Source organism: Acinetobacter sp. 826659, assembly GCF_000588515.1.
Taxonomy (GTDB): Bacteria; Pseudomonadota; Gammaproteobacteria; order Pseudomonadales; family Moraxellaceae; genus Acinetobacter; species Acinetobacter pittii.
In genome coordinates this window covers 57,672-279,636 of record NZ_JFYD01000007.1, presented here as the reverse complement: position 1 = coordinate 279,636, position 221,965 = coordinate 57,672, and the positions used below count along the sequence as shown (strand labels likewise).

Genomic DNA, 221,965 nt, shown 5'->3' with positions numbered 1-221,965 from the left:
GGTGTGTGGACCATCAGTTAACGCAGGAAGTGTATTGTCTGCAAGCGTCCAGGTGCCGTCACCATTGTTTACTGCCGGATAGTCAGTACCATCTACATTCACCACCACGGTTGCAGTCGGATCGTTCACTGTACCGGTTAACTCAGGTGTACTGTCATTGGTCAATACATCGTTAAGCGCTACTGTCGGCGCAACCGCATCAACCACAGCTGTTGCTGGACCTGATGTATTGCCAGCAGGATCTTCTGTTACTGCTGTTACCGTATCACCATCATTTAAGCCTGGGTTTGGCACAGTCCAAGTACCATCCGTTCCTGCTACAACACTTGCTGTACTACCGTCCGGATAAGTTACTGTTACTGTTGAACCAGGTTCTGCTGTACCTGTAATTGGGTCTGTCCCGTTAACCGGGTCAATCACTGGTGCTGTAGGAGCTGCTGTATCAACTGTCACAACACCTGTATCTGTACCTACGTTACCTGCTGCATCTGTTGCAGTCACGGTAATGGTGTGTGGACCATCAGTTAACGCAGGAAGTGTATTGTCTGCAAGCGTCCAGGTGCCGTCACCATTGTTTACTGCCGGATAGTCAGTACCATCTACATTCACCACCACGGTTGCAGTCGGATCGTTCACTGTACCGGTTAACTCAGGTGTACTGTCATTGGTCAATACATCGTTAAGCGCTACTGTCGGCGCAACCGCATCAACCACAGCTGTTGCTGGACCTGATGTATTGCCAGCAGGATCTTCTGTTACTGCTGTTACCGTATCACCATCATTTAAGCCTGGGTTTGGCACAGTCCAAGTACCATCCGTTCCTGCTACAACACTTGCTGTACTACCGTCCGGATAAGTTACTGTTACTGTTGAACCAGGTTCTGCTGTACCTGTAATTGGGTCTGTCCCGTTAACCGGGTCAATCACTGGCGCTGAAGGAGCTGCTGTATCAACTGTCACAACACCTGTATCTGTACCTACGTTACCTGCTGCATCTGTTGCAGTCACGGTAATGGTGTGTGGACCATCAGTTAACGCAGGAAGTGTATTGTCTGCAAGCGTCCAGGTGCCGTCACCATTGTTCACTGCTGGATAGTCAACACCATCCACATTGACAACCACTGTGGCTGTCGGATCGTTCACTGTACCGGTTAACGCAGGTGTACTGTCATTCGTTAATAAATCAGTTATAACAACTGCTGGTGCAACTGCATCAACAGTAGCTGTACCTGGCAAAGATGGGTTACCTGCTGGATCTGTAGCAATTGCCTCAACTTCATCACCATCATTAAGACCAGGGTTTGGTACTGACCAGCTGCCATCAGGTCCTGCCACGACTGTTGCTGTGTCACCATTAGGATAGGTTACTGTTACGGTTGAACCAGGTTCTGCAGTACCTGTAATCGGGTCTGTCCCGTTAACCGGGTCAATCACTGGCGCTGAAGGAGCAGCTGTATCCAGTGTATAAGTTTGTGTATCGTTAACTGTGCTGCTATTACCTGCTGCATCAGTGAAGGTTACTTTAGCATCAATCGTTTTATCAGCATCAGCAACCAAACCGCTACCTGGTACACTTACTGTCCATGTACCTGCTGCACTGTCTACAGTTGCAGTATAAGTTACCCCATTAATAACAACTGTAACGGCTGTAGTAGCCGCATCTGAAGGAACGTTTTTCAGAACACCAGTAATCGTGACATTGCCAGCCGCTTCTGATGCATTAACCACATTATCAGCTGTTACCGAATCAACAGCAAAGTTAACACCATCCGTATTTGGACCAACTGCATCAACAATAGCTGTTCCTGGTCCTGATGTATTGCCAGCAGGGTCTGTTGCTACAGCTGTAACTTCATCACCATTATTCAAACCTGGGTTTGGTACTGACCAGCTGCCATCTGTGCCTGCCACTACTGTTGCAGTGGTGCCATCAGGATAAGTCACAGTCACTGTAGAACCAGCTTCTGCTGTACCTGTGATCGGGTCTGTCCCGTTAACTGGGTCAATCACTGGTGCATTCGGTGCAGTCGTATCAACTGTATAAGTTTGTGTATCTTTAACAGTACTGCTATTACCTGCCGCATCTGTAAACGTTACAGTAGCATCAATGGTTTTATCTGCATCAGCTGTTAAACCACTACCCGGTACACTTACTGTCCATGTACCCGCTGTTTTGTCTACAGTTGCAGTATAAGTTACACCATTAATAACAACTGTAACGGCCGTATTGGCCGCATCTGCCGGAATGTTTTTCAGAACACCAGTAATCGTGACATTACCTGCTGCTTCTGATGCATTAATTACGTTATCTGAAGTAACAGGATCAACAGAGAAAGTGACTCCATCTGTATTTGGTGGAGTGGTGTCAGCAGGTGTTGAGTCATCATCATTATCACTATTCGATGCTGCAGCGATAATACCGCCAGCAACTAAAGGAATAGCTGCCCACAACCATGGGTTTACACCTGCATCGTGATAAAGTAATGGTTCAATTGAAGAAATAGGCTGGTAAATAACGTCAGATACCAACTCTTGTGGTGCTTCTGCCGGTAAAGCAGCAGGTAAATCCTCAGCTACCAGAGCTTGTGGTTCAACATCACTGTCTGCGTCAGCGTCCGCATCGGCATCGGCGTCCGCATCATTTTCAGCATCTTTGAATTTTGCCCAAATCAACTGTCCATTTTCATCTTGAAAAACAAGACTGTTATCTTTAGGCTCAGCTGTTCCACTAAAGAAGCCTTCAATAACAATAGTCTCGCCATTTTTCAGGCGAATGACTGCATTGGTCCCCTCCCTATTCACTACCAATACATCACTGGCAGCCACTTTTACCAATACGACCGACGCTTCTGAAAGCTTTGCAGAAGTTCCCTTGATTGTTGACAAGGTATCGTGACTATCCTTGGCAATAATTTGTATTTCAGGCATATCTGTATTCCTTTTATATTATTGATTTAAATGATTTTATGTATAATTCTTTTTACTTAATCTTTCTAAGTTTTTGACCTACAACTTAAAAACATTAAGTAATGTGATCATTTTTACATTAAACACTTTAAAATAAAAAAAACAAATACTAAAGTACCTAAAGAAAAAATTTTAATTAATAGAAATTATATATAAGTCTTAGTTAAGTTTTTCTTATGTTAATTTAATGAAAAATCATGTTAAACGTTTTATATATAAAACAAATTTATTATTTTACTATTTACCATTTGTTGAAAAATCATTTAATTAAAATATTCATATAACAATTATTAATATCTTAATAAAATAAAATATATTATTAATGATATATATAGAAAAAAAAGGCTTTAGGTAATATTTTACTATTACACTAAAACCTCATTTTTAAATATCTTATAAATTTTAAAACTATTTATATTTAGAAATTATCTGGACTCTCAAATCTTTTTACTTCTTGTAACTTATTCGGGTCATGCATTGTCGCAATTCCATCCTCAGTTTTTTGGTCTACAAGAATATCTGGATTATAAACGGTGATTGTTTCTCTACCCAGCGCATCCTCCCCCACAATATACTGAAAACCTCTTCGGTTCATCTTATGGCACAACCTTTGATAGAAGCCTTTTAAGCCTTCAGTTTCTTCGTTGGGGTTGTAATAAAAAGCATTCATCACAGCTGGTAAGCCTAGGCCGCACACAATACCTGATAACAATACACTAATAAATGTATATCCAATCAGGATACTACTATAGGGACTTAAGGCAGGGATATTGGCTACTGCCAAAATCAATGCAAGTGAAATTCCTCCTCGTACCCCACCCCAAGATAAAATAGTCAAACTACCGTTGTAGCTTTTAGTTCTACGCATTGTGGGGAAAAAAGCGAAAGCCATAAAGTTGGCAGCAAAACGAGAAATATGAAGAATAAAGAACGCAACAATACCGCCTAAAATCAGGCTAAAGTTTAGATCAAGAATAAATAACTCTAAGCCAATTAAAGTAAATAAGAATGAGTTAATAATTCCTTCTACAGTGTGCCAGAAATGGTTAACTTCTTGAATCTCTCGCTCTTCTCGTATTTCCTTCCATTTGTTTCCAACAATTAAACCGCCAATTACACAAGCAATCGGTGCTGATGCATGCGCAAACAAAGCAACCAAATATGCTCCACTTGCAAGTAAAGCTGTTGTTAAAATCAGGGACTCCATTTCGTGTTTACCACGTAATAGACGCAACACCCCTACCCCAAATGCCCAACCAATCCCGACGGCGACAACAATTTCATAAAGTAGAGCTTCTAATGTCGCTACCAATGAAAAATGTTCACCCTGTAAAACATTAAGTAAAGTCATAAACAATGCAATACACATTGCATCATTAAATAATGATTCACCTTCTAGCTTAACAATTAAATGATGTGGTGCTCGAATCGAACTAAGTACACCTTTAATACCAATTGGGTCTGTTGCCCCTAAAGCTGCACCTAAAAGTAATAGCACCAGAATTGGCACATGATATCCAACCAGTAATTGGAATCCGTAAAGTAAACTGCCAAATAATACGGCACAAAGTACTAAGGCAATTGTTGCCAAAATACTAATTTGCTTCCAATAACTTTTTAGATCTGAAATTTTAAATTTGAGTGCAGAAGAAGTTAGAATAAAACAAATAACACCATTAATTAAAAAATCATAAAAATCGATATGGCGTACTGCTTCTTCAATATTATGAATGTTAATGGTAATAAACTGGTTACCATTTAGTAGGCTGGCACCCCACTGTAGAATAAAGACAAAAATTGCTGAGACTAGAGGAACACCAATCGCCTGTGGAAAGCCTAAAATACGCTTATTAAAGATCGTGGTTGCAATTGATAGTGCAAAAACCACTGTAAACGCTTGTAATAGAAAAAAATTACCCATGAATACCCTTCTTCTGGGTCAACGACCAAATAAGAAAATTTTGCTAGGTCGACCAAACTAAACAAAATGCAGGCATTAATAATGCCATGATCATAAAAAATGAAAATTCGGACACAAGTTTACCGAATTGATTGAACAATCTATCAATCTGTTAAATTTCTTAACATTATTTATAGTTATGATCTAAAAAAAAAGATGAGCTTATTAAATTATGTTTAACAAGACTCATCCTATAGAATTTTAAACTGGATTATTAAAAGTATCACATTGGTTAATATCACCAGTTTTTAAACCAACCTGAAACCAATGCATTCGCTGTTCACTACTACCATGAGTAAAGCTGTCTGGAACGACCTGCCCCGTAGAGCGCTTCTGTAAATAATCATCTCCAATTTTTTGAGCAGCATCCATCGCTTCTTCAATATCACCTTGCTCTAAAAATTGAGTTCGCTGTTGATTATGACTCGCCCAAATACCCGCTAAACAGTCAGCTTGCAATTCTTGACGAACAGATAATTGATTACCTTCTCTTTGACTGATTTGTGCACGAGCTTGCTGGACTTGTGACGAAATACCCAGCAAGGTTTGAACATGGTGCCCTACTTCATGTGCAACCACATAAGCTTGTGCGAAATCGCCTGCCTGATCTTCCCTAGAAAGCTCAGTTTGGTTCTGCTCACCAGAAATTCCCATTTGCTGACGCATATCTTTAAAGAATTCTGTATCGATATAAACTTTCTGGTCTGCCGGACAATAAAATGGCCCCATCGCAGATTGAGCTGTGCCACATCCTGACTGAGCTATTCCACTAAACAAAACTAATTTAGGTGGCGTATAGCTTTTACCTAACTGTTTAAATATGGGGGTCCAAGTATCTTCTGTATCAGCCAAAACCGTTCCAACAAAATCCGAGGCTTCTTTTTGCTCGGCCGTTAAACTTTCTGGCGCAGTTGCATTTGATTGTTGTGAAGCAGTAACTTGCTGCGTTGCTTGATAAGCCTGCTGTGGGTCAACACCAAAGAACTTCCACGCAACAAATGCAACAACCAAACCAATAATACTGATACCGCCTGCTCTAACACCGCCACCACCTCGACGGTCCTCAACATTGCTACTAATTCGTCGACCTTTCCAGCGCATAATTTCCCTCTTCTTTTTAGAATGGCATCATGAACCCGATGCTTTTTTAGGCCACATTTTTTGTATTAAGCTCACAATTAATAGAACAATTGCACCTGCAACAAGTCCTATTCCAAAGTTAATCAATGTTGGTGTTAAAGCACCAATGATGTTACCCACTGCTGGTATTGTTTCCACATGATCCACTGTGTCTTCAGTTAAGTGATGAAGCAATGGAATCGTATGATTAATAATCCCGCCACCCACTAAAAACATTGCAATAGTGCCCACGATTGAAAGTAATTTCATCAAAATAGGAGCAAAAGCTAATAGGCCTCGACCTATAGTTTGTTTAAACGAGGTCGACTGTTCTGTTAAATATAATCCCAAATCATCAATCTTAACAATCATACCAACTAGGCCATAAACGCCAATCGTCATCACAACCGCAATAACACTTAAAACGCTTACCTTGGTCATTAAAGTAGCCGTAGCAACTGTACCGAGCGTAATCACCACGATCTCAGCCGATAAAATAAAGTCAGTTCTTACTGCTCCTTTTATTTTTTCTTTTTCAAAAGTTGCTAAGTCTAATTCTTCATTTTCAAGCTCTGCTTTTGCTTCCTCTGATGTAGAAGCTTTTTTATGCATAATGGTATGAAGAACTTTCTCTACTCCCTCATAACATAAAAATAAGCCTCCGAGCATTAATAACGGATTAATAAGCCAAGGTGCAATCACACTAATTAACAATGCTAAAGGAACTAAAATAAGCTTATTAACAAATGAACCTTTGGCCACCTTCCAAACAATAGGTAGTTCACGATCTGCACGCACACCTGTTACTTGCTGAGCATTCAAGGCCAAATCGTCACCTAAAACTCCGGCAGTTTTCTTGGCTGCCATTTTGCTCATTAAAGCAACATCATCTAAAATTGTTGCTATATCATCTAGTAATAAAAGTAAGCCACTCGCCATTTCTTATCCAAGTTTGTATTTATTAAGGCTATTGTAAGATGATTTTTTTGAATTTCTGTAATTTTACTGAATAAATTCACAATATTATTTTAAGAAAAGTTTCCCCAATCGCTGACGAAAAAAATTTATTTCCCGTACAATAATGCCAATCTTTTATATTACAGGGCTTACTACCCCTGATTAAGCCAATACGATAGTGGAATAAATAATGAGTAATGTTGATCAGCGTCCAATTATTTTGACAGGCGACCGCCCAACCGGACAACTTCATCTTGGGCATTTTGTCGGTTCTTTGCGTTCTCGTGTAGGTTTACAGGATAGCCATCATCAACATCTCTTATTAGCAGATGCACAAGCACTAACAGATAATGCAGATAATCCAGATAAAGTTCGTCGTAATATTTTAGAAGTTGCTCTAGATTATTTAGCTGTAGGCATTGATCCAACAAAAACCACCATTTGTGTTCAATCTTGCTTACCAGCACTCAATGAACTCACAATGCTCTATCTTAACTTTGTGACAGTTGCGCGTTTAGAACGTAACCCGACCATTAAATCTGAAATTCAAATGCGTGGTTTCGAGCGTGACATTCCAGCTGGTTTCCTCTGCTACCCTGTTGCACAAGCGGCTGATATTACTGCTTTCAAAGCAACTGTGGTTCCAGTGGGTGAAGATCAAATTCCAATGATTGAACAAACGAATGAAATCGTACGTCGAGTAAATCGCCAAATCGGTCAAGATCTTTTGCCTGAATGTAAAGCTTTGCTTTCTAATATGGCACGTCTACCTGGTTTTGATGGTAAAGCGAAAATGTCTAAATCATTAGGCAATACCATCGTTTTAAATGCTTCTGATAAAGACATTAAAAAAGCTGTTAATGCGATGTACACCGATCCAAATCACCTTCGTATTGAAGATCCAGGTCAAGTTGAAGGTAATATTGTATTTACTTATTTAGATGCATTTGATCCAAATAAAGAAGAAGTTGAAGAATTAAAAGCTCACTATCGTCGCGGTGGTCTTGGTGATGGTACGGTTAAAAAACGTCTTGAAGGTGTCTTAAAAGAGTTAATTACACCTATTCGTGAACGTCGCGAAGAACTTGCTAAAGATCCTGACTATATTATGGATGTTTTACGACAAGGTACAGATAAGTGTCGTCTTATTACTCAACAGACTTTAGATGAAGTTAAAGATGGTTTAGGTTTATTTAAATTTTAATCCTCTTTAAAAACTAAAAGCCCTTCGGGGCTTTTTTTATTTATTAGATTAATAATATTCATTTTTTAGAATTACTAATGTATTGATAGCCATTCACAGGCTTTTACCCTATTAACGTGAAGTAACACTTATTAACGCTAATAGCGATGAAGAATATCTTAACTTTATCTATTATCCTCTATGTAGGTTACATCATATGAGCCTCACGACATTTCTCCTTAAACCGAAACTGTTTTTACAGATTCGTTGTTCTACGCAATGATCACCCCAATCATTGCGTATTTTTTTGCCTAAAAATTTTATTTATGAATTAGCTATACTTATAAAAATTCTGATTTTTCTTTAATAAATAAAAAAACACCGCATCATTTTTCAGATACGGTGCTTTTTAAGATTCAGGGTAAAGCGATTAAGCTAAACCTTTCTCTTTTAAAACTTGCAACATAGTTGAACCAAGCTCAGCTGGGCTACGAGTGTAAGCCATACCTGCTTTTTCAAATGCAGCGAATTTCTCTTCAGCAGTACCTTGACCACCAGAAATGATCGCACCAGCGTGACCCATACGCTTACCTTTAGGAGCAGTTACACCAGCAATGTAACCTACTACAGGCTTAGTCACGTTAGATTTGATGAATTCAGCAGCTTCTTCTTCCGCTGTACCACCGATCTCACCGATCATGATGATTGCATCAGTATCTGGGTCGTCTTGGAACAATTGAAGCGCTTCGATTTGGTTCATACCTGGGATTGGGTCACCACCGATACCGATACAAGTAGACTGACCTAAACCAAGCTTAGTTGTTTGAGCAACAGCTTCATAAGTCAATGTACCTGAACGCGAGATGATACCAATACGACCTGGTTGGTGAATATGACCAGGCATAATACCAATCTTACATTCACCCGGAGTGATCACGCCTGGACAGTTAGGACCAACTAAACGAGTACCGTTACCGTTAGTTTCTAAGTAGCGTTTTGCTTTAAGCATGTCGATTGTTGGAACACCTTCAGTGATCACAACGATTAGGCCAACACCTGAATCAACCGCTTCAACGATTGAGTCTAAAACGAATGGAGCTGGTACATAGATTACAGATGCATCTGCATTTGTTTCACGTACAGCTTCTTTCATTGTGTTGAATACTGGTAGGTCAAGGTGAGTAGTACCGCCTTTACCTGGAGTAACACCACCAACAACTTTTGTACCGTAGTCTAAAGCTTGTGCAGAGTGGAAAGTACCGTTTTTACCAGTAAAACCTTGTACCAATACTTTAGTGTCTTTATTAATTAATACGCTCATGATTGATACTCCCCTTACGCTTTAACTGCAGCTACAACTTTTTCTGCGGCATCAGACAAGCCGTTTGCAGAAATTAATTTCAAACCAGATTCATCAAGTAATTTAGCACCTAACTCAGCGTTGTTACCTTCTAAACGAACAACAACTGGAACAGTTACGTTTACTTCTTGAACCGCTGCAATAATTGCTTCAGCAATCATGTCACAACGTACGATACCACCGAAGATGTTGATTAAAACACCTTGTACAGATGTATCAGCAAGGATGATTTTGAACGCTTCGATTACGCGCTCTTTAGTTGCACCGCCACCAACGTCAAGGAAGTTTGCAGGCTGACCACCATAAAGTTTAATGATGTCCATAGTTGCCATTGCAAGACCAGCACCGTTAACCATACAACCGATGTTACCTTCTAAAGCAACATAGTTAAGATCAAATTCAGATGCTTTTAATTCACGCTCATTCTCTTGAGATTTGTCACGTAAAGCAGCAACTTTAGGTAAACGGTAAAGCGCGTTAGAGTCGATACCTACTTTCGCGTCTACACATAAAATTTCGCCATTTTCACGAACTGAAAGTGGGTTAATTTCAAATAAAGCAAAATCATTTTCAACAAATGCTTGGTAAGCAGCTGTCATGATTTTTACGAATTGACCGATTTGCTTGTCTTTCAAACCTAAAGCAAACGCAACTTCACGTGCTTGGAATGGTTGTAAGCCAACTAATGGATCAACTTCAACTTTGATAATTTTTTCTGGAGTTTCTTCAGCAACTTTCTCGATTTCTACACCACCTTCTGTAGAAGCCATGAAAGTAATACGACGGCTAGAACGGTCTACAACCGCACCTAAGTAAAGCTCACGCTCAACTGGGTATACGTCTTCAGCAACAATGATGCTGTTTACTGGTTGACCATTTGCATCAGTTTGATACGTTACAAGACGAGTACCAATGATATTGTTTGCAAATTCGATAACGTCTTCTTTAGATTTTGCAACTTTAACGCCACCAGCCTTACCACGACCACCAGCATGAACTTGCGCTTTCATTACCGCGAATTTACCACCAAGCTGTTCAAATGCAGCAACTGCTTCGTCTGCATTGGTAGCCAAGATACCTTCTTGTACTGGCATACCATATTCTTTCAATAACGCTTTAGCTTGATACTCATGTAAGTTCATTTAGTTACCTACTTAACTTTGTTTGTTGTCTTCAATTTGCGCAACATTCTCATGTTACATATGCAAATTGCTGTCTACGTCTTTCACCTTGATGCTTTTTTAATCACACCATCGAATGTGAAAAAGAGCGGAGAACCGCTCTTTATTTTATTTACGCTTACGTTGAATCGCGTGAATTGCACGACCATCTACAGCAAGTGCAGCTTCATGAACAACTTCAGAGAATGTTGGATGACCAAATGTCATTAACTGAAGATCTTCAACAGAAGATACAAATTCAAGAGCGATCATACCTTGGTGTACGATATCAGATGCAGCAGGTCCAATAACATGCATACCTAATAAACGGTCAGTTTTTGCATCAGCAACAAACTTAACAAAACCAGCACCTTCACCCGCCGCTAAAGCACGACCATTTACAGCAAAACCGAATTGACCAGTTTTAACTTCATGACCTTTTTCTTTAGCTTGTTCTTCAGTTAAACCAACCCATGCCGCTTCCGGATGTGTATAGATAACAGAAATGATTGTGTCATAGTTCACTTGAGCTGCATGACCGTGAATACGCTCAACAGCCATTACACCTTCTTCCATTGCTTTATGAGCAAGCATTGGGCCACGAACCAAGTCACCAATCGCGTATACACCTTCTACAGAAGTTGCACAGTGATCATTTACTTCAACTAGACCGCGTTCAGTCAATTTAATGCCTGAATCATCTGCCAATAAACCTTCTGCATAAGCTTTACGGCCAACACAAACGATTAACTTGTCAAAAGTCTGAGTTTTTTCTTCGCCGCCTTGAGTGTATTTAACAGTCACTTCACGACCATTAATTTCAGTACCAGAAACTTTAGCACCGATACGAATATCAAGACCTTGCTTAGTTAAAAGTTTTTGGTAGTCTTTTGCCAAAGCTTTATCAGCCATTGGTAAGAATGCATCCATTGCTTCAAAAACAACAACTTCAGCACCAAGACGACGCCAAACAGAACCAAGCTCTAAACCGATTACGCCTGCACCAATTACACCTAAACGCTTAGGTACTTCTGGGAAGTTTAATGCACCAGTTGAATCAACAATAATATCTTGATCTACAGGAGCTACTGGAATATTTACAGGCACAGAACCAGACGCAAGAATAACGTATTTAGGTTCTAAAACTTGAGTTTCACCTTCATGAGAAACGAACTCAACTTTTTTACCAGCAAGTAATTTACCAGTACCTTTTAACCATTCAATGCCATTGCCTTTAAGCAATTGATCGATACCACCAGTTAATTGGTCAACAATTTTGTCTTTACGAGCAAGAAGCTTAGCAAGATCAAAATTCACTTCACCTGTAGTGATACCGTGATCAGCTAAGTGATGTACTGTATCTTCGTAACGGTGAGAAGAATCAAGTAATGCTTTAGAAGGAATACAACCTACGTTTAAGCATGTACCACCCAAAGATGGCTTACCGTTGTGAATACGTTTTTCGATACAAGCGACTTTAAAACCCAGTTGAGCAGCGCGAATCGCAGCTTCATAACCACCAGGACCACCGCCAATAACAACAAGATCAAATTGTTGAGACATTGTTTATCTCCATGGTCCGAGATAGAGGATCACTCTACCTCGGTAATATTATTCGAAGAAATTAAAGATCAAGGATGAGTTTAGCTGGCTCTTCTAACAATTCTTTGATTGCTACCAAGAAACCTACAGCTTCTTTACCATCGATCATACGGTGGTCATAAGAAAGTGCTAAATACATCATTGGCAAGATTTCAACTTGACCATTTACAGCCATAGGACGCTCTTGGATTTTGTGCATACCCAAGATACCAGTTTGTGGCTGATTCAAAATTGGAGTTGAAAGTAATGAACCGAAAGTACCACCGTTAGTGATTGTGAAAGTACCACCAGTCATTTCTTCGATAGATAATTTACCATCACGTGCTTTAGCAGCATATGCACCAATACCAGATTCAACTTCTGCATAGCTCATACGATCAGTATCACGTAATACTGGTACAACAAGACCACGATCAGAAGATACTGCAACACCGATGTCGTAGTAACCGTGATAAACGATATCGTCGCCATCAATTGAAGCGTTTACAGCTGGGTAGCGTTTAAGCGCTTCAGTTGCTGCTTTAACGAAGAATGACATGAAGCCTAAACGAGCGCCATGACGTTTTTCAAAAGCATCTTTATATTGCTTACGCAATTCCATGATTGGCTTCATGTTAACTTCGTTGAATGTAGTTAACATTGCAGTTTCTTGAGTTGCAGCAAGAAGACGCTCAGCTACACGCTTACGTAAACGAGTCATTGGAACGCGTTTTTCGATACGCTCACCAACAGCTACACTTAAAGGAGTAACGTTAGCAGCTGGTTTAGCTTGATGGTTTGCAACATCTTCTTTAGTGATACGACCACCACGACCAGTACCTTGTACGTCAGCAGCAGCAATACCAGATTCAGTTAATGCTTTACGAACTGCAGGAGCTTGATCAGATACAGTTTCTGTACGCTCAACAACAGGCGCTGCACCAGCTTGAGTTTGAGCAACTGCTTGCTCTACTGCTGCAGGAGCAGCCGCTGCTGCACCAGCACCAGCTTCAAATTGAGCAATAACTTCGTCAGAAAGAACTGTATCGCCTTCATCTTTAATGATTGCAACTAAGCTACCATCAGCAGGAGCAACAACTTCTAAAACAACTTTGTCGGTTTCAATATCACAGATTACTTCATCACGTGATACAGGTTCACCCACCTTTTTATGCCAAGTTGCGATGGTGCCATCTGCAACAGACTCTGGGAATACCGGTGCTTTAATTTCGGTTGCCATTATTGAGAATCTCCTGATTGTTCAGCTTCGATTGCCAATGCATCATTAATTAGCTGAGCTTGTTGTTTTGCATGCAAGTACGGTGAGCCACAAGCTGGTGCAGCAGAAGCTTCACGACCTGCAAAACTGATACGGATTTGTTTGCCAGATTTTAAGATATCGTCATATAAACGCGGTGCAATAAATAACCATGCGCCTTGGTTCTTCGGCTCTTCTTGTGCCCAAACGAGTTCTTTCACATTTGGATAAGCAGCCAAGATTTCCGCAAGACGTTGCTCTGGGTATGGATACAACTGTTCAATACGTACAATTGCGACATTAGTTAAGTTTTGTTCACGACGTTTTTCAAGTAAGTCGTAATAAACTTTACCGCCACAAAGTACAAGACGAGTTACATCTGACTTGTTAATTTGATCGATTTCGTCAATTACAGTTTGGAATGAACCATTTGCAAGCTCTTCTAAAGTAGAAGTAGCAAGTTTATGACGAAGTAAAGATTTCGGTGACATTACAATCAATGGCTTACGAATTGGGCGTACAGCTTGACGACGTAATGCATGGAAAATCTGTGCAGGTGTCGTTGGAGTGATCACTTGCATGTTGTCTTCAGCACATAACTGTAAGAAACGTTCTAAACGAGCTGATGAGTGTTCTGGGCCTTGACCTTCGAAACCGTGTGGTAACAACATTGTTAAGCCACAAACACGTTCCCACTTAGTCTCACCAGAAGCAATAAACTGGTCAATCACAACTTGAGCACAGTTTACGAAGTCACCAAATTGTGCTTCCCAAATAATCAAGCTCTTAGGAATTGTAGTTGCGTAACCATATTCGAATGCAAGAACTGCTTCTTCAGATAAAAGAGAGTCGTAAATCGCAAAACGTGGTTGGTTCTCTTTCACATGACAAAGTGGAATGTAAGTTGAACCATCAGCTTGGTTATGCAATTTCGCATGACGGTGTGAGAAGGTACCACGACCCACGTCTTCACCAGTAATACGAACTAGATAATCTTCATCTAATAAAGTTGCATAAGCTAAAGTTTCTGCTGCACCCCAGTTTAATGGAGTTTCACCAGTTTGCATTTTTACGCGGTCTTCAATTACTTTTTGAACCTGACGCTGCATTACAAACCCTTCAGGAAGTTTGCTCATGCCCTCGCCTAATTCTTTTAAGCGATTTAAGTCAAATGAAGTATCCCAATCGTCTGTGTAGTCATGGCCCAAATATGGCGTCCAATCAACAAACATTTTGGTATTTGGTTCAAGAATCAATGCATTTGCTACATGATTACCCGCTTCTAGATCAGAACGGTAATCTTCAACCATTTGGTCTGCTTCAGCACGATCAAGTACTTTCTGTTGAACAAGTTGATCAGCATAAAGTGTACGAGTAGTCGCTTTCTTCGCAATTACTTGATACATCAATGGCTGTGTACCAGATGGCTCATCTGCTTCGTTATGGCCACGACGACGATAACAGAACAAATCGATAACAACATCTTTACGGAATTCGTGACGGAAATCATGTGCTAATTGAGTAGCAAAGATAACAGCTTCAGGATCATCGCCATTTACATGGAAAATTGGCGCCTGAATCATTTTAGCAACGTCTGTACAGTATTCTGTAGAACGTGCATCACGAGGATCAGAAGTTGTGAAACCTACTTGGTTGTTCACAATAATATGAACTGTACCACCAACCGTATAGCCACGAGTTTGTGACATCTGGAAGGTTTCCATGTTCACGCCTTGACCTGCAAATGCCGCATCACCATGAACAATAACTGGTAAAACGTCATCACCGCCAATGTCTCTACGACGTACTTGACGTGCACGTACAGAACCTTCAACTACAGGACCAACAATTTCCAAGTGAGATGGGTTAAATGCTAATGCCAAGTGAACTTCGCCACCTGGAGTCATTACATTACTTGAGAAACCTTGGTGGTATTTAACGTCGCCAGAACCTTTTTTATGAATTGATTTACCTTCGAACTCACCAAATAAGTCCGCAGGGTTTTTACCCATAATATTCACAAGAAGGTTTAAACGGCCACGGTGTGGCATACCAATAACAACTTCTTTACAACCTACAGCACCAGCACGCTGAATAATCTCGTTTACCATAGGAATAAAAGATTCGCCGCCCTCAACACCAAAGCGTTTAGCACCGACGTATTTATTACCAAGATATTTTTCAAGACCTTCTGCAGCAGTTAAACGCTCTAAGAAGCCTTTCTTTTGATCATTTGTGTAATTGAATTTACCACGGGCACCTTCAAGACGTTGTTGAATCCAACGTTTTTCTTTTGTGTCCACGATATGCATGTATTCAACACCGATCGAACCACAATAGATTGCTTCCATTGCTTCAATCATTTCAGCAAGCGTTGCTTCGCTTTTGCCGATTTCAAGATTGCCGGTATTGAATACAGTGTCTAAATCTGATTTGGTTAAACCGTGAGCTGAAAGATCTAAATCTGGAATCTCTTCACGCTTAGCAAGACCTAATGGATCTAATTTAGCTTTTTGATGTCCGCGATTACGATAAGCAGCAATAAGTTGTAAAACGCCAATTTGACGACGCTCATGCTCAGTACTTACAGTACTTTGTACAACAGGTTGAACACGATTAGCATTACGTCCTAGTAATAGGAATTGCTCACGCACAGCGCTGTGTGGTTGGTCACCCTTTGGATATTTATCGAAATATTGGCGCCAGTCCTCAGCTACAGAGGTTGGGGAAGTCAGGTACTGCTCGTAAAGTTCTTCAATATACGCTGCACTATCAGCGGAAAGTTCAGTGTCAAGACGCAATGCGTCAGCAACTTCTTGCATTTGTGGACCCATTTCCTATTGCAAAAAATATTACAGGCTGCCTTTTAAGCACACCCATGATGCATAATGCCAAATTGGTAAAAAAGGCATTACTTACCCAACAGGTCTCTAAGACCATGGGGCGTCATACTACCTAGAGAGAAAACTCCATAGGTAATTAATGAATCACAACGCCCTCAATGGCATCATCACTCACCTTATACTCGATTAAAACCGAGCAATTTTTTGCAAATCTTTTTAGAAAAATTAACTTTAAAATTAACTTTTCTAAAATGACTTTAACCATAAAAATTAAGCACAGATCTAAGATCGTGCTACTTAAATTAATTTCACTAGTATACGCTTTTTTCACCTATAACTTTGTGGCAAATCGTATCATGTTCTTAAACAACGATTGATTTTTTTGACACATACCACCTATAAATTGGCGAAATACATAAGCGATTTTATCTTTTAATATATGGTGCAATATATAAAATCCTCGCTCATTTCGACCAAAGTCTAAAGTTTACATTATAAAATTAAAAAAAAACGCACATCAAGGATGCGCGTTTTCTATTTGTGCAGAATTAACCCGCTTGATCTAATAGCATGTTACGGATGTGACCGATTGCTTTAGTAGGGTTTAGACCTTTAGGGCATACTGACACACAGTTCATAATACCTTTACAACGGAACAAACTGAATGGATCGTCAAGACGAGCCAAACGATCTGCAGTAGCAGTATCACGAGAGTCGATAATAAAACGGTATGCATTCAACAATGCTGAAGGACCCAAGAATTTATCAGGGTTCCACCAGAATGATGGGCATGAAGTTGAACAACATGCACAAAGAATACATTCATACAAACCATTTAAGTGTTCACGCTCTTCAGGAGACTGTAAACGCTCTTTAGGTGGAGCTGGTTGGTTATTGATCAAGAATGGCTGAATTTTGTCATATTGATCATAGAATTGGTTCATATCAACAACCAAATCTTTAACAACCGGCAAACCTGGTAATGGACGAATTACAATTTTCTCAGGCAGGTCGTTTAAATTCCATAAACAAGCCAAACCATTTTTACCATTAATGTTTACACCATCCGAACCACAAATACCTTCACGGCATGAACGACGGAACGTTAATGATTCATCTTGAACCTTCAAAGCAAGTAATGCATCAAGCAACATACGGTGCTTATCAGTCAATTCAAGCTTGAAAGTTTGCATGTACGGCGCTTTATCCTTATCAGGATCATAGCGGTAGATTTCGAATGTACGAGTACCTCTACTCATCTTTATACTCCCGATTAGAATGTACGTGGTGCTGGTGGAATTGCATCAACAGTCAACGGTTTGAAGCGCACAGGCTTATATTCCAAACGATTGTCTGATGAATACCATAAAGTATGCTTCATCCACTCATCATCACGGCGACCGTATGAATAAGTTGGGTGATCAGCTGGCAATTCATAGTCAACTACAGTATGCGCACCACGACACTCTTTACGCGCAGCAGCTGAAATTAATGTAGCTTTTGCAACTTCATATAAGTTTTCAACTTCAAGCGCTTCAACACGTGCAGTGTTAAATACTTTAGATTTATCTTTCAAGTGAATGTTGCGCACACGTGGTTCAAGAGCAAGAATCTCTTTAACACCTTTATCAAGCAAAGCTTGAGTACGGAATACACCAGCGTGATCTTGAACGATATCACGAATCGCATCAGCAACTTCTTGTGCATTTTCACCAGAAGTTGATTCATCCAACTTACGTACGCGATCTAAAGTTTGCTCTAATACGTTTGTTGGAAGTGGCGCATATTCATCACCATGATGCTTAGTTACGTAGTCGATAATGTGCTCACCAGCAGCCTTACCAAATACAACCAAGTCAAGAAGTGAGTTAGTACCTAAACGGTTTGCACCATGTACTGATACACAAGAACATTCACCAATTGCATAGAAACCTTTTACAGGTTTAGTGTAGTTGTCTGTACCTGCTTCAGGTAAGCACACTTGACCATGCATATTTGTAGGAATACCACCCATTTGATAATGGATTGTTGGTACTACAGGAATTGGTTCTTTAGTAATGTCAACGTTCGCGAATTTTTTACCAATCTCAAATACAGATGGTAAACGCTTCATGATTGTGTCAGCACCCAAGTGAGTCATATCTAGTAAGATATAATCACCTTTTGGACCACAACCACGACCTTCTTTAATTTCTTGGTCCATAGAACGTGATACGAAGTCACGTGGAGCCAAGTCTTTTAAAGTTGGTGCATAACGTTCCATGAACGGTTCGCCGTCTTTGTTACGAAGGATTGCACCTTCACCACGACAACCTTCAGTTAACAATACGCCTGCGCCCGCAACACCCGTAGGGTGGAATTGCCAGAATTCCATATCTTGTAATGGAATACCAGCACGAGCAGCCATACCAAGACCGTCACCAGTGTTGATATAAGCATTTGTTGATGCACGGTAAACACGACCAGCACCACCGGTCGCAAACAATGTCGCTTTTGCTTGGAATACTGCGATATTACCAGTTTCTTGGTCAATCGCTGTTACACCAAGAACATCACCTGCTTCGTTACGGATCAAATCAAGCGCGATCCATTCAACGAAGAACTGAGTACCCATTTTCACGTTGCTTTGATAAAGCGTGTGTAATAATGCGTGGCCAGTACGGTCAGCAGCAGCACAAGCACGTGGAACTGGTTTATCACCATAGTTCGCAGAGTGACCACCGAACGGACGTTGGTAAATTGTACCATCAGCGTTACGGTCAAACGGCATACCCATGTGTTCAAGTTCATACACAACTTTTGGTGCTTCACGACACATAAATTCAATTGCGTCTTGGTCACCTAACCAGTCAGAACCTTTTACCGTATCGTAAAAGTGGAAGTGCCAGTTATCTTCTTGCATGTTACCTAACGACGCACCAATACCGCCCTGAGCAGCAACTGTATGTGAACGTGTTGGGAAAACTTTAGTAAGTACTGCAACTTTCAAACCTGCTTGAGCAAGTTGGTAAGAAGCACGCATACCAGAACCACCACCACCAACGATAACTGCATCGAAAGTGAGGTTTTGAATATTTGAATAATCTTCTTTAGGGGTTATCGCGCCCATGATATCTTCCTATCAATTCGCCCAGAAAATCTGGATACCCCAGATTGCGTACACAAACACTGCAATAATGACAGCCGTCGTCAGTACAAGGCGTAAACCTTTCGCTGAAGGACCCATTTGACGAGTAGTGACATAGTCAGTGAAAACTTGCCACATACCAATCCATGCGTGTGCGATAAGCGATAAAATTGCCAATAAAGAAAAAATCTTCATTGGTAATGTCATCATGAAGCCAGCCCACTGTTGATAGTCAAATCCACCTTTGCAGAGAATCCAACCAAAAAGAACAACAGTATAAGCTGCTAATACAACCGCACTTACACGCTGGATAAACCAATCACGAGAACCTGAACCAGTTAAACCTGTAGCACTTTTCATTAGAACATAATCCATACAAAGGCTGCGATAATGGCTACCACAGATAAGATCAATGAAATTGTCGCTGCAATACGACCACTTTGCAGTTCTTCAGCAAAACCTAAATCTGCAAGTAAGTGCTTAACTCCAGCAATAAAGTGGAATATCAAGCCGGCTGCAAATACCCAAACAACAAAACGTACAAGGATATTTCCAAAAACGACATTTTTAACGTAGTCAAATCCTTCTGGTGAAGATAATGATTTATCTAGAATCCATAAGAGAACTGGTACTAATAAGAAAACGATGACACCTGATAAACGGTGTAAAATTGATGCAATAGCCACGGGTGAGCGTAAATTTACCGCTAACACCTGACCCATGGACAAATTGACAGGTCTGTTGCTTTTCACAGCGGGCATCCTGTAGGTAGAAACTCCGACCGGAGTTTGTTGAATTAATTCCAAGGAAAGCTGGCATTGTTAGGCAAGCACAGCTCATGCCTAACCTATAAACGACACTGAATTATAAAACGCGAAGTATCAAAATACAAACAATCCACTTTGCCATTTCAGCAAAAAACCATTAAATAAGAATCATTCAAAACAATATTACATTATTAGGTCAATAAAAAAACTATACCTATATACATCATGTCCTTGTTTAAAATAACTTTTTATTTAATTTCATTTTTTCTGAAATTTCTTTTAAATAAGCCGATTTTAGACTAAAGATAAAGTTATAAATTCCTCATATCAATAGAAAAATGATCGCAATACCCTCCTATTTTCAATGTGAGCCACATTTCAAATAAGTGAACAGACTTATATTTCAGATAGATATTAAGCGATCTACACTAATTTTTCGAAAATGAATTTCATTAAAAAACAGTTCTTATGATTTTAAAGTCATCTGATGAGCTATTTTTTATACAATTAAACTTAAAAAAAGAACAATATTCTTTGTTACAACTAAATAAAAATATAATTTTTTTTGAGTATAAATTTGAAATTACACCATGAGTTTTATGATTTTTTTAAGCAGATTGGCATTTTCTACCGCCTTATTATTCTAAATTGCAATTTATAAATTTGCTTACAATTGTACTCATCCTTCATTTTTTTTCTGCACGTTCTTGTTGAATTGACTTATTATACCATCCCGATGCAGTGATTTTACTGACTTTTTTGCTCGGGTCTTGATGACTAACTCTCTGTGGGAACGTCATTTTTTATCCATAAGTATAATTGACAAAATTTCAGTACTCACTAATCTTATAGCAAATTTTGACACCGTCTGATTCGCACATGAGAACATTAGGATTTCGAGTCAGATCAACATTCACCAGGACAGGAGATCTATTGAATGTCTGAAGCAAATGGCAAAAAAGCCGTATTACATCTTGATGGCAAAGAAATTGGATTACCAATCTACAGTGGCACTTTAGGTCCAGATGTAATTGATGTCAGCAGCATACTGAAAGAAGGTCATTTTACTTTCGATCCTGGTTTTATGGCGACAGCCGCATGCGAATCTAAAATTACTTTCATTGATGGTGACAAAGGTATTTTATTACACCGCGGCTACCCAATTGATCAGTTAGCAACTCAAGCAGACTACCTTGAAACTTGTTATTTATTATTAAATGGCGAGCTCCCAACTGCTGAACAAAAAGTTGAGTTTGATACGAAAGTACGTGCTCACACTATGGTTCACGATCAAGTTAGCCGTTTCTTCAATGGTTTCCGTCGTGATGCTCACCCAATGGCAATCATGGTTGGTGTTGTAGGTGCATTATCTGCGTTCTATCATAACAACCTAGATATTGAAGACATCAATCACCGTGAAATCACTGCAATTCGCTTAATTGCAAAAATTCCAACGCTTGCTGCTTGGAGTTACAAATACACAGTAGGTCAACCATTCATCTATCCACGTAACGATTTAAGTTATGCGGAAAACTTCTTGCACATGATGTTTGCTACTCCTGCTGACCGTGATTACAAAGTTAATCCTGTTCTTGCTCGCGCAATGGATCGTATTTTCACGCTTCATGCTGACCATGAGCAAAATGCTTCTACATCTACAGTACGTCTTGCTGGTTCTACTGGTGCAAACCCGTATGCATGTATCTCTGCTGGTATCTCTGCACTTTGGGGACCTGCTCACGGTGGTGCAAACGAAGCAGTTCTTAAGATGCTTGATGAAATCGGTAGCGTTGAAAACGTTGCAGAGTTCATGGAAAAAGTTAAACGCAAAGAAGTTAAGCTTATGGGCTTCGGTCACCGCGTTTACAAAAACTTCGACCCACGCGCTAAAGTAATGAAGCAAACTTGTGACGAAGTTCTTGAAGCTTTAGGCATCAACGATCCTCAATTAGCACTTGCTATGGAACTTGAGCGTATCGCATTGAACGACCCGTACTTCGTTGAGCGTAAACTTTACCCTAACGTAGACTTCTACTCAGGTATCATCCTTAAAGCGATTGGTATCCCAACAGAAATGTTTACTGTAATCTTCGCTCTTGCTCGTACAGTTGGTTGGATCAGTCACTGGTTAGAAATGCACAGCGGCCCTTATAAAATCGGTCGTCCTCGTCAGCTTTATACTGGTGAAACCCAACGCGACATCAAACGTTAATATTCGAAAGAAAATTAATGAAAAAAAAGCTGCCTTCTGGCAGCTTTTTTATTTACGTCTTTTTCTACTTTAGGCCTATTCTTCTTCATACATAGTTAACAAGTGATGGCTAATTCCATCTGCTCGCAACCAAGCCAACTCATAGCTCGCTTTAGCCAACGCTAAAACACGTCTTTCAAACTCAACCCATATTGTTTTGACTTGAGACTCCGAAATACCCAAACCACTCTCGTGTGCTAGATGTTTATTCTTTTCACATATTTTTAAGGCATGGTAAAGCTTACGCCCCCGGCTCGCCCCTTCCATTAACCGAACACGCTTACTTAAAATAAAGCCTTCAACATGCTGTAAGTCTGCATGAGGCAGCATTGGCACTAAGATTTGATTCAATTGATCATCTAAACGCTTCCATACAGCCAAACGCTGCTCTGCCGTATAAGTGTTCCATTGAATCACCTCGTGGTTAAAACGGCGACAACCACGACAAACCTGATCACCAAAAACTGTTGAACAACGCCCTGCACATGGGGTGAGAGAGAGCGTTCGATGATCATTACTCAAAACAAACTCCTTAAATAAACCATATACTTTTTATGGTTTTCTCGCTTATTACTAATTTTCGCGCTAAAATATGCGCCTTAAATTTCTATCTTAATACATTTGGAGTTTTCCATGAACGCTACTGTAGAACAGCTTGCACCTGTAGAACAGCAAGCGACCGCAGGTTGGGTTGTTGCAGCACTATATCAATTTAAAGAAGTTCAAGATCCTGCCGATCTTCAACAACGTTTATTAGACTTAGTGAAAACAATTAACCTTTGTGGAACTCTGATTGTAGCAGGTGAAGGAATTAATGGTACTGTTGCTGGTGATCGCGTAGCAATTGATACACTACATCAGTTTTTGCTCAATGAAGGCTTTGGCGCTATGGAATACAAAGAATCCCATAGTTCTGATAAACCTTTCCGCAAAATGAAAATTAAACTTAAAGAAGAAATTGTGACTTTAGGTGTTGAGGTTAAACCTCGTGACTTAGTCGGTCACTACCTTGATCCTAAAGAATGGAATGATTTAATCGCACGTGATGATGTAATTTTAATCGACACACGTAATGATTACGAATATAAAGCGGGTACATTTAAGGGCGCAATTGACCCTAAAACTGAAACATTCCGTGAGTTTCCAGAATACGTCAAGAAAGAATTAGAGCAACATAAAGACAAAAAAATTGCGATGTTCTGTACTGGTGGTATTCGCTGTGAAAAATCAACTTCTTTACTTCTTCAAGAAGGATTTAAAGAGGTTTACCATCTTAAAGGCGGTATCCTTAAATACCTAGAAGAAACCCCTGCTGATGAAAGCTTATGGGAAGGTGAATGTTTCGTATTTGACGGACGTACTGCTGTAACTCATGGTGTAGAGGAAGGCGTGAATATTAAATGTCATGCTTGCGGCTGGCCTTTAACTCCTGAAGAGTCTGCTCTACCAAGTTACGAACACGGTGTTTCTTGCGTTTATTGCATCGACAAAACCACTGAAAAGCAAAAAGCTGGTTTCCGTATGCGCCAGTCACAAATTGCTGCTGCAAAGCGTAAACGCCTATAATAAAAACAGGAGGATCCAATGATCCTCCTCTTCCATCTAGTGAATCTATTAAAAATCAATATTATTTATACTGCTCCATAATTTTCTTAAACTCAATACTTACACAATTCATTGGCGCAACAGTTGGAGATTTCCCAACAACTCCTCTTAACTTCCCATCATTAGAAAAGTCTAATCCAATCTGACTATAGGTATTAATATCTGTATAAGGTCCGGTATTAATCATAATATCTACAATCTCTAACTCACCCTCATCAAAAGTAAAGCTCATGCCATCTTCTAATTCTTGATCCAATAATGCTGATACTGTTTGATCCCCTTTGGTTAAACTCACTTTATTACCTTGTTTTACCAAAACACACTTTTCATCTGAGTCGGCAGCCACCAAATTACTTTCAATAAAATTATTAATAATCTTATCTGAACATTTATTGTATTGCTGCATATTTTCTAATGCAGGCAGTATTTGACAGGCATTCGTATTAAAATTAAAAATCATTGGTATTGAGTTATTCAAAATATCAACTTTCTTAGGTAATTGAGATAAATTTCCATCTTTAATTAACATTAACAGTGCATCATAGTCTTTGATGTTTTCATTATTCTTAATAGCTTCCAACAACTCTTGAATAGCTTGATGAATAGGGCTATTTACTTTCATCTCAGTATTAAATAGATCCGCATCATTATTAATACCATACCCCTTTTTAATAAGTTCAGCTACCAAAGCAGAATTTGCAGAATTTAACTTTTCTGTAGTCATGGTTCCAGATTGATACCATGTTGCAGGAACTTGGTTACTGGCATAAGCAACGACCATATCCGTAAGCGGATTAATATTTACATTACCCTCACGCTCAACATAACTATAGTAGCTTTGTCCATTAGCTTTTACCTGTAAACGACAAGGAAACTTACTATTATCTACTTCACCTTGCCATTTACCTTGGGCATTAACATTTACAGTATTTTTAAAACCGATTCCATCTTTACAAATTGCTGTTACATTTGCACCATTCAAAGCAGAAGTTGAAAATGCTGTACCAGAGATTAATTTATAAGTCACTTCATTTTGATTAGATTGTGAAATTTTCGCTTCACTAACACTGTTACTATTTTCACCACCACAAGCTATAAGTAATATTACTAAGAGCAAGCCACTAATTTTACAAATTATATTCATATTAAATCGCATTGTTATAGCACTAAAGATTTTTATATCGATCATGGACTAACACATGATGATAGGTAAATTAAACTCTATTAAAAGTATAATTTTAAAATAACAATAAATATTATATATAAATAAAATTAATGCAAAAATATTATTACACTCAATTACCTATTAAAAAATTCAGGCAATAAAAAACGCCCTAGAAAGGACGTTATTTATTATTTCTTCTAATAAATTAATTTGGCGTATGATACATCAAGTATAATTCATTCAAATTATCTGGGATTTCTTCTGCCAGCTCATCCATTAACTGTCCATTACGACGGAAAGATTCCATCTGTGGATCTTCTTCATCAATTCCACTAAATACCATCATTGGTAAAGTTAAATCAATTAATTGTTCTTCATATTCAGGTGCAAACCATGCATCTTCATTTAAGAACATCGCATCAACAAATCCAACACTCCAGTCGCCTAAGCTAGACTCAACATCAGCTTCTTCAATTTCAAACGGAAATTCAATTCCATTTTCATTTGCTAAGTCTTGTCGAATTGACTCTAACCACGCTTTGATCTGCTGAATAATTTCGGCAGGAACTTTTTTATGGTTATTATCAAACAATTCATCTAACCAACGATCGAACTGAGGGCCTACTGCAATTGCACACAGAAAACCATGAGTTGCAGCGAAATCCAGACCATACTCATTGTGGTCTCCATCTAGATATTCACTTAATTGGTCTAAATCTAACGCACTCATTGTGTTACCTGACTATAAAAAAGAAATCTACGATAGCATAGCATCTAAGCTGACGATGCCCTATTCAGATTTGATTAGTCTTCATCATCAAGATCATCATCGTCTAAATCGTAATCAAAATCTTTTAACTCACGCTCTAAACGGCGTTGAGCCAATAGATCATCAATTAATCTACGTTTTTCTAATGATTCTTTCGCAGTGATTTTGCCTGATGACTCATCAAAACCGACATCATCATCATCACCGTAGTTATCATCTAATTCAAAATCTGTAGAAGACACTAAAACTACCTCTAATGAAAAAATGTGAATGGGTCTAGCCGCTATTTATCTTGGTTATTAAATCGTGTCAAGTTTTATTTATATTTTTTTCATTAAACTGCATATTTGTACTTTTTTTCGCCAAAAAAATTGTGTATTTATAAAGCTGAACTATTTTTTTGATCAAAAAAAAATTCTATGATTTTTTCGATGATTTAAGCTTGAAAAAAATGATTTTATCCCAATATTCAAAAAACAGACGTGAATTCAAAGATATTTTTTATTTAACGGTTACTGATCAAAGCCAAAACATTTCAAGCAAATTGTGCTATCATGCACGGTTTTTCACTGCCACAGATTCAACAAAGAGTAAGCAAAGATGAGCGATATGCATTCCCCTACTTCTCAAGTAGCGGCTCTGATTAGCCGAGGCAAAGAACAAGGTTACTTAACTTACGCTGAGGTTAACGATCATCTGCCGGACTCGATTACTGAAAGCGAACAGATTGAAGACATTATTCAAATGCTTCAAGACGTTGGTATTCCTGTACACGAGCGTGCACCTGAATCTGACGATACCATGTTCGGTGAGTCGGCTGACGCAACTGATGAGGTTGCTGAAGAAGAAGCTGCTGCCGTACTTGCATCGGTTGAAAATGAGCCTGGGCGTACGACAGATCCTGTACGTATGTACATGCGTGAAATGGGTACAGTTGAACTGTTAACCCGTGAAGGTGAAATCAGCATTGCCAAACGTATTGAAGAAGGTATCCGTGATGTCCTTAATTCAATTGCTTACTGGCCAAATGCTGTTGAAGTTGTATTAAAAGAATATAATGATTTTTTAACTGGCGAACGCCGTCTTGCAGATATTTTATCAGGCTACCTCGATCCTGAAACTGATGAAGATATTCCAGAAGTTTTAGAAGAAGTTGAAGAACTTGAAGAAGACGAATCATCTTCAAAATCAACGAAAGAAGTTAAGCTTGATGATGACGATGAAGAAGAAGAGTCTGAAGGTGATGATGACTCTGAAGGCGATTCAGGTCCAGACCCTGAGGTTGCAAAAGTTCGTTTTACTGAACTAGAAGCTGCTTGGGCTAAAACAAAAGCTGTTGTTGAAAAACATGGTCGTAACAGTCCAGAGGCTGAAGAAGCTTTAGAAGCTTTAGCTACTGTGTTCATGATGTTTAAATTTACACCACGTTTATTTGACATCATCTCTGAAATGATTCGTGGTACACATGAGCAAATTCGTGCCAATGAACGTGAAATCATGCGTTATGCAGTACGTCGTGGCCGTATGGACCGTACTCAATTCCGTACATCTTTCCCTAAACAAGAATCTAATCCAGCTTGGTTAGATGAACAAATTGCTAAAGCACCTGCTGAAATCAAGGCGCATTTAGAAAAAGTTCGTCCAGATGTTTTAGCATTCCAACAAAAGATTGCAGATATTGAGAAAGAGCTTAGTTTAAGCGTTGCTGAAATTAAAGATATCTCGAAACGTATGGCGATTGGCGAAGCGAAAGCACGTCGCGCTAAGAAAGAAATGGTGGAAGCCAACCTCCGTTTGGTAATTTCAATTGCGAAAAAATATACCAACCGTGGTTTACAGTTCCTTGACTTGATTCAAGAAGGGAACATTGGTTTGATGAAAGCCGTAGACAAGTTTGAATACCGTCGTGGTTATAAATTCTCGACTTATGCAACTTGGTGGATTCGTCAGGCGATTACTCGTTCAATTGCCGATCAGGCTCGTACGATTCGTATTCCAGTACACATGATTGAAACGATTAACAAGATCAACCGTGTATCTCGTCAATTGTTACAAGAAATGGGCCGTGAACCAACACCTGAAGAATTAGGTGAACGTTTAGAAATGGATGAGGTTAAGGTTCGTAAAGTACTTAAAATTGCTAAAGAACCGATTTCGATGGAAACACCTATTGGTGATGATGAAGATTCACATCTTGGGGATTTCATTGAAGATCAAAACATCACTTCTCCAATTGATGCTGCGACTTCAGAAGGCTTAAAAGAAGCAACTCGTGAAGTATTGGAAAACTTAACTGAACGTGAAGCAAAAGTATTGAAGATGCGTTTTGGTATTGATATGCCAACCGATCACACACTTGAAGAAGTAGGTAAACAATTTGACGTAACACGTGAACGTATCCGTCAGATTGAAGCGAAAGCATTACGTAAATTACGTCACCCTTCTCGTTCTGAACATTTACGTTCTTTCTTGGAAAATGACTAAGTTTTGAAAGCTTGAAATTTCAAAACCAAGCCCCATTTAATAGAAAGAGCTATAAACGCCTGCGATAATGCAGGCGTTTCAAATCATGAGGTAACTTATGTTAGACCGCACTCCATCTCGCGAACTACAAGAACATCTTTGGGTATTTCCGATGGATTATCCAATTAAACTTATTGGCGATGCGGGTGAAGAATTACGTGTTGCTGTAGTCGATATTTTGGTAAAACATTTTCCAGACTTCGACCACTCAACATTAAAAGTTCAAGAATCTCGCACCGGCAAGTATCATTCTTTAACAGCACAATTGCGCTTTGAAGAATTGGAACAAGTTCATGCACTTTATGCTGACTTGGCTGCTTGTCCGCAGATTAGAACTGCGCTTTAATTTTAAGTTCTTCAATAAATACCACAGTCAGGCATTCTTACTGTGGTATTTTTTTGGAAATTTTAAAAACTTCCTACCACGAAAAACCTTACAAATATTTAGAATTCCTTTTATAAAATCCTTTAAAATTACAAGGTTTTCGGCTTTTATCTAGTAGATATTAACTGGGCGCCGCATAAACTAATTATAGGAAGAGATTGTGATGAGCCTTGATAAACCTAACTTAATCATTCGGCAATGGAACGATTTACAAGATTATCAAAGCAAGTTTGAAACCATGAAACTCTTAACAAATGAGCGAGATCAAGATACGCCTGATGAGTTATGGTTACTTCAACATCATAATGTTTTAACTCAAGGTCAAGCTGGTAAACCTGAACACATCCTAATTTCATCAGATATTCCTGTAGTGCAAACTGACCGTGGTGGACAAGTGACTTGGCATGGACCTGGTCAACTTGTTGCTTACTTCATGTTTGATCTTAATCGTCTAAAATGGAACGTACGAACATTGGTCAGTTTTGCTGAACAATTCATGATAGATGTTTTAAAAAAATACGGAATTGAAGCGTATGCTAAGCCTGATGCTCCAGGAGTATATGTCGATGGCCGTAAGATTGGTTCCTTAGGCTTTAAAATTCGTCGTGGCCGTAGCTATCATGGATTAGCATTAAACTTGGACTGTGCTTTAGATGGGTTCCAAACTATTAATCCTTGCGGTTACGCAGGCTTAGAAATGGTGCGTATACAAGATTTGGTGACTCCTTATCCATCATTCACTCAACTTTGCCAAGACTTTATTGAGTATATTAAGAACACGGGGTACTTTAATGACCCAGAAGTCAAAACCGAATAAATCGCTTTGCGATGAAATAAAAATGGATTAGAGTAATTACTCTAAATTTGCTTTTGCATAATTTTAACAAGGGATACGCGAGTGATTTCGACAAAAGCTGTAAAGCCTACTCTGCAACTTGCCTACGTTAAGCTCATGATGGATGTTGTTGGTCGTGGCTTAGTCATGGCAAGTCAAGTGGACACTGAAATACAAGAGGAAGTATCTAAATTTCCTGTTCACTTTGTACTTTCAATGAATGTTTTCCCAAATGGACCAGCATTTTTTGCTCGAGTCACAGAAGACAAACAGTTAGAGCTACTCAAAAGAGCTGAAAGAAAGCCAGACTTAACTATTACATTCAAACATGTAACTCATGCCTTTTTAGTATTTTCTTTTCAAGAAAGTACTGCCCAAGCATTTGCTAATGACCGAATGATTGCTGATGGTGATGTATCTGCTGCCATTCGCTTAGTACGCTGTCTAAATAAAATGGAATCTCTCATTTTACCTAAATTGGTTGCGTCTCTTGCAGTCAAAGAATACCCAACCGAACTCACCTTAAAAGAAAAATTCAACGAAGCTGCAAATATTTACTTAAAAGTAGCTAAGTCCTATTTCAAGCGGAGCGCATAACATGGCTAAACCATATTACGAATTCTTTTGTCCTGTAAAAGTCATTGCCGGTAATGCTGCGTTAGAACATATTCCGTTTGAACTTGCGACTTTAGGTGCAAAACGTCCGCTCATTATTACAGATAAAGGTGTGCGCGCAAATGGCCTACTCAACCCGATTGAAGCTGCGTTCAGTACAACTGATGCTGTCATTGGTCATGTGTTTGATGATGTTCCACCAGACTCAAGTTTAGAAGTCGTTCGTCTTGCAGCAGAAGCTTATCGCAAGAATAAATGCGATGCGATTATTGCTGTAGGTGGTGGTTCAGTTATCGATACTTCTAAAGCAACTAACATTTTAGTATCTGAAGGTGGAGATGACTTACTTCAATATTCTGGTGCACACAACCTACCAAAACCATTAAAACCATTTTTCGTAATCCCAACTACATCAGGTACGGGATCTGAAGTGACTATGGTTGCCGTGGTTTCAGATACGCAAAAGAATGTTAAATTGGCATTTGCTTCTTATTACTTAATGCCACATGCAGCGATTTTAGATCCACGCATGACACTTACATTGCCACCTCATTTAACTGCAATGACAGGTATGGATGCCTTAACACATTGTGTTGAAGCATATACATGTATGGCTGCCAATCCACTCAGCGATGCTTATGCAAGTGCTGGAATTAAAAAGATTAGTGAAAACCTATTTAATGTCCTAGAAAACCCAAATGACTCACAAGGTCGTTTAGAACTAGCACAAGCCTCTACAATGGCAGGTATTGCATTCTCAAACTCAATGGTAGGCCTTGTACATTCCTTAGGTCATGCTTTAGGTGCTGTTGCTCACCTGCCCCACGGTTTATGCATGAATTTATTCTTACCGTATGTGCTTGAATATAATAAGCAGGTAAATGGCCAGAAAATTGGTGAATTACTATTGCCGTTAGCTGGTGCTGATATCTATGCACAAACTCCAGCAACTCAACGTGCAGACAGAGCGATTGCAACAATTTTAGCAATGCGTGATCGTTTATTTACTTTAACCAAGTTACCACGTACTTTACGTGAAACTGGCAAAGTAACGGAAGCACAGCTCGATGAAGTTGCAGAAAAAGCACTAAATGACGGCTCAATTATTTACAACCCTAAAGAAGCAAGCCTAAAAGATATCCGAGAGATCTTAGAAAAGGCATGGTAATTCGATAGGTTAAACTCGAGACTTAAATCTAAAGACCTGATTTTTATATAAAATCAGGTCTTTTTTATCACTGTGAATTTTTATTCATCTTTTTATTTGGAAATATGGCAAAAAATTTGCTAAAAAATCGATGAAAGTACTGACAATTTGCATCAATTTAGGATAGATTGGCGCACTTTATCTTTTTCTGTAGGGGGGATCGTTCGTCTCAAACGATCCTTAACACCAAGCTGATCCTTGATCAACGATTATGAGGATAACGCCGTTGACAAATTTATCTGGGACTAAACCAACAGCTAAACTTCAAAAGAATCTTGTGCTTTGGCACATTATTATTATTGGTTTAGCTTATATTCAGCCATTAACGTTATTCGATACTTTTGGTTTAGTATCAGAGCGAAGTGGCGGTCATGTACCAACTTCCTACATCTTTGCATTAGTCGCAATTTTATTAACATCGATCAGTTATGGACATATGATTAAGCGCTACCCTTCTTCTGGGTCAGCTTATACGTATGCTCAAAAATCAATTCACCCTAATGTTGGTTTTATGGTGGGTTGGTCTTCTTGGTTAGACTATTTACTGTCACCGCTTGTTAATATTATTTTGGCAGATATTTATCTAAGAGCTCTTTTTCCAGAGGTAAATAACTGGTTATGGGTGATTGGTTTAACCACCCTAATGACTGTTATTAACTTATTTGGTGCACGTTTTGTCGCACGCTTTAACAGTACAATCGTTATTATTCAGCTTGGCGTAATTTTTTATTTCGTTTATCAGGTATACATTTTACTCACTCAAGGTGTATATGCAGATGGAACTTTAAATCCAGATAAAGCTGCCTTGTGGTCATTAACTCCTTTTTGGAACGACATGACATCCGTAAGTGCTTTAATTGCTGGTGCAACTGTACTCTGCTTCTCTTTCACAGGGTTTGATGCTTTATCTTCTCTTGCTGAAGAAACAAAAGATGCGGAGAAAACGCTGCCAAAAGCTATTTTTACGACAGCATTACTTGCAGGTATTATTTTCATTGTAAGTACTTACTTCATCCAATTATATTTCCCTAGTAACCCAAATACTTACTTTAACCCTCTGGATGAATCACAGCCTGTGATGGTTGCTGCGATTGGTAGTATTGCGTTTAAAACTTTGGTTTTATATTTTGCTGTAGTTGCTGTTATGGCATCAGGTATCTCTGCTCATGCTGGTGTATCTCGTTTAATGTATGTAATGGGACGTGACGGTGTAATCAATAAGAAATTATTTGGTCATATTAGTCCAAAATTACATACTCCAACTTACAACATTCTTATTGTAGGTGTAGTTGCCTTATCTGCTGGTTTCTTAGATCTTGAGCATATTGTCAACTTAATTAGTTTTGGTGCTTTAACCGCCTTTAGTTTTGTTAACTTCTCTGTTATTTCTCGCTATGCATTAAGAGATGGCAAGAACAAAACGTTTAAAGACATCATCAACTATATTGTTATACCAACACTTGGTTTTGCCAGTGTGTTTATGATGTGGCTAGAAATTGATAAGCTTGCCTTACAAATTGGCTTAGCTTGGGCCGTTATTGGTGTAGGTTATTTGGCCTACAAAACCAAAGGTTTCAAATATAATGCTCCACAGCATAATGAACACGAATAATAAAAAAAGGCGCTTAAAGCGCCTTTTTTTATGGTCAAATTAACCAAAAATTTTGTTCACAATATTTTGTACACGTTGAGCATAGAGTTTCGCTGTTTCAAGGTCTCCAGCAGGGACTTCCTCTACACTTGCATCAGAAGGTGATTGAACTAAAAGTCCAACTGAACCACCTAAGTTATTTACATCTTCACGTGTTGCATCTTTTGTATTCGCTGGTAATAAACCAAGGCTCACCCAAATTCCACCATGTTGCGATGCTAAAGTCTGTAATTGAATAAGCGTAACCTGCTTATCCCCATTTAAGCTCGCGCTGTTTGTGAAGCCTGCAAATACTTTATCTTGCCAACCACGTGTAAACCAAACTTTTGATGTTGCATCAGCAAACTTTTTAAACTGCCATGGTGCTGTACCCATATAAGTCGGAGCACCAAAAACAATCCCCTTCGCATCATTTAATGTATGCCAATCTTGTTCAGTAATATTACCTTCTTGATCAATTTGGATGAGCTGAGCATTAATTTCGTTTGCAAACGTTTCAGCCACTACTTTAGTGTGGCCATAACCAGAGAAATATACAACCGCGATATTAGAGTTAGACATGGGAGCAAACCTTTGTTTTATTAAATTCCACTTTATGATATATTTTAGAAACTAGGTGTCAATTAGTTACTAACTGGTAACTATGGTAATTTTTTAAGAAATTAGCAGGTAAATAGTATGAATGAATGTCTAAAATATAATGTTTTTCAACAACATTGCCCTGCTCGTTTATTTTTTGAAAAAATTGCAGATAAGTGGGTTTTATTAATTTTAAATGTGCTTGAAGAGGAAACTCAGCACTTCAACTTGCTCAAAAAGAATATTCAAGGTATTTCACCTAAAGTCTTATCACAGAAGTTAAAAATGCTGGAAAGAGACGGTTTTATTGAGCGTAAAATTCAAAATACTTCTCCTATTCGTGTTGATTACTCACTAACTTCTCTGGGGCAAAATGTCGCTTCAATGGCGTTCCAATTAAAGGAATGGGCCGAAACCAATATTGAACAGGTTTTAGCAGCCCAAATGACTTATGATGAAAAAGTGCTAGAACAGGCTTAATTGGATTTATATAAAAAAATAAGGCCACAACTGTGGCCTTATTTTTATTTAAAAACTATTAACTTATCCTAAGTCTTTAAAACCCTGCTGACGCCATGCTTCATAAACAATCACAGCTGTTGCATTAGATAAATTTAAACTTCTTGAGTTTTCCGCCATTGGCAAACGAATCCACTGTTCTTGTGGAAACATCAAGCGAACATGCTCAGGCAAACCGCGTGTTTCCGGCCCCATCAGTAAAGCCACAGGTCGATTCAAATCAACTGTATGCGGAGTTGCAGAACCTTTAGTGGTGAGTGGAAAAACATGCTCAACCCCTTTAGCTTTCAAGTCGGCAAGGCAAAGTTCTATGTTGTCCCAAATTTGCATACGTGCCCATTCATGATAATCAAGACCTGCTCGTTTGAGCTTTTTATCATCCAATTCAAAACCTAAAGGCTTGACCAAATGTAACTGTGCACCAGTATTAGCACATAAACGAATGATATTGCCTGTATTGGCAGGAATTTCAGGCTCGTATAGGACAACATGAATCACAAATTTTCTCGACTTTAATAACCAGCAATAAACTCAAATGAACTTATTGCCATTTTAACTGTTCACGTAAATTCACCACTTCACCAATAATGGTTAAAGTTGGTGCTACAATATGATGTTCAGACACTTTTGTTGCGATATCAGCTAATGTTCCAACTACAACTTTCTGGTCTGGTGTGGTTCCTTTAGAGATTAAAGCTACTGGCATATCAGCACGTTGACCATGAGCAATAAGTTGCTCACAAATGCGTTCTAAACCAACTAGCCCCATATATAAAACCAAAGTTTGATTTTCATAAACCAGCTCATTCCAAGGAAGTTCAGGTGAACCTTCCTTTAAATGCCCAGTTAAGAAACGAACACTTTGTGCATAATCACGATGTGTTAATGGAATGCCCGCATAAGCTGAACAGCCTGATGCTGCTGTTATACCTGGTACAACTTGGAAAGTGACATTCGCCTCAACGAGCTCTTGAATCTCTTCACCACCACGTCCAAAGATAAATGGATCACCACCCTTTAAACGACAAACACGCTTTCCTTTTTGAGCATATTCAACCAGTAAAGCATTAATACCATCTTGGGGAACGGAGTGATTTGAACGGGCTTTACCGACATAAATTTTAGTCGCATCACGACGGCAAAGCTCTAAAATGGGCGCAGAAACAAGACGATCATAAATCACAACATCAGCTTGCTGCATAAGACGTAATGCTTTTAGTGTCAGTAACTCTGGATCACCCGGTCCAGCGCCTACCAAATAAACTTCACCTTTAGGTGCAGTCCATTCTGTTAAGGCTTGCTGAATCAAACCATTTGCAACTTCTAAATTGTCATTGAAAACTTGTTCTTTCAATGGGCTAGCATAGAGGTTTTCCCAAAAAATCCGACGCTCATCTGGATTGGGAATTTTTTCTTTTACCTGCTTACGCCACTGACCAGAAAACTCAGCCAACTTACCCATGCCATGCGGAACAATTGTTTCTATTTGAGTACGAAGTTGTCTTGATAAAACTGGTGATGCACCATTTGAAGCGACAGAAATAATTAACGGAGAACGATCAATAATAGCTGGAACCATAAAGCGACAATGTGGAATATCATCAACACTATTGACCAATAAATTACGCGCTTCACATTGTTCAAAAACAGCTTTATTCACTTGCGCATCATTAGTTGCAGCAATCACTAATCGATATGGTGTATTTAATATTTTTTCAGCAAAGGACTCGGCAAAATACTCTCCGCCTGTCGTTTTGACTAACTGTAAAAGCTGCTCTTCAATTGCAGGAGCAATAATATCGATTACTGCTCCCGCTTTGGCTAAAAGGTTTGCTTTGCGCAAAGCAATATGCCCACCACCTACAATCAGACAATGTTGCTGTTGCAACTTTAAAGAGATTGGAAAAATATCCACCTTAAACCTCTACATTAATCATCTGATTTGGGTTAAGCAAAAACCGTGCACAATTTAGATGCAAAGCTTAGTCAATAAACGTTGCACCACCCATATATGGGCGTAATACTTCTGGAATCTCGATAGAACCGTCTTCACGTTGGTAATTTTCCATTACAGCAAGCAAAGTACGTCCAACTGCCAGACCTGAACCATTTAGTGTGTGCACCAATTCGGTCTTCTTTTGATCCATTCTGTAGCGTGCTTTCATGCGGCGTGCCTGAAAATCACCCATATTAGAGCAGCTAGAGATTTCACGATAAGTATTTTGGCTTGGAACCCAAACTTCTAAGTCGTAAGTCTTAGTTGCACCAAAGCCCATGTCACCACCACAAAGCAAAATCTTGCGGTATGGCAAACCTAGTGCCTGCAAAATGCCCTCAGCATGTGCAGTAAGCTCTTCAAGTGCTTGCATAGATGTTTCAGGTTTAACGATTTGCACCATCTCAACTTTATCAAATTGATGCTGACGAATTAAACCACGGGTATCACGACCATAAGAACCAGCTTCACTACGGAAACATGGCGTATGCGCTGCATATTTTAAAGGCAAACGTTCGGTATCAATAATCTCATCGCGAACGAAGTTAGTAACTGGAACTTCTGCTGTAGGGATGAGGTAATATTCTTTTTCACCTTGAAGTTTGAATAAATCTTCTTCAAATTTTGGCAACTGACCAGTACCACGAAGTGAATCAGCATTGACCAAATAAGGCACGTAAGCTTCTGTATAGCCATTCTTTAAAGTATGGGTATCAAGCATGAACTGTGTTAATGCACGTTGTAGGCGTGCTAAAGAACCTTTCAATACGCTAAAACGTGAACCAGTCAATTTAGTAGCGGTTTCAAACTCTAAACCACCCATCCACTCACCTAAATCAGTATGATCTTTGATTTCAAAATCAAACTGACGAGGCGTACCCCATTTTGAGATTTCAACGTTGTCATCTTCATCTTTACCAGCAGGAACAGACTCATCTGGTAAGTTAGGAATACTCAGCGCTTTTTGTTCAATCTCGTTTTGTAACTCTGACAAAGCAACTTCAGCAGCTTTAATTTCATCACCAATGGCTTGCATACGCGCCATGATCTCAGAAGCATCACCACCGGATTTTTTAATCTGACCCACTTGTTTTGCACCGGCATTACGTTCTGCCTGCAATTTTTCAGTTTTTGATTGCAAATCTTTACGACGAGTTTCTAAAGAAGCCCATTCTTGAACATCTAATTGAACACCGCGTTTTGCCAAAGCCGCATTAACGGCTTCAATATTATTTCTGAGTAACTTAGGGTCGATCATAATCAATCATAATATGGGTAAAAAACTGGCTATAGTGTAAGGCCTTAACACTAAAAAATATAGTGATCATCTTCATAACGAATAGCTTTCACACAATTCTTAGAATAGATCACTTATTTTAAAAGTTATAGTTTGGCACACTTGGCAAATACTCAGGTTTAATGAACTTACCCGCTTCAAAATATGGCAGTGTTAATTCAGACATTCCCTCTGCATATGAAGCTAGCTCATAAATTGGATAGACAAATACAATGCCATTAGCGCCATAGTAGAAATTATCGCTTAATTGCAGTTTTTCACGGCTAATATTGTGTGTTTGAAGCCAATTCGTATTTGCTTCAAAAAGAGCATCAACCAACTGTTTTTCAACATCTGGCTGAATAAGTTCAGCAACAGTAATGTGCTTTTTATTTAATAAATCAAAATTTACAAATTCTTGATGAGACATGCCGTGTGCAGCACCAGCTGAGTACGAATAAGTCTGTAATGCAAAGGTGGCAAGGTTATAGTTTTGCCCTAAATAGCGAACATAAATTGCACTCTGACTTGAACTTGGTTCACCTTCAGGTACTTCAACTGGTTGATCGGCTAAATTTGCAAAAGCATTCGGATCTGCTTTCTTTATACGATTGGTGAAGTAATCATTAATCCATTTTTGATTGGTCTGTACTGTTTGAAAATCATACTCAGTACAACCATCTTCTAAGCAAACTTTTGATTTTGGCAATTTTACTGGAATTACTTTTGCTTGAATTACAGGAACACCAGCCTCTTTCGTTTCTTTAACTTTTGCAGTCGAAGCAGCCTGCTCTTCTTTGGCTGCCGACTTTGGTTGGCAACCAGTCACAATTGCCATTGCAGCCATTAATGGAAGAATACAAATAATTTTCTTATCGTAAAGTCGCATAATAATCCCCATGAATTTATCTCTAACACTATACAAAGCGTAAGAATAAGACGGGGTTAAAAAATGTATCTGTTTCTCTGATATAAAAAAAGCTACCTTTTACGGTAGCTTTTTTGAAGAGGCTTTAATTATTGGTCAATAACATCCGTACCCTTTGGCGGTGTAAAGTTAAAGACTGATGCCGGAATTGAAGCATTTACTTTAACGTTCTTAAAGCGTACATAGGTGGTTTGACCTAATGAGTCTTGTAATACCATAAGTGTAGGCGCTTTATTTGCTCCAAAGCTAATCGTTAAGCTTTGGAATGCCCCATCTTCTTTCTTAGGGAATAATGTGAAATAAAGTTTAGATTTATCAGGTTGTGTTACACGATAAGACTTCATGATTTGGTTGGTATTACCAGAGAGTAATAATGCTGGTGTATCTGCAACCTGATCATCTAAGCTTTGGCGGACCGCTTGTTGTAAATCTGGATCATAGATCCAAACTGTTTTTCCGCTCGTTACAATAGTTTGTTTAGCAGGACTTACTGTTTCCCAATAAAATTTCCCCGGACGCTCAACTTTCATTGAGCCTTTAAATGTCTGGTTCATATGCTGTGCACTTAAACTCTTTTTCTGTGCCACAGTTTTTGTATTGGCTTTAGTTGTTTGTTCAAAGTCGGCAGTCAAACGCTGTAAACCTGATAACTGATTAACCAGGTTCCCAATTGCCTGTTGCTCCGGTGCTGCTACAGGCGCAGCAAACACTGTAGTACTCATTACAGGAGCAAGCACTGACGCGCTAAGTGTAATAGCACACATAGTTTTACGAAGCATATTCATGTCATCACCTTTTTAGTTGCTGTAAGACAACTTACTCTCTTTCAAAGTTATGAAACTGAGTAAGCTCTTAATTCAAGACTCATATTAACCGACAAACTCTGTGCTAATCATTGAGAAAATAAGATATTTTGTTATGTTATTCATGTTGTTTGTAGAATTTCATTCATCATGATGAAGATGAATAAAAATAAATGCCATAAAAAAAGCCCACAAAATGTGGGCTTTTTTCGAGCTAAAACTTATACAGTTTCAACTTTTACGTAGCGACGGCCAAATTGACCCTTCACTTCGAATTTTACTACGCCGTCAGCAGTAGCAAATAAAGTATGGTCACGGCCCATACCAACATTTGCACCAGCGTGGAACTCTGTACCACGTTGACGAACGATGATGTTACCAGCAGTTACAGCTTGACCGCCGTAAACTTTAACACCTAACATTTTTGGGTTTGAATCACGACCGTTCTTCGTCGATCCACCGGCTTTTTTAGTTGCCATGTCTCTTACTCCTCGTGATTAGCCTGAAATACCAGTAATTTTCAACTCAGTGAACCATTGACGGTGACCTTGTTGTTTACGGTAGTGTTTACGACGACGCATTTTGATGATGCGGATTTTGTCGTGACGACCATGACCAATCACTTCTGCAGTTACTTTAGCGCCAGCTACAACTGGAGCACCGATTTGAATGTTGTCACCGTTTACAACCATTAATACATCATCAAATGTAATAGTCGCGCCAGATTCAGCTTTCAATAATTCAACTTTAAGGGTTTCACCCTCAACTACACGGTGCTGTTTACCACCGCTTTGGATTACTGCGTACATAATGTACTCCAATTAGCCCGTGTCGACGTGCCGATAAGGGATATATCGATCTTAAAACGCTCGCCACTGGGGTTATATAAGGCGACAGATTTTAAGTGAAATTTGATCAAACGACAAGTATTTTCTATTTATCAGTAAAGTCTATTGCCCTATTTTTACAAAATCAACAAACAGCTTAGATTGGAATTTAGCAGTTTTCATTGATTCTGAATGAAAATTAAAATACAGTTCCAGACACAAATTGCGACAAGAACAAGTTGTATTAATGCTGATGTCATTAAATTTATTGTTTTGCCGGAAATATCATGTTTTGCTTAAATAAAGAACAAAGAACGCATAAAGACAATAGAAATGATTAATATCAGCCACTTGTTAACCTGTGCAACACACCTTTACTTGATACACTAACGCCACTTATCTACCAATACGGGGTTTTTCTTCATATGGTCATCGATTTCAAGCAAGACATTCTTGCGCCTGTTGCCTCAGACTTTGCTGCGATGGATCACTTGATTAATGAAGGAATTAGCTCAAAAGTCGGTTTAGTCATGTCTGTCAGCAAACATGTTGTTGAAGCTGGCGGAAAACGTATGCGCCCAATCATGTGCTTACTCGCTGCTCGCGCATGTGGCCTAGATAACATGGCAAACGCACAGCGTCTGGCTGCAATCATTGAAATGTTGCATACCGCGACATTAGTCCATGATGATGTGGTAGATGAATCTGGGCTTCGTCGTGGTCGACCTACAGCAAATGCGACATGGAACAATCAGACAGCCGTATTAGTCGGTGACTTCCTCATTGCACGTGCTTTCGATTTACTGGTCGATTTAAACAACATGACTTTATTGAAAGACTTTTCAACAGGTACATGTGAAATTGCGGAAGGTGAAGTATTACAACTTCAATCGCAACATCAACCAGATACAACAGAAGAAACTTATTTAAAAATTATTCACGGTAAAACTTCTCGTCTGTTTGAACTGGCTACAGAAGGCGCTGCTATTTTGGCAGGACAAGAAGCGTATCGTGAACCTTTGAGATTATTTGCTGGCCATTTTGGTAATGCATTCCAAATTATTGATGATATTTTAGACTACACTTCAGATGCTGAAACATTAGGTAAAAATATTGGTGATGATTTAATGGAAGGTAAGCCAACTTTACCGTTAATTTCTGCATTAGCACACTCAACAGGTGATGAGCATGCGATTATTCGTCGCAGTATCGCAACTGGTGGAGTGGATCAATTATCTCAAGTTATAGAAATTGTACAGAAGTCTGGTGCTTTAGATTATTGTCACCAACGTGCCCAAGAAGAAACAGAAGCAGCACTGCAAGCTTTATCAAACCTACCCGATACACCATATCGTCAGGCTTTGATTAACTTAACTCAGCTTGCGTTACATCGAATACAATAGATATTATTTTGCCTATGCATATAAATTTTTCAGATCATTTTTTAAAAATACAAAAACAGCTTGAGGATACTCAAGCTGTCATTGACGAAAATCCAATCATTGAATTAGTCAATGCCATTCGTCCATCCGATCCTCATGATACGGATGAGATAAAGCAAAAAATACAGGCTTTAATTGAAAGCCTATTACGCACACCTACAGCCCCCTTTCTACTACAAACTTTTTTATTACGTCTAATTAATCGCTATAAACAAGTCAGCTTATATGCCGATAGCGGAATTTTGTCTTTAGATGGTTTCTGGAACCAACTGGGGCAAAGACTCGGAGCACATTTTTTACCGTTAATCGAAGATGCAAGCCAACTCAAAATATTAATTGGTCGAATTTTTTATTTAGAAAGTGACAAAATCTGGCTCAATAATATTGATGATGAAGATTGGGCAAATTTATTCAGTCTTATTGGACAAAGCCAAAGTAATGTAGACGAAAAGCTTGTCATTCAAAGTGAAATGATTAAAGCAATTACCGTCTTAACCTATCGAATTAGTGGAATTGGCCTTTACCCTGAATTTATTAATGCTCAACCGGAATTAACTGAATATGAATCACCATTTTTAGTTCAGAACCGTGAAATTATTGAGTTTATCGAAAAGTACAAAAAACAAGAACTTTCTGAACATGAAATTGCAGTTATTTCTCCTCCGGATGCATCACAAGCATTTGTCATGCTGGAACAATGTCGGGATGTGGTTTTAAAGATTCGCCGTGCCACCAAAAGAATTGGTGTTAGCTTAAGTTTGACTTATTTACTGTCGTTACTTGAGCAGTGCCTCGACCGAATTGAATTACTGCTTTATTTGGTTGTAGATAACAGTAAAGGAAAATATGTCTCTTTAGGACATCTTATTTCCGATTTAACCAAGGCGCACTACAGTGAAAAAAGTGTTCGCTCTTTATTAAGTACGACAAGTGAACTCATTGCCTTTCAAGTGACTGAAAATGCCAGCCGAACAGGCGAACATTATGTAAGTACCGATACAAAAGGTTTCTGGGGCATGTATAAAGCTGCCGCTGGAGCGGGTGTCATTATTGCCTGTATGGCATCTTTAAAAATTCTTGCAGCAAGAATGACCATGGCTCCGCTTATGCAAGCCTTTACTTTCAGTATGAATTATTCTCTAGGGTTCATTCTGATTCATGTTCTGCATTTCACAGTTGCAACCAAACAACCCGCAATGACGGCTGCTGCCCTTGCTGCAACGGTACAACAGCGTAAAGGCTCTAAAACAGCTCAAATTGCAGAGTTAGCAGCGCTTATTATTAATATTATTCGAACACAATTCATTGCTATTTTAGGTAATATTTCAATTGCGATTCCTACTGCCGCGCTCATTACTTTTGCTTGGCAGTTCTATCTTGATGAGCCTTTATTAACTCATACTAAAGCAACTTATTTGTTACACAGCCTAAATCCCTTCACCTCTTTGGCAGTTCCACATGCAGCCATAGCTGGAGTTTGCTTATTTTTGTCAGGCCTTATTGCAGGATACTTCGACAATATGGCTGTTTACCGAAAAGTCGGTCCACGCCTTAGAGCACATCGCCGTTTAGCAAACTGGTTAGGACAAGATCGCCTCAACCGTTTTGCTGAATATATTGAACGTAATTTAGGTGCGTTAGCCGGTAACTTCTTATTCGGTATTATGTTAGGAAGTATGGGGACCATAGGCTTTATCCTAGGCCTACCTTTAGATATCCGCCATATTGCCTTTGCATCCGCTAACTTTATTCAAGGTTTAATGACTATTAATGGCAGCCCAGATATCGGACTGATTATCGTGTCCTTTCTTGGTGTGTTATGTATTGGTCTCACCAACTTATTTGTGAGTTTCACCTTAACGATTATTGTGGCATTACGAGCGCGTCGAGTCCGCTTTGAACAATGGAAACCTTTAGCCAAATTGGTCATGACCCATTTTTTAACTCGTCCAAGCGATTTTTTCTGGCCACCAAAACAACCATTAGAACTTGAAGAAAACACTTCAACAAATAACGGAAAAAAAGCAGACCACTAAAAATTTTGCTTTGTACACAAAATGTGATTTTCGTCAATTTTGTTGTGATTGTTTTTCCAAATGTTAAAAAATTTTCAAAATGAATTTACGATGATCTATCAGGCTTGAAAAAAAGTGTACTGGCAAGTACACTTTTAACGGCTTTCAGTAGTAGACACTGCTTGAACAAGCAAAGGTATATACATGCCCTATTTATTGCTTTTTATTGGTTGTATTTTTTTAGGATTAGGTGTTCTTGGTCTTTTTGTACCAAGACTTCAATCTTTGGATCTTCTCACCGTTCAAATATTGAGTGAAAATCGATCAGATTATCTTAACTCTATTACGACCTTTCTAGCACGTGTAGGTGGTATGCCTTTTGTATGTTTTTTATCCTTATTGGTGTGTATATATCAAGCATGGTATAAAAAATATATTACTGTTATTTTCATTAGCGTGGGTGTTCTTGGCAGTATCATCACGGGTTGGCTGCTCAAGTGGTGTGTTGACCGTCCAAGACCTCCACAGGTATATCATATTGTCGAAAGTTATGGTGCATCGTTCCCAAGTGCACATAGTGTTTATGCATCAACACTGGCTTGTATGGCAATGATAATGTTATGCCATAAGCCCAACACTAACTCTCCTTATATCATTTTGATTTCCTGTCTTTGGTTTATCTGCATGGGGCTTTCAAGAATATATGCTGGAGTTCATTTTCCAACAGATGTACTCGCCGGTTGGGGCATAGGTTTTATTTGGATTGCACTGCTTTGGCTCTGGTTATTACAAACACAAAGTAGGTTAAGTAGAAAACAAATATATTTTTAGATTTTATCTAAACGAGGTGGAACAATGATGTCGGCTAAGCTTTGGGCTCCTGCCCTTACTGCTTGCGCATTAGCAACAAGTATCGCACTTGTTGGTTGTAGCAAAGGCTCCGATGAGAAACAGCAAGCTGCTGCTGCTCAGAAAATGCCGCCTGCAGAAGTAGGTGTTATTGTTGCTCAACCACAAAGTGTTGAACAAAGCGTTGAACTCTCCGGCCGTACTTCAGCATATCAAATTTCTGAAGTTCGCCCTCAAACAAGTGGTGTTATTTTAAAACGCTTGTTTGCTGAAGGAAGTTACGTTCGTGAAGGACAGGCTCTATATGAACTGGATTCTCGCACGAACCGTGCAACGCTTGAAAATGCAAAGGCTACCCTTTTACAACAACAGGCAAATCTAGCTTCACTACGTACTAAGTTAAACCGTTATAAGCAACTTGTTTCAAGTAACGCTGTATCTAAACAAGAATATGACGACTTACTTGGTCAGGTTAATGTTGCCGAAGCACAAGTTTCTGCTGCAAAAGCTCAAGTAACGAATGCAAATGTTGATCTTGGCTACTCTACAATTCGCTCACCAATTTCTGGTCAGTCTGGACGTTCTTCTGTAACAGCAGGTGCTTTAGTCACTGCTAACCAAACTGAACCGTTAGTGACGATTCAACAGTTAGATCCGATCTATGTTGACATTAACCAGTCTAGTGCCGAGTTATTACGTTTACGTCAACAACTTAGCAAAGGTAGTTTGAACAATAGTAACAACACGAAAGTGAAATTGAAGCTCGAAGATGGTTCAACTTACCCAATCGAAGGACAACTTGCTTTCTCTGATGCTTCTGTAAATCAGGATACAGGAACGATTACTTTACGTGCCGTATTCTCGAACCCGAATCATCTGTTACTTCCAGGCATGTATACCACTGCACAGATTGTTCAAGGTGTAGTTCCTAATGCTTACCTGATTCCTCAAGCTGCAATTACACGTTTACCTACAGGTCAAGCTGTAGCAATGCTTGTTAATGCCAAAGGTGCTGTTGAGAGTCGTCCTGTTGAAACCTCTGGTGTTCAAGGACAAAACTGGATTGTGACTAACGGTCTTAAAGCTGGTGATAAAGTGATTGTTGACGGTGTTGCCAAAGTTAAAGAAGGGCAAGAAGTTTCAGCAAAACCTTACCAAGCTCAACCAGCGAATCCACAAGGTGCAGCTCCAAATGCGACAAAACCGGCTCAATCAGGTAAACCTCAAGCAGAACAGAAAGCATCTAATGCATAAGGGGTAGATTGAATGGCACAATTTTTTATTCATCGCCCCATTTTTGCGTGGGTGATTGCATTAGTCATTATGTTGGCGGGTATTCTCACGCTAACAAAAATGCCTATTGCACAGTATCCGACGATTGCACCACCGACAGTTACAATTGCTGCAACTTATCCTGGTGCATCTGCTGAGACTGTTGAAAACACTGTAACCCAGATCATTGAACAACAAATGAATGGTCTAGATGGTTTACGCTACATTTCATCTAACAGTGCTGGTAACGGTCAGGCCTCTATTCAATTAAACTTTGAACAAGGTATTGATCCAGATATTGCACAGGTTCAGGTTCAAAACAAATTGCAATCTGCAACTGCGCTTTTACCTGAAGATGTACAGCGTCAAGGTGTAACAGTAACTAAATCTGGTGCAAGCTTCTTGCAAGTTATTGCATTCTACTCACCAGATAACAGCCTTTCTGATTCAGACATTAAAGACTACGTAAACTCGTCTATTAAAGAACCGCTTAGCCGTGTTGCTGGTGTGGGTGAGGTACAAGTCTTTGGTGGTTCATACGCAATGCGTATTTGGCTTGATCCAGCTAAGTTAACCAGTTACCAGCTTACACCTAGTGATATTGCGACAGCTTTACAAGCGCAAAACTCACAAGTAGCAGTAGGTCAATTAGGTGGTGCACCAGCTGTACAAGGTCAAGTGCTTAACGCAACAGTGAATGCACAAAGTTTGCTGCAAACACCTGAACAGTTTAAAAATATCTTCTTAAAGAACACAGCATCTGGTGCTGAGGTTCGTTTAAAAGATGTTGCACGTGTAGAGTTAGGCTCTGATAACTATCAGTTTGACTCGAAGTTTAACGGTAAACCTGCTGGTGGTCTTGCAATTAAAATTGCAACTGGTGCTAACGCACTTGATACCGCAGAAGCTGTTGAACATCGTTTATCTGAATTACGTAAGAACTATCCAACAGGTCTTGCAGATAAACTGGCTTATGACACGACTCCATTTATTCGTCTTTCAATTGAAAGTGTTGTACACACATTAATTGAAGCGGTAGTTTTAGTATTCATTGTGATGTTCTTGTTCTTACAGAACTGGCGCGCAACGATTATTCCAACACTTGCTGTACCTGTTGTTGTGTTAGGTACATTCGCTGTTATTAATATCTTTGGCTTCTCAATTAACACCTTAACCATGTTCGCCATGGTATTGGCAATTGGTCTTCTGGTCGATGACGCCATCGTTGTGGTCGAAAACGTCGAACGTGTTATGAGTGAAGAGCATACCGATCCAGTCACGGCGACGTCACGATCAATGCAACAGATTTCTGGCGCATTAATTGGTATCACAAGCGTATTAACAGCCGTATTCGTACCAATGGCATTCTTTGGTGGTACAACTGGTGTAATTTACCGTCAGTTCTCGATTACCCTTGTAACAGCAATGGTTCTATCGTTAATTGTAGCGTTAACATTTACACCGGCACTTTGTGCAACCATTTTAAAACAGCATGATCCTAACAAAGCACCAAGCAATAATATTTTTGCTCGTTTCTTTAGAGGCTTTAACAATGGTTTTGACCGCATGTCGCATAGCTACCAAAATGGTGTTAACCGCATGCTTAAGGGCAAAATCTTCTCTGGCGTGCTTTACGCTGTAGTTATTGCTTTATTAGTGTTCTTGTTCCAAAAACTCCCATCTTCATTCTTACCAGAAGAAGATCAGGGTGTGGTAATGACACTTGTTCAATTACCGCCAAATGCAACGCTTGACCGTACAGGTAAAGTGATTGACACCATGACAAACTTCTTCATGAATGAAAAAGATACTGTGGAATCTATTTTCACCGTTTCGGGCTTCTCATTCACAGGTGTGGGTCAAAATGCTGGTATCGGCTTCGTTAAATTGAAAGACTGGAGTGAACGTACTTCACCAGAAACTCAAATTGGCGCATTGATTCAGCGTGGTATGGCATTGAACATGATCGTTAAAGACGCATCTTACATCATGCCTTTACAGCTTCCAGCAATGCCTGAACTCGGTGTAACAGCCGGATTCAACTTGCAACTTAAAGATTCAAGTGGTCAAGGCCATGAGAAACTTATTGCTGCACGTAATACGATCTTAGGTTTGGCTGCACAAGATAAACGTCTTGTGGGTGTTCGCCCTAATGGTCAAGAAGATACACCTCAGTATCAAATTAATGTAGACCAAGCTCAAGCTGGTGCCATGGGTGTGAGTATTGCCGAAATTAACAATACGATGCGTATTGCATGGGGTGGCTCATACATTAACGACTTCGTTGACCGTGGCCGTGTGAAAAAAGTTTATGTTCAAGGTGATGCGGGTAGCCGTATGATGCCTGAAGACTTAAACAAGTGGTATGTACGTAATAACAAAGGCGAAATGGTACCGTTCTCTGCATTTGCTACTGGCGAATGGACATATGGTTCTCCACGTCTTGAACGTTATAACGGCGTGTCATCGGTTAACATTCAAGGTACACCTGCACCTGGCGTGAGCTCTGGTGACTCGATGAAAGCAATGGAAGAAATTATTGATAAGTTACCATCTATGGGCTTACAAGGTTTCGACTATGAATGGACAGGTTTATCACTTGAAGAACGTGAGTCTGGTGCTCAAGCTCCATTCTTATATGCGCTTTCATTGTTAATCGTTTTCCTTTGCTTGGCTGCATTGTATGAAAGCTGGTCTATTCCGTTCTCGGTTTTACTTGTGGTACCACTCGGTATTATTGGTGCAATCGTATTAACTTACTTGGGTATGATTATTAAAGGAGATCCAAATCTCTCAAATAACATTTACTTCCAGGTAGCGATGATCGCGGTAATCGGTCTTTCTGCAAAAAATGCGATCTTGATTGTTGAGTTCGCAAAAGAGCTGCAGGAAAAAGGTGAAGACCTGATTGAAGCAACTTTACATGCTGCAAAAATGCGTTTACGTCCAATCATCATGACTACCCTTGCCTTCGGTTTCGGTGTACTTCCGCTTGCCCTTTCAACAGGTGCAGGTGCTGGAAGTCAGCACTCTGTTGGTTACGGTGTACTCGGTGGCGTACTCAGTGCAACGTTCTTAGGTATCTTCTTTATCCCTGTATTCTATGTGTGGATTCGTAGTATCTTTAAGTACAAACCAAAAACCATAAACACTCAGGAGCATAAATCGTGATGCAAAACGTATGGTCTATTTCAGGTCGTAGCATTGCGGTATCTGCACTTGCGCTTGCTTTGGCAGCTTGTCAAAGCATGCGCGGCCCAGAACCAGTCGTGAAAACCGATATTCCACAAAGCTATGCATATAGCGCTTCTGGTACGTCTATTGCTGAACAGGGTTACAAACAGTTCTTTGCTGACCCTCGTTTGCTCGGAGTGATTGATTTGGCACTTGCCAACAACCGCGACTTACGTACAGCAACGCTCAATATCGAACGTGCTCAACAGCAATATCGAATTACACAGAACAACCAGCTTCCAACAATCGGAGCAAGTGGTAGTGCAATTCGTCAGGTTTCTCAAAGCCGTGATCCGAATAACCCCTACTCTACTTATCAAGTAGGTCTGGGTGTAACTGCCTATGAGCTTGATTTTTGGGGCCGCGTACGTAGCTTAAAAGATGCTGCGTTAGATAGTTATCTTTCAACGCAAAGCGCACGTGATTCGACTCAAATCAGTCTAATCAGTCAAGTGGCTCAAGCATGGTTGAACTATTCTTTCGCAACTGCCAACTTAAGACTTGCAGAGCAAACACTTAAAGCACAGCAAGATTCTTACAATCTCAACAAAAAACGTTTTGATGTGGGCATCGACAGTGAAGTTCCACTACGTCAGGCACAGATTTCTGTAGAAACTGCGCGTAATGATGTAGCAAACTACAAAACACAGATTGCTCAAGCACAAAACTTGTTGAACTTGTTAGTTGGTCAATCAGTTCCACAAAACTTGTTGCCAACCCAACCTGTAAAACGCATTACGCAACAAAATGTATTTACAGCGGGTTTACCAAGCGACTTACTTAACAACCGTCCAGATGTAAAAGCTGCTGAATATAACTTAAGCGCTGCCGGTGCGAATATCGGTGCTGCAAAAGCACGTTTATTCCCAACCATTAGCTTAACGGGTTCTGCAGGTTATGCATCAACTGACTTAAGTGATCTATTTAAGTCAGGTGGTTTTGTATGGTCAATTGGACCAAGCTTAGACTTACCAATCTTTGACTGGGGCACTCGTCGTGCCAATGTAAAAATTTCTGAAACTGATCAGAAAATTGCATTGTCTGATTATGAAAAATCAGTTCAGTCTGCGTTCCGCGAAGTTAATGACGCGCTTGCAACTCGTGCCAACATTGGTGAGCGTTTAACAGCTCAACAACGTCTAGTAGAAGCAACTAACCGTAACTACACACTTTCAAATGCCCGCTTCCGTGCTGGTATTGATAGTTACTTGACGGTTCTTGATGCACAGCGTTCATCTTATTCAGCAGAACAAGGTTTGTTATTGCTTCAACAAGCAAACTTAAACAACCAAATCGAGTTATACAAAACTCTAGGTGGTGGTTTAAAAGCAAATACTTCAGATACAGTGGTTAATCAACCATCTAGTGCTGAACTTAAAAAGCAATAAGTTTTAAATAACTTATTCACAAAAGCTCACTTCGGTGGGCTTTTTTATTGCAACTCATCTGAATATTTTTTATCTTGAAACCTTAAGAATTTAGATTGATAAAAAACAATGTTATTGAGTAATTTAGAAAGTGTTCCAGGCCACCAAATTTTAAAGCAACTGGATGTTGTTTACGGAAGTACCGTTCGTAGTAAACATGTTGGCCGTGACTTGATGGCAAGCTTAAAAAATATCGTGGGTGGTGAACTTACGGGTTATACCGAATTATTAGAAGAATCTCGCCAAGAAGCCATGCAGCGTATGATTGTAAAAGCTCAGCAACTTGGTGCGAATGCAATTGTGGGTATTCGTTTTTCAACTTCAAATATTGCGCAAGGTGCTTCTGAGTTATTTGTATATGGCACAGCTGTGGTTGTGCAGCCTCAAGCGCCTCATCTACCCGATCCATTTAATGCATAGGTAGAAAATGGATAATCTTATTTTTCAGCTTGTTATTTTTCTCATTCTTTTCAGCATTGGTTGGGCTTTTGGCCGCCATATTGAACGAAAACATTTGAATGAACTTCTAGAAAAAGAGCAAAAATTTGCCCATATCAGAATTGATACCAATCGTTTTGCAACGAGTGATCAGCTAGGCCACTTTATTAGCAGTAATGTTGTGATTTCTCATGATTACTTTAAATATGTATTGGCATCTATAAAAAACGTTTTGGGCGGAAGACTGACCAGTTATGAAAGTATTGTTGAGCGTGCTCGCCGTGAAGCCATTGTTCGCTTAAAACAACAAGCCCATACCGCAGGAGCTAACCATATTATGGGAGTTCGGCTGAGTACAACCGAACTCGGAATGCAAGGCGGAATGGTCGAAGTTTTTGCTTATGGAACAGCAGTTAAAGATTAATACTGCCCAACATCAGAAAAATGAATACGTGGATTGCCAATATTTTTAGTTAAATGTTGGCAAATTCGGGTAATTTTCCAACGGTCTTGTTGTTTCGCCAAAGTAAAATAATAACGACCAAAAGAATGAAAATAATCATTTTCTGAAAAACGATAAATTTGATAATTACATTCTAGCCATGCTTGACCTTGTTCAATCCGAATAAGAGGATTACTCAAATTGTGCTGTAGTCGCAAATGGGACAAGGCTTGCTGCCGAGAACCTTTATATTCATGACAAGACACGACACATAAAGGCTCTCCTCTAAATTGGAAATAGTCCACCTCAAGTTGATCTGCCAACAACTCATCAAAAGCGTCCCAATTTTTCTGGTCAAAGACCAATTGAAAACGCGTGACGACTTCTAAAATACGGTGATAATCCTGATCCATGGTGAACCTTCTATGCGGGTTTTTCACCAATTTAGCACGGCAAAATCACTTTTTTATTTTACTTTTGTTTTCCGAATCATTTTATAAAGAAGTTTTGGTGACATCCGAGAAACCATTACACCTAGTTTTTCTTTAGCCCCACCCACAACAATATATTCTTGGCCCTGTACTAAAGCTTTTACAGCCTGCTCTGCAAAAACATCTGCCTCTAAACCATTTTCAATTGCTTCGTCTTGGTGGCCTTGAGGTTCCCCTGCACCATTAAGTGCATTAAAAGAAACATTAGTTTTTACAAAACCAGGGAAAATAACTGAAACTTCAACACCTTGATCTGAGACCTCAGCACGTAAACTATTTGCCCACATGTGAATTGCCGCTTTAGCAGCCGAGTAGCTTGCACGGTACTGTGTGCCTAATAAACCCGCTACACTCGACACAAATACAACTCGGCCAGACTTTTGTTTTAGCATGGTCGGTAATACGGTTTTAGTTAACGCGACTTGTGAAAAATAATCGACTTCCATAATGGCCCGTTCAGTTGCCATTGTCGTGTCTTTAATTAAAGCACGTTGACTTAAACCTGCATTATTGATGAGCCAGTCAATACGGCCTTTCGCTTTTAAAATCTGCTTGTAAGCCTCTTGAACCTGCTTTTCATCAGTAATATCAGCAACGACAGACAAATGATGATCGGGATTTAATAAACCAACCCGAACCTCTTCTAATTCTTCAAAACGACGTGAGGTTAAAATCAACTTTGCGCCTTGTAAAGCCAACTCTCCTGCTAAAGCCTTACCTAAACCAGAAGATGCGCCCGTAATCCATACCACTTTATTTTGCAAAGTATCAAGTTTGGCCATGTGATGTTCCTATTATCTTTTTAAATTATGCTGCTTGATGCATGAAGGCCAAAAAATGATTGATATAATGAGTTGCTGTGGTCTGATCGACCTGTGTCCCTAACTTTTCCAAACGTTTATAGCCCAAATGCGTCGTCATGTTGATGACTCCGTTAAGAGTTTTATCGACAAACAAATTAAATTTTAAACGCTTTTTAGGCTCACGTACTAGGCTTGTTACGCCTAAATCCACAATTTGTATGAGCGTCTCAAATGCAGCCGTAATACTTTGCATATTACCATCACGAATTTGCTGTGTAAGGGTTTCGGCTTGTTGCACCAGTTGAAGTGTAACTGGATAGGTAATATAAACTTGCTGCCCTTGCTCTTTCATGAGTGATGTCATGTAGTCAACTAAGGGTAAAAGACGTTCATTTCCAAAGAATGAAACCGACCAAGGCATGTATTTTCGAAAAGTCTCTAAAACTTGCTGAATAACTTTTTCAGACTCAGCTTGTTGTTTTGGAGACATACTTGCATTTCCTGACTGTAAAAGCACAGAAAAAACCTGCTCAATAATTTCACAGGAAAGGTCAGACAAGACATCCCCCAAAACTTTTGCCTGACTTTGACTTACCCCATCATGCAGTTTTTGCCGAATAGCCTCGAATTGTGTATAAGTCGAATCGGAAATTTTCAAAAAAACTTCATAACTCATCAGCAGCATCCTTTTTCAATTCTTTTGTAATTTTTGTGCCGTGTCGCCACACGATTAAATTGTGATCCATCTTTCATAAATCTACCGTTTTTTGAAAAAAATACAAAACCGTTTATCTGTTTTCAGCACATTAATTTCGAGGCATTTTTTTGCTACAATAGATGCAATTTTTTATGCATATTCGATCTAAGCTACTATGACTGACGCTCAAACCGCTCAAAATATTGCAACCACATACGATCCAACCGAGATCGAAAAGAAGTGGTACAAAACGTGGGAAGAACAAGGTTACTTCAAACCTTCTGGTCACGGTGAATCATTCTGTATCATGATTCCGCCACCAAACGTCACTGGTAGTTTGCACATGGGCCATGGTTTTAACAATGCCATTATGGATGCCCTCACCCGTTACAACCGTATGATGGGTAAAAACACGTTGTGGCAACCAGGCACAGACCATGCTGGTATTGCAACTCAAATGGTTGTTGAGCGTCAACTTGGCTTACAAGGTGTAACTCGTCATGACTTAGGCCGTGATAAGTTCATTGAAAAAGTTTGGGAATGGAAAGAACAATCTGGCGGCACAATTACGAAACAAATTCGTCGCTTAGGTTCTTCGGTAGACTGGTCACGTGAACGCTTCACGATGGACGAAGGTTTATCAAACGCAGTTAAAGAAGTATTCGTTCGTTTGCACGAAGACGGTTTAATTTACCGCGGTAAGCGCCTAGTAAACTGGGACCCTAAACTTCAAACAGCACTTTCTGACCTTGAAGTAGAAAGCAAAGAAGAAAAAGGTTCGCTTTGGCACTTTAAATATTTCTTTGAAGACAAATCAGTTAAAACTCAAGATGGCAAAGACTATTTAGTTGTTGCAACAACTCGTCCTGAAACTTTACTTGGTGATACTGCGGTTGCTGTTCATCCTGAAGATGAGCGTTATGCACACCTTGTTGGTAAAAATATTGTATTACCAATTACGGGTCGTTTAATTCCAATCGTTGCTGACGACTACGTTGAAAAAGACTTCGGTACTGGCTGTGTAAAAATCACGCCTGCTCATGACTTCAATGACTATGACTTAGGTAAACGCAATAGCTTACCAATCATTAATATCTTCAACAAAAACGCCGAAGTTTTAGGTGAATTTGAATATATTGCAAAAGCTGGCGAACAAATTTCTAAAACCATTACTGCACCTGCGGAATATGCTGGTTTAGAGCGTTTTGAAGCACGTAAAAAATTAGTTGCTCAAGCTGAAGCTGAAGGCTGGTTAGATCAAATCCAACCGTATGACTTAAAAGCGCCACGTGGCGACCGTTCAGGCGTAATCATTGAGCCGTTACTGACTGATCAATGGTATGTAAAAATTGCGCCTCTTGCTGAGCCTGCAATTGAAGCAGTTCAAGATGGCCGCATTAAGTTTGTTCCAGAGCAGTACAGCAACATGTACATGGCGTGGATGCGTGACATTCAAGACTGGTGTATTTCACGTCAGCTTTGGTGGGGTCACCGTATTCCAGCTTGGTACGATGCAAATGGCAACATCTATGTTGGCCGTAACGAAGAAGAAGTCCGCGCGAAAAATAACATCGCTGCTGACGTTGAACTTAAACAAGACGAAGACGTTCTTGATACATGGTTCTCATCTGCACTTTGGACATTCTCAACTTTAGGTTGGACTGGCGATGCACAGAAAGATGCAGCAAATGATTTCTTAAAAACTTTCCACCCAACAGATGTGTTGGTGACTGGTTTTGACATCATTTTCTTCTGGGTTGCCCGTATGATCATGATGACCCTACACTTCATGAAAAATGAAGATGGTTCATCTCAAGTTCCATTTAAGACTGTTTACGTTCACGGCTTGGTGCGTGATGGTGAAGGTCAAAAAATGTCGAAGTCTAAAGGTAACGTACTTGATCCATTAGACTTAATTGACGGTATTGATTTAGAAAGCTTAGTTGCAAAACGTACAACTGGCCTAATGAACCCAAAAGATGCAGCGAAGATTGAAAAATCAACACGCAAAGAGTTCCCAGAAGGCATCAATGCTTATGGTACTGACGCAGTTCGTTTCACATTCTGTGCGCTTGCAAACACGGGTCGAGACATCAAGTTCGATTTAAAACGTGTTGAAGGCTACCGTAACTTCTGTAACAAAATCTGGAACGCAACTCGTTTCGTTCTGATGAATGTTGAAGGTCAAACTGTTGGTCAAGAGGCCCGCCCTGATCTTTGGGAACTTCCAGAACAATGGATCATCAGCCGTCTACAAAAAGCGGAAGCTGCTGTACATCAAGCGTTCGCAACGTACCGTTTAGACCTTGCTGCACAAGCGATTTACGACTTTATTTGGAATGAATACTGTGACTGGTACGTTGAGTTAACTAAACCAGTTCTGAATGATGCAGAAGTGTCTGAAGAGCGTAAAGCTGAAGTACGCCGTGTATTGCTTGCAGTCATGGAAGCTTCATTGCGTTTGGCTCATCCGCTTATGCCATATTTGACAGAAGAAATCTGGCAGACTCTTGCACCAATGCTTGGTCAAGGCGGCCCAACGATTATGACTGCTCAATACCCTATTCCTGAGCAAGCAAAAATCAATGAACAAGCTGAAGCAGATATGCAATGGCTTCAAGGTTTGATTGGTGCCGTACGTAACATCCGTGGTGAGTTGGGCTTAGGTAATGCGCGCTTATTGCCAGTATTACTTCAAAACACTTCTGACGCTGAACGTGAACAAATCATTCGTATTGAAGCATTGTTCAAAGCATTGGCTAAAGTTGAAAGCATTGAGTTCTTGAATAAAGACCAAGAGCCACCTTTGTCTTGCTCTAGTGTTGTAAGTCATGCATCGGTATTTGTACCAATGAAAGGCTTAATTGACCCTAAAGCTGAGCTTGCTCGTTTGCAAAAAGACTTGGATAAAATCCAAAAGCAACACGATCAAATTGCGGGCAAACTTGCAAATGAAGGCTTTGTTTCTAAAGCACCAGCAGCGGTTGTTGAAGGTGAAAAAGCGAAGCTTGCTGAGTTTGCTGCTCAGTTAGAGAAAGTGAAAGCGAATATGGAGCAAATTGCTGCGCTTTAATGCTTTCAAATGATTAATATTTAAACTAAAATCCCTTCTAATTAGAGGGGATTTTTTATGCGTTTTTATACATTTGATGAAATCAATAATTTTGCATTAAAGGCTAGATCAAAATCGACTTATTACAGCTTTGATAATATTTTGAATGAATCACTTCAAGAACAAAAAAAGCGCAACACTTTTGATATTTTTCTTTCACATTCTTCAAAAGATAAACAATTAATTCTAGGTGTAAAACAGCTCATAGAAGACAGTGGGTATAGCGTATATATCGATTGGGTAGATGATCCTCAACTAGACCGAGCCAATGTAAACGCACAAACAGCAGATATACTTCGAACTAGAATGAAACAATCTAAGTTTTTAGTTTATGTTGATTCAAATAATGCCACTACTTCAAAATGGATGCCTTGGGAATTAGGCTATTTTGATGGTTATAAACCTAATAAAATAGGTATTTTACCGATTAGGCAAAAGTCTGAAGGTTCATATATAGGGCAAGAATATTTAGACCTTTACCCAAAAATTGAAAAAAACAACCTAAATGTATTGCATGAATTAAAATATGCTGAAATCAATGGAAGTTTATTCAATACATATTTTACAAAAGGTTCAGGTGTGTCACTCATATGAACACCCCTGAATACAGGTTAAAAATTAACTCTCAAGTTATATTTTTCAACATAATTTCGATTTCTGAGTGCTCTTTCAATCCAACTATCAAATTGGCTTAGAAACTGAGTCCATGTGCATGTAACAATATAGTCTTTATCATATACTCCATACGCATAAGCAGGTTTGAGATTATTTTTATTTAATTTTAGAATTTCAAAACCAAAACCATAATTATTAGCATAATTATAATTCCCAAAATAATCAGGTAAAATTACTGCTAATATTGCGTTTGGATTACTATAATATCCGCTTCTATTTTTAGTCCTTAATGAATATGAAATTTCCCATGGAATCCATTGATCCTTTTCAAAAGGATATGCAACTTTCATATTTGGGGAAATCAAAACAATCGTAATAGAGCTATCAAAAATTTTGCCTGCTAATTTAGAATAAATTGTAGATTCTTTAAAATTAGCTAAAGACTCCCCATCATTTTCACCCTTATTGATATGGCCATATTTAGGTAGTAACTTTTGTTGGATAATATCAACATAATGCCTAGGACTTGTCTGTTCCCAATATGAAGTAGAACTAAGCTTTTGTACGCTTGAATCAGCGTATTTATAAGAAATAAAAATCTTATTCCCCATTTAAAATCTCCTCAAATAATTCATCAAATAATGGTAAATAGCAAAAATCAGTTAATAATCTTTCATTTGTAAATTTTTCTTGAAAATATAAAATTCTTGAAGCAGCACCTGTTGATGCAATTGGAAATACTGGGACGTCAGGATGAGCTTCTTTGAATAACTTATATTCATTTTCAACTCCGTCCATCCCACCAATAAAAATGGCTGCACAGAAATTATTTTCTACTATCATTTTTTTACGCATCAGACCTAAACTTTCTTCTTGATCTTTTAATTCGTCTGTAATAATTAACTTTTCAAAAAACTTATTATCTGATGGAAATTTTTTAAGAAAAAAATTAGATTGGTAAAGTGTGACATGCTCTGATATTTGTAATTTTTGTTTTTCTAAAACAGCTCTGATTAAAGGCGTTATAGATGGGTGCCCACCCCATACTAATTCCGCCTTTGGTAAAACAATACGAGACAAAGCAATAACTGCATCACGTATAGCAGTATTATCCGCAGTATCGAAATATTTTGGATCTCTATCTGCTAATGGAATACTTGCCGATAAAAATATTTTTTTTAACTTACTAGCCATTCTGATACCTTACCAATTTCTTTAGTTTTTACTGGCAAATACTTATTTAACCAATTCAAATGTCTTAGCCAAATATCTCGAATATGGATTTCATCATATAAGATAAAAATCTTATCTAGAGTTCCTTTTTCTTCATAAATTTTTTGAATTAATGATTCTGACTCTTCACAATTGAGTGCTTTTGGCATACCAATCGCAGGAACGACTATCGATTTTTTACCATCTTTTTCAAGTTCAATAAACTTATGACTTGAAAGCGTTGCTGTTACATTCGATTTTTCAGCATAATGCATAAATGTGGAAATAAGCTTATCTTGACGAGAAGCTAAAGTACGGGCTCTCAATGCTTCAGTAAATTGGACAATTTTTAAAAGACAGTCTTCATTTAACTTAGCATTAACATTACGAAAATTATCATTTATAAAATTTGATGCTTCCAATTGGAATACTTCAGATAGTTGTGCCCCTTTTATAACAATAAATTCAGGCCATACAATTTGAACTAAGCCTATTGAAGCAAGATTTGCATTACTTAATTCTTGCTGAGTCCACTCACTTTCTAAATAATTTTCTGTACTCAATAATACCACTACATCACTATCAATCATTCTTTGCCAGAGTTCATCTTGAAATGGCTCAGATTTTCGAATTGAATGCGTATCAAGGAATACGTCAAAATTGTGTTGTTCAAGATATTCATATAATTGGATTGCAACACCTGAAGAATCATCACGCTTATAACTAATAAAAACTCTGCGTTTAGATTTTAATAAATTAAAAGCTTCAAGTGTATTACTAACAACTTTTTCGATTAATGCTTCTTGTGTAAGACCGATATAACTTAGTCCATTATATTTTTGAATAGCTTTTGGTACTAAATTATTAAACTCTCGATAGTCTTCATCTATTATTGGCAACAATAAAGTTGCATCCTTTACCAATTTATTAACAATGTCTTCATCTAAAAAGCTTGTGTTAGGTCTTTGTCCCATATAAATGCAAAATGCAGGATTTGCATCTGTATACGATTCAAAATTATATCTATCAATAATTTTAAAGAATGCCCTATCAATTCCTAAGTCATCAATTCGTTTAAAAAATACATCTTTAATTTTTGGCAGTAATCTATGATCAATTGCACCCATAAATATTAGTTGGTAATAGTGCTTCAAAGTAGCCTCTTAAAATAATAATTTCTAAATATAATATCATTAAATACTTATTTTCAAAGCACCCCATGCCCCAACAACATCTCCACCCCACTTACCTTTTTCATATGCTTTAAACGCTCCTTTTCCCATTTCACCTGCTGCTTTAACTCAGCACAATCAGCATCTACAGCTTTATAAACATCACTAATATGTACATGCTCTGCTTTCACATTCTTGGCTAATTGAAAAGAATCTAAAATCTCAGCAATTTGGCTTTCAAGCTGCTGACTTTGTGCATCCAAAGCGAGTTTATAAAACCGCAACTGCTCAGCAGATAATTCTTTAGCGCCTAGCCCTTTATTCTGTTCAAGCTGTAACTGGAGTTTGAGTAAATAAAACAAATCCTGCTTTTCGTAGGCCTGACTTGCCTGTTGAAACAGCTCGGTTTTTTCTAATTTTTTAGTTTCATCTTGCTCACGGTCTGGGTGAATCATCGCGGCAATTTTTAAATAAACTGTTTTGAGTGACTGCGATGCCATTTGCTCAGCTTGTTCACGTTTTTGTTGCTGTCTTTGCTGTTTGGCTTGTTCCCGCGCTTGTTGTTGCTCGGCAGCGTACTTTTCAAAGTCTTCTTCTAACTCTACACCTTGCTCAGCACTTTCTTCATATTCAGATTTTATTGACTGAGCTTTCTTATTCTTTTTTACCGATTCCCCTGCATGTTGCTCATAAAAGGTATCAATCTGTTTCACTAAATCGAATTGTTCAGCAGACAGCATTTTGGAGCGCTTCAACATTTGTGCAAGCTGGGCAATTTTTTCATCAAGTTGCTGCATGTCTGCTTTAGAAAAATCATGGCTATGCAACATATTCCAAAGTTGATCCAACTGCTGAAAGAGCACAACATGCAAATCGCTGTACACAGGCATCAGTTTTTGCCGAATGTGCTGTTGAATCTCGGCTTTCGCATTTTGCCAAGTGCTCAGGCTAACTTTTTGCTGCTCTATTTTATCAATCAGGCGATTCAGTTTTTTCTGCTGTGCAGACGGTTCAGACCTTTGCTGCAAGCTCACTTTGAGATCAAAGGACATACTCATCCACCTGAAAAAGAAAAAAGTGTAGCAATAATTATATAAGGAAGGTAGCTAGCATTCTTTAAGTGTTAAGAGACCTAAAATTTATATCTTAAGAAATCCACCAAATCACCAGTGGTAAAGTCACGGCAGCACATAGAGTTTGAAAGCTAATCACGGCTGCCATAAGCTGACTATCGCCACCCAAAACTTTGGTCAAAATGTATGAAGCTGAAGCAGTCGGTAGCGCAAAGAAAATAACTAGAATTTGAGTTTGTAAGCTTGGCAAACCAAACCACATGCAGACCGCGTAAGCCAAAGCAGGCACTGCTAAAAGTCGTGCAAAAGTGTCTGCCGCCAACACGACAATATCTTTTTTAATTTGCATAAACTGTAAAGCTGCACCAACACATAACAAACCTAATGGCAAACTCGACACTGAAAAAAGCTTAATAAACTGACTAAAGCCTTCCCAAATCGGGATGTGAAGTGCATTGACTGCTGCCCCAACCACACACGATGCAATTAAAGGATTTTTAAGAAGTGCAATTAAAATAGGTTTAATTGCCATGTGTTCTTTAGAAGTTAATGCAAGTACCGAAATAATGTTCACAAGTGGAATGCAAAGCGCCAATAAAATTGCCAGTATTGCCATTCCTTCACTTTTAAAAAGCGAAGTGACTAAAGCCAAACCAATATAGGTATTAAAGCGAACCATACTTTGTACATGCACACCAAAACGTGCAGGCGGTATGTGCCAAAACATTCGGAGTATGTATAAAAAGATAGTCACAGCTAAAACCACAATCACCATCGCAATAATGGCTGTACTTAAGCTTTGTAAGTCAATTTTTGTGGTCGATAGCGTACTAAAAAGCAAAGCTGGAAATAAAATATAGTAATTTAGCTTCTCTGCCCCAGCCCAAAACTCATCGCTAAAAAAACGATATTTTTTAAATAAGTATCCCGATGCAATTAATGCAACTAAAGGAAAAAGAGATAAAACAATACTATTCATTTCTTTACTCGAGTTTTGTTGGAACTTGCTGGTTTGGCAACTAGCATGGCTTACTCATATATTAAAGATAATGAAAACTCATGATAAAATGAGTTTTTACTCATAACAAATACAACATGACATTTACCCAACTTGAAATTTTCGCACTCGTTGCAGAACTAAAAAGCTTTACTGCTACAGCAGAAAAGTTGGGAATTTCTCAGTCAGCAGTTTCCCATGCCCTTAAATCATTAGAACAACAATGGGGTATTAACCTGATTTCAAGATCCCAAAGTGATATTGAGCTCACCACGACAGGACAGCAGCTTCTTACACATGTAAAAGAGTTATTGAGTATTTCCGATACCTTAGAAAAAGAAGTGGCTGCCATCCATGGTTTAAACGAAGGAACATTACGTATTGGATCTTTTGGTGCTTCATCATCTATTTATCTATTGCCTGAAATTTTAGAAACCTTTCGGCAACGCTACCCTAAAATCGAAATTTATATTGATGAAGGTGAAGATAAAGAAGTTGCTCAGTGGTTATTGGAACGGCGCATAGAGGTTGGTTTTTTGATTATGCCAGATGAGCGTTTTGATACATTCCGATTAATTGAAGATCGTTTTGTTGCCTTAATTCCCAATCAATTTCCACTCGCACAACAACTCTATATTGATCCAGCCCAGCTAGAAAATTGCCCTTTTATTATGACAATGGCGGGTAGTCGACATCAGGTCGAATTAATTTTAAAAAACTTTAATGTGAAACCAGACATCAAATTTTATGTTTCACAAATTCTAAGTATCGTTAGCATGGTTCACAATCAATTAGGGATTTCAATTGTCTCTGATATGGTGCTCACCAAAGAGTTACTCTCACTCTATCCAAATGTAGTTAAACGTCCTTTTAAACCGAACCTTAAACGTTCTATTGGCCTCGCAGTCAAAAATAAAAAGCACATGAGCCCCGCTGCGAAAGCTTTTATTGAAGTCGCGCAATCGGTTTGGTCTGATCATTAATTGAATATAGATAATTTTTAAAAAATTTAATAACGATCTCTTTCAGGACAATTTATAAGCGTATTAGATGACTTGTAACGTAAAAAGCGCCAAAACTGCTCCTCTTTAACTATATCGACGCACCATTTATCGCCAAAAACCCCTTACTTAATCCAAATTGGTGCGCTTATTGCATATTCACTTTTATGCAATTGAGTTTGTTTCGACAAACTTAGGTTTTTAGATTCCTTAAATCTATTTTGGTGCAATTTACAGACCCAGATTTGTTCCAAAATGGAATTTAGCACTTTTTTCGAGCATGCTATGCAAAATGTAGATCTATTTTTCTTATTACTTGGTGCAGTTTTGGTTCTTGCCATGCACGCAGGTTTTGCATTCTTGGAACTTGGTACGGTTCGCCACAAAAATCAGGTGAACGCACTTAGTAAAATTCTGACTGACTTTGCCCTTTCTGCAATCGCATATTTCTTTGTTGGCTACTACATCTCTTATGGCCAGCACTTCTTCCATGATGGTACGGTTTTATCAAGTGATCATGGCTATAACCTCATGCGTTGCTTCTTCTTACTCACTTTTGCTGCGGCAATTCCTGCCATTATTTCGGGTGGTATTGCTGAACGTGCAAAAATGCGTTCACAAGCAATTGCCACACTTGCTTTAGTTGCGCTTGTTTATCCATTTTTTGAAGGTATAGTCTGGAATGGCAACTACGGTCTGCAAAAGTGGTTAGAAACAACCTTTGGCGCAGCTTTTCATGACTTTGCTGGTTCAGTCGTGGTGCATGCCATGGGCGGTTGGATTGCACTTGCAGCGGTCATTTTATTGGGTGCACGTTCTGGTCGTTATAAGAAAGATGGTCGTGTAAGTGCTCATCCACCTTCTTCTATTCCATTTTTGGCACTTGGCTCATGGATTTTAATTGTCGGCTGGTTTGGCTTTAACGTCATGAGTGCTCAGCGTGTTGACGCCATTTCTGGCTTAGTTGCCATTAACTCACTCATGGCTATGGTCGGCGGAACCATTACAGCAAATGCGATTGGAAAAAATGATCCAGGCTTCTTACACAACGGTCCACTTGCAGGTTTAGTCGCAATCTGTGCAGGCTCTGACATTGTTCATCCAATCAGTGCACTTGTGATTGGTGGTGCAGCTGGGGCTATGTTTGTGTATCTATTCACTTATACTCAAAACAAACTTAAAGTTGACGATGTATTGGGTGTGTGGCCTTTACACGGCGTATGCGGCGCATTTGGTGGTATTGCAGTAGGCTTATTTGGTCAACAATGGCTTGGGGGTTTAGGCGGCGTATCATTCATCTCTCAACTCATCGGAACAGCGCTCGCGATTGCTATTGCGCTTGCTGGCGGCTTTATTGTTTACGGCTTGCTTAAAGCAACTATCGGCATTCGCTTATCTCAAGAAGACGAGTTCCGTGGTGCAGATTTGTCTATTCATAAAATTTCAGCAAATTCTGAAGAAGGTATGTTTTAATTCTGTGTAGGCACGACAGAGTCTTTTCTTCTGTAATAGCAAATAACATCAGTCAATTACGTTACTTTTGTTTCGGCAAAAGTAACCAAAACCATTTCCATTCACAAAACCTGTTCCTTGTTTATTACTATTCAAATAGTTTGCAAAAACTTTAAACTTCTTATGCTCAACAGGTTGTGAATGGATACACTCACTCATCATTTTGGTCACGAAATTAAATTTAGTTTAAGAGCAATTTAAGCTTAATTTTATGTAATGCCTTTACTCACGATCTAATTGATGTTGCATGGCATGAATCAACAAAAACAATTTTTCCAGATTAATATCATTCTTCTGTTTTTCAGTTTTTTCCTGCTTTTAATCGTTTTTCCAGTGGGTGGGAAAATTGATATGTACCTCATCCAGCCTTGGATCGATTCAACGGGTCATTTTTTTAATCGAGACAATTGGTATCTAGAAAGGCTTAATCATGAAATTGTAAAACAGATCATTACTGGCATTTATGTCATTTTTTTCGGTCTATGGCTTGCGTCATTTAAAGTCGAGAAATTAAAGCTTTATCGCTGGCAATATGGTTATATGTTTTTTGTGAGCATGATTGGTAGCGCACTGGTTGGTCTCTTAAAATCACAATCTGCTCATGCCTGCCCTTGGAATATGATTCATCCTAACAGCTTAGGTGGCTATATTTGGGACTTTACTGCGAAACATGGGCATTGCTTTCCGGGTGGACATGCAAGCGCTGGCTTTATTTTAATGACAGGTTATTTTGTTTATCGTCTTGAACAACCCAAACGTGCCTATTTTTATCTCATTTCAGGCATTTTATTAGGCTTTATGATGGGATGGGCACAAATGATGCGTGGAGCACATTTCCTAAGTCATAATTTATGGACAGGTTGGGTCATTTGGGCGGTAAATATCTTATTTTATGCCGTTTGTATTCACCGCTTTGAGTTTGAAAAACGAGTCAAACAAGAACTTGTCTAACTCAAGTCCTTGTTTCGTGAACATGTAAAATCTTTGGAAGTTTAACCAAGACCGAAAGTCCACCAAGCTCTAAACTTCTGTCTAGTGTCAAAGTCCCACCTAAACGTTGAGTTGCTCGGTCAACAATGGATAGACCTAAACCACTCCCCACTTCAAGATGATGATGTACACGATAAAAACGCTTTAGAACTTTATCATAATGTTCTGGGTCGATCCCCGCGCCGCTATCTTCAATTTGTATACACGCATCGCCATCTGTAGCAGTGAAAACAGAAATATTAATCATCCCCTCATGAGGGGTATATTTGATGGCATTATCAATTAAGTTAAAAATAATTGAATGAACAGTTGGCTCAACACTATGCATTTCAATTGGCTCGTTACGAACAAAGCCCAAGTCGATTTCTTTTTGCATAGCCAGATTAACAAGCTGTTCAACACAATTTAAAGCGACATCATTAAGCTGAAAAGCTCTCGTCGGTTCAATCACACTTAAAGATACATCCTGCTTAGCCAGCGCTAAAAGCTGTGTCACCAAGTGCTGAATACGCGCTAATCCTTTACTCAAATTTTGCAGCGATTCCTGCTCAGGAAATTGACTAATTAAAATTTTAGTTTGTAAATTTAAAGCAGTCACAGGGGTTCTGAGTTCATGGGCTGCATCTGCAATGAACTGTTTCTGCTCGTTTTGTGCCTTAGAAATGCGCTCGAAGAGTCGATTCATTTCATCAATTGTGGGTAACAATTCTTGAGGATAATCTACAACTTCAATAGGCGTCAGCTCTTCTGAGTCACGATGGGTCAGTTCATTTTTAAAGTCATCAATCGGCTTTAGCCCACGACGAATAATTGCAGCTAAAGCAAAAATCGCAAAAGGTAAAATAATCAAATATGGAATGAACATGCTACCTGCAAGTTCCCAAGCAAAAGCCTCACGAACCTTTTCTTGCTGGCTAATCTGAATCTGGTAATCCTTTAACGGTAAAACATAGGTACGGATTAAGCCGTTACTGGTTTTATGTGAGTAAAAGCCAGCTTGTGCAACAGGTGGAACCAATAAATGGAGATGGTGTGATAAATGGGCTTGATCTTTATAAGCCCAAATATCTACAAATAGATCTTCTTCATGATAAGTTTTATGAAAATCAAATTCACTGCTTACCGTTTTCAATGGATATTCAGCTGTTCGCTCAGCTAAATAACGCATTTGGGTATCTAAAATTTCATCAACTTCTTGCAGTGCAACTTTATACGCACTAAAAATTAATATACAACCTAAGATGACACTGAAAATTGAGGTGCCCCAAATCAGTCGTTTTTTTAATGAATAATGCACTGTTATGAAGTTCCAAAATTAAGTTACGATTGCCCTAAACGGTAACCCAATCCTCGAATAGTTCGGATAAAGTCTTTCCCGAGTTTAGCTCTCAGGTGATGCACATATACTTCAATCGTATTACTGGTCACATCACTATCGAAATCATATAACTTATCTTCAAGATTTGCTTTAGAAAAGATTTTATTTGGGTGGCTCATTAAAGGAATCAGAATTGCCCACTCACGATTAGACAAATCAATACGCTGTCCTTTAAAAGTTGCAATGTGTTGTTCAACATTTAAAACCAGATCACCACTTTGTAATAGTTGCTCATGGTTCGCAAGCTGAGCCTCTACGCCACTACGGCGTAATAGCGCATGAATACGAGCAAGTAACTCATCAAACTCGTATGGTTTGATCAAGTAATCATCTGCACCATGGTTTAAGCCATCAACACGGTTTTGTAACTGATCTCGCGCTGAAATAATTAAAACGGGAGTTGCTGCTCTTTGGCGAATTTGCTTTAAGACCTGCATGCCATCCATCATCGGTAGCCCTAAATCCAAAAGAATTAAATCGAATTTATTTTTAGCCAACTGAGCCAGACCGTCTAAGCCATTATTGACCCACTCCACTTCAAATTGATGATATTGCAGCAACGTTATTGTTGACTCTGCAATCATAAAATCATCTTCAATCATCAAGATTTTTGTCATGTTCTAGGCTCGCTTTAATTCACATGGGCACAAGAGTGCAGCATATCCAGTTGAGGGTTGATGACCTGAGTTTTTACACCTAACAAACTCAGTAAGCTTGGGAATAAATTATCCTGACTTAACTTTTCTTTCGTTTGTTGGCCTAAACAACTCACTTGTGCAAGGTTGTGTTGTTTCCAGCTATCAGAAAACCACATCATCATTGGTACATGCGTTTGTTGGGTCGGTGCAATTGCATACGGTGAACCATGTAAATATAAACCATGTTCACCCGTCGATTCACCATGATCAGATAAATACCATAAACCTGTTTGATATTCCGATAATTCTTTTAGGTTATTAATGATCTGACTTAACACATGGTCTGTATATACAATCGTGTCATCATAACTATTTAATAACTCTGTTTGAGAACAACCCTGTATCGCATTAGTATCACAAGTCGGTTTAAACGGTTGATATTGAGCAGGTGCACGCTTGTAATAGGCTGGACCATGACTTCCGACTTGGTGTAAAACAATGAGTCGCGGACGAGTGTCTTCTTTAGGAATAGTCGCTAAATACTCATTTAAGCTATCAATTAAAATATCGTCATAGCATTCGCCATCTTTACACCATTTTTGCTTTAACTTTTCTGGTATTTTGTACTGTTCAACACGATCACAAGTGCCCTTGCAGCCAGAGTTATTATCAATCCAAGTTACTTGGTAACCCGCACGTTTAGCAATGTCCAATAGACCTTCACGGTGACTTGCTAGTTGTTCATCGTAGTCAACGCGAGGCATTCCAGAGAACATACATGGAACCGACACAGCAGTTGCTGTACCACATGAGCTAACTTGGGAAAAATTTAAAATATCTTGTTTAGAAAGTTCCGGATTCGTATTTTTCGAATAACCATTTAATGCAAAACTTTCCGCACGAGCTGTCTCACCAACAACGAGAACCATTAATTTAGGCAAGTTGCTTTGTACTTGCTGAACTTGATGAGCATCTTCTCCATAATGTATAAGTGGCAAGTTCTTCTTAGGCGCCATTTTATGGTAATAAGACATTAAGGAAGAAATGCTATTTTGTGGTGAGATCATACCTTTCAAATCACGATGCTCACGAAAAATAGATGCAAAATCAACATAATAAACAAATAGCAAAATACCCACGATTGCACATGAGGCTACAATCGAACCAAGCTTTTTCATCAATAAATAAGATACTTTTTCTCGTTTAAGTTTTACCTGAGTAATTAAAATAATAGGCAAAACAACAAAGAAAACTGTCCAAAGCCCGAAACGCAATGAAATTAAATCAGAAACTTCAGAGACATCGGTTTGTATCATATTTTGAATCTGATCAGGTGAGATAATTACACCTAATGTATTGACGAAATAAGAACTAAAACCACCAATCACGATCAGTAAAATTGCAAAAATTTTAGCAGTCCATTTCCAGTTTAAAATCTGTAAAATCGTATAATAAGCAGCAACCACAATAACTACTGTAGCAGCTAGAAATAGAATAGCCTTTATTCCAAAATATGGAGTTAAAAGGTGGACTTGGTGATAAAAACCAATATTTAGAATTGCCCCTAACCAAATGGCTATAATTAAATTAAACATAAACAGCGAAATCTGTTTATTTTTTAAAGTAGAAAAAAAATTCAGCATCTTGGGTGACTACAATCTTTTTATGATGCTCTAATGTAGAAATTGAAACTTAAAAATGACTTAAATAAAAAATGATCTAATTCAGAAGCTTTAAAGTGTACCGATTCTTTTAATTTATATAAAAAAAGACGAGATTAGATTTAACCTCGTCTTTTGAGCTTTTAACTAAATATTGTTTTTAGAAACTATATTTAGCCATTAAACCAACACGGTTATCTTTGAAAGATTTACCATCAAATGTATCACGCTTACCGTTAATATATTCAACACCTAAATCAATTGGTTTAACTGGTGTATAGATGAAGTTAATCCATGCTTGTTGAACTTTTTCATTTGCAGATGCATTCAATCTTGCAAAATCAGTACCGTCATCAGAGAACTGCGCGCCATATGCTAAAGTAGAACGTAAGTTAGGTAAAATCTTATAAGTTCCACCCACCTGTACTGCTACAAATTCATTTTGCTCAATAGAATTACCTTCTACTGCGTAAGCAGAGTTACTACCATATAAATACGTATTATCACCTACGACATATGATGCATCAGCAAAGAGTTTTAAAGGATCAGATACTTTAAAGTCAGTACCAACAGCTACACCCCAACCAGTTTTCTCATCATCCGCAAGCTGTGATTTATAATTTTCCACTAAAACACGAGCTGATGCAGAACCTTTACCCTCTGCATAGCCTTGAGTGATTTTAGCAGTTAATGCAGGTAGACGATATTTAAGATCACCTGTAGTAGATGTTGAACTATCCGCTTTTTCAGCAGAAACAAATAATTGTGTAGTTGGACCTAACTTGTAGTTATAACGTACTTGAGGTACACGTTTAGTGCCGCCACCAATATTTGTCGAGAAGTCGATCATTTCTGGTGCATGGTTAGATAAGAAATTAGACGTTGTTTGACCAAACAACCAGCTGTTATAAGTCAAGTAGGCATGACGAATACGTAACCCATCATTTGTCCCCCCAAAGTCGACTTCGATTTTACCACCAACTTTAGCGTCATTTACTGGAGCCGTAAAATCTAAACCAAGACGTGTCGTTTTAGCGGTTGCACGTAATTTATCTTGTGTTTTACCATCTGACTTACTTACGTCGTTAAAGTCGTTATCCGCACCTTCAATAATATAGTTAGCATCGCCACGAACAAAACCATATAGATTCACATCAGCACCAGCTTTAGATTTTAATGATGCTAGAGGTGAAACTGGCGCAGCAGCTTGAGGTTGTGCTTTAACTTCTGCTAACTGTACTTGCTGTTGTTGCTGTACTTGCTGTTGTTGTTGCTGAACTTGACGTTGTTCTTGAATTAAAGCTTTTAACGCTTCAACTTCTTTACGAAGCTGTTGAATTTCCGCTTTGTCGGAAGTCGCAGCATGTGCCCCACTCATCATTAAAGCTGTAACTGTAAGAGCTAAACTTTTAATAACGAAAGATTTACGATTAAGGAATAGATCCATCAAAAACTCCTAAAAATATATTTTATGTTGCCTATCCATGCCAAGTTGATTTACGCCATTAAATTAGGGGCTAAAAAATCAACTCTCCTCCACATTGGTTACATTAATTTTATTACCGCAACCAAAACCAATTTCAACGTTGTGCAAGACTAAAACCGATAAACAAAGACATAAAAAACATACTTTGATTTACAGATTTTTACCTTAACTTCATGTTGTAACGAATCCTACACAACTCTCTTATCTTATAGAATGATTAAATCGTTATTTCATTATTCTTTTTTAGACTTTAGGCTAATAACCAATCTAATTGAACATTTTTCTGCCCATTTTGATTGATTCACATGATTTTTCTTGTTATCCAAATCCATTTTTTCTCCATTTAGCTTCCATTTGCTACCCACACAAGATGGCACAATTAATTGAGCATTTAAATAGCTAAAAATATACATTTTTAAAAACATAGACAAAGGTATTAGATAAAGCTTAGATCACTGGTTGAGCAATATTAAAGTTCTTTATTTCATTTAGTTAACATTATTTTTCCTGTAGTTTCTCATGTTTCCATAGGAAAATAGGCGGTAAACTGATCACTGCAATAATGACAATAGCTATCAAATAATGGAAATAACCGAGTAAATCTCCAATTACACCGCTAAAACTATAAAGAAGACCGCTAACAGTCGCCATGACTGAAACCTGAAAGGTAAAATCTGTCCCTGCATATTCTTTTCGACTGTAATGCATGACTAGAGTCAACATAGCTACCAATAGCATTGCCGAGAATGCATCTTCTAAAGCATTGACTGTATATATAACCCAGACATTCAACTGAATTTTTTGTTCATAGGCATAGGCTAAATAAGCATAGGCTCCTAGACTCATAATTTTAAAAATTGAAAAGCCAATTAATGCTTCTGGTCTTGAAAAGTATTTAAGCACGCCTCCTGCTATTGCCGCCCCAGCGAGTGCTGCTACTGCACCGAGCATCGTGATGTAAACACCAATTTGAGTAAAACTTAATCCTATATCCACCATTAAAGGTTTAAGTAATGGTCCAGCTAAGCCGTCTGCTACTTTAAAAGTGATCAGTACCATTAACCAAGAGCGGAGTTCTTTATTTTGAGAGAAATATCTTAGGTAAGCTTTAATTTTTAGGACTAAATTTTGCTGATTAAGTTTGAGTTCGCGACTCGTATGAGAAGTATGTTGAGGCTCTTTTAATAACCAAACTGGTAAAGTATTTAAAAATACTATGGTTGCTAATAGCAAAAAAGTGGGTTGCCATGTTAACCAGTCTAAGCACCAAAGTACGGCACCTCCCCCAACAATAAAACCTAACCGCGAACCAATGACCTGAAATGTATTGCCCCAATGCTGCTGATCATGCTTCAACAAGTTGACTGCTAAAGCATCGGTAGCAATGTCTTGTGTTGCTCCAGTTAAGTTCATAAAAAGAAGGGAAATAAAAAATGCGAATAAATAAATAGGTTGATCTAAAGCTTGAACGGGGAAAAAAGACAAAATACACAGTACACCCACAGTCAAAAACTGAGTAGGTAGAATCCAACTACGATAATGTCCTAAATGGGAAAGTGCGTGTCGGTCGACCCACGGCGCCCAAAAAATCTTGATTGACCACGGTAACATTAATAAGCCAAAGCCACCAATATGAGCGAGTGAAACTCCTTCTGCTCTTAAGATCACAGGTAAGGCGTGGGTCATAAACCCAACAGGCAGTCCTTGTGCCCAATATAAAGAAAATAGCAGAAGATAAAGATTTTGCTGCCGCAACATAGAAACCTACTTTTTATTTGTTTAATGAGGAATAACATCAAATGTCATGTTGTTCTTACATTTTGCCAATGAAGCATATATTTCAAAAGATTAAGATAAAACTAGGACAAGTTAAAATTTAAAAAAATATGGATCAACATTTCCCTAATTTACCTGATTTAGTGCCTCAACGCGGTACTGCTTTAAGCCGAGCGCTATTTAAAAAACTTTTTTTAGCGCAAGGTTGGACAATTGAAGGTGAAGTTCCTAATTTGCCAAAAGCAGTGGCGATTATTTCCCCCCATACTTCCAATATTGATGGATGGTATGGATTTCTTGCGATTTTCGGATTAGGTATCCAAATTACGGTGTTAGGTAAAGACGCTCTTTTTAAACCACCATTTAAACGAGCTTTAGATTGGGCTGGGGTCATTCCAGTTAAACGTGACACAGCCAATGGACTTACTGAGCAAGTCGTTGCAACCATTCAAAAATATGACAAGATCTGGATTGGAATGGCGCCCGAAGGCACACGTAAAAAAGCAAAAAAAATGAAAAGTGGCTTTTATCATATCGCTGCAAAAGCCAATATTCCCATTGTGATGTTTTCTTTTGATTATGATCACAAGACGATTCACTGCTTAGGTCACCTAAATCCAAGCGGCAACTACGACGAAGATCTCAACAAGATTTTTGAGCGTTATGAAGGAAAAATATCACCTAAAAATCGTAATTGGCTTGCTGAACCTTTACAAAATCTAGTGAAAAAAACCTAGCAAAAATTGAGCAAATCTGGTCTCATGAGCCCTCTTAATTTATCTCGACGTAGATTATTTTTAAAGATGAAAATTGCTCAATTTGCCAGTATTGGATTTATCTCTCTAGCACTATTTGGCTGTGATAAATTTAGCAAAACACCAACACCGACAACCTCAATGAAAGCCCGTGAACCTGTGATTGCACTTGCTTTAGGTGGCGGTGGAGCAAAAGGATTTTCACATATTGGTGTAATTAAGGTTTTAGAGTCTCACGGAATTAAACCTAAAATTGTCACGGGTACCAGTGCCGGTAGCTTTGTTGGAAGTATCTACGCAAGTGGACAAACGCCTTATCAATTGCAAAGTCTGGCTCTAAAGTTACAAGAGTCAGATATCCGCGATTTAACACTTAATCGTCAGGGTATTATTCTTGGACAAAAGTTACAGGACTACGTTAACCGTAATGTAGGCAATAAACCGATTGAGAAGTTCCCAATCCGTTTTGCTGCCGTGGCAACACGCCTTGATAATGGTCAAAAAGCTGACTTCATTAAAGGTAATGCAGGCCAAGCCGTACGTGCCTCTTGTAGTATTCCAAATGTGTTTGTACCAGCGACAATTGGCAAGCAGAAATATGTAGATGGTGGATTGGTTAGCCCAATTCCTGTTAAAACTGCTCGTGATATGGGTGCCGATATTGTCATTGCAGTCGATATTTCCGCGCGTCCAGCAGGAAACCGCCCAGCAAACATGTGGGGATTACTGGATCAAACCATTAATATCATGGGTCAACAAAGTATTAATGAAGAGCTCAAGCAAGCCAATGTTGTCATTCAACCTAAAGTTGGTCATCTAGGTACTCTTGATCTCAAATCAAGTAACCAAGCAATTTTGGAAGGCGAAAAAGCAGCTCAAGCGCAAATACGCCAAGTTGAAACTGCAATTGCAAACTTCAAAAAATCTCCAGCTGCGTTTAAGCCTGCACCACGCCCTAAATTCTAATTGAGGTGGTTTTTTTCTATCCACACTCCCCTTCATCTGCTACAGTGGTAAAAGTGATATTGAGTCACTTTTACCCATCATAAAGATATATAAAAGAGCAGATCTATGGAGTTTGTTATACAACCTTGGCACTGGTTTGTATTGGGTATCTTACTTATTCTTTCTGAACTGATTCTACCCGCCTTTGCCGCGCTTTGGTTTGGTATTGCCGCCATTATGGTGTGCTTTCTCTACTGGTTATTTCCAGATATTAGCCTCACAACGCAAATTATATTGTGGATAGTTTTGTCAGTGCTATGCACCATTCTTTGGTTCAAATTTATTAAACCATTGTCAATTGATAAGACTAAAGCGGGATTACCCCGTGAAGCGACTATTGGTCAAATTGGTATGGTGATCCAAACCGGTCTCGACCATGATCAAATTATCGTTCGCTTTCCAATGCCCATTTTAGGGGCCGATGAATGGAACTGTCGAAGCACTACACCAGTCAAAGTCGGTGATCGTGTTAGAGTTATTGATATTTCGGGTAACGACTTAATTGTCCAGTCCCATGGTACTTCATAAACATTAAAGATAAAGAGAGGGTATTTTCATGCCAGTCGGTACTATTATTGTTTTAGCCTTTTTGGCTTTTGTGGCTGTCACCATTTTTAAAGGGGTTCGTATTGTTCCTCAGGGTTATAAGTGGATTGTTCAACGTTTAGGGAAATATCACTCTACCCTTAATCCCGGGCTTAATTTTGTGATTCCCTATGTTGATGAAGTGGCTTATAAAGTTACCACTAAAGATATTGTGTTAGATATCCCATCTCAAGAAGTGATTACGCGCGACAATGCTGTATTACTTATGAATGCTGTGGCATATATTAATTTAACCACACCAGAAAAAGCGGTCTATGGTATTGAAAACTATACATGGGCAATTCAAAACCTTGTACAAACTTCATTACGTTCTATTGTCGGTGAAATGGATCTAGATGATGCTTTGTCTTCACGAGATCATATTAAAGCGAAGCTCAAAGCTGCGATTTCTGATGATATTTCAGATTGGGGCATCACTTTAAAAACTGTTGAAATTCAAGATATTCAACCCTCTTCTACCATGCAAGCTGCCATGGAAGCTCAAGCTGCCGCAGAACGTCAACGCCGTGCTACAGTAACGAGAGCTGATGGTGAAAAACAAGCTGCAATTTTAGAAGCTGATGGTCGCTTAGAAGCATCTCGCCGTGATGCAGAAGCACAAGTTGTTTTGGCTGAAGCTTCACAAAAAGCCATTGAGATGGTGACAAGTGCAGTGGGTGATAAAGAAACGCCAGTTGCTTATCTGTTAGGTGAACAGTATGTAAAAGCGATGCAAGATATGGCGAAATCAAGCAATGCTAAAACTGTGGTTTTACCAGCCGATGTTTTAAATACAATTCGCGGAATTATGGGAAAACATAATTAATTTAGTTACTTTGAATACGTAATTGAAGTCAAAACGGCGACCTCTATGTCGCCGTTTTTTTATCTTTTATATTATTGGTTTTTTAATCTTTTCTGATCTTTCAAAGGGAGTTTTTTTACAACCAAATCATAAGAATCGTGAATTAAATCTTGAAGTAAATCGGTTGTTAAGTCCTTATGCGGTGTAATCGAAATCCAGTGTTTTTTATTCATGTGATATCCTGGAACAATAAATGAATAGAGTTCTTGATATTCCTGACTTTTATAAGGATCACATTTGATATTAATCATTTTGATGCCAGCTACTTCTGCGGTCAGCATGAATATTTTTTCTAAAATTTTAAAAACTTCATAGTCTGGACCAAAAGGATGGGACTGTTGACTAAAGGGAAGATTGCGAGCGATTTCAATTGCTTTTTGATGGAGTTGTTCACCATTCATTCTTTTCTCCTTTATTCATTTCGCATGAATAGAAGCTATGAATATTGATTTAATATTATTAATTGGTACGCGCTAAAAGGAATTGTGAGATATCTACTAATTCTTTTGCATCATCACCAAAATGAGCTAAAGCTTCAAAAGCTTGATCATGCAACTCTTTAGCATATGACTTTGCTTGTTCGAGCCCCATTAAGGCTGGGTACGTCGATTTTTGTACTTGTTCATCCTTACCTGCAGTTTTACCCAAGGTTTCAGTACTCGAAGTAATATCGAGAATATCGTCTAATACCTGAAAAGCCAAACCAATGGTCTGCCCATATTGACGCAACTTTGGAATTGCTTGATCTGTTCCAGAGAAAATGGTCACGGCACCCATCATAATGGCAGCCTGAATGAGCGCACCAGTTTTATTGCGATGGATATTTTCAAGTTCGTCTTGAGTAATTTGCTTACCTTCAGCTTGCAAATCTAATACCTGTCCAGAGACCATTTTGGAGCTGGCAGTTGCTAAAATCTGCATTTGTTTTAATACAATCGCGGCATCGGTACCCTGCCCTTGTTCATCGAACAAACGGCTCCCTAAAACCTCAAAAGCCATTGATTGTAAAATGTCGCCTGCAAGCAAAGCCGTATCTTCACCAAACGCAACATGACAAGTCGGCTGACCACGACGCAGTAAATCATTGTCCATACAAGGCAAGTCATCATGCGCTAGTGAGTAACAATGAATAAGTTCAACTGCAACCGCAGCACGGCGAGCCGCAGCAAAATTCGGATTTGGCTGTAAAGAAGCCGTGGCATAACATAAAGCTGGACGCACACGTTTTCCACCAAGCATGACTGCATGGTGTACTGCACTTTTTAAAGGCTCTGGAATTGAAAATGCGGCCAGTGTCGTCAATAAATCTTGTTGAATACGTTGTTGAGCTTGTTTTAAAACATCCGCATTAACTTGAGAGAGTGATGACACAGTCGCCTCGATAAAATCAGTAGAGAAATTTTATTGAATGTCATGAAGCATTCATGCGCTACATCATACACGATTCACTGTGAAAAGTGCGTGATGAGTTTTCGAAGGCCTAGGTAAAAAAGCCTCTACAAAATGGAGAGGCTTTTTCATTCTTAAGTAACTTTTAGAAACTGTCACCCGGAACGCGTACCCAACCTTCCATTAACACACGCGCACTACGACTCATAATGGCTTTTTTAACAACCCACTGGCCATTTGTAAGTTCAGCTTGAGCCCCCACACGTAGTGTCCCAGATGGATGCCCGAAACGTACTGCTTCACGCTCACCGCCACCAGCTGCTAAATTTACTAAAGTGCCTGGAATAGCAGCCGCTGTTCCAATTGCAACGGCTGCTGTTCCCATCATCGCATGGTGAAGTTTACCCATCGACAAAGCACGAACGAGTAAGTCGACATCACTCTCTGAAACGTTTTTACCGCTTGATGCCGTGTAGTTTTTCGGTTTAGAAACAAAAGCAATTTTTGGGGTGTGCTGACGCGCAGCTGCTTCTGAAATATCTTTAATTAAGCCCATCTGTAACGCGCCATAGGCACGAATTTTTTCAAAACGTGCTAGTGCTGCTGTATCACTATTAATATGATCTTGTAACTCAGTACCTTCGTATCCTAAATCTTCTGCATTTAAGAAAATGGTTGGAATACCAGCATTAATAAATGTGGCTTGAAAACTACCAATCTCTGGAACATCTAATTGGTCAACAACATTCCCTGTCGGGAACATATCACCGCCCTCTTCACCATCATCGGCAGGATCTAAAAACTCAATTTGGACCTCAGCGGCAGGGAAAGTCACCCCATCCAGTTCAAAATCTCCAGTTTCTTGAACCTGTCCTTTGGTAATAGGCACATGCGCAATAATGGTTTTTTGAATATTTTTTTGCCAAATTCGAACCGTGCATAGGCCATTTTCTGGAATACGGTCTGCATCAACTAAGCCATTTGAAATAGCAAAAGAGCCAACCGCAGCGGTTAAATTACCGCAGTTACCACTCCAATCTACAAAAGCCTGATCAATTGAAACCTGACCAAACAAATAATCAACATCATGATCTGGCTGAGTGCTTTTAGCGAGAATAACAGTTTTGCTGGTACTCGAAGTGGCACCACCCATCCCATCAATTTGTTTTCCATAAGGATCTGGACTACCAATTACACGTAGTAAGAGCTGATCTCTTGCTTGACCTGCAACTTGGGCTTTTTCGGGCAAATCATCAAGCTTAAAAAAGACACCTTTACTCGTTCCACCACGCATATAAGTTGCTGGAATTTTAATTTGCGGTACTGAGCTCATATCAACTGTTATCCTTACTATTATGTTCTTCTATATCAAAACAAGCATTCTTGTTTACCCTTCTCTTCATCTTAAATTGTTTTAAGGTCAAGAGATAGCGATCTGCTTTATACATCAATCGTATTGACGCGAGCATATTTTGTGAATTTAACAATACTCTTGCAATGACTTAATCTAAGCAAAATCTAAGAAAAAAAGTCTATCTGAAATTATATTTTTTAGAGTACTTTTCACTCGAAATAGAAATATTAAAAGCAAGATTATGATTTTAAATAGTTTTTAGAATTACTTTTCAGTCACTGCTTATTAATTTGTAGTCTAGGCTAAAATAACTCCATCTATTAGAATAATTTACTTATTCATAGTGAGTGAAGACCTTTGACCAACGAATCTTCTACACTTCAACGAGGACTAAAAAATCGACATATCCAATTAATTGCTATGGGTGGAGCAATTGGTACCGGATTATTTTTAGGCTCGGCGCAAGTGATTCAATCTGCGGGACCATCCATTATTTTAGGATATGCCATTGGTGGCTTAATTGCTTTTTTAATTATGCGCCACCTGGGAGAAATGATTGTTGAAGAACCTGTTGCAGGATCGTTCAGCCATTTTGCGTATAAATACTGGGGGAAATTTCCCGGATTTTTAACCGGATGGAATTATTGGATACTCTACGTTCTGGTTGCGATGAGCGAACTCACCGCAGTGGCCAAATATATTAATTATTGGTGGCCTCATATTCCAGCGTGGACGTCTGTCTTATTTTTCTTTGTCGTGATTACGGCAATTAACCTAACAAACGTCAAATTTTATGGTGAGTCCGAATTCTGGCTCGCTATTATTAAAGTTGCTGCGGTCATCTCTATGATTGTTTTTGGACTCTATTTGCTATTTACAGCAGATGTAGGCTCAAATATTTCATTTAGTAACCTTTGGTCTCATGGTGGATTTTTTCCAAATGGCTTTAGCGGCCTCTTCTATATGTTGGCTTTCTTGATGTTCGCCTTTGGTGGTATTGAACTGATTGGTATGGCCGCAGCAGAAGCAAAAGATCCGAAAAAAACGATTCCAAAAGCAATTAACCAAGTCGTTTTCCGTATTTTGATTTTCTATATCGGTTCACTAGCGATCTTACTTTCATTAGTGCCATGGAACCAATTAGATCTTGGCGGTCTCGACAAAAGTCCATTTGTTATGATTTTTAGCCAAATGGGAATTGGTTGGGCTGCACACTTACTTAACTTTATTATTTTAACTGCTGCTCTATCTGTTTATAACAGTGGGATGTTTGCAAATAGTCGTATGCTATACAGCCTCGCTCAACAAGGGAATGCACCAAAAGTTTTTGCAAAAACCAATAAACAAGGGGTTCCTATTCCCGCTGTTTTACTTTCTGCTTTATTAATCTTTGGTTGTGTTCTTTTAAATTACTTTGTACCTGAAGATGCTCTTGGACATCTTATGTACGTTGTAGTTGGTGCACTTGTTCTAAACTGGGCAATGATATCAATTACACATTTGAAGTATAGACGCTTTGTTAAGCACGCGAATATTAAGACATCTTTTCCAGCGTTATGGTCGCCTTTTAGTAATTACTTAGTTTTAGCGTTTATTGCTGTGGTTCTCTATATTATGTGGACTCAAGGCTTCAAAGAGTCAGTAATGATGATCCCTATTTGGATTACTGCAATGCTCGTACTTTTTGACTATTTAAATCCTAAAAAACTAGATTCCATTGAGAATCCTGAAGAATAAATAAATCTAAAAAGCCATTGTCTAGACAATGGCTTTTTTTATTCATCATTAGAAAATTAAGCGCTATAAAAATTAAAATTTCATCGACAATAAAATTAGACGTTATGCATATTTATACTGACGCGAACAGTAAGCTCGTTCAATTTCTGGCGAACGTAATTGTTGATGCTTAGTTTTACGCCCTGCCATACGTTTACGCCAAAGTTTAAAACTATTGGTTTTTAGGTTGTATCTCATTAAACGAATAACTTCGCTTTCACTTAAGCCATACTCTCGCTCAATTGCTTCAAATGGAGTGCGATCTTCCCATGCCATTTCAATAATTCTAGATAAGTCCTGTTCATCAATTTTTTTCATGTTATGCCCTTTTGAATTATACGATAGTCAAATCTGATTTTTAACAAACAACCTTCTAGGAATAACTTCACCTACCCGATTGCTTGCCTCAAACCTTTTCGTGTTTTGCTTCAGATCATAGAAAGATCAACATGAATTTTTTGTGATTTTTTAGCTTTATAAACTCTATTTTTCTATAAAGCATAAGCGAATATGCAACTGTTGAGTGATACAGCTTTATTTTTATTGGCCACTATGGAAAAAGTTTTAATACCTAAAACATGAAAAAGCCATTGCCTTCGCAATAGCTTTTTTGTTTATAATCATAAAATTATGCGCCCTTAGCTTAACTGGATAGAGCAGTTGCCTCCTAAGCGACCGACGTGGGTTCGAGTCCCGCAGGGCGCACATATAATCTACCAAATAGATATGCTAGTAATGATTATAGAAAGGAATCAATTAAAGTATAAACATAGAACAAAGAGCTAAAAAGAATTACACACCATCTTCTATAAACCTCTCCTGTACTACTATTACCATCTATAGCGAACACGAAAGTAAAAGTTCCATTAAACCAAGCATATAAACAAAAAAGTATTGATATACATATCCCCAAAAAAGAAGATATAGTCAAAACGTCTTTGATATATTGCAAAAATAATCCAAGAGCAGAAATTAATGTATATACCAAAAATATTAGAAATTTATATCTTGTATATATTAGAAGATAAGTCTCTTTCACTTCCTACCTCTTGTTCTTTTATTAAATTCTTTTTGTAGAAAAAGATAATAGATAAGGAGTATCAATTATACCTTCTATAAATTTTTCAATATTCCTTAAATTTATTTTTGGCAATACAACCATATTTTCAAAAAAATATTGATTTGATCTCAAATCATCTTCAATAGTTTGTTTCAATCTAATAGGATCATAAAAATTAAATGTATATAGTTTATCAAATATCTGTATATCCACCTCAAAACATCCTTTCAAATCAATTTCCCAAGCATATTCACAAAAGTCATCAGATAAATTTAGAATATAATTTCCAATAGAATATCATCAAACATAAACATTTAATATTAGAACATAATTTACTTTTTTAATTTTAAAAATTCTAAATTAAAATAACATCTATCCAATATCAGATAAATCACATGATTAAAAAATTAATACATAAAACTTATTCAATTTTATTTATACTATTTGATTTTAAAAATAAATATTATTTTAACACAAAATAAAAAATGGATACTGATTATTAAATTAAAAATCAGCATCCATTAGAGACACCTAGTACAATTATTGACCTAATAATGGGTTGAGCAATATATAAATATGGAAGAAAGTACTTGAAAAAATCATCATCCACCTCGCAATAACTTCTCCATTACTACTTGACTCAGTAATTGGTAAAGTTTCAGCAAATACTCCATTGCACCACATATATATACAAGCATAACAACTTAAAAAGGTAACAAAAAAGTAACCATAGTCAATTAATCCCATCTTAACTTGCATAAAAACACTTAATAAAGTTAAAAATAAAATTAAAAAAACTATCTTTTTTTTATGCCTTTTAAGCATATAAAAGTAGATTCTTTTTAGCTCCATTAGAGAACCTCTTAACCTTAACATTTATATGGTGGTTTAATGTTTTTACAGGTTTCATTATAAGAGGCAGGTAGCCCTCCTACTAAATAACCTACAGCTGCACCACTAACCTGACTAGATACATTTCCTCCTCCTAACTGTAATACTTTTTTAGTAGTTAGAGACCCCGCTACACTTCCTCCAATAATACTCAATCCTTTTTGAGTATTGTTAAGTTCTGTATCAGCAAGTATCCCTGCCCCACCAATATATTCGCCTGCAGTAAATAAAAAAGGTGCTGCGGGAGTACACGCAAATAAACAAAAAGCTCCCGCACCAGTAGCGAAATCTCCCCAAAATTGTAAAGAATCTGCAGCATTTTGCCTAGAATACTGCCCTTTAACATTTCCTATCCATTTAGCATCATCTTTTGCAACCATTGCAGACAATGAGTCATTATAAGTAAAGAAATCATTACGACCTGTTCCTGTATAAACAGACCTAGTATTTTGAGCGGAAAAATTCATGATAGATTCTTGCTGTCTTAACATCCATTCCAAGTTACTACTATTATTTACATATGCCATTGACATTCCTGCATCTGACAACCTATCTAAACGTAATCCACTCGGATCTACATTCATCACAGGATTACTACCCGCATATGCATATGGATTTAAGCCACCTTCTAACCCAATCGGGTCCGGTTCCATATAACGACCAAGCTCAGGGTTATAGAAACGGTTGTGGTTATAGAACTGATTAGTGCCCACATCATAATATTGGCCAGGGAAACGTAAGTTAAACGTGATTGATCCTGTCGGGTTGCCCACACCAAATGCTGTTGAATCCCAACTCCATACCACCGCATGAGTTACGCCATCAACTAAACGTCTTGGAGTATTTTGAGCATCTGTAATGATGTAATAGATCTTGGTTGCCGCACCACTGCCATAAATCGCTGCTACTGGTTTATCACCCATCCATACATATTCTACCAATGCTCCAGTTTTGTCATATTCTCCAATTAAATGACTTTGTTCATCGTAGATGTATTGAGTCATTGTAGCCACAGCCCCATTAACGACTTTATCTCTAAAACTACGTTCATTTTTATGGTTGTAGTTCATGAAATAGTAATCTGTGCTTGCACGGTCTACTTTACGACGACCTGCATAATCATAAGTCGGTAAATAAGTACCATAGCTTAGCTCACTGTTAGCAGTATGACTGAAAGTCTGTGCAACGCCTCCTTTTGTAAAACTCGCCAACTTATTTGTGTTAGTTGTATAGGTATAGGCAGCACTAGCAGCAGGCTGCATGTGTTGTCCCGTAGCATTTAAAGTTAAACGATTGCCATTTTTGTCATAGGTATAGCTAATACTGTAAGTCGCTGCTGTACCTGTGGTACGGCTTTCGCTAAGTAAACGGTCTACAGCATCATAGGTGTAAGCATCTTTAGTTCCATTATTACGGGTAACTAGAGTAATACGCCCATCTTTATCATAAACATAAGTTAATGAATAGTTGACTGCTGACGCATTATCTTTATTTGTTAAACTCGCTATAGAACCATCATTATTATAACTTTGAGTGTAACCCGCATTACCTGATGCTCCCCATTGCCAGCCCGTAACCCGGTTAGCTCCGTCATAGTTAATACTACGAACAAGCGCACTACCGTTTAAGTTAATACCCGTCAGCATTCCCGTTGTGCTATAGCTATAGGTAACACTACGACCAGATGGTAAGGTCATTGAAGTCAGTTTACCGCCCGTGCTATAGCCATAATTAACATTGAGGGTATTACCTGTCGTACCTGCATAACGGTTAAATAACTGGTTTGTGGTACCTTTTTGGATAACTCGGTCATATGCATCGTATGTATATAACGTATCTACATCATAGCCTGTAACACCCGTTGTAACTTTATCAAGACGACCATAACGGCTTTGGTCATAGGTGTAATTATTGTTTACTTGATATTCACTGGCTGTAGTTCCACTATTTGCAGCACATACAAATGCTTTATAACGACCTAATTCATCTAGAGTGTTATAGTTACACTTACGTGGACCATGTAAACGTTGAATTAACTGATCTGCTTCGTTATAACTATAAGTCTTCGTTCCATAATCAGTGTTCACTTCTTGAGTTAATACATTACCATTGCGATAACTAAACGGGTTACTTCCTGCATTTAAAGCATCTTTTGAAAGCACGATATTATCATTAACATCATAACCTTTTGTATCGATGTTACCCGAACCATCCGTATGACTTGTTACACGGTTAAGTACATCATAGCTCCATTTTTCAATCACACCTGCTGCAGTCGTAGTTTGAATAACATTACCATTATTATCATAAATAAAAGTAGTGTATCGACGTGTAGCATCACTGCCTTGTTGAGTTTTACTAATTCGCCCTTTGGTATCTAAATATTGATAACTTTCTGTAGCGACTAAGCCTGCACTGGTCACGCTTTTTTCACTCGCCACCGCTCCAATTGAATAATAAGTTTTTTGAATACGGTTACCATTTGGTAATGTAATTTGAATTAATTGACCAGCTAGATCATATGCAAATTGTGTTACCTCGGCGTCTGGGTTTGTTTCACTGATTTTTTGCTTAAGAGTATTATAAGTATAAGAAGTTGTTTGACCTGTAATCGTACCTGTCGCTCCACCAACACCAGTAGTTTGGCTTTTTAATGTTCCATCAGCATTATAAATAAATTGGTTTACAAGGCCATTTGGATTTAAGTTCCGTTCAGGCTCACCAAATGTATTGTATCCCAAATACTGAGTTACACGTGCAATACCATTAACTGTTTGAGTTTGACTCGCTAAATTACCGTAAACATCATAACTATAAGTAATTTTATCTGCTGTACCAGAGCGTGGCCCATCAACACTTAATAGGCGACCAAAATGTTTACTTGTGGTCGTCTCATCATAAGCGTAAGTAGTTACCTTACTTGTACTTCCAGTCTGACTTGAAGCCTGAGTTTGGGTAACAATCTGACCTCTTGGGTTAACTACATTAGTAATAGTAAGATTAGGTGTAACAACGCTCGTTGGAGTCAAAAATAAATTAACACCATTATTATTTAATAGACCATAAGTGTATGTCGTTTTACGGCTTAACGTGGTGCCATCAGCATCAGTTATTCCCGTAATACGCGCTTGTGTATCATATTCATAACTCGTAGCGACATTATTGGCATCGGTAACTTTCACTAATCGACTACGATCTGTTTTAAACTCAGCGCTACTCACAGGTGTACCATTAGATGTTAAACATGGATAGCCTGATGCTGTAATAGTCAAACTATTATCTGCATTTACTGTACTTTGAATAGAACTAGTTGCTGTGCTATTAGCAAGCTGTAACGTTAAATTAATTGTTTTAGCGTTATCATCATATACCGTAGTAAAGTCTTGAGCTGTTCCAGACGAAAGTGGTGTATAAGACCGTAGTGTAGTTTGTGCAGTTGAATAGCTTGTTCCATTCAACACATAATTTTGAGTTACATCCCATTGCCGTACGATTTGCCCAGAAGTATTTTTCACCTGTCTTAATACTGGATAATAATAACTTGAGTCTGCTGTCCTACCACGGCTTGCGACATATGCTTTAACCGGCCCCAATTCAGTCATCTCATTCACATAGCTGTAAGCTCCTGCAGCTGTGGAGTTTGAACTAATTAAAGCAAATACAGTTGTCGTCACCCCTGTACTTGGGACCTTTGATGTATAAGCTTTATAGTTAAAATTCGCAACTTGTGTGCCACCTTGAGCAGCCGTATAAGTAACTTTAGTTATTAACCGAGATTCATCAATAGTTTGGGTTGTACCTAAAGTTGCGTCATGGAATGTACGCTCAAATACTAATTTATTATTATATTGATCATTGACTTGAGTCAGGTTCATTTTACTATCATATTGTAAATTTAGAACACGACCTTGATCTTCAATTTTTGCTACTCGATACAATTCCATTGAAACTGTTGTAGTATTTTTTATATAAGGTGCAGTATTTGAAATAGCTATTGGATATAATCCATTAGTGTTCCATTGACTCGTAGTTGTTCTAAAATTACCATAATTATCAATATAGAGGTTTATACTACTAACAGAATCTTGAGCAGGTACTAAAGTATAAGAAGTATCAGTTATCGTATATTTCACACCATTTTTGACAATAATTAAATTATTTCCAACTCGACTCAGCTGATATTCTCCCAGATCTGAACTCCAAGGCAGCTGCGTAAGTGCTGTATTATTCATCTCTCTAATAGCATCAGCTGAATATAAACGAGTAAAACTGCCATTTTCTTCTTTAAACAACGTAGCAACACTTTCTCCAGGTAACCTAACTATAATTTCCTTAGCGGAGAAACTAGATGTAGTAATTGGATTATACGTAGTTAAATTATAAGAAATAGGATTAGATGACACCTGAGTTGCTGTAAATTGCTGAAACTCTTGAGTAACAGATTGAATATTTTGAACGAAAACATGAGCCTGATAGTTATCAGTCCACCCCAGAGAGCTTTCTTCAGGTTGAACAAATACCTGTGCAGCTGAAAGATTCTGGCGCAAAGGTGCCTTATAATTAAGACTAAAAGGTAAAGCTCCTGTAATTAAATTTTGTCCATAACTTATATCACCTGCCATTAAATCATAACCTACAGTACATGATTGAACTCCAGGTGAACGAGCAGCAGAATAGTTTTGTGCTACAATATCGGGCGCGGCGTAGGTCAGTTGACTTAACAAGCTCAACATCCCCCCTATACATAGCCATAGACTATGTATAAATATACTGGCTATTTTTTTCATACTTTAAATTTCCATTATTTTTTATAAATTTGTTATTCTCTAACAAAAGAAACTACTTTCTTTTCAGAGTTTTTTTAGGTTGATTATCCTTACTAGTTGATTATCCTTACTAATAGTCGAAAATTAATTTTGTTTATTAATTTGTTGAACTGACCCATCAGTTATCACTTTTCCTTCAGGTAAAGGTGATTTTTTTAACTGTTGTTGGCTTGCGAATTCAGCTTGTACCTTTGCATGTTCCTGTGCATATCCCACCATTGCATTATTTTGCGAAGTTTGCTCAGTTTCACAACCCGATATTATTAGTCCTCCTCCTGTAACAAATATTAAAAAAAATATTTTCAATACACTGTTTTTCATAGACATTTTTATAAAATCCTCTTTTTGCCTTTTTAAACAAAGATATTCCTACATAGAAAGAACAGTCTTTCCACAAAAGATAACATTCTTGATCAATAAAGCAACATATGCCTCATATTTATTTTAATTATCAATTCCATAAAAGAGATTTAATTTAATAGAAATTAAATATATAATATTAATTTAAGTCACTTATTTTAATTAAATTATTTTTTTAATAATAAAGATATTTTTAATATTTTCTTATTAATTATCGAAGCATTTAGTAAAAAATATTTTTAATTTACATAAACTACAATAGGACTTAATAAAAAGCCCTATTTCGATAAAATAATATACTTAATCCTTCACTTCAGCCAACAATGTTTCAGCTGCAAGTTTTCCTAAATTATTAGAAGCAAGCGGACTATCGCCAGTTAGCAATTTACGATCTCTATGACATTGGCCTGTAATGCCCTTATTTAAAATTTCTACACCGAGTTTTTCAAGATTTTCACCCACCAACCAAGGTAAAGCCCCCGGCATATAACCAATATCAATATTTGCTCCCTTATCTAATGAATCAGGGAATACACAAATTTGATAGCCTTTAAAAATATAGTTTTCTGGCTGTTCATCAACTGCCGCAGCCAGTAACGAAGCTGGACCATGGCATAACGTAATAATAAATTTATCTTGTTCAACCGCCCATTTAAGAACTTTTTTCACCTCAAGGCTATGTGGAATTTTAGCTAATACGCCATGCCCACCCGGAATAAATACAGCCGCATATGGTGAGTTTTCACCGACTGCATTTTCTAAAATGTCAGCTATTTTTAGCGGATTTTTTAATTTGTCTGCATATTTTTGAAAAGTGTCTAACACTACTTGTTCTTGTTTTGGCATTGCCCACATTTCAAGCTTGGCTGGATTACCTGAAAGTGTCGCAACATCAATTTCGAAGCCTGCATTATCTAAATGAAACATCGGTAAAAGCATTTCTACAGGATGGTTACCTGTTGAAAAGAACTTACCGTTTTGCATCTGGATATAACGCTCATCAGTCGCAATCATTAAGACTTTTTTATTGCCTGTATACGGCGTTGGGTAAGTTGTACCATCGTAATCGGTTTTAGGTGCAGTATATTGACTCAGTGAATAAGGTGATGGGAAAAAGGCATTATCTTCAGCCAAATCTGGAGTAGGATTTTTATCATCAATATTTGCGGTATTCATTGTTACTATCCTTTTTCATCAGTATGGAAAGAAATAATAAGGTAAGAACCAATTGTTATTTCTTACTCAATTTATAGGTGAAGTTATAGAACTGGTGCAATCTGCCAATAGAATTTGGCAATTTTTATAGAGAAATAGGCAGAATCTAGAATTATAAAATTCAGTTTAGGCGAACTTGTCGTTCACCTAAACTTCAATGATTATAGCGTTACGCATTCATTTCTAAAACGATCTTTCCAATATGATCACCTTGTTCCATACATGCGTGAGCACTTTGTACATCTGAAAAAGCATACGTTTTATAGATTTGCGGTAAACATTTACCTTGTGCCAATAATGGCCACACATGCTCATGCAAAGATTGGGCAATTTGTGCTTTTTCTTGGCTATTACGTGCTCGCATCGTTGAACCCGTAATTGTGGCACGTTTTAAAATCAGTTTTTGTAAATCAAATTCTTTTGCGATTCGTCCACCCATAAAACCAATAATGACCAGTCGGCCATCACGTTTTAATAGATTTAAATTTTTCGTGAAATAAGAGCCGCCCACAATGTCCAAAATGACATCAACCCCTTGGTCTTGAGTATGTTTCAAAACTTCTTGCTCAAAATCTTGGGTTTTATAGTTAATTGCTGTCGTTAAACTTGAGAGTGCTTCAACTTTATCTTCACTACCAACCGTAGCAAAAGTTTTAATCCCCAAAGCGTGGCAAATGGCTAAAGCTGTGGTTCCAATACCACTTGCCCCACCATGAATCAGTGCGGTTTCATCTTTCTTTAAACGGCCAATATCAAATAGATTTGCCCAAACTGTAAAAAATGTTTCCGGAATCGCAGCGGCTTGAGTAAATGATAAATTTTCAGGTATTGGTAATACTTGAGTTGCAGTTACCGCACAATATTCTGCATAACCGCCGCCATTTGTTAGGGCGCAAACTTTATCGCCAACCTTGAATTGATCTACTTCGTCACCTACAGCAACCACGACACCAGCGACTTCAAGTCCCGGTATTTGAGTAACACCTTTAGGCATTGGATATAAACCCATACGCTGCAAAACGTCAGGACGGTTAATTCCAGCAGCCTTTACCTCAATTAAGACTTCATCTGCTTGAGGTGCTGGAATATTAGCATCTTGAACTTTTAGAACCTCAGGTCCACCCAGAGCCGTAATTTCAATAATTTTCATGGTTGTTGGAAGGGTCATAAAATGCTCCATGTTTGATTTATATCTAAAAATACTAATCTACGTTAAATAATTGAGGACTTGGGTGGAACGCCAAACAGTCGCTTAAATTCTCGACTAAATTGAGAAGCACTAACATATCCAACTTCATAGGCGGCTTCTGCGACTCCCATTTTATTGTTCATGATTAACTCACGTGCCTTATGTAACCGAGTAATTTTGATGTACTGTAAGGGCGAATAATTCGTCACCTTTTTAAAAGTTTGATGAAAAAGCGAGATGCTCATGCCTGCTTGTTTCGCCAACTCTTGAACCGTTAAGTTATGATAATAATCACGCTGAATAATTTCACAAATGGTGTAGATCACGCCATTTCGACTTGCCATAGCAGATAAGCTTTCGACTAGACTGTTACCTGAAGCCTGCACCACACGATAAACCAATTCTCTTTTAACTTGCTCACCCAATATAAAAGTATCTTGTTTAGAACGAAGTAAATTGAGTAATCGTAGAGCAACCTCTGAAATGGTCGCATTCATGTCAATCACTCTAAGCCCACAACTTAATTTTAAATCTTCTGAATGAGCATCTTCAGTAACCACTTGTTGCTGTTTATCCATTTTAGTAATGAGATCAGCCATCATTTGTGGTTCAAACTTTATTGCGATTGCCAACATGGGTTCATTATTTTCAACTACAGTATCGCAATCAAACGGTATTGCAATTGAGATAAATAAGCACTGTCCTTGTTGAAACTGAAAGATTTCTTTACCAATATATCCGCGCTTTAACCCCTGTATCACTAAAACAATTGAGGGTTCTTGCAGCACGGCAACAGGTGGTGTGGAATGATCTACACGCATCAAAGTGATATTAGAAATAAAAGTAGGATAGAGGCCTTCTGCTGGAGCCAAGTGCAAAAATGCATCGACCAAATGTTCTGTAAGATGATTTTGCGGCATAGTTTTATTGTGAGAAGTGATCTAATAATCAATATAACAATGAACCTAAAATGAAAACATCTGTCTTACGTTTACTTTGTATAAATAGGCAATTCAAATCAATTTTTAGGCATAAAAAAACCTAGAGCATTCTAGGTTTTTTCACTTTATCAGGCTATTTAAGCCGATAAATTAAAGAACATTGCTGCAATCAAAATAATTACGCCAAGTACAATTCGGTACCAAGCAAATACACGTAACGTGTGACGTTCTACAAACAGTACCAATGCTTTTACAACAAACAGCGCGGCAATAAAAGCAGCAACGAAACCTACCCCAATATTAATCATATTGTCTGAGGTGAGTACGTCAGCATTTTTAATCAAGTCAAAAGTCGCAGCCCCCAACATGGTCGGCATAGCAAGGAAGAAAGAAAATTCTGTAGCAGCTTTACGTGATAAACCTGCAAACATTCCGCCTACAATTGTTGCGCCTGAACGTGAAGTTCCCGGAATCATCGCCACACACTGAGCAAGACCTACTAAAAGCGCTTGTTTAAAAGTAATTTTAGTTGCATCTAGGGTCTTATGTTCAAACTGTCTAGATTCAACCCAGAAAATAATAAGAGCACCGACAATTAAGGCAATCGCAACCACAATTGGGCTAAATAGAACACTTTTAATAAAGTCGACAGCTAGAACACCAATAATGACTGCTGGAAAGAATGCAATAAGCACACTAATCGCAAAATGACGTGACTCCACATCACCGCTAAAGAATCCCTTAATCAAGTTAATAATTTTTTGTCGGTATAACCAGCACACTGCCAAAATAGCACCTAACTGGATTACGACCTCAAATACACGACCGCCGTCTGAGTGGAAATCGATAATATGACCAAATAAAATTAAATGGCCTGTACTCGAGATGGGTAAAAATTCAGTTAAGCCTTCGACAAAGCCTAAAAACAGTGCTTTTATAACTTCAAAATTTTCCATAACTTGCTCAAAGAAAGTTAATCATTAGAACGACCTAAAATTTGTTTTATCGAAATTGGTAAGTCCCAAATTAGACTTAACACATGTTCAATATCAGATCATTTCTAACGTTTGTGGTTATTGCCCCTAGTTAAAGGCAGTTTATTTAAAGTGCGATAATGTATCACATCATGATGACAAACTTGGGTTAACTATCGTAAAAAGATAAAACTTGGTTAAGAACTGCCAAAGTTTTTCTTGTTATAGACAAAGCTTTTTACCTTTACTTACTCTACAAAATGATCTTAAAAAGTCCTTAAAAAAACATGATATTATTCTGATCAAATGCAACTCATATCAAAAATTCAATCTGAATGAAAAATATCAAAATTAATGCGCGCCATCTCATTATCGATTTATTTCTTTCCTCTGCTTACCCTCAGCTCACGATTAGACAAATATTAATTGCCGCTAAACTTTTTAATATGAGTGACAACGGTATTCGTGTGGCTACGACTCGGCTATTAAATGAAGGGATGATAGAAAGTGTAGAACGCGGTATTTATCAACTTTCGCCATCAACCAAAGAATGGGCAAAAGTTATTTTGAATCGTAAAAATGGCATTAAGCAGACTAAAGAATGGCAACAACACTATCTGGCAGTCTTTACGGGGACATTAGGTCGTATTGATCGAACCGCTTTAAAAAAGAGAGAACACGCTTTACGTCAATTTGGTTTTAGAGAACTCGAAACTGGAATTTATATACGTCCAGATAATTTAGCGTATAGCTTTGAAAAAACATGTGAAGAACTCATTTTAGCGGGTCTTGAAAATGAAGCTAAAATTTCTATTATTCAAAAATTTGACGCAAAAACAGTTTCGTTAATTCCTTCTTTGTGGGATATCAAACAGCTTGAAAAAAACTATGAAATGTATAGTCAAGATATCCAAGAATGGCTTTTGAATTATAAAAATTTATCCTTAAATGAGGCTGCTACCCAAGCTTTATTATTAGGACGTGAAACCATTACCTTACTCATGAATGATCCTCTACTGCCTTCTCCATTTGTTGATGAACATGCCCGCAATCAGTTTGCTCAAAATGTACAACAGCTCGATTCGATTGGACAAAAGCTATGGCAGAAACTTTATGAAAATGAATTAGCCCACTAAAGGGCGATTTATTTTTTTACAAACATATATTTCACATTTTAAAATTTTATGATTATATTTGTAATATAAGATATGGATACCAAAATCTGATTTGGGAGAATAAAAATGAATGCACAAGTGAGTGTGACCGATCTATTTAGCAGAGAAGAAATACAAGAACTCACACAACCCTCAGACATATACGGTGCTTGGGCTGTTGCAAGCACATGGGCCGTTATTGGCGGAACATTTGCAAGCTTAATCATGATGTGGGATTACTTACCTAGCTGGGGCAAATTACTTGCTTGTATGCTAGCTTTAGCTATATTGGCAGGTCGCCAGTTATGCCTAGCAATTTTGATGCATGATGCATCTCATAAAAGCTTATTCAAAAATAAAAAAATAAATGACTTTGTAGGCGAATGGCTATGCGCCCGTCCAATCTGGAATGATCTACAAAAATACCGCGTACATCATGTTCGTCATCATGCAAAAACCTCTACTCCAGATGATCCAGATCTTTCGTTAGTTTCTGGTTTTCCTGTAAGCAAAAAATCGCTTACTCGTAAATTTTTACGCGACTTAACAGGTATGACAGGATTAAAGTTTAGCTTTGGTCGAGTGTTAATGGATCTAGATCTAATGAAATGGACTGTTGCCAATGATCAAGTCTGGCTAGATCGAAGCAATAAAGATTTCGTTGATTATGCAAAAAGTCTTATAAAAAACAGTAGTGGTGCCATTGCAACCAATGTAGCTCTTTATGGTGTTTTAAAAGCTTTTGGTCAACAACGGTTTTATTGGTTATGGCCCCTAGCTTATTTAACACCGTTTCCATTATTTTTAAGAATTCGCTCAATGGCCGAACATGCAGGGATGCAAACGAGTAATACAGCTTTAACTAATACCCGTACTACACGTGCAGGTTGGATTGCTAGAAGTTTTGTGGCGCCTATTCATGTCAATTATCACATGGAACATCATTTAATGGCTTCGGTGCCCTACTTCAAACTGCCACGTATGCATCGTCTATTGAGAGACCGCGGACATGTTCCTGCACCGCCTAGCTATTTTGAAGTGATTGAATCACTCTCATCTAAGCCAGAATAGTCTACTTAATTGACTCAAATAATAAATGAAAGGCCATGAATTTAAATTTGTGGCCCTTTAATTTGAATCCGCCATCTTATGTTTGGTTTGGAAATATTTAGGAGTAACACCCACCCAGCGCTTAAACGCACGAGTGAAGTGAGAAGTCTCGGCATAACCTAGCATTAAAGCCACTTTTTCAACCGACATGTTATTTTGAGCTAAAAGTTTCTGGGCATGCTCCTTTTTCAGTGAGTCAACCAAAAGTGTAAAACTAGTATCATCAAAAGCTAAATAACGTTGCAAAGTTCGCTCCGACATATTCATAATATGAGCCACTTGTCCAACTTTTAGCGCCTCAATATTCCCATTCATAAGCAATTTTTCGGCAACTTGTTTGACTTGTCCTTTCCAACTACTTTTTAAGTTTAATTTCTCTATATCCCGTTTACATTGCGCATTTAATAACGGCGCTAGCATTGGGTCTGCCGTTAATACAGGTTGTGCTAAATACTCTTTTGGAAATATCCAACGATTACGCTTTTGGTTAAATAAACAAGTTACAGCCAGCTGATGACTGATTTGGCCAAAACCTATTGGCTCTGGCATTTGTAATTCAACTTTTCCCAAATGAGAAAGCCCTGTTAATTTTTTGGCAATTTGAACAAAACCGACTAACAAAAAAATGTTGGCATTTGAACTCAATTGAAATTGATTAACAGGCTGATGAATTGACCAACATGCATCATTATTTTCTTGTTTTAATTCTGGTTTAAAAACCTTACAACGTGAACCAATGAATTCTTCAAGTATTTTCAGTGCTTCTCCTAAATTTGGAGAAACTATGGCAGCCATTCCGACTGAACCATAACATGAAGCCGTCATGCTTAAAGCTAAATATACTGCTAGTGCTGGCTCTTTGCATAACTCGATCGCCCGTTCAATAAGCTGATTTAAGATGTTGAATTCAACATACCAGTAAGGCTTTTCTAATTGGTCTAAGGTTATTCCACTTCCATTTAAAAGCTGCTCACCAGAGACACCCCACCGCTTAACAGTCTCAACGATTAAATTAATATAAGTTCCGGGTAATTCTGGATTCATGAGCAACCCATATGAGCAAAATAAAATGGCGCGAAATGGTAAAAACTGTCAGTTCATGAACTATGCCATGCTTTTAAATTGATGCATAGTTATCCAAAACAAAATCCGCTGAATTGCACTAGACAGCACAATTTCTGAAAAGAATACAGGTCTCACCTTATGAACATTCTTATTGTCCATGCTCATCCAGAACCACAGTCTTTCACCACTGCTCTAAAAAATACAGCTAAGCAAACCTTAGAAAAATTGGGGCACAGTGTAGAAATTTCAGATTTATATGCGATGCAATTTAACCCTATTGCATCCAAAGAGGATTTCTTAGAGCTTAATCAGCCTGAGTATTTTAACTATGCATTAGAACAAAGAAATGCCAGCAAAAATCAACTTCTAGCTCCAGATATTCAAGCAGAAATTGAAAAAGTTAAAAAAGCAGATCTCGTCATTTTAAATTTCCCACTTTATTGGACATCTGTGCCAGCAATTTTAAAAGGTTGGATTGATCGCGTATTTGTCTCAGGGCTTTTTTATGGAGGCAAGCGATTTTACGATCACGGCGGCATGGTAGGTAAAAAAGCGATGTTGTGTTTAACACTCGGTGGTAGAACACACATGTTTGGAGAAAGCTCTATTCATGGTCCAATTGAAAATTATTTATCGCCGATTCAACGTGGTACTTTGGCATATGCTGGTTTTGAAGTCCTACCTCCATTCATTGCTTACCATGTGCCGTATATTAGCCAAGAAGCACGACAAACCCTTCTTGAAGACTATGTAATCTACCTTACTCATCTGGACCAGCTCGAGTCATTAACATTTCCCAAACTTGAGCAATTTGATGAAAAATTATATCCACTGTAATGCGATGTTTTAGCTCTTAAAATTAAATAACCGAATTTAGATCATTATTTTCGGTTTTTTATTACACATAACTTTCAAATATAGAATCCAAATTCGCTCAAAAAATGGATCAAATGGTAAAAAAATTAAGGTAAACTTTTTCATAAAATTAATAATATAAAATTTAATCAATAATATACAGATGTAGAGAAACTGGACTTATCAACTAAAAATGACAACCAATACTCATTTCATAATCACTTAATTCATATTTTTACAAAAAAATCTTTGACCATCTTTCTTGGATTTGTGACAAAAATGTCATAAAAACAAAGACCACTACTAATAGATAAAAAATATAAATATCAATAAATTAAATTAATTTAATAATACAAATATTCCTTCATATTTCATCCATTATTGACACTATTTGTATAAAAAGTGAGTACTGTTCAGTTCATATAACAGATTTACTCTTATTGTAATTATGCTATTTTTGTTACATGGAGTTATCAAAGCTTCTATTACTTGTAATTAGGAGCTTTGAAGGCAACACAGTTTAAACGGTTTAACTCTGTTACTTTTAAAAAAATGTCTTGAAGTTCAAGGAAAGATTAAAATGAAATTAAAACATCTGAGCACTGCAATGATTTTAGCAACGCTGCCTGCAACTGGGGTTTTTGCAGCAGCATTGGATCGCTCTGGACAATCAATGTCTGCTTTTTTTCAGCCTGGAAACTACTTTGAAGCTGGTATTACTGCTTTAGATCCAGATGTATCAGGTAAAGAAGCAGGTACAAGTGCAACACGCCGTGATATTAGCGATATGGGTGAAGATTATTACTTCCCTAATGCAGCATTAAAACTACAACTTAACGATAAGTTTTCTTTTGGTTTAATTTATGATCAACCGTTTGGAGCAGATGCAGAATATAAAGGTCAAAACGTATTTGTTTCAGACTCTTCTAATACAATTCTAGCTCCAGCTGCTTTAGCAGGTATTCGTCAGCAAACAATTACAACTGGAATCAACCAACAAGTTACTGTTGCAGCACAAAATTTATTAAATTCTGGTGCTTTACCTCCTGGTGCCACTCTTGATCAGGCAAAAGCAGCTATTCAAGCAAATACTGCAGCAATGCAACAAATCACAGATGGGGTAACAAAAACAGTAGATGCTGGCTTAAAACAAGTCAATGGTTTGCTTGGCACAGGCCCTACTAAGGTTGAAGTAGATACTCAAAACCTTGCAATGGTTTTTGGTTTTCAACCCAATAAAAACTGGAATCTTTATGCTGGTGGCGTATACCAGACAATTAAAGGAAATATCAGCCTTCGTGGACAAGCTTATAGTATCTACAACGGCTATGATGCAGATATTAAAGAAACTGGCGGTGTGGGTTGGTTAGCAGGTTTTGCTTATCAAATTCCTGAAATTGCCCTTAAAGCTTCTTTAACTTATCGTTCTGAAGTTGATCATGATGTAAATATCCGTGAAAACATACCTACACTTCCTGCTCTTTCATTATTAGGACAAGCTGCTGCGGCCGATGCGATTAAAAATAGCTCAGCAGATACCACAATTACTACACCTCAATCAGTTAACTTTGATTTCCAAACAGGTATCATGGCTGACACTGTTGCATTTGCAAACATTCGTTGGGTGAACTGGAAAGATTTCTCTGTTCAGCCATACAAATTTGGCCAATTATCAAAAGTCGTAGGGCCACTACCTGTTGTAGGTCGTCCAAATGGTTTTGATTTAGTAAGCTATACAGATGACCAATGGACAGTAACCACTGGTGTTGGCCGTAAACTCAACGATAAATGGGCAGGTAACGTTTCTGTAGGTTGGGACTCAGGTGCAGGTGATCCTGTAACAACTTTAGGTCCAACAGAAGGTTACTGGAACGTAGGTTTAGGTGTTCAATACAGCCCTACTCCACAAACGTTTATTGCTGGCGGTGTAAAATATTTCTGGTTGGGTGATGCCAAAGCTCAAACTGGTGCGCAAGCCGGCGGTGATGAATACGTTGCAGAATTCTCTGACAACAACGCTATCGCTTATGGTTTAAAACTTGGTTATAAATTCTAAGTTTCAAAATTGATTTATATAAAAAAGGCGCTTAAAGCGCCTTTTTTATTCTTTATTCTTAAGCTGGGATTGTACGCTGTGAAACTGAACGGATTGCTTCTTTTAATGCATCATATCCGTGAATAGCTGGAAACTGAGGAAACTCGGCAATCACATTTGCTGGTGCATCAAACAAGAAACCATGGTCCGCTTCACGAAGCATGGTTGTATCGTTATACGAATCACCTGCAGCGATTACACGGAAATTCAAGCCATGCAGTGCTTTAACAGACTCACGTTTTTGATCTGGTTGACGTAGTTTATAAGCGGTAATCATGCCTTCTTCATCTGTCTCTAACTTATGACAGAAAATCGTTGGCCACCCTAATTGCTTCATTAAAGGATGTGCAAATTCATAGAAGGTATCTGACAATATCACGAGTTGGAAATGCGTACTCACCCATTCAACAAACTCTTTTGCCCCCGGTAATGGCCCCATCTCGGCAATGACTTCTTGAATATCATTTAAGCCTAAACCGTGTTGTTTTAAAATATTAAGACGCTGAGTCATTAAAACATCATAATCCGGAATATCACGAGTTGTTGCTTCGAGTTCTTTAATCCCTGTTTTTTTTGCGAAATTGATCCAGATTTCAGGAACTAAAACCCCTTCAAGATCTAGGCATACGATTTCCATGAATGCTTCCAACGTTGGTTAAAAATTGCTGTATCATACCATTAAGATTTTCAGTTTTGCGTTGTTATTGATCAAATCAATTTTATTCATAAGGATCGAAATTAAAGTGCTAAGCACTTTATCAACTATCCTTTAGAATATTTTTCATAACTCAATGCGCCCAAGCCTTTTGCCAGGAACACACATGACCGTTATTCCGACCATTGATATCGTAGATGCTCTTGCTGCTGAATATGCAACCAAAAGCCCTCGAGAAATTTTAGAACTTGCCTTAAGTCAACAAGGTGAAATTGCAATTTCGTTTTCGGGAGCAGAAGATGTTGTGTTAATTGATATTGCTTCACGCTTAGGCAAACCTTTCCGTGTATTTAGTCTCGACACGGGCCGTCTACATGCCGAAACTTATCAATTTATTGAAACTGTCCGTAAACACTACAATATCAATATCGAAATTTGTTTCCCTGAATCTGAAGCTGTTCAAAACATGGTAAACGAAAAAGGTTTATTCAGCTTTTTTACAGATGGGCATCAAGAATGTTGCGGTATTCGAAAAGTTCAGCCTTTACGTAAAAAACTTGCGACTTTAGATGGCTGGATTACGGGTCAACGTAAAGATCAAAGTCCTGGTACACGTACAGAAATTCCGGTAGTACAAGCTGATGCAGGTTTCTCGGGTCCAGGTAAGCAACTTATTAAATATAATCCTCTAGCGAACTGGACAAGTGCTGAGGTATGGAGCTACATCCGTATGATGGAAATTCCATATAATCCTCTTCATGAGCGCGGTTTTGTTTCTATTGGCTGTGAACCATGTACGCGACCTGTATTACCAAATCAACACGAGCGTGAAGGACGCTGGTGGTGGGAAGAAGCCACTCAAAAAGAGTGTGGCTTACATGCTGGTAATATGAAAAAGTAATTGGATATCAAAAAACCACTGGCAAATCAGTGGTTTTTTTTATGTCATGTTCCGTACACAAAGTCATATTTTCTCTACTCTAAACGCTATATACTTAATTTTACGGTTCTATAATTCTAATAAGAGCTCATATAAGGGCTTCTTAGAAAAATGCATGAGGCACAATGATTTATGCGTCCATTACACCCAATTGATTTCATTTTTCTGTCACTCGAAAAAAGACAGCAACCCATGCATGTCGGTGGATTATTTTTATTTGAAATTCCTGAAAATGCACCAGAAACCTTTGTACATGATTTAGTAGAAGATATTAAACGCTCAAAGAGCATTCCTATTCCGCCCTTCAATAATCGTTTAAGTGGTCTATTTTGGGATGAAGATGAAGAGTTCGATATCGATCATCACTTTCGCCACATTGCTTTGCCTCATCCTGGCCGTATTCGTGAACTTCTGGTGTATATTTCACAGCAGCATAGCTCTCTAATTGATCGTGCAAAGCCACTTTGGACTTGTGACATTATTGAAGGAATCGAAGGCAATCGTTTTGCCATGTATTTTAAAATCCATCATGCGATGGTCGACGGCGTTGCGGGTATGCGTTTGATCGAGAAATCTCTATCAAAAACGCCGGAAGAGAAACATGTTGTTCCTTTATGGTGTGTTGAGAGCAAAAGAGCTAAGCGTCTAAAAGTACCAACTCCAAGTACTAGTAAAATTAAAAGTATTTTAGGCGGTATTAAGTCTCAACTCGACATAGCTCCAAAAGTCATGCACGAGCTATCTCAAACAATATTCAAGGAAATGGGTAAAAATCCTGATTATGTTTCTACTTTTCAGGCTCCAGTTTCTATTTTGAACCAAAGAGTCAGTGCTTCACGTCGTTTTGCGGCCCAATCATTTGAATTAAGCCGCCTTAGAAAAATTTCAAAAGCATTGGGCGTAACGATTAATGATGTTGTCCTAGCTGTATGTTCAGGCGCTTTACGTGAATATTTGATTAGCCAAAACAGCTTACCTAAAAAGCCACTTATTGCCATGGTTCCAGCTTCATTACGTACAGATGATTCTGACATGAGTAACCGAATTACTATGATTTTGGCAAATTTAGGGACGCATAAAGATCAACCGTTAGAGCGTCTAGAAATCATTCGCCGTAGCATGCAGAATTCAAAGCAACGCTTTAGCCGCATGACTGCGAATGAAATTTTAAACTATAGTGCGGTTGTTTATGGCCCGGCAGGATTAAACATCATGTCAGGAATGCTTCCTAAGCGTCAGGCGTTCAATTTAGTGATTTCCAATGTACCAGGACCACGTGAGCCGCTTTATTGGAATGGCGCGAAATTAGATGCGCTCTACCCTGCTTCGATTGTCATGGATGGACAAGCTCTAAACATTACCATGACCAGTTATTTAGATAAGCTTGAAGTTGGATTAACAGCTTGTCGAAATGCTTTGCCAAAAATGCAAAACCTTTTGACTCATTTAGAAGATGAGATTCAACGTTTTGAAGAAATTATTGCAGAGAAACAACTGAAACATCATTCAGCAAGTTAGAAAATTAAGGGGCTTTGAATTGGCCCCTTATTTTTTGATTGTGCGGCACTGGTTAAGCAACTGATGACATACTGAACGAATCATTGCAGTTGTGATTGGTACTTCTTTACCTTGGTCATTCAACATATAGCAGCTATTTACTGGCGTGCTTTCTAAAACATGTTTAAGACCGTTGCTAATTAAGTTTTCACTTACATTCATGGGTTATACCTCTTATTGTTTGCTAAGACGTTTAATAGGGAGAACGTCTAGGGCTACTGTATGTAAGTAGTATTTAAAATTCATGAATGAAAGTAAAATTTCAGTTGTAACAAGGATTAAGCGATATCTTGTTACAACTTTAACTTAAAATGATATCGTATTGCTCTTGCGTATATAAATTTTCGACCTGAAATTTAATAACACGGTTAATAAAATGCTCTAAATCGGCTACTGCTGGTGCTTCTGCTGTTAATAATCGGTCAATCACAGAAGGATGGGCAACAACAGTAAAGCCACTCGTTGACTCAAATGCGCGGGTATATCGTAATATCTCACGAAATATTTCGTAACACACTGTCTCCGCTGTTTTGACAAAACCACGCCCTTGGCATGTTGGACATGATTCACATAACAAGTGTTCTAATGATTCACGAGTTCGTTTACGCGTCATTTCGACCAGACCAAGTTCTGACACTTGAGTAATTTTGGTCTTCGCGTGATCTCGCTCAAGCATTTTCTCGAACTGACGCATCACCTCTTCACGGTGAGTTGCTTCTTGCATGTCAATAAAATCAATAATGAGAATCCCCCCCAAATTACGCAGTCTAAGTTGACGTGCGATAACTTGAGTCGCCTCCATATTGGTTTTAAAAACGGTGTCTTCAAGACTACGACCACCTACATATGAACCTGTATTAACGTCAATCGTTGTCATGGCTTCAGTCTGGTCGATCATCAGATAACCGCCCGACTTCAAAGCTACGCGAGTTTGTAAGGCTTTTTGAATATCTTCTTCAACATTATAAAGATCAAATAGTGGTCGCTCTCCCGGATAATGGATGAGACGACTCTTCATATTCGGGACAAACTCATCTACAAACTCAAGCAGTTTTGCATGAATCTCTCGCGAATCGACATAAATCTTTGCAGTTTCTTCGCTTGCTAAGTCACGAATAATACGTTGAGGTAATGGAAGTTCTTCAAAAATTAAAGAAGGAACAGCAACGTCAGTCTGCTTACGCTGAATGTACTCCCACAATTTGCTCAGATAGCACATGTCCTGAGCAATTTCTGCCTCATCCACCCCTTCTGCAGCCGTACGGACAATCACGCTACCGGGTAAATTATGCTCAGATTGAATACCTTCAATAATATTACGCAGTCGATCTCGCTCTTCTTCAGACTCAATACGTTGCGAAACACCAATATGGTTGCCATACGGCATTAAAACTAAATAGCGAGAAGGGATTGAAAGATCTGTACTTAGACGTGCGCCTTTTGTGCCCAACATATCTTTCATTACTTGGACAGTAAGGGTTTGCCCAGGATGTAATAGCTCAAAGACATTCGGGGTAGGCTGTGAACGAGGCCAAACCATATCATTGATATGTAAAAAGGCTGTTCGAGACAAACCAATATCAACAAAGGCAGCTTGCATGCCCGGAAGCACTCGTACAACTTTACCCTTGTAGATATTGCCGACTAGACCGCGTTTAACTGTACGCTCGACATACAGTTCATTAACAGTTCCATTTTCGATTAATGCCCCCCGACACTCCATAGGCGTGACATTAATAAGTAGTTCTTCTGACATACATAAACTCAAAGCATTATAAAATTTTTTATTAAAGAGTCAGAGAAGCTGTTAACTTTAACGTTGTCTAGTGTTCATCGACAATGCTATTCAATGAAGAATGATAACAACCCCTTATGTCTTTACTCTTTTGAATAACTGTGCAAATTCGTATAAAGGAAGTCCTACCACATTACTATAACTTCCTTGAATTTGGGGAATATATTGCGAGGCAATTCCTTGAATTGCATATCCACCTGCTTTTCCAACAGGCTCACCCGTGGTCCAATAATCTTCCATATCCTGTGTAGTCAGGCGCTGAAACTCAACTTGTGTTTGCACTACCTGACTTAACATCTGTTGTTGAGTCGCAACGCACAGTCCCGAAAACACATCATGCCAACGTCCAGATAATTGTTTCCAAATTTCAAAGGCATGATTTTTCGATTCAGGCTTACCAATAATTTGACCATCAAGTCCCAGACTTGTATCGGCAGCAATAACAATAGCTTCTGGAAAAAGCTTCAATACAGTTTGAGCTTTTTCTCTAGCCAACCGTTCAACATAGTGATGAACCAGCTCATTTTCATGAACAGACTCATCAATGTCAGGACTATAGATTTCAAAATCTAAGCCTAGCTGTTGCAGCAGCTCCTTCCGACGAGGAGAGCTAGATGCTAAAACTATATGCGCCATTTTGCCAAACAATAATAGACGACCGGCCATGTGATGATACTTGTCATCAAAGGCTGCCAATGTCTAGCAATTGAAAAATGAATTCCACCCATCGTCTGTGTTACCCACATAAATGCTAAATGGGCAATAATGACCAACGTTGCTATCGTCCATAAATTAACAAAAGTTAAAATACGGCGTTCACGAATTAAAAAACGGGTAAGAAAAGTCACAATTACAAAACTTAAGGCATTGAGTCCTAAAGGTGCATCAAGCAGTAAGTCTGTAAAAATCCCCATCCCAAATGCAAACCAGACCCCACACCATGTTGGCTGGCATACTACCCAAAATAGCATGATCATTAACATGAACAGTGGCCGCCATCCTGAAATATCATAGGATAGCGGATAAACCATGAGTACAGAACCCACAATAACGGAGAGAATAATTCCCCATAATGGATCTTTACGCTTTTCTCGTTTAAGTTTAGCGATCGGCATATGGCTGCTCCTTCGCTAATGATTCAGAGAAAAGTACAACTACATGATGCCCTGTTGCTAATTGTGCTGATGGTGTTACATCAATTTCAGCAAACTCACCTGAATTATGGCGTCTTATTTTGGCAACTGTACCCACTGCGTAACCTGCTGGGAAATGTTCACCCAAGCCTGAGCTAAACACTTTATCACCCACCTGAATATTCGCACTGGTCGGGACATATTCCATTTTTAAACGGCCCAAATCACCTGTACCAGAAACAATCGCCCGCATCCCTGTACGCTCAAGACGTACCGACAGTGAATGTTCTTTATCTGATAACAACATCACGCGTGAGCTATGAGGATATACGTTAATGATCTGCCCCATAATACCTTTATCATCCAGAACCGTTTGACCAACCTTTAGATGGTCCATAGAGCCCCGGTTAATAATGATGATATGACGTAATGGGTCTGCATCTGTACCAATTACTTCGGCAATTTCCATACGGCCATCAATAATTAATGGGGTATCAAGAAGTCCTCGTAAACGGGTATTTTCAGCTGACAGTTCAGAAAGTTTCTGTAAGCGGACTTGAGCTTGTAAAAGCTCAGCCTGCATCGCGGTATTTTCACGACGCAGTTGTGCTTCAGATTTTGTTTGTTGATTCAGCCATTCTCTCGACAGTACCGGATAACTAGCCAATGCATAAATTGGGTTATATGCAGCGTACAAGACATCCCTTGCTGGCTGAATTACATAAGGCATGCGCCAATCAAAGAACAGCACAACCAAACATGTAATGACCGCAATAATGAACGAGCGGAAAGATGGCGGCTGTCTTGAAAAAATATTCGGTTGCACCGCCTAATCCTTAAACTTAACCGACGAAAAGCATGTCATGGTTCGGGTTGTCGAAGAATTCTAATACTTTACCACCACCACGGGTTACGCAAGTGAGAGGATCTTCAGCAACAACAACTGGTAAACCAGTTTCTTGAGCCAATAACTTGTCAAGATTACGAAGTAGCGCACCACCACCTGTCAACACAATACCGCGCTCAGCAATATCAGAAGAAAGTTCAGGAGGAGTTTGCTCAAGAGCAGATTTCACAGCACTTACAATACTTTGTAACGGATCAGAAATAGCTTGAGTAATTTCGTCAGAAGTTACAGTAATTGCACGAGGTACACCTTCTGCAAGGTTACGACCACGTACTTCGATTTCTAATGTTGTACCATCAGAAACAGCCATACCTACTTCTTTTTTAATAATTTCAGCAGTGGTTTCACCAATCACACAACCGTGAGCTTTACGAACATAATTGATGATTTGCTCATCAAAAACATCGCCGCCGATGCGTAAAGAGTCAGCATAGACACAACCTTGCAATGAAATAATTGCAATTTCTGTTGTACCGCCACCAACATCCACAACCATAGAACCACATGCTTGTTCAACTGGCATACCTGCGCCAATTGCTGCTGCCATAGGCTCTTCAATCAAACGAACATCACGGGCACCAGCATTAAATACTGCTTCGCGAATCGCACGACGCTCGACCAAAGTTGATTTACATGGTACACATACAACTACACGAGGTGCAGGTGGGAACAAACGTTTTTCGTGAACTTTACCAATAAACTGATTTAACATGGTTTCAGTCACTTCAAAATCCGCAATTACACCGTCTTTCATTGGACGAATTGCAGAAATATTCGCAGGCGTACGGCCCAGCATTTGCTTAGCATCTAAACCTACAGCAGCAACAATTTTTTGTGAACCACTGTGACGAATTGCCACAACTGTTGGTTCATTTAATATAATGCCGCGGCCTGGTGCATAAATAAGTGTATTTGCTGTACCTAAATCAATGGCTAGATCCGGCGAAAACAAGCCAATTAGTCGTTTTAGAATCACGGTTCGTTCTCAGTTAAACTTTCATGTGGATGCAAGGTGGCAACTTTAAACTAAATGTGATGATTTGAACAAGTCAATCGCTTATTATAACGCACGATATTTTGAAAATTTTTAATACTGATTAGGTGATGTTATGTCTACATCGGATGCACAGCATTCAGCAGATTTAAATGCACAAACAGTTTCAGCAATCGCCAATCTTGCTCGATTGTCGCTCAATGATACGCAATCTGCTGAATATGCTCAAAGTCTAAATAAAATTTTAGGCATGATGGAAACCTTAAAAGGCATTGATACGGAAGGCGTAGAACCTTTGAAAAGTCCTTTTGACAATCCTCAACCTTTACGTGCTGATGTGGTAACTGAAAGCAATCATCGAGATGAATACCAAGCAGTTGCACCAGCAACTCAAGATGGTTTGTATCTTGTTCCTCGCGTGATTGAATAACTTTTACTCAATTAGCCCATCTTCCCTATTTTGAATGTAAAGAAATTTTACTCATGACTGATTTACATCGCTTATCAATTCGTGAACTTGCTGAGGGCTTAAGCCAAGCGAAGTTTTCATCTCGCGAACTGACTGAACACTATTTAAAACGTATTGCTAAAATTGACCCTCTGGTAAAAAGCTACGTGACAGTTACGCCTGAACAAGCTCTTGCTGAAGCCGACGCTGCCGATGCAGCTTTAAAAGCAGGTAATGCAACAGCTTTAACGGGTATTCCTCTTGCTCATAAAGATATCTTTTGTACCAAAGGCATTAAAACGACTGCTGGTTCAAAAATACTAGATAACTTCATCTCTCCTTACGATGCAACTGTTGTTGAAAAAACTAAAGCAGCTGGTCTTGTCACTTTAGGTAAAGTGAACATGGATGAGTTTGCGATGGGCTCAACTTCTGAAAGCTCCTATGTTGGCGCAACGAGCAACCCATGGGCACTTGACCATGTTCCTGGTGGCTCATCAGGTGGTTCTGCTGCGGCTGTAGCGGCTGATTTAGCCCCTTTCGCTACAGGTACTGATACAGGCGGCTCAATTCGTCAACCTGCGTCATTCTGTGGCTTAACAGGCTTAAAACCAACCTATGGTCGTGTATCTCGTTTCGGGATCATTGCTTATGCATCATCATTAGACCAAGCAGGTCCAATGGCACGCTCTGCTGAAGACTGTGCTTACCTGATGAATGTAATTGCAGGCCATGATGCTAAAGACTCGACTTCGGTTAAAAAAGAAGTTGATGACTACGTTGCAAACTTAAACAACACATCTGTAAAAGGTTTACGCATTGGTATTCCTAAACAGTACTTTAACGTTGCAGGTTTAGATGCTGACGTAAAAACACGTGTTGAAGAATCTTTGAAAAAGCTTGAAGAAATGGGCGCAACGCTTGTTGAGATCGACCTCAACATGACTGAAGCTTACGTACCAACGTATTACCTCATCGCGCCAGCAGAAGCATCTTCTAACTTGTCACGTTATGACGGTGTTCGCTACGGTTACCGCTGTGAAAACCCAGCTGATTTGATGGATCTTTACAAACGCTCTCGCTCAGAAGGTTTTGGTCCAGAAGTTCAACGTCGTATCTTAATTGGTACATACGCGCTTTCTGCAGGTTATTACGATGCTTACTATGTGAAAGCACAAAAAGTACGTCGTTTAATTCAACAAGACTTCTTAAAAGCATTTGAAAATGTAGATGTGATTGCTGCTCCTGCTGCGCCAACAACTGCATATAAAATTGGTGCGAACTTAAGCCCAACAGAAATGTATTTAGGCGATATTTATACACTTGCAGTGAACTTGGCAGGCTTACCAGCGATTAATGCTCCTGTTGGTTTTGATAAAGACAGCTTACCTGTAGGCTTACAGTTGATTGGTAACTATTGGTCAGAATCACAATTGTTGTCGATTGTTCATCAATACCAACAAAATACCGATTTCCATACTCAACGTGCGGCAATTGCTGAGGAGAATGCATAATGGCTGAAGCTCAAAAGTTGAAATTGATTGACGGTTGGGAAGTCGTTATTGGTATCGAGATTCACACTCAGCTTGCAACCAATTCTAAAATTTTCTCTGGTTCATCAACTGAATTTGGTCAAGACCCAAACACACAAGCGAGCCTTGTAGACTTGGCAATGCCAGGTGTACTCCCTGTTTTAAATGAAAAAGTAGTTGATCTTGCAATTCGCTTCGGTCTTGGAATTGATGCATACATCGACCAAGCATCTGTGTTTGCACGTAAAAACTACTTCTACCCAGACTCTCCAAAAGGCTACCAAATTAGCCAAATGGATAACCCAATTGTGGGCTTGGGTCACATCGACATTCAACTTGAAGATGGTACGGCTAAACGTATTGGTGTAACTCGTGCTCACCTTGAAGAAGATGCGGGTAAATCTGTACATGACCAATTTGAAGGTATGTCTGGCATTGACTTAAACCGTGCTGGTACGCCTTTGCTTGAAATCGTTTCTGAACCTGACATGCGTTCGGTTGAAGAAGCTGTTGCTTATATCAAAGCAATTCACACATTAGTACGTTGGTTAGGTATTTCTGACGGTAACATGGCTGAAGGTTCATTCCGTGCGGACTGTAACGTATCTTTACGCCGTCCGGGCCAACCTTTTGGTACACGTTGCGAGCTTAAAAACCTCAACTCATTCCGTTTCATTGAGCAAGCGATCAATGTTGAAATTGAACGCCAAATGGAAATTTTGGAATACGGCGGAAGTATCGACCAAGAAACTCGTTTGTTCGATCCAAACAAAATGGAAACGCGTTCAATGCGTTCGAAAGAAGAAGCGAATGACTACCGCTACTTCCCCGATCCAGATTTGTTACCTGTGATTATTGCTGATGAGCAAATTGAAGCTGCCCGCGCTGCACTTCCTGAGCTGCCTGCTGCACGCCGTACACGCTTTATCGCAGACTTTGGTGTAACTGAGTACGATGCACATGTACTTACGCTCTCACGCGAAATGGCAGACTTCTATGAAGCTGTTGTGGCTGCTGCTGGCGGTGCGAAGCAAGGGAAGGTATCAGCAAACTGGGTAATGGGCGAATTCTCAGGTGCTTTAAACAAAGCAGGCCTAGATTTGGCTGACTCACCTGTTTCTGCTGAACAGCTTGGCGGCATGATTGCTCGTATTGTTGACAACACCATTAGCGGTAAGATTGCTAAACAAGTCTTTGGCTTTATGTGGGAATCGGAAGGTAAATCTGCCGATGACATCATTGCTGAAAAAGGCTTAAAGCAAGAAACCGACACTGGTGCAATTGAAGCGATCATTAAAGAAGTACTTGCAGCCAATGAAAAAATGGTTGAAGAGTACAAATCTGGTAAAGAAAAAGCCTTTAACGGTCTTGTTGGTCAAGTTATGAAAGCTTCTAAGGGTAAAGCCAATCCTGCACAAGTCAATGAATTGATGAAGAAATTGATTGGTTAATGTTTGACTAATCTATTCTTTTCATGAGATAAAAACCTCACAATTTGTGGGGTTTTTTAATATGAATTATTTTAATAGAGCTTTTGATATTGTACCTGAAAGAATTAATATAAATATAGTAATAAATAACATCTATCAAACCTTTGGAAATTTTGCGCAATATGATAAGGACTTTCTACATCATAAAACAGAAGAACGATTTCAGGATGTATTAGATAGACAGGTTCCTGAGCACGAATATAAAATTTCCATTATTTATAGTGATGGGCGTGATAACGCATTAGCTCTTAATGCAATTTTTAATGATATTAAGTTTGATCATCGATATCTAGATTTAAAATCTGTAATTGATTATTTAGAGCCTCAACTACAATTTTTTCGAGACGAAAGTACAAGAGTAGCAACCTCTGTCGAAGATACTATTAGCCATCTAGAGTTTTATAAATGGTCTATAAACGATATGATTAAGCTCCATAGAAAAATTATTAATGATATAGATCAAATATTACATCAACTTCTAATCTTGAAAAGCACTAATACCTACGGATATTTATCAGGAGAAATTACAATGAAAGAAATAAATGATCAAATTCGAGCACAGCAAATTCATTTTTCAGGTAGTTTTCAGCAAACTCAAATTCAAACAGGTGCAAACAGCACCATGAATATTAATCAAATTAATAACCAAGCATTACAACAAATTTGTAACCAGATGCGTGAGATTATTGATCAATCAAATGAAACACCTGAAGCAAAACAAAACTTAAAAGACATTGTTTCTGAAGTAGAAGCTACTAATAATTCATCAACATTCAAAGAAGCCTATACAAAATTAACTACCGCATTATCCAATCATTTAACTATTCTTGGGGCATTCGGATCATCTGGAGTTTTAACCGAATTAACTAAGTATCTTGGTTAAAGATTGACGATTATAAAAAAGCATCCGCTATCACCAAATTCGAAGACTTAGGGCGCATTCAGCTTTCAAAATTCTTTTTTATGCGTGATTTTTTAATTTGTGTAAATATTTCGTTTAAAAAATCCTCGATTTATCAAGGCTTTTCACACCCCTTACGAAGCATTCTTCGACTAAAGAATGCACTTTTTTCCTGAAAAATTACTCAGTGACTGTGCTAATTTAAATTAAGAATTTAGATAACTTATATTTTAAAAAGAGAGATAAATCATGTCTAAAAAGATTTTAATGTTGGTCGGTGACTATACCGAAGACTATGAAACCATGGTTCCTTTTCAGTTCTTAACTGGTTTAGGTTATACCGTGCATGCTGTTTGCCCAAATAAAAAGAACGGCGATCATATTGCAACTGCTATTCATGATTTTGAAGGTGAACAAACTTATAGCGAAAAACGTGGCCACAACTTCGCCATTAACTATGATTTTGATGCCGTTAATACTGAAGACTATGTAGGTCTAGTTATTCCGGGTGGTCGAGCACCGGAGTATTTGCGCATGAATGACCGTGTTGTCGAAATTGTACGTGAGTTCGATAGAGTGAAAAAACCGATAGCAGCCGTATGCCATGGCGCTCAATTACTCGCAGCGGCAGATATATTACAAGGCCGCCTCTGCTCAGCTTATCCAGCATGTGCTGCCGAAGTAAAATTGGCAGGTGGGCAATATGCAGACATTGCTGTAACTGATGCCGTTACCGATGGGCATTTGGTGACTGCTCCAGCTTGGCCTGCACATCCAGCTTGGTTAGCTCAATTTGTGAAAGTTTTAGGGGCTACAATTACGATCTAAAGAGATCTCTTTATCCCAAATACAATAAAGCCTGCTCTTAGATAGCAGGCTTTATTACTAAAATAGAAAACTAGATTTTTATCTTGTAATCCCTAATTTATTCCAAATTTCTGGTGTTAAAAACGTCGTCACTAATTTATTTAAATCGATATAACGCAATGTACCTTGTAACTGCTGTTTAACAGCTGGGTCCTTAACAATATCTTCACCCGCACTTTGACCTAACTGTTGAAATGCCTCCCCAACAGCCTTCACACCTTCTGCTTGAATTACAGCTTTGGTCTGAGCAGAACATTGCTCTACAATCACACGTTGTAAAACCTGTGCCAGTTTTTGATCTAACTGATCCTTTTGCTCAGGTGTTACATTACTAAATGCTTTTAAATCTGGATGAGCCGCTAAAGCTGTAAATGTCCATTGGAGCACCGTGGTTTTATCTGAAGCTGTTGTTGCTTTAACCAAACAATCACTGAGCTGATCAACTGTCGGACCAGCCATCGCAATTTGTGTTGCACCCAGTACAGTCGCCGCCACACATATTGAACGGCTCAGATGTGAAAACTTACGGCGAGCAATAGTGTAAAGATGACGTGACATAGGTCTAGCTCCAATAAACAATCTGTTCTTTTTATCACAGAGTCACTAAAGTTACCTGTTATGACTCTGTAACCGCAAAATACTTATTTCACCACAGACTCTATTCGGTCAAGTTCCCACACCCCACCTGCTGCCAAGCCTTTACACATACCCGTCCACATATCCTTAGTATGTACAAAACTCTTGCCATCCCACACCCATTCTTCACTTGCCCAGCAGTCTCCAATGCCTCTTCCCTTTTGAGCACTACTGATTATACCGCTATCAAAATCTGAAGCGGACTCAGTCACAAATGTTGCCTTACCATTTAAAGACTCATCTAACACCCAAGCACCATATCCTTCGTTATAGGCACCTCTCCAGCACAACGTAGTCGCCAGAACTTTCTTATTGGTTAGTTTATATAGCTCAATTTTCTGTGGTTCAGCTCCATCGCTATTACCGCCATAAACGCCTTCACAAAAACCGTCTTCTTTCGGATTCGGTTTAGCAGCCATCAAACTACGGTGTATTGCTTGGTACTGTTTATTTTTAGGCTGTAAAGTTAAATAAGGTTTGTTTGAAGTCTTAATACGTTTAACAAGTAGTTTTGGCTCAGGCATAAGCACTTTGGCTTCATTGGCGCTGCCCTTTTTAACCAAAGCACCAACAGTTCCGATACGCTTCTGAAAATCATCCATTTTTAATAACACAGCAGTCATTCCAGCATCGGAAATTTTCCATTCATGCTGTGCATTTTTAAATACAATTTCAGTCTTCTGTTTGGATTGCTGTAGTACAGCATTGACTTGCGAGCTGTTGAGTTTACCCATAAGTGGTAACTCAGTACCATATACAGTCACAGCGCCTAAATCTTTGCCATTTATATAAAAATGAATATTTTTAAGCTGGTTGGCTGGCAAACTTTGCTCATAGTCTGATAAAGCAAATTCAGCTTGCACAGGTTGTTTTGCCCCTGCTTTACGCACCAATAAAAGTGATGCTGGATTATCACCATTTTCTTCATTTTGATAGCCTGCGGCTTTACATGTACCCGTATTGCTACACGAGATTTCCCACTCTTGGTATGAAAATGAAACACCTTTGATTTCTTGAGCAAAACTATAAGAACTCATTACTGCCAAACAGCAAATTGAAAGCATATTTTTCATTATTTCATATCTCTATAAGTCTGTTTTATTATGAAGTTAACAATAGTGTTAAATTTTGAGTTACCGTCTAGTTTAAAAGAATATGCTAGATTTATATAAAATTTAAATTGATTACTTTCTAAAAATGAAAAAACTGAATTTTTTATTATTTACTGCATTTACCAGTCTAACTTCACCTGCTTATGCAGAAGTAAAAAGCTTTACACCCCATTTCCCCAAATTTTATAGCTCTGCTGCGACCCGCAAAGCAGATAATCAGTTCTATTCTCTAGGAGAGGCAAAGTTTTTAAATGGCGTTACAGTCCCGTTTTATGGCGTTACTGCACAAAACCCAATGGAGGATGGTTTACTTAAAGATTTTGAAAAATGCACACCTAAAAGCTGCAATTTTAATTTTAAACTCGATACTCAACATGCCAAGCAACTCAAGCTTCTTGCATTACCTGAAACAGGATTAGTACTGGTTCCACGTAACTGGCAAGATGTAGAAGCAAATGCAGGTGCAAATGGAACTGGTTTTGCTCTAGTCATGAGTCCAGACCACAAACAAGCAATAGAACTCTATGATTCTTCATTTTGCGTTGGGTGTGGCTTACCCAATGCAACGCTTTATTTTCCCGAGCTATTAAAAGAAAGTCTTGAAAATGAATTTGGCGGATTTAAAGACTCTAAAAAACTCATCAATATTGTTCATCCCTCTAAAAGAGTTGCTTTTTTTAGTTATCAAATTCCACAAGTGAACAATAAAACCCATGGTATTGCCAAATATTATGATGAAGACACTTTTAACTATAAAGAGATTCAAGTCATCTTAGATAAATCGCAGCAGTCTTTAGTTGGCACTATCCTTAATTTTTATAATGCAACGCACTAATCCAATACTTATAAAAAAACCCGCTTTCGCGGGTTTTTTTTACTTATGTAATATCGATTCAAAAGCTTTTAAACGCTTATAAATTGAAAGCAGTTCAATAATTGTTTTCCATGAACTAATTAAGTATTGGAAGGATTCACGGACCTTATCGAATACACCACCGATTTGGTTAATCAAGCCTAACGTCATCTTCCCACTCGCAATTGCAGGGAATAAAACAACTAGACTATATAAAATGTCTAACTGCTTATACCAAGTTGCGACCAAGTTAAAGTAAGCATAATGGAAATAGAGCCGGAAGTAGTTTTTACGAACTCGGCCGAATAGCTCTTTTAGAGTAGCTGGTCTTGCACGCTCTGCATGATCTTCTCCATAAACCAATTCTTTACGATAAGCCGCTTCTACTTTTTGATTATTAAATTGCAAACCTGGCAACTTAATCCCTACTACCATTAAAAGAACGGTACCAAAAGCAGCCCATACAATTGCTGCCCATACTAACGAATGTTCTAGTTCACCAACAATTGGTAAAACGGGAACATGTTTAGACAGTTGAAATAAAATAGGTAGAAAGGCAATTAAAATCATCACAGCTTTTACCAGTTCAACACCTAAGTCTTCCATAATGGTTGCAAAGCGCATAGTGTCTTCTTGCACACGCTGTGAAGCACCTTCAACATGACGTAGTTTTTCCCAATGCTCTGTGTAGTATTCATTCATTGCTGTACGCCAGCGGAATACATAATGGCTTGTAAAAAAGGCATTAATTACAGCAAGAGTCACAGCGACCATAGCAATATAAAGAAAAACCATTGTCTCGCTATATAATGCCGAGAGGTCTCCGCCACCATCAGAAAGCATTTTTTGGATTAAATCCCAAAATGGTACATACCATGCATTAATCGCAACACTGACCTGAACACCAAACCAAATATTGAACAAAATAAATGCCGAACCCCACACTGACCATCCCTGCCATGGATTATTAGAAACAATTTTCCAAAATCCAGCAAAGAGCGCAGTAGAGACTAAAAACCAGACATAAAACCATAAGAAAGTTGGAGACCAAAAACGGCTCACACCCACTGGTAGTTGAGCATCATGATAGCCTTGAGGAAACCCGATAAAAGTTCCCCACGTGTTTCCACCTGAATACCAAAGCACCATATTGAGCGCGATCCAAATGACCGCAGATATAAAGAAATACCTTGGTGATGGAAAAAATGATTTGAACATTGAGCGTGGATATCCCTATATTTCTTCAAATTTACAATGAAAGGAATACTAAAACCTAAACCTTAAAATTGTGAAGGGTAAAGTTTAGAGAATTGTCAGTTTTTCCTGTTCCATTGAAGGATTTGATCGTTTTTTTGTAAATTAATCCCTTTTTTGGCAATTTAATCCATTTAAATTACCTTGTATATGACTCTCGATAGAGCCATATACAGCTTTTATAACACAGTGATATCAGAGATTAAATCTCTTCTTTACGAACAATATAGCCTTCTAATTGCATTGCTTGAATGAGCAAATCTAGGTCCGAGGCACTTTTTAACTCTACATCAACGCTCACAGCGCTTTCTTTGGCACGGCTTGTTGCCGCAAAGCGTTCATGACGCAGCTCATAAATATTACCACCCTGCTCAGCAATAATGGCCGTCAAACGAGCTAAAGCACCAGGATTGTCCGGTAATTCAACACGAATACGAACCATACGGCCTGTACGAGTTAAATGGCGTTGTAATACAGAGACCATAACACGTGTATCAATATTGCCACCTGACAGAACCACACCTAATTTATGACCTAAAAACAGATCAGGGCGCGACATAATTGCAGCAATACCTGTCGCCCCTGCTCCTTCACATACTGTTTTTTCAATATTAAGTAATAGTGCAATAGCCTCTTCAATCATGTCTTCAGTGACAACGACAATGTCATCAACATATTCTTTAGCAACTTGGGTCGTAAGCTCACCTGGAGTTTTTACCGCAATACCTTCAGCAACTGTAGAGCCCATTGAAACGGCATGTTGATAATTACAAAGTAGTTTTGCCATACTTGGGTATACAACTGATTGCACCCCAATAATTTTAATTTTTGGATTGATCGCTTTAGCAGCAATTGCAATACCAGAAATTAAACCACCACCACCAATTGGCACAACTAGAATATCCAGATCAGGCACAGCCGCAAGCATTTCTAGCGCAATGGTTCCCTGACCTGCAATAATTTCAGCATCATCAAATGGGTGGATAATCGTTAAAGATTCTTCTTGTGCAACACGGTGCATTTCAGCAGCAGCTTCCGAAAAGTCCTGCCCATGCAAAATAACGCGTGCACCATACTCACGTACTCGTTGTACCTTAACGTTTGGTGTCGATTTCGGCATCACAATGGTCGCGGTCACACCTGTCCGCTGAGCGTGGTAGGCTACACCTTGGGCGTGGTTGCCTGCCGAAGCTGCAATAACACCATGTTGCTTTTCTTGCTCAGATAAACACAACAGTTTATTTAGAGCCCCCCGCTCTTTAAATGAAGCTGTAAATTGTAAGTTTTCAAATTTCAACCACATCTCAGCCCCTAAGGTTTTAGAAATGGTTTCTGAGAAAACAAAGGGAGTTTTTACAACTAAACCTTCCAAACGCTCTGCGGCAGCATGAACATCATCTAATGTTGGAAAGCCATTTTTAACCTGTTGCTGTATCATTTATCCAGTCAGCCTCAATACACTACAAATCAATTATTTTTAAAAAACGGCAACAATATTTCATATTGACCATTAGAGTTTTCAGCATATCCAACATGTCTCTAATATACAAAAAATTTTATTCCAAAAATTGAAGATTTAGACTTCCATAAAAAAAGCCCTTTGTGGGCTTTTTATTTAATTTTCAGAATATTAACGTTTATTTATTGGCTTTGAGCACTCAAGCCTTCCGTAGACATATTGTGTTCAGCTATTTTTTCATCAATAGCAAACTGAATATCAGAAAGCTTGGCATTAGCTGCATCTATACCAGATTTCATAGTAGCTTCACGGCCTTTGACATCAAAAATATGTGCTTTTTCTCTTAAATCTGGCTGAATAACAACATCTGCATATTGCAATTCTTCTGCTGCCAAACGTCCTTGCATAATATTAATATTCTGATTAAACAGTCCCCAGACATTCGAAGTTTCTGTGTAAATAGGTTGAGCTAGAATATCAACTGCAATAATGACATCAGCACCTAAATCACGAGCCACTTCAACAGGTACAGGACTTACCAACCCACCGTCTACATATTCAGATTTACCAATTTTAGTCGGCACAAACATACTCGGAATCGAAGCAGAGGCTCTCACGGCTTGCCCAGTATTGCCGTAGTTAAATACGGTCTTAGTGCCATGCTTCAGTTCAGTTGCCACCACATACATTGGAATCTTCATTTTTTCGAGTGGCATATTATTTACTTGCTGGTTAACGTAGTTCTCTACTTTTTTACCATCAAAAAAACCTTTTAGACCGATACTAATGTCACGGACGTCACCAGCTTTCATTTTTAAAGCAGTATCACGCAGTTCAGCAGGTGTTTTACCACTCGCATAAATTGCCCCAACAATACTACCCGCACTCGTACCTACAATAAAATCCGGGCGAATACCATGTTGTTCTAAAACTTCAATCACCCCAATATGAGCATAACCTCGTGCTCCACCGCTACCCAATACAAGCGCAACAACAGGACGTTTTTGCATTTTTTTAATTCTTGCAAAAGGTTGATCGACAGGACGAGCATAAGCTTCTGTCGTTTGCGGTTTTAGAGCAGCAGACAAGTGTGTGGTGGTCTGGCATCCTGCCAACACCATAGAGAGTCCGAGAACCCACAATTTAAGCTGTTTCATGGCCCATCTTCGTACTATGAGGTTTAAGTTCGGATTGCAATTTTAGTTGCTACTTTCGTGAAAAGCTGTAGTGAATTTATTTAATTTGTCATGTTTAAAATTTAGACTCAAGTATTTTATTTGTCCCCTATATAAAAAAGGCCCCTTATGTATAAGAGGCCTTTTGAAACTTACCAGATATCTGAATCAACTTTTTTCTTCAATTCCGGATACTTGTCAATTTTAAACTCAGGCTCTTTAATGCCTCGTTTCAATTGCTCGCGGTAATCTTTTAACAAAGTACGTGCCATTGGCGTTAATAGTAAAATTGCAATCAAGTTAATGGTTGCCATGATACCCATAAACAAATCAGCCATTGACCAAACGAGCGGAACACTACCGATTGCACCGAAGTACACCATCACCAATACGAAAATACGGAAGATGAACATGACTTTCGGGTTGTTATTAATAAACTGTACATTACCTTCTGCATAAGCATAGTTACCTAATACAGCTGAATAGCAGAATAAGAATAATAGAACCGCTAGGAAATCAGATCCCCAATGTCCAACTTGAGTTTCTAAGGCACGTTGTGTTAATTCAACACCAACAAAGCCTGCGTCTTGGTATACGCCAGAAACTAAGATGATGATTGCGGTACTTGTACATACAATGAACGTATCTACGAATACGCCAAGCATTTGCACTAAACCTTGGTTTACAGGATGTTTTACATCAGATGCAGCAGCCGCGTTTGGCGCAGAACCCATACCTGCTTCGTTTGAGAACAAACCACGCTTAATACCTTGCATCATTGCCATTGAAACTGCAGCACCGAAGAAACCACCTGCCGCAGCATTAAAGTGGAAAGCTTCAGTCACAATCAGCTTTAAAATATCAGGTAAAATTGCATAGTTACTAATTGCAATATAGAGAGCAACAGATAGGTAAAGACCAGCTTTTAAAGGTACAAACATCTCTGCAAATTTAGCGATACGTTTAATACCACCAAAAATTGCCAATGCAACCATAACAACAAGCGCAAGGCCAACCCATGAAATTTCTAGATCAACACCACCTAAATGAGCAATAAGATTAGCTTTGTCCCAACCCCAAGCATGTGAAGAAGCATTAGCAATCGCATTAATTTGGACTGAGTTGAATACGAAACCGTAGGTGAAGATGAGGGCTAATGCGAAAACCACACCAAAGGTTTTACTGCGTAAACCTTGAGTAATATAGTAAGCTGGTCCACCGCGGAACTGTTTAGTCTTGTTATCTCGAACTTTAAAAAGCTGAGCAAGTGTAGACTCAATAAAAGCAGAGCTCATACCAAGTACAGCAGTTACCCACATCCAAAACACAGCACCAGGGCCACCAATTGCGATCGCAATTGCCACACCTGCAATGTTACCCACCCCAACACGGCTCGCAAGACCCGTTACAAACGCTTGGAAAGGTGTAAGTCCATGCTCATCTTCGCCTTCTGTACGGCTGCTTTTCATGACACGGATACTTTGCAAGAACATGCGGATCTGCACTGCCCCTGTTAAGACCGTATAAAAAATACCGACAGCCAGCAAGAAAATAACCAGAAAATCCCATAAAGGATCATTAAAAAATTGTACCCACGACATCAGTGTGGCATTGAGTTGTTCATTCATACTCGGTCCGCTTACGTTCTTGCTAATGTGCTAATAGCACAAGCCAAAATACTGCAATAAACAAAAAAGCCCCTCAAAATAGGGACTTCTTCAGTACATTTAAGGAAAAACTTTTAATGTCACTTGAATAGCAATTAACGTCACAAGTTTAAGCAACATAATGCCCAGCACTAAGCCTTTGAAGGTCGCATGAGAGAAAGCACCCTTCAGATAAAATGAATTCATCGCACCACTGAACATATTCCCATTTGGGTGAACAGAATGCATCGACTCGGCTACAAACTTGGAAACTAACAAATGACCACCGCTAAATCAGCTCGTTTAATGATTCCCATCAATTAATCGAGTTATAAAAATCTGAATTTAAGCCAATAAGCATATTTACATATACTTGAGAGCGAATGTCTAAAATGGATATGAATTTCAAAGACTGTAACGAGCCATCGCCATAACGCGGCTATCTGCGCCCTTTTCCCTCTGATTGGAGAAGAGTGCATTTAGATCTGTACCAAGCTGTTGTATTTCTTGTGGCTCAGTAGTTGCGTGAGTTACGTTCATTTTCATGGTTGCAATGGTAATCGCCAATCCTTGTTTCATGAACTGCTTGTTGATGAGCGGTAAACTCATGTAAAGCTCCTTATTCCTCGTGTATTTCTCCATTTCTACATTCAAATCCTTTTTGTAAAGGGATTTTGTATGCAGCCATTTCTTTCCTAACATGAGTATGGAGAAATCATACCTGCGTAAAAAAGTCGGTATTATGCAGAAATTTAAAATTTTGTGTATGTTTTTCATTAAAAATTTATGTTATTTCTGATTATTTTTTATCCAAAATCATCTGTTTTGTACTGTTTTTAAACATATTATACCTTTTTTTCAATTGAGTGATTTTTAATCCAACTGATGCTATAAATTTATTTTTATAGTCAAAAACATCATACTTTTTTGTCTATTTAGATCTAAAGTGGCATATTCACATTAGATTTAATTAGACATTATATCCAAACTAAACACATCATCATATCTTTAAGGATATCCCTTTTCTAATATTTTTTGCTTATAAATGAAGTACTTTCAAAACATGAAATTAAACTTCAAAAAAGTATGAAGTATTTAAGAAAAGATATAGGAGTACGCATGAATCTGGAACAAGTTCGTCTCGTTGATGAAGCTATCACTTCTCGACATTCTGTCCGCGCTTTTTTAAATACTCCAATTGAGCCAGAAGTCATTAAAGATATATTACGAGTCGCAAGTCGAGCACCTTCTGGAACGAACACTCAACCATGGAAAGTCTATGTGGTCACAGGTAAAAAACGTGATGAAATGGTTGAACGTGTCTGTGCTGCACAAATTGAAGTTTCAAAAAATCCTGAGCTAGCAGAACAATATAAAGAAACTTTTGCCTATTACCCTGAAAAATGGATATCCCCTTTTATTGACCGCCGCCGCGAGAATGGTTGGGGACTCTACGGTTTACTCGAAATCAAAAAGGGCGAAAAAGAAAAAATGGCTGAACAGCAGCTACGTAATTTTAAATTGTTTGATGCACCAGTCGGCCTTTTCTTTACCGTAAATAAAACTATGGGAATCGGTTCTAAAATGGATATCGCAATGATGATCCAAAACGTGATGGTCGCTGCCAAGGCACGTGGTTTAGATACATGCCCACAAGCAGCTTGGAATCATTTTCACCCTATTGTTTTAGATATAGTAGGTGCATCAGATGACGAAGAACTGGTATGTGCAATTGCATTAGGTCATGCCGATCCTAACCACATTGTAAATACCTTTATTACGCCTAGAGAACCTGTTGAAAATTTCACAGTTTTTCTAGACGAATAAGCTATAAGTGGCCATTCTCTAAAAGCTATGAGAATGGCTTGGTTTTGACCTGTTGGGTCGCTTTCAATACGACAATAAAACCACTTAGTGTAAATAACACCATCATTACGCCCATATTGAGCGATGCGGACCAAATCAGGAAGTTAAGAAGCACGCCACCTAAAAGGCCACAAGCGAATTGCATACTTCCCATAATTGCACTTGCTGTCCCAGCGCGAGCACCTTGTTTGGACATTGCTAACGCCATAGCATTTGGGCCTGTTAAACCAATCCCCGAAATAGCTAAAAATACCCCTACCATAACAAGCCATAAAGGCGCTGCAGGGATTAAACCAGCAATAAATACAATGATGGCTCCAGTCACTTGCACAAGGGAACCCGATTTTAAGCGTTTGGTAATTTCAACACGTGTTGTTAAATGCTTGTTTAAAGAAGACATCAACATAATGCCAAAAGCATTTAGTCCAAACACGTAAGCAAACTCTTGCTGATTAAGTCCGTACTGATCCATAAACACGGCAGGTGCTGAGCTGATATAGCAAAATAATGCTGCCCCCGTTAAACAGCCTGCAAACATAGGTAAGCGGAAACTCGCATCTTTGAAAATAGCTCCATATAAAGTCACCACTTGATAGAGCGATAGCTTAAGCCTTTTATCATTTGCCAAAGTTTCTTTAAAAAAGAAATGTACGCACAGCCAACACAGCGCACCCACAATTGAAAGCGCAATAAAAATAGCCTGCCACGGAAACCAAATTAAAATCCATGCTCCGATCATAGGAGCCAAAATTGGTGCAAGTCCCATGACAATCATCATGCTTGAGAAAGCTTGTGCAGAGCCTTGAACATCCAATTTATCGCGTATTGCTGCACGAGCCATGACTACGCCAACACAACCACCTAAAGCTTGTAAAATACGGGCCGCAATCAAGCTCCATTCATTAGTAGCCATTACACAAAATAAGCTTGCGACTGCATAAAGCGCGAGGCCAAAGTAAAGTGGTTTCTTTCTACCGATACGATCGCTTAAAGGACCATAAACCAACTGCCCAATGGCTAAACCAAAAAAATAAGCTGGTAGTGTATTTGCCACCATTTGCGTACTTACCCCAAAATCATGGGCCATTTGTGGTAACGCAGGTAAGTACATATCAATGGATAACGGCCCTAAAGCCGTAAGTAAAGCGAGCAACATAATCCAGCCAATAGAGTATTGACGCTGGGCTGTTTGTTCAGACATAACGATATTTCATTTTTCACTCATTTGCATACAGACAAGCTTACACTGTCTATCGTATGATTTGTGCAACATTGGTGTAGAAATACACAAATCCTTTATCACTCAGGTTGATCAGCAAGGACTTCATTTGAAATCTTGGTTTAAACGCCTAAAAAGAGCGACTTATAACACAACATTTATGTATAACGTGCGAATGCTGATAGCCTTTTCAGGAACTGCTTTCGTGCCTTATTTTTTAGGCTATCAATTAGCAACTATTCCACTCACTTTAGGTGTAGTCGCAGCAGGTTTGAGTGATATTGATGATCGCTTTTCCGTGCGAATCATGAACCTAATTTATACTTATATTGGGTTCTTCGTTACCGCAGCTTCGGTACAACTACTTTTCCCCTACCCAATGGCTTTTGCTTTAGGGTTGATTGCCTCATGTATTGGCTGGATTTTACTAGGTTCATTAGGACGTCGTTACGCCACTATTTCTTATGGCTGTTTGGTTGTTTCGGTCTACACCATGTTGGGTGTTCACCTTTTTGATCACTGGTATATTCAACCTGCTCTTTTAGTTGCAGGTGCTGCTTGGTATGGCCTCATTGCTACTATTAGCTTTTTACTATTTCCGGTTCGCCAACTTCAAGATAAACTCGCAGCGTCTTATGCATCTCTAGGTGATTTTCTATTTGCAAAATCAAATTTATTTGATGTAGATATGACTCCTGCCAGCTATCAGCAAAGTATGATTGAGCTGTCATTAGAAAATGGTAAGTTAATTACGATTTTTAATGACTTAAAAACAGCTTTATTGACTCGTTTAAAAGGTGACCGTGGGCAAAAAGATACACGCCGAAGCTTACATTATTATTTTGTCGCTCAAGACATTCATGAGCGTGCTGACTCAGCCCATATCGACTATCAAAAGTTAGCCAAAATTTTTCAGCACAGTGATATTTTATTTAGATTTCAACGAATTTTGGCGGTTCAAGGCAAAGCTTGCCAAGAGTTAAACGAATGTATTTTACAACGCAAACCTTATAACCATAACAAACGCTTCAAGCAGAGTTTTGAGAACTTAAGACTATCTTTAGAGAAACTAAGACGTGATCAGCATTATGATCTGTTATGGGTAAATGCTCTCTTCGCTTTATACCAAAATTTAAAATCTATCGACTCTCAGTTACTCAACTTAGAAACGGAACAACACATTCAGTCTGATAAAGTTAAACAAGCAGAGAACCAGCTTAAAGATGATGATTTACAAGGATGGAACGATATTGTCATCCGAATAAAGCAAAATTTAACTCCTGAATCTGTACTTTTCCGCCATGCAATTCGCGTCTCAATCGTTCTTTTTATTGGGTATGTGCTGATTCAAATGACCAATATCGAGTACGGCTATTGGATTATGCTTACAGCCCTATTTGTAAGCCAACCTAACTTCAACGCAACCAAACGTCGCTTACGCTTACGAATTGTCGGAACATTAGTCGGAATTATTGTTGGTCTTACCATTGTATTTCTCGTGCCTTCCGTCGAAGGACAACTATTAATGTTGATCTTGAGCGGGGTACTGTTTTTTGAGTTACGCAGTAAGCAATATGCTCAAGCAACCGCATTTATTACAATTTTGGCATTAATTAACTTTAATCTAGATGGCTCGGCAATGGCTGCTGCTATTCCGCGATTTGTAGATACTTTAATTGGATGTGCTCTAGCTTGGTTTGGAGTGACATTTATTTGGCCTGACTGGAAATTCCGACGCTTACCTCGCAACATCAGACGTTCATTACAAGCTCAATGCAATTATTTAGCTGAAGTTGTTAAACAATATCATGAAGGTCGCAATCATGCGCTGAATTACCGTATTGTAAGACGTGCTGCTCATAATACAGATGCCGAGGTTGCTTCACTTATTTCAACTTTAGCAACAGAGCCAGACTTTGACCCTACCCGTAAGTCGGATATCTTTGAATTTTTATGTTTAAACCATACATTTTTAAGTTATATCGCAGCACTTGGAGCACATCGAGAAAGCATTCAAGATCAAGCTGTTCTTAAACTCTTAGATCAAGCACTGGATGATATTCAGGGGGCTTTATTGAGAGATGAGATGCCTGATCTTACAGCACAAAATATGCTCCAGACGATACGTCAACGTTTGAGCCAAAATAATGAAGAGGATCAAAAATCACTCATCATTTTACAGCAGCTATCACTCATGCTTGGTGTATTGAACCGTTTTAGTATGCTAAAACAACGTCTAAGTCATGATCTTGATAACGATGCCAGCGAGCTTGCATCGTTATAAATTTGAGTCGGAAATTAGTATGAAATTGGCATAATATCCTTTCCTGACTTATGCCAATTAATGCTAAACTTAAAACAGTTTACAATTTGTTATTTGCACTATGACCGCGAAAACTTTATACGCTTATACGCTTCAGCCTGTTCCCTATGATGTGTCAGAAGCTGAACAACGTAATGCACAGCTTCTTATCTGGCGCAGCACCAATAAAATCAGCACAAAAATTTGGGCAATTATGGGTGTGGTTTTAGCCCTAGCTATATTAGGTCTTATTTTTATTAAGAACTACTCTACTGTTTTTTGCTGGGTTGCTATTGTTGCTGTAGTACTTTACTACCTAGGTCGTAAATACGGATTAGAGTGGTACGTTAAACGCAAAATGAATGAATTTCCAGTACAGGAAATCAAAGGTATTCGTTTAGGTGTGCAGCCTCATGGTATTGTGATGCGTCAACAAATGGGCTTACAAGAAGGCGTAGGTACTATTGGATGGAAAAATATCTACGAATGGTACAATACACCTGATTTTATTTTGGTCAATTTCAAGGTAAAAGACCCAAAAGGCCAAGAACAACAAGGTGCTTATATTCTACCTAAGCGCATGGATTCGAAAAACTTCTCGTTCAATACAATTCGCACACACTTAAAAGAATCTGTAGGCGAACCAAAAACCTTGTAATTCTAGATTTTATAAAAAGCCTCCTCATGGAGGTTTTTTATTAAGCTAAAAATAAATGATAATGAAAATTAATATTATCTCCAAAATCCATATTATCTCCCCAATCTTCGGCTATACTTCGTTACAAGATCTCCATCATATTTACATTTTCGACCATGTTTAAAAAAATTTTATTTCAAATTCATTGGTTTCTGGGTATTACTGCTGGCCTAATCTTATCCATTATGGGTGTTACAGGTGCAATTTATTCTTATGACCAACAAATTTTAAAATGGGTGAATTCTGATAGTTATGTTGTTCAAGCTGAAAACACTCCAAAATTAACTCCTGCTCAGCTTTACCAGCATTTCAATACAACCCAACCTGAAATCAAAATTAATAGCATTACGATTGCCAAGGACCCCACCTCTTCTTCTATTGTAAACATTGAAAAAGAAGGTGAACGCCGTGGCTACAATATGATGGTGAACCCTTATAACGCTGAGGTTCTTCCAGATGTTAAAGGTCGAAAGTTATTGTTACTCATACAACAAATTCATCGTAATTTAACAGCAGGTGAAGTTGGTAAACAAATTACTGGTGCCTGCGCACTCATGCTAATTTACTTCGTACTCAGTGGGTTATATTTACGTTGGCCTAAAAAGCACTCTGCTCGTCAATGGCTTGCTGTTAAACCGAAACTCAAAGGCCGGAATTTTATTTGGGATCTACATGCTGTTGTCGGCACATGGGTCATTGTTTTTTATCTTCTTTTCGCATGTACAGGACTATATTGGTCTTATGATTGGTGGCGTAGTGGCATGTTCAAAGTGATGGGAGTTGAACAGCCTAAACGACAAGATCATGGCGCTACTCCTCAAAATCAAAATCGTGGAATACAGCAAGGTAAACAATCTGACCGTAATAATGATAAAAAATCAGAGCCTCAATTAGATAATACTCAACTCATTACAGCACTTAATCAAACATGGAGTGGCTTCAATAGTCAGGTTGGACGTGATTATTCGACTCTAACATTAAGCTTACCGAAAAAAGATGATGGAAAAATTGAGTTAAGCTTTGTCGATGCTACCCCACAACACGAACGGGCACGTAACCAAGCCATCTATAATTATCAAACTGGCAACATCGAAAAGATGGAGCTTTACGAAGACAAAAAGCTTAATCAAAAGATTATGAGCAGCATGTTACCCGTACACCGCGGTAGCTTCTTTGGACCAATTTATCAATTCGTTGCAATGCTTGCTTCTCTAGCAATGCCTTTGTTCTTGGTTACTGGGTGGATGCTTTACCTTAAACGCCGTAAACAGAAAAAATTAACACAGGCAGCTCGTCAGTCTTTAGCAGGACAATACATTGATCCAAATGCAAAGCCTTGGCTTATTACTTATGCAACTCAAACAGGCGTAGCTGAACAACTCGCTTGGAGCACGGCAACAAGTTTACAAGAAGCTCATCAACCTGTTCAGGTAAAACCTGTACAGCAACTAACACAAACTGATTTAGAGCAACATCAACAGGTTTTATTCGTGATCAGTACTTATGGTACTGGTGATGCTCCTGATCTTGCTACAAGCTTTGCTAAAAAACTTTTAAAATGGAATGTGGATCTTAAGCACATCAACTATGCTGTTCTAGCGCTGGGCTCTAAAGAATATCCAGACACTTATTGTAGTTTTGGCCATGCAGTAGATGCTTGGCTTAAAGCAAATGGTGCCCATGCTCTCTTCAATACAATTGAAGTTGATAATGCAAACTCATCGGATATTCAAAATTGGAATCAATCTCTCGCTAAAGCAACTAAATTAGATTTACATGCTGTAAATCTGGAAAAAGTATTTGATAGTTGGACATTACAACAACGTGATTTACTCAACCCAAATAGCTTAGGTCAGCCTGCTTATAATATTGAACTTAAAGCAAATCATGAGGCGATATGGCAAGCGGGTGATATTGCTGAAATCCAGCCTGGTAATAGTCCTGAACGTATTCATGCTTTTTTGCAAAAGCATCATATTCTTAAAAATTCAAAAGTTGATTCATTGCAGATTTCAATCGAAAAAGTACTTTGGAATAAAGATTTAACTGGTGAAATTGAACCATTTGCCAATCTGGATCATTTATTAGAGCAGCTCCCTACTCTACCAACGCGAGAGTATTCGATTGCGAGCATTCCGTCTCAGCAAGTCCTTCGTTTGGTTGTTCGTCAACAATATGATGCGTCTGGTAATTTAGGTTTAGGTTCGGGTTGGCTGACTCAACATACGCAAGTTAATAATGAAATTGCTTTGCGTATTCGTACCAATGAATCATTCCATCTTATTGATGACAACCGCCCTATTATTTGTATTGGTAACGGAACAGGTATTGCTGGCTTAATGAGCCTATTACACACCCGTACGCGTCATGATTACACTGAAAACTGGTTAATCTTTGGTGAACGTCAAAGAGCATGTGATTTCTTCTATGAATCGACCATTGAAGCATGGAAAACCACAGGAATGTTAAAGCGCCTCGATTTAGCATTTTCGAGAGATCAAGAACAACGCATGTATGTTCAAGATGTAATCCGTCAGAACGCAGCAGAATTAGTAAGCTGGGTAGAACGCGGTGCTGTTCTGTATGTATGCGGTAGTATTGATGGTATGGCAAGTGGAGTCGATCAAGCACTTATCGAAATTCTGGGTGAAGAACAGGTAGATGATTTAAGACAACAAGGTCGTTACCGCCGTGATGTTTATTAAAGATCAATAAAAACAAAAACCGAGTAATAGCTTAAATGCTTTACTCGGTTTTTTATTGCATTCAGAATGATTTTGCATACACTGTCTGCAATTTAAATTGCAACTCTAAGCACAATGCAAGTCAGTAAGTGGATCCGTATTTTCCTAGCAATCATTGGTTCGATTTTATTTCTAGATGGATTAGTTCTAATTTGTCTCAATAAAATTAATGTAGGCACCGTTATTCCTTTAATTTTAGGTGCTTTCCTCTGCCTATATTCCTTATTTTATTATCATTTAGAACGCTTTTTCTTCTATCACTATCGCTTACACACACTTTGGCGTTTTGGATGGTTATGCTTCTGGATATGGTTAATTGGCTTAGGCTATTTTTTTAGCTTTATTAAAGAAAATAAAGATACTTCAAATAATATTCCTCCAGTAAAAGCAATTATTGTCTTAGGAAGCGGTGTTGAGAATGGTCAGCCATCTACAATTCTTGCAAAACGTTTAGATACGGCCGTCCCTCTAGCCCTAAAACAGCAGCAAGCACAGATTGTTCTAACAGGTGGTCTTGATTTTTCAGAAAAAGAAAGCGAAGCATTGGTTATGTCTCGTTATCTTGAACAAAAGTATCATATCGCAAGAGATCAAATGATCCTTGAAGATAAAAGTACTAGCACAGAGCTTAACTTAAAAAATAGTAAACCCTTATTAGAACAGCACCACATTACCTTAGAGCAGCCAATCGCTATTGTGACAAGTGATTTTCATATTCCTAGAGCAATAGCAATTGCAAAGAAACAGGGCTATACCCAAGTTTATGGGGTAGCGGCAGAAACACCATTAGCTACTCGTTACAATGCATGGTTACGTGAATATTTCGCATATGCAAGTGGATGGATTTTAAACGAATATTAAAAAATAATTTAATCGGAAAACTGCTATTTAAAAAAATAGCAGTTTTTTTTGTGAAAATATTAGTGATCGGTACAAATACAAAGTTGATATTAGCTAGAACTAGTAATTACAGGCTAGATACTTATCTTTAAGCACTAGTAACGCAATTTAATGAGGTTGAGGAATCCCATCAAAAGCATGAAGAAACACCAATGCTAAAAAATTAAAAAACTAGCGATCAATAAAAAGAATAACTTAAAGATATAAGGACTTTAATTTTAGAATAGAAAAGTTGTATCTACACTGAGTCACATAGTAAATAAATTTACATGTAAGTATAAGATATTTATAGATGAGTATAAATTTAGGGAATTTTAAATTTCTGATAGAAATTATGGTGGGCGCTGACGGGATCGAACCGCCGACATTCTGCTTGTAAGGCAGACGCTCTACCAACTGAGCTAAGCGCCCTTAATGAGAAAAGATAACGAATGTATCTTCATACTCTACATTCTCTAGACAAGGGAATCAAGAGAATGGCGCAGCGGACGGGGCTCGAACCCGCGACCCCCGGCGTGACAGGCCGGTATTCTAACCAACTGAACTACCGCTGCACTACAATACTTTAAAATAAAGTATGGTCACATATATGGTGGGCGCTGACGGGATCGAACCGCCGACATTCTGCTTGTAAGGCAGACGCTCTACCAACTGAGCTAAGCGCCCCAAGAAGAAAAAACTAATAAATTATTAATTTTTCGATTTAAAACTTTTACATCTCAAATCTTCTTCCAAACACAACCCGAACTGAAAAGTGGCGCAGCGGACGGGGCTCGAACCCGCGACCCCCGGCGTGACAGGCCGGTATTCTAACCAACTGAACTACCGCTGCACTTTCACAATGTCGAAATTGTGGGGTAAACGATGTTAAGTCTTAAGTGGCGCAGCGGACGGGGCTCGAACCCGCGACCCCCGGCGTGACAGGCCGGTATTCTAACCAACTGAACTACCGCTGCACTTTCACAATGTCGAAATTGTGGGGTAAACGATGTTAAGTCTTAAGTGGCGCAGCGGACGGGGCTCGAACCCGCGACCCCCGGCGTGACAGGCCGGTATTCTAACCAACTGAACTACCGCTGCACTTGAGAGCTTAACGTAAAGGCTTGGTGGGCGCTGACGGGATCGAACCGCCGACATTCTGCTTGTAAGGCAGACGCTCTACCAACTGAGCTAAGCGCCCTTAACGTCTTCATCGTTTGTGAGGTGCATTATAGAGAATCTTTAACAGGTGTCAAACGCTTTTCGACAACTTTTCAAAAAAATGCGAATGAATGATTAAAAATAAGTCATTATTAAGTAAAAAACAATTTTTTGTATTTTATTTAAGCACTTATTTTAATATTTTGATCATTCAGCTAATTAAATAAAAATTTTTAAAATCTTATTTTAGGTTAAAGATTGCTCAGACAAATAAACCAATGCATCTTCAGCGACTAAATCAAACAGTTCAATGATTTCTTCATTACGCATTCGAATACAGCCATGTGACATGGGAACGCCCATCGGTTCTTTATCAGGAGTGCCATGAATATAGATATAACGCTGCATGGTGTCATGACCTTCGCCTTTATTAAAACCTTCTTCTAAGCCATCTAACCAAAGAATACGTGACAATATCCAATCTCTTTCAGGGAATTGTGCTGCTAGTTCACTACTATAGACCTCCCCTGTTGGCTTACGTGCAATAAAAACCGCATTTTGAGGTGATTGTGCACCAATTTTTTTTGCAACCCTATGCCATCCACGTGGAGTCCTACCAGTATTCTCTTGCTCACCGATTCCGTTCTTTCCAGTAGAAATGACATAAAACTTATTATGTTTAGGCAAAGTTAATGTTTGATTTGCTAAATCGATGAGGACATCTGCTTCTTCGAGCTTAAATTGAGACATTGAACTTATTCTCTTATATCAACTCAAATACCTTGAGTTTAAGTAAAAATTTATATGAAGAACTTGTCTTGCGCCAAAATTAAAAGATTATCAATCTTCTCTTATCTACGCGCAGTTTCACTACTTGTCTTGCGCCAAAATTAAAAGATTATCAATCTTCTCTTATCTACGCGCAGTTTCACTACTTGTCTTGCGCCAAAATTAAAAGATTATCAATCTTCTCTTATCTACGCGCAGTTTCACTACTTGTCTTGCGCCAAAATTAAAAGATTATCAATCTTCTCTTATCTACGCGCAGTTTCACTACTTGTCTTGCGCCAAAATTAAAAGATTATCAATCTTCTCTTATCTACGCGCAGTTTCACTACTTGTCTTGCGCCAAAATTAAAAGATTATCAATCTTTTAATTTTGGCTCAGGGCGTAGCCATAACCAAACTGCAACGATGAACATGGTAGTATCAGTAAAAACCTTGACCCAAAGCGGTGCTGAAGTAAACAGCATTATAAGGCCACTGATTGCCATCATTATGCTTGCAATCCATTTGGCTTTACGTGGTACTGTACCATTGGCTCGCCAATCACGTAATGTTGGGCCATATTTGGGATGGTTTAACAACCAATCATCCATTTGTGGCCATCCTTTTGAAGCTGCCCATGCAGCTAGAATTAAAAACACTGTTGTGGGCATACCTGGTAAAATTGCTCCAATAATGCCTAGCGTGATAAAAATCACGACCAAAGAGCGCCAGAACAATGTTCGCATATATAAACCTTAACCTGCTGTTAGCGTTAGTATAAAGTGTTTTTCTAATATTGTTTGTTGATCCCTTATGAAATTAGGATGAATTACTTCGAGTATTAAATATATGAATATTGCCTCAGTTAAAACATCCTATTATGAGCCATGGCTTCAATTTCAACATCCTATAGTGCGACAACTGGCTTTTTGTATTGCTAGTCCAAATTTACTTTGCCAATTACCAAAAAGTTTTTCTATACAACACGAGTTTAAGCTGCACCCAACCGAAGAGTGGGAAGAGCATTTCCAAAATTATTTACCACGATTAAAAGAGCTCGATCAGTCACCAGAGCCTTTAATCCTGTTTTTATCTCAACTTAAAAGTACACGCTTAGGTTTACGCTTTGAGAATTTACTTTGGTTCTGGCTACAAGAGGATAATTATCATCCTTACCAACTGTTAAGTCATAGTATTCAAAAAATTGATGGAGCAAAAACTTTAGGTGAGCTAGATTTTTTAATTTTAAATAAAGAAACTCAACAAATTGAACATTGGGAGGTCGCGTTAAAATATTATTTGGGCGAGGCAGACTTACATTTAGAACAATGGATTGGATTAAACCGTGAAGATACTTTAAGCAAGAAACTTTATCATTTTACGAATAAGCAATTTCAATTTTCTGAAGCATTAAATTTTAAGATTCAACAACGTTTTGCGGTTTTAAAAGGACAACTCTACCTACCACTTCAACTAAATTTTCAAAAGTCGCTACCAGATTGGATAAATTTAAAGCGTCGTTTGGGATATTGGGGTACTACCATTCCACATTCTTCTTTTTATCGATTGGAGAGACACGAATGGTTGTGTCCAAATAAAGAACCGACTTCAAATCCAGCACATTGGTGGACAGACGGTCTGTATTGTAAAAATAGTGAAGAGGTTTTGTTTTATATGTTTAGACATCCTTCGTACTTAAACATCAAGCCTCACCTGCAAAAATTAAGCTAATTAACAATAAGTTTTAAGCTTCTAGAAACATTTTATAACGTTTTTACTATTAAACAGTCATGTTTCTTTTTCCGTTTGTTTTTTAATCTAAATTTACTTCATTATTAAATTTAAACGGAGAAAATGATGAAAAAAGTTTTAGCTGCGTCTGTAATGGTTGCTGTGATTTTAACAGGGTGTAATACGTTTAAAGGTTTTGGGCAAGATGTTTCTAAAGCAGGTGATGCTGTAACAAATACTGCTGAAAAAACACAAGATAAAATGTAAGTTAGAGTTATTACGTCAAAAACCTTATCGTTCCGATAAGGTTTTTTTATTTTTACGTACCCATCCCATAGAGATTCGCCTATTATATCGAACTATATTTCACCTGATCAGCACGCAATTTTCGGTATGAACCATTCAGATACTCTCTCGCTTAGCTTAGAACTGTTACAACAACCTTCTGTTACTCCTATTGATCATACATGCCAAACCATCATGGCAGACCGTTTAGCCAAAATTGGTTTTCATATTGAACCAATGCGTTTTGGTGAAGTTGACAATCTTTGGGCACGTCGTGGAACTGAAGAACCTGTATTTTGTTTTGCCGGTCATACTGACGTAGTTCCGACAGGTAAGTTAGAAGCATGGAATTCAGATCCGTTTGCACCTGAAATTCGTGATGGAAAATTATATGGTCGTGGTTCGGCCGATATGAAAACAGCACTTGCAGCTATGGTCGTTGCATCTGAGCGTTTTGTCGCAAAACATCCTGATCATAAAGGTTCAATTGCTTTTTTAATTACTTCTGATGAAGAAGGCCCTGCTATTAACGGTACGGTTAAAGTGATTGAGACTCTTGAAAAACGTAAAGAAAAGATGACATGGTGTTTGGTAGGCGAACCTTCAAGTACTCATAAATTGGGTGACATTGTTAAAAATGGTCGTCGTGGTTCACTCAATGCCGTATTAAAAGTTCAAGGTAAGCAAGGTCATGTGGCTTACCCACACCTAGCGCGTAATCCGATTCATGAAGCATCGCCAGCTTTAGCAGAACTATGCCAAACTGTTTGGGATAATGGAAATGAATATTTCCCAGCAACATCATTTCAGATTTCAAATATTCATGCTGGCACTGGCGCAACAAATGTCATTCCTGGTGCACTAGAAGTTACTTTTAACTTCCGTTATTCAACAGAAGTAACAGCAGAACAACTTAAACAACGTGTGCATGAGATTTTAGATAAACACGGTTTACAGTACGAAATCGTTTGGAATCTTTCTGGTTTACCATTCCTAACACCTGTGGGTGAACTCGTTAATGCAGCGCAAACTGCTATTTTGAACGTAACGGGTACTGAAACTGAGCTTTCAACGAGTGGTGGTACTTCTGATGGTCGTTTTATTGCTCCAACAGGCGCACAGGTATTAGAGTTAGGTGTTCTGAACGCAACAATTCATCAAATTAACGAACATGTTGATGTACACGACCTTGATCCACTAACTGATATTTATGAGCAAATTTTGGAAAATTTGTTAGCTAAGTAAAAGTTAAAAAGGAACTCAAAATGAGTTCCTTTTTTTATAGATGAAATGAATTTTGAATATATTGCAAATTAGGAACATGGTAGCGTTGATTGTCCATACGAATATATTTAAATACAGTTGGGTGCTGTAAAGACTCTTGTATATCGTCATTTTCATCTACGACTTCAGAAATACGCAGACGAACTGAAACTGGCATCGATTTACACACAAGTGCAAAACGTTGACTAATGTCTTCGCTTTCAATGACTAAAGCTACTGCTCGAGAATCTATTTCGTTGTGAACCGAATAAACAGGGAGTTTTACATCATGCCATTCAATATGCTTGATACCGTTTTTAACATCCATAGCAGATAACACTATATTTTGCGGCAATAGCATCGGCACTTGCTGATGACACTCGATAATATATGCATCAATAAAACCAGTTGAGACAGTAATTAAATGCTGAAGCTCTTGCTGGTCCATTTCATTAATTAAGGATGTACTTATATTACTTTTCATTAGGCAAGTCTCCCTTCAAATGTCATGAATAACGCATCAATATTGTGAAGTAAGTCTTCTTCTTGGAAAGGTTTACCCATGTATTGGTTAACACCTAAAGTAAATGCTCGTTCACGGTGTTTTTCACCAGTTCGTGATGTAATCATAATCACTGGCATATCTTGATGTAGATCATGATGTCGAACGAGGTTAAGTACCTCAAAGCCATCCATTCGTGGCATTTCAATATCAAGTAACATGAGATCTGGTTTAATATTTTCCAACTGCTCAATGGCATCAACCCCATCTTTAGCTGTAACTACATCATAGCCCTGACGTTCAAGTAAGCGAGACGTCACCTTACGTACAGTTACCGAGTCATCTACAATCATGATAAGACGTCGCTCGTCAGACTCGCGTTTTCTATAAATAGTTTCATTAAGCGATTTATGTCGGCGAGTAGATTGAATTTGGCGAGCAATATTTTGTCCATCTAAAATTAGACAAACTTGGCCATCACCTAAAATAGTTGCTCCTGCAATCGCACCAATGCTAGAGAATTGTTGTCCTATTGGCTTAACTACAATCTGTGCGCGTGAGCCAATCAGTTGGTCAATTAATAATGCGACGGTTTGTCCATTATTTGCCTTAATCATTAATACTGGTAATGAATACATCATTCCACTTAAGCGCGGAATTGGTTGATTACCAACAAACTCAGATAAATAACGTAATGGATAACGCTTATTTTCAAATTCAAAGAGCTCTTGTGCACTTCCGAAATATTGTTCTAATGATGCTGGTGAAACTCGTACAATTCGATCAATCTGAGCTAATGGAATTGCAAATTGCTGATCAGCAACTTTAACCATTAAAGCATCACTAACAGCTACTGTCGTTGGAACACGTATGGTAAAGACAGTTCCCTGCCCGTATACAGAGTCGACACTCACATGGCCACCTAAGGCCTTAATATCACTTTGCACGACATCCAGCCCTACACCACGACCTGAAATCTGAGTGACTTGATCGGCTGTACTTAAACCAGGATGGAAAATCAGCTGTAAAATATCTTGATGTTCTAATACTTGCTCTGGATTAATCAAACCAGACATTAACGCCTTTTGACGAACCTTCTCGATATCAATACCTTGCCCATCATCCTTAAATATAACTACAACATCTGTACCTTGACGATGAATATTGAGTTCAATACGTCCCGTTTCTGGTTTCTGCGCTTGCTCACGTTGCGCACGGTCTTCTAGTCCATGGTCAATTGCGTTTCTAAGCATGTGCTCAAGTGGTGTAACCAAACGTTCTAGCATTGTCCGGTCTAGCTCACCTTCAGTATTATTAACAAAAAGCTCTGCTGGTCGATTTAACGCGGTAGAAGTCTGCCTCACAATTCTTTGCAGACGAGGCAACAATCGAGAAAATGGTACTAAGCGTGTTCGCATAAGACCTTCTTGAATTTCAGCCTGAATACGCGATTGCTGTACCAATAAACCTTCAGTGTCTCTGATCTTTTCAGATAATGTATTTTTAAAATCTACTAAATCCGATGCAGACTCGGCAAGAGACTTTGATAACTGATTTAATGAAGAATATTGGTCCATCTCTAACGGATCAAATTCCGTATAACGCGAGTTCTCAATACCGTGTTTTGCAATAATTTGGGTTTCCAATTCACCTTCCATTCGACGCAACTGATCTGCAAGTCGCTGAATAGCCAATTCCATTTCCGCTAAGGTATGACCAAATTGGCTTAAATCCATTTCAATTCGCGAACGGTTAATCGAATTTTCACCAGACAGATCAATCATTTTTTCAATTAAATCTGCTGAGACTCGAATCATCTCATTATTTTGATCAAGGCGTTGTGCTTGTTCCCACTCACCCATCATTGGCGGTGGTTCTGTACCGTCACCTTGCACAAAACTCATTACAGGTTCCGTGCTGAATAGATCAGTTCTAGTTAACTTACTAGGAATTTGAATTGCTGTTTCAATGAACTGGATATTTTCCAGACTTTGTTGTAAACCATCGAAGTGTTGATAATTTTGTTTAAAAATTGCCTCTTTTAACCAGACAATTGCACTCTCTAATAAGTTGTCATAAATATTTGAGCTGAAATGATGAAGCGCAAATTGTTCAAAAGCATTCTCAAGTTGATAAGCAATCGCTTGCACGGTTTCAAGTCCCAACATACGGGAACCGCCTTTCAAGCTGTGCACTGCCCTTTGTAGTTGAAGCAAGATACTACGGTTAGTACGTTGCTCGAACCATTGTTTTAATAGATGATCGGCCATTTCTAATAGTTCGGCCGCTTCCTCCATAAACGTCTGCTCGACAACAGTATTAATATCTTGATCTGTGATACTCTCTGTATGATTGTGATCAGCATAAAGAACCTGTAATTCGGTTTGCTCAACAAGTTGATTACTAGACTCAGCAATCTGCTCAGAACCAGAAGTTAACTCACTGAGGTTTAACGCCGTATTATTTATCGCTTCTTGTTGTAATACTTCAAAATTTAATTCAGGTATAACATACGTTTCAGGTTCTGTTTTGCTCTCTTTAATATGAGAATCAAATACCTGACCTGCATTTTTAAGTGCTTGAATAGTATGAGAAGCAGCATAATCTAGATGCTGTTGACGTACTATTTGCAGACGGTCAGCCAAGTCATCTTGAACTAGTCGAATAAAATCAATGAGAGCAGACGAAGCTACCAACTGTTTTTGAATTAAACGCTCATAAATACTTTCTAACTCATGTGCAATTAAACCAATATAAGTTGCCTGAATCATATTTGCCCCACCTTTTAAGGTATGCAAATAACGCATCAGATTATTGAGAGCGGCAAAGTTTTCTTGATCATTAACCCAAAGATTAAGATCTGTATCCATTCCCTCAAGCAACTCATCGGCTTCTTCAAGAAAAATATCTAAAAGATCTGGATCAAAATGACGGTTTACATGCTCAGACGAAATAAACTGTCGATCTAGTTGTACACTCTGCCCTATGGTGACCTGATCAGTGAATACATTTTCTATCAGAGGTTCATTCGCCGTTTGTTCAACTTCAGCATCAAACAATGGTTCAAAAACGTCTTGATGAGTTTCTAATGATTCGGAATTAAAATTTGGAATATATTGAGTATATAGTTTTAGCTCGTCCAAGACATTTTGGTGTTGCTCAATAATACTTACTCTTTGTCCCGCAGCTAATGCATCAAATAACTGAATTAATTGTTGGTGCGCTTTTTGATAAATTTCAAAAACATAATCTGATTGCAATAAATCAGGTCGATCAAGCAATATGTCGTAGCTTTCTTTCAACTGGTTAGTATATTCATATAAACCAATCATTGCCTGCGACTGAGTGTGTTGCAGCAAAACATCTGCTTGTTCACTTAAACGTTCAAGATAATGAGGAAACTCTGTACGTATTCCCTTCTCAAAGTCTAATTCCGCATCAAGTAATTCAGCAACATTTAGCTGTAATAGCTGAGACACTAAACCATGTGGAGGCATAAGTGGGCTTGAATGCTCACCATGCTGCTCCATGTAAGTATCCCAAACCTGATTAAATTTCTGTAAATCAGATTCCAATTGCTCAGTAGAGCAATGTGCAGCCAATAGATCTAAACTATTTCGAATAAACTGACGATAATCACGGAGTAATGAAATTTCTTCAGAGTGAGAAGAAAGCTCTTCTTGTAACAGTATTTTAAATAAATGCTCAACTTTGGTACTGGCATCAAAGATTGGTTCTACATGAGCCATGGCAGAGCTGCCGCGTAATGTATGTAACGCACGTATTAAAGCATTATAACTTTCATGCTGATGTATTTCTTTTTCCAAAAACTGATCAATTGTCGCTAAGTGCTCTTCTGCTTCTTCCATAAATAAAATTAAGGTTTCAGCAAGGGTCTGTTCAGTTTCTATAGCAACTTCTGGAGTCAAAATAGTTAAAACTTCTGTAGATTCTGGTTCTAAGTCATTCGCTTCTAAACCGGTTTGAGTTTCAGCAGTAAGAATATCTGATAATAATAAAAGTTCGTCTAACGCGGGTTCTATACTTTGCTGTTGTTGTAATTGTTGTCCCAATAAAATTAGGGGCCTAAAGTCTAGGGTATGATTTTTTTTAGATTTGAAGTCATCTACTAACTTAAAGAAATAGAACTTAAATACCAACTGAACATATTGTTGGATGTTAGGAGTTAATCCGAGACTCTGATTAATTACCCGATTAAGCGTATCTTCTACAGTCCAAGCAAGCTCAGCAGAAGATTTGGCACCAATCATTCGCCCTGAACCTTTCAATGTATGAAAATGACGGCGGATCTCAGTAAGCGTAGCAATATTTTCAGATTGCATCCATTCGTGAATCAAAGATTGTAATTCAACAAAAATTTCTTCAATTTCTTCGACAAATATTTCAAGAAATTCATCGTCTTGTTGAGAGTAGCTATCTTCCGGTAGCATCATTGCTTCAGTTAAAGTTTTTAATATTTCTTTCATAGCAAAGGCTTCTTTTGCTTGTCTCCCAAATGGAGAAAAACGACAGAGTCAACACCAGAAAAATAGCTGTTTCCCCAATATTTATCTGGTGTTGTTAATACTTTTTAGAAGAATAGCGGTACTGAAACAGCTATTCTCATCCCCAATTTAATCAGGTAATTTAAAGTCCGTTACCGATTCACGTAATGACTCTGCCATGTTTGCTAGTTCAGAAACAGAGCGTGCTGTATCAAAGGTTGCAGTTGTCGTTTGTGAAGTAATTTCTTGTACGACTGTCATGGTGGTCGCCATGTGGCTGGCAGATGCGGATTGAAGTTTTGCTGCATCAGAAATGCTGGCAATTAATTTTGCCAAGTCACCCGATACTTTTTGAATTTCATCCAAGGCAATACCCGCGTCTTTTGCCAAGTTTGCACCACGCACAACTTCAGTGGTGGTTTGTTCCATCGAAATAACAGCTTCATTTGTATCGGTCTGAATTGTTTTAACCAGAGTTTCGATCTGTTTAGTTGCCGATGCAGAACGCTCTGCAAGACGCTGTACTTCGTCAGCAACTACGGCGAAACCACGACCTGCTTCCCCAGCCATAGATGCTTGAATTGCTGCGTTTAATGCAAGAATGTTAGTTTGGTCGGCAATATCGTTAATGAGCGATACGATGTTACCAATTTCTTGTGAAGACTCACCCAATCGCTTAATACGTTTAGACGTTTCTTGAATCTGTTCACGGATTGTGTCCATACCTTCAATTGAACGGTTTACCACTTGCGCACCATTAGAGGCAATTTGTACCGAACGCTCTGCTACCTCAGCAGATTCAGATGCGTTTGAAGATACTTGGTCAATCGATTGCGCCATTTCATTCATTGCTGTTGATGCACCAGCAATTTCTTGAGCCTGATGCTCAGACGCCTCTGCTAATTGGTTCGTAATACTCTGCGTATCTTGCGTATAGCGAGCAACTTCTTGTGAGGTTTCATGAATACGGGATACAAGGTCACGTAGTTGGTCAATCGCAAAGTTAATCGAGTCGGCAATCGCTCCCGTAAAATCCTCAGATACGGTTGCATATGAACGTAAGTCACCATCTGCAAGATCGGCGATTTCATCAAGTAAACGTAAAATCGCGTTTTGGTTACGGTCATATTCGTCTTGTAATCGAGTAACACGTTGTTTATCCATCACACTACGTAATGTGATCAATTTAAATACTGAGAAGATTAAGCCTGCTAAAGAACTGATTAGCACCGCACCTAACAATAAAGTAAGCCAGTTCTTTCTTGCTACATCAGATAAATGCCCCAAGTTATCTAACATCACATCTGATTTAGAGAAGATCTGAGAAGATGCCTGACGAACATTGACAATCTGGTTACCATTTTTTAATACCGTGGCAGCAGCAGATTTTAATACTTTGTCATATTCAGATTTAATACTTTCTAATGATTCACGTAAAGCCGGATCTGCAATACGATCAACACCCAATTCAGCATTACCATTAAGTTCAGCATTTAAATACGTACCAAACGTATCGATGTCTACACCAAAATCGCTAGTCGATACATTACCATCGGTACCACTTAGTACCGAGTTAATAGAACGTAAAATACGTTCGGCAATAAATACCTGGTTTTTAGCAATAATTACCTGACTACTTGGCAAACCTTGACGCGCCATTTGGTCAACCATTAAGTTATATTCTGCCTGAATCTCAGGAACGGTTTCGCTAATAGAGATGTTGGTGTCATATAGTTGGTTAAGGACTTTTTGATGTGCTGAAATCAAATCGATGTTTTTTGACAGTTCAGTCCACATAACTTGAACTTTTTGATATTCATCAGTCGATTTACCGTGAATATTTTCAATCTCAAGTAAGTTTTCATTAAATTCTTTTTGAGACTGCTGTAGCTTGGTGATTGCCTCTTGAGAGCCAGACTCAGTTGCTTCAGTTGCTTGTTTAGAAATCGTTTGAGATAGCAAACGTAACTCACCGAGACTTCGAATTAACTGGTTATGACGTGGAACGTTATAGAACAGATAGGCTAGAGAAACTAATGCAAGCACAAAACATAAAAGTGCTGCATATAGGATTGGCTTAGACTTTTCACTTTCCCCAAATAAACTGGCAAACTGCTCAATTTTTGACTGGATTGTTGCAATAAAATTGACACCCGATTTTTCGGACGCAACCCGACTACTGCCTTTCTTTTTAAGCTTAAAGCCCATAGCTTTTCCCCAGAAAAATACTCTGTTTTCACAGCGTAAAAATTAGTTTATAAATTTTGTCGATGCATTCATGTAATGTGGGTTTTGCAATAAACGACTAAATAAAAAGACATGCCAATGCTGGTTATGTTGATGAAAATAACCTTGGCAATATTCTTTTAGATTTTCCTCTAAGTCTAAGCTTTGAGAAAAAAAGCTTTTTTTATTAAAGTGCTGAATCCCCAAAACCTGATCCACGACCAACCCCACATACTGGTCGCGATGGCTAATACATAATACTTTTTGAGTTGACGAAAATGAACTTCGTTGCCCTAAAATAAAATGCGCCAAATCAGACACTGAAAGTAATCTTCCTCGAATATTTGCCAATCCCTTTACCCAACTTTGGGTATTTGGAACAGGTGTATATTTTGGTGGATAGATTACTTCTGACACTTCCCCAAGTGGTGCGACGAAGTATTGCCCTCTCATTTCAAAAGCAATTCCTGACCATCGCTGTGCTTCATTTTGAACTGAAGCGTAATTCTTATTACCCCGTTTAGACAAACGAAGTAACTCGATAAATCCATTCGCTGCCATACTCGATCCTATAAAACGGGTACAAAATGCCCGTTATTTATGTTTTTATGGATGGATGAGTTAATTTAGAAATTGTTTAATTACATCAATCAATTGATTTTCTTCGATTGGCTTAATCAAATAATCGATTGCACCTTGACGCTTGCCCCATACACGGTCAGTTGCCTGATCTTTAGTACTCACAATAACAACAGGGATATGCTTAGTGTCTTCATCACGAGTAATCTGACGTGTTGCCTGAAAACCATTTACACCCGGCATTACCACATCCATCAATACAAGATCTGGTTGCTCTGCCTTTGCAAGAGTTACACCATCTGCACCATTTGATGCTTCAAGCACGTCATAACCATGTTTGGTTAGGATTTCTTTAAAACGAAAAGTTTCTGTTGGTGAATCATCTACAATGAGAATACGTGCCATTTTTTTGCCCTCAAATTATTGTTTATGAACTTACATGATTACGAATCGCGTTTAACAATTCATCTTTGCTAAAAGGTTTCGTCAAGTATTCATCTGAACCTACCACACGCCCTTTTGCCTGATCAAATAAACCATCTTTACTAGAGAGCATGATAACGGGAATGTTCTGATAATTTTGAGAGTTTTTTATCAAAGCACAAGTTTGATAACCATCTAAACGAGGCATCATGATATCGACAAAAACAATATCCGGATTTGCTTCTGCAATTTTGGACAAAGCTTCAAATCCATCCACAGCAGTAATGACTTCACAGCCTTCGCGCTGTAATAAGGTTTCTGCTGTACGGCGAATGGTTTTTGAGTCATCAATCACCATTACTTTCAGATTTTGGAATGCATCTTCCATTTAATCTTCCATCCCCATAAAAATAAAATATAAATGCAATTTAACTTAAATTTGTTTTTACACATTTATACGCATTTTTAACATATCTCACGTTCTATTTTCAATGAGGCATTTTTGTCTACTTTCTCATTTATAAACAATAACTTTTAACCTCATCACACTTTAATTAAAATTATCATTTTTTTTATAATGACTATATTTTTATTCAGCTAAATAATAATTAATATAATGAAGATTAAATATTTAAAAATAAGCGACTTAGCTATCTTTTTGGGGATTTTCAATGAATGACAGGATGAAATATGCCTTTTACAGGAACTGTTTGTCTGTATCTATAGGCATTATTTCCTTCGGATCACTCTTTTTCTTACCCTCTAGTGTTGCTATTGCCGACACACCTAAAGCGGTTTGGTATCGTTATTATGACCAACATGGTATTGCCAATATTAGTACATCGGTCACACCTGCTCATATTCGTTATGGTTATGAAGCTCTAGATCGTAATATGCAAGTAATAAAAAGAAACCACTCTTATAATGCTGAAGCTGATTTAAATCAATCGAATCAACGGGCATTATTGGCGCGACATAAAGAACAAGATATCAAATTAAAAAAAGCTTATAGCAATAGTAAGACAGCTTCGATTAAAAGAGATCAGGCATTAGTGTCTATAAAAAAGCAAATTAATTATCAGCAGGAACAACTTAATCAATTACAACAAGACAAAATTTTATTTAAGCGTCAGGAAATGGAGTATTTCAGAAAAGGAGAACCGATTCCTGAGCGTCATAAGGCTTTGATTGAAAACAATCTAAATAATATTAATCGGGTTAAACAAACACTTGAAACACTTTCCAAGACCTATAACCGAACCAACAATGAGTATGAAAATATTATCGATCGTTTAAAAAAGCTTGAATAACTGCAAAGGTTTATCAAGAATAGGGGCAAAATAAAATTTGAATTATAGGATGATGCTGTATGCACACGATGCATCTCACCCCTTCTACTTTTTTTAAACTGAGTATTATTAGTTTATGTTTAATTTTAGCTGCATGTAATCAGCAGGAAACAACCAAAACTACTGAATCAGCTCCTGTCAAAATTGAGCTTATTCCTCAAGACCTTATTGCAGTTAAACAAGGAGCACTTGACTCTCAAACTGCATTTACAGGAACTATTCGTGCGGTTCAACAAAGTTCCATTCAGGCGCAAGTAAGCGCAACAGCGACGAATGTCACTGCAAATGTCGGCCAACAGGTACAAAAAGGTCAAGTTCTGGTGAGATTGAATAATCAGGACAATGTTGCAAGATTAGCGCAAGCACGCGCCAACCTTGCATCAGCTCAGTCACAGGCTGAACTTGCTCGTAATTTGATGAACCGAAAACAAAGATTATTTAATCAAGGTTTTATTGCTCGTGTCGAGTTTGAACAAAGTCAGGTTGACTATAAAGGCCAGCTTGAAAGTGTAAAAGCACAACAAGCCAATGTTGATATTGCTAAAAAAGCGGATCAAGACGGAATTATTACTAGTCCAATTTCAGGTGTGATTACTAAACGCCAAGTTGAACCCGGCCAAACTGTTTCAGTTGGACAAACACTATTTGAAATCGTAAATCCAGATCAACTTGAAATACAGGCCAAGTTGCCAATTGAACAGCAAGCTGCACTTAAGGTCGGTAGTAACATTCAATATCAAATTCAGGGCAATTCAAAACAATTAAATGCAACGCTAACTCGCATTTCACCTGTTACAGATCAAGATAGTCGACAAATTGAGTTCTTTGCTGCTCCTAAAGAAAAAATTGATTCGTTAAGCATTGGAGCTTTCATTAATGGAAACATTCTGCGCAATGACACTCATCAAGGCCAAACGATTCCTTTAGATAGCATTCAAAATATGCAACATGACCCGTTTGTATGGGTGATACGCAATCACACTATTCAAAAAGTTAAAATTCGGGTGGTTGAACAGCGTTATAACGACAATATTGCTTTAGTCGAAGGTTTACAAAGCACAGATCTGGTCAGCCGTATTCAATTTGAAGATTCCGACATTAATAAAAAAGTGACAGTTACAACCGACAAAAATAAATAAGGTAGCAAATAGCGTATGTGGTTTACTCGAATCAGTGTGAAATACCCCGTTTTTACCATTATGATGATGCTCAGCTTAATGGTACTCGGGTTGGCCTCTTGGAAACGTATGACTGTCGAAGAGTTTCCAAATATAGATTTCCCATTCGTAGTGGTCACTACGCAATATGCAGGTGCGTCGCCTGAAGCGGTTGAGTCAGATATTACAAAAAAACTTGAAGATCAAATCAATACAATTTCAGGAATTAAACAGATTACCTCACGCTCAAGTGAAGGCCTTTCAATGGTGATTGCCGAGTTTAATCTTGATACTTCTTCGGCGATTGCTGCTCAGGATGTTCGTGACAAAATTGCACCCGTCACAGCGCAGTTCCGTGATGAAATTGATACACCGATTGTGCAACGCTATGACCCCTCTTCTAGCCCAATCATGTCAGTCGTATTTGAATCAAACAGCATGAGTTTGGCGCAATTAAGTTCGTATGTAGATAAAAAAATCGTACCTCAGCTTAAAACGGTTTCGGGTGTCGGTAATGTGAATTTATTGGGCGACGCTAAACGGCAAATACGAATAAAGGTTATTCCTGCACAATTGCAAAGCTACGGCATTGGTATTGATCAGGTCATTAACACGCTAAAAAATGAAAATATTGAAGTGCCTGCAGGGACCTTACAGCAAAAAAATTCTGAACTGGTTGTACAGATTCAATCAAAAGTTATTCATCCCCTTGCATTTGGTGATTTGGTCATTGCCAATAAAAATGGTTCACCCATTTTTTTAAAGCAAGTGGCAACTGTTGAGGACACACAAGCCGAACTACAATCGAGTGCCTTTTATAATGGAAGAACTGCGGTCTCAGTCGATATCTTAAAAAGTTCCGATGCCAATGTAATTAAAGTCGTCGATCAGACTTATCAAACGTTAGAGAAATTAAAAGATCAAATGCCTGCGGGTTTAGATTACAAAGTCGTAGCTGATAGCTCTAAAGGTATTCGCGCTTCAATCAAAGATGTGGTTCGAACCATTATTGAAGGTGCTGCTTTAGCAGTTCTCATTGTTTTACTCTTTTTAGGCTCTTTCCGCTCTACAGTTATTACTGGTCTAACCTTACCGATTACTTTGCTCGGAACCTTAACTTTTATTTGGGCTTTCGGGTTTAGCATTAATATGATGACGCTGTTAGCTTTATCACTCAGTATTGGTTTACTCATTGATGATGCAATTGTAGTTCGCGAAAATATCGTCCGACATACTGAACTGGGCAAAGACCATGTGACCGCTGCTCTTGAAGGGACAAAAGAAATTGGTTTAGCTGTACTCGCAACCACGCTTACTATTGTGGCAGTCTTTCTACCCGTAGCCTTTATGGGTGGTCTGATTGGACGCTTCTTTTATCAATTTGGTGTAACTGTCAGTACGGCTGTTTTAATTTCAATGTTTATTAGCTTTACGCTCGATCCAATGCTTTCAGCTCATTGGAAAGATCCTGTAAAGAAAAAAGATAATTGGCTACAACGTTTTTTTAACCATATTTCTAATTTGCTAGATCGGCTTACTCATGTTTATGAAAAGCTATTAAAGCTTGCTCTACGCTTTCGTTTTATTACCGTCATTGTTGCAATCGCTTCATTATTTGCTGCATTAGGACTATCTAAACTCATCGGGACCGAATTTGTACCTACACCAGATAAAGGTGAAGTCCGTATCCAGTTCGAGACTCCTGTAGATTCTTCTTTAGAATATACCCAAGCCAAATTACATCAGGTCGATCAAATTATTAGACAATTCCCTGATGTGGTTTCTACGTATGGCGTGGTTAACAGTGAAGTAGACTCTGGTAAAAACCATGCTGGTTTAGGGGTGACCTTAAAGCCAAAACAAGAACGTAGCTCAGATCTTAATACTCTCAACAATGAGTTCCGTGATCGTTTGCAAACTGTAGCGGGTATTCGAGTGACCTCTGTTGCCGCAGCACAGGACTCTGTCTCTGGCGGACAAAAGCCAATCATGATTTCTATTAAAGGATCTGACCTAAATGAACTACAAAAAATTTCAGATCGCTTTATTGCTGAAATGGAAAAAATTAACGGCGTAGTTGATTTAGAAAGCTCATTGAAAGAACCTAAACCGACTTTAGGTGTTCATATTAATCGCGTGCTAGCAAGTGATTTGGGCTTATCTGTTTCCCAAATTGCGAATGCCATTCGACCATTAATTGCGGGCGATAATGTCACCACTTGGGAAGATCGTGACGGCGAAACTTATGATGTGAATTTACGTTTAAATGAAAATAAACGTATGCTTCCGCAAGATGTACAAAATTTATATATCAACTCTAATAAAACCAATGCAGCTGGACAAAATATATTAGTTCCTTTGAGTGCCGTCGCAACGACCGAAGAAAAACTTGGGGCTTCGCAAATTAACAGACGTGATCTTGAACGTGAGGTTCTTATTGAGGCAAATACCTCTGGTCGCCCGAGCGGAGATATTGGTCAAGACATCGACAAAATGCAAAAGGCATTTAAGTTACCTGCGGGCTATACATTCGATACTCAAGGAGCAAACGCCGATATGGCTGAATCTGCGGGATACGCATTAACAGCCATTACCCTATCGATTGTATTTATTTATATCGTGTTAGGTTCTCAGTTTAATAGCTTTATTCATCCAGCAGCAATTATGGCCTCTTTACCTTTGTCATTGATTGGTGTTTTTCTTGCCCTATTCTTGTTCCAAAGCACCCTAAATCTGTTTTCGATTATTGGTATTATCATGCTGATGGGGCTTGTCACTAAAAATGCGATATTGCTGATCGATTTTATTAAGAAAGCGATGGATCAGGGTGTGAGCCGTTATGACGCTATTTTACAAGCTGGTAAGACCCGTTTACGTCCAATTTTGATGACCACAAGTGCTATGGTGATGGGGATGGTTCCCTTAGCTTTAGGTCTAGGCGAAGGCGGTGAGCAAAGCGCACCAATGGCTCATGCGGTTATTGGTGGTGTGATAACCTCTACTCTGTTGACTCTTGTGGTTGTACCCGTCATTTTCACTTATCTGGATGACTTGAAAAACTTTATGCTGCGTCAAACACGACGATTCATGTCATAATGCAGCGATTATCGTATAATCTGCGTTTTTATAACGCTTAACTTTTAGGACTTTTTCCATGCGCGCAAGCCGCTTTTTATTTGCAACGTTGAGAGAAACCCCAAATGATGCTGAAGTGATTTCACACCAGCTCATGTTACGTGCGGGGATGATTCGTAAATTGGCATCTGGTTTATATACATGGCTGCCGATGGGAACACGTGTGCTTAAAAAAGTAGATGCGATTGTTCGTGAAGAAATGAACCGTTCAGGCGCAATGGAAGTATTCATGCCCGTGACTCAACCCGCAAGTCTTTGGGAAGAATCAGGTCGATATGAACAATATGGCCCTGAGTTATTACGTTTTAAAGATCGTCATACGAACCCATTTGTACTTGGGCCAACGCATGAAGAAGTTATTACAGATATGGCGCGTAACGAATTAAAAAGTTATAAGCAGCTTCCTGTTAATTTCTATCAAATTCAAACTAAATTCCGTGATGAAATTCGACCACGTTTTGGTGTAATGCGTTCACGTGAGTTCATCATGAAAGATGCTTATTCTTTCCATGCAACTCAAGAGTCATTACAAGAAACTTATGATGTGATGTACGACACTTATAGTCGTATTTTCACTCGTTTAGGTTTAGATTTCCGCCCAGTACAAGCAGATACAGGTTCTATTGGTGGTTCAGCTTCACACGAATTCCACGTATTGGCTGCAAGTGGTGAAGATGACATCGCATTTTCAACTGAATCTGATTATGCGGCAAACGTTGAAATGGCTGAGGCTGTTTTGGTTGGTGAACGCTCAGCACCGACGCAAGAATTTAAATTGGTTGAAACACCAAACCAAAAAACGATTGATGATGTTTGCCAATTCTTGAATGCTGATCCAAAGCAATCTGTTAAAGCTTTATTGGTTCAAGGCGTTGCTGATGAAAAAGGTAATGTTCCTGTCGTTGCTCTATTTGTACGTGGCGACCACGAACTTAATGAGATTAAAGCTGAGAAGCATCCTTTAGTTGCTGCGCCTCTTACTTTTGCAACTGAAGAACAACTTCAAGCATTTGGTTTAACTGCTGGCTTTACAGGTCCACAAGGTTTAGTCGAAAAAGGCTTAACTGTAATTGTTGACCGTGCTGCATCTGTTCTTTCTGACTTCGTTGCTGGTGCAAATGAAGCTGACAAACATGCGGTTGGCGTAAACTGGGAACGTGATGCGCAAATTAGCGAAATTTTTGACTTACGTAATGTGGTTGAAGGCGATCCATCTCCAGATGGCAAAGGCACACTACAAATTAAACGTGGTATCGAAGTAGGCCATATTTTCCAGCTAGGTACTAAATACTCTGAAGCTTTAGGCTGTAAAGTTCTAGGTGAAGATGGCAAACCATTTACAGTAACTATGGGATGCTACGGTATTGGTGTAACACGTGTTGTTGCAGCTGCAATTGAACAAAACTACGATGACAAAGGTATTATCTGGCCTCAAGCCATTGCACCATTTGAAATTGCAATTGTTCCAATGAATGCGCACAAATCACCACGTACTCTTGAAGCAGCAGAATCCCTCTATGCAGAACTTCAAGCTCAAGGTTTTGATGTGTTACTTGATGATCGTAACGAACGCCCAGGCGTTAAATTCTCTGACCTTGAATTAATGGGTATTCCACACCGTATTGTGATTGGTGAAAAAGGTCTTGATGCGGGTACTTTTGAATATAAAGGCCGCCGCGATGCTGAAGCGAGCAATTTAACTAAAGAAGAGCTTTTAGCTAAGTTAGCGCGTTAATAAATACATAAATAAAAAGCAGCTTTTCGAAGCTGCTTTTTTTAACTCAATTTTATGCCTGAACCGTTAAGTCCTTAACAGTCGTTGATGAACCATTGTTTTTAACCGACTCAATTCCTTTATCTCGTGAAGCTTCACTCGCATAGAACTGACTCGTGCCAATAATTTGATGATTTGCAGCTTTTAAATTGAAATAAGGTTTCCCATTCTTTGCAGTTAAACGCTCATATCGGGCGTCATCACCACTGTTTTTCTGAATTGACTCAATACCATTTACAGCAGAGGCTTTTGCCTTATATAGCTCGCTATTTAAAATAGGCTCACCATTTCCTGCCTTTAAAATAAAGCGGTATTGTCCATCACTCGCCTGTGAAATTTCGTACCATCCTGCCATAAAAACCTCATTTTTTTGTTGGTGTGGGTATGACTTTCGTTATTATTCTGGACGAAAGTTATTTGTTATGAATGACAATATAAAGGCGTAAATATTCCTTGAACAGTCCATTTTTTATACTTTTTCGTAATAAAATTATAATGATGTTAGGAATTTAAAAAGCAGAGATATAAACGTATATCTCTGCTGAAATGTAATAATAATTAACAGTTTAAGCTTTTTTTACAAATTCAGATTTAAGTTTCATCTGACCAATACCATCAATTTTACAATCAATATTGTGACCATCACTTGCATCTGGAACTAAACGAATCGTTTTTACCTTCGTACCTACTTTAACGACTGAAGAAGAGCCTTTAATTTTTAAGTCTTTAATTACAGTGACGCTATCACCATCTGCCAAGACATTTCCATTTGCATCTTTAATAATTTCTTGTTCTTCAGTTGCTGATGCTTCTCCTTCTTTCCACTCATGTGAACATTCAGGACAAATCAATAAGTCGCCATCTTGGTAAGTATATTCTGATTGGCATTTTGGGCAGTTTGGCAAAGACATGAAAAAAATCTCAAAAAGTATATTATGCGAGATATGACTCATTTTTTAAAGTTTTAAATAAGAGACTTTTACCAAAAAAAAATTTATATATTCATTTTAAGTTTTTACTTAATAAATATTCCTTCAAAATAATTGCGTGATTGTTTTCAACATCCTTGGCTGAATATAAAAGTGTGACTGTATTCCTTGATGCGATTTGTTGTAACTCCTGAACTGCTGGATTGGTCTCAAGCTCTTTTAAATAGCGCTGTTTAAACTCTTGCCAATGATCTGGCGTTGCAGCATGAAACCATTTTCTAAGTTCTGTCGAGGGTGCTATTTCTTTTAGCCACAAATCCAAATGAGCATTTTCCTTACTAATTCCCCTACTCCATAAACGGTCAACCAAAATTCGCTTTCCATCACTGGGCTCAGCAGTTTCATAAATTCTTTTAATTTGGATATCCATCGTTTTTCTCTGCATATTGTTTATATTTTGAAGTTATAAAATTATTCTATATTTTATTCATTTTGAATAAAGTTCAAAAAGAAAAAGTGAGTAGAAATAAATCTACTCACTTTTCTATGTGACTCTAAAAAATAACTTTTTATTGATCTGGAATTTCAGCTTCAATCAATAAGGTAAGCAAAGATAGGGATTCTTGCCACCCTAAATAACAAGCTTCTACAGGAATAACTTCCGGTATTCCTTCTTGCGTAATATGCACTTCTGTACCTACCAATACGCTTTTTAATGTAATAGTAACCTGCATAGTCCCAGGTAAATTTGGATCATCGAATTGATCGTTGTAGCGAATTAGTTCATTTGGAACTAACTCCACATATGTTCCGCCAAAAGCATGGGTTGAACCTGTTGAAAAATTGGTAAAACTCATTTTGTATGAGCCACCAACATTTGCATCAAAACTATGAACTTTCGCAGTAAAACCGTGGGGCGGTAACCACTTGACTAAAGCATCTGGATCTAAAAATGCACGATAGACTCGCTCGGCTGGTGCTTTAAATACGCGATGAAATTTCACTGTACCTGTTGCCATCATATTCTCCTTATTTTAATTTCCTTAAAATTATTGAAATTATGGCTATTAGCTTAAACCTTCCGATTTATCCGAACGTATATTTTTGGTGTTTTTTTAAACAAAAAAGCCAACTTCAGGACAAACTCAAATTACGAAAACTATGGCTGATTTTTTAGTAAAAATGGAGCAAAATAGTCAGCAATCATAAAGAAACATATTGAATTTGAGATTAATCATGAGTCTGCTCGCTTTCTCCTCATATGCTTTAAACGGTGTAGATGCACAAAAGTTTTTACAAGGCCAAGTTACTGTAGATACTGAACGTTTAGCTGAAAATACAACTCGCTATACAGCCATTTGTGATCTTAAAGGTCGTATTCACTTTGGCTTATGGCTAAAGAAGATTAATCCTGAAAGTTTTGAAATTGTAGTTACCCAAGATCAAGCCGAAGAGTTTGCCAAGCATATTAAAAAGTATGGTGCCTTTTCAAAAATGACTTTAAGTGAACAAGACACTGTGTTCCCAAAAGTTGTGGATCACCAAACTGAATTCACTACTGCTGAAACTGATATTTCCGAATGGCAAAAACAAGCCATTATGACTGGTCAAGCTTGGATTACACAGGCTACTGAACATGAATTCCAACCACAGGAATTACGTTTACATCAACGTGAAGGCGTCAATTACGATAAAGGTTGTTACCTAGGTCAGGAAATTGTGGCGCGTCTTTGGTTTAAAGCAAAACCAAAACACTGGTTACATCTCGTACAAGGTACAGGTGAAGCGCCTGCTTCAGCAACTCAATTAAATAACGATATTGAAGTCGTTAATAGTATTGCAAATGATGAAGGCTATCTTGCTTTAGTTGTTGCGAAACCTGCTGCTCTACAAGAGTTGGGGCTTCAAGTTCTTGAGTTGCCAGAAGCTTTAAGTGGCGACGTTGCAAGACCACAATAATAATTTTTATTAGCTCGAACTGCCCACTGCTAAGTTAGTGGGCTTTTTTATAGATACAAAACACTAATGATTTCATTAGATTAGAACGTCAATTTTTTAAGCTTTATATGCCATCATTAGCCCTGTTGAAATTAAAGAGAAAAAAGATGAAAACTAAACTTGCTACACTCATGTTGAGTCTGGCTATTTTCGGTTCTGCTCATGCTGATGTTAAAACACTTGAACAAAATCTTAAGACGAATTATCCCGATTTGCCTGTAAAAGGTGTTTATCAATCGCCTGTGCAAGGTATTTATGAAGTGTATACAAGCGGCCGCATTGTTTATACTAATCAAGATGCGAAGTACTTTTTTGTTGGTAATTTAGTCGACATCAAACAACAAAAAAATATGACTGAAGAACGTATTGCCGAACTGGGCAAAATTGACGTTAAAAGTTTGCCATTAAATCAGGCCATTAAATATGTAAAAGGTAAAGGCGAACGTACGATCTATGTCTTTAGTGACCCAGATTGCCCATATTGCCAGCGCCTAGAACAAAATATGGTTGGTGTGGATAACGTAACGGTATATGTGTTCCTTTATCCTCTTACTAGTTTGCATCCAAATGCTGAAAAAGTTTCAAATCAAATCTGGTGCTCAAAAAATCCAGCAGAAGCTTGGACAAACTACATGCTTAACCGCAAATTGCCGACTAATAGCAAAAGTTGCTCAAGCCCAATTCAGAAAAATATTGCTTTAGGTCAAAAATTAAATATAGATGGAACACCTACCCTGTTCTTGCAAGATGGCCAAAGACTCTCTGGTGTACCAAGTGATGCCAAACAAATTGAAGCATTACTTCAGTCAGCAAAATAATAATATTACCCACTCCGTTATATGAATGTGAGTGGGTATTTTTTCTCCACAATTTGCCCAAAGTGCAGTGCTTTATATACAAATCGGCTGTTTACTTTCATCAATCAATATTTATGATGAGAAATTGAGACTCTTTCATGCATCAATGGAATGATGTAGCTACGAAGTAAAAGGTTAAAAAGAAATGAAGAAATTACTAATCGCAAGCCTAATCACCCTTTCAAGTGCATCAATTTTTGCAGCTGATAACACAGCGACTGCTGCTAAAACCGATGTTTTCAAACAAGCTGAACAACTCTACGCAGCAAAAAATTATTCTGCTGCATTTCAGGAAATGCAACGCTTAGCCCAATCAGGTAACGCCCAAGCTATCTATAACTTAGGCTATATGACTCAAATGGGCCAAGGTACAGCAAAAGACTCTTCTAAAGCTCTTAAATATTATGAGGATGCTTCAAATAAGGGTTATGCCCAAGCGAGTTACACGCTTGCACAAATTTATGAGACTGGTGAATTAGGGGTTGCCAAAGACAGCAACAAATTCAGTCAATATATTCAAAAGGCATCGGCTCAAGGTTCTGATGATGCAACTGTGAAAATTGCGACAATTTTATTTGCTCAGAAAAAACCGCAGTCACATCAAATTGCCCTTCAAAAATTAGCGCCTTTAATTCGAAAAGGAAACTACCCTGCTATTCAGGTTAAAGCACTCTATGACATTAGCCAAGGCGTTGAAAATAAAAATCCTTTAATGAAACGCCAAGGTATCGAAGCTTTACAGTCAATTGCGCAAAAAGGCTATGCGCCTGCATCGATGGCTTTAGCAACCATGATGGCGAATGGCAATATCATTCCGCAAAATTTACCGCAAGCTAAAAAGATCTTTACTGAACTTGCCAATCAAAATGTGCCTAACGCTAAAGAATCGTTAGCTTCAGTTGATAAGATTATTGCAGAAAAGAGCAAACAGGCTGCAAATGCTCCCGCACAACCAGCACCAAAGAAATAATCAATGATTAGCCCCTTTATGGGGCTTTTCTTTTACCACCACAGAGCAATCAGCCAGCTCACCCCAATAAAACCGACAATTGTACTAATCATAAGCGGTGTTAACGCCTTTTCATTTAAGCCATAGGCTTGTCCAAAAATTCCGAAAGCAATCGGCATCGGTAAAGCAGCGATTAATGTTCCTGCGTAAAGCATTTCACGGCTTACATTTGGAGTTATTAAAAAAAGTGCAAAAATAACAGATGGCATTAGCACAACTTTAAAGGTCGCCAACAAAATACTTTCTATATTTACCGTTGTTATTCCAATACCTACTAAACTTCCGCCAATTGCAAACAAGGCCAAAGGCGAAGCTGTACGCCCAAGTAACTCTAAAGACTGATCAAGCGTCGCAGGAAGGTTAACATCTAAAAGAATGCATCCCATCCCAACCAAAATAGCGATAATGACAGGATTCTTGAGTAAGTTTAAAAATGTCTGTTTTAAAAGCGGTAAAAGATTTTGTTGTTGATGTAAACCAGCTTCGGCCAAAATGAGCATCAGCGCCACAATCAATAAATTCTCAATGATGAGTGTTAAAGAAATATAGATTGCAGCATGATTACCTATCAACATGGTTAAAATCGCCGTTCCCATAAATCCAGTATTGGACATAGATGCACCCATCGAAATAACGGCGCTATGGGTTAAGCTATTTTTAAAATATTTTCGATAGAGAATAAAAGCCAAGAAAAATAAACTTAAAGACCCACCACCATAAGCAAGAAAATAAGCTGGGTGCCAAATGTCTTGTAAGTTTTTATTTGCCAATGAGTGAATTAAAAAAGCTGGTAAGGAAATTTTAATTACGAATGCGCTAAGAGCCCTGATCTGTTCAGGTGTTACCAATTTGATGAGGACACAAACATAGCCCATCAATAGCAATATCAAGATAGGTAGAATAACCTGAAAAACCACTGACCGTCCTCACTTAGCGAAAGAAAAATGGGCAAAGATGACTTTGCCCAATACAATTAAAAAGAGTTAAAAAGCTGCTTTAATCCATGTGGTTGGCAACGTAAATACTGAGGCGCAATTTTAACTTCTGCCCCTAAAGCCGCTGCTGCATGCCAAGGCCATCTTGGGTCATATAACATTGCACGAGCAAGACCAATAGCATCAGCTTGCTGGTTTTCCAGAATTTGTTCAGCATGTTCTGGCTCAGTAATTAGCCCTACAGCAATGACTGGAATAGACACATGCTTTTTAACTTGTTCAGCAAATGGAACTTGGTAACCAGCCCCAATCGTAATAGATTGATGCTCGTGCAAACCGCCACTAGACACATGCACATAGGCTGCGCCCAATTGCTCTAAAGCTTTTGATAAGCCCACTGTAGATTCAAGGTCCCAATGCTCGATACTCTCCAACCAATCGGTTGCAGACAACCTAACACCTACAGGATAACCTTCTGGTACAGCGAGTTTAATTGCCTGAAGAACCTCAAGGGTCATACGCATACGGTTTTCTAAAGAACCACCATATTCATCAGTACGCTGATTGGCAATTGGCGATAAGAATTGATGTAGTAAATAACCATGCGCAGCATGAACTTCAATCAACTCAAATCCAGCTTCTACAGCACGTTTTGCCGCTGCTGCAAAGTCTTGTTGAACTTGTTTAATCTCAGCAATAGTCAAAGCATGTGGTGCAGCATCATGCACTGAAAAGGTACTTCCACTTGGAGCAACCGTTTGCCAACCATGAGGCTGATCTTTTGCAATCTGACCTTTACCTAACCACGGTTTTTCAGTAGATGCTTTACGTCCTGCATGTGCTAACTGAATTCCAAATGGCATCGGTGAAAGTGTATGAACCTTAGCTAACAACGTTTTAATTTTGTCACGTTGTTGATCATTCCAAAGCCCAAGGTCAGCATAGCTAATCCGACCTTCAGGTTGTACAGCAGTCGCTTCTACAATACAAAGGCCCGCACCAGACAATGCATAATTTGCCCATTGCTGTTCATGCCAATAGGTAATTTCACCATCATCTGTTGCCGAATATTGGCACATCGGAGCAATTACAATTCTATTGACCAGTTGTATTGAACCAAAGTTAACCGTTTCAAATAATTTTGCCATTTTTAATTCCTAGAATTGCTTAATTACACGTAAACCTGCACTCCAGTTACGTCCATCTGCTGATTCAAAGTAGCGCTTATTAACATCATTTACGATCACTGAACCTGCATAGTTTTTATCAAATAGGTTATCAACACGGGCAAAGCTATTCACTTTCCAGTCGCCCATTACCCATGCATAACCCACATTAGCTGAGGTTACACTGTAGCTTGGCGCTGCGTCACTGTTGGTATCATTCACGTATACTTTATCCATATACTGTACATCTATACCGCCATATATACCGTGTGATGGCTGCCAAGCCAAAGAGGCATAAGCTTGGTTTTTGGCTATTCCTGGAATGGCATTCCCCGATGGAATTTGAGCAATATCTCTATAAGCTGGAATATCAGCATCAAAAGTTGCATCTAAATATGTATAGCTAGCAGTCGCAGTTAAATCTCGCCACAATTTTTTATTCCATGCAAACTCTACGCCTTCACGTAAGGTTTTATCTGCATTACGAAACGTTGATCGGCCATTTGAGTTGCCGGCAGAAACAATGTCATCTTTGGTTTTAGTTTGAAAAACTGCCAAAGTAAAATCACCTAATTGGTTTTGTGATTTTAAGCCTGTTTCATAGGTATCACTTGTGGATGAGGTCAAATCAAAATTAAAACCACTTTCTCCATCTCGACGATATGCCATTTCAGTAAAAGTTGGCGTTTCAAAACCCTTGGCATAACTCACATAGGCCATGAGTTCAGGTAAAATTTGCCAGCTTAAAGCAGCAGAAGGCAAAACTTTATCATAATCAGTCTTACCACTATCGTCGCCATTGCTTAAATAGCGATCTTCCGACTTATAGTGAACATTGCTATAGCGTACGCCCGTATCTAAACGCCATGTTGGTAAGAACTGCCATGAAGCTTGTAAATATGGATCGATATTCCACAAAGTATTATCTTCATCACGGCGTAACTTACCTTTGACACCATAAATACCATGCGTATTAAAGTTTTCAAAACCCTTACGATCTTCATCCATTGCATCGAGTGCAACCCCAACACTTACAGTGGTATTTGGAAGTAACTCTTTGCCAATCCAACGGAAATCAGCACCATAATAATTACGTTCAAAATCAATACCCCCCCCAGCCTGATTATTATTAGCCTCTTGTATTGATTTAGGAATAGATTGATATTGAGTAACTTGGCGATTGCCTAAATATGCCATGGCATAGAGTTCATTTTTATCATTAATCGGTTTAGACCACGTTACACCCGTTTGAGTCTGCCCAATATCTTTACGAACCTTATAAGTATTATCAGCATCATTAACTTGTTTAGGATTCGCATTCCACTGATCACGGTTCAAACCCTGCGGATCGTCTGCATGAATTTTTACATAGTTGGTTACCCAGTTGATTTTACTACCATCATCAAGATTCCAACTGAGCTTTGCATTATTTAGTACTTTTTCTGCACCGCTATGTTCTCGGTAACCATCAGTATCGAAGTATGATGAACTAATAACATAGCTTGGTTCATTCGCACCCTTTGCTCCACCTTGTAGCACAAGTCCTGCTCGGCTTTTATCGTGACTGCCTCCCGAATAGCTCAGCTCAATTGAATCTTTGCCTTGCCCTTCTTTAGTAGAAGTTAAAATTGTCCCACCCGATGAGTTTCCATAAAGTGAAGAAAAAGGTCCTGTTAGAACTTCAACATGGTCCAGACTACTTAAATCGATATTAGACGTTTGGCCTTGTCCATCCGGCATTGTTGCAGGAATACCGTCTACATAAAGGCGAATACCACGGACACCAAAAGTAGAACGTGCACCAAAACCACGCATAGAGAGCTGTAAATCTTGGGCATAATTTTCACGATTACGAATCTGTAAACTCGGTACACCTTTCACAACTTCGGTTAAATTTACTTGTGAAGAAGTATCGACTTGAGGTGCATCTATCCGGAAAACCGAAGCTGGTGTCTGTAAATAGGTTGTATCTGTACGAGTTGCTTCCACATGTAATGTTGGCAATACAGTTACGTCTTGTGTTAAATCTTCTGCCCAAACAAGTGGGCTAGAAATACAGCCCATACTCATCAAAATACAGTAATGAAGTCGGTCTAAGCGTAATAAGGACATGCTTATTTCCTTTATTTATATTGTAGTTATGATAACAAAAAGCGGTGTCTTGTCTGGATATTGAATTCGATCTGCATTGTTGTAAATCTGGAACACTCTTCCTCGATATCTAAAAACTGATTTCCAGATTAAAATTATCGACTCAAAGATGGATGATCTTTCCAGCAATATCGTTCAGGCCAATGTTTTGCTTCTTCGGCATAATCAATTCCAATCCGTGGCGTTAGAACTACTTCTGGTTGCGTTGATGCCGCTTCAACCCATAGTCCAGATTCCTCTCCCAAGGTTTGTCCTTTTAAAGTCCGATCAATCCCTAAATAGCGTGTCAATTTGCCGGGTCCAGCTAAAAGCTTATAGTCTTTTTTAGTTGAAGCACTATTTAAAAATGCAGAACGAATCATTACCCCTTCAGGCACACCTTCTGTCTGAGTAATGAGATTGAGCATTTCATACATGCCATAAATTAAATAGACGTAAATTGTGCCACCAGGGCAATACATTACCTCTGTTCGAGCGGTGCGTTTGTCATTGTAACTATGGCAAGCTTTATCACGAACGCCCAAATAAGCTTCAGTTTCACTAATTGTACAGCGGATCACTTGGCCATCAGGTTGTCGCTTACACAATACACAGCCGATTAAATCATAAGCTACTTCTGAGGTTTCTCGTTGAAACCAGCTTAATGGTAAAATATCTGACATAGTAATCTCTGAAATATTACATACCACACGTTATACTTGATTAATCCAGTATATCTGTTAATTCTGCGAGTTGGCATGCCTGAGTTACCCGAAGTCGAAACCACCAAAACCAGTTTATTTCCATTATTGAATCAAAAAGTTCTAAGTGTTGAAGTACGCAATCCTAGCTTACGCTGGCCTATACCAGATGATGTTCAGAAACTTGTTGGGCAACGTCTCATTGGGTTAAACCGACGTTCAAAATATATTTTGGCAGAGTTTGAACAAGATCAAATGCTTTGGCATTTAGGCATGTCAGGAAGCTTTCGTCTAACCGAGCCAAATGACGAACTGAGAAAGCATGACCATCTGATTATTCAATTTGAAGATCAGCAATTACGTTACCATGACCCTCGCCGTTTTGGTTGTATTCTTTGGCTTAATCCCGAGACTCAAGGCAAACTCATAGATACTTTAGGGCCTGAACCTTTAAGTACTGACTTTGATGCGGAATATTTAGCTTCAAAACTCAAAAATAAATCTGTCGGCATAAAAATTGCACTCATGGATAATCATGTAGTCGTCGGTGTAGGCAATATTTATGCAACTGAAAGTTTGTTTAATGTTGGTATTCACCCAGCTCAGCCTGCTGGCGATTTGACTATGCAACAAATTGAAAAACTCGTTGTCGAGATTAAACGAATTTTGAAATCGGCAATTGATTTAGGTGGCTCTACATTACGAGACTACAGCAATGCAATGGGTGAAAATGGTTATTTCCAGCAAACACTTCTTGCTTACGGTCGTGCTGGAGAAATGTGTGTTAACTGTGAAACCACATTAGAAAACTTAAAACTCGGTCAGCGTGCCAGTGTATTTTGCCCACAGTGCCAACCACTTAAAAAGCTGAGAAAGCCTTAATTTTTTGGAGAAAGACAACATGCAAACAGCAATTGTCCGACATATTTTAGTCAAAGATAAAGACTTAGCTGAGCAGCTAAAAAAGAAGCTACAAAGTGGCGCTGACTTTGCCAAACTTGCCAAGCAATACTCTACCTGTAATTCGGCAAAACGTGGTGGTGAACTTGGTGAAGTCAAAAAAGGGCAATTGGTGCCTGTCATTGACAAAGTTGTTTTTACAGCTGCTGAACGTGTGTTACAAGGTCCGATCAAAAGTCAGTTTGGCTATCATCTTTTAGAAGTTAAATTCAGAATGGGTAGCTTAAGATAAGCCCCCTCACAAGTTAATTTAAATTCATAAACAATAGCCCAGTTACTCAATAAAAGAGGCCATTACCAACCTCTTTTATTTTTTAAATTTACCACCAATATTCTAGTTGCATGCCAAAATTTGACCCATGTCCTGTGTTATAAAAATCACTATCAGGATATAAACGATCTCTCAAATTCTGTTCATCCTTGTTCCAAAAAGCATATGTGTAATACAACCGAAGTTCAGGTCTGTCGTAATATCCTGTTCCTTTTAGTGACCAAGTTGGTGCAATAGTCAATTTTGTTAGACTTCGATTTTGATCATTGCTATCTATCCGGTCATAGCCAATTTCGGTCGATATTTTAAAATGGTCTTGTACAACATAAGCTATTCGGGAGCCTATCGAAAACCATTCATTATCATTCTGATTCTTAAATTTATCTTTTTGATATATAAATTGAGCCTGTCCATTGAAAACTTTATTTTCAGATTCCCAATCTAAAACTTCAATGAATCTTAAAGAAGAATTATCTCGGTCCAACTCAGGGTTGCCAGTATAACTTAGCCCCATACCTGCTCCTTCGCCATATTGCAAAGCAACTGTATTCTTACCATTTAAGACATCGGAAGTTATATTCTGCAATGTTAAGGCCCAACCTGTATGATCTGCATCAATAATAGATAAGCCTGTATTGAGTTTATTTGTACCATTTAGCTGAATGTCTTTTATGGTAAAGTCATGTCTATTAATATATTTTTTCTGAAATACATTATCTTTTCTAGAGAAAACATAGCTTAATGACAGATCATTAATTTTATAATTATCGATCCCGAACCCTGTTCCGGTTTGGTTCCAATAGAATAAATCAGACATGTGAATATCATTTCGATTATAAAACCTTCTGCCTAACCAAAGATTTGCTCCATTTAAATAAGAAATATTTTTCCAATCTAGATAGATCTGATTTAAGCGCGTATAGCCATCGTCACCACTAAAACTTAAACTTTGACCATACTGGTTATAAAATTGAAGCATTCCATTGATAATAATCTCAGAATTATCATTCAGTTTTAGTAGACTTTGTTTAGCAAATAGCTCTGCATATTGTTCACATTCATTTCCAAGACGGTATTTTGAAGGTGCGCCAGTGAGCTGAAAACATTCTTGTACCCCCCCGCTCTCTGTAACTCCCATACCTGTACGTACATATCCTCCCATTTCAGTAGCAAAAGTAATTTGAGAAATGGCATAAAACGTAGTTCCAATAATCCAAGGAGACTTCTTCATTTAAAATTCCTTTTTAAGTGTGAGTTTTCCATACTCACTTATATTCCAAGCAAGGTTGGATAAAAGGACTAATGATTAATAGAAAGAAAACGAAGACTATGTGTGATTTGAAAAGGCTCAAACAAGAGCCTCTATATATTATTTTTTAAATTAGATCTAAAAGAGAAAAATTGAGTTCGTGAAGTCAGCTTTTGTATTTAAATATTTTTAGCATGGGCATTCATTTGATATGTCCAAGCTTTAACAGTTTCCCCTGATTCAAGCATTACATCTACTATAACTCGTTCATATTGAAAGCCTTCAAAATCATCAAGCATCTGCCAGTTTTCAGCAAGTTTTTCTGTGCTAAATAGATAACCTTCTACCCACTCCGCCTGAGGATCTAACACAATTGCTTTTAAGCCTTGATCTGGTCCCCAATCTAAAATATGTATGATTCCTCTTACCGAAGCTTTGGTCCACGTCCCTCCAATCTGTTCGAGAATATGAGCATTTGCTTTATTTGGACATAATGTTCCATACACAAAAAGCTGATTCATTCATCTATCCCTTTTTCAATATTCATAGTTGGTCTGATCTGCGATCTTGCAATTTTATCAATATCTTGATTCCAATATAAAATATGAAGTAATAAAAAACGGCACTCAAGGTACCGTTTTTATTTCAAATCTTATTAAGCTTGCTTTTTCAACTCATCACGAATTTCACGTAATAATTGAATATCTTCAGGAGTTGCAGCTGGAGCTTCTGGTTCATTTTTATCACGGCGAAGTCTATTTAATAATTTCACCATTAAGAACACAACCCAAGCCAAAATAATGAAGTTAATTAAAATGGTGAGGAAATTACCATAAGTTAAGACATTAACACCTGCTTTTTGCAAAGCATCTAAAGATTGTAAATTGTTAGGGTTTGCACCTAATACAATGAATTTTTGTGAAAAATCAACACCACCACCAGTAATCACACTGATAAGTGGCATGATAATATCTTTTACTAAAGAGTCCACGATTTTGCCAAAAGCACCACCAATAATCACACCAATGGCTAAATCCATCATATTGCCTTTAATAGCAAATTCTTTAAATTCTTGAATAATACTCATCTAAACATCTCCAGATGTCGGGGGGCCGAAACACGTCATATTTTTCTTTTTCATTGGCATCTTATCGAATTAGATAGTACTCGCCATGATATTGATAATTTAATATTTTTATCAAAAAAAGAAAGTTATTTCACACTTTAACAACATATTCTCTTACAACAAAAATATGGTTTTAAGCCCACTTTAATTTCAGATATAACGATTAAAAAAAACCGCTAAATTAATTTAGCGGTTTTTTCTTTTTCATTTAAGAAAAATTATTTATCACGGTTACGTTTACGTTCATTTTCAGTCAAATAACGCTTACGGATACGGATTGATTTAGGTGTTACTTCTACTAACTCATCATCTTCAATGAATTCAAGCGCTTGTTCAAGCGTATATTCAATTGCAGGTACTAAAGTTAAAGCATCATCTGTACCAGACGCACGAACGTTAGTTAATTGTTTCGCTTTAGTAGGGTTTACAACCATATCGTCTGAACGAGAGTTAATACCCACGATCATACCTTCGTAAACTTCTAACTGTGGTTTAGCGAACAAACGACCACGGTCTTGTAAACTGAACAATGCATAGCCCAAGCAAGTACCTTGAACCATAGAGATCAATACACCGTTTTGACGTTTCGCAACAGTACCTTGTTTAACAGGACCATAATGCGAGAAGCTTGAAGTCATGATCCCTGTACCAGAAGTCATGGTCAAGAATTCAGAACGGAAACCAATCAAACCACGTGAAGGTACAGTTGCTTCAATACGGATACGGCCTTTACCGTCAACTTCCATATTGGTCATCTCGCCTTTACGGTGACCCATTTGTTCCATTACAGCACCTTGATGCTGTTCTTCAACGTCAAAAGTTACGTTTTCGTAAGGCTCTTGTCTTTCACCATCAATTTCTTTGATGATTACTTGTGGACGAGATACGCCCATTTCGAAGCCTTCACGACGCATGTTTTCAATTAAAACTGAAAGATGAAGTTCACCACGGCCAGATACTTTAAAACGGTCTGGACTGTCAGTGTCTTCAACACGTAAAGCTACGTTATGAATTAATTCGCGATCAAGACGTTCACGAATATTACGTGAAGTTACGAACTTACCTTCTTTACCAGCAAACGGAGAGTTGTTTACTTGGAAAGTCATAGATACTGTAGGTTCATCTACAGATAAAGCTGGTAATGCTTCAACATTTTTCGGATCACAAATCGTGTCAGAAATGTTAAGTGCGTCGATACCAGTAATACATACGATATCACCAGCAGATGCTGATTCAACATCAATACGCTCTAAACCATGGTAACCCATGATTTTTAAGATACGACCGTTACGTGTATTGCCTTCTTTGTCAATTACAGTAACAGGAGTATTTAATTTTACTGAACCACGTTGAATACGACCAACACCGATAACACCTACGAAGCTGTTATAGTCAAGTGATGAAATCTGCATTTGGAATGGACCATCAACATCAACTGCTGGTGGTTCAACGATGTCTACAATCGTTTCAAACAACGGAGTCATGTCTTCTGCAAGCTCTTCTGGAGCAGGACCCGCTACACCACGTAAACCTGATGCATAAACGATTGGGAAATCTAATTGCTCATCAGTTGCGCCCAGGTTATCAAATAAATCAAATACTTGATCAATAACCCAATCTGGACGCGCACTTGGTTTGTCAACTTTGTTGATAATAACAATTGGTTTTAAACCACGAGCAAAGGCTTTTTGTGTCACAAAGCGAGTTTGTGGCATTGGGCCTTCTTGAGAGTCAACTAAAAGTAATACGCAGTCAACCATCGACATAACACGTTCTACTTCACCACCGAAGTCGGCGTGTCCCGGGGTATCCACGATGTTGATACGGTAAGTTGTATCAGTACGTTTATCTAACCAAGTAATAGAAGTGTTCTTTGCAAGAATGGTAATACCACGTTCACTTTCAAGCGCATTTGAGTCCATGACACGCTCAATCTCGCCTGCTCGTTCACCGAGAGCACCAGATTGCTGAAGTAGTTTATCGACAAGTGTGGTTTTCCCGTGGTCGACGTGCGCAATAATTGCGATATTACGGAGATTTTTGATATCTGACATGAAAATTCGAAACGCCTGAAATTTGAGGGCAAATTATACAGAAAAACACTACTCTTGAGTAGTGACAGTTTATTGACATTGACAAAAAAAATTTCCAATAGCCTGTATTTCATTTTGTAAAGATAGGTATCTCGATTAGAATAGCGCCAATTTGCGAAATTGCGGCGTACCTACACCCATGTCCAATCAACACTCTCAAGACCATCTTGACCTTGTTTATGGCTTAGATGATCGACCAAAACCTCTGATCGCTTTTTTAGCAGCTTTCCAGCATTTGCTTGCGATTATTGTACCAATTGTTACACCAGGGCTTTTAATTTGCTTAGCTTTAGGCGTATCACGCACTGAAACCAACATGATTTTATCGATGTCTTTGGTGATTTCAGGTATTGCTACATTTCTTCAATGTAAAAAAGTCGGCCCGTTTGGTGCAGGTCTTCTGATTGTACAAGGCACTAGCTTTAACTTTATTGGTCCAATTATTGGTATTGGTAGTGCAATGGTTGCCGCAGGAACTCCTGTAAACCAAGTTATGGCTGCAATTTTTGGTGTAGTCATTGCTGGTTCCTTTATTGAAATGGGTGTTTCGCAAATTCTTCCATGGGTAAAAAGATTAATTACTCCTTTGGTGACTGGTATTGTTGTTTTATTAATTGGCTTAACGCTTATTAAGGAAGGCTTGATTAGTATGGGTGGTGGCTACCAAGCCATGCAAGACCATACTTTTGCAAGTGCAGACAACCTTATTATGTCATGTACCGTACTTGCTATTATTATTGTGCTAAACCGCATTCGGGTGGTTTGGATTAAAAGTTCAGCCATTTTAATTGCTTTAGTGATTGGTTACATTCTTGCAGGATTTATGGGTTACCTAGATTTCTCAGGTATTAAAGATGCGCCTCTTGTACAGATTCCAACACCAATGCACTTTGGTTTAAGCTTTTCTTGGGGCTTATTCATTCCAATGGCTTTTATTTATTTAGTCACATCTTTAGAAGCGATTGGTGACGTGACTGCGACCAGTAAACTTTCAAACCAACCCGTTAATGGTCCGGAATGGATGAAACGCATTAAAGGCGGTGTTTTAGTGAATGGTGCAAACTCTTTACTCGCAGGCTTATTTAATACTTTCCCTAGTTCTGTTTTTGCTCAAAATAATGGTGTAATTCAACTCACTGGTGTAGCTAGCCGTTATGTGGGTATCTGGATTGCTGCTTTACTTATTTTATTAGGTTTATTTCCAGCAGTAGCTGGTGTAATACAAGCCGTACCACAGGCGGTATTAGGTGGCGCTGTGATGGTAATGTTCGGTGCCGTAGCTGCATCAGGCATTAACATTCTCTCATCTATTCACCTTGATCGCCGAGCACTTTTAATTATCGCAATTTCACTTGCATTAGGTTTGGGGGTTGCTCAAGTTCCTCAAATTTTGGAACACCTACCAGAATTATTTAAAAATATTTTTAGCTCTGGCGTAGCGACAGGTGGTATAGCAGCATTAATTTTAAATGTTGTACTTCCTGAAACACACAAATAACTATTTTTTAATTTTGATTATTGCCCAGTTTCCACTGGGCATTCTTCTTCATGAGAGATGTACATGGATCCTAGAAGTGAAGTGGTATTGAGACAACAAGACTATTTAAAAGGTAGAGTCTTGTTCATTAATGCACCGAATGATGCCTTAGTTAGTCAATTACCAGCGGATATTGATGCTTCAGTCTGGACATGGAACCATGCTGACTATCAGAGCTTTATAAATAGTGGAACAAATGCACATTTCTCAGTTGAGTTTCCATTACAAGAATTCGATCAAGCCGTCATTTTTGTTCCCAAATCTAAAGAACTGTTAAATTACATATTGCATGTCGTAATGAGCAATCTTAAAACTGCTCAGTCTGTTTTTTTAGTAGGTGAAAAAAAAGGTGGTGTTGAACGCGCTGCCAAACAACTACAAAGCTTCGGCAAAGTACTTAAACTCGATAGTGCACGCCACTGTCAGCTATGGCACTTAAAGATTGAAAAAACAGAACAAATTAAACCTCTCGAAAGTTGGCTTAAAACTTACACTGTTCATGTTAATGAACAAGAGCTTACGATTTGTGCCCTTCCCGGTGTATTTAGCCAAAATCATCTAGATGTCGGAACTGCTGTTTTACTCCCTTATCTTAATCAGGTGAAATCAGGTAGAATTGCCGACTTCGGGTGTGGTGCTGGAATTATCAGTTGCTATTTGGCAAAAATAAATTCAAGTAATATTATTCATGCCCTAGATATTGATGCTTTCGCTTTACGGTCAACGGAAATGACTTTTAGTCGAAATGGAATAGGTTCAGACCAGTTGAGATTGCAGCCTGTTACAGGTATTGCAGACGCTCCAACAGAACTCGATGCCATTGTCAGTAATCCCCCTTTCCATCAAGGTATTCATACCAACTATGATGCAAGTGAAGGACTCTGCCAAAACGCTAAAAAACATTTAAAGGCATCAGGTGAGCTATGGATTGTAGCAAACCGTTTTTTAAACTATCCGATCTTAATTGAGAAGCACTTTGGTCAGTGCCAGATTAAAACTGATCATCAAGGCTTTAAGGTGTTATATGCCTGTGCATAACAAACTATGTAAGGAATCTCCATGAGCGAAACACATGCTCCTGAAAAACTCCAGCGTAAGCTAGGGGCTCGTCATCTGAATATGATCGCCATTGGTGGTTCCATTGGTACAGGCCTCTTCCTTGCTTCTGGATCAACCATTGCAAACGCTGGCCCTGGTGGAGCGCTACTCGCCTACTCACTCATTGGCATTATGATTTACTTCTTAATGACCAGCTTAGGTGAGCTTGCAACTCATACACCAACATCCGGTGCCTTTTTTACTTACGGCAGTCGTTATGTCGAAGAAGGCTTTGGTTTCGCTCTAGGCTGGAACTATTGGTATAACTGGGCAATCACAGTTGCATTCGAGCTTGTTGCGGTTCAGTTTATTATGAAGTTCTGGTTCCCTGATATTCCAGGGTTCTATTGGAGTGCCCTGTTCCTTATTGTTATTTTTATGATTAACGCAATGACAGTAAAGGGATTTGGGGAAAGCGAATTCTGGTTTTCGATGGTAAAAGTGATTGCTATTGTTGCATTCATTATTATTGGCTTAGCCATGATCATCAAGATTATGCTAACTCCAGGTGTTGCAACTTTCGGAAACTGGACTTACAAAGAGGCCCCTTTTGTAGGCGGTTTACAAGCCATGATTGGTGTAGCAATGATTGCCGGATTCTCTTTCCAAGGCACGGAAATGGTTGGGGTTGCTGCTGGCGAATCAAAAGATCCAAAGAAGACAATTCCACTTGCAATCAAACAGATTTTCTGGCGAATCTTATTATTCTATATCCTATGTATTTTCATTATCGGCACTCTGATTGCCTATGATGACCCGAATTTACTACAAGCAGCTGCCACTGAAGATATCGCACTATCTCCATTTACATTGCTTTATGAAAGAGTAGGTTTTGCTTTTGCTGCGAGTTTAATGAATGCCGTCATTCTTACTGCTATTTTATCAGCAGGTAATTCAGGCATGTATTCCTCAACTCGTATGTTGTTTAAAATGGCTCAAGAAGGCCGTGCACCAAAGTGGTTTGCAAAACTCGATGGTCGTGGCGTTCCAATGAACGCGCTATATGCAACGACTTTTATTGCTGCATTCTGTTTCTTAACAACATTTATTGGTGAAAAACAAGTATTTAACTGGCTACTCAATATGTCGGGTATGTGCGGTTTTATTGTTTGGTTAGGAATCGCGATTTCACACTATCGGTTCCGTAAAGGATACATTGCTCAAGGCTATAAATTAGAAGATTTAGCATATCGTGCCAAATTTTTCCCATTTGCACCTTGGTTTGCATTTATTCTCTGTTCAATCATTATTTTAGGGCAGAACTACCAAGCCATTTTAGGTGGAAAAATTGATTGGTTAGGCTTACTTTCAACTTATATTAGCTTGCCACTGTTCTTGATCATTTGGTTAGGTTATAAGTGGAAAAATAAAACCAAACTGATCTCTTACGATCAAATGAACGTCAAACCTGAGCAAGATTAAAACTGGTCATTAAAGTAAATCAAAGATCAAAAACTTGATCTTTGATTAAAAGAGCGTAAAATGCCGTTCAGATTTTCAACGGCACTTTTAAATAAGGAGGACATCATGCCATTACCATTAGTACAAGGTAAAACAGATTAAATAATTTGGCACGATGTCAGCTCACGGACAAGTGTACAAATTCACACCACTTGTCCGAATGCTTAAATTTAGAACCTAGCATTCGCTAGGTTTTTTTATGCCTGCTCGGACAAAAATAAGAGAAAAATTATGAGCATACAAAAAATATTAAACAAGGAGGCACTCTATGGTGTCCCTGTTAAAATTTTCACTCAAGACATAGATAGTGAAAGCATCGAACAACTCAAAAAAATGGCTCAGCTGCAATTCATCTATTCTCATATTGCAGTTATGCCTGATGTGCATGTGGGCAAAGGTGCTACTGTAGGTAGTGTTATTCCCACTAAACACGCCATTATTCCTGCTGCTGTAGGAGTTGACATTGGATGTGGAATGAATGCAATTCGCTTGAGTTCAAAGGCTTCACAATTACCTGATAACTTAAGTCGTTTGCGTGATGCGATCGAACGCAAAGTCCCGGTTGGCTTTGCTTTACATAAACAGGTTAAGGCAAAGGCTTCCAGCATTATTCCACTTGAAAAACGCTTAGAGCCAATTATCAAAAAGCATCCTGGCCTTGTTCGTATGCTTCGACAATTTGATGCAACATGGCAAAAGCAACTTGGGACTTTAGGTGGTGGTAACCACTTTATAGAGTTATGTATTGATGAGAATCAAGATGTCTGGGTGATGCTACATTCTGGCAGCAGAGGGCTTGGCAATATTATTGGCACTTATTTTATTGAGTTAGCCAAAAAAGAAGCTCAACATCGCTTTGGCCATGTTCCAGATAAAGACTTAAGTTATTTTGCTGAAGGCTCAAAAAGTTTTGATGATTATGTAGAAGCTGTGGAATGGGCACAAGAATATGCTTTTGAAAATCGAAAAGAAATGATGCGATTAGTCTTAGAAGCAATTCGACCTCTTCTACCTTCTTTTCAAATGACAAAAGAAGCGATTAATTGTCATCATAATTATGTAAGCCGTGAAACACATTTTGGCGAAAATCTATTGATTACCCGAAAAGGTGCAATTAGAGCAGGCTTAGATGAGCTAGGTATTATTCCAGGTTCAATGGGCGCACGATCTTATATTGTTAAAGGCAAAGCAAATCCTGAATCATTTTGTTCTTGTTCTCATGGGGCTGGGCGTAAGATGAGCAGAAGTAAAGCAAAAGTTCTTTTTAATCAGCAAGATCTTATTGAACAAACCCAAGGCATTGAATGCCGTAAAGACAGTGGCGTTGTCGATGAAATTCCAAGCGCCTATAAAGACATTGATGAAGTCATGGCGAATCAGTCAGACCTCATTGAAGTCGTTCATACTCTAAAACAAGTTTTATGTATTAAAGGTTAAAGCATGAAAATTAAAGAAATGCCAAAGATCAAAGTCCGTAATCAAGTAGCTCTATCCCCTTTACTTCACAAAGGTGGTATGCACGAAACGGAAAAACCTCGTGCTCAACATCGCAGAGATAGACAAGACACTAAACAGCAATTGAAGAAAGGTAATTGGTAACTAATTTAAACCAAGATCGAAAGCCATTATTAAGGAGACACAGAAATGACTAAATATTTTAAAAATCGCCATAAAAAAAGCGACTCTAACGAGTCGCTTTTTTACTGTTCAAGAACTCAAATTATTGAGCTGCTGCAGGAGCTGCCGCTTCTTGACCAGGTTGAACAACTACAGTACGGCTACCAGTGATTGTCGCGAATACACGACGGTTCATAGCACGACCTTCTTTAGTTTTGTTGTCAGCAATCGGTTGATCCCAAGCGAAACCTTGAGTAGACAAACGAGATGCATCAACGTTGTATTCGTTTACAAGAGCTGATTTAACAGAGTTAGCACGAGCTAAAGATAAACGTTCGTTCAACTTACGTGGACCAGTGTTATCTGTGTGACCTTCGATACGTGCAGTAGCGTTAGGGTATTCAGTTAACTTCTCAGCAACTTTAGCGATTTCTGGCTTGTATTGGTCTTTGATGTTTGATTTGTTAGTATCAAAGAACACACGAAGTTCCATGTTAAGGTCTTCAGTTAACTCTTGTGGTTGTGGAGCAACTGGAGTTGGTTCAACTGGAGCAACTTCTACTACAGGAGCAGCAGGCTTCAAGTGACCACCAAGAACTACGTTCAAACCAGCAAGAGCTGTATAGTTCCAGAACTCTTCATCAGCGTTATAAGTAGCACGAGCTTCTGTACGAAGAGATAAAGCATCGTTTAAGCGCCAGAAAGCACCAACACCCGCATTACCTAAAGTACCTTCTTCTGAGTTACCACGTGTACCACGGTTTACGCCATCAAAGTCATACTTGTAGTGACCAGCACCTAACAATACGTATGGCTTGATTTTGCTGTCGTAGTTTTTAGTGATTAAATCAGAAGTAACATAGAAGTTACCGTTGATTTGTTTTTGTTTATATTCAGCACCAGCAGCAGCGCCGTCTACGTCGCCTTTAACTTGGTTATATTCAGCTTCGAAACCTAACCATGGTGTTAACTCGATACCAAGAGCTGCACCAACGAATAAATCGTCTTGTAACTCAGGTCCGTTAGTTAAGTTACCATCTTTACCGCCATTGTTGTGTTGGCTGTCTTGGAAAGTGTAACCAAGCAATAATGGAGTAACTGTTACGCCAGCATTAGCAGCAGCTAATGGAGCAGCAACAAGCATAGTAGCAAGTGCAATACGACTCAATTTCATGGATATCCTCCAGAGATAACAATTGTTGTTCAAGCTCAGCCTAAATTTATTGGCCCCTGAGATATTTTCACCCCAGTATTATTTTTAAGCTATTCACATTTGAATCATACAAACACTTGATAGACTTTCCAAGTGCTTGATAATTTTAATCAAGTAAATTATTGACAAAATTACTTACAATTTCCGTTGTAATTCGGTAATTTTTCACTCAACTAGCAAATATGAACAACTTCTTTCTTTCGCTTACGGTGATTTTACCAGTATTCTAGCATCCTGATAACCTTTATTTAATTTTGTGTTTCCTCACTATAAAAATCATTATAAATCATTGATAGAAAGCATAAAATCAAAATATTTCTTTATATATTAAGGAATTTTAATGTTTAAAACTCCCGGTTTTACGTTGTTGGAACTCACTATAACGCTCGCAATTCTTATGATCATGGCCACTATAGCGCTTCCTTTATATCATCAATTTATGGCTTCTGTAGAATTAAAAAATTCGTCTCGACTACTCACAATTCATATACAAAAAGCCAAATACGACGCAATTCTACGACATAAGAGTGTCGTACTTTGCCCAAGTGTTGATTTGTCTACATGTAATAGTAACTGGGATACAAGTCTTATAAGCTTTGTAGACACGAATCAGAATCTACAAAGAGAAAACAATGAAGAAGTATTAACTAATGTTGAACTTGCTCATCGCTACGGTTCTTTAAAATTTCAAAAGTTTGGAAAAAAACTAAATAGTATTGTATTTCAGGGCGACACAGGACTCCCACGCGAATCTAACGGCACTTTTACTTACTGTTCTTATAACCAGCTTAAAAACTTTAAATTAATTCTCAGCAAAATGGGACACACCCGTTTAGAAGACCTTAAAAATTGTTAGAACTCTACAGTCTAATGCAGAAGATATCTCTCTTTGATTTTTGCAATATACTGCCTAGGTTTTAAACATTTGTTATTTTGAGATTAAGAACAATCGGAGATTACAACAATGACTGACATCGTAATTGTAAATGGTGCTCGTACTGCCATGGGTGGTTTTCAAGGATCACTATCAGGACTTACAGCGCCTGAATTGGGTGCGGTAACGATTAAAGAAGCAATCGCACGAGCAGGTTTACAGCCTACTGATGTCGAAGAAGTTATTATGGGTTGTGTACTGCCTGCTGGGCTAAAGCAAGGTCCAGCACGTCAAGCGATGCGTAAAGCTGGCTTACCAGACTCTACAGGTGCAGTAACAATTAACAAGCTTTGTGGTTCTGGCATGAAAGCTGTTATGCAAGCCGCTGATATGATTAAAGCAGGTAGTGCTGAAGTTGTTGTTGCTGGTGGTATGGAGTCTATGACAAATGCACCTTATGTTTTACCAAAAGCACGAGCTGGCTACCGCATGGGCCATGGTGAAATTAAAGATCATATGTTCTTTGACGGGCTTGAAGATGCAGAAACCGGCCGTTTAATGGGTTCTTTTGCTCAAGATATGGCAAATACTCGTGGCTACACACGTGAGCAAATGGATGACTTTGCGATTCGCTCTTTAAAACGTGCTCAAACAGCAATTACTGAAGGTTATTTCAAAGACGAAATCGTTCCAGTTACCGTACCTAGTCGTAAAGGTGATGTCGTTGTTGATCAGGATGAACAACCTTTAAATGCCAAGATTGACAAGATTCCTTCACTCAAACCAGCTTTTGCAAAAGACGGTACAATTACCGCAGCGAATGCAAGTTCTATTTCAGATGGTGCGTCTGCATTAGTATTAACTTCAAGTGAAGCTGCAGCAAAGCGCGGTTTACAACCACTTGCGAAAATTATCGCGACAGCTTCAAACTCTCAGCATCCTTCAGAATTTACGATCGCTCCAGTTGGTGCTATCGAAAAAGTGCTTAAAAAAGCGGGCTGGAATGCGCAAGATGTTGACCTGTGGGAAATTAACGAAGCGTTTGCTATGGTTACCATGTGCCCAATTGATGATTTCAAACTTGATGCAGAGAAAGTAAATATCAATGGTGGTGCTTGTGCACTAGGTCACCCTGTAGGTTCTACGGGCTCTCGTATTATTCTTACACTTATTCATGCACTGAAACGTACTGGCGGTAAAAAAGGTATTGCTGCACTCTGTATTGGTGGTGGTGAGGCAACAGCAGTTGCAATTGAACTCATTTAATCCAAATTCATTATTTTAAAATCCCACTTCGGTGGGATTTTTTATGAAAAAACTACAAAAAATGACCCACAAAATCACTTTTAAGTTTTAACTTATTCCTTTAAACGAAAACAACAATGGACAATAACAATGCAACTCAATCACTATCTCAATTTCCAAGGTCAAGCAGAACAAGCCTTTAACTTTTATAAATCAGTATTTGGTGGTGAATTCGGTATGTTAAGCCGTTATGGTGATATGCCAGCGCCTGAAGGTGTGACGTTATCGGAAGCCGACAAAAATCTGGTTCTACATGTTTCTTTACCGATTAATGAGTACACTGTGCTTATGGCCTCAGATACAAATGATCAGTTTTGTGCCCCTAACAGCGTTTTTACCCAAGGAAATAATCACTACATCTCGATCAACCTTGAAAAAGATGAGCAAGAAAAAGCAAAACAACTTTTTGATGCCTTATCTGTTAATGGTCAAATTGAAATGCCTTTAGAAAAAACGTTCTGGGGCGCATTGTACGGCGCTTTTACCGATCAGTTCGGTATAAAGTGGATGGTTAACTGCCAGCTTGATACCTAATATGTTCAATATTTAGCCCTTATAGAGATACCCACTATTTCTATAAGGGCTTTAAACATCGATATTGGAATATTGTGCAATAATCATTAAACCTACAGTAATAAAACCAATTCCCACCCATCCTGCCACATCGATATTCTGACCAAGAAAAATCTTTGCCAAAAAAGCTGTTGCTAATACACCTATCCCAGACCAAAGCACATATAAGATTCCAGCTTGCATATATTTCAAAGCAATAGCAGCGCATGCAAAAGAAATAATATACAAAACCAGAGCAATACCCTGAGCTGTTTTATTGACTAAGCCATTCCCCTTAGCAGAATAAAATGTTGAAAGTACATCTGTCGCAATAGCAAAAAGTAGCCACCAAGCACCAAGATTTATTTTTGAAATTAAACCTAACATTGTTGTTCTTCAGTTGAGTCATTTAAAAATTATTCATAAAAAAAGCTGAACCTGAGTTCAGCCTTTATATTTAAAAACTATTTAAGCACCAGTTTGATAACTTGCTTGCGGTACGGCTGTTGAAGCTTGGTACGGATTGGTAAAGTCTTGCAAACCAGCTGCCGCTTCTTGCACATCTTTACCTTCTTTAATCACAAAACTATCAAAACCTGAACGTTTTAAGTAATTTAGAACATCCTTAAACACATCACCAGTTGCACGCAATTCGCCTTGGAAACCTTGACGACGCAATAGTGCAGCAAATGAATAACCACGACCATCACCAAAACCTGCAAACTCAATGAAAATTGCATCAAGTTCACTTAATGGAAATGTGTGCTCTTCAGGTGAATCATTTATGGTCACATACAAAGCTTTTTTGCCTTGAACGTTAGCTAATTGATCGAGTTGAGCTGTTGTGACCACAACATCACCTTGGGGAATAACACCATCTTCAGCAATGATTTGATAAGTATTATCTGCAATCGTGCCATCTTTATAAAGCACTGGTAGAGCTGTATTAAGCATATGCACGCTCCTTAAATGGTTGAATTCCTACACGGCGATATGTATCAACAAAACGCTCACCTTCAGTACGCAAATCAAGATAAGTATTCAATACTTCTTCAATAACATCAGGCACAGCATCTGCTGCAAAAGATGGCCCTAAGATGTCACCGATTGATGCATCATGGTCTGAATTACCACCTAATGTAATTTGATAGAACTCAGCGCCTTTCTTATCTACACCTAAAATACCGATGTTACCTACATGGTGGTGACCACAAGCATTCATACAACCAGAAATATTTAGGTCTAAATGACCAAGATCATAAACTTTGTCTAAGTCATCAAAACGACGTGTAATTGCTTCAGCAATTGGAATTGATTTCGCATTTGCAAGTGAACAGAAATCACCGCCTGGGCAACTAATGATATCGGTAATAAAGCCGATATGTGCACGCGCCATATTTTGTTGTTCAAGCGCTTGCCATACATCGAACAAATCTTTTTGAGGTACATCCGCCAAAGCAATGTTTTGTTCGTGAGTCGTGCGAAGTTCACCAAACGTATATTTATCAGCAAGATCTGCAATAAAATTCATTTCTTCGGTGGTCATATCACCTGGCGCAATACCTGCGCGTTTTAGAGAAATCGTAACAATACGATAGCCCTTCACTTTATGCGCATGCGTGTTGATATTGAACCATTGTTTGAATTTTGGATGCTCAGCAAATAAAGCTGTGAAATCTTCATCTTCTAAATCTTGATAATCAAACGGTGTGAATTCTTCATCCAGTTTTTTCAAGATTTCTGGCTGAATTTTCAGTGCTTCACGTGTATGTTCAAATTCAGCTTCAACTTTCTGTGCAAATACTTCAGGTGTTAATGCTTTAACTAGAATCTTGATACGCGCTTTATATTTGTTATCACGACGACCATGCAAGTTATAAACACGTAAAACCGCTTCTAAGTAAGCGATTAAGTCTTCACGTGGTAAAAACTCACGGATAACGCTACCGATGATTGGGGTACGGCCTAACCCCCCCCCAGCCATAATTTTGTAGCCGATCTCGCCTGCTTCATTACGCACGATATAAACACCAATATCGTGGAATGCAGTCGCCGCACGATCTTTTTCTTCAAGTGCAGAAACAGCGATTTTGAACTTACGTGGCAAAAATGCAAATTCTGGGTGGAATGTACTCCACTGACGAATCAATTCACATGTTGGACGTGGATCTGCAATTTCACCAGCAACTACACCTGCATATTGGTCAGTTGTCGTATTACGAATACAGTTACCACTGGTTTGAATGGCATGCATTTGTACAGTTGCAAGTTCCGCCAAAATGTCTGGCACATCTTCAAGTGCAGGCCAGTTTAACTGAATGTTTTGACGTGTAGATACATGTGCATAACCACGGTCATAAGCAGTTGAAACTTCAGCAACTTTACGTAATTGTTTAGAATTCATTAAGCCATACGGCACAGCAATACGCAGCATAGGCGCATAACGTTGCACATATAAACCATTTTGCAAACGTAATGGACGATATTCATCTTCAGAAAGTTTGCCAGCTAAATAGCGTTCTGTTTGATCACGGAACTGAGCAACTCGTTCATTAACCAGCTGCTGGTCGAAATCGGTATATAAATACATGGCGTATGGCTAGTAGATTCATTATTAAGGCGGATAGCATAGCGAGCTTTTATTCATCAATAAAATGCTTTTTTTGCATATTTAATAACGGTTTTATTGATAAGCTTTAATATAAATCGACATAAAAAAAGCCCGGATAAATCCAGGCCCTTTCTATAAAAGCTTTTTATTTGTTATCTGGTAAGGCATAAGCCACTAAATAGTCGCCCATTTTCGTACCAAATGAACCATGACCACCAGCCATGATTACCACATATTGCTTACCATTGATTTCATAAGTCATTGGTGTTGCTTGTCCACCTGCTGGTAAACGCGCTTCCCAAAGTTTCTTACCGTTAGTAACGTTAAACGCACGTAAGTAATTATCTTGAGTTGCACCAACAAACATGACATTACCGGCAGTAGAAATTGAACCACCTAAACCAGGCACACCAATTTTCACAGCTGGTAACTGGAACAAGTTCGGCAAGCTGTCACGAATTGTACCAATACGTTTTTTCCATACCACTTCATGAGTTTTCAAATCAACGCCAGCTACATAGCCCCAAGCCGGTTGTTTACAAGGTAAACCAAGCGGAGATAAGAATGCGCTAATTTCTACACCATAAGGTACGCCGTACATCGGTTGTACGCCCTGCTCAGTTCCCGCACCTTTTGCAGTTTGTGCACGGTTTGGATCAGCAGGAATTAAACGACTGACGAATGGCAAACCAATAGGGTTCATTACAGCAACCTGACGATCAGGGTTAACTGACATACCACCCCATTCAAATACACCTAAGTTACCAGGGAAAACTAAAGTACCGTTTTCAGATGGTGGCGTATAAATGCCATCGTAATTTAGACGTTTGAACGATACACGACACATGAGCTGATCAAGCATAGTGGCACCCCACATGTCTTTATCAGTCAATTTATCTTGTGGCGCCAAGTTCAAGTCAGAGAATGGCTGAGTTTTTGAATAGAACTCACCTTTAGTTTGTGGTCCACGTTTAACTGTTTGTGGAACTGGTTTCTCAGTTACAGGAACAATCGGTTGACCATTACGGCGATCAAGCACAAAGGCATTACCTGTTTTCGTCAATACATAGATTGCAGGAACAGTTTGGCCAGCTTTGTTTTTGATATCAGCTAAAGATGGTTGTGATGGTACATCCATATCCCATAAATCGTGATGGGTTGTCTGGAAGTTCCACACTAATTTACCAGTAGACGCATTAATCGCTAACATTGAGTTTGCATAACGCTCTTTCAGCTCGGTACGGTCACCCCCCCAGATGTCTGGTGTACCTACACCTGTTGGTACATAAACGATATCAAGTTTTGCATCGTATGCTAAAGGTGCCCACGCGTTTGGGGAGTTATGAACAAAAGTAGTACCTTCGCCCGGCATCGCATTTGGATCTGCTGCACCAGTATCAAATACCCAAAGAAGTTTACCAGTGTTAACGTCGTATCCACGAATCACACCAGATGGCTCTTTATTTGAGTAGTTATCTGTTACAGAACCAGCAATCACAACAGTTGAACCAGTCACGATACCAGGAGATGTCGGGTTATAACCGCCTGGATACGCATATGGCATAAACTCTTGCAAGTTCACTTCACCATTTTGACCAAAGTCAGTACATGCTTTACCAGTGTCAGCATTTACAGCCACTAAACGGCCATCGTTGACTGGTACAAATACCTTACGTGGACATTGTGTAGAGCTAGATTTTTTGCTTTGAAGACTCGTTGCAAACTCAGTTGTATTGTTTGCATCGTAGTACATCACACCACGACAAGTTAAATGCTGGAATGATTTATCCGTTTTAAGTTTCGGATCAAAACGCCATTTTTCTTTACCTGTAGCAGGATCAATCGCAATTAACTGCTGATGAGCTGTACAGATAAACATGTTATTACCGATTTTAATCGGTGTAACCTGATTAGTCGTTTCGCCAGAGTCGTTATCTGTTTTAAGATCGCCAGTACGTAAAGTCCAAGCAACTTTCAAGTCTTTTACGTTCTGATCATTGATCTGTTTCAATGGAGAATAACGCACGCCTGCTTGAGTACGACCATAAGCTGGCCAATCACTTTCAGCAACACCAGGCACGGCTTGAGCTGTTTCTGGTTGAGGGGTTTTGATTTCACCATTAATTTCTTGCGGATCATTGAAGATAGAATAAACCATCAACACGATTGCAATTGCTAAAGTTGAAGATAAGGCAACTTTACTTGATCCAAGGTTGTTGATTCCACGAGTTACAGCCGGAACCAATAACCATAAACCAAGAATACCTAAAATATCTAAACGTGGTGCAAGCGCCCAAAAGTCTGTTCCAACTTCCCAGACACTCCAGATAATAGTTCCTAGCATTAATGCAGCATAAACCCACAAAGCAGTAGAAGCACGCTTGTAAAGTTGCCATGCAACAATGAGGAGTAATACTCCAGCTATAATGTAGTAAATTGAACCGCCTAGTGTAGCGAGCCAAATACCTCCAATTAACAGGAATAACGCCAGTAACCCAATAATAATTACGGTAAAAGTCGTTAAACCTGATCTTGAAGTAGGTTGATTCATAAACCACCTCTTATCAATCATCATTTTTATAGGAAAGATGTGCCAAGAACCTTATAGAAAAATGGCATCACCAATACATCTAAAACAAATTCAGGCATCAAGAAAAAACGGAAGGTCAGGATAATTCAATTAATGAGTTAGCCCTCGACAATCCGTTTTTCGGAGTAATTACGCTTAGAATGCAGTTGAGAATTTAATACCGCCAACCCAAGTGTTATCACCATTTTTTAATGCGCCAACATGACGAACATATTGCACATTTGGACGAATAGTTAACCAGTTAGTGGCATGAATACCGTAGTAAAGCTCGGTATTGTATTCGGTGTCATATTCTTTAGTTTGAACATCGTTCCAGTCATCATTGATATGGATACGAGCAACACCGAGTGCCAATTCATCTTGAGGACGTTGATTGAGCAAACCTTTATAGACCAAGCCTACATTTTGCATGTTATCAATTTTGTTGGTATCAGAGTCGTGGAAAGTCAGGTTCACAAAACCTGTTAAACCGCGATCTGTTTGATCAGCAGGCTGGAATAATTTTTGTTTTGCAGTTACCCAAACACCTTGTTTATGAGAGTTTTTAGTTTCATCTGCAATTTCTTTGGCATCAGCAGTGCTGTAGTAATAACCTAAACGGTATTCACCCGCCATACTTTGAGCACCTAATTTAGGTGACCAAACCACTTCGGCAGGAATAATTGCACCGTGAGAACCATCAGTACTTAAGTTAAAACCTTTGCCTCGCTCCAGATTTTCTGGGTTATATTCATATACACCAACTTGAGTATATAAGTCAGGTTGCAAGTTATATTTAACACGCATTGCCCATTGGCTAACCGGCCAGTTATACCACTGATCACCCACCCAGTTACCGACTTGCGAACCACAAAGCGCTAAATTCTGGAAATCACAGTCAAAACTGTTAAAGTCTTCACCTTCACCAAAACGACCGACTTTAACGTCTAATTTTTGATCCATGAATTTTTTCTTAATCCATAAATCTGTTAAACGCCAAGTTTGCTCACGCCCCCACACTTCTTGTACCGAGCTTAAGTGCCCTGCTAAAGCTGGTGAATGTTCAGAAAGCGACTGTCCATCACGATATGTTAATGTGATTTGAGCTTCCGTATCTTGCCAACCTAAAATTTTATTTAGGTCAAAATGAGTTCCTAATGCCAGTTGCCCCGTATAAGCACTACCATGCGTAGATGTATTTTTTGAATCTAAAATACCGGCATATTCGCCGGTATATCCAAAAGAAAAATCATAACCTTGTGCTTGTAACGCGGTGCGTTGACCGTTCCAATCACCCAACATCCAAGGACTATTTGGGTCGAATGCAGCAGCAGCTTGTGCATGCTGTATAAAAAGAGTAATTGATAAAACGGATAAACAGGAAGCCATCAAGGATTTATGTGTTTTCATGTTTACATACCTTTTATGTCTTTGTTTATTAAGGGTACGCTAATTTTATGTAAAGAAATTATTCAAAATGTTAATCGATTGATTAATCTAATAATAATCTTAATACACATTGTATGAAAAATGGCCTCAGCTCTTTACCATTGCCCTTCACCAAGTTTTTGACCAATAAAGGAATATCTCATTTCCGATCTTGAAAACTTAATTGGACAAGCCAATTGTGGTTCTGTAACCGTCGCATTATTTTGCAAAGGTACATCCACAATCCATCCACGTTCTTGTGCTAAAGGCGAGTTTAAGGACTCTGTTAGGCTTAAAACAGGTTCTACACACACATCAAGATTTGCAAAAATTTCATGCCATTCTTTAAATGATTTCGTTTTGATTTTCTCTTGAATGGCTTGTTTAACTTTCTGTCGGTCTTCTACATCTAAGGAAGCGCCTTTTTGTAATAATAAAGGCAAATCAAGCGCCACTGATAAACCAGACATAAATTGTGGTTCAAGACTACCTATTGAAAAATAACGGCCATCTTGAGTCATATAATAGTCATAGAAAATGCCGCCATTGAGCATGCCATGCTCTGGTGCCTGTTCAACCTGTGCAGCAAGTGTGGCGGATGCGGCCATACTATTGAGGCTAGCAACACAATCAGTCATAGAAATATCAATATATTGTCCCATTCCACTACGTCCGCGTTCGACGACCGCAGCTAAAATCGCAATGACAGCATGAAGTGAACCACCTGCAATGTCTGCAACCTGAATACCGAGCGGTGGCGGACCACTGTCTTGTCGGCCGCTATATCCAGCAATACCAGCTAAAGCTAAATAGTTAATGTCATGCCCAGCCCTGTCTTTATAGCTTCCTGTTTGTCCATATCCTGTAATTGAACAATAAATGAGACGCGGGTTAATTTCAGCAAGTGTCGCGTAGTCTAGTCCGAGACGGCGCATGACATCAGGTCGGAACTGCTCTATGACAATATCAAACTCAGAGATTTTGGCTTTAATCAGATCAATACTCGCCTTATCTTTTAAATCCAGAACAATCGACTGTTTATTTCGGTTTAAATAACTATGTGCTGTTGCTTGCCCATTTGCGTATGGTGGCATGATTCGGATTAGATCTGGTCGTGAAGGAGATTCGATATGGATGACTTCTGCCCCCATATCGGCTAAATACATTGTGGCAAAAGGTCCTGGTAAGAGCGTCGAGAAATCGAGAACTTTAAGTCCATTTAATGCTGTCGTCATCGTATTTTTAACCACTATTATTCGAATTTTCTTTTATATTAGTTAAGCAAATATTCCAAAACAATGTCATGTTCAGCCATTTACCTTGATCATTTCGGCAATTTAACATGTAAAAAGTGCTTTTACTCTGTTGTAAATCGCCAATTTATTTTTTTAGACGGTCATTTAGGTCAATTTAAAGTGAACATCAAAGAGACTGAAGGATTCAATATGAGTCGCGATACGATTAGCATCCACTTCGTGAATGCGGCTTTGACAGGCGTAAAACGCCTTGGCATGGATGTTGAAATGCTCCTTTCACATGTGGGTATTGAAGCGGAATTATTACGTCAACCTAAAGCTCGAATCTCACCAGAACAATACACTCGATTTATAAAAATGTTGTGGATGGTCACACAGGATGAACACGTTGGATTTGACGTACAACCGCGTCGTCTGGGCACTTTTGCCATTATGTGTCAGTTGATTATTCACGCAAAAACATTGGGCCAAGCCCTTGAACTGTCATCTCAATTCTACAAATTATTTGGCGATGAATGGTCTGTAACTCTAGAGCGTGACAAACATGAAGCACGTCTAGTTCCCCTCATTCCGAAAACTTTAGATCCAGACCATTTCATTACTGAAAGTATGCTCATGATTTGGCACGGTCTAGCATCATGGTTGATTGAACGTCGTTTGCCGTTAGAGCGCGTTCATTTTAGCTATCCACGTCCTGCACATGCAGATGAATATGATGCATTATTTTTTGCACCAGTCATGCAGTTTGATGCACCACGTACTGAAATTACCTTTGCAGCTGATTATCTTGATTTGCCAATCCGCCAAGATGAAAAAACGCTAGAAGAATTCTTAAAAGCAGCTCCTGCTCAGCTTTTAGTGAAATTCAAAAACACCAATTCGCTAACTTCTCGTATTCGTGAAGTACTCAAAAGCCAAATTGGTGAAGAAATGCCAACGCTTAATGACGTTGCATCAATGTTATATTTATCTCCTCAAACCTTACGCCGCCGCTTGGCTGCCGAAGGTAAAAGCTACCAAGGTGTAAAAGATGCTTTACGCCGAGATGCTGCAATTCACTTGTTACTCAACCCTGAGTTAACACTTGAAGATGTTGCTCAACAAGTTGGCTTTAGTGAAACCAGTACTTTCCACCGCGCATTTAAAAAATGGACGGGGGTAACACCTGGCCTATATCGCCAGCTACATGGTTATCACTAATTCTCAAATCTATTTAAATTTCACATTTAGCCCAAGTTCAACTTGGGCTTTTTTGTATTTCTATTGGCAAAAATCATCACCTGACTGGTGCGCTTATCGTCATTGCGTTGCCTTTTAAAACCAGTACACTCAAAACACAACAAAGTTTAAGTAATAAAAAAGGAACTGTTATGAGCGAGGCTTATATTATTGATGCCATTCGCACCCCACGCGGAAAAGGAAAAAAAGATGGCTCTCTTTACGAAGTAAAACCAATTACATTATTGACCACCTTATTAAATGAATTACAACAACGCCATCAACTCGATACCTCTAAAGTCGATGACATTGTTTTGGGGTGTGTAACACCAATTGGCGATCAAGGTGGTGATATTGCCAAAACTGCAGCGATTGCAGCAGGTTGGAATGATGATGTTGCTGGGGTGCAAATCAATCGCTTTTGTGCATCTGGTTTAGAAGCAGTCAACATGGCAGCAATGAAAGTTCGCTCTGGTTGGGAAGATTTAGTAGTTGCTGGTGGCGTTGAATCAATGTCACGTATTCCAATGGGTTCGGATGGTGGGCCGTGGGCTTTAGACCCAGAAACAAACCTTAAGTCATCATTTGTTCCGCAAGGCATTGGAGCCGACCTCATTGCAACCTTAGATGGCTATAGCCGTGAAGATGTTGATAATTTCGCAGTGAAGTCACAACAAAAAGCTGCAGCAGCTCAATCAAATGGTTATTTCGACCAATCTGTCGTACCAGTCAAAGATCACGCAGGTGTGGTGATTTTAGAGAAAGATGAATTTATTAAAGGGAATACAACACTCGAAGGCTTAGCAAAGCTCAACCCAAGTTTTGAAATGATGGGCCAAATGGGCTTTGATGCAGTCGCTTTACAAAAATATCCAGAAGCACAAAAAATCAATCATGTTCACCATGCAGGTAACTCATCAGGCATTGTCGATGGAGCAGCTGTAGTTTTATTAGCTTCTGAAAAAGCGGTAAAAGAACAAAATTTAAAACCACGCGCTAAAGTTTTAGCGACTGCACTGGTTGGTACTGACCCAACCATTATGCTGACTGGCCCTGCGCCTGCTGCACGTAAAGCTTTAGAAAAAGCTGGGCTTACGATTGATGATATTGACCTATTTGAAGTCAATGAAGCATTTGCGGCAGTTGTTATGCGTTTTATTAATGAGCTCAATGTCCCTACTGAAAAAGTCAACGTAAATGGCGGTGCGATTGCTTTAGGTCATCCATTAGGTGCAACAGGTGCCATGATTTTAGGTACTTTACTTGATGAGCTTGAACGACAAGATAAAAAGCGCGGTTTAGCGACGCTCTGTGTTGGCGGTGGGATGGGTATTGCCACCATAATTGAACGCGTATAAAAATTAGGGATATAAAAGATGAGTGCAATTCAATACGAAAAAAATGCCGACAATATTGTCATTTTAACACTTGATTCAACTGGTCAATCTGCGAACACTATGAATGCTGAGTTTCGTGACTCGCTTGATGAAGCAACTCAGAAACTTAAAGCAGAAACAGAACTTTCAGGTGTTATTTTCCGCTCGGCTAAAAAAACTTTCTTTGCAGGCGGTGATTTAGATGAGCTGATCCAAATTCAGCCTGAACACGCAACTGACTTTTTCAATATGGTTGAAAAGCTAAAAGGTCATTTACGTACAATTGAAACACTAGGGATTCCAGTGGTTGCAGCATTAAATGGCACGGCACTTGGCGGTGGTTGGGAAATTGCATTAAGTTGCCATCACCGTATTGCAATCAATGACCCGAAGAGCAAATTTGGTCTACCAGAAGTTACTTTAGGTTTGTTACCGGGTGGCGGCGGTATTGTGCGTATGGTACGCCTACTTGGGCTTCAAAATGCGTTCCCATTTTTAATGGAGGGCAAACAGTTCGGTGTTGATAAAGCAAAATCTTTAGGCTTAATTCATGACACTGCCGAAAATGAACAAGAACTTTTAGATAAAGTAATTGCTTGGATCAAGGCCAATCCAAAATCTCAGCAGCCATTTGATGTGAAGGGTTATAAAATTCCGGGTGGCGATCCAAAAACTCCAGCAGTTGCACAAGTTCTTGCAATTGCACCAGCCATGTTAAAAGACAAAACCAAAGGTTGTTACCCTGCCCCTGAAGCAATTATGGCTGCCGCAGTTGAAGGGGCACAAGTTGATGTCGATACTGCTTTACGTATTGAGTCTCGCTACTTTACTCAGCTTACAACAGGTCAAATTTCTAAAAATATGATCGGCACTTTCTGGCATGGTCTAAATGCAATTAAGTCTGGTGCTAGTCGTCCTGCCGACGTTCCAAAATGGCAAGCGACTAAAGTTGGTGTATTGGGTGCAGGCATGATGGGTGCAGGCATTGCTTATTCAACAGCCATTAAAGGCATTCCAGTTGTACTTAAAGATGTATCTGTTGAAAATGCTGAGAAAGGTAAAGCTTACTCACAAAAGCTCTTAGATAAACGTGTTTCACAAGGCCGCATGACCGCAGAAAAACGTGATCAGATTTTATCTCTCATCACGGCGACAGCTTCCGCTCAAGATCTTCAAGGTTGTGATTTAATTATTGAAGCGGTATTTGAAAATCAAGAACTCAAAGCTAAAGTCACTCAAGAAGCCGAGCAATATCTAGCGCCTAACGGTGTGATGGCATCAAACACCTCAACCCTGCCAATTACAGGTTTAGCTCAGGCAAGTAAGGATGATAAAGCTTTTATCGGTCTGCATTTCTTTAGCCCTGTCGACAAAATGCAGTTGGTTGAGATTATTAAAGGTAAAAACACCTCCGCAGAGACACTTGCCAAAGCTTACGACTTTGTACAACAAATTGGAAAAACACCGATTGTTGTCAATGATAGCCGTGGTTTCTTTACCAGTCGTGTGTTTGGTACTTTCATTCAAGAAGGTATGCGCCTGCTTGCTGAAGGCGTCCACCCAGCGCGTATTGAAATGGCAGCACTGAAAGCTGGTATGCCAGTTGGCCCCCTCGCTATTCAAGATGAAGTATCTTTAACATTAACTGAACATGTTGCTAGTGAAGCACGCAAAGCTCTACAAGCCGAAGGAAAAGATTTACCTAAAACTTCTGTAGATGAAGTGGTTCACACCATGATTCATGAGTTAAACCGTAAAGGTAAAGCTGCTGGAGCTGGTTTTTATGAATACCCTGAAAATGGTAAAAAGCATCTATGGGAAGGCTTAAACCGCTGGAAAAAAGATCATGATATTTCTGAACAAGATATGATTGATCGCATTCTGTTTGTACAGGCCTTAGATACTTTACGTTGTTATGAAGAAGGCGTATTGGAGTCTGTAATTGATGCCAATGTCGGTTCTATCTTTGGGATTGGTTATGCACCTTGGACTGGAGGAGCAATTCAATTCCTAAATCAGTATGGTACTGATAAAGCACAAAAACGTGCCGAAGAATTAGCTGCCAAATATGGTGAACGTTTCACACCGCCAGCTTTACTAAAAACCAAAGCTGAGCAGAAACAAAATATTCAGTAATTTAGTCTTATTGAATATTTAAAAAACTGCATAAACCTTACCCATATAAATATATTTTATTTATATGGGTTTTTCTTTATGACCTTTAAGATTTCAGCCCCCTGCCTAAATATGCTATAAATAGACTTCATTTTTGTGCTTCTACAGCACATTCGAGAAATTCTTATGTCCGATAAAAATTCTTCCGAGTCAGCAGTTCTAGGCTGGAAATTTGTTCTGATCGTTGGTGTTTTAAGTGCGATTTTCCTTGGCTTTTTCTATTTAGCAATGAGTAATGAACCTGACTATATGCCAGGTGCACAGCGCAAAGCACAACAAGAGCAAATGCAGCAAAAGGCTGAACACTCTATAGAGCAACATGCTCAACATAGTGACAACATGCCTGAAATGGATATGCAAGAACATAAGCAATCAACTCAGTAATCAGATATTTTTCAAATGACAGATTTTTCCCGCAACGCACTAGTTGTAGAAGGTGGAGGCATGCGTGGTGCCTTTACCAGTGGTGTACTTGACTCATTTTTACAACAGCAATTCAATCCTTTTGACTTATACGTTGGTGTATCGTCTGGTTCAACCAATGTCGCCAACTATCTGGCAGGCCAGCAAGGCCGCACTCTAACATTTTATATTGATCATTCACTGCGTCCTGAATTTATCGATTACAAACGCTTTTTTAAAGGCGGCGATTTACTTGACTTAAAATGGATGTGGGAAATTGGTGAAAAAGAACATCCACTTGATCAACAGAGTCTTTTTGCCAAAAATCCAGATTTTTATATGGTGTTGACGCATGCCAAAACAGGTCATGCAGAATATCTTCGTGCGGGTAAAGATAATTTGCTGAATGCGCTTCGTGCTTCTAGCTCAATTCCAGTTTTAACACGTCATCCCGTCGATATTATGGGTGAACCTTATTTTGATGGTGGTGTTGCAGATGCCCTACCCGTTCGCTGGACGGCTCAGCAAAGTGGCGTCAAAAAACTGTTAGTTTTACGTACTCGTCCGAAAAACTATTTCAAAGCAAGTAGTCGAGGTGATCAATTCCTCGCAAAATATGCGTTTAAACATCATTATGGTTTCGCTAGTAGCTTGCGTAGCCGCTGTGCTCGTTATAACGCTTCGGTCGATTTTGTTCGTGGTGAAAATCCAGACCAGCAAATTTTAGAAGTGTGTCCACCACCTCTTAAAAATATGGCTGGCCGTTTAACTACCAATCCAAAAAAGCTTCGCTACAGTTATGAAGTCGGTTTAGAAACTGGCTTACAGGCCATCGAAAGTTGGAATGCAATGAAATAAATTAAAATTGAGATTTCTAAAAAGAAGTCTCAATTTAACTTCAAAACCATATCAATATGTGGAATGCCACAGTCCTGGTAAACTTCACCTTGTACTTTAAAGCCTAAAGCTTCGTAAAAAGCGGTCACATAGGTTTGCGCTGAAAGCTTTAAGTAAGGCAGTTTATGACGACGTGCATAGTCAATAATATACTGCATTAAAATTTTACCTATACCTTGCTTTCGATAAGGCATTAAAACAGCAACACGCCCTACGCTATGCTGTGGCAATAAGCGTGCTGTAGCAATAGGCTGCTCTTTGTCATAGACAATAAAATGTAGAACTGTGGCATCCAAGTCGTCCCATTCATCTTCAGGTGCAATTCCCTGTTCTTGGATAAAGACTTGTTCACGGATGTGTTTCGCATCTTGCTCAAGCTGTTCCCAACCACCCTCTACAATTTTATACATCCATTCACCTTCCTAGCACTTACAGCCGATATTTTCGATCGGCAACTGATCTTGCAATAACAATTCCAACGTTTGTTTTTTAATTCCGTACATTTCTTTCAATGCTTGGATTTGAGCCATAATCTTGGCGTCAGGTTGTGAAACGTTTTTGCGTTTTGTCGCCAAAATCATTTTATTTTTGCTGGTATGTTCAAGCGAGACAAACTCAAAAACTTTGGTTTCATAACCATAAGCTTTTAAAAGTAACGCACGTAAAGTATCGGTCAGCATCTCGGCTTGTTGTCCAGCATGAATACCAAACTGTAGCATTGGTTGTAAAACTTCCGGACTATGTAATTGTGGACGTAACTCTTTGTGGCAACATGGTGCACACATAATCATCGAAGCGTTTAAACGAATTCCAGTATGAATAGCAAAGTCAGTCGCAATATCACATGCGTGTAAGGCAATCATAACATCCAGCTTTTCCGGTTGATAACTACGAACATCACCTTCAAAAAAGTCTAAATGATTGAAATGAACTTTGTCTGCAACGTTCTGGCAAAATTCCACCAAATTACGGCGCAGCTCTACACCAGTAATCAATGGTGTTTTCTGCTGTTGTTGCAGATAATCATACAATGCAAAAGTTAAATAACCTTTCCCCGAGCCAAAATCGACAATGCGTAACTCTTGTTGAGACGCATCAATCTGTTCATAGGCACTCGCAAAAATTTCGATAAATTTATTAATCTGTTTCCATTTACGGGCCATGCTTGGAATGACCTGAGCTTTTTCATCAGTAATACCCAGCTCTTTTAAAAATGCGTTGCTCTGCTGTACATAGCGCTGCTTTTCACGGTCATGCGCCTGAACCGTTTGTGTCGTATTTACGGCCTGCTTTTTACCCATATTTAATATGGCTTTTTTCTTATTTTTTTTAAGTTGAATTTCTTGAGTAGTTGAAAATAAGTTTGCTTGCTTACACTGAGTGATTAATTGCTCAATCTGTTGCAAACCTTCTTGAAATGAATAGTTTTTAGTCACATCTTGGGTCGTGTGATGATATAGAGCTGAAAGCTGTTTTTGACCATGTAGCTCTACAACGCGGAAAGTGATTTTTTCCAGTTGCGCCAACTCTCCCTTATATTGGCTCAAGATCAAACGCTCAAAAGCTTGTTGGTCAAGCATTTGCTTGATTTCATGAAAGAATTGCTGTTCTTGCTCAAAGGAGAAAACCGACACGGATATACCTGAAAATGAAGACTCATATAAAATACAAGTTTAAAGGGTCTAGGATTAAAAATAAAATAACTTTACGACTGTTTTGTGTTTCTATACATTTGTATTTTTAATCAAAAAAATTAAAGTTATGAGTAAATCTGTGTTGGAAACTTACGATCCAAAAGAAGAACTATTTAATGCCTATAGTCATGGTGCTGGCGTTGTTATGGCTGTTGTAGCTTCTATCTTTTTAATTATAAAGGGATCTTATCTTTCAACCGCTCAGTGGATAGGTTTATGGGTATACTCATTTAGCCTGATTTTAGTTTTTACCAGTTCTACCCTCTATCATTTTGCTCAAACACAAAACCTACGCTACTGGTATAAAAAACTCGATCACACTGCCATTTATTATTTAATTGCGGGAACATATACCCCATTCTTAAGCATTGCTATACCTACACAAAAAGCTCATATTTTACTTATTGCTCTCTGGAGCATTGCTGCAATTGGTACACTTTTCAAGTTAGTTTTTATTCATCGTTTTCAGAAAATTTCGCTACTTGCTTATGTTCTTATGGGTTGGCTTGCTGTTTTTGTTATGGATGATATGCGCACCTATCTGAGTAAAGACGCGTTGATTTTGTTAATTATTGGCGGATTAGCTTATACGGTTGGAGCATTGTTTTACGCGTTAAAAAAGGTAAGATATACCCATGCGATCTGGCATATTTTTGTGCTTTTAGGTGCAGGGGCACATTTTCTTGCAATCTATTGGTACGTAGTTTAGTCCATTTTTCACTCATATTCAGTGATCCTGAAAGAGTCATGGATGATGTTCTTTCACGCTATTCTTTGAGAAAAATACGTCTTTAAAGAGAGTAGCTATTAAAAATAAATTTTAACGGATATAAGGACTTATATGGAGTCAACTTCTGCGACTGCTGCTCCTGTAGTAGCCACTAATTCAAAAACACGAGTTTTGTTTGCAAGCTTAGTCGGTACAACTATTGAGTTCTTCGACTTTTATATCTATGCAACAGCCGCCGTGATTATCTTTCCTCATCTATTTTTCCCTGCTAGTAGTGGCAGTGCCGCAGTCTTACAATCTCTGGCAACCTTTGCAATTGCCTTTATTGCTCGTCCTATCGGTGCCGCATTATTTGGCCATCTAGGAGATCGTATTGGGCGAAAAGCAACTTTAGTTGCAGCTTTACTGACTATGGGTATTTCAACTGTATGTATTGGTTTGCTTCCAACCTATGCCCAAATCGGGATTGTCGCACCATTACTATTAGCTGTTTGTCGTTTAGGACAAGGCTTAGGCCTAGGCGGTGAATGGAGCGGTGCAGTATTATTAGCGACTGAAAATGCCCCAGAAGGAAAAAGAGCATGGTACGGCATGTTTCCGCAGCTAGGTGCTCCAATCGGCTTTATTCTGGCAACAGGTTCATTCTTATTATTGAGTGCAGTTATTCCTGAGCAAGCATTCATGCAATGGGGTTGGCGTATTCCATTCATTGCCAGTGCTGTATTAGTTATTGTTGGCTTATATATCCGTTTAAAACTTCATGAAACTCCAGCTTTCCAGAAAGTCTTAGATAAGCAAAAAGAAGTTAACATTCCATTTAAAGAAGTTTTAACCAAACATACAGGTAAGCTTATTCTTGGTACAGTTGCAGCCATTTGTACCTTTGTCGTGTTCTATCTTACTACCGTATTTGCTTTAAACTGGGGAACCACAAAGCTTGGATATGCGCGTGGTGAATTCTTAGAACTTCAACTCTTTGCCACACTTTGCTTCGCCGCATTCATTCCTTTATCGGCTATTTTTGCAGAAAAATTTGGTCGAAAAACAACTTCTATTGGTGTCTGTATCGCTGCTGCGATTTTCGGCTTGTTCTTCTCTAGTATGTTAGAGTCTGGAAATACTTTAATCGTTTTCCTTTTCTTATGTACTGGCTTGGCGATTATGGGATTGACCTACGGTCCGATCGGTACAGTTCTTTCTGAACTTTTCCCAACCTCGGTTCGTTATACAGGTTCAGCATTAACTTTTAACTTGGCTGGTATTTTTGGTGCATCTTTTGCCCCATTGATTGCGACTAAACTTGCTGAAACTTATGGTTTATATGCAGTTGGTTATTATCTTACTGCTGCATCACTTTTATCATTAGTTGCGTTCTTACTTATTCGTGAAACAAAAAATGATGATGTAAATAATCAGATTTAAAGTTTTAAAGACCCCCCCATAAAAAAGCCAGTTCAATTTGAACTGGCTTTTTTTATACGTAAATGAATTAATTCATTGATGCAGGATTTGCTGGAGCAACACTATTTGTTGCAGCTGACGTTGTCACATTGCTTGCTGCAACTGCCGCTGGTCCTGCTACAGCTGCTTCACCGATTAAAGCAACTTTTGCTTTTTCTTGGCTTTTTGCAGAGAGAGCTGGGTTACTTGCCACAATACGATTAATATTTGCTGAGTTTGCTGGAGCAATCGCAGTAGTTTGTAAAATAATTGGGCGATTACCTGTGTTACCCAACGTATAGCGAATACCTGTACGTGGACTAATCACTGTAGTATTTTCTTGCTTCACTACAGCTTGAGCCGAAGTTGGGCCTTTTGCTGCAAGTACTTTGTCAACCGTTGTCGTTTGAGGGGCTGAAGCTGCTTCTGCTGCAAAAACAAAACTTGGTACAGCAAGAACAGTTAAAAATAAAGGTTGTAATACTTTTTTCATTGTCTTTCCAACATACACTCTGGATGAGAAGTAAATAGCATTTAATGCTTAAAACTGCAAACATTATTCACAGGCTTACTACAAACATAAAAAAAGCAGAACAATTGTTCTGCTTTTTTTGTGGAGGCAGATTAGATCTTACCGTGACATTGCTTATATTTTAGTCCTGAACCACATGGGCATGGTGCATTACGGCTTTCTGGAACAGGGAAAGCTTGCTGTTCAGCAGACTCGTTCATGGTTTCTTGAGAAAGTGTAACTTCACCAGTTAAACCATCTACATCATCATGTTCAAAAGAAAGCTTCATTGATTCAGCTTGCTGCTGCTGTTGAGCTTCCATTTCTGCAAGTTCTTCTGGTGTTGGGATATGTACACGAGACAAATCAGTCACAACATCAGTTTTAATAATACCCAACATGTTTACGAACAGGTTGAAAGCTTCTTTCTTATATTCCTGTTCAGGGTTCTTTTGCGCATAGCCACGTAAGTGAATACCTTGGCGCAAATAATCCATTGCAGCCAAGTGATCTTTCCAATGGCGATCAAGAGAGTTTAAAACGAAATGGCGCTCAAGCATTGCTGCTGATTCATCACCCATTTGAGCGCGGCGCTGACGATAACGTTCAATTACTTCATCACTAATACGCTCAACCAAACCTTCTTCATCTAAACGACGATCTTGGTCTAACCATTCTTGAATTGGCAGCTCAATACCTAAATCAATACGTAAAGCATTTTCTAAACCTTCAACATCCCACTGATCATGAATTGACTCTGGTGGAATAAAGTTAGCAATCATGCCTTGCATCACTTCACGATGCATTTCTTCAACGTAGTCTTTTAAGGTGTTTTCAGCTAATACTTCATCACGTTGAGAATAAATGATCTTACGCTGTTCATTATTCACGTCATCGTATTTCAATAAGTTCTTACGAATATCAAAGTTACGCGCTTCAACTTTACGCTGAGCATTCTCAATCGAACGGCTCACCATTTTATGTTCAATCGCTTCGTCTTCTTTTAAACCCATCGCGCGCATCATACCAACGACACGGTCGCCTGCGAAAATACGCATCAGATCATCTTCAAGAGATAAATAGAAACGAGAAACACCAGGGTCACCCTGACGACCAGCACGACCACGTAACTGGTTGTCAATACGACGTGATTCATGGCGTTCAGAACCAATGATATGCAAACCACCTGCTTGCAATACATCTTCGTGGTCTTGTTCCCATTGTACTTTCAGACGTGCTTCATCTTCTGCAGTTGGGTTTTCAAGTTTGGCAAGCTTAGCTTTCCAGTTACCACCCAAGATAATATCCGTACCACGACCAGCCATGTTAGTTGCAATCGTTACTGCATTCGGGCTACCCGCTTGAGCAATAATGTCAGCTTCACGCTCATGTTGTTTTGCGTTCAAAACTTCATGATGAATACCAGCTTGCATTAACTTAGAAGATAAAATTTCGCTGGCTTCAATGGTTGCTGTACCAATCAGAATAGGAGCAACACCCTGCTGACGAATATTCATAATTTCTTGAATAATCGCGTTATATTTGCCGTTACGGTTTAAATAAATTAAATCGTTTTGGTCGTTACGAATCATTGGACGGTGAGTTGGAATAATCACAACATCAAGACCGTAAATTTCTTTCATTTCTGCAGCTTCGGTATCAGCAGTACCTGTCATACCTGAAAGCTTTTTATAGAGACGGAAATAGTTCTGGAATGTTGTTGTCGCTAAAGTTTGATTTTCAGGCTGAATTTCTAAGCCTTCTTTTGCTTCAACAGCTTGATGCAAACCTTCTGACCAACGACGACCCGGCATCGTACGACCCGTATGTTCATCGACAATAACCACTTCACCATCATGAATAATATAGTGAACATCACGTTGGAATAGGAAATGCGCACGAATAGCAGCAGATACATGGTGAACAAGGTTTAGGTTTGTTGCTGAATATAAGCTTTCGCCTTCGGCCAACAAGCCCATTTGAATAAGTTCTTGTTCAACAGTTTCATAACCAACTTCGGTCATTTCAACTGAACGCTGCTTTTCATCAATCCAGAAGTGACCGCCATCTGATACTTTTTCTTCTTTTTGCGGATGCAGTTTAGGTGGAATCGTATTGATTGCACTGTAGAGGTGTGAAGAGTCTTCACTTTGACCAGAAATAATTAATGGTGTACGTGCCTCATCAATTAAGATGGAGTCAACTTCATCGATAATGGCATAGTGCAAACCACGTTGTTTCTTTTCTGCTAAAGAAAACACCATGTTGTCACGTAAGTAGTCAAAACCGAATTCGTTATTGGTACCGTAAGTAATATCTGCAAGATAAGCTTCCGCTTTTTCTGATGGACCTTGCATTGAATAAATCGTACCAATTGATAGGCCCAAAAATTCAAATAATGGGCGGTTCAACTCGGCATCACGCTGTGCCAAATAATCGTTCACAGTAATGACATGTACACCTTGGCCACTCAAAGCGTTTAAATAACACGCCAGAGTACCCATAAGGGTTTTACCTTCACCAGTACGCATCTCGGCAATCTTACCTTCATGTAAAGTAATACCACCGATTAACTGAACGTCATAGTGACGCATACCCATCACACGCTTAGCAGCTTCACGACAAACTGCAAACGCTTCTGGAAGTAATTTATCTAAACTTTCGCCATTATTATAACGTTGTTTGAATTCTGGAGTTTTTGCAGATAAGTCTGCATCGCTTAAAGCTGATATCGTCGGCTCGAGCGCATTGATTTGCTCAACAATTTTGCGCATGCGTTTGAGTTCACGCTCATTTTTTGTACCGAAGATACCTCCGATCAGACTTGCCAACATGGATAAACTCTCTAAATCTTGCTTGGTCAAATGAATAAACTTTTTCTCAGTCGTTTATTATGGTGCCAGAAATTTGAAGTACAAGGGGTTTGCACAAAACCCCTAAAAAAAATCTGATAGTTAGACGAATGGTTTTTTCATTCATCTAATCTCCCCTTAATGTGCCGAGCACCAAAAACACACCATTAACGCTCATCGATTAAGCATAACTTCCGAGAAATCTAATTTAGCAAATTTACCTTAAAGTTACATTGATTAAGCACTTAAAATAATGAGTTTTAGTCATATATATTTACACTTATATAAAAAGTTCATAATAAAATACAAAAACAATAATTTTAATCATAAAGTAAATGCTGCATATTCATTCAATCGAATAACAAATTATGAGCAATTGAGGAAAGATCATGACACTACGATTAGGAGATACTGCTCCCGATTTTCAACAAGAATCGAGTGAAGGCACAATTAATTTTTATGATTTTTTAGGGGATAGTTGGGGAATCTTATTTTCACATCCAGCCGACTATACTCCCGTATGTACAACTGAGTTAGGTTATACAGCAAAATTAAAAGATGAATTTACGAAGCGTAATGTTAAAGCGATTGCTTTGTCAGTAGATGATGTAGAGTCTCACAAAGGCTGGATCAACGACATCAATGAAACACAAAATACAACTGTAAACTTTCCAATCATTGCAGATAAAGACCGTAAAGTATCTGAGCTCTATGGCTTCATTCACCCTAATGCCAGTGAAACTCTAACAGTGCGCTCATTAGTGATTATTGATCCTAACAAAAAAGTTCGCTTAATTATTACCTACCCTGCTTCGACGGGCCGAAATTTTAATGAAGTCTTACGTGTCGTTGATTCATTACAATTAACAGACAAACATAAAGTCGCTACGCCTGCGAACTGGCAGCAAGGTGAAGATGTCGTTATTGTGCCGTCACTTAAAGATGAAGAAGAAATTAAACAACGTTTCCCTAAAGGTTATACGGCTGTTAAACCTTATTTACGCCTCACGCCACAGCCTGAAAGCAATAAAACCGACTAAAGGTTTTATTGCTTGCAAGACAAATGCAGTGCGTAGGCAAGCATCTGAAAAATTCCCTACAAGACAAGCGAAGCGCGTAGGCACACTTAGATTAAATATCACACCCTAAAAAGTCACCCACAGCGGTGGCTTTTTTATTTATGTATTGAATACTCATGGTTTTTATTGCTCAGATCAGTTATAACTCGAATCGATTCGGTAAAAAAATAAAAATCATGATCTATAAAATTCATCATTTAAAATGTGGCAGCATGTGCCCAGTTTGTGCCCCCTTATTTGGACAAAAAGGCTTCCGAGCTGAGGTAATCTGTCATTGTCTTTTAGTTGAAACTGATCGAGGCTTAGTGCTTATCGATACGGGCTTTGGCCTGCAAGACTACTTACATATGAAGCAGCGCCTAGGCTCATTATTTAAACGCTTAGGCAAAATTGAGCATAATCTTGAATTTAGTGCGATCCAACAAATCCAAAAGCTCGGGTTCAGCCCCAAGGATGTACAGCATATTTTTATCACTCACCTTGATTTTGACCATGCTGGTGGTATCTCAGATTTTCCTCATGCCACAGTCCATGTTTTAGCAGCAGAATACAACGCTGCCCAACTTCCAAATTTTAAAGGCAAACTTCGCTATAGAACCAATCAATATAAAGATCACCGATATTGGAACTTTGTTGAATATCAAAAAGGTGAAGCATGGTTCAACCTCGAAAAAGTCAAAGGTTTTCCCCTGTTTCAAGATGAAATTTTAATGGTACCACTACTAGGCCATTCGGCTGGGCATTGTGGTATTGCTATAAAGCAACAAAATCAATGGTTATTATTTTGTGGAGATGCTTACTACTCACACCTAGAGTTAAACCCTAAAAATAAATTAAGATCACTTGGTCTGCTGGAAAAAGCATTTGCAGAGGATAATGAAAAACGTATTTTCAACCTCAAACGCTTACAGCATTTGGCTCAACATGAGCCAACGATTGAAATAATTTGTGCTCACGACCCTGATGAGCTTAAACGGTATCAAACATGAAGAAATTATCGCTCCTTACACTTGTCATCTGTATAAGTTTACAAGGGTGTATGCAGCACGAAAGTATCGCCCATGAGCATCGACCACAAGATTGGGGAAGCTTAGTTTCTCAGACTCATAACTTTTATCAAATTAGTAATGATGTTTATCGCAGTGAACAGCCTGATGCTGCAATGATTTCTGAATTAAAGAATCATCAAATTGGAACGATCATTAATTTAAGAGCCAAAGACGCAGATAGTTTAGTTTTTAAAAATGAAAATTTTAATCTTGTGCATATTCCTATCAACACTTGGGCAATAGACCGACAAGATCTCTTAGAAGTCATGCAACAAATCAAAATTGCCAAGCAGAATGATCAACGCGTTTTATTACACTGTTACCATGGTTCAGACCGTACAGGTGCTAGCGTTGCCATGTACCGCATTATTTTTGAAAATTGGGCAATTGATGATGCGGTTAAGGAAATGAAACAAGGTGGTTATGGTTATCATATTATTTGGAAAAATATTGACCGTTTATTCACACCTGAAAATGTAAAATGGATTCAACAACAACTGTCGAATCCATCTTAATGACATCTAAAGTGGAGTTTTAATCTGATTTACGTTGGTCTAACGGTACCCAGTCAATTACCCAAGCTGATTTCATATTTAAGCTTGAATCAGAAGTAATTTTCTTACGAGCTGCATCCGCTGTATCACGGTCTTTTGCAGGACCAACCATAATACGAATTCCCTTACTGGTTGGGCTTGTAGTTACCTTATAGCCTTTAGCTCGTAATTTAGAAACCACTGCATCTGCATTTGCTTGGTTAGCAGCCAAAGCGACTTGAACCATCCACTTTTTATCGCCATTTTCAAGCAGTTCACGTGCTTTTTCAGCTTCAGCTTTTTTCTCAGCTTCAGCTTTTCGTTTAGCCTCAGAGGCTTTTTTATCAGCTTCTGCTTGTCGTTTCGCTTCAGCAGCTTTCTTGTCTGCTTCTGCTTGGCGTTTTGCTTCTGCAGCCTTTTTATCTGCTTCTGCCTGTCGTTTAGCTTCAGCTGCTTTCTTTTCTGCTTCCGCTTGGCGTTTTGCTTCAGTTGCTTTTTTGTCTGCTTCTGCTTGACGCTTAGCATCAGCCGCTTTCTTGTCTGCTTCTGCTTGGCGTTTTGCTTCAGCAGCTTTCTTGTCTGCATCTATTTTTGAAGTATCAGTTGTCTTATTCACCGTATTGGTTTGCTGGTTTTTAGCTTTCGCCTCACCCACTAACTCCGGTGGAATATTATCTGAACTTTCTTGAGCCGCTGTACGGCGCGCATTAATAGCAGCGTACTCTGCTGCAGCTTTACGAGCAGCATCAGCTTCAGCTTGCTGCTGCATTGCTAAGAACTCAGCTGCACGTGCTTCTTGTTCAGCAACGGCCTTTTCACGCGCACGACGCTGTTCTTCTAGCAAACGTTTTTCAGTTTCAACATCAACCGCAAGCGGTTGTAGTTGTACCATTTGCCCTTCAGTTGTCTGTTTTGGTTTAGTTTGAGTTTTTGGCGATGTGGATGCGGATGGTTGAGCTTCAACCTGTTTTATTTCCTCATTTCCTTTTAGAAGTAATGCTGCCAATAAAACACCACCTCCTAGTAAAACAACGCCACCCATCCAGCGTTGTTTGTTATTCATTGACATTCTTCCAAATACTCCCAAATCGCTTCTAAAGTATGAAACGAACCACAGGCTAAAATCAGCTGATTGTTATTTGTTTGCTCAAGCGCTGATTTAAAAGCCTCTTTGATATTGCCATATTGTTGTACTGTCTGGCCTTGCAAGGCATCATTGAGTTGCTGAATCGGTGCAGCACGCGGCACATTCAATTCAGCAATTTTCCAATGTAAAACAGTAGGTTTCAATAAATCGACTACTGATTTTATATCTTTATCTGCCAGCATTGAAAATACTGCGACAACTTCTGTGTACTGTTTATTGTATTCTAAGAAATTTCGCAATTGCTTTAACAAAAATTCAACACCATGTGGATTATGTCCAGCATCAAAAATGACCGTTTTGCCCTCCACTTGACGCTGTTCAAAACGCCCTGCTAAGCGAGCAGATTGAATACCTTTTTCTAATGCTGACTGAGAAATCTCAAGTCCGCTATTTAAAATAGCCGCAACCGCCCCAGCAATATTTTCAATCGCTAATGTACCTAAAGGAAGTTTTAAAGTAGTTCCTTCCGAAGCAAAGTACCAGTTTTGTCCATCATCTGCGAGCTTATAAAAATAATCACGATTAACGGTATATAACTCTGCTTGTGAACTTTGTGCTTTATCTTGAATTGCTTGCGGCAATGGTTGCTCACCCGCAAAGATAACCGGAATATGTGGACGAATAATGCCTGCTTTTTCAAAAGCAATTTTTTCGATAGTATCGCCTAGCCAATCTGTGTGATCTAGGCCAATATTTGTAATCACTGCAATGTCGGGATCAATCACATTGACGACATCTAAGCGCCCGCCCAGACCAACTTCAAGCACCCATACATCACATTGTTGTTGTTTAAAAATAACAAAAGCAGCCAAAGTGGTTGCTTCAAAAAAAGATAAGCTTAAATCACAATCGCGACGAGCCTGATCAACTTGAACAAAAGCATCAATCAGACTTTGATCATCGACTTCAACTCCACCTAACTTAACTCGCTCATTAAAGCGATAGATATGCGGTGACTGATATAACCCAACTTTATAACCCTGTGCGTTTAATATCGCAGCCAGTGTGGTTGTGGTTGAGCCTTTACCATTCGTTCCGGCTACTGTAAAAACTTTAGCATTAGGCTGAGTTACACCCAGCTTTTCTGCAACAGGAATTACACGTTCCAGACCAAGATCTATCCCTGTAACGTGAACATGGCTCCAATAATTGAGCCATGTATCTAAAGAGTCTATTGAAAGTGGAGCTTGTTGGTTCAAGGTAAGTTCATCAATTTCGATACAAGTCGAGATACAGTATCACGTAAAGCATGACGATGAACAATCTGATCGATTACACCATGATCAAGCAAATATTCAGCACGTTGGAACGGTTCTTCAAGAGTTTCACGTACAGTCTGCTCAATTACACGCTTACCAGCAAAGCCAATCATCGCTTTAGGTTCAGCAATATGAATATCACCCAACATTGCTAAAGAAGCTGTTACACCACCATACACAGGATGTGTTAACACAACGATATATGGTAAGCCAGCATCTTTTAATTTTTGAATCGCGGCAGAAGTACGCGCCATTTGCATAAGCGACAACATACCTTCTTGCATACGCGCGCCGCCAGAAGCTGCGAAACAGATTAATGGCTGACGTTTTTCAATTGCAAGCTCGGCAGCCTTTACAAAACGGTCACCGACAACTGTACCCATTGAGCCGCCCATAAAGTCGAACTCAAAAGCACATGCAATCATATCTACGCCATTTAAGTTACCTTGCATGGCAATTAACGCTTCCGTTTCACCAGTTTTGCTTTGCGCTTCACGCATACGATCTGGATACGGTTTAGAGTCAACAAACTTTAATGGATCTTTAGCAGTAAATTCTTGACCCAATTCAGTTACAACATTATCGAAGAACCAGTTCAAGCGGTCACGAGCTTTCATTCGTAAGTGTTCGTCGCATTGCGGACAAACATATGCATTGAAAGAAATTGCTGTACGTGTCACTAGTGCATGACATTCAGGACATTCAATCGTTGGCTCAGTAAATGTTGCTTTGAGAATTTGTTGCTCATCTGCGACTTCAATACCTGGAACCGGACGTTTTGTCCATGGTGTCGAAGGGCTAAGAACTTTCCCTGGTTTCACTTCTTGATTCATACTAACTCATCGAGCGCTGCTCGAAGCTCCTTGACTTTACTCACCGTCTGTTCAACAGCGTCATCCGCTGCCAACGTTGCAAAATTTTTAACGAAAGCACTACCCACAATCACGGCATCAGCAACATTACCCATTGCTTTTGCTGAAGCGGCATCACTAATACCAAAACCAACACCCACTGGAATATTAGTGGCATTTTTGATTTTTTGAATACGTGCAGCAGCTTCTGCCGTATCAAGTGTTGCTGCTCCAGTTACACCCTTAAGTGAAACGTAGTAAATAAAACCACTTGCCTGATTTGTCACATGTTGAATGCGTTGATCTGTAGAAGTTGGTGCAAGTAAGAAAATTTGGTCCATATCATGTTGTTTCAACACAGCACCAAATTCTTTTGACTCTTCTGGTGGTAAATCCACAAGTAATAAGCCATCTACACCACATTGTTTCGCATGAGAAACAAACTTCTCGTAACCAATCACTTCAACCGGATTCAGATAACCCATTAAAACAACAGGTGTTTCCTGATCCTGCTCACGGAACTCTTTTACCATGTTGAGTGCATCCAACGTGTTAGTCCCTGCTGCAAGCGCACGTTCAGCTGCAAGCGCAATTACCGGACCATCAGCCATTGGATCTGAAAATGGTAGACCAAGCTCAATGACATCTACTCCTGCCGCAACCATTTTATGCAGTAACGGAACCGTTACTTGTGGCTGTGGATCACCCGCCATAACATAAGATACAAGCGCTTTACGTTGTTGGGACTTAAGCTTTTCAAAACGGGTGGCAAGACGTGACATAGGGTTGTGCTTTCCTTGAATTATTTAAAATTGAGGAGTTGTTTGTAGAAATACAAGAACATCGCATTTTAACGCTATTTTTTGTCCATTGAACAGGTCTAACGTTATGGCGATATTCGATTGTATGATTCATACAACCCATGGTGTACATTTATCAATATTTTGAAACTTTTCTCAATGATCAAAGCTTCCTATTTTCGAGCCATTATTAGATCGCCATCAGATCAAAAAATAATCACGCAAAACTTATTTCTCAATATTTTTATTGGCGAGTTGTAATTCCTTTTTCCGCATGAGTAAAGTTTGTCCTGTCAAATTTTTATGAGCCCGTGCAAGTGCCGACTGATCCGAATATCCCAACTGTTCAGCAATTGTGGTGAGGCTTTCATTTTGGTGAAGTAATATTTCACAGCGTTTCATGCGTTCAGTATCTAAAATTAATTTAAATGAAGTATTTAATGAGTGTAATTGACGCTGCAAGCTTCGTACTGAAATATTCAACTCGATGGCAATATCCTCTATTTTAGGGGCTTGTTGCTTGTGTTTAAAATATTCATGAACAATCCAATGTATTTGCTGAGCTAAATCTGTATGTATTTTCCGCTGAGCTAATGCCTCTTCTGCTTGTTTCACTAAAAGTTGCATTAAGCTGGGGTCCGCATGTCGAGGACGAACATTCAATCCCTCACTTGCAAAAGTTAATGCATAGTAAGGTTGCTCAAATGATAATTTACATTGAAAGAAACGCTGATAATGTACCAATGGACCACGTGAGCGGTGCACAAACTCAACATGCTGCAAGAGAAAATCATGGAAAGGAGCAATTTGTTTAGCAAGCTGCACCATAGCAGCTAAAGTCAGCTCACAAAGTATGATATTACTGGCATCAACTAGCGGCCAATACAAACGGATATTAGAAGCATCTTGTTCAACTTGCATAGGCACGACTTGCTCACCGTCAATCACGAGACGATGAAATTTCATGACATATTCAAGAACCTCTGCAAAGCTCCCACTCCGAGAAGCCATATATCCCAGTACACCAAAATTGGCAGGTGTAATACAAGTTGCCATTTCTAGAGCTAAATTAGAAACTTGTAGACGAGACTCTGTCAGCTCTAAAAGTTCAAGAAAAAAGTTTAAAGAAGATTGAGCATCAATAGATGAAGCTAAAATATTTTGAACTTGACGGGCCTGAACATCTGTAAGGTTTAATACCTGCCAATCGATTCCTTTTTCTTTTAGATAAGTATTCCAAAGATAAAAGTAGCCATTTGAAATCGTAAAATCCTGCATGGCTCATCCTTTTTTTAATGCCATCTTGTCGCAAACTGTATAAAAATTGGCAATAACTGTCAAAACAAAGCCGACTATTAGCGACATACTAATGAACATGTTAGATGCGAGAAATAAAAATATGAACGCACATGTTTCTTATCAGGTCGAGCCAGTGGTTCGTAAAGATCTGGATTTTCATTTAAACGAAGCGCCTCGCTTTTGGTTTAATAATGATCCTTTTTTGACTCGTATGTTTGATGCGCTCAGCTTAACCTTTCCAGATGGAGAGCGTTATTTTATTGAATGTGTCCGTATGTTCCGAGACAAAATTGATGATCCCGAACTACAAAAACGGGTTGCAGACTTTATTAAACAAGAAGCTCAACACGGTATTGCACATGACAAAATGAATCAGCTCATGAAAGAGCAAGGTATGCCTGTTGACCAGTTCACAGCCACACTTAAAAAAATTTTTCGTTTTGAACTCACCAAACGCTCACCACAATACAATATTGCGATGACGGCAGCAGCTGAACATTTAACAGCGTTAATGGCGGAAACTTTTTATAGCAATAAAAAAACTTTGGAAAATGCTCACCCCTATGTCCGGGCACTGTTTGCTTGGCATGCCATTGAAGAGATGGAGCACCGCGATGTTGCTTTTGATGTTATGAAACAGGTGGGTGAAGTTCCTGAGTCGACTCGTCGTTTTGTCTTGGTTCTTACGACAGTACTGATGTTTGGCTTTACACTTTACCGCACGAATATCATGTTGAAATGTGATGGCTTTAGTCCAAGAGAAAGACTCTTGATGAATCTTAAAGGTTTACCTTGGTTCTTTGGCAAAAATGGCACATTAACCGCTATGAAAAACCAATATTTAGATTGGTTTAAAAAAGACTTTCATCCAAGTCAGCATCCAGTCATTCGTCAATATCCTGTTTGGATTGAAACACTCGAAAAGACAAATGATCCGATTGCAGCTGGTGAAGCGTTTTGGCAAGCAGGTTTATAACCTGCTTGTTACCATTTTGCATAATGTTGTTCTAGTAAACCGTATTGCTCATTGCAATTGATTATATCGGTTGCCTCATGCTCAATCGTGCCGCTAATTTTAGCTTGCCACTGGTTGAACTGGCTTCCAATCATTCTTAAATTAATATTTTCGTATCGGCACCAACCAATATGGACGTGTAGATTAAGTTTTTGATCTAAAGAGCTAATTTGCCAAAATTCATCATTTACTTTTTCAAATAAAACATCAGTCAGTGGAAATAAAACGCCGTTAATCCATAAGCAATTTTCATTACCAAAGCTTTCATTAACACCAGAAGCCAGATTTAGCCCTATACGACGCCCCTGCTCATCCCAAAAATTACATGAAAGCCAAAACCAAGCTGTTTCAGGTCGCAAAAAACCGCAGGTATCATCTAAGGATGCAAATGTCTTTTCATCAAATTGCACGACTTGGTTTTGCTTATTAATAAACATTCCCTCTACAGCCAATGTGGTCTGCTTTTGGGTATAAGTCCAACCATTGATGCCAGTTGGTGTACACAAACTTAATATATCGGTTCCAGCACAAAAAATTCGAGCGCTAAGTTGAATCTCACCATATTTGGTCACTCGGATGTATCGCACACCATTGGCATGCTGGATATCAAACTGATAAGGCGATTTAGAAAAATAGCTTTGATTGAACAACGGCTGTTCATCAAGATAGGTTTTATGCCCCAAAGGCTGAATTGCATTCCACTCGATGACCTGCCCTGTTTCATGGTCATAAATATAGAAAAAGCCATGCCCGCCCCAGCCGATATCTGCAATTGCCAGACCAATACTATAATGTTTATGTTGAATACCGCAGAATTTAAATTTTTTATATTTTAGTTGCTTACGCCAGCCCTTTAAGACCTTACCATAAGGGGTTTTATAAATATAATGTTGTACGTGAATGGTTGACGGTACAGATTCAAAACGCCCGTAGCGAGGCTGTCCATTTTCTTGAATTAAATCCATTTACCCACTTCCATATGAATATTAGATTTCAAATGACCTATACCACGGTCAAATACGTATTTTCCCAAATTGTTTCAGCAAAATCGCCTTTTATTAAATGAATATAGCGCCCTGCTACACAATCTATTGCTAAGCAGTCATCAATATCAATGACTCGATCTGTATGTGCTTTTTGCCACTGCCGATCTATAAATTGTTTACCTAATTGTTTGGCAGCTATCGCATTCGGTGCAACCACAAACTCATAACGGTGAAGTTCACCGAATTCACTTGCATTATATCCACCTAGATTAATTAAATATAATTTTAAATCATCTGGTTGTGGAGCAGCATCTGTAAAGTGAATTTGATAATTTTGCCCTTGAGAGCTAACACCAGAGAGCTTGGCCCAAGCATCAATATGCAATCCTTGAGCCTCACCAAACCAAGCCTGTTTAAGTTGAGGATAAACTTCTTCCAAAGTATCTCCTACAGCCATGACTACATCATGAACTTCTGTATTAGCGCGTGCATGACGCCCGCCTAACATCACCATAAACAAACTTGGCATTATATCCTCTTACATCTCGACCATTTCTACGCCATCAATACGTGCAACTGTCATTAAATCTTTATCACCACGACCTGAAACAGTCGCAATAATAATCTGATCTTTAGACATCGTCGGTGCAAGCTTAGAGACATAAGCCATCGCATGCGAGCTTTCAAGCGCAGGAATAATCCCTTCAATTTTAGTTAAGTCGCGGAAACCTTGTAGAGCTTCTGTATCATTAATCGGCACGTACTCTACACGCTTCATATCTTTCAAGAAGCTATGTTCAGGGCCAACACCCGGATAATCAAGGCCCGCCGAGATACTATGTGTCTCAATAATCTGGCCTTGTTCATCACTCATCAAGTAAGTACGGTTACCATGTAATACACCAACATGACCCGCATTTAACGGCGCAGAGTGTTTACCAGTTTCAATACCAAAACCAGCTGCTTCAACACCATACATTTTCACGTTGGCATCGTTTAAGAATGGATAGAACAAGCCCATTGCATTTGAACCACCACCTACACAGGCAACTAATGCATCTGGTAAGCGACCTGCTTGCTCCAAGATCTGTTTGCGTGCTTCACGGCCAATGATCGACTGGAAGTCACGAACCAATTGAGGGTATGGATGTGGGCCTGCAACTGTACCAATTACATAGTACGTCGTATCAACATTAGTTACCCAATCACGCATCGCTTCGTTCATGGCGTCTTTCAGCGTTTTAGAACCACTTTGTACAGGAACAACTGTAGCACCCAGCAAACGCATACGATAAACGTTCATCGCTTGACGCTTAACGTCTTCGGCACCCATATAAACAACACATTCAAGACCTAAACGTGCTGCAATTGTTGCTGTTGCTACACCATGCTGCCCAGCACCAGTTTCGGCAATAATACGTTTTTTACCAGAAAGCTTTGCCAATAACGCCTGACCAATCGTATTGTTTACCTTGTGTGAGCCTGTATGGTTCAAGTCTTCACGTTTAAGGTAAATTTGCGCACCACCTAACTCTTTTGACCATCGCTCAGCATAATAAAGTGGACTAGGACGACCTACATAGTAGGCGAGGTCACGGTCGAATTCTGCCAAAAACTGTTCATCATTTTTCATACGGGAATAGAGATTTTCTAAATCTTCTAATGCCGCCATTAGAGTTTCTGACACAAAACGTCCGCCATGGATACCGAAATGCCCTGCAGCATCTGGGTACTGTGTATAGTCAATCACATTGTTTTGCTGATCCACGTTGGACTCCTTGCATAAATCGTTCAATGAGTTGTTGGTCTTTTATACCTTTTGCGGACTCTACGCCTCCGCTCACATCTACTGCAAAAGCACCGGTAGTATGAATAGCGTCAATGACATTGTCAGGGGTTAAACCGCCTGCCAAGATTAATGGAATATCAAGTTTTGGGAATTTAGACCAGTCAAACTGATGTCCTGTGCCCCCTTTGAGCTCAGGATGCCATGCATCGAGCAATACAGCACTGGCACCAGCTGCCTGATATTTTTGAATTTCAGCAACTACATCCAGATCAGGTTTAACCTGAATCGCTTTATACCAGCGACGTTTACAATGGCGAGCAATTTCCTGACATTGTTCTGGAGTTTCATCGCCATGTAGTTGTAATACATCTAGGGGAACACAATCAAGTACATCCTGAATTTCAGTAGCACTCGCATTTACAAACAAACCTACCATTTGTACATAAGGTGGAATTACTTTTGCTAATTCTTGGGCCTGTTCAACTGTTACATGTCTTGGACTTGGCGGAAAAAAAACAAAACCAATCGCATCTGCTCCAGCAGCAACAACTGCCTGAACATCTTGAATACGAGTAATTCCACAGATTTTTGCTCGTGTACGTTTTTGGTTTGATGGGCTCATGATCTGCCTAAACTACAACCATTTCTTAAAATAAGCGCCATTGTAATGCAATTTTTGTCCCTTGCGTAAAAGTTCTCTGGGAATTGCTCCAAATGACATTGTATGAAGTAAATCGCCACTTTATACTGCGTAAAATTGGAAGCAAGTGTAAGCAATTCATGCTTTAGGGAAGCTGGTGAAAGTCCGGCACTGCCCCCGCAACGGTAACAATGTAAAGCATATTTTTAAGTCGTTCTCGACTTACACCACTGCAGTGATGTGGGAAGGTGAATATGTCCATAAATTAAATATGGCGCTGAAGTCCGGAGACCTACTTGTTTCATCTATCTACCCGATCATTCACGTGGGGTGAATGTATGGAGCATGTTATGTCTAAGTCTTTTCAACCTACTCGTCTGGTAGGGGCTATCGCTATTGCGATGGGGTTTTCACCTGTTATTTTTGCTGAAGATACAACGAATGTAACTCAGCTTGATCCAATTGTAGTGACTGCTTCAAAAAGTGCTGAAAAAGCGAGTGAGGTTCCGGCGCGGATTTCAGTGATTTCTAAAGAAGAAATTGAAAAAAATCCTGCTTTAAATTTATCTGATGTATTACAAAAAGATGCATCTATTTATGTAAAACAATCAGGGGGAGTTGGCCAGCTTGCAGACTTATCTTTACGCGGTGGTCGAACTGGACATACTTTATTGCTTAAAGATGGTGCACGTATCAATAGCCAGAATGGATTAGGTCCTATTACACCAGAATTCATGGATCTGACAGATGTAGACCAAATTGAGATTTTGAAAGGACCTGCTTCTGTACAATATGGTAGTGATGCGATTAGTGGTGCTATTCAACTAATCAGTAATACCCCTAAAAAAAATAATGCCTTTATTACAGGTATATACGGAGAAGATAATACTTATAAAGCTATTGTAGGTGCTGATATTGTTTCACCACAAGGTTTCTATGCTCAAATACGTGGACAGAAACTAGAAACTGATGGAACCTCTATTTTAGATATTCAGGATGATAAGGAAAAAGCACCTTATGATCAAAAAGGATATAGTACAAAAATTGGATATGATAATGAGGTATTCAAAACAAGTTTAGCCCTCAGTCAAAATAAAGGAACAAATAACTATACTAGTGATTACTACCACAACACTTCACAAAAAGAATTTGAAAATCAGCTCATCAATTGGTTAGCAAGTTACAATATTAATCCAAACCTTGCTTTAAATGCTCGATATTCAAATACTAAAAATAACCAGACTTATTTAGGAGATCCTGATTCCCATTACAATGCTAAGGCGAATGAAGGGGATATCAATGCTAAGTGGAATTTTACTACTACTCAAAATTTACTTGCTGGGGTAGATACTAATCGTAGCGAATACAGCTCAGCTTCATTCATTGGCAATAAAGAAAAGTTAGATACCACCGGATATTACATCCAACATCAATACAATAGTGATGGTATTCATACTCAAGCTGGGGTTCGAGTAGAAGATAACGATTGGTTCGGCACTCATACAGTTGGTCAGGTTGCAGCACGTTATCAAATAGCACCTCTTACAAGTATTTATGCAAATATGGGAACAGCATTTAAAGCCCCAACCCTTGAACAGTTATATGGCTATTATTATCAACTCAATTTTCAAGGCAATCCTAATTTAAAACCTGAAGAAAGTACGGCATATGAAGTTGGTATTGATCAAAAATTAGCTTATGGACTTTCTGTTTATATGTCTGCATATTACACAGATATCAAAAATCTTATTAGCTTTGGCAAGATAGAGGATAAGAGTACTTACGTAAATTTAAATAAAGCACGTATAACAGGTGGAGAAACAGGACTCAAATGGAAGCTGAATGAATATTTCTCAAATATTGAATATTCATATATTAAAAGCCGCGCTACGGATAACTTAACAGGTCAGAGTTATGATGTTGCTTACCGCCCTCATCAAACTATAACATTCACAATAGGTTATGATGATGGAGTCTATGGTGTAAATGCATCATTAATCGCACGTTCAAAAGCTAATGCGGACAATACAATAAACTCAGTTAAAGTGCCGGGTTACGCAACTGTTGATTTAAACGCTTTTTGGAATCTCAACCCAAACATAAAACTATTTACCAATATTCAGAACATCGGTGATGTCCGTAATAAGACAGTATACAATGCCCAATCTTCATTCTCTCCAGAATACTGGTATATCAACGGCGGCCGTCTCGCATCAGCAGGCGTAACTTTCCGTTATTAATTTCTCACGCCAACTATAAAAATATTTTCTTAACTCCAGTTTCGGGGTAATGTTCTGACCGACATTATCCCTTTTTTATGTTCAGGATATCCATCATGGGACACCGTTTAAGCAAAATCTATACACGCACAGGCGACTCAGGTACAACAGGTTTAGGCGATGGTTCTCGTGTTGCCAAGGATGATTTACGAATTACAGCACTTGGTGATGTTGATGAACTCAACGCCATTATTGGGGTACTTCGTGCTCAAATCACAGATAGCCAAGTAAATGATAAGGCTGATTGGGATAAAAGCTTAAGTCTGATTCAACATTGGCTTTTTGATTTAGGTGGAGAGGTTTGTATTCCAAATTACAATCTACTCCAGCCGGTTTGTATTGAATTTCTTGAAAAAGAAATTGACCGTATGAATGAAGACTTACCGATGCTTAAAGAGTTTATCCTACCGTCTGGCTCCTTATCTTGTAGTTATGCTCATCAAGCCCGTGCCGTTTGCCGCCGTGCAGAACGATCGCTCATGTCAGTACAGACTCGTGATCAAAATATTCAAGCTACAGCACTCCAACTTTTAAACCGTCTATCTGACTGGTTATTTGTCGCATCACGCGCTTTACAGCGTGCTGAAGGTGGCCAAGAAGTACTTTGGCAAAAAAATATTAATGAGATTATTTAAAAATAGATTAGATTAAACATGGTCTCTGCTCTTTTTAAAGAGACCATAGTCAAAATATTTCATAGAAGAAAATCATGCGCATTATTGGTCATCGTGGTGCACGCCGAGAAGCTCCTGAAAATACACTTGGTGGGTTTCAGCACATAAAAAATTTAGGTATTCGTGGTGTCGAATTCGATATTCGTCAGCTTCAAGACCAAGAGTTAGTTGTTATTCATGATGACAATTTTTTGCGTACAGCTGGAGTCGATCAAGTTGTAGAACAATCTACTTTAGCTCAAGCGTTGTCATTTGATCATCGTCAAAGCTGGCCCAATTGGCCGACTCCTGAACCAACGCCTACACTTACAACTGTTTTAAACTTACTTGATAATTTCGATCATATTGAAGTTGAAGTTAAAGCTGTAAGAGATATGGCATTGGCCGAAAAGCTCGTTCAAAAACTCGAGACGGAATTACATGGTTTTGAGAAAGTCGTCACCATCACAAGTTTTGATCTTCAAATTTTAACAGCCTTACGCGATATCAACTCTCAATTTAAACGTGGATTGTTAGTTGAACTTCCTATTGGGGCAACAGCAATTGAACTCGCGCATCAATATGGGTGCGGTCATATTGGTTGGTACGATCAGCTGGCAATAGATGAAATGATCCAACTATCACATCAAGCTGGTTTGAACATTAGTGTATGGACAGTCAATGATGTAGAAAGAGCAAAAAGGCTGCGTGATTTAGAAATTCAGGGCTTAATTACAGATATTCCAACTACGATGTTACAAGCCCTATAAATATAAAAAAGGTGGTAAAAACCACCTTTTATTTCTTTTGTGCCTGAATGAGGCGCTGACCACTCTGGTCAAGTAGATATAGCGTATTACCTACGAGTTGAAAGCGTTGAATACGTTGCAAAGCATCTACCAGCTCTGCCTCTTGAGCCAAAGCACCATCACAGCTTGAATGACCTGCATTTACTTGCATATCAAGTTTTTGCTGGCTGAAATTAAAGGTGTAACGGCCAAAAACAGCATTACAGCCAGTATGTCCGGATACTGTTTTGACTGCTGAGTTCAGTGAAAGAGTTGGCCATTGGTTAAAGAATTTTGCCTTATGACCACTGATCTGAGTGATCTGCCAATCAATATCTTGAATACCATCTGGACTCACTCTCTTTTTTACAACAGGTGCTTGAGTCTGATGAACTGTTCTTTTTGTTTGAACTTTTTTCGTAGTTTGTTCGGGTGCACTTTGACATGCGGCTAATACAAGACTGATTGTGGCCAAGACACACTTCAATGATAATTTTCTTGAAATATCAATGCTGTTCTTTTTTTTCAATCGTTGTACGTTCATTAAACAACTTCTCCTGCTTGAAAAACTCTTTGACATAGTTTAATTCTGTTACGGTTCTTTCAATACATCTGTACAATAATGCTAGTGATTCTCACTAAGCACGTGCTAATATGAAGGATAGAATAGCAATATATCTTGATGATTGGTTTTGCTATGTCGTTTTGTCTTTGTACCTTGTTTCACAAGGATTCTAGGAGCGCTGCCGGATATGACTTCCGCCCCACTCAAAGCCCCAATTAACTGGACCGCTAGCATTACCTTAATTGGTTTACCAATTCTTGCCGCAATCATAATCCCGATTTATGCGTATTTTTATGATTTTAGTGTAAGCGCATGGGTAAGCTTATTTTTTCTTTTAGCTCTAAGTAGTATGGGGATTACTGCTGGTTACCATCGCCTTTGGGCTCACCGAGCTTATGAAGCGTCGTTACCGCTTAAAATTCTTTTAATGATCGGTGGAACATTTGCCGTACAAAATAGTATTTTGTTCTGGGCATCTGGTCACCGTACTCACCATCGACATGTTGATGATGTTGATGAAGATCCGTATTCAATTGAGCGTGGTTTTTGGTATGCCCATATGGGTTGGATGATCCGCGATCATTCACCATCTGAGCCAGACTTTAAAAATGCACCAGACCTACTCAATGATAAATTGGTCATGTTCCAGCATAAATATTACGCACTACTTGTAGTCGCAGTTCATGTTGGTATTTTAGGTTTAATTGGTTGGGCAACAGGTGATCTATGGGGTGTAGTCCTCCTAGGTGGTCTCTTACGTTTAATCATTAGCCATCAAGTTACATTCTTTATTAACTCGCTTTGCCACATGTTTGGTAAACGTCCTTATACAGACGAAAACTCAGCACGTGATAATTTCTGGTTAGCTATTGCCACTTGGGGCGAGGGTTACCACAACTATCACCATATCTTCCAATACGACTATCGTAATGGTGTGAAATGGTGGCAATATGACCCAACAAAATGGTTGATCTGGTCATGTTCTAAAATTGGTTTAGCTAAAAATTTACGTCGTATTCCAAGCTTTAATATTAAAAAAGCAGAACTGGCGATGAAATTTAAATACGCTGAACAAGACCTAGCTATTTATGGTCATGATGTAAATGCAGACATTACTCAAATGAAACAACGTATTGCACAAGAGTACGAAGCATTTACACACACCTTAAATGATTGGGCAAAACTTAAAGAACAAGAGTTACAAGCGAAAAAAGCAGCAATGGCTGAAAAGATTCATAGAATGGATCATAAGCTTAAAGTTGATTTTCAATTGCTTGAACACCGTTTAAGTCATCACCGCGAATGCTTAGAAACACTGATGCGTAGTGTTAAAAAGAATACCAACGTGGTGTCAGACTAAAATAAATTCTGATCTAAAATAGCTCTTTCGGGAGCTATTTTTATGCCTGCTTTTTAACTGTGTTATAGTGAAATCTGCTCTCTCTATTTTGCTAAGCCTATGCAGTTTAATCCGCTCTACCCTTCACTTCCGTCTAAATTATTTCATGTTCAGCAACCATCACCTTTACGTGGTGCAAAAGCAGGACATTTTAACAATGCTTTGGCTGATGAACTGCAATGGTCAGAAGACGATAAAAATGCATGGGTTGAGATCTGTAGTGGACAGCGTACATTCCCTGAATTTCCGTCTCTTGCGATGGTCTATGCTGGCCACCAATTCGGACAATGGGCAGGACAACTCGGCGATGGACGTGGTTTACTAATTGCACAAATACTGAATACAAAGGGCCAAACCATCGACCTTCATCTCAAAGGTGCAGGTCCTACGCCTTATTCAAGAATGGGAGATGGGCGAGCAGTATTACGTTCTGTGGTCCGTGAATATTTAGCAGGACATGCTTTAAATGCTTTAGGCGTCGCATCTAGTCATGCAGTCGGTTTTACAACCTCGACTCAAGGTGTACAGCGTGAAAAACTAGAGTTAGGCGCAATGCTACTTAGAACATCTGAATGTCATATTCGTTTAGGACACTTCGAATGGATTAATCAATATGCGCCTGAATTGCTGTCAGAATTCACTCAAAAATGTATTGAATGGCATTATCCAGAATGCTTAGAAACTGAAAATCCAATTTTATCCTTTGCAAAAAAGGTAGTTGAATGTACTGCAATTATGATTGCGAAATGGCAATTGGTTGGGTTTGCTCATGGCGTTATGAATACCGATAACTTAAATATTACAGGTTCAACACTCGATTTTGGTCCATATGGCTTTATGGAGCGTTTTCGCCCGAACTGGATCAACAACCATTCCGATTATCAAGGTCGTTATACTTACCAAAATCAACCAAGTATAGGCCATTGGAACTTATGGACGTGGCTAAACAACTTAATTCCTCTCGCTGAACCTGAACAAAAAGATAAGTTTAAAGAAGAGTTAGCACGTTGCTTAGAACAATTTGAACCAATCTTTTTAGAACACTATGGACAAGGTTTATGTCAAAAAATGGGACTTCCCCATTTCCACAAAGACAGCCTTGATTGTAGTTTTGCGTTTTTAAGAATCTTACAAACTGAACAACTCGATTACACTCAAAGTTTTATTCGTCTTCAAAATAAAGAATATAAAACTCTACGAGATGATTGCCTTGATATTCGACAGTTTGATGAGTTTCTTAGCCAATATCAAAGTATTCGTGAACATCAAGATACTGATGAACTTGATGCAAATATGCAAAAAGCAAATCCGATTTATATTTTACGGAATCACATGGCTCAGCGTGCTATTGAAGCAGCGGAAAGAGATGATTTTAGCGAAGTAGATCGTTTATTTAAGCTACTTAATCATCCATACACAAGACAACCAGAGCTTGAGCAACCACAAGATTTAGGGCCATTACCAAGTGATGTTCCAGATGTAGCAGTGAGCTGTTCATCTTAATATTAAAAAACTAAAACTCTCTTAAGTTAATTTGAGACACTTAAGAGAGTTCATTGAGTATAAAAAATAATATATGAAAATTAGACCCTTCATTATTTGCACAATTCTTATCATTCCACTGGGAATCGCTTTTTATAATTATGAAAAATATTTACCGACTTTTACGTCAAGCCATCAAGCCCTCTCAAATGAAGAGATCCAAGAAATAATCAAGACCAAGCCTGTTACCTCAATTGAAGTGTTTAAAAACCAACGCCTACTTCTGCTCAAGAGTAATCAGGACGTGATTCGGCAATATCCGATTCGCCTCGGCTTTAATCCTAAAGGACATAAACATTTTGAAAATGACGGTAAAACACCTGAAGGGATTTATTCTATAGATTGGCGAAACTCACAAAGTGCTTACTATAAGTCTTTGCATATTTCCTATCCCGATGCGAAAGATATTGCTTATGCCAAGCAACATAATCAACCAACGGGAGGAGATATCATGATTCATGGATCTGTTCCGAAATCATTACTCTCGATGCCTTTTAGCTCGACTTATATGCCCCATAAGGATTGGACGTTAGGATGTATCGCGGTTAGAAATGTAGATATAGATGAAATTTGGCAATTAGTACCCAATCATACCAAGATTATAATTTATCCATAAAATCTTTAAAACTATCCACATTTTCTGTGGATAACATTGTGGTTATCCACAGAATAACTTTTATGAAGACTTACTCTTCAGGATATTCGAAGCGATAACCTACACCATAAACTGCTTGAATCCACTCATGACGGTTACCAGTTTCTGCTGCTTCACTAATTTTTCGGCGCAAGTTTTTAATATGGCTGTCAATCACACGATCGGCAACATCAAAGCTGTCTGGATTAATGTGATCTAATAATTGTGCACGTGAGTAAACTTGCCCCACATGCTCTAAAAATAGCTCAAGTAAGCGAAATTCGGTTGGCGTTAAGCTCAACGATTTTTGTTGATACCAAATTCTTTGTTGTGCTTTATCAATTCGGAAAGAATCATTTTGCTCAGGCTCTGCCTTACGCTCTAAACGACGTAAAACAGCTTGTACACGAGCCACCAACTCTTTTGGGCTAAATGGTTTACATACGTAATCATCAGCGCCCATGTTAAGACCTAATACTCGGTCAATTTCTTCGGTACGGGCAGTGACCATAATAATCGGTAAATCTGACTGTTCACGAACTTTACGGCAAATCGTTAAACCATCCATTCGTGGAACCATTAAGTCCAGAATCATCAAATTTGGTTTACGTTGCTGGAAACTCGCATAGGCATCTTGACCATCATGAAACATACTTACTTCAAAACCGGCAGCTTCAAGATAATCACGCACCAAATGCGCCAATTCGACTTCATCTTCAACCAACATCACATGTTTCATGAGATATTTTTCCTTTTATATTTAACTCTGCTTTTTAAAAGTAAGTACACAACGTAAACCACCTAATGGTGAATGTTCAAAACTGAGTGTACCACCAAGCGCCTGCGCAATTTTACAAGACAAAGCCAAGCCTAGCCCTGTTCCACCTGTACTACGCGTACGCGAATCATCTACACGATAGAAACGTTCACCTAAACGGGATAACTGCTCATCACTTAAACCAAACGGACTGTCATCCACATACAAAGTCCACTCTTGAGGAGCCTGACTTGTATGAATATGAATTTTGCCACCTGTTTCCGTGTAACGAATACTATTACTAATTAAATTAACAATAATCTGTTTAAACCGATCACGGTCTAATAATAGCGGAGAACTTGTTCCTTCAACCTGAATTTCGAGACCAGCCTGCTCAAGTTTGGGTTTAAAGTTTTCAACTTCTTGTAGTACCACTTCCCATGGATTTACAGAGCTCAAATAACACTTAAGCTGCTGAGCATCTGCCTGCGCCAAGTCTGCAAGGTCTTGGGTCAATTTTTTCAAGCTTGAAACCTGACGCATCATTGCATCTAAATGTTCAGGTGTGGCTTTTCGAATCCCGTCTTGCATCGCTTCAATTTGTGCTTGTAATACAGCCAGCGGCGTTTTTAATTCATGAGAAGTATCAGCCACCCATTGACGTCGTGACTCTTCATGCTGATGTAAAATCTCTGCCAAATGGTTCAACTGGGTTGATAAATCACCTAGCTCATCATTTCGCTTAATGACCACTTGGTGTTGATAATTTCCTTTGGTTAATTCATTGGTTGCATTTAATAAACGCTGAATTGGTTTTTTAAAATAAGTTGCCATTAACAGCGCTGCAACTAAACTTGATAGTAAGGTCAAAGCATAGATTAAGAGTAAATAACGCTTTTGATTACTAAAGAAATTAATACTCAAAGCATCTTCTTTATCTAAAACAGGTTTTAAGCCTAAATATCCCACAACTTGATTGTTTAAGATAATCGGGCGAAATGACATTTGGTCTGAAGAAGGCGGCTCACCTACAACAAACTGGTGTCGTGCATCATATAAAGATAAACGTGAACTCAAACCCAAACGGTCAGGCAAAGCAATAAAACGCTTCTTACCATTTTGAGTTTCAATATCTTTTAGGCTTCCCTTCTTTGACTTATTTTTATCATCACTTGGACGAAACTGGTTTGCACTTAAGGGGAATCTTAGCCCTTCAAAGGGTTGATATTGAGAAGGTAAATTTTGCTCAAGCGTTCTTAACTCTTCATCACTAAAAATAGTATTTTTATTGGTCGGTGCAACTTGCGGTGAAATATTAATAAGGGCATGTTCATCAAAAGAATGCTGCTGTATGGCAATATCATATTGACGACGAAGCCACCACTGTGAGAGACGATCATAGTCGTCAGGAGCTGCGGTTCCTTCGATTTGTAAAATCTGTGCCTGAATCGCATTTCCCCAATCATGGTAGACCGTATAGACATCACCAAGATTGGTAATGAGACGGTCGAGCTTCTGCATTTCAACGTCGGCTACATATTTGGCAAAGTTCTTTTGCATTGTCCAGTGCAAAACGCTCAAGCTTGCAGTCGCAATAAGTAATGTAGTGAGCAAGACTGTCAAAAATAACCGTAATGCAATGGGAACACGTAGAACGTTCAAAAGCACTCTCTCATTTTTACGCTATATTTTGCATTGTAACCAACAACGAAAAGAAAAACTCTCCATTGTTTCTACATCTTTATTATCTAATCTTTAAGCCATCAGAAAACACAACATTAAAGGGCTTTAAATATGAAAATGACGGCAAAAATTGCATTATTCAGTGCGGCAATTGTAACAATGGGAAGTTTGGCTGCGTGTCAATCGACAACTCAACCCCCTAAACCAGAGCATGGAATGATGCAAGATGGCCCACGTGAGGGTCACCACCGTATGAAGCACCGTGAGTTCACTCCAGAACAAAAAGCTGCATGGGAACAGCACCGCGCAGAACGTCAAGCTCGATTCGAACAAATTCAAAAAGCATGTGATGGTAAGACCAATGGACAACCCGTAAGTGTTCAAGTTGGGGATAAGACACTTGAAGGGACTTGTAACCTTCGTTTTGAACCTAAACGCCCTCAACCACCTGTTAATGCCCCTGCTCCTGCACCAGTTCAAGCAAAATAATTCTAAAAATTATAAAACAAAAGGCGCCTATAGGCGCCTTTTGTTTATACATAAGTGTTTACGATTTTGACTATTTGTATCATATAAACATAACCAAAAGTATTTACACTCAAAGCACTTACATAGTTTCAGCATTTTTTTCTTGACTTTGCAGTCACAAAGTAAAGGTCCTGAGGTGCTTGTACAGTTATGCAAGTTGTTGCACGATGTAATAGTCCAAGGTGCCTCATGGCACATTATCATAGATTAAGATTATAACTCTGGTTTCACCAGTATTGAGGAACCCGATATGCCACAATACAAAGCGCCCTTACGTGATATGCAATTCGTTTTGCATGAATTATTAAATGCTGAAGAACACTATGCAAAATTACCTGATTTCCAAGGTAACGTAAGCCGTGAATTGGTTGATCAATATTTAGAAGCTGCGGCGGACTTCTGTGAAAATGAACTTTCTCCTCTAAACCAAGTGGGTGACCGTGAAGGTTGTACTTGGAATGATGGCGTAGTCACTACTCCAACAGGTTTTAAAGAAGCTTATCAAAAATATATTGAACTTGGCTTTCCGTCTTTATCAGCAGAAGAACAATACGGTGGTCAGGCCTTACCTAACTCTTTAGGTATCGCAATTTCTGAAATGGTAGGTAGCTCTAACTGGGCATGGGGCATGTACCCAGGCTTGTCTCACGGAGCTGTACGTACGTTAGAACATCACGGTTCTGATGAACAAAAAAATACTTATTTACCAAACCTTGTTTCAGGTGTTTGGACAGGTACGATGTGCTTAACTGAGTCTCATGCAGGTTCAGACTTGGGTATTATCCGTACTAAAGCAGAACCAAATGCTGATGGTAGCTATGCAATCTCTGGCGAGAAAATCTTTATCTCTGCTGGTGAACATGACATGGCTGAGAACATCATCCATATCGTTCTTGCTCGCCTACCTGGTGCACCAAAAGGTACTAAAGGTATCTCATTATTCATCGTTCCTAAATTCAATGTAAATGCAGATGGATCTATTGGCGAACGTAATGCGGTACGTTGTGGTTCTATCGAACACAAAATGGGTATTCATGGTAACGCAACTTGTGTCATTAACTTTGACCAAGCTAAAGGTTACTTGATTGGACCTGAAAACCGTGGTTTGAACTGTATGTTCACCTTCATGAACACAGCACGTATTGGTACTGCTGTTCAAGGTTTAGCAGCGTCTGAATCATCTTTCCAAGGTGCGTTAACTTACGCGAAAGAACGTTTAGCAATGCGTTCACTTTCTGGTCCTAAAGCTCCAGAAAAAGAAGCAGATCCAATTATCGTTCACCCTGCTGTTCGTAACATGCTTTTAACTCAAAAAGCTTTTGCTGAAGGCGGTCGTGCTCTTGTTTACTTACTTGCTCAATACGCAGATATCGTTGAAAAAGGCGAAACTGAAGAAGAGCGTAAGTTTGCTGACAACATCTTGTCTTTATTGACTCCAATTGCAAAAGCATTCTTAACTGAAACAGGTTCTGAATCTGCTAAGCACGGTGTACAAGTCTTCGGTGGTCATGGCTTTATTTCTGAGCATGGCATGGAACAAATCGTACGTGATACACGTATTGCTTGCTTGTATGAAGGTACAACTGAAATCCAAGCACTTGATTTGTTAGGTCGTAAAGTATTGCAAACTCAAGGTGCAATGCTACGTGACTTCACTAAGATCATCCATAAATTCGTAGAAGCAAACAAAGACAACGCTGCTATGAAAGAATTTGTTGAACCGCTTGCGGCGCTTAACAAAGAATGGGGCGATCTTACTATGCAAATCGGTATGCGTGCGATGCAAAACCCAGATGAAGTCGGTGCTGCTGCTGTAGATTACCTATACTTCGCAGGTTATATCACTTTAGCTTACCTATGGGCTCGTATGGCGCTTGTAGCACAAGAGAAATTGGCAGAAGGTACAACCGATGTTGACTTCTACAATGCGAAAGTAACTACTGCTCGTTTCTACTTCAAGAAAATCTTGCCACGTGTACGTTCTCACGTAGATGTGATCGCTGGTGGTCTAGATCCATTAATGTCATTAGACGCTGAACATTTCGCTTTCTAACCATAGTTAGTTGCGATATGCAATGTTAAAAAACAAAAAAGGACTGCTCAGTTTTGACGGTCCTTTTTTTATAAAATCAATGATAAATTTACACTTTAAATTCCATATCCATTTCGTTTTACAGGATATCTAGCACAGGCCAATGTGCACAAAAAAGGTGAACGATTATGCCAATTTACAATGCTCCTTTAGCTGATATGAAATTCATCTTAAATGATGTATTTAAAGCAGAACAATTTTGGCAGTCTAATGAGAAACTCGCTCATGTAGATGCTGCAACAGCTGAAGCAATTTTAGAAGAAATGGCTAAATTTGCTCAGAACGTGACTCATCCATTAAACCGTACCGGTGACGAAGAAGGTGCTCGCTATGAAAACGGCGAAGTATTCACACCAGCTGGTTTTAAAGATGCATTTCGTCAATATGCAGAAGGTGGTTGGATTGGCTTAGGTGCCGATGAGGAATGGGGCGGTCAAGGCATGCCAAAAATGCTCACCGTTCTTTCTGATGAAATGTTATTTGCGACTAACCCATCTTTCATGCTTTACCCGCTTCTTTCAGTGGGTGCAGGTATGGCTTTAAGCAGCTACGCATCTCAAGAACAAAAAGAAACTTATTTACCTAAAATTTATTCAGGTGAATGGTCAGGTACCATGTGCTTAACCGAGCCACATGCAGGTACTGACTTAGGTATTATCAAAACTAAAGCAGAACGTAATGAAGACGGTACATATAACATCACAGGTACTAAAATTTTCATTACTGGCGGTGACAACGATTTAGCGGAAAATATCATTCACTTGGTACTAGCTAAAACTCCAGATGCCCCTGCTGGTTCACGTGGTATCTCGTTATTTATCGTACCAAAATACCTTGTAAATGAAGATGGTTCTTTAGGTGACCGTAACCATGTTGGTCCAGGCTCTATTGAACATAAAATGGGTATCAAAGCATCTGCAACTTGTGTAATGAACTTTGATGGAGCTAAAGGTTACCTCGTTGGTAAAGAAAACGAAGGCCTAGCTGCAATGTTCGTTATGATGAACTACGAACGTTTATCAATGG

199 protein-coding genes, 8 tRNA genes and 1 riboswitch (1 of these 208 running past the window's edge) are annotated in these 221,965 nt (G+C 38.8%); of the genes, 88 read left to right on the top strand and 119 right to left on the bottom strand.

The genetic code is table 11. From position 1 onward, the window contains the following. From J663_RS18625 to J663_RS15780, 4 genes are all read right to left on the bottom strand, one after another. Positions 1 to 2,928 (bottom strand): Ig-like domain-containing protein (locus J663_RS18625; RefSeq protein ID WP_081404778.1); only part of this gene is annotated, 2,928 nt, incomplete at its 3' end. A gap of 457 nt (positions 2,929 to 3,385) precedes the next feature. Further along, positions 3,386 to 4,888: a cation:proton antiporter gene (locus J663_RS15790; protein WP_002116022.1), complete on the bottom strand. Its 1,503-nt coding sequence runs from the start codon at positions 4,886 to 4,888 to the stop codon at positions 3,386 to 3,388. Between the two features lie 240 nt (positions 4,889 to 5,128). Next, complete coding sequence (locus tag J663_RS15785; protein WP_033850816.1) at positions 5,129 to 6,028, bottom strand: neutral zinc metallopeptidase; 900 nt, start codon at positions 6,026 to 6,028, stop codon at positions 5,129 to 5,131. A gap of 27 nt (positions 6,029 to 6,055) precedes the next feature. Next, positions 6,056 to 6,985: a DUF808 domain-containing protein gene (locus tag J663_RS15780; protein ID WP_014207473.1), complete on the bottom strand. Its 930-nt coding sequence runs from the start codon at positions 6,983 to 6,985 to the stop codon at positions 6,056 to 6,058. Positions 6,986 to 7,193: 208 nt separating this feature from the next. Between J663_RS15780 and trpS the strand changes: the two genes are divergently transcribed. Continuing rightward, on the top strand, positions 7,194 to 8,207 hold the full coding sequence (gene trpS, locus J663_RS15775) for a tryptophan--tRNA ligase (RefSeq protein ID WP_002116097.1): 1,014 nt from the start codon (positions 7,194 to 7,196) through the stop codon (positions 8,205 to 8,207). A gap of 409 nt (positions 8,208 to 8,616) precedes the next feature. On the opposite strand, the gene sucD is transcribed toward trpS, so the two are convergent. The 10 genes from sucD to sdhC all read right to left on the bottom strand — a co-directional run bounded on the left by sucD (position 8,617) and on the right by sdhC (position 20,276). Beyond that, on the bottom strand, positions 8,617 to 9,507 hold the full coding sequence (gene sucD, locus J663_RS15770; protein WP_000114637.1) for a succinate--CoA ligase subunit alpha: 891 nt from the start codon (positions 9,505 to 9,507) through the stop codon (positions 8,617 to 8,619). 14 nt (positions 9,508 to 9,521) lie between these two features. Then, complete coding sequence (sucC, locus tag J663_RS15765) at positions 9,522 to 10,688, bottom strand: ADP-forming succinate--CoA ligase subunit beta (RefSeq protein ID WP_001048573.1); 1,167 nt, start codon at positions 10,686 to 10,688, stop codon at positions 9,522 to 9,524. A 147-nt stretch (positions 10,689 to 10,835) separates the two neighbouring features. Then, positions 10,836 to 12,269: a dihydrolipoyl dehydrogenase gene (gene lpdA, locus J663_RS15760; protein WP_002116053.1), complete on the bottom strand. Its 1,434-nt coding sequence runs from the start codon at positions 12,267 to 12,269 to the stop codon at positions 10,836 to 10,838. Positions 12,270 to 12,330: 61 nt separating this feature from the next. Continuing rightward, entirely contained in the window at positions 12,331 to 13,527 is a 1,197-nt protein-coding gene (odhB, locus tag J663_RS15755) for a 2-oxoglutarate dehydrogenase complex dihydrolipoyllysine-residue succinyltransferase (protein WP_005064561.1), read from the bottom strand. Next, positions 13,527 to 16,367: a 2-oxoglutarate dehydrogenase E1 component gene (locus tag J663_RS15750; protein ID WP_033850836.1), complete on the bottom strand. Its 2,841-nt coding sequence runs from the start codon at positions 16,365 to 16,367 to the stop codon at positions 13,527 to 13,529. The genes odhB and J663_RS15750 overlap by 1 nt, the downstream gene beginning before the upstream one ends. A 157-nt stretch (positions 16,368 to 16,524) precedes the next feature. After that, complete coding sequence (locus tag J663_RS15745; RefSeq protein WP_002116082.1) at positions 16,525 to 16,653, bottom strand: hypothetical protein; 129 nt, start codon at positions 16,651 to 16,653, stop codon at positions 16,525 to 16,527. Positions 16,654 to 16,936: 283 nt separating this feature from the next. Then, positions 16,937 to 17,647 (bottom strand): succinate dehydrogenase iron-sulfur subunit, encoded by a 711-nt coding sequence (locus J663_RS15740; RefSeq protein ID WP_002116292.1) that lies wholly within the window; start codon positions 17,645 to 17,647, stop codon positions 16,937 to 16,939. 14 nt (positions 17,648 to 17,661) lie between these two features. Next, positions 17,662 to 19,497, bottom strand: a complete 1,836-nt coding sequence (sdhA, locus tag J663_RS15735) for a succinate dehydrogenase flavoprotein subunit (protein ID WP_002116225.1) — start codon at positions 19,495 to 19,497, stop codon at positions 17,662 to 17,664. Between the two features lie 12 nt (positions 19,498 to 19,509). Next, positions 19,510 to 19,875 carry a succinate dehydrogenase, hydrophobic membrane anchor protein gene (gene sdhD / locus J663_RS15730; RefSeq protein WP_000833672.1) on the bottom strand — a complete coding sequence of 122 codons (366 nt, stop codon included), beginning with the start codon at positions 19,873 to 19,875 and terminating at the stop codon, positions 19,510 to 19,512. After that, complete coding sequence (gene sdhC / locus J663_RS15725) at positions 19,875 to 20,276, bottom strand: succinate dehydrogenase, cytochrome b556 subunit (RefSeq protein WP_075384165.1); 402 nt, start codon at positions 20,274 to 20,276, stop codon at positions 19,875 to 19,877. Before sdhC ends, sdhD begins: the two co-directional genes overlap by 1 nt. A 474-nt stretch (positions 20,277 to 20,750) precedes the next feature. Here sdhC and J663_RS19175 point away from each other — a divergent pair, with 474 nt between their 5' ends. Continuing rightward, the gene (locus J663_RS19175) at positions 20,751 to 20,876 is read left to right on the top strand and encodes a hypothetical protein (RefSeq protein WP_081404777.1); all 126 of its coding nucleotides are present in this window, start codon (positions 20,751 to 20,753) and stop codon (positions 20,874 to 20,876) included. Positions 20,877 to 21,219: 343 nt separating this feature from the next. Beyond that, complete coding sequence (gene gltA, locus J663_RS15720; RefSeq protein WP_002116327.1) at positions 21,220 to 22,494, top strand: citrate synthase; 1,275 nt, start codon at positions 21,220 to 21,222, stop codon at positions 22,492 to 22,494. A gap of 75 nt (positions 22,495 to 22,569) precedes the next feature. On the opposite strand, the gene J663_RS15715 is transcribed toward gltA, so the two are convergent. Beyond that, the gene (locus tag J663_RS15715; protein ID WP_033850814.1) at positions 22,570 to 23,055 is read right to left on the bottom strand and encodes a DUF1289 domain-containing protein; all 486 of its coding nucleotides are present in this window, start codon (positions 23,053 to 23,055) and stop codon (positions 22,570 to 22,572) included. A gap of 111 nt (positions 23,056 to 23,166) precedes the next feature. Between J663_RS15715 and J663_RS15710 the strand changes: the two genes are divergently transcribed. Further along, on the top strand, positions 23,167 to 24,099 hold the full coding sequence (locus J663_RS15710) for a rhodanese-related sulfurtransferase (RefSeq protein ID WP_005064553.1): 933 nt from the start codon (positions 23,167 to 23,169) through the stop codon (positions 24,097 to 24,099). A gap of 61 nt (positions 24,100 to 24,160) precedes the next feature. On the opposite strand, the gene J663_RS15705 is transcribed toward J663_RS15710, so the two are convergent. The 3 genes from J663_RS15705 to J663_RS15695 all read right to left on the bottom strand — a co-directional run bounded on the left by J663_RS15705 (position 24,161) and on the right by J663_RS15695 (position 26,314). Next, positions 24,161 to 25,282, bottom strand: a complete 1,122-nt coding sequence (locus tag J663_RS15705) for a hypothetical protein (RefSeq protein WP_033850811.1) — start codon at positions 25,280 to 25,282, stop codon at positions 24,161 to 24,163. Positions 25,283 to 25,508: 226 nt separating this feature from the next. Then, a complete protein-coding gene (locus tag J663_RS15700; protein WP_002116105.1) occupies positions 25,509 to 26,033 on the bottom strand; it encodes a YecA family protein in 525 nt (174 codons plus the stop codon). Between the two features lie 74 nt (positions 26,034 to 26,107). Beyond that, positions 26,108 to 26,314, bottom strand: coding sequence for a PA3496 family putative envelope integrity protein (locus tag J663_RS15695; protein ID WP_002116495.1), 207 nt, complete (start codon positions 26,312 to 26,314; stop codon positions 26,108 to 26,110). A gap of 358 nt (positions 26,315 to 26,672) precedes the next feature. Here J663_RS15695 and rpoD point away from each other — a divergent pair, with 358 nt between their 5' ends. From rpoD to J663_RS15665, 6 genes are all read left to right on the top strand, one after another. Then, positions 26,673 to 28,556, top strand: a complete 1,884-nt coding sequence (rpoD, locus tag J663_RS15690) for an RNA polymerase sigma factor RpoD (RefSeq protein ID WP_033850809.1) — start codon at positions 26,673 to 26,675, stop codon at positions 28,554 to 28,556. Positions 28,557 to 28,653: 97 nt separating this feature from the next. Continuing rightward, entirely contained in the window at positions 28,654 to 28,941 is a 288-nt protein-coding gene (locus tag J663_RS15685) for a YbeD family protein (RefSeq protein WP_002116017.1), read from the top strand. A 202-nt stretch (positions 28,942 to 29,143) separates the two neighbouring features. Continuing rightward, positions 29,144 to 29,797, top strand: coding sequence for a lipoyl(octanoyl) transferase LipB (gene lipB, locus J663_RS15680; RefSeq protein WP_005064548.1), 654 nt, complete (start codon positions 29,144 to 29,146; stop codon positions 29,795 to 29,797). A gap of 81 nt (positions 29,798 to 29,878) precedes the next feature. After that, a complete protein-coding gene (locus J663_RS15675; protein ID WP_005072911.1) occupies positions 29,879 to 30,412 on the top strand; it encodes a hypothetical protein in 534 nt (177 codons plus the stop codon). A 1-nt stretch (position 30,413) separates the two neighbouring features. Then, on the top strand, positions 30,414 to 31,598 hold the full coding sequence (locus tag J663_RS15670; protein WP_033850808.1) for an iron-containing alcohol dehydrogenase: 1,185 nt from the start codon (positions 30,414 to 30,416) through the stop codon (positions 31,596 to 31,598). Positions 31,599 to 31,863: 265 nt separating this feature from the next. Continuing rightward, a complete protein-coding gene (locus tag J663_RS15665) occupies positions 31,864 to 33,249 on the top strand; it encodes an APC family permease (RefSeq protein ID WP_014207482.1) in 1,386 nt (461 codons plus the stop codon). 39 nt (positions 33,250 to 33,288) lie between these two features. Here J663_RS15665 and J663_RS15660 read toward each other — a convergent pair whose 3' ends face one another. Continuing rightward, positions 33,289 to 33,849, bottom strand: coding sequence for a flavodoxin family protein (locus J663_RS15660; RefSeq protein ID WP_033850806.1), 561 nt, complete (start codon positions 33,847 to 33,849; stop codon positions 33,289 to 33,291). Between the two features lie 117 nt (positions 33,850 to 33,966). Here J663_RS15660 and J663_RS15655 point away from each other — a divergent pair, with 117 nt between their 5' ends. Next, positions 33,967 to 34,347 carry a winged helix-turn-helix transcriptional regulator gene (locus J663_RS15655; protein ID WP_002116344.1) on the top strand — a complete coding sequence of 127 codons (381 nt, stop codon included), beginning with the start codon at positions 33,967 to 33,969 and terminating at the stop codon, positions 34,345 to 34,347. A 63-nt stretch (positions 34,348 to 34,410) separates the two neighbouring features. Here J663_RS15655 and J663_RS15650 read toward each other — a convergent pair whose 3' ends face one another. From J663_RS15650 to rplU, 7 genes are all read right to left on the bottom strand, one after another. After that, a complete protein-coding gene (locus J663_RS15650) occupies positions 34,411 to 34,884 on the bottom strand; it encodes a tRNA (cytidine(34)-2'-O)-methyltransferase (RefSeq protein ID WP_005072891.1) in 474 nt (157 codons plus the stop codon). A 43-nt stretch (positions 34,885 to 34,927) separates the two neighbouring features. Beyond that, complete coding sequence (gene cysG, locus J663_RS15645; RefSeq protein WP_005072889.1) at positions 34,928 to 36,301, bottom strand: siroheme synthase CysG; 1,374 nt, start codon at positions 36,299 to 36,301, stop codon at positions 34,928 to 34,930. Between the two features lie 67 nt (positions 36,302 to 36,368). Then, positions 36,369 to 37,640, bottom strand: coding sequence for a serine--tRNA ligase (gene serS / locus J663_RS15640; protein WP_005072887.1), 1,272 nt, complete (start codon positions 37,638 to 37,640; stop codon positions 36,369 to 36,371). Positions 37,641 to 37,758: 118 nt separating this feature from the next. After that, the gene (locus J663_RS15635; RefSeq protein WP_017400195.1) at positions 37,759 to 38,559 is read right to left on the bottom strand and encodes an RsiV family protein; all 801 of its coding nucleotides are present in this window, start codon (positions 38,557 to 38,559) and stop codon (positions 37,759 to 37,761) included. A 116-nt stretch (positions 38,560 to 38,675) separates the two neighbouring features. Then, positions 38,676 to 39,371, bottom strand: coding sequence for an outer membrane lipoprotein chaperone LolA (gene lolA, locus J663_RS15630; protein WP_004789378.1), 696 nt, complete (start codon positions 39,369 to 39,371; stop codon positions 38,676 to 38,678). Positions 39,372 to 39,610: 239 nt separating this feature from the next. After that, complete coding sequence (rpmA, locus tag J663_RS15625; RefSeq protein WP_002116037.1) at positions 39,611 to 39,868, bottom strand: 50S ribosomal protein L27; 258 nt, start codon at positions 39,866 to 39,868, stop codon at positions 39,611 to 39,613. 18 nt (positions 39,869 to 39,886) lie between these two features. Continuing rightward, the gene (rplU, locus tag J663_RS15620; protein WP_000271409.1) at positions 39,887 to 40,198 is read right to left on the bottom strand and encodes a 50S ribosomal protein L21; all 312 of its coding nucleotides are present in this window, start codon (positions 40,196 to 40,198) and stop codon (positions 39,887 to 39,889) included. A gap of 443 nt (positions 40,199 to 40,641) precedes the next feature. Here rplU and sdsA point away from each other — a divergent pair, with 443 nt between their 5' ends. The 8 genes from sdsA (at position 40,642) to J663_RS15580 (ending at position 51,317) form a co-directional block, all read left to right on the top strand. Next, positions 40,642 to 41,619 carry an All-trans-nonaprenyl-diphosphate synthase gene (gene sdsA, locus J663_RS15615; RefSeq protein ID WP_003655412.1) on the top strand — a complete coding sequence of 326 codons (978 nt, stop codon included), beginning with the start codon at positions 40,642 to 40,644 and terminating at the stop codon, positions 41,617 to 41,619. A gap of 14 nt (positions 41,620 to 41,633) precedes the next feature. Further along, complete coding sequence (locus J663_RS15610; RefSeq protein ID WP_033850802.1) at positions 41,634 to 43,694, top strand: site-specific recombinase; 2,061 nt, start codon at positions 41,634 to 41,636, stop codon at positions 43,692 to 43,694. A 183-nt stretch (positions 43,695 to 43,877) separates the two neighbouring features. Then, positions 43,878 to 44,504 (top strand): phosphatase PAP2 family protein, encoded by a 627-nt coding sequence (locus tag J663_RS15605; protein ID WP_005064516.1) that lies wholly within the window; start codon positions 43,878 to 43,880, stop codon positions 44,502 to 44,504. 24 nt (positions 44,505 to 44,528) lie between these two features. Further along, positions 44,529 to 45,776, top strand: a complete 1,248-nt coding sequence (adeI, locus tag J663_RS15600; protein WP_005064514.1) for a multidrug efflux RND transporter periplasmic adaptor subunit AdeI — start codon at positions 44,529 to 44,531, stop codon at positions 45,774 to 45,776. Between the two features lie 12 nt (positions 45,777 to 45,788). Beyond that, positions 45,789 to 48,965: a multidrug efflux RND transporter permease subunit AdeJ gene (adeJ, locus tag J663_RS15595; protein WP_032037323.1), complete on the top strand. Its 3,177-nt coding sequence runs from the start codon at positions 45,789 to 45,791 to the stop codon at positions 48,963 to 48,965. Continuing rightward, a complete protein-coding gene (gene adeK / locus J663_RS15590) occupies positions 48,965 to 50,416 on the top strand; it encodes a multidrug efflux RND transporter outer membrane channel subunit AdeK (protein ID WP_002116015.1) in 1,452 nt (483 codons plus the stop codon). The genes adeJ and adeK overlap by 1 nt, the downstream gene beginning before the upstream one ends. Before the next feature lie 108 nt (positions 50,417 to 50,524). After that, on the top strand, positions 50,525 to 50,875 hold the full coding sequence (locus J663_RS15585) for a YbjQ family protein (RefSeq protein WP_000927245.1): 351 nt from the start codon (positions 50,525 to 50,527) through the stop codon (positions 50,873 to 50,875). Between the two features lie 7 nt (positions 50,876 to 50,882). Then, positions 50,883 to 51,317 (top strand): YbjQ family protein, encoded by a 435-nt coding sequence (locus tag J663_RS15580; protein ID WP_033850799.1) that lies wholly within the window; start codon positions 50,883 to 50,885, stop codon positions 51,315 to 51,317. Here J663_RS15580 and J663_RS15575 read toward each other — a convergent pair. Genes J663_RS15575 through J663_RS15565 form a run of 3 tightly spaced genes read right to left on the bottom strand, consistent with a single transcriptional unit; the run spans position 51,314 to position 53,305 of the window. Next, positions 51,314 to 51,748, bottom strand: a complete 435-nt coding sequence (locus J663_RS15575; RefSeq protein WP_033850797.1) for a nuclear transport factor 2 family protein — start codon at positions 51,746 to 51,748, stop codon at positions 51,314 to 51,316. The genes J663_RS15580 and J663_RS15575 overlap by 4 nt on opposite strands. Before the next feature lie 53 nt (positions 51,749 to 51,801). Further along, positions 51,802 to 52,608: an SDR family NAD(P)-dependent oxidoreductase gene (locus tag J663_RS15570; RefSeq protein WP_005064503.1), complete on the bottom strand. Its 807-nt coding sequence runs from the start codon at positions 52,606 to 52,608 to the stop codon at positions 51,802 to 51,804. Positions 52,609 to 52,633: 25 nt separating this feature from the next. After that, positions 52,634 to 53,305: a hypothetical protein gene (locus tag J663_RS15565; protein ID WP_033850795.1), complete on the bottom strand. Its 672-nt coding sequence runs from the start codon at positions 53,303 to 53,305 to the stop codon at positions 52,634 to 52,636. A 196-nt stretch (positions 53,306 to 53,501) separates the two neighbouring features. Between J663_RS15565 and J663_RS15560 the strand changes: the two genes are divergently transcribed. After that, on the top strand, positions 53,502 to 56,399 hold the full coding sequence (locus J663_RS15560) for a valine--tRNA ligase (protein WP_033850793.1): 2,898 nt from the start codon (positions 53,502 to 53,504) through the stop codon (positions 56,397 to 56,399). 57 nt (positions 56,400 to 56,456) lie between these two features. Then, a complete protein-coding gene (locus tag J663_RS15555) occupies positions 56,457 to 57,032 on the top strand; it encodes a toll/interleukin-1 receptor domain-containing protein (protein ID WP_033850791.1) in 576 nt (191 codons plus the stop codon). A gap of 17 nt (positions 57,033 to 57,049) precedes the next feature. Here the strand turns inward: J663_RS15555 and J663_RS15550 are convergent, their stop codons facing one another. From J663_RS15550 to J663_RS15530, 5 genes are all read right to left on the bottom strand, one after another. Continuing rightward, entirely contained in the window at positions 57,050 to 57,664 is a 615-nt protein-coding gene (locus J663_RS15550) for a TIR domain-containing protein (protein WP_033850789.1), read from the bottom strand. Then, the gene (locus J663_RS15545; RefSeq protein WP_033850788.1) at positions 57,654 to 58,247 is read right to left on the bottom strand and encodes a hypothetical protein; all 594 of its coding nucleotides are present in this window, start codon (positions 58,245 to 58,247) and stop codon (positions 57,654 to 57,656) included. Before J663_RS15545 ends, J663_RS15550 begins: the two co-directional genes overlap by 11 nt. Further along, positions 58,232 to 59,392, bottom strand: a complete 1,161-nt coding sequence (locus J663_RS15540) for a toll/interleukin-1 receptor domain-containing protein (protein WP_050598829.1) — start codon at positions 59,390 to 59,392, stop codon at positions 58,232 to 58,234. Before J663_RS15540 ends, J663_RS15545 begins: the two co-directional genes overlap by 16 nt. 80 nt (positions 59,393 to 59,472) lie before the next feature. Then, the gene (locus tag J663_RS15535; RefSeq protein ID WP_033850786.1) at positions 59,473 to 60,489 is read right to left on the bottom strand and encodes a hypothetical protein; all 1,017 of its coding nucleotides are present in this window, start codon (positions 60,487 to 60,489) and stop codon (positions 59,473 to 59,475) included. 94 nt (positions 60,490 to 60,583) lie between these two features. Further along, positions 60,584 to 61,489 carry an AEC family transporter gene (locus tag J663_RS15530; RefSeq protein ID WP_032056641.1) on the bottom strand — a complete coding sequence of 302 codons (906 nt, stop codon included), beginning with the start codon at positions 61,487 to 61,489 and terminating at the stop codon, positions 60,584 to 60,586. A 116-nt stretch (positions 61,490 to 61,605) separates the two neighbouring features. Between J663_RS15530 and J663_RS15525 the strand changes: the two genes are divergently transcribed. Further along, on the top strand, positions 61,606 to 62,490 hold the full coding sequence (locus J663_RS15525; protein ID WP_033850784.1) for a LysR family transcriptional regulator: 885 nt from the start codon (positions 61,606 to 61,608) through the stop codon (positions 62,488 to 62,490). A 303-nt stretch (positions 62,491 to 62,793) separates the two neighbouring features. Further along, positions 62,794 to 63,981, top strand: coding sequence for an ammonium transporter (locus tag J663_RS15520; RefSeq protein ID WP_033850833.1), 1,188 nt, complete (start codon positions 62,794 to 62,796; stop codon positions 63,979 to 63,981). 48 nt (positions 63,982 to 64,029) lie between these two features. Here the strand turns inward: J663_RS15520 and J663_RS19345 are convergent, their stop codons facing one another. Further along, positions 64,030 to 64,191 carry a hypothetical protein gene (locus J663_RS19345; protein WP_104075282.1) on the bottom strand — a complete coding sequence of 54 codons (162 nt, stop codon included), beginning with the start codon at positions 64,189 to 64,191 and terminating at the stop codon, positions 64,030 to 64,032. A gap of 69 nt (positions 64,192 to 64,260) precedes the next feature. Between J663_RS19345 and J663_RS15515 the strand changes: the two genes are divergently transcribed. Beyond that, positions 64,261 to 64,971, top strand: a complete 711-nt coding sequence (locus J663_RS15515; RefSeq protein WP_081404776.1) for a phosphatase PAP2 family protein — start codon at positions 64,261 to 64,263, stop codon at positions 64,969 to 64,971. Between the two features lies 1 nt (position 64,972). Here J663_RS15515 and J663_RS15510 read toward each other — a convergent pair whose 3' ends face one another. The 6 genes from J663_RS15510 to J663_RS15485 form a co-directional block, all read right to left on the bottom strand. Further along, positions 64,973 to 66,307, bottom strand: coding sequence for a two-component system sensor histidine kinase PmrB (locus J663_RS15510; protein ID WP_002116013.1), 1,335 nt, complete (start codon positions 66,305 to 66,307; stop codon positions 64,973 to 64,975). Positions 66,308 to 66,330: 23 nt separating this feature from the next. After that, positions 66,331 to 67,005, bottom strand: a complete 675-nt coding sequence (locus tag J663_RS15505; RefSeq protein WP_002116411.1) for a DNA-binding response regulator PmrA — start codon at positions 67,003 to 67,005, stop codon at positions 66,331 to 66,333. Between the two features lie 14 nt (positions 67,006 to 67,019). Continuing rightward, complete coding sequence (locus tag J663_RS15500) at positions 67,020 to 68,669, bottom strand: phosphoethanolamine transferase (protein ID WP_033850781.1); 1,650 nt, start codon at positions 68,667 to 68,669, stop codon at positions 67,020 to 67,022. A 178-nt stretch (positions 68,670 to 68,847) separates the two neighbouring features. Next, a complete protein-coding gene (locus J663_RS15495) occupies positions 68,848 to 70,134 on the bottom strand; it encodes a DcaP family trimeric outer membrane transporter (protein ID WP_033850780.1) in 1,287 nt (428 codons plus the stop codon). A gap of 272 nt (positions 70,135 to 70,406) precedes the next feature. Beyond that, positions 70,407 to 70,598 (bottom strand): hypothetical protein, encoded by a 192-nt coding sequence (locus J663_RS15490; protein ID WP_014207513.1) that lies wholly within the window; start codon positions 70,596 to 70,598, stop codon positions 70,407 to 70,409. Positions 70,599 to 70,671: 73 nt separating this feature from the next. Further along, positions 70,672 to 71,931, bottom strand: a complete 1,260-nt coding sequence (locus J663_RS15485; protein WP_033850779.1) for an MFS transporter — start codon at positions 71,929 to 71,931, stop codon at positions 70,672 to 70,674. A 128-nt stretch (positions 71,932 to 72,059) separates the two neighbouring features. Here J663_RS15485 and J663_RS15480 point away from each other — a divergent pair, with 128 nt between their 5' ends. The 4 genes from J663_RS15480 to J663_RS15465 all read left to right on the top strand — a co-directional run bounded on the left by J663_RS15480 (position 72,060) and on the right by J663_RS15465 (position 75,120). Further along, entirely contained in the window at positions 72,060 to 72,686 is a 627-nt protein-coding gene (locus tag J663_RS15480) for a lysophospholipid acyltransferase family protein (protein WP_033850778.1), read from the top strand. A 66-nt stretch (positions 72,687 to 72,752) separates the two neighbouring features. Further along, entirely contained in the window at positions 72,753 to 73,670 is a 918-nt protein-coding gene (locus J663_RS15475) for a patatin-like phospholipase family protein (protein WP_014207516.1), read from the top strand. Between the two features lie 105 nt (positions 73,671 to 73,775). Continuing rightward, complete coding sequence (locus J663_RS15470) at positions 73,776 to 74,237, top strand: NfeD family protein (protein ID WP_002116499.1); 462 nt, start codon at positions 73,776 to 73,778, stop codon at positions 74,235 to 74,237. Positions 74,238 to 74,265: 28 nt separating this feature from the next. After that, positions 74,266 to 75,120, top strand: a complete 855-nt coding sequence (locus J663_RS15465) for an SPFH domain-containing protein (protein ID WP_002116544.1) — start codon at positions 74,266 to 74,268, stop codon at positions 75,118 to 75,120. Between the two features lie 71 nt (positions 75,121 to 75,191). Here the strand turns inward: J663_RS15465 and J663_RS15460 are convergent, their stop codons facing one another. The 3 genes from J663_RS15460 to prpF form a co-directional block, all read right to left on the bottom strand. Next, positions 75,192 to 75,560: an MmcQ/YjbR family DNA-binding protein gene (locus J663_RS15460; protein WP_033850777.1), complete on the bottom strand. Its 369-nt coding sequence runs from the start codon at positions 75,558 to 75,560 to the stop codon at positions 75,192 to 75,194. 58 nt (positions 75,561 to 75,618) lie between these two features. After that, positions 75,619 to 76,530: a polyprenyl synthetase family protein gene (locus tag J663_RS15455; protein WP_014207519.1), complete on the bottom strand. Its 912-nt coding sequence runs from the start codon at positions 76,528 to 76,530 to the stop codon at positions 75,619 to 75,621. Positions 76,531 to 76,693: 163 nt separating this feature from the next. Beyond that, complete coding sequence (prpF, locus tag J663_RS15450; protein ID WP_033850776.1) at positions 76,694 to 77,881, bottom strand: 2-methylaconitate cis-trans isomerase PrpF; 1,188 nt, start codon at positions 77,879 to 77,881, stop codon at positions 76,694 to 76,696. Positions 77,882 to 78,259: 378 nt separating this feature from the next. Between prpF and J663_RS15445 the strand changes: the two genes are divergently transcribed. Next, entirely contained in the window at positions 78,260 to 79,639 is a 1,380-nt protein-coding gene (locus J663_RS15445; protein WP_031946772.1) for an amino acid permease, read from the top strand. Between the two features lie 102 nt (positions 79,640 to 79,741). On the opposite strand, the gene J663_RS15440 is transcribed toward J663_RS15445, so the two are convergent. Further along, positions 79,742 to 79,996, bottom strand: a complete 255-nt coding sequence (locus tag J663_RS15440) for a TIGR03643 family protein (protein ID WP_003655360.1) — start codon at positions 79,994 to 79,996, stop codon at positions 79,742 to 79,744. Positions 79,997 to 80,310: 314 nt separating this feature from the next. Between J663_RS15440 and J663_RS15435 the strand changes: the two genes are divergently transcribed. Beyond that, positions 80,311 to 80,383 (top strand) — tRNA-Arg (locus J663_RS15435). 355 nt (positions 80,384 to 80,738) lie between these two features. Here J663_RS15435 and J663_RS19770 read toward each other — a convergent pair. The 7 genes from J663_RS19770 to J663_RS15395 all read right to left on the bottom strand — a co-directional run bounded on the left by J663_RS19770 (position 80,739) and on the right by J663_RS15395 (position 91,116). Then, positions 80,739 to 81,029: a hypothetical protein gene (locus tag J663_RS19770; protein WP_033850775.1), complete on the bottom strand. Its 291-nt coding sequence runs from the start codon at positions 81,027 to 81,029 to the stop codon at positions 80,739 to 80,741. Between the two features lie 578 nt (positions 81,030 to 81,607). Then, on the bottom strand, positions 81,608 to 86,416 hold the full coding sequence (locus J663_RS15420; RefSeq protein ID WP_228132961.1) for an RHS repeat-associated core domain-containing protein: 4,809 nt from the start codon (positions 86,414 to 86,416) through the stop codon (positions 81,608 to 81,610). Between the two features lie 123 nt (positions 86,417 to 86,539). Further along, on the bottom strand, positions 86,540 to 86,782 hold the full coding sequence (locus J663_RS15415) for a hypothetical protein (RefSeq protein WP_033850773.1): 243 nt from the start codon (positions 86,780 to 86,782) through the stop codon (positions 86,540 to 86,542). A gap of 333 nt (positions 86,783 to 87,115) precedes the next feature. Then, positions 87,116 to 87,991, bottom strand: coding sequence for a glyoxalase III HchA (gene hchA, locus J663_RS15410; protein WP_033850772.1), 876 nt, complete (start codon positions 87,989 to 87,991; stop codon positions 87,116 to 87,118). Between the two features lie 208 nt (positions 87,992 to 88,199). Continuing rightward, positions 88,200 to 89,210, bottom strand: coding sequence for an NAD(P)H-quinone oxidoreductase (locus tag J663_RS15405; protein ID WP_081404774.1), 1,011 nt, complete (start codon positions 89,208 to 89,210; stop codon positions 88,200 to 88,202). Positions 89,211 to 89,242: 32 nt separating this feature from the next. Next, positions 89,243 to 90,139: an AraC family transcriptional regulator gene (locus J663_RS15400; RefSeq protein WP_033850770.1), complete on the bottom strand. Its 897-nt coding sequence runs from the start codon at positions 90,137 to 90,139 to the stop codon at positions 89,243 to 89,245. Between the two features lie 158 nt (positions 90,140 to 90,297). Next, the gene (locus J663_RS15395) at positions 90,298 to 91,116 is read right to left on the bottom strand and encodes an undecaprenyl-diphosphate phosphatase (protein WP_016143164.1); all 819 of its coding nucleotides are present in this window, start codon (positions 91,114 to 91,116) and stop codon (positions 90,298 to 90,300) included. Positions 91,117 to 91,469: 353 nt separating this feature from the next. Between J663_RS15395 and J663_RS15390 the strand changes: the two genes are divergently transcribed. Both J663_RS15390 and J663_RS15385 read left to right on the top strand, forming a co-directional pair. Beyond that, the gene (locus tag J663_RS15390; protein WP_033850769.1) at positions 91,470 to 92,270 is read left to right on the top strand and encodes a PaaX family transcriptional regulator C-terminal domain-containing protein; all 801 of its coding nucleotides are present in this window, start codon (positions 91,470 to 91,472) and stop codon (positions 92,268 to 92,270) included. 105 nt (positions 92,271 to 92,375) lie between these two features. Further along, entirely contained in the window at positions 92,376 to 93,359 is a 984-nt protein-coding gene (locus tag J663_RS15385; protein WP_016143366.1) for a fatty acid desaturase family protein, read from the top strand. Between the two features lie 57 nt (positions 93,360 to 93,416). Here J663_RS15385 and J663_RS15380 read toward each other — a convergent pair whose 3' ends face one another. Beyond that, on the bottom strand, positions 93,417 to 94,442 hold the full coding sequence (locus tag J663_RS15380) for an AraC family transcriptional regulator (RefSeq protein WP_033850768.1): 1,026 nt from the start codon (positions 94,440 to 94,442) through the stop codon (positions 93,417 to 93,419). Between the two features lie 159 nt (positions 94,443 to 94,601). Here J663_RS15380 and J663_RS15375 point away from each other — a divergent pair, with 159 nt between their 5' ends. Next, positions 94,602 to 95,300 carry an NAD(P)H-dependent oxidoreductase gene (locus J663_RS15375; RefSeq protein ID WP_033850767.1) on the top strand — a complete coding sequence of 233 codons (699 nt, stop codon included), beginning with the start codon at positions 94,602 to 94,604 and terminating at the stop codon, positions 95,298 to 95,300. Between the two features lie 598 nt (positions 95,301 to 95,898). After that, a complete protein-coding gene (locus J663_RS15370; RefSeq protein ID WP_033850766.1) occupies positions 95,899 to 97,374 on the top strand; it encodes an outer membrane protein transport protein in 1,476 nt (491 codons plus the stop codon). A gap of 58 nt (positions 97,375 to 97,432) precedes the next feature. Here J663_RS15370 and thrH read toward each other — a convergent pair whose 3' ends face one another. Beyond that, positions 97,433 to 98,050, bottom strand: coding sequence for a bifunctional phosphoserine phosphatase/homoserine phosphotransferase ThrH (gene thrH / locus J663_RS15365; protein ID WP_033850764.1), 618 nt, complete (start codon positions 98,048 to 98,050; stop codon positions 97,433 to 97,435). Between the two features lie 184 nt (positions 98,051 to 98,234). Here thrH and J663_RS15360 point away from each other — a divergent pair, with 184 nt between their 5' ends. Beyond that, on the top strand, positions 98,235 to 98,969 hold the full coding sequence (locus tag J663_RS15360; RefSeq protein WP_005064416.1) for a phosphoadenylyl-sulfate reductase: 735 nt from the start codon (positions 98,235 to 98,237) through the stop codon (positions 98,967 to 98,969). 171 nt (positions 98,970 to 99,140) lie between these two features. Continuing rightward, entirely contained in the window at positions 99,141 to 100,526 is a 1,386-nt protein-coding gene (locus J663_RS15355; RefSeq protein ID WP_005064414.1) for a WS/DGAT/MGAT family O-acyltransferase, read from the top strand. Between the two features lie 27 nt (positions 100,527 to 100,553). On the opposite strand, the gene J663_RS19160 is transcribed toward J663_RS15355, so the two are convergent. From J663_RS19160 to J663_RS15325, 6 genes are all read right to left on the bottom strand, one after another. Beyond that, positions 100,554 to 100,727: a PA1571 family protein gene (locus J663_RS19160; RefSeq protein ID WP_002116397.1), complete on the bottom strand. Its 174-nt coding sequence runs from the start codon at positions 100,725 to 100,727 to the stop codon at positions 100,554 to 100,556. A gap of 139 nt (positions 100,728 to 100,866) precedes the next feature. Further along, positions 100,867 to 102,321 carry a ribonuclease G gene (gene rng / locus J663_RS15345; RefSeq protein ID WP_032014564.1) on the bottom strand — a complete coding sequence of 485 codons (1,455 nt, stop codon included), beginning with the start codon at positions 102,319 to 102,321 and terminating at the stop codon, positions 100,867 to 100,869. A 114-nt stretch (positions 102,322 to 102,435) separates the two neighbouring features. Then, positions 102,436 to 102,996 carry a Maf-like protein gene (locus J663_RS15340; protein WP_025465969.1) on the bottom strand — a complete coding sequence of 187 codons (561 nt, stop codon included), beginning with the start codon at positions 102,994 to 102,996 and terminating at the stop codon, positions 102,436 to 102,438. Beyond that, the gene (gene mreD, locus J663_RS15335) at positions 102,984 to 103,475 is read right to left on the bottom strand and encodes a rod shape-determining protein MreD (protein WP_002116279.1); all 492 of its coding nucleotides are present in this window, start codon (positions 103,473 to 103,475) and stop codon (positions 102,984 to 102,986) included. Before mreD ends, J663_RS15340 begins: the two co-directional genes overlap by 13 nt. After that, the gene (gene mreC, locus J663_RS15330; RefSeq protein WP_033850763.1) at positions 103,462 to 104,319 is read right to left on the bottom strand and encodes a rod shape-determining protein MreC; all 858 of its coding nucleotides are present in this window, start codon (positions 104,317 to 104,319) and stop codon (positions 103,462 to 103,464) included. Before mreC ends, mreD begins: the two co-directional genes overlap by 14 nt. A gap of 16 nt (positions 104,320 to 104,335) precedes the next feature. Further along, positions 104,336 to 105,376: a rod shape-determining protein gene (locus J663_RS15325; RefSeq protein WP_000601379.1), complete on the bottom strand. Its 1,041-nt coding sequence runs from the start codon at positions 105,374 to 105,376 to the stop codon at positions 104,336 to 104,338. A 133-nt stretch (positions 105,377 to 105,509) separates the two neighbouring features. Here J663_RS15325 and gatC point away from each other — a divergent pair, with 133 nt between their 5' ends. The 5 genes from gatC (at position 105,510) to J663_RS15300 (ending at position 110,593) form a co-directional block, all read left to right on the top strand. Then, positions 105,510 to 105,824 carry an Asp-tRNA(Asn)/Glu-tRNA(Gln) amidotransferase subunit GatC gene (gatC, locus tag J663_RS15320; RefSeq protein WP_000107699.1) on the top strand — a complete coding sequence of 105 codons (315 nt, stop codon included), beginning with the start codon at positions 105,510 to 105,512 and terminating at the stop codon, positions 105,822 to 105,824. A gap of 53 nt (positions 105,825 to 105,877) precedes the next feature. Continuing rightward, positions 105,878 to 107,356, top strand: a complete 1,479-nt coding sequence (gene gatA / locus J663_RS15315) for an Asp-tRNA(Asn)/Glu-tRNA(Gln) amidotransferase subunit GatA (protein WP_033850762.1) — start codon at positions 105,878 to 105,880, stop codon at positions 107,354 to 107,356. Beyond that, the gene (gene gatB, locus J663_RS15310; protein ID WP_033850761.1) at positions 107,356 to 108,825 is read left to right on the top strand and encodes an Asp-tRNA(Asn)/Glu-tRNA(Gln) amidotransferase subunit GatB; all 1,470 of its coding nucleotides are present in this window, start codon (positions 107,356 to 107,358) and stop codon (positions 108,823 to 108,825) included. Before gatA ends, gatB begins: the two co-directional genes overlap by 1 nt. 61 nt (positions 108,826 to 108,886) lie before the next feature. Beyond that, on the top strand, positions 108,887 to 109,747 hold the full coding sequence (locus J663_RS15305) for a hypothetical protein (RefSeq protein ID WP_033850760.1): 861 nt from the start codon (positions 108,887 to 108,889) through the stop codon (positions 109,745 to 109,747). A gap of 267 nt (positions 109,748 to 110,014) precedes the next feature. Next, positions 110,015 to 110,593 (top strand): DJ-1/PfpI family protein, encoded by a 579-nt coding sequence (locus J663_RS15300; RefSeq protein ID WP_033850759.1) that lies wholly within the window; start codon positions 110,015 to 110,017, stop codon positions 110,591 to 110,593. Between the two features lie 78 nt (positions 110,594 to 110,671). On the opposite strand, the gene J663_RS15295 is transcribed toward J663_RS15300, so the two are convergent. Then, complete coding sequence (locus tag J663_RS15295; protein ID WP_033850758.1) at positions 110,672 to 111,190, bottom strand: hypothetical protein; 519 nt, start codon at positions 111,188 to 111,190, stop codon at positions 110,672 to 110,674. A gap of 83 nt (positions 111,191 to 111,273) precedes the next feature. Beyond that, positions 111,274 to 112,341 (bottom strand): DUF1176 domain-containing protein, encoded by a 1,068-nt coding sequence (locus J663_RS15290; RefSeq protein ID WP_033850757.1) that lies wholly within the window; start codon positions 112,339 to 112,341, stop codon positions 111,274 to 111,276. Positions 112,342 to 112,465: 124 nt separating this feature from the next. On the opposite strand from J663_RS15290, the gene J663_RS15285 reads away from it, so the two are divergent. Then, positions 112,466 to 113,215, top strand: coding sequence for a DUF4850 domain-containing protein (locus J663_RS15285; RefSeq protein ID WP_033850756.1), 750 nt, complete (start codon positions 112,466 to 112,468; stop codon positions 113,213 to 113,215). Positions 113,216 to 113,254: 39 nt separating this feature from the next. Here J663_RS15285 and sbmA read toward each other — a convergent pair whose 3' ends face one another. The 6 genes from sbmA to J663_RS15260 form a co-directional block, all read right to left on the bottom strand. Next, a complete protein-coding gene (sbmA, locus tag J663_RS15280; protein WP_033850755.1) occupies positions 113,255 to 114,451 on the bottom strand; it encodes a peptide antibiotic transporter SbmA in 1,197 nt (398 codons plus the stop codon). Positions 114,452 to 114,689: 238 nt separating this feature from the next. Beyond that, positions 114,690 to 115,925, bottom strand: coding sequence for a threonine ammonia-lyase (locus J663_RS15275; protein WP_005064397.1), 1,236 nt, complete (start codon positions 115,923 to 115,925; stop codon positions 114,690 to 114,692). Between the two features lie 203 nt (positions 115,926 to 116,128). Further along, entirely contained in the window at positions 116,129 to 117,103 is a 975-nt protein-coding gene (locus J663_RS15270; protein ID WP_033850753.1) for a patatin-like phospholipase family protein, read from the bottom strand. A gap of 170 nt (positions 117,104 to 117,273) precedes the next feature. Continuing rightward, the gene (locus J663_RS15265; RefSeq protein WP_033850752.1) at positions 117,274 to 118,749 is read right to left on the bottom strand and encodes an alanine/glycine:cation symporter family protein; all 1,476 of its coding nucleotides are present in this window, start codon (positions 118,747 to 118,749) and stop codon (positions 117,274 to 117,276) included. 99 nt (positions 118,750 to 118,848) lie between these two features. Continuing rightward, a complete protein-coding gene (locus tag J663_RS19155; RefSeq protein WP_014207545.1) occupies positions 118,849 to 118,989 on the bottom strand; it encodes a hypothetical protein in 141 nt (46 codons plus the stop codon). A 183-nt stretch (positions 118,990 to 119,172) separates the two neighbouring features. Continuing rightward, on the bottom strand, positions 119,173 to 119,376 hold the full coding sequence (locus tag J663_RS15260; RefSeq protein WP_005064392.1) for a hypothetical protein: 204 nt from the start codon (positions 119,374 to 119,376) through the stop codon (positions 119,173 to 119,175). A gap of 510 nt (positions 119,377 to 119,886) precedes the next feature. Here J663_RS15260 and J663_RS15255 point away from each other — a divergent pair. Continuing rightward, positions 119,887 to 120,594, top strand: a complete 708-nt coding sequence (locus tag J663_RS15255; RefSeq protein WP_002116417.1) for a nitroreductase — start codon at positions 119,887 to 119,889, stop codon at positions 120,592 to 120,594. A gap of 25 nt (positions 120,595 to 120,619) precedes the next feature. Here the strand turns inward: J663_RS15255 and J663_RS15250 are convergent, their stop codons facing one another. Beyond that, complete coding sequence (locus J663_RS15250) at positions 120,620 to 121,834, bottom strand: multidrug effflux MFS transporter (RefSeq protein ID WP_032048701.1); 1,215 nt, start codon at positions 121,832 to 121,834, stop codon at positions 120,620 to 120,622. Between the two features lie 127 nt (positions 121,835 to 121,961). Here J663_RS15250 and yccS point away from each other — a divergent pair, with 127 nt between their 5' ends. From yccS to J663_RS15230, 4 genes are all read left to right on the top strand, one after another. Next, positions 121,962 to 124,136 (top strand): YccS family putative transporter, encoded by a 2,175-nt coding sequence (gene yccS, locus J663_RS15245; RefSeq protein WP_017400237.1) that lies wholly within the window; start codon positions 121,962 to 121,964, stop codon positions 124,134 to 124,136. A 100-nt stretch (positions 124,137 to 124,236) separates the two neighbouring features. Next, positions 124,237 to 124,812, top strand: coding sequence for an SdpI family protein (locus tag J663_RS15240; protein WP_002116136.1), 576 nt, complete (start codon positions 124,237 to 124,239; stop codon positions 124,810 to 124,812). A 155-nt stretch (positions 124,813 to 124,967) separates the two neighbouring features. After that, the gene (locus J663_RS15235; protein ID WP_033850751.1) at positions 124,968 to 127,556 is read left to right on the top strand and encodes a PepSY domain-containing protein; all 2,589 of its coding nucleotides are present in this window, start codon (positions 124,968 to 124,970) and stop codon (positions 127,554 to 127,556) included. A 114-nt stretch (positions 127,557 to 127,670) separates the two neighbouring features. Next, on the top strand, positions 127,671 to 128,456 hold the full coding sequence (locus J663_RS15230; protein WP_033850750.1) for a YdcF family protein: 786 nt from the start codon (positions 127,671 to 127,673) through the stop codon (positions 128,454 to 128,456). A 374-nt stretch (positions 128,457 to 128,830) separates the two neighbouring features. On the opposite strand, the gene J663_RS15225 is transcribed toward J663_RS15230, so the two are convergent. From J663_RS15225 to J663_RS15185, 9 genes are all read right to left on the bottom strand, one after another. Then, a tRNA-Val gene (locus J663_RS15225) sits at positions 128,831 to 128,906 on the bottom strand. Between the two features lie 66 nt (positions 128,907 to 128,972). Beyond that, positions 128,973 to 129,049: transfer RNA gene (locus J663_RS15220), tRNA-Asp, on the bottom strand. Between the two features lie 36 nt (positions 129,050 to 129,085). Then, positions 129,086 to 129,161, bottom strand: a tRNA-Val gene (locus tag J663_RS15215). Between the two features lie 89 nt (positions 129,162 to 129,250). Next, positions 129,251 to 129,327 (bottom strand) — tRNA-Asp (locus tag J663_RS15210). A 47-nt stretch (positions 129,328 to 129,374) separates the two neighbouring features. Then, positions 129,375 to 129,451: transfer RNA gene (locus J663_RS15205), tRNA-Asp, on the bottom strand. Positions 129,452 to 129,498: 47 nt separating this feature from the next. Further along, positions 129,499 to 129,575, bottom strand: a tRNA-Asp gene (locus J663_RS15200). Positions 129,576 to 129,599: 24 nt separating this feature from the next. Continuing rightward, positions 129,600 to 129,675 (bottom strand) — tRNA-Val (locus J663_RS15195). 206 nt (positions 129,676 to 129,881) lie between these two features. Beyond that, positions 129,882 to 130,385, bottom strand: coding sequence for a cell wall-recycling L,D-carboxypeptidase ElsL (elsL, locus tag J663_RS15190; RefSeq protein WP_032005430.1), 504 nt, complete (start codon positions 130,383 to 130,385; stop codon positions 129,882 to 129,884). Between the two features lie 395 nt (positions 130,386 to 130,780). Beyond that, positions 130,781 to 131,149, bottom strand: coding sequence for a YbaN family protein (locus tag J663_RS15185; RefSeq protein ID WP_017400240.1), 369 nt, complete (start codon positions 131,147 to 131,149; stop codon positions 130,781 to 130,783). Positions 131,150 to 131,252: 103 nt separating this feature from the next. On the opposite strand from J663_RS15185, the gene J663_RS15180 reads away from it, so the two are divergent. The 3 genes from J663_RS15180 to dapE all read left to right on the top strand — a co-directional run bounded on the left by J663_RS15180 (position 131,253) and on the right by dapE (position 133,664). Next, complete coding sequence (locus J663_RS15180; protein WP_033850749.1) at positions 131,253 to 132,134, top strand: DUF1853 family protein; 882 nt, start codon at positions 131,253 to 131,255, stop codon at positions 132,132 to 132,134. A gap of 123 nt (positions 132,135 to 132,257) precedes the next feature. After that, positions 132,258 to 132,401, top strand: coding sequence for an entericidin A/B family lipoprotein (locus J663_RS15175; RefSeq protein WP_014207555.1), 144 nt, complete (start codon positions 132,258 to 132,260; stop codon positions 132,399 to 132,401). A gap of 126 nt (positions 132,402 to 132,527) precedes the next feature. Beyond that, positions 132,528 to 133,664, top strand: a complete 1,137-nt coding sequence (dapE, locus tag J663_RS15170) for a succinyl-diaminopimelate desuccinylase (protein ID WP_033850748.1) — start codon at positions 132,528 to 132,530, stop codon at positions 133,662 to 133,664. Positions 133,665 to 133,698: 34 nt separating this feature from the next. Here the strand turns inward: dapE and J663_RS15165 are convergent, their stop codons facing one another. The 6 genes from J663_RS15165 to pilG form a co-directional block, all read right to left on the bottom strand. Further along, positions 133,699 to 134,166, bottom strand: a complete 468-nt coding sequence (locus tag J663_RS15165; RefSeq protein ID WP_002116250.1) for a hypothetical protein — start codon at positions 134,164 to 134,166, stop codon at positions 133,699 to 133,701. After that, on the bottom strand, positions 134,166 to 138,671 hold the full coding sequence (locus tag J663_RS15160; protein ID WP_033850747.1) for a hybrid sensor histidine kinase/response regulator: 4,506 nt from the start codon (positions 138,669 to 138,671) through the stop codon (positions 134,166 to 134,168). Before J663_RS15160 ends, J663_RS15165 begins: the two co-directional genes overlap by 1 nt. Before the next feature lie 147 nt (positions 138,672 to 138,818). After that, a complete protein-coding gene (locus tag J663_RS15155; protein WP_033850746.1) occupies positions 138,819 to 140,897 on the bottom strand; it encodes a methyl-accepting chemotaxis protein in 2,079 nt (692 codons plus the stop codon). 42 nt (positions 140,898 to 140,939) lie between these two features. After that, the gene (locus J663_RS15150) at positions 140,940 to 141,476 is read right to left on the bottom strand and encodes a chemotaxis protein CheW (RefSeq protein ID WP_002116439.1); all 537 of its coding nucleotides are present in this window, start codon (positions 141,474 to 141,476) and stop codon (positions 140,940 to 140,942) included. 60 nt (positions 141,477 to 141,536) lie between these two features. Beyond that, positions 141,537 to 141,899 (bottom strand): response regulator, encoded by a 363-nt coding sequence (locus J663_RS15145; RefSeq protein WP_002116220.1) that lies wholly within the window; start codon positions 141,897 to 141,899, stop codon positions 141,537 to 141,539. A gap of 22 nt (positions 141,900 to 141,921) precedes the next feature. Continuing rightward, on the bottom strand, positions 141,922 to 142,305 hold the full coding sequence (pilG, locus tag J663_RS15140; RefSeq protein WP_000389061.1) for a twitching motility response regulator PilG: 384 nt from the start codon (positions 142,303 to 142,305) through the stop codon (positions 141,922 to 141,924). 283 nt (positions 142,306 to 142,588) lie between these two features. Here pilG and J663_RS15135 point away from each other — a divergent pair, with 283 nt between their 5' ends. From J663_RS15135 to J663_RS15120, 4 genes are all read left to right on the top strand, one after another. Continuing rightward, positions 142,589 to 143,227, top strand: coding sequence for a hypothetical protein (locus J663_RS15135; RefSeq protein WP_033850745.1), 639 nt, complete (start codon positions 142,589 to 142,591; stop codon positions 143,225 to 143,227). 68 nt (positions 143,228 to 143,295) lie between these two features. Beyond that, complete coding sequence (locus tag J663_RS15130) at positions 143,296 to 144,405, top strand: efflux RND transporter periplasmic adaptor subunit (RefSeq protein WP_081404782.1); 1,110 nt, start codon at positions 143,296 to 143,298, stop codon at positions 144,403 to 144,405. A gap of 15 nt (positions 144,406 to 144,420) precedes the next feature. Next, a complete protein-coding gene (locus tag J663_RS15125; protein WP_033850738.1) occupies positions 144,421 to 147,519 on the top strand; it encodes an efflux RND transporter permease subunit in 3,099 nt (1,032 codons plus the stop codon). A gap of 58 nt (positions 147,520 to 147,577) precedes the next feature. Next, positions 147,578 to 149,293 carry a proline--tRNA ligase gene (locus J663_RS15120; RefSeq protein ID WP_033850737.1) on the top strand — a complete coding sequence of 572 codons (1,716 nt, stop codon included), beginning with the start codon at positions 147,578 to 147,580 and terminating at the stop codon, positions 149,291 to 149,293. Positions 149,294 to 149,345: 52 nt separating this feature from the next. Here J663_RS15120 and J663_RS15115 read toward each other — a convergent pair whose 3' ends face one another. The 4 genes from J663_RS15115 to J663_RS15100 form a co-directional block, all read right to left on the bottom strand. Beyond that, positions 149,346 to 149,687 carry a YegP family protein gene (locus tag J663_RS15115; protein ID WP_005064346.1) on the bottom strand — a complete coding sequence of 114 codons (342 nt, stop codon included), beginning with the start codon at positions 149,685 to 149,687 and terminating at the stop codon, positions 149,346 to 149,348. Between the two features lie 211 nt (positions 149,688 to 149,898). Next, positions 149,899 to 150,243, bottom strand: coding sequence for a zinc ribbon domain-containing protein YjdM (locus J663_RS15110; RefSeq protein WP_002116259.1), 345 nt, complete (start codon positions 150,241 to 150,243; stop codon positions 149,899 to 149,901). A gap of 91 nt (positions 150,244 to 150,334) precedes the next feature. Beyond that, positions 150,335 to 150,691, bottom strand: coding sequence for a DUF488 domain-containing protein (locus J663_RS15105; protein ID WP_033850828.1), 357 nt, complete (start codon positions 150,689 to 150,691; stop codon positions 150,335 to 150,337). A gap of 139 nt (positions 150,692 to 150,830) precedes the next feature. Beyond that, positions 150,831 to 151,283: an SRPBCC family protein gene (locus tag J663_RS15100; RefSeq protein ID WP_014207573.1), complete on the bottom strand. Its 453-nt coding sequence runs from the start codon at positions 151,281 to 151,283 to the stop codon at positions 150,831 to 150,833. A gap of 38 nt (positions 151,284 to 151,321) precedes the next feature. On the opposite strand from J663_RS15100, the gene J663_RS19145 reads away from it, so the two are divergent. The 4 genes from J663_RS19145 (at position 151,322) to J663_RS15085 (ending at position 154,086) form a co-directional block, all read left to right on the top strand. Beyond that, positions 151,322 to 151,438, top strand: coding sequence for a hypothetical protein (locus tag J663_RS19145; protein ID WP_002116161.1), 117 nt, complete (start codon positions 151,322 to 151,324; stop codon positions 151,436 to 151,438). 59 nt (positions 151,439 to 151,497) lie between these two features. Then, positions 151,498 to 152,220 (top strand): YgfZ/GcvT domain-containing protein, encoded by a 723-nt coding sequence (locus tag J663_RS15095; protein ID WP_005064318.1) that lies wholly within the window; start codon positions 151,498 to 151,500, stop codon positions 152,218 to 152,220. Positions 152,221 to 152,366: 146 nt separating this feature from the next. Next, entirely contained in the window at positions 152,367 to 153,077 is a 711-nt protein-coding gene (locus J663_RS15090) for a DsbC family protein (RefSeq protein ID WP_033850736.1), read from the top strand. Positions 153,078 to 153,261: 184 nt separating this feature from the next. Continuing rightward, entirely contained in the window at positions 153,262 to 154,086 is an 825-nt protein-coding gene (locus J663_RS15085) for a tetratricopeptide repeat protein (protein WP_005064315.1), read from the top strand. 32 nt (positions 154,087 to 154,118) lie between these two features. Here J663_RS15085 and J663_RS15080 read toward each other — a convergent pair whose 3' ends face one another. From J663_RS15080 to J663_RS15065, 4 genes are all read right to left on the bottom strand, one after another. Further along, on the bottom strand, positions 154,119 to 155,042 hold the full coding sequence (locus tag J663_RS15080; protein WP_033850735.1) for an AEC family transporter: 924 nt from the start codon (positions 155,040 to 155,042) through the stop codon (positions 154,119 to 154,121). A 56-nt stretch (positions 155,043 to 155,098) separates the two neighbouring features. Further along, entirely contained in the window at positions 155,099 to 156,208 is a 1,110-nt protein-coding gene (locus J663_RS15075; protein WP_033850734.1) for an NADH:flavin oxidoreductase/NADH oxidase, read from the bottom strand. Positions 156,209 to 156,217: 9 nt separating this feature from the next. Further along, on the bottom strand, positions 156,218 to 158,338 hold the full coding sequence (locus J663_RS15070) for a TonB-dependent receptor family protein (RefSeq protein WP_033850733.1): 2,121 nt from the start codon (positions 158,336 to 158,338) through the stop codon (positions 156,218 to 156,220). 134 nt (positions 158,339 to 158,472) lie between these two features. Beyond that, the gene (locus tag J663_RS15065) at positions 158,473 to 159,039 is read right to left on the bottom strand and encodes a DNA-3-methyladenine glycosylase (RefSeq protein WP_014207579.1); all 567 of its coding nucleotides are present in this window, start codon (positions 159,037 to 159,039) and stop codon (positions 158,473 to 158,475) included. A gap of 75 nt (positions 159,040 to 159,114) precedes the next feature. Here J663_RS15065 and mutM point away from each other — a divergent pair, with 75 nt between their 5' ends. Both mutM and J663_RS15055 read left to right on the top strand, forming a co-directional pair. Next, on the top strand, positions 159,115 to 159,939 hold the full coding sequence (gene mutM, locus J663_RS15060; protein WP_017385909.1) for a bifunctional DNA-formamidopyrimidine glycosylase/DNA-(apurinic or apyrimidinic site) lyase: 825 nt from the start codon (positions 159,115 to 159,117) through the stop codon (positions 159,937 to 159,939). 19 nt (positions 159,940 to 159,958) lie between these two features. Continuing rightward, entirely contained in the window at positions 159,959 to 160,249 is a 291-nt protein-coding gene (locus tag J663_RS15055) for a peptidylprolyl isomerase (RefSeq protein ID WP_002051379.1), read from the top strand. An 88-nt stretch (positions 160,250 to 160,337) separates the two neighbouring features. Here J663_RS15055 and J663_RS15050 read toward each other — a convergent pair whose 3' ends face one another. From J663_RS15050 to typA, 4 genes are all read right to left on the bottom strand, one after another. Then, complete coding sequence (locus J663_RS15050) at positions 160,338 to 161,519, bottom strand: maltoporin (protein ID WP_033850731.1); 1,182 nt, start codon at positions 161,517 to 161,519, stop codon at positions 160,338 to 160,340. A gap of 197 nt (positions 161,520 to 161,716) precedes the next feature. After that, positions 161,717 to 162,058 (bottom strand): gamma-glutamylcyclotransferase family protein, encoded by a 342-nt coding sequence (locus J663_RS15045; RefSeq protein WP_032036936.1) that lies wholly within the window; start codon positions 162,056 to 162,058, stop codon positions 161,717 to 161,719. Between the two features lie 134 nt (positions 162,059 to 162,192). Then, positions 162,193 to 162,624, bottom strand: a complete 432-nt coding sequence (gene mscL / locus J663_RS15040; protein ID WP_017385595.1) for a large conductance mechanosensitive channel protein MscL — start codon at positions 162,622 to 162,624, stop codon at positions 162,193 to 162,195. Between the two features lie 257 nt (positions 162,625 to 162,881). Continuing rightward, entirely contained in the window at positions 162,882 to 164,717 is a 1,836-nt protein-coding gene (gene typA / locus J663_RS15035) for a translational GTPase TypA (protein WP_002116501.1), read from the bottom strand. Between the two features lie 178 nt (positions 164,718 to 164,895). Here typA and J663_RS15030 point away from each other — a divergent pair, with 178 nt between their 5' ends. The 5 genes from J663_RS15030 to J663_RS19430 all read left to right on the top strand — a co-directional run bounded on the left by J663_RS15030 (position 164,896) and on the right by J663_RS19430 (position 170,451). Further along, a complete protein-coding gene (locus tag J663_RS15030; RefSeq protein WP_002116159.1) occupies positions 164,896 to 166,254 on the top strand; it encodes a uracil-xanthine permease family protein in 1,359 nt (452 codons plus the stop codon). Between the two features lie 63 nt (positions 166,255 to 166,317). After that, on the top strand, positions 166,318 to 167,331 hold the full coding sequence (locus J663_RS15025) for a methyltransferase (RefSeq protein ID WP_033850729.1): 1,014 nt from the start codon (positions 166,318 to 166,320) through the stop codon (positions 167,329 to 167,331). 21 nt (positions 167,332 to 167,352) lie between these two features. Further along, complete coding sequence (locus J663_RS15020; RefSeq protein ID WP_033850727.1) at positions 167,353 to 168,813, top strand: amino acid permease; 1,461 nt, start codon at positions 167,353 to 167,355, stop codon at positions 168,811 to 168,813. 270 nt (positions 168,814 to 169,083) lie between these two features. Continuing rightward, positions 169,084 to 170,289: an RtcB family protein gene (locus J663_RS15015; protein WP_033850726.1), complete on the top strand. Its 1,206-nt coding sequence runs from the start codon at positions 169,084 to 169,086 to the stop codon at positions 170,287 to 170,289. A gap of 3 nt (positions 170,290 to 170,292) precedes the next feature. Next, positions 170,293 to 170,451 (top strand): hypothetical protein, encoded by a 159-nt coding sequence (locus tag J663_RS19430; RefSeq protein WP_033850724.1) that lies wholly within the window; start codon positions 170,293 to 170,295, stop codon positions 170,449 to 170,451. Positions 170,452 to 170,572: 121 nt separating this feature from the next. On the opposite strand, the gene omp38 is transcribed toward J663_RS19430, so the two are convergent. Then, positions 170,573 to 171,643, bottom strand: coding sequence for an outer membrane protein Omp38 (gene omp38, locus J663_RS15005; protein WP_031949255.1), 1,071 nt, complete (start codon positions 171,641 to 171,643; stop codon positions 170,573 to 170,575). Between the two features lie 379 nt (positions 171,644 to 172,022). On the opposite strand from omp38, the gene J663_RS15000 reads away from it, so the two are divergent. From J663_RS15000 to J663_RS14990, 3 genes are all read left to right on the top strand, one after another. Beyond that, positions 172,023 to 172,538 (top strand): GspH/FimT family pseudopilin, encoded by a 516-nt coding sequence (locus J663_RS15000; RefSeq protein ID WP_033850722.1) that lies wholly within the window; start codon positions 172,023 to 172,025, stop codon positions 172,536 to 172,538. Positions 172,539 to 172,646: 108 nt separating this feature from the next. Continuing rightward, on the top strand, positions 172,647 to 173,822 hold the full coding sequence (locus J663_RS14995) for a thiolase family protein (protein WP_033850721.1): 1,176 nt from the start codon (positions 172,647 to 172,649) through the stop codon (positions 173,820 to 173,822). Positions 173,823 to 173,951: 129 nt separating this feature from the next. After that, positions 173,952 to 174,395 (top strand): VOC family protein, encoded by a 444-nt coding sequence (locus tag J663_RS14990; protein WP_005072758.1) that lies wholly within the window; start codon positions 173,952 to 173,954, stop codon positions 174,393 to 174,395. A 51-nt stretch (positions 174,396 to 174,446) separates the two neighbouring features. Here the strand turns inward: J663_RS14990 and J663_RS14985 are convergent, their stop codons facing one another. From J663_RS14985 to J663_RS14960, 6 genes are all read right to left on the bottom strand, one after another. Further along, on the bottom strand, positions 174,447 to 174,800 hold the full coding sequence (locus tag J663_RS14985) for a DMT family transporter (protein ID WP_033850720.1): 354 nt from the start codon (positions 174,798 to 174,800) through the stop codon (positions 174,447 to 174,449). Positions 174,801 to 174,881: 81 nt separating this feature from the next. Further along, entirely contained in the window at positions 174,882 to 175,367 is a 486-nt protein-coding gene (locus tag J663_RS14980) for a DUF934 domain-containing protein (RefSeq protein WP_033850719.1), read from the bottom strand. Next, entirely contained in the window at positions 175,360 to 177,003 is a 1,644-nt protein-coding gene (locus J663_RS14975; protein ID WP_016143101.1) for a nitrite/sulfite reductase, read from the bottom strand. Before J663_RS14975 ends, J663_RS14980 begins: the two co-directional genes overlap by 8 nt. A 166-nt stretch (positions 177,004 to 177,169) precedes the next feature. Further along, complete coding sequence (locus J663_RS14970) at positions 177,170 to 179,575, bottom strand: glucose/quinate/shikimate family membrane-bound PQQ-dependent dehydrogenase (protein ID WP_017400275.1); 2,406 nt, start codon at positions 179,573 to 179,575, stop codon at positions 177,170 to 177,172. Between the two features lie 174 nt (positions 179,576 to 179,749). After that, on the bottom strand, positions 179,750 to 180,982 hold the full coding sequence (locus J663_RS14965) for a carbohydrate porin (protein ID WP_080612991.1): 1,233 nt from the start codon (positions 180,980 to 180,982) through the stop codon (positions 179,750 to 179,752). A gap of 155 nt (positions 180,983 to 181,137) precedes the next feature. After that, the gene (locus J663_RS14960) at positions 181,138 to 182,256 is read right to left on the bottom strand and encodes a CaiB/BaiF CoA transferase family protein (RefSeq protein ID WP_033850717.1); all 1,119 of its coding nucleotides are present in this window, start codon (positions 182,254 to 182,256) and stop codon (positions 181,138 to 181,140) included. A 210-nt stretch (positions 182,257 to 182,466) separates the two neighbouring features. Here J663_RS14960 and J663_RS14955 point away from each other — a divergent pair, with 210 nt between their 5' ends. The 5 genes from J663_RS14955 to J663_RS14935 all read left to right on the top strand — a co-directional run bounded on the left by J663_RS14955 (position 182,467) and on the right by J663_RS14935 (position 188,306). Continuing rightward, positions 182,467 to 183,477: an AraC family transcriptional regulator gene (locus J663_RS14955; protein WP_002116561.1), complete on the top strand. Its 1,011-nt coding sequence runs from the start codon at positions 182,467 to 182,469 to the stop codon at positions 183,475 to 183,477. 170 nt (positions 183,478 to 183,647) lie between these two features. Further along, positions 183,648 to 184,853: an acetyl-CoA C-acetyltransferase gene (locus tag J663_RS14950; RefSeq protein ID WP_033850715.1), complete on the top strand. Its 1,206-nt coding sequence runs from the start codon at positions 183,648 to 183,650 to the stop codon at positions 184,851 to 184,853. A gap of 18 nt (positions 184,854 to 184,871) precedes the next feature. Next, positions 184,872 to 187,007: a 3-hydroxyacyl-CoA dehydrogenase NAD-binding domain-containing protein gene (locus tag J663_RS14945; protein WP_033850713.1), complete on the top strand. Its 2,136-nt coding sequence runs from the start codon at positions 184,872 to 184,874 to the stop codon at positions 187,005 to 187,007. A 165-nt stretch (positions 187,008 to 187,172) separates the two neighbouring features. Continuing rightward, positions 187,173 to 187,430 carry a hypothetical protein gene (locus J663_RS14940; protein WP_031949262.1) on the top strand — a complete coding sequence of 86 codons (258 nt, stop codon included), beginning with the start codon at positions 187,173 to 187,175 and terminating at the stop codon, positions 187,428 to 187,430. 15 nt (positions 187,431 to 187,445) lie between these two features. Beyond that, positions 187,446 to 188,306, top strand: coding sequence for a patatin-like phospholipase family protein (locus J663_RS14935; protein ID WP_033850711.1), 861 nt, complete (start codon positions 187,446 to 187,448; stop codon positions 188,304 to 188,306). Positions 188,307 to 188,335: 29 nt separating this feature from the next. Here J663_RS14935 and J663_RS14930 read toward each other — a convergent pair whose 3' ends face one another. Further along, positions 188,336 to 188,755, bottom strand: a complete 420-nt coding sequence (locus J663_RS14930; protein ID WP_033850710.1) for a GNAT family N-acetyltransferase — start codon at positions 188,753 to 188,755, stop codon at positions 188,336 to 188,338. Between the two features lie 12 nt (positions 188,756 to 188,767). After that, the gene (locus J663_RS14925; protein ID WP_033850708.1) at positions 188,768 to 189,979 is read right to left on the bottom strand and encodes a class I SAM-dependent methyltransferase; all 1,212 of its coding nucleotides are present in this window, start codon (positions 189,977 to 189,979) and stop codon (positions 188,768 to 188,770) included. Between the two features lie 127 nt (positions 189,980 to 190,106). Here J663_RS14925 and trhA point away from each other — a divergent pair, with 127 nt between their 5' ends. Together trhA and J663_RS14915 are read left to right on the top strand one after the other, a co-directional pair. Then, positions 190,107 to 190,748 (top strand): PAQR family membrane homeostasis protein TrhA, encoded by a 642-nt coding sequence (trhA, locus tag J663_RS14920; protein WP_016802594.1) that lies wholly within the window; start codon positions 190,107 to 190,109, stop codon positions 190,746 to 190,748. Between the two features lie 132 nt (positions 190,749 to 190,880). Beyond that, positions 190,881 to 192,191 carry an MFS transporter gene (locus J663_RS14915; protein WP_002116183.1) on the top strand — a complete coding sequence of 437 codons (1,311 nt, stop codon included), beginning with the start codon at positions 190,881 to 190,883 and terminating at the stop codon, positions 192,189 to 192,191. A 67-nt stretch (positions 192,192 to 192,258) separates the two neighbouring features. Here the strand turns inward: J663_RS14915 and J663_RS14910 are convergent, their stop codons facing one another. After that, the gene (locus J663_RS14910; protein WP_033850706.1) at positions 192,259 to 192,702 is read right to left on the bottom strand and encodes a hypothetical protein; all 444 of its coding nucleotides are present in this window, start codon (positions 192,700 to 192,702) and stop codon (positions 192,259 to 192,261) included. A 131-nt stretch (positions 192,703 to 192,833) separates the two neighbouring features. After that, positions 192,834 to 195,554, bottom strand: a complete 2,721-nt coding sequence (secA, locus tag J663_RS14905) for a preprotein translocase subunit SecA (protein ID WP_033850705.1) — start codon at positions 195,552 to 195,554, stop codon at positions 192,834 to 192,836. 407 nt (positions 195,555 to 195,961) lie between these two features. Between secA and J663_RS14900 the strand changes: the two genes are divergently transcribed. From J663_RS14900 to J663_RS14890, 3 genes are all read left to right on the top strand, one after another. Further along, entirely contained in the window at positions 195,962 to 196,612 is a 651-nt protein-coding gene (locus J663_RS14900) for a peroxiredoxin (RefSeq protein ID WP_005050084.1), read from the top strand. Between the two features lie 215 nt (positions 196,613 to 196,827). Beyond that, the gene (locus J663_RS14895; protein WP_212771400.1) at positions 196,828 to 197,640 is read left to right on the top strand and encodes an MBL fold metallo-hydrolase; all 813 of its coding nucleotides are present in this window, start codon (positions 196,828 to 196,830) and stop codon (positions 197,638 to 197,640) included. Then, positions 197,637 to 198,215: a dual specificity protein phosphatase family protein gene (locus J663_RS14890; protein WP_033850702.1), complete on the top strand. Its 579-nt coding sequence runs from the start codon at positions 197,637 to 197,639 to the stop codon at positions 198,213 to 198,215. Before J663_RS14895 ends, J663_RS14890 begins: the two co-directional genes overlap by 4 nt. 19 nt (positions 198,216 to 198,234) lie before the next feature. Here J663_RS14890 and J663_RS14885 read toward each other — a convergent pair whose 3' ends face one another. From J663_RS14885 to J663_RS14865, 5 genes are all read right to left on the bottom strand, one after another. After that, positions 198,235 to 199,302 (bottom strand): SPOR domain-containing protein, encoded by a 1,068-nt coding sequence (locus J663_RS14885; RefSeq protein ID WP_033850700.1) that lies wholly within the window; start codon positions 199,300 to 199,302, stop codon positions 198,235 to 198,237. Beyond that, positions 199,293 to 200,579, bottom strand: a complete 1,287-nt coding sequence (gene folC / locus J663_RS14880; protein WP_033850698.1) for a bifunctional tetrahydrofolate synthase/dihydrofolate synthase — start codon at positions 200,577 to 200,579, stop codon at positions 199,293 to 199,295. Before folC ends, J663_RS14885 begins: the two co-directional genes overlap by 10 nt. After that, a complete protein-coding gene (gene accD / locus J663_RS14875; RefSeq protein ID WP_002116475.1) occupies positions 200,576 to 201,472 on the bottom strand; it encodes an acetyl-CoA carboxylase, carboxyltransferase subunit beta in 897 nt (298 codons plus the stop codon). Before accD ends, folC begins: the two co-directional genes overlap by 4 nt. Then, positions 201,469 to 202,272, bottom strand: coding sequence for a tryptophan synthase subunit alpha (trpA, locus tag J663_RS14870; protein ID WP_002116163.1), 804 nt, complete (start codon positions 202,270 to 202,272; stop codon positions 201,469 to 201,471). Before trpA ends, accD begins: the two co-directional genes overlap by 4 nt. Positions 202,273 to 202,518: 246 nt before the next feature. Next, on the bottom strand, positions 202,519 to 203,568 hold the full coding sequence (locus tag J663_RS14865; RefSeq protein WP_033850696.1) for an AraC family transcriptional regulator: 1,050 nt from the start codon (positions 203,566 to 203,568) through the stop codon (positions 202,519 to 202,521). A gap of 121 nt (positions 203,569 to 203,689) precedes the next feature. On the opposite strand from J663_RS14865, the gene J663_RS14860 reads away from it, so the two are divergent. Beyond that, the gene (locus tag J663_RS14860; RefSeq protein ID WP_033850823.1) at positions 203,690 to 204,565 is read left to right on the top strand and encodes a metal-dependent hydrolase; all 876 of its coding nucleotides are present in this window, start codon (positions 203,690 to 203,692) and stop codon (positions 204,563 to 204,565) included. Positions 204,566 to 204,573: 8 nt separating this feature from the next. On the opposite strand, the gene J663_RS14855 is transcribed toward J663_RS14860, so the two are convergent. Genes J663_RS14855 through J663_RS14840 form a run of 4 tightly spaced genes read right to left on the bottom strand, consistent with a single transcriptional unit; the run spans position 204,574 to position 208,001 of the window. Beyond that, positions 204,574 to 205,569, bottom strand: coding sequence for a DUF2804 domain-containing protein (locus J663_RS14855; protein WP_033850694.1), 996 nt, complete (start codon positions 205,567 to 205,569; stop codon positions 204,574 to 204,576). A 37-nt stretch (positions 205,570 to 205,606) separates the two neighbouring features. Continuing rightward, positions 205,607 to 206,119: a DUF1543 domain-containing protein gene (locus tag J663_RS14850; protein ID WP_033850693.1), complete on the bottom strand. Its 513-nt coding sequence runs from the start codon at positions 206,117 to 206,119 to the stop codon at positions 205,607 to 205,609. Between the two features lie 9 nt (positions 206,120 to 206,128). Further along, on the bottom strand, positions 206,129 to 207,358 hold the full coding sequence (trpB, locus tag J663_RS14845; RefSeq protein ID WP_002116129.1) for a tryptophan synthase subunit beta: 1,230 nt from the start codon (positions 207,356 to 207,358) through the stop codon (positions 206,129 to 206,131). Beyond that, on the bottom strand, positions 207,333 to 208,001 hold the full coding sequence (locus J663_RS14840) for a phosphoribosylanthranilate isomerase (RefSeq protein ID WP_032005535.1): 669 nt from the start codon (positions 207,999 to 208,001) through the stop codon (positions 207,333 to 207,335). The genes trpB and J663_RS14840 overlap by 26 nt, the downstream gene beginning before the upstream one ends. A gap of 126 nt (positions 208,002 to 208,127) precedes the next feature. After that, a riboswitch (cobalamin riboswitch) is annotated at positions 208,128 to 208,334 on the top strand. A gap of 35 nt (positions 208,335 to 208,369) precedes the next feature. On the opposite strand from J663_RS14840, the gene J663_RS14835 reads away from it, so the two are divergent. From J663_RS14835 to J663_RS14825, 3 genes are all read left to right on the top strand, one after another. Further along, a complete protein-coding gene (locus J663_RS14835; protein WP_033850691.1) occupies positions 208,370 to 210,259 on the top strand; it encodes a TonB-dependent receptor plug domain-containing protein in 1,890 nt (629 codons plus the stop codon). Between the two features lie 95 nt (positions 210,260 to 210,354). After that, positions 210,355 to 210,933: a cob(I)yrinic acid a,c-diamide adenosyltransferase gene (locus tag J663_RS14830; protein WP_032056707.1), complete on the top strand. Its 579-nt coding sequence runs from the start codon at positions 210,355 to 210,357 to the stop codon at positions 210,931 to 210,933. Between the two features lie 74 nt (positions 210,934 to 211,007). Beyond that, positions 211,008 to 211,721 carry a glycerophosphodiester phosphodiesterase gene (locus J663_RS14825; RefSeq protein WP_033850689.1) on the top strand — a complete coding sequence of 238 codons (714 nt, stop codon included), beginning with the start codon at positions 211,008 to 211,010 and terminating at the stop codon, positions 211,719 to 211,721. A gap of 28 nt (positions 211,722 to 211,749) precedes the next feature. On the opposite strand, the gene J663_RS14820 is transcribed toward J663_RS14825, so the two are convergent. Continuing rightward, entirely contained in the window at positions 211,750 to 212,283 is a 534-nt protein-coding gene (locus J663_RS14820; RefSeq protein WP_032005540.1) for an META domain-containing protein, read from the bottom strand. A gap of 208 nt (positions 212,284 to 212,491) precedes the next feature. Here J663_RS14820 and J663_RS14815 point away from each other — a divergent pair, with 208 nt between their 5' ends. From J663_RS14815 to J663_RS14805, 3 genes are all read left to right on the top strand, one after another. Beyond that, positions 212,492 to 213,664, top strand: a complete 1,173-nt coding sequence (locus J663_RS14815) for an acyl-CoA desaturase (protein WP_017385625.1) — start codon at positions 212,492 to 212,494, stop codon at positions 213,662 to 213,664. 99 nt (positions 213,665 to 213,763) lie between these two features. Beyond that, complete coding sequence (locus J663_RS14810; protein WP_033850688.1) at positions 213,764 to 215,206, top strand: protein adenylyltransferase SelO; 1,443 nt, start codon at positions 213,764 to 213,766, stop codon at positions 215,204 to 215,206. Positions 215,207 to 215,279: 73 nt separating this feature from the next. Continuing rightward, positions 215,280 to 215,861 (top strand): L,D-transpeptidase family protein, encoded by a 582-nt coding sequence (locus tag J663_RS14805; protein ID WP_033850686.1) that lies wholly within the window; start codon positions 215,280 to 215,282, stop codon positions 215,859 to 215,861. Between the two features lie 70 nt (positions 215,862 to 215,931). Here J663_RS14805 and J663_RS14800 read toward each other — a convergent pair whose 3' ends face one another. Then, entirely contained in the window at positions 215,932 to 216,618 is a 687-nt protein-coding gene (locus J663_RS14800; protein WP_002116101.1) for a response regulator, read from the bottom strand. Between the two features lie 21 nt (positions 216,619 to 216,639). Beyond that, positions 216,640 to 218,298: a sensor histidine kinase efflux regulator BaeS gene (gene baeS / locus J663_RS14795; RefSeq protein WP_033850822.1), complete on the bottom strand. Its 1,659-nt coding sequence runs from the start codon at positions 218,296 to 218,298 to the stop codon at positions 216,640 to 216,642. A 132-nt stretch (positions 218,299 to 218,430) separates the two neighbouring features. Here baeS and J663_RS14790 point away from each other — a divergent pair, with 132 nt between their 5' ends. The 3 genes from J663_RS14790 to J663_RS14780 all read left to right on the top strand — a co-directional run. Next, positions 218,431 to 218,808, top strand: coding sequence for a hypothetical protein (locus J663_RS14790; protein ID WP_017385629.1), 378 nt, complete (start codon positions 218,431 to 218,433; stop codon positions 218,806 to 218,808). Positions 218,809 to 219,097: 289 nt separating this feature from the next. Then, a complete protein-coding gene (locus tag J663_RS14785) occupies positions 219,098 to 220,900 on the top strand; it encodes an acyl-CoA dehydrogenase C-terminal domain-containing protein (RefSeq protein WP_005804712.1) in 1,803 nt (600 codons plus the stop codon). Between the two features lie 167 nt (positions 220,901 to 221,067). After that, a protein-coding gene (locus tag J663_RS14780; protein WP_002116088.1) for an acyl-CoA dehydrogenase C-terminal domain-containing protein crosses the window boundary here: on the top strand, positions 221,068 to 221,965 show its 5' portion. It continues 884 nt past the right edge of the window; 898 of the gene's 1,782 nt are visible here — the first part of the coding sequence; its start codon is at positions 221,068 to 221,070; its stop codon lies beyond the right edge, outside the window.

What these genes read in the sequence shown, in the direction of transcription:
- J663_RS15790 (WP_002116022.1), bottom strand. Translation starts at nt 4,888, where the DNA reads ATGGGTAATTTTTTTCTATTACAAGCGTTTACAGTGGTTTTTGCACTA.
- J663_RS15785 (WP_033850816.1), bottom strand. Translation starts at nt 6,028, where the DNA reads ATGCGCTGGAAAGGTCGACGAATTAGTAGCAATGTTGAGGACCGTCGA.
- J663_RS15780 (WP_014207473.1), bottom strand. Translation starts at nt 6,985, where the DNA reads ATGGCGAGTGGCTTACTTTTATTACTAGATGATATAGCAACAATTTTA.
- trpS (WP_002116097.1), top strand. Translation starts at nt 7,194, where the DNA reads ATGAGTAATGTTGATCAGCGTCCAATTATTTTGACAGGCGACCGCCCA.
- sucD (WP_000114637.1), bottom strand. Translation starts at nt 9,507, where the DNA reads ATGAGCGTATTAATTAATAAAGACACTAAAGTATTGGTACAAGGTTTT.
- sucC (WP_001048573.1), bottom strand. Translation starts at nt 10,688, where the DNA reads ATGAACTTACATGAGTATCAAGCTAAAGCGTTATTGAAAGAATATGGT.
- lpdA (WP_002116053.1), bottom strand. Translation starts at nt 12,269, where the DNA reads ATGTCTCAACAATTTGATCTTGTTGTTATTGGCGGTGGTCCTGGTGGT.
- odhB (WP_005064561.1), bottom strand. Translation starts at nt 13,527, where the DNA reads ATGGCAACCGAAATTAAAGCACCGGTATTCCCAGAGTCTGTTGCAGAT.
- J663_RS15750 (WP_033850836.1), bottom strand. Translation starts at nt 16,367, where the DNA reads ATGCAAGAAGTTGCTGACGCATTGCGTCTTGACACTGAACTTTCCGCT.
- J663_RS15745 (WP_002116082.1), bottom strand. Translation starts at nt 16,653, where the DNA reads ATGGTTAAAGTCATTTTAGAAAAGTTAATTTTAAAGTTAATTTTTCTA.
- J663_RS15740 (WP_002116292.1), bottom strand. Translation starts at nt 17,647, where the DNA reads ATGAGTAGAGGTACTCGTACATTCGAAATCTACCGCTATGATCCTGAT.
- sdhA (WP_002116225.1), bottom strand. Translation starts at nt 19,497, where the DNA reads ATGGGCGCGATAACCCCTAAAGAAGATTATTCAAATATTCAAAACCTC.
- sdhD (WP_000833672.1), bottom strand. Translation starts at nt 19,875, where the DNA reads ATGAAAAGTGCTACAGGTTTAACTGGTTCAGGTTCTCGTGATTGGTTT.
- sdhC (WP_075384165.1), bottom strand. Translation starts at nt 20,276, where the DNA reads ATGCCCGCTGTGAAAAGCAACAGACCTGTCAATTTGTCCATGGGTCAG.
- J663_RS19175 (WP_081404777.1), top strand. Translation starts at nt 20,751, where the DNA reads ATGATTTTAAAGTCATCTGATGAGCTATTTTTTATACAATTAAACTTA.
- gltA (WP_002116327.1), top strand. Translation starts at nt 21,220, where the DNA reads ATGTCTGAAGCAAATGGCAAAAAAGCCGTATTACATCTTGATGGCAAA.
- J663_RS15710 (WP_005064553.1), top strand. Translation starts at nt 23,167, where the DNA reads ATGAACGCTACTGTAGAACAGCTTGCACCTGTAGAACAGCAAGCGACC.
- J663_RS15705 (WP_033850811.1), bottom strand. Translation starts at nt 25,282, where the DNA reads ATGAATATAATTTGTAAAATTAGTGGCTTGCTCTTAGTAATATTACTT.
- J663_RS15700 (WP_002116105.1), bottom strand. Translation starts at nt 26,033, where the DNA reads ATGAGTGCGTTAGATTTAGACCAATTAAGTGAATATCTAGATGGAGAC.
- rpoD (WP_033850809.1), top strand. Translation starts at nt 26,673, where the DNA reads ATGAGCGATATGCATTCCCCTACTTCTCAAGTAGCGGCTCTGATTAGC.
- J663_RS15685 (WP_002116017.1), top strand. Translation starts at nt 28,654, where the DNA reads ATGTTAGACCGCACTCCATCTCGCGAACTACAAGAACATCTTTGGGTA.
- lipB (WP_005064548.1), top strand. Translation starts at nt 29,144, where the DNA reads ATGAGCCTTGATAAACCTAACTTAATCATTCGGCAATGGAACGATTTA.
- J663_RS15670 (WP_033850808.1), top strand. Translation starts at nt 30,414, where the DNA reads ATGGCTAAACCATATTACGAATTCTTTTGTCCTGTAAAAGTCATTGCC.
- J663_RS15660 (WP_033850806.1), bottom strand. Translation starts at nt 33,849, where the DNA reads ATGTCTAACTCTAATATCGCGGTTGTATATTTCTCTGGTTATGGCCAC.
- J663_RS15655 (WP_002116344.1), top strand. Translation starts at nt 33,967, where the DNA reads ATGAATGAATGTCTAAAATATAATGTTTTTCAACAACATTGCCCTGCT.
- serS (WP_005072887.1), bottom strand. Translation starts at nt 37,640, where the DNA reads ATGATCGACCCTAAGTTACTCAGAAATAATATTGAAGCCGTTAATGCG.
- J663_RS15635 (WP_017400195.1), bottom strand. Translation starts at nt 38,559, where the DNA reads ATGGGGATTATTATGCGACTTTACGATAAGAAAATTATTTGTATTCTT.
- lolA (WP_004789378.1), bottom strand. Translation starts at nt 39,371, where the DNA reads ATGAATATGCTTCGTAAAACTATGTGTGCTATTACACTTAGCGCGTCA.
- rpmA (WP_002116037.1), bottom strand. Translation starts at nt 39,868, where the DNA reads ATGGCAACTAAAAAAGCCGGTGGATCGACGAAGAACGGTCGTGATTCA.
- rplU (WP_000271409.1), bottom strand. Translation starts at nt 40,198, where the DNA reads ATGTACGCAGTAATCCAAAGCGGTGGTAAACAGCACCGTGTAGTTGAG.
- sdsA (WP_003655412.1), top strand. Translation starts at nt 40,642, where the DNA reads ATGGTCATCGATTTCAAGCAAGACATTCTTGCGCCTGTTGCCTCAGAC.
- J663_RS15610 (WP_033850802.1), top strand. Translation starts at nt 41,634, where the DNA reads ATGCATATAAATTTTTCAGATCATTTTTTAAAAATACAAAAACAGCTT.
- J663_RS15605 (WP_005064516.1), top strand. Translation starts at nt 43,878, where the DNA reads ATGCCCTATTTATTGCTTTTTATTGGTTGTATTTTTTTAGGATTAGGT.
- adeI (WP_005064514.1), top strand. Translation starts at nt 44,529, where the DNA reads ATGATGTCGGCTAAGCTTTGGGCTCCTGCCCTTACTGCTTGCGCATTA.
- adeJ (WP_032037323.1), top strand. Translation starts at nt 45,789, where the DNA reads ATGGCACAATTTTTTATTCATCGCCCCATTTTTGCGTGGGTGATTGCA.
- adeK (WP_002116015.1), top strand. Translation starts at nt 48,965, where the DNA reads ATGCAAAACGTATGGTCTATTTCAGGTCGTAGCATTGCGGTATCTGCA.
- J663_RS15585 (WP_000927245.1), top strand. Translation starts at nt 50,525, where the DNA reads ATGTTATTGAGTAATTTAGAAAGTGTTCCAGGCCACCAAATTTTAAAG.
- J663_RS15580 (WP_033850799.1), top strand. Translation starts at nt 50,883, where the DNA reads ATGGATAATCTTATTTTTCAGCTTGTTATTTTTCTCATTCTTTTCAGC.
- J663_RS15575 (WP_033850797.1), bottom strand. Translation starts at nt 51,748, where the DNA reads ATGGATCAGGATTATCACCGTATTTTAGAAGTCGTCACGCGTTTTCAA.
- J663_RS15570 (WP_005064503.1), bottom strand. Translation starts at nt 52,608, where the DNA reads ATGGCCAAACTTGATACTTTGCAAAATAAAGTGGTATGGATTACGGGC.
- J663_RS15565 (WP_033850795.1), bottom strand. Translation starts at nt 53,305, where the DNA reads ATGAGTTATGAAGTTTTTTTGAAAATTTCCGATTCGACTTATACACAA.
- J663_RS15560 (WP_033850793.1), top strand. Translation starts at nt 53,502, where the DNA reads ATGACTGACGCTCAAACCGCTCAAAATATTGCAACCACATACGATCCA.
- J663_RS15555 (WP_033850791.1), top strand. Translation starts at nt 56,457, where the DNA reads ATGCGTTTTTATACATTTGATGAAATCAATAATTTTGCATTAAAGGCT.
- J663_RS15550 (WP_033850789.1), bottom strand. Translation starts at nt 57,664, where the DNA reads ATGGGGAATAAGATTTTTATTTCTTATAAATACGCTGATTCAAGCGTA.
- J663_RS15545 (WP_033850788.1), bottom strand. Translation starts at nt 58,247, where the DNA reads ATGGCTAGTAAGTTAAAAAAAATATTTTTATCGGCAAGTATTCCATTA.
- J663_RS15540 (WP_050598829.1), bottom strand. Translation starts at nt 59,392, where the DNA reads ATGGGTGCAATTGATCATAGATTACTGCCAAAAATTAAAGATGTATTT.
- J663_RS15535 (WP_033850786.1), bottom strand. Translation starts at nt 60,489, where the DNA reads ATGTCCTTTGATCTCAAAGTGAGCTTGCAGCAAAGGTCTGAACCGTCT.
- J663_RS15530 (WP_032056641.1), bottom strand. Translation starts at nt 61,489, where the DNA reads ATGAATAGTATTGTTTTATCTCTTTTTCCTTTAGTTGCATTAATTGCA.
- J663_RS15525 (WP_033850784.1), top strand. Translation starts at nt 61,606, where the DNA reads ATGACATTTACCCAACTTGAAATTTTCGCACTCGTTGCAGAACTAAAA.
- J663_RS15520 (WP_033850833.1), top strand. Translation starts at nt 62,794, where the DNA reads ATGCAAAATGTAGATCTATTTTTCTTATTACTTGGTGCAGTTTTGGTT.
- J663_RS15515 (WP_081404776.1), top strand. Translation starts at nt 64,261, where the DNA reads ATGTTGCATGGCATGAATCAACAAAAACAATTTTTCCAGATTAATATC.
- J663_RS15505 (WP_002116411.1), bottom strand. Translation starts at nt 67,005, where the DNA reads ATGACAAAAATCTTGATGATTGAAGATGATTTTATGATTGCAGAGTCA.
- J663_RS15500 (WP_033850781.1), bottom strand. Translation starts at nt 68,669, where the DNA reads ATGCTGAATTTTTTTTCTACTTTAAAAAATAAACAGATTTCGCTGTTT.
- J663_RS15495 (WP_033850780.1), bottom strand. Translation starts at nt 70,134, where the DNA reads ATGGATCTATTCCTTAATCGTAAATCTTTCGTTATTAAAAGTTTAGCT.
- J663_RS15490 (WP_014207513.1), bottom strand. Translation starts at nt 70,598, where the DNA reads ATGTTTTTAAAAATGTATATTTTTAGCTATTTAAATGCTCAATTAATT.
- J663_RS15485 (WP_033850779.1), bottom strand. Translation starts at nt 71,931, where the DNA reads ATGTTGCGGCAGCAAAATCTTTATCTTCTGCTATTTTCTTTATATTGG.
- J663_RS15480 (WP_033850778.1), top strand. Translation starts at nt 72,060, where the DNA reads ATGGATCAACATTTCCCTAATTTACCTGATTTAGTGCCTCAACGCGGT.
- J663_RS15475 (WP_014207516.1), top strand. Translation starts at nt 72,753, where the DNA reads ATGAAAATTGCTCAATTTGCCAGTATTGGATTTATCTCTCTAGCACTA.
- J663_RS15470 (WP_002116499.1), top strand. Translation starts at nt 73,776, where the DNA reads ATGGAGTTTGTTATACAACCTTGGCACTGGTTTGTATTGGGTATCTTA.
- J663_RS15465 (WP_002116544.1), top strand. Translation starts at nt 74,266, where the DNA reads ATGCCAGTCGGTACTATTATTGTTTTAGCCTTTTTGGCTTTTGTGGCT.
- J663_RS15460 (WP_033850777.1), bottom strand. Translation starts at nt 75,560, where the DNA reads ATGAATGGTGAACAACTCCATCAAAAAGCAATTGAAATCGCTCGCAAT.
- prpF (WP_033850776.1), bottom strand. Translation starts at nt 77,881, where the DNA reads ATGAGCTCAGTACCGCAAATTAAAATTCCAGCAACTTATATGCGTGGT.
- J663_RS15440 (WP_003655360.1), bottom strand. Translation starts at nt 79,996, where the DNA reads ATGAAAAAAATTGATGAACAGGACTTATCTAGAATTATTGAAATGGCA.
- J663_RS15420 (WP_228132961.1), bottom strand. Translation starts at nt 86,416, where the DNA reads ATGAAAAAAATAGCCAGTATATTTATACATAGTCTATGGCTATGTATA.
- J663_RS15415 (WP_033850773.1), bottom strand. Translation starts at nt 86,782, where the DNA reads ATGTCTATGAAAAACAGTGTATTGAAAATATTTTTTTTAATATTTGTT.
- hchA (WP_033850772.1), bottom strand. Translation starts at nt 87,991, where the DNA reads ATGAATACCGCAAATATTGATGATAAAAATCCTACTCCAGATTTGGCT.
- J663_RS15405 (WP_081404774.1), bottom strand. Translation starts at nt 89,210, where the DNA reads ATGGAGCATTTTATGACCCTTCCAACAACCATGAAAATTATTGAAATT.
- J663_RS15400 (WP_033850770.1), bottom strand. Translation starts at nt 90,139, where the DNA reads ATGCCGCAAAATCATCTTACAGAACATTTGGTCGATGCATTTTTGCAC.
- J663_RS15395 (WP_016143164.1), bottom strand. Translation starts at nt 91,116, where the DNA reads ATGGAAAATTTTGAAGTTATAAAAGCACTGTTTTTAGGCTTTGTCGAA.
- J663_RS15390 (WP_033850769.1), top strand. Translation starts at nt 91,470, where the DNA reads ATGAAAAATATCAAAATTAATGCGCGCCATCTCATTATCGATTTATTT.
- J663_RS15385 (WP_016143366.1), top strand. Translation starts at nt 92,376, where the DNA reads ATGAATGCACAAGTGAGTGTGACCGATCTATTTAGCAGAGAAGAAATA.
- J663_RS15380 (WP_033850768.1), bottom strand. Translation starts at nt 94,442, where the DNA reads ATGAATCCAGAATTACCCGGAACTTATATTAATTTAATCGTTGAGACT.
- J663_RS15375 (WP_033850767.1), top strand. Translation starts at nt 94,602, where the DNA reads ATGAACATTCTTATTGTCCATGCTCATCCAGAACCACAGTCTTTCACC.
- J663_RS15370 (WP_033850766.1), top strand. Translation starts at nt 95,899, where the DNA reads ATGAAATTAAAACATCTGAGCACTGCAATGATTTTAGCAACGCTGCCT.
- thrH (WP_033850764.1), bottom strand. Translation starts at nt 98,050, where the DNA reads ATGGAAATCGTATGCCTAGATCTTGAAGGGGTTTTAGTTCCTGAAATC.
- J663_RS15360 (WP_005064416.1), top strand. Translation starts at nt 98,235, where the DNA reads ATGACCGTTATTCCGACCATTGATATCGTAGATGCTCTTGCTGCTGAA.
- J663_RS15355 (WP_005064414.1), top strand. Translation starts at nt 99,141, where the DNA reads ATGCGTCCATTACACCCAATTGATTTCATTTTTCTGTCACTCGAAAAA.
- J663_RS19160 (WP_002116397.1), bottom strand. Translation starts at nt 100,727, where the DNA reads ATGAATGTAAGTGAAAACTTAATTAGCAACGGTCTTAAACATGTTTTA.
- rng (WP_032014564.1), bottom strand. Translation starts at nt 102,321, where the DNA reads ATGTCAGAAGAACTACTTATTAATGTCACGCCTATGGAGTGTCGGGGG.
- J663_RS15340 (WP_025465969.1), bottom strand. Translation starts at nt 102,996, where the DNA reads ATGGCGCATATAGTTTTAGCATCTAGCTCTCCTCGTCGGAAGGAGCTG.
- mreD (WP_002116279.1), bottom strand. Translation starts at nt 103,475, where the DNA reads ATGCCGATCGCTAAACTTAAACGAGAAAAGCGTAAAGATCCATTATGG.
- gatC (WP_000107699.1), top strand. Translation starts at nt 105,510, where the DNA reads ATGTCTACATCGGATGCACAGCATTCAGCAGATTTAAATGCACAAACA.
- gatA (WP_033850762.1), top strand. Translation starts at nt 105,878, where the DNA reads ATGACTGATTTACATCGCTTATCAATTCGTGAACTTGCTGAGGGCTTA.
- gatB (WP_033850761.1), top strand. Translation starts at nt 107,356, where the DNA reads ATGGCTGAAGCTCAAAAGTTGAAATTGATTGACGGTTGGGAAGTCGTT.
- J663_RS15305 (WP_033850760.1), top strand. Translation starts at nt 108,887, where the DNA reads ATGAATTATTTTAATAGAGCTTTTGATATTGTACCTGAAAGAATTAAT.
- J663_RS15300 (WP_033850759.1), top strand. Translation starts at nt 110,015, where the DNA reads ATGTCTAAAAAGATTTTAATGTTGGTCGGTGACTATACCGAAGACTAT.
- J663_RS15295 (WP_033850758.1), bottom strand. Translation starts at nt 111,190, where the DNA reads ATGTCACGTCATCTTTACACTATTGCTCGCCGTAAGTTTTCACATCTG.
- J663_RS15290 (WP_033850757.1), bottom strand. Translation starts at nt 112,341, where the DNA reads ATGAAAAATATGCTTTCAATTTGCTGTTTGGCAGTAATGAGTTCTTAT.
- J663_RS15285 (WP_033850756.1), top strand. Translation starts at nt 112,466, where the DNA reads ATGAAAAAACTGAATTTTTTATTATTTACTGCATTTACCAGTCTAACT.
- sbmA (WP_033850755.1), bottom strand. Translation starts at nt 114,451, where the DNA reads ATGTTCAAATCATTTTTTCCATCACCAAGGTATTTCTTTATATCTGCG.
- J663_RS15275 (WP_005064397.1), bottom strand. Translation starts at nt 115,925, where the DNA reads ATGATACAGCAACAGGTTAAAAATGGCTTTCCAACATTAGATGATGTT.
- J663_RS15270 (WP_033850753.1), bottom strand. Translation starts at nt 117,103, where the DNA reads ATGAAACAGCTTAAATTGTGGGTTCTCGGACTCTCTATGGTGTTGGCA.
- J663_RS15265 (WP_033850752.1), bottom strand. Translation starts at nt 118,749, where the DNA reads ATGAATGAACAACTCAATGCCACACTGATGTCGTGGGTACAATTTTTT.
- J663_RS19155 (WP_014207545.1), bottom strand. Translation starts at nt 118,989, where the DNA reads ATGTTCAGTGGTGCGATGAATTCATTTTATCTGAAGGGTGCTTTCTCT.
- J663_RS15260 (WP_005064392.1), bottom strand. Translation starts at nt 119,376, where the DNA reads ATGAGTTTACCGCTCATCAACAAGCAGTTCATGAAACAAGGATTGGCG.
- J663_RS15255 (WP_002116417.1), top strand. Translation starts at nt 119,887, where the DNA reads ATGAATCTGGAACAAGTTCGTCTCGTTGATGAAGCTATCACTTCTCGA.
- J663_RS15250 (WP_032048701.1), bottom strand. Translation starts at nt 121,834, where the DNA reads ATGTCTGAACAAACAGCCCAGCGTCAATACTCTATTGGCTGGATTATG.
- J663_RS15240 (WP_002116136.1), top strand. Translation starts at nt 124,237, where the DNA reads ATGACCGCGAAAACTTTATACGCTTATACGCTTCAGCCTGTTCCCTAT.
- J663_RS15235 (WP_033850751.1), top strand. Translation starts at nt 124,968, where the DNA reads ATGTTTAAAAAAATTTTATTTCAAATTCATTGGTTTCTGGGTATTACT.
- J663_RS15230 (WP_033850750.1), top strand. Translation starts at nt 127,671, where the DNA reads ATGCAAGTCAGTAAGTGGATCCGTATTTTCCTAGCAATCATTGGTTCG.
- elsL (WP_032005430.1), bottom strand. Translation starts at nt 130,385, where the DNA reads ATGTCTCAATTTAAGCTCGAAGAAGCAGATGTCCTCATCGATTTAGCA.
- J663_RS15185 (WP_017400240.1), bottom strand. Translation starts at nt 131,149, where the DNA reads ATGCGAACATTGTTCTGGCGCTCTTTGGTCGTGATTTTTATCACGCTA.
- J663_RS15180 (WP_033850749.1), top strand. Translation starts at nt 131,253, where the DNA reads ATGAATATTGCCTCAGTTAAAACATCCTATTATGAGCCATGGCTTCAA.
- J663_RS15175 (WP_014207555.1), top strand. Translation starts at nt 132,258, where the DNA reads ATGATGAAAAAAGTTTTAGCTGCGTCTGTAATGGTTGCTGTGATTTTA.
- dapE (WP_033850748.1), top strand. Translation starts at nt 132,528, where the DNA reads ATGAACCATTCAGATACTCTCTCGCTTAGCTTAGAACTGTTACAACAA.
- J663_RS15165 (WP_002116250.1), bottom strand. Translation starts at nt 134,166, where the DNA reads ATGAAAAGTAATATAAGTACATCCTTAATTAATGAAATGGACCAGCAA.
- J663_RS15160 (WP_033850747.1), bottom strand. Translation starts at nt 138,671, where the DNA reads ATGAAAGAAATATTAAAAACTTTAACTGAAGCAATGATGCTACCGGAA.
- J663_RS15155 (WP_033850746.1), bottom strand. Translation starts at nt 140,897, where the DNA reads ATGGGCTTTAAGCTTAAAAAGAAAGGCAGTAGTCGGGTTGCGTCCGAA.
- J663_RS15150 (WP_002116439.1), bottom strand. Translation starts at nt 141,476, where the DNA reads ATGGCAGCGAATGGATTTATCGAGTTACTTCGTTTGTCTAAACGGGGT.
- J663_RS15145 (WP_002116220.1), bottom strand. Translation starts at nt 141,899, where the DNA reads ATGGCACGTATTCTCATTGTAGATGATTCACCAACAGAAACTTTTCGT.
- pilG (WP_000389061.1), bottom strand. Translation starts at nt 142,305, where the DNA reads ATGGAAGATGCATTCCAAAATCTGAAAGTAATGGTGATTGATGACTCA.
- J663_RS15135 (WP_033850745.1), top strand. Translation starts at nt 142,589, where the DNA reads ATGAATGACAGGATGAAATATGCCTTTTACAGGAACTGTTTGTCTGTA.
- J663_RS15130 (WP_081404782.1), top strand. Translation starts at nt 143,296, where the DNA reads ATGCATCTCACCCCTTCTACTTTTTTTAAACTGAGTATTATTAGTTTA.
- J663_RS15125 (WP_033850738.1), top strand. Translation starts at nt 144,421, where the DNA reads ATGTGGTTTACTCGAATCAGTGTGAAATACCCCGTTTTTACCATTATG.
- J663_RS15120 (WP_033850737.1), top strand. Translation starts at nt 147,578, where the DNA reads ATGCGCGCAAGCCGCTTTTTATTTGCAACGTTGAGAGAAACCCCAAAT.
- J663_RS15115 (WP_005064346.1), bottom strand. Translation starts at nt 149,687, where the DNA reads ATGGCAGGATGGTACGAAATTTCACAGGCGAGTGATGGACAATACCGC.
- J663_RS15110 (WP_002116259.1), bottom strand. Translation starts at nt 150,243, where the DNA reads ATGTCTTTGCCAAACTGCCCAAAATGCCAATCAGAATATACTTACCAA.
- J663_RS15105 (WP_033850828.1), bottom strand. Translation starts at nt 150,691, where the DNA reads ATGGATATCCAAATTAAAAGAATTTATGAAACTGCTGAGCCCAGTGAT.
- J663_RS15100 (WP_014207573.1), bottom strand. Translation starts at nt 151,283, where the DNA reads ATGATGGCAACAGGTACAGTGAAATTTCATCGCGTATTTAAAGCACCA.
- J663_RS19145 (WP_002116161.1), top strand. Translation starts at nt 151,322, where the DNA reads ATGGCTATTAGCTTAAACCTTCCGATTTATCCGAACGTATATTTTTGG.
- J663_RS15095 (WP_005064318.1), top strand. Translation starts at nt 151,498, where the DNA reads ATGAGTCTGCTCGCTTTCTCCTCATATGCTTTAAACGGTGTAGATGCA.
- J663_RS15090 (WP_033850736.1), top strand. Translation starts at nt 152,367, where the DNA reads ATGAAAACTAAACTTGCTACACTCATGTTGAGTCTGGCTATTTTCGGT.
- J663_RS15085 (WP_005064315.1), top strand. Translation starts at nt 153,262, where the DNA reads ATGAAGAAATTACTAATCGCAAGCCTAATCACCCTTTCAAGTGCATCA.
- J663_RS15075 (WP_033850734.1), bottom strand. Translation starts at nt 156,208, where the DNA reads ATGGCAAAATTATTTGAAACGGTTAACTTTGGTTCAATACAACTGGTC.
- J663_RS15070 (WP_033850733.1), bottom strand. Translation starts at nt 158,338, where the DNA reads ATGTCCTTATTACGCTTAGACCGACTTCATTACTGTATTTTGATGAGT.
- J663_RS15065 (WP_014207579.1), bottom strand. Translation starts at nt 159,039, where the DNA reads ATGTCAGATATTTTACCATTAAGCTGGTTTCAACGAGAAACCTCAGAA.
- mutM (WP_017385909.1), top strand. Translation starts at nt 159,115, where the DNA reads ATGCCTGAGTTACCCGAAGTCGAAACCACCAAAACCAGTTTATTTCCA.
- J663_RS15055 (WP_002051379.1), top strand. Translation starts at nt 159,959, where the DNA reads ATGCAAACAGCAATTGTCCGACATATTTTAGTCAAAGATAAAGACTTA.
- J663_RS15050 (WP_033850731.1), bottom strand. Translation starts at nt 161,519, where the DNA reads ATGAAGAAGTCTCCTTGGATTATTGGAACTACGTTTTATGCCATTTCT.
- J663_RS15045 (WP_032036936.1), bottom strand. Translation starts at nt 162,058, where the DNA reads ATGAATCAGCTTTTTGTGTATGGAACATTATGTCCAAATAAAGCAAAT.
- mscL (WP_017385595.1), bottom strand. Translation starts at nt 162,624, where the DNA reads ATGAGTATTATTCAAGAATTTAAAGAATTTGCTATTAAAGGCAATATG.
- typA (WP_002116501.1), bottom strand. Translation starts at nt 164,717, where the DNA reads ATGTCAGATATCAAAAATCTCCGTAATATCGCAATTATTGCGCACGTC.
- J663_RS15030 (WP_002116159.1), top strand. Translation starts at nt 164,896, where the DNA reads ATGTCCAATCAACACTCTCAAGACCATCTTGACCTTGTTTATGGCTTA.
- J663_RS15025 (WP_033850729.1), top strand. Translation starts at nt 166,318, where the DNA reads ATGGATCCTAGAAGTGAAGTGGTATTGAGACAACAAGACTATTTAAAA.
- J663_RS15020 (WP_033850727.1), top strand. Translation starts at nt 167,353, where the DNA reads ATGAGCGAAACACATGCTCCTGAAAAACTCCAGCGTAAGCTAGGGGCT.
- J663_RS15015 (WP_033850726.1), top strand. Translation starts at nt 169,084, where the DNA reads ATGAGCATACAAAAAATATTAAACAAGGAGGCACTCTATGGTGTCCCT.
- J663_RS19430 (WP_033850724.1), top strand. Translation starts at nt 170,293, where the DNA reads ATGAAAATTAAAGAAATGCCAAAGATCAAAGTCCGTAATCAAGTAGCT.
- omp38 (WP_031949255.1), bottom strand. Translation starts at nt 171,643, where the DNA reads ATGAAATTGAGTCGTATTGCACTTGCTACTATGCTTGTTGCTGCTCCA.
- J663_RS15000 (WP_033850722.1), top strand. Translation starts at nt 172,023, where the DNA reads ATGTTTAAAACTCCCGGTTTTACGTTGTTGGAACTCACTATAACGCTC.
- J663_RS14995 (WP_033850721.1), top strand. Translation starts at nt 172,647, where the DNA reads ATGACTGACATCGTAATTGTAAATGGTGCTCGTACTGCCATGGGTGGT.
- J663_RS14990 (WP_005072758.1), top strand. Translation starts at nt 173,952, where the DNA reads ATGCAACTCAATCACTATCTCAATTTCCAAGGTCAAGCAGAACAAGCC.
- J663_RS14985 (WP_033850720.1), bottom strand. Translation starts at nt 174,800, where the DNA reads ATGTTAGGTTTAATTTCAAAAATAAATCTTGGTGCTTGGTGGCTACTT.
- J663_RS14980 (WP_033850719.1), bottom strand. Translation starts at nt 175,367, where the DNA reads ATGCTTAATACAGCTCTACCAGTGCTTTATAAAGATGGCACGATTGCA.
- J663_RS14975 (WP_016143101.1), bottom strand. Translation starts at nt 177,003, where the DNA reads ATGTATTTATATACCGATTTCGACCAGCAGCTGGTTAATGAACGAGTT.
- J663_RS14970 (WP_017400275.1), bottom strand. Translation starts at nt 179,575, where the DNA reads ATGAATCAACCTACTTCAAGATCAGGTTTAACGACTTTTACCGTAATT.
- J663_RS14965 (WP_080612991.1), bottom strand. Translation starts at nt 180,982, where the DNA reads ATGGCTTCCTGTTTATCCGTTTTATCAATTACTCTTTTTATACAGCAT.
- J663_RS14960 (WP_033850717.1), bottom strand. Translation starts at nt 182,256, where the DNA reads ATGACGACAGCATTAAATGGACTTAAAGTTCTCGATTTCTCGACGCTC.
- J663_RS14955 (WP_002116561.1), top strand. Translation starts at nt 182,467, where the DNA reads ATGAGTCGCGATACGATTAGCATCCACTTCGTGAATGCGGCTTTGACA.
- J663_RS14950 (WP_033850715.1), top strand. Translation starts at nt 183,648, where the DNA reads ATGAGCGAGGCTTATATTATTGATGCCATTCGCACCCCACGCGGAAAA.
- J663_RS14945 (WP_033850713.1), top strand. Translation starts at nt 184,872, where the DNA reads ATGAGTGCAATTCAATACGAAAAAAATGCCGACAATATTGTCATTTTA.
- J663_RS14940 (WP_031949262.1), top strand. Translation starts at nt 187,173, where the DNA reads ATGTCCGATAAAAATTCTTCCGAGTCAGCAGTTCTAGGCTGGAAATTT.
- J663_RS14935 (WP_033850711.1), top strand. Translation starts at nt 187,446, where the DNA reads ATGACAGATTTTTCCCGCAACGCACTAGTTGTAGAAGGTGGAGGCATG.
- J663_RS14930 (WP_033850710.1), bottom strand. Translation starts at nt 188,755, where the DNA reads ATGTATAAAATTGTAGAGGGTGGTTGGGAACAGCTTGAGCAAGATGCG.
- trhA (WP_016802594.1), top strand. Translation starts at nt 190,107, where the DNA reads ATGAGTAAATCTGTGTTGGAAACTTACGATCCAAAAGAAGAACTATTT.
- J663_RS14915 (WP_002116183.1), top strand. Translation starts at nt 190,881, where the DNA reads ATGGAGTCAACTTCTGCGACTGCTGCTCCTGTAGTAGCCACTAATTCA.
- J663_RS14910 (WP_033850706.1), bottom strand. Translation starts at nt 192,702, where the DNA reads ATGAAAAAAGTATTACAACCTTTATTTTTAACTGTTCTTGCTGTACCA.
- secA (WP_033850705.1), bottom strand. Translation starts at nt 195,554, where the DNA reads ATGTTGGCAAGTCTGATCGGAGGTATCTTCGGTACAAAAAATGAGCGT.
- J663_RS14900 (WP_005050084.1), top strand. Translation starts at nt 195,962, where the DNA reads ATGACACTACGATTAGGAGATACTGCTCCCGATTTTCAACAAGAATCG.
- J663_RS14895 (WP_212771400.1), top strand. Translation starts at nt 196,828, where the DNA reads ATGATCTATAAAATTCATCATTTAAAATGTGGCAGCATGTGCCCAGTT.
- J663_RS14890 (WP_033850702.1), top strand. Translation starts at nt 197,637, where the DNA reads ATGAAGAAATTATCGCTCCTTACACTTGTCATCTGTATAAGTTTACAA.
- J663_RS14885 (WP_033850700.1), bottom strand. Translation starts at nt 199,302, where the DNA reads ATGTCAATGAATAACAAACAACGCTGGATGGGTGGCGTTGTTTTACTA.
- accD (WP_002116475.1), bottom strand. Translation starts at nt 201,472, where the DNA reads ATGAATCAAGAAGTGAAACCAGGGAAAGTTCTTAGCCCTTCGACACCA.
- trpA (WP_002116163.1), bottom strand. Translation starts at nt 202,272, where the DNA reads ATGTCACGTCTTGCCACCCGTTTTGAAAAGCTTAAGTCCCAACAACGT.
- J663_RS14865 (WP_033850696.1), bottom strand. Translation starts at nt 203,568, where the DNA reads ATGCAGGATTTTACGATTTCAAATGGCTACTTTTATCTTTGGAATACT.
- J663_RS14860 (WP_033850823.1), top strand. Translation starts at nt 203,690, where the DNA reads ATGAACGCACATGTTTCTTATCAGGTCGAGCCAGTGGTTCGTAAAGAT.
- J663_RS14855 (WP_033850694.1), bottom strand. Translation starts at nt 205,569, where the DNA reads ATGGATTTAATTCAAGAAAATGGACAGCCTCGCTACGGGCGTTTTGAA.
- J663_RS14850 (WP_033850693.1), bottom strand. Translation starts at nt 206,119, where the DNA reads ATGCCAAGTTTGTTTATGGTGATGTTAGGCGGGCGTCATGCACGCGCT.
- J663_RS14840 (WP_032005535.1), bottom strand. Translation starts at nt 208,001, where the DNA reads ATGAGCCCATCAAACCAAAAACGTACACGAGCAAAAATCTGTGGAATT.
- J663_RS14835 (WP_033850691.1), top strand. Translation starts at nt 208,370, where the DNA reads ATGTCTAAGTCTTTTCAACCTACTCGTCTGGTAGGGGCTATCGCTATT.
- J663_RS14830 (WP_032056707.1), top strand. Translation starts at nt 210,355, where the DNA reads ATGGGACACCGTTTAAGCAAAATCTATACACGCACAGGCGACTCAGGT.
- J663_RS14825 (WP_033850689.1), top strand. Translation starts at nt 211,008, where the DNA reads ATGCGCATTATTGGTCATCGTGGTGCACGCCGAGAAGCTCCTGAAAAT.
- J663_RS14820 (WP_032005540.1), bottom strand. Translation starts at nt 212,283, where the DNA reads ATGAACGTACAACGATTGAAAAAAAAGAACAGCATTGATATTTCAAGA.
- J663_RS14815 (WP_017385625.1), top strand. Translation starts at nt 212,492, where the DNA reads ATGACTTCCGCCCCACTCAAAGCCCCAATTAACTGGACCGCTAGCATT.
- J663_RS14810 (WP_033850688.1), top strand. Translation starts at nt 213,764, where the DNA reads ATGCAGTTTAATCCGCTCTACCCTTCACTTCCGTCTAAATTATTTCAT.
- J663_RS14805 (WP_033850686.1), top strand. Translation starts at nt 215,280, where the DNA reads ATGAAAATTAGACCCTTCATTATTTGCACAATTCTTATCATTCCACTG.
- J663_RS14800 (WP_002116101.1), bottom strand. Translation starts at nt 216,618, where the DNA reads ATGAAACATGTGATGTTGGTTGAAGATGAAGTCGAATTGGCGCATTTG.
- J663_RS14790 (WP_017385629.1), top strand. Translation starts at nt 218,431, where the DNA reads ATGAAAATGACGGCAAAAATTGCATTATTCAGTGCGGCAATTGTAACA.
- J663_RS14785 (WP_005804712.1), top strand. Translation starts at nt 219,098, where the DNA reads ATGCCACAATACAAAGCGCCCTTACGTGATATGCAATTCGTTTTGCAT.